Origin of the sequence: Allobosea sp. OAE752 (genome assembly GCF_050433265.1) — a bacterium.
Taxonomy (GTDB): domain Bacteria; phylum Pseudomonadota; class Alphaproteobacteria; order Rhizobiales; family Beijerinckiaceae; genus Allobosea; species Allobosea spartocytisi.
This window is the reverse complement of the sequence record NZ_JBNPXO010000002.1, coordinates 1-221,575: the sequence shown is the minus strand read 5'-3', so window position 1 is coordinate 221,575 and position 221,575 is coordinate 1. Positions and strand designations below refer to the sequence as shown.

Genomic DNA, 221,575 nt, shown 5'->3' with positions numbered 1-221,575 from the left:
AATTCGACATCTGAATCCGGATCGCCCATGCCGGTCCAGTTGAAGGCGAAGCGATACGGCGGCTCCCAGGCCGTGACCGTGCCGGTCATCAGCTTGCCCTCATCGTTCATCTTGCGGGCACTTTCCGGCGGCGGCTCGTCGGTGATCCGCGAATGCTTGAAGAACAGCGCGACCTCGCCGCCGACATGCGGCTCGACATCGCCGCCGCAGAACCATGTTGCCCGCTTGTCGCCTTCGGTGACATAGGCCCAGACCCGTTCGATCGGCCCCGGCAGCAATCGCTCGAAACGCACCGCGCCGCTTTCCAGAACAACACCATACGCGCTCATGGCTACTCTCCCTCGCCCGCATCGGGCTTTGCCAGTTCTTTCTCCAGCAGATCGAGATGCGCGCCCCAGAAGCCGCGCACCTTGCGCACCCAGGCCTCGAAGGCGTCGAGCCCGGCCGGATCGAGGCTGTAGATCCGCCTCTGCCCGGCCACCTCGACCCGCACGAGCCCGGCTTCCTTCAGCACCTTGAGGTGCTGCGAGACAGCCGGCGCGCTCATCTGGAATCGCGCCACGATCTCACCCGCGGCCAGCGGCCTCTCCCCCAGCATCTCCACGATCTGGCGGCGCGTCGGTTCGGCGAGGGCGGCAAAACGATCCATGGACTTATAATTCGCTATTCACTTAATTAAGTCAACAATTAAATTATGGCCTGCATGGCGCCATGCCGTCTGCCGGGGTTGCCAGTGCGCGGCGCCTGGGCCAGTGGAAGCGCGCCCGAGGAACCCTGCCCATCATGATCCCCCGCAACGCATCCCTGACCGGCATCGCTGTGATGCTGTTCGGAATCCTGCTGTTCTCCCTCAACGACGTGATGGGGAAATGGCTGGTTTCGACCTACACGCCCGGCCAGCTCATGCTGCTTCGCAGCGCCGCCGCGCTGCTCGTGCTCGCGCCCTTCATCCTCAGGCAAGGCATCCGCCGCACCTTGCGGCCCGAGCGCCCGCGCCTGCAGCTTCTGCGCATGGTGATCGGCGCGACCGAATCGACGCTCTTCTATGTCTGCGTCGCGCATCTGCCGCTGGCCGATACGATGACGCTCTGGATGGCCGCGCCGGTCTGGGCCGTCCTGCTCGCGGCCCTGCTGCTCGGCGAGCGTGTCGACCCCGCTCGCTGGGCCGCCGCCGGCCTCGGCTTCCTCGGCGTTGCGCTGGCGCTGGCGCCATCGGGCGCGAGCTTCTCGCCCCCGGCGCTGCTGGCGCTGACCGGCAGCGTGCTTTTCGCGGCGCTGCTGATCGCCGGACGCAAGCTGCGCGGCACGCCCGACGTCACGCTGGTCGCCTGGCAGACCTTCGGCTCGCTGCTCCTCGGCACGGCCCTGCTGCCGCTCGGCTGGGTGACGCCCACCCCGCGCGATTTCGCCCTGCTCGGCCTGCTCGGCATCGTCGCCCTGCTGGGACATCTGTGCGTCACGCGCGCGCTCAAGCTCGCCGAAGCGTCGGTGGTCGCGCCCTATCAATACACCTTCATCATCTGGGCCCTGCTCTTCGGCTGGCTGTTCTTTGGCGACTGGCCGACGCCGCTGATGCTGTGCGGCGCCGCCCTGATCGTCGCGGCCGGCCTCGCGCTGATGCTGCTGGAGCGGCGCGCGGCGGGCATCGCCGGCCGAGCCGCATCCGGCGATCGGAGCGCACATGCCGGCAGCGCCTGAGACATCCCGCCGGCTAGCCTTGCGACGCGCGGCCCCGCCTGTCGCCTGACCGCCCTGCGCTGAGTTCGTAGCGACGGGCTTGGCACCGACCCGCATGGCAGGCCAAGAATGCCCGATGCCCTGCCGCGCTCGCGAAGCGGACCGAATCCGGGGCCGGAGGAAACCATGGCGCTGATCACCTATCTCACGACGATCAAGTTCGGCTTCGGCGAGATCGCCGGCATCGAGGCCGATCTGGCCGGGCTCGGCATCGCCAGGCCGCTGATCGTCGCCGACAAGGGCATCGTCGCCGCCGGCCTCGTCGACGCGGTGAGCCGGCATGCCGGCGTTCTGAAGAACGCGCCCGTCTTCGGCGACACCCCCACAAACCCGACCGAGGAGGCGGTGGAAGCGGCGCTGGCGCTCTATCGCCAGCATGGCTGCGACGGCCTCGTCGCCATCGGCGGCGGCTCGCCCCTCGACCTCGCCAAGGGCGTCGCCCTGCTCGCCACCCATGACGGCCCGCTGGAAACCTATGCGGCCATCCTCGGCGGTATTCCCAAGGTCACGGCCGGGGTCGCGCCGGTCGTCGCGATCCCCACCACCTCCGGCACCGGCAGCGAGGTCGGCCGCGCCGCGCTGATCACGCTGAAGGATGGGCGCAAGCTCGGCTTCATCTCGCCGCATCTGATCCCGCGCCTCGCTATCTGCGATCCTGAATTGACCATGGGCCTGCCGGCCTGGCTCACCGCCGCCACCGGCATGGACGCCGTCACCCACTGCATCGAGACCTATCTCAGCCCGCGCGAGAACCCGCCGGCCGAGGCGATCGCGCTCGACGGCCTCAGGCGCGCCGTCACCCATATCGGCCGCGCCGTGAAGGACGGCTCCGACCGCGAGGCCCGCAAGGAGATGATGATGGCCGCCCTGCAAGGCGGCATGACCTTCCAGAAGGGGCTCGGCGCCGTTCACGCCCTCTCGCACCCGCTTGGCGGATTGAAGGAGGTCTCGCTGCATCACGGCACACTCAACGCCGTGCTGCTGCCGGCCGTGCTGCGCTTCAACGCCCCCTCCGCGGAAGCGAAATATGCCGAGATCCGGCGCGTGCTCGGCCTCGCCCCGGACACCGACTTGGCCGACTGGATCGCGAAGCTGGTCGCCAGCCTCGGCATGCCCGCCACCCTCGCGGCGATGGGCGCGTCGCGCAGCGTCATCCCGGCGATCGCCGAGGCCGCGACGCTGGACCATTCGAGCGCGACCAATCCGCGCCCGGCGACGGCGGCCGACTATGCCGCGATGCTCGAAGCCTCCTTCTGACGAAGAGCAGCCGCCTCAATAGAGGCGGCTGCGATAGGCCTCTTCGAGATTGCGATCGGCTTCCTCGGCCTCGACCATCCGGGTCTGCTCGGCGACGATGCGGCCGAGCGTCGGGAAGCTGTGGCGCGGCACCTGGCTGGACGGGTCCCACAGCTTCGCGCGGATCAGCGCCTTGCCGCAGTGGAAATAAGCCTCCTCGACCGTCACGATCAGCCCGGTCAGCGGCGGCCGCTGCTGCACCGTCGAGGGCGCGAGCAGCTCGGCATCGCGCGTCATCAGCGCCTTGCCGTTGACCCGCAGCGTCTCGTTGATGCCCGGCACCATGAAGACGATGCCGACGCCCGGTGAGGCCAGGACATTGCCGAAGCTGTCGACGCGATTGTTGCCGCGCCGGTCGGGAATGAGCAGCGTCCGCTCGTCGAGCACGCGCACGAAGCCGGGCCCATCGCCTCGCGGGCTCGCATCCACCCCGCCTTCGCCGTCGCTGCTTGCAAGCACCAGGAAGGGCGAGAGCGCGATGAAGTCGCGGCAGAAGCGGTCGAGCCGGTCCAGCACCTTGCTCGCCGCCACCGGATTCACAGGGCCGATATGGCTGCGCAGCGAGGCGGCATCCTCGATGCGCGCTGCAGGGTCGTCGAAGCAATCGTCCATGTTACCTCCCTCGTTGCCGCGATTGTCACCCAAGCTGGCCTGTCCGGCCAGCCCGCGCGCGTTGCCCGCGCCCTACGCCGAACGCAAGGCCAGCCGGCGGGCGGGCCGAAATGCCACGGCCGCGCAGCATCACGGTCTCGCGAAGCGCGATGCCTTGACCCCTGCCGGGCGGGGAGCCATCGTAAGCGCAACCAGCGTTCTGCCTTTACGAGGCCTGATTCCATGCGCCGCGCCCTGCTCCGTACCGCCCTTGTCTCGCTCGCCTGCCTGGCGGGCCTCAGTGCCGCCGAGGCTGCCGGAGGCCGCTATGTCGCGCCGCCGGACCGTGCCGAGGCGCGCATCATCCCGATGTACGGCAATCTGCCGGGCTGCGACGACCCGGCGGTGCTCTCCCATCTGTCGAGCTGGTTCGATTCGCGCGAGGCCAAGTTCTGGGGACCGCTGCGGGCGCTCTCCTATGACCGCATCGCGCAGCTCGGCTTCCGCCCCTGGGGCGCCGACTTCATTCCGCGGCGCTTCTGTTCGGCCCGCCTGCTGCTGAACAATGGCATCTATCACCGTGTCGATTACTCGGTCCGCGAAAATCTCGGCCTGTTCGGCATGACCTGGAACGTGAACTGGTGCGTCGCCGGCCTCGACAGAGAGCGCTCCTACGCACCCGACTGCAAGATGGCCCGGCCCTGAGCGTCCTGCGATGATCGGGCGCATCGCCCTGGCGGCCTTCGCCTGGCTCTGCCTTGCCGGCGCCGCGCAGGCGCAAGGCTTCGGCCAGCGCGGCGGCGCGCCGGGTGACTTCGATTTCTATGTGCTTGCGCTCTCCTGGTCGCCGGGCTTCTGCGAGCTCGACGGCGACCGCACGCGCAATCGCGAGCAATGCGCCGGGGGCAGCGGCCTGCGCTTCGTCGTTCACGGCCTCTGGCCGCAATATGAGCGCGGCTTTCCGAGCGATTGCGGCCCCTCCGGCCGGTCGCCCTCGCGCATGGCGATGGCGGAGGCGGAGGGCGTCTATCCGACCGAGGGCCTTGCCCGCTACGAGTGGCGCAAGCACGGCACCTGCTCCGGATCCAGCCCTGCCGATTATTTCCGCGATGCTCGCCGCGCCCGCGACAAGGTCGTCGTCCCGCCGGCCCTCGCCAAGGCCGACAGCGACCAGAGCTGGACGGTCCTCGACCTCGAACGCGCCTTCGTCGCCGCCAATCCGGGCCTGCGCACGGACATGATGTCCGTCTCCTGCAAGCGCGGCGTGCTGCAGGAGGTCCGCATCTGCCTCAGCAAGGATCTGCGCGACTTCCGCACCTGCCAGGAGGTCGACCGTTCGGGCTGCCGGGCGCGCGAGCTCACCGTCGTCGCGCCGCGCTGATACGGATTATCGCCTCCGCGTCTCCGAAAACCGCATCCCACTTTTCGGGCGGATGCTCTAGAAGCGGCGCATGAACTACCGCCACGGCTTCCATGCCGGAAATTTCGCCGATGTGCTGAAGCACGCCGTCCTCGCGCGCATCCTGCTGCATCTCGACGCCAAGCCGACGCCTTATCGCGTCATCGACACCCATGCCGGCGTCGGCCGCTACGATCTCGGCTCGGAAGAGGCGCTGCGGACGCATGAATGGAAGGATGGCGTGGCGCGGCTCGACCGCTCGCCGCTTGCCCCCGCCGCCGAGGCGCTGCTCGCGCCCTACCGGGCAGTCCTTGCCGCGGTCCGCGCCGAGCATGGGCCGGATGCCTATCCGGGCTCGCCCTGGTTCTGCCGCCACGCCATGCGCCCCTTCGACCGGCTGATCGCCGCCGAGCTCCATCCGCCGACCTATCGCAGGCTCGCCGAGGTGCTGGGGCGCGATTCGCGGAGCAAGGCTCTGGCCATCGACGGCTGGACGGCGCTGCGCGCCAACACCCCGCCGAAGGAACGGCGCGGCCTCGTGCTGATCGACCCGCCCTTCGAGGAGAAGGACGAATTCGCCACACTGACCACGCAGTTCATCGCCGCCCATCGCAAATGGCCGACGGGAATCTACATGCTCTGGTATCCGATCAAGGACCGGCGCGCCGTCGCGACGATGGTGGAGGAGGTGCTGGATGCCGATATCGGCCGCCTGCTGCGGCTGGAGATCGATGTCGATCGCCCCGAAGCCGCCGGCGGCCTCGGCGCCACCGGCCTGCTGATCGCCAATCCGCCCTGGAAGCTCGCCGAGGACATGCAGATCTTGCTGCCCGCGCTGACCGAGCGGCTCGCGCAGGGCCAGCGGCCGCGCTATCTATGCGAGCCGATCCGCTCCGACGGCTGACCGCCCTCTCCTTTTCCTCCAGGATTCCCGACCGATGCTCGTCCTGCGCTCCTCCCCCGCCTCGCCCTTCGGCCGCAAGGTCAAGATCGCGGCCCTCGAACTCGGCCTGATGGACCGTATCGAGATCGTCGTGGCCGACACCACCGATCCGGCGGAGCCGCTGCGCCGGCAGAATCCGCTCGGCAAGATTCCGACGCTCGTGCTGGAAGACGGCATGACGCTGTTCGATTCGCGCGTGATCGTCGACTATCTCGACCATCTCGCCGGCGGCGGAAAACTCATCCCGGCCGGCGAGGCCCGCTTCGCTCAGCTCCGCCTGCAGGCCCTCGCCGATGGCATCTGCGACGCGGCCTTGCTGCAAGTCTATGAGGGACGCTTCCGGCCGGAAGCGGGCCGCAACGCCGACTGGCTCGCCCATCAGGCCGGCAAGGTCTCGCGGGCGCTCGCCACGCTGGAAACCGACCCGCCCGCCTTCACCGACCGCCCGCGCATCGGCGAGATCGCGCTCGCCTGCGCGCTCGGCTATCTCGATCTACGCTTCGCGGGCACTTGGCGCGCCGACTATCCCAAGCTGGTCGCCTGGCTCGATGATTTCGCGGCCCGCGTTCCGGCTTTCGAAAGCACGCGCTTCAAGGGCTAGCGTCTGCTGCGTTTCATGGAAATGCGGATCATCCCGGCCGGAGCGAAGCAAAGAGCCGGGATCCATGCCTGAACCTTGATCGGACGCTCCGGCGGGGATCCCGGGTCAAGCCCGGGATGACCGCGTAGCTCTGTATCAATCGGCGTGCTCCAAGACGGCCCTGCTCTGCTCGCCAACGCTCCCCCGATCGAAAGAAGCCCGGCGCTCGCGAAAGCGCCGGGCTTTATTTCTTGTGGCCTTGTCGAAGCGCATGTCTCGCGCACAACAAAAAACCCGGTGGCCGAGGCCACCGGGTTGCTCAAATCCGATGTGATCGGATCAGAACTTGTAGCTCAGGCGGGCGCGGACGACCGAGAAATCGGTGCCGACCTTGGTGCCCGAGCCGGCGAGCACGCTCTTCTCACCGAGGTCGACGTAGAGGTACTCGACGCCGGCGATGATGTTGTTGGTGACAGCGTACTCAAGACCACCACCGATGACCCAGCCGTTGGTGTGGGTCTTGTCGGACGAGAAGCCGAGACCCGGGATCGAGGTCTTCACGTTGCCGTAAGCCCAACCACCGGTGATGTAGGGCAGGAACCGGTCGAAGGCGACGCCGACGCGGCCACGGACCGTGCCGAAATAGTCGGTCTTGACGTTGATGCCGCTGAAGCTGTTGCCGCTGCTCAGGTCAGCGTACTGCAGGTCGGCTTCGAGGCCGAGCACGAACTGGCCCATCTGGTAGTTGTAGCCGATCTGGCCGCCGCCGGTGAAACCATCGACGTCACCAACGTTGGTGAAGCCGTTGGCGTTCACGTTGCCCCAGCCGTAGCCGGCGTTGCCACCGACGTAGAAACCGGTCCAGGTGAAAACCGGCGGGATGTAGACCGGGGCAGCGACCGGGCCCTTGCGCGACGGCAGGTCGGCAGCCGAGGCGGCGCCGGCAGCGATGATGCCGAAAGCGGCAACGCTCGCGAGCAGATACTTCTTCATGACAAACTCCTTAGTCGTCGCGGTCGCCGGAAAGCCCGGCGGGTGATTTCGATGACGATGGTATAGAACCTGTCGTCGCTTTTGTCTGTTGCACCGGAAGCACATCTACCTTGCAGACCGCGGCAGAAATGCGGCACGAATGCGATAACTGAATGCAAATAGGTAAAGCCGAGTTAACCACGGCCGTGAAAGCCAGCATGGTAAATCGAATACTAATAGAACGCCGCTGGCATCTCGGCGGCCATGGAGAACCGGTCGAGAAACGCCCCTGCTTGCGCAAGGTTCCTCGACCGGTACGAATCTTTTTTCATGCGCGAAGAACCTCGGCGCACTCGTCTTGCCGCCCTTCGTCAAGCGTGCTTAAGCGTTGAAATCTCAGGGATCGAACGAGACCGTGCCGCCTCTTTCCATTTTCATCATCGCGCTGAACGAAGCCGATCGCATCGGCCACACCATCACGGCGGCCCGCTCCCTGAGCGACGACATCGTCGTGGTGGACTCCGGCTCGACCGATGGCACGCAGGCCGTGGCGGAGGCGCTCGGCGCTCGCGTCATCTTCAATCCATGGCCCGGATATGGCCGCCAGAAGCGCTTCGCCGAGGATCAGTGCCGCCATGATTGGCTGCTCAATCTCGATGCGGACGAGGTGCTGCCCCCCGATCTCGCTGCCGAGATCGCGGCCCTGTTCCAGGCAGGCATGCCGCCGGCCGACGCCTACAAGACGCGAATCGCGGAGATTTTCCCTGGCGAGAAGGCCCCGCATCGTTTCGCCTATGCCTTGGCGCCCGTGCGGCTCTACCGCAAGTCGAAGGGACGCTACTCGCTCTCCCCGGTCCATGATCGCGTCGATCTCGAGCCCGATGCGCGGGTCGGCAAGCTGAAGGGCACGATCCATCACTTCTCGGTGCGCTCGCTCGGCGAGCAGATGGAGAAGCTCAACGCCTATAGCGACGCTCAGGCGGACGACCTCGACGCGCGCGGAGAGACCATTTCGGTCTTCCGCCTCCTCGCCGAGTTCCCGGCGAATTTCATCAAGGCCTATATCGGCCGCCGGCACGCGCTGCGCGGGCTCTACGGCTTCATGACCGCGATGAACTTCGCCTTCTACCGCTATCTGCGCGCCGCCAAGCATTGGGAAAGACGCCTGCAGCGCGACGCCGGCATCACGCCGCCGGGCGCTTCCGCCGGCAAACGCGCGAACGATGACTGAGGTCGCGCTCGTCACCGGCGGGGCGCGGCGAATCGGGCGCGCCATCGTCGAGCGGCTGGCGAATGCCGGCTATGCCGTTGCGATCCATCACGGCAGCGGCCGCGGCGAAGCGCAGGAACTGGCGAATCGCCTGACGGCGGCGGGGCGCTCCTGCGGCGTCTTTCAGGCGGATCTCGCCGATGCCGAAGCGGTTCGCGCTCTGCTGCCGTCGGTCGAAGCCGCGCTCGGACCGGTCACGCTATTGGTCAACAACGCCTCGAGCTTCGTTATCGACGATGTGCGCTCGCTCGACGTCGCAATCTGGGATCGTCAGTTCGCGGTCAACCTGCGGGCGCCGTCCCTGCTGATCGGCGCCATGGCCGAGCGCCTGCCACCGGATGCGAACGGGGCGGTCGTCAACATCGTCGACCAGCGCGTCTGGAAGCTGACGCCGCAATATTATTCCTACACGCTGACCAAGGCCGCCCTGCTGACGGCGACCGTCACGCTGGCCCAGGCGCTGGCGCCGCGCATCCGGGTCAACGCCGTCGGCCCCGGCCCGACCTTTCCCAACCCGCATGACGGACAGCGGCTGATGGAGCAGGAAGCGGCGGCGACGCTGCTCGGCCACCGCGTCGCCGCGGAGGAGATCGCCGAGGCGGTGCTGTATCTGGCCCGCGCCCGCTCGGTAACTGGGCAGATGATCGCCGTCGATGCCGGCCAGCATCTGGGCTGGCGCACGCCCGATATCGTCGACTGATCAGACCGCGCCGTCCGGCCGATAGGGCGCACGCCCGCTCGACAGCGCCGAGTCGAGCAGTTCGAGCCGGTCCTGCCCCCAGAACACCTCGCCGTCGAGCACATAGCTCGGCGCGCCGAAGACACCGGCCGCCACGGCCTCCGAGAGCGTCGCCTCATAGCGCTGCCGCACGGTCTCGCTCGCGGCCTGCCCCAGCAGGGCTTCGCCATCGAAGCCCGCACGCACGGCGCAGGCCCGAATCGCCTCCGGTTCCCGCATATCCTCCTCGCGCGCCCAGACGCCGGCCATCACATCGGCGATGAAGCCGGCCGGATCGGCGCCGGCCGCGAGGATCGCGACAGCGACGCGGTCCGCCAGCGAGGGATCGAACGGGAAATGCTTCGGCTCGAGCACGAGCGGCAGCCCGCGCCGCTCGCGCCAGCGCTGCAGATCGACCAGGCGATAGCGCTGGCGGACGGGATGCCGCTTCGGCAGCGGCAATCCGCCGGTCTCGTCGAAGACAGAGCGCAGCGGCATCGGGCGATAGGCGATGCTCGCGCCATGCCTGCGCGCGATCTCGTGGAAGAGCTCGTTGCCCAGATAGGTCCAGGGCGAATGCAGCGAGAAGTAATATTGGATTGAGCGTGGCACGACGGGACACCCGGCAGGAGCAGCGGAAACGCCGCAGCTTCGCAGCCGTCCCTGCGGTTGCGCAACGCCTGGCCGCGCAACCCCGCTCCGCGCAGCGTCCCCGAACGGGGACGCCGATGTGCCGGCGCCCTCAGGCCGCCTTGTTCTTCACGGCGCCGATGATGGCGGTCAGGACCGCGCCGCCGACGCCGCCGCCGATCAGGTTGGTGAGGATGCCGCCGACGCTGAGGTTTCCGCCTTGCGCGGCCGCGCTGATGGCCGGCAGCACCAGGGGGATGAGCTGGCCGAGCACGCCGCCGCCGACCAGCCCGGAAATCGTGTTGCCCAGAGTCCCGAGATCGAAGCTGGGAGTGGCCTTGCCGGCCGCGTTGCCACCGATCGCACCGGCGATCAGGTTCATCAGGATTTGTTCCATATCGGCCCCCGCAGACGAATGCACCGCGCCAAGAACGTCTCTGAGCCGGGGAAGCGATGCATTCCAGCCAGCTTGCACCGACGATGATGCCTCGACCTGGGGTTGTCGGCAAGCGGCGCGGCGGTTTCCTCAACCGCTTCCTGTTCAGTCGAGGGTGATCGCCGAGATCAGCCGGCCGTAATCGGGCTCGCCGCGATGCGTCGTGCGCCGATAGCTGAAGAAGCGCCGCTCGTCGCCATAGGTGCACAATCCGAGATCGACGAATCGGCCGATGCCAGCCTCCTGCGCCTTGAGCCTGATGAAGGCAGGCAGGTCGAACATCGCATGGGCCGCGCGCTCGGATGGCGTGAAGAAGCGCGAATAGGTCCGGTTCTCGGCCTTGAAGCGCTCGATGAATTCCGGCCCGACCTCATAGGCCGCCGCGCTGATCGTCGGCCCGAGCACGGCAAGGATGCGCTCGCGCCGGGCGCCGAGCTTTTCCATCTCCTTCACGGTCGCGCCGACGACGCCGCCGAAGGCGCCCTTCCAGCCGGCATGGGCGGCGCCGATGACGCATGCCTCGCTGTCGGCGAAGAGAATCGGTCCGCAATCGGCCGTCGAAATGCCGAGCGCGACATTCTGCGAGATCGACACCATCGCATCCGCCCGGGGTTTTTCGCTTTGCCAAGGGCCGGTGACAACGGCGACATCGGGTGAATGCACCTGATGCACGCTGACGAGCTGGTCGGGCTCGACATGGAGATGCCGCGCCATCCGCGCCCGGTTGTCCCGCACCGCAGCCGGATCGTCCGAGGAGCCGAGCCCGCCGTTGAGCGAAGCGTAGATGCCCGTCGAGACGCCGCCTTCGCGTGTGAAGAAGGCGTGGCGGATACCGGCTTCGGCGGCGAGTTCGGCGGAGGTGATGAACATGGCGTCGTCCCGTCTGGCGCGAATCCCGGATACGCCGGCCTTCGCAGCTTTCAGCCCTGCTCTGGCAGCCGATGAAGGTCAAATCCGGGCAGCGGCGGCAGGGCTGGATGAGATAACGCCACAACCTTGAACAAATCGCCCATACCGGCCTCGCCCGGCGCAATCAGCCGGTCGAACGCATCCGATATCGCTTGGCGCTGCGCAGTGTCCGCCTTCTGAGACAGGGTCTGCGCGCGCTGCGCCAGCCCGAGCGCCAGCAAAAAATCGCGCTGCGACGCCGGCCCGTGCAGCGCCGCACCGGCCTTCAGGGCCGCTTGCCCCATTCGCTCGAAATCGACATGCACCGTCAAATCCGCCTCGCCCGGCTCGGCCAGCGGATCGACGAAGGCGTGCCGCTTCATCGCCTGCAGCGTGTCGCCGAGACCCGAATGCATCGAGCCGTAATCGATGAACAAGGCACCGCCGCCCGCATTCGCGAGATGGCGCGCGACCTCCGCAACGACGTCGAGCGCGGCAAAGGGCTGCTCGAAAACGCTGCCGGCCGGCGCGGCGATCTTCAGCGAATCCTCGCCGACCAGCGCCAGTCCGAAGGCAAGCCCTCCATGATCATCCAGCCCGACCAGCCGCTCATGCCAGCCTTCCGCCGTCATCACGAACTGGTCGAGCGGCAGCGCGTCGAGGAGTTCGTTGGCCAGCACGATCGCCGGCCCGTCGAGCGCCGTCGCGACGGCATCGTGCCAGACAGGCTCGGTTCCGCTCAATGTCGCGGCCTGTTTCGCCCGCAACACCGGGCTCGTCTCGACGAGATGGACCGAGAGCGCGGCGTGGAAGCCGGGCACGATCCGCGTCGCCCGCAGCACATCCGCCATCAGCGTACCACGCCCCGGACCGAGCTCGACCAGCCGGAAGCGCGCGGGCGCACCCATCGCCTGCCAGAGATGCGCGGACCAGAGGCCGATAAGCTCGCCGAACATCTGGCTGATCTCGGGAGCCGTGGTGAAATCCCCCTCCTGCCCGAAGGGATCGCGCGTCATGTAATAGCCATGGCGCGGATGGCCGAGCGCCAGCGCCATGAAGCGCGAGATGGGCAAGGGCCCCTCGTCGCGGATCAGGCGGATGAACTCCGCCTTGAGCGTGGTCACGCCGCCTCGCGCCGGCTCGTTGCGATCAGCCAGATCCCGGCGGCCAGCACCGGCAGGGACAGGAGCATGCCCATGGTGATGCCGCCCGAGAGCGCATCGACCGAGCGACCGAACAGGAAGCCGAGCTGCGGATCGGGCTCACGGAAGAACTCGCACGCGATGCGGGCCAGCGCATAGCCGATGCCGAAGACGCCGGCGACGAAGCCGGGCCTGCGGAACCAGCCCGTCCAGACCAGCAGGTTGACCAGCGCGAAGAGCAGGATGCCCTCGGAGAAAGCCTCGAAGAGCTGGCTTGGATAGCGCGGCAACGGGCCACCATTCGGGAACACCATCGCCAGCGGGAAATCCGGTGCCACCCGGCCCCAGAGCTCGCCATTGATGAAATTGGCGATGCGCCCGAGGAAAAGCCCGATCGGCACCACCGCGGCGGCCAGATCGAACACCGACAGCACGGGATAGCCCCGCCTTTTGGCGAAGAGCCACAGGCCGAGCGTCGCGCCGATCAGCCCGCCATGGAAGGACATGCCGCCCTGCCAGATCGCCAGGATGTCCTGCGGCCGTTCGATGTAGCGTGGCAGATCGTAGAACAGCACGAAACCGGTGCGGCCGCCGAGCACGACGCCGAAGGCGACGAAGAGCAGCATATCGTCGAGCTCGACCGGCTTCGGCCGCGGCCGCTTGCCCCAGAGCCGGTCCGTCGCCACGAGCAGCCGGGCATACCACCAGCCGCCGAGCAGCCCGACGACATAGGCGAGCCCGTACCATTTGATCGCGAGGGGCCCGATCTCGACCGCGACGGGGTCGATCATCGGGAAGGGAATGGCGAAGACGGGCATGGCGAGGTCCGGTGGCGGGCGCATGGTGATGGCCGCGCGCCCGCTCAATGGTCAAGGAAAAAGGCTGGCGCGTGGCGCGCCGCGCCTCAAAGCTTGACGATCAGCTTGCCGAAGTTCTTGCCTTCCAGCAGGCCGATCAAGGCTTCCGGCGCGTTCTCCAGCCCCTGAACGACGTCTTCCTTGTATTTGACGCTGCCGTCCGCGATCCAGCTCGCCATCTCCTTGCGGAAGGCCGGTCCCTGGGCTGCGACGAATTCGCGCTGGATGAAGCCGCGGATCGTCAGGCTCTTCGACAACACCTCGCGCATCAGCATGGGCAGCCGGTCCGGCCCCGGGAAGTCCCCGCTCGCATTGTACTGCGCAACAAGGCCGCAGACCGGAATGCGCGCGAAGGTGTTGAGCAGCGGAAAGACCGCATCCCAGACATGGCCACCGACATTCTCGAAATAGACGTCGATGCCGTTCGGGCACGCAGCCGCCAGCTTGCCGGCCATGTCGGGATCACGATGGTCGATCACCGCATCGAAGCCGAAGGTCTCGCGCACGAGAGCGCATTTCTCCGGTCCGCCGGCGATGCCGACCGCCCGTGCACCCTTGATCCGCGCGATCTGCCCGACGGCCGAACCGACCGGCCCGCTCGCCGCCGCGACGACGACCGTCTCGCCCGGCTTGGGCTGGCCGATGGTGAGCAGCCCGGCATAGGCGGTGAAACCCGGCATGCCGAGCACACCGAGTGCCGTCGTCACCGGCGCGTTCGCCGGGTCGAGCTTGCGCAATTGCGCGCCGCTGGCCGCGGCATGCGACTGCCAACCGGAATAAGACAGCACGATATCGCCTAGCTTGAAGGAAGGGTCGCGGCTTTCGATGACTTCGGCAACGGTGCCGCCTTCCATCACCTGCCCGATGTCGGTTGGAGCGGCATAGGATTTCGCCGCGCTCATCCGCCCGCGCATATAGGGGTCGAGCGAGAGATACAGGATCTTGAGCAGCACCTGCCCTTCGGAAATCGCCGGGATGGCGGCCTGCTCGAGTCGGAAGTTCTGCGGCGTCGGACGTCCCTCCGGTCGTGAGGCGAGGACGATCCGGGTGTTTTCGAATTGCGACATGGATTGCGATCCTCCCTGACGAACGACGAAGCGCCATAGCCTGCCAATATGGCGCCGCCCCGCCGGATCGACAGCTCAAAATCGGAGCGCTTGTCTCACCAGTTCGAATGTCGATGGTCGCGTACGCTGTTGCCAGGCGGCGATCACCTTGTCGGCGCTGTCCGAAACCTCGGCCATGCCGTCGACCTCGAAATCATAGGAGCTGTAGGAATGGACGCACGAGAAATCGCGCCGCGCATCGCCGAGCGGCCGGTCACCGCGCGCGATTTCGCGTCGCTCCAGTTCCTCGAGCGCGCAATGCACGCCGACGAAGAACACGTCCTGCCCGGCGAGCGTCCTGACCAGACGCTCGAACCAGGCCGCGTTCTCCACGATATGCTCGACGAGCAGGTCGTTGCCCGCCTCGACATAGGCGAGCAGCGAGCGCTCGAAGCCGATGAAGAACAGCTCGCGCATGGTGCGCCAGTCGAATTCCTTGCTGCGGATGCGCGCCGTCGGCAGCACGCCCGAATCGCGCAGATGGTCAATCGAGATATGCCAGAACGGCGTGTCGATCCGGCTCTGCAGAGCCCGCGCCAGCGAAGATTTGCCGCTGCTGGAGGCGCCGTTGAGCAGGATGATGCGGCCGCGGCGCGGCGGTTGCCAGGTCGTCATCGCCATCTTCCGCATGATCCTTCGGTCGGTTCCGTAGCGTTCCGCGTTGCAGCGCACACGGCTCCCTTTAAGCTTTGCAGCACACCGCCGAAAGCAAGACAGGAGCCCCGCCCGATGAGTCGAGACACCATCCGAGTCGAGCCGTTTTCGAGCTGGGGAGAACGTCTGAAGGTGCCGGTTTCGACAGTCGTCCGCCACAACGACACTCTCTATGTTTCAGGCATCCCGCCTTTTGACCCCGCCACCGGCGAGATCGTCCAGGCGCCGATCGAGCGTCAGACCGAGATCGTCCTCGACCAAATGAAGCTGTGTCTCGAAACCGCCGGCTCATCGCTCGGCAACGTGCTCAAATGCAACGTCTATTGCACCTCCGCCGCTCATTTCGCGACGGTGAACCAGGTTTACGCGCGCTACTTTCCCAAAGATCCTCCGGCCCGCGTCTTCCTCTGCGTGCCCGAGTGGTTCGGTCCCTTCGACATCGAGATCGATTGCATCGCGGCGGCGTGATCCAAGCGATATCGCGGGAAGACGCCGGCTCCTGACATGACGAAACGGCTCGTGCATCCTACATGAGCCCCATGAGTCGCGAACGTCAGGACGATCTACCGCAGGACGAGTTCGAGGACGAGGAGGACGCCCTCCCCGCCGAGCCGGCGCTCGACATTGCCGAGGCCGCCCCCGGCGCGCTCAAGGCCGGCATCGAGGTCATCCAGCAATTCGCCAAGCACCTGCCGAATAGGCCGGGCGTCTACCGGATGTTCGATCGCGCCGGCGAGGTGCTCTATGTCGGCAAGGCCAAGAGCCTGAAGAACCGCGTGACCTCCTACGCCCGCGGCATGGCGCATACCAACGCCGTGGCCCGGATGATCGCCGAGACGGCGAATATGGAGTTCGTCACCACCGGCACCGAGACTGAGGCGCTGCTGCTCGAGTCGAATCTGATCAAGCAACTCCGGCCGCGCTACAATGTGCTGCTGCGCGACGACAAGTCGTTCCCCTATATTCTGCTGACAGGCGATCACGAGGCGCCGGCGATCCTCAAGCATCGCGGCTCACGCCATCGCAAAGGCGATTATTTCGGCCCCTTCGCCTCGGTCTGGGCGGTGACGCGCACCATCGACGCGCTTCAGAAGGCCTTCCTGATCCGCACCTGCTCGGATTCCTTCTACGAGAACCGCACCCGCCCCTGCCTGCTCTTCCAGATCAAGCGCTGCTCCGGCCCCTGCACCGGCGAAATCTCGATCCCCGAATACCAGGCGCTGGCCGGCCAGGCCCGCGATTTCCTCTCCGGCCGCTCCTCAGCGGTGAAGCAATTGCTTTCGACCCGCATGCAAGCCGCCGCCGAGGAACTGGAATTCGAGAAAGCGGCGCGCTACCGCGACCGTCTCGCCGCGCTCTCGGCCGTGCAGGCCGGGCAGGACATCAATACGCAGGGCGTCGAGGAGGCCGATGTCTTCGCCATCGACGAGCAGGCCGGGCAGTTCTGCGTCGAGATCTTCTTCTTCCGCAACCACCAGAACTGGGGCAATCGCGCCCTCTTCCCGCGCGCCGACCGCTCGTTGACCCCGGCCGAGGTGCTCGCCTCGGTGGTCGCCCAGTTCTACGACGACAAGCCGCCGCCGCGCCTCGTCCTGCTCTCGCATCCGGTCGAGGAGATCGAATTGATCGCCCAGGCGCTTTCAGCCCGTGCCGGCCGCAAGGTCGAGGTCGCCCATCCCAAGCGCGGCGAGCGCGCCGACCTGATGGCCCATGCCGTCAAGAATGCCCGCGAGGCGCTCTCGCGCAAGCTCGCCGACAATGCCGGCCAGAGCGCGCTGCTCGCCGCGCTCGGTGCCGCCTTCGGCATGGAGAGTGCCCCGCGCCGGGTCGAGGTCTACGACAACTCGCACATCATGGGCACGAACGCGGTCGGCGGCATGATCGTGGCCGGCCCGGACGGCTTCGTGAAGAACCAGTACCGCACCTTCAACATCTCGACCGACACCATCGCCGGCGATGATTTCGGCATGATGCGCGAGGTGCTGACGCGGAGATTCGCAAAACTGGCGAAGGAAGAAGGCTTCTCTCCCGAGCCTTCCCCCGAAGCGCCCGCGCCGGCAGCTCCCGCGAAGGATGTTCCGGAGAACGGCGAGGCCTCCGCGAGCCTTCTTCAGGGTGCGCCTGAGGGTGCTCCCCAGGCTGAGGGCTCGGGTGGGAAAAAACGAAAGGCGGCCAAGCCGCGCAAGGATGAGGATGGCTTCCCGTCCCGCCCCGACCTCGTCATCGTCGATGGCGGCAAGGGCCAGTTCGAGGCGGCCCGCAAGATCATGGCCGAGCTCGGCGCCATCGACATCCCGCTTGTCGCCATCGCCAAGGGGGCCGACCGCAACGCCATGCGCGAGACCTTTCACATGGCCGGCAAGGAGCCGTTCAAGTTACAGCCCCGCGATCCCGCGCTCTATTTCATCCAGCGCCTGCGCGACGAAGCCCATCGCTTCGCCATCGGCACCCATCGCGCCAAGCGCAAGCGCGAGACGATGAAGAACCCGCTCGACGAGATCCCCGGCATCGGCCCCTCCCGCAAGCGGGCGCTGCTGCTGCATTTCGGTACGGTGAAGGCGATCCAGCGCGCCAAGCTCGACGACCTCATGCGCACCCCCGGCGTCAACGCCGCCACCGCCAAGGCCGTGCATGATTTCTTTCACGATGCCTGAGCTTTCTGACGCCCTCGCGGTTTTGCGTGTTGACGCTGCGACCGCGGCCTTGCTTTGGTGTTCGCCGTGACAATTCTTCCAGACGCCATCAGGCGGCGGGGCCCCTGGTCGCTGCCAAACCTCCTCACCTACGGCCGGATCCTGGCGATTCCGGCGCTGGTGGCGATCCTGTTCTGGCCGCGCGACGACTGGATGCGCTGGCTCGCGCTGGGAATCTACACGGTCGCCGCCATCACCGACTATCTCGACGGCTACATCGCCCGCGCCTGGAGCCAGCAATCGGCGATCGGTCGCATGCTCGACCCCATCGCCGACAAGCTCCTCGTCGCCGCCTTGCTGCTGATGCTCGTCTATACCGGCCAGATCGAGGGCTGGACGCTCTGGGCCGCCATCGTCATCCTCTGCCGCGAGATCCTGGTCTCCGGCCTGCGCGAGTTCCTGGCCGATCTCAAGGTCAGCGTCCCCGTCAGCAAGGTCGCGAAATGGAAGACGACGGCGCAACTCTTCGCGCTGGGCTTTCTCGTCGTGGGCCCGGCCGGCGACAAGGTCCTGCCCGGCAACACGCAGATCGGCATCGTGCTGCTCTGGGCAGCGGCGGGCCTGACGATCTACACCGGCTGGGATTATTTCAACGCCGGCATCCGCCATCTCGTCGAGCAGGACGAGCGCATGCCATGAACGCCACTGCGCCCCTGACCACCACCCGCACCGTCAAGCTCGTCTATTTCGCCTGGATGCGCGAACGCGTCGGAGTGCCCAGCGAGACGCTCGACATTCCAGCCGATCTCGCCACGATCGCCGATCTCGTGCGCTGGCTGAAAACGCGTGGCGAGAACTACGAGGCGGCCTTCGCCAATGAGGCGGTGGTGCGCGCCGCGCTCGATCAGGTCCACGCCAAGCCGCATGCCGCGCTCGGCAGTGCGCGCGAGATCGCCTTCTTTCCGCCGATGACCGGCGGCTGAGGCCGCCATGACGCCCATCATCCGCATTCAGCACGAGGATTTCGACCTCTCGGACGAGATCGCGGCGCTGAGTTACGGCCGCGCCGATATCGGCGCCGTCGTGTCCTTCATCGGGCTCTGCCGCGATGAAGCCGGCACGCTCGCCGCGCTCGAGCTGGAGCATTATCCCGGCATGGCCGAGGCCGAGATCGCCCGTGTCGCGGCGGAGGCGGCGGCGCGCTGGCCATTGCTCGGCCTCGTCGCGATCCACCGCTACGGCCTCGTCCGCCCGGGCGAACAGATTGTAATGGTGCTGGCGGCCTCCGCACACCGCCGCGCCGCCTTCGAGGCCGCCGATTTCATGATGGATTACCTCAAGACCCGCGCCCCGTTCTGGAAGCGCGAGCACCGCGCCGACGGCACGCTCGGCGGCTGGGTCGAAGCCAAGGCTGGTGACGACGATGCGGCAGAGCGCTGGAACCGGTAAAGCTCCGAACAGGACGAAGAACCCCGGCCGGCTCGCTCTTGCGGCCGGGCTGTGGCTGAGCGCCGTTACCGCGGCCGTCGCGGCGAACGATCCCAAGACCTTCCGCGACTGGATGGCCGGCTGCGACAACGTCAAGACCTGCACGGCGATGTCATTGCCGCCCGAGGCGGCCGAGACGGTCGCCTATCTGCGGCTCGAACGCCCTGCCGGCCCCGACGGCAGGGCCCGCCTCCTGCTCAGGCTTCGCAGCGACTGGAAGAAGCCGCCCGCCACGATCCAGCTCAAGCTCGACGGCGCCGCCTTCCCGGCCGGCGGCAAGCCGCTTTCCACAACGGCGGATGGCGATGTGGTCACGGTGACGTTCTCGGCCGAGGACACTGCCGCGCTGATCGAAGCTGCCCGCAAGGCGGCGAAGCTGACGGCAACCGCTCCCGGCGTGACCGGCAGCATCTCGCTCGCCGGCGCCGTCGCCGCGATGCTCTGGATCGACGAGCAGCAGGGGCGGCTCGGCACGACCACGGCGCTCATCCGCAAGGGCGCGAATGCCACCGTTCCGCCTGCTCCCGCTCTGCCGGTGGTCACGGCCATGCCGGCACCGCCCATGCTCGATATGAAGGCGGCGAAGCAGCAGGCCGCGCGGCTGCGCGCGGAATTGAAGAAACGCAGCCCCGATGCCTGCGAGGATGCTGCGGCCAGTGATGACGAAGCCTGGGCGCTGAGTGACAAGCGGACCCTGGTGGCGCTCGCCTGCTCGCGCGGAGCCTACAATCTGTCGTCGTCGTTCTTCGTCATGCCCGAGAACGAGCCCGCCAAGGCGACGCCGCTGCGCTTCGCGGATGGCGACGGCAACGACGGCAACGAACTGACCAATGCCAGCTTCGATCCGCGCACCGGCCATCTCGCCTTCTTCGCCAAGGGGCGCGGCATCGGCGATTGCGGCGTGAGCGGCGGCTATGCCTGGACCGGCAAGGATTTCGCGCGCACCGAACTCGCCATGATGGGCGAATGCCGGGGCATCGCGCCCGAAGACTGGATCACGCTGTATCGCAGCGCGAACCGCTGAGGATGCCATTCCCGGAGCCGGCTGAAACGCCGGCGCCGGGATGTTCTGAAGGAGAGGCCCGGGTCAGACCCGGGCACAAGGGCGCTGCTTCACGCCGCCTTCGACTGCGGGCGCACCGCCGCCGAGTAATCTTCCATGATCACCTTGCCCATATTGCCGGTGATGAAGTTGTACGGACCCACCTCGGCGACCAGCGTCACCTCGGCGGCCGAACCGGTGATGAAGCACTCGCTGAAGCCTTCGAGCTCCTCCGGCCGAATGCGCCGCTCCACCACCTCGAAGCCGCGCTGCCGGCACAGTTCGATCACCGACTGACGAGTCAGGCCGTTGAGGAAGCGGTCGGCCAGGGGGGTATGGATCACGCCGTCCTTGATGAAGAAGATGTTGGCGCCGGTGCATTCGGCGACATTGCCTTCCCAGTCCAGCATCATCGCGTCGGCATAGCCCGCGCGCTCCGCCTTGTGCTTGGAGAGCGAGCAGATCATGTAGAGTCCCGCCGCCTTGGCATGGACCGGCGCGCAGGCCGGGTCCGGCCGGCGATAGTCGGCGATATCGAGGCGGATGCCCTTCAGCTTCGCCGCCATGTCGAACATGCTCGGCCACTCCCAGACCGCGATCGCGGTGTGGATGGTGTTGTTGATGCCGGACACCGCCATCATCTCCGAGCCGCGCCAGGCGACCGGGCGGATATAGGCGTCCTTGAGCCCGTTTTCCTTCAGGCAGAGATACTTGGCCTCGTCGATCTCGGCGACCGAATAGGGGATGGTGAAATCCATGATCTCGGCGGACTTGTGGAAGCGCTTGGAGTGCTCCGTGCACTTGTAGATCACGCCGTCATAGGAGCGCTCGCCCTCGAAGATGCAGGAGCCGTAATGGAGCCCATGGGTCAGTACGTGAATCTTCGCGTCCTTCCAGGGCACGAGCTTGCCGTCGAACCAGATGACGCCATCGCGCTGGTCGAAAGGAATGACTGACATGGGACCTTCTCCTGGGTGCTTCCTCATCCGAACTCCGGCACAGCCGAATCCGGAACGCAAGCATGGGTCTAAAGCTGCGCTGCAACGACACGCTTTGAAATAATCGTTCGCTCAGCGCGCTTGACTGGTAATCTTCCGTCTGAGATATGTCAACAACGTTGACCTAAATTTCTGGAGAGCTTTTTTGGCCCAGAGCCAGACCCGCTCGGAACCGATCGTGCCAAAGGGGGCGGCCCCTTTGCCGGCGACGGCTGCGCCCGTCCCCTTCGACCTGATCGAATTGCTCTTCTTCGCCTATCGCGACTTCGTCGGCGATCCCGACCGTATCCTCGCCGATTACGGCTTCGGCCGCGCCCATCACCGCGTGCTGCATTTCGTGCAGCGCCGGCCGGGGCTGACCATCGCCGAATTGCTCGACATCCTCCAGATCACCAAGCAGAGCCTCAACCGCGTGCTGAAGGAGCTGGTCGAGAAGGGCTATATCGAGCAGCGCACCGGGCGCCAGGACAAGCGCCAGCGCCATCTCCACACCACGCCGGCCGGACAGGATCTGGCGCAGCGCCTCGTCCAGCTCCAGTCGAAGCGGATCATGGCGGCGCTCGACAATGTCGGCCCCGAAGCGGCCGAGACCATCGCGCGTTATCTCGCCGCGCTGATCGACCCGTCCGAACGTCCGAAGGTGCAGGGACTGCTCTCCGGCGCCTGAACCACGATGCCGCGCCGGCCCTGCGGCCACCGGGCAGCGGGGTTCCCATGATCGATTGACGACCCCGTCATCGCCCTGTGCTATGAGGGCCGGAGGGTCGCGCCAAGGGATGCGCGACGAATAGAGACGCTCGGATGATCGCAATGGAAGCCCCGGCGAAGCCGGCCCGCAAGATATTGCCCGATGAGGCCCCGCATGTGCTCGTCGTCGACGACGACCGGCGCCTGCGCGAATTGCTGGCGCGCTTTCTCGGCGACAACGGCTACCGCGTCACCACGGCCGCCAATGCCGCGGAAGCCGATACGCGCCTCGACAACCTCGTCTTCGACGCCATCGTGCTCGACGTGATGATGCCGGGCGAGAACGGCTTCGACTTCGCCCGCCGCTTCCGCGGCGGTTCCGCCGTGCCGATCCTGATGCTGACCGCCCGCGCGGATGGCAAGGACCGCGTCAACGGGCTGGAGATCGGCGTCGACGATTATCTGGCAAAGCCCTTCGAACCGCGTGAATTGCTGCTGCGCCTCGGCAATATCCTGAAGCGCACCGTGGTCGTCGAGGCCGCGCAATCCGGCACGCGGCCGGATTTCGTCCGCTTCGGCCCCTTCCTCTACGGGCTGGCACGCGGCGAATTGCGCAAGGGCGAGGAGACCATCCGCCTGACCGAGCGCGAGCGCGAAATCCTGACGGCGCTGGCCGAGCGCGCCGGCGAGGTCGTGCCGCGCGAAGAGCTGGCCGCGCAGGGTTCCGCCGCCAATGACCGCACCGTCGACGTGCAGATGAACCGTCTGCGCCGCAAGATCGAGCGCGACCCGGCCGATCCGCTCTACCTCCAGACCGTCCGCGGCGTCGGCTACAGGCTGTTGACGGACAGGACGTGACACCGGTTCAGCAGGACGGACAAGGACGAGGCGCGCTGCAGGTCGCGACGACCTGGCTCGCGCGCGCCCGCTCCGCCCTGCCCCGCCTCGCACACCGGGCCAACAGCGCCATCAAGCCGGTCCTGAGACAGATCGGCCGGCCGCTCCATATCGTGGCGCGCTACATGCCCAAGGGGCTTTACCCGCGCGCGCTGGTCATCGTCATCGCGCCTGTCGTGCTGCTCCAATCGGTCATCGCCTATGTCTTCATGGAGCGCCATTGGCAGCTGGTGACACAGCGGCTTTCCGCCGCCGTCTCGGCCGACATCGCCATGCTGATCGACGTCTATGAAAGCTATCCGCAGGATGCCGACATCACGACGCTCTCGCGCATCGCCGCCGAGCGGCTCGGCATGGATGTCGACATCATTCCCGATACCGACCTGCCCGCTCCCGGCCCCCGCCCCTTCTTCTCGCTGCTCGACAACGCGCTTTCGACCGAGCTCAGCCAGCAGGTCGCCCGCCCCTTCTGGCTCGACACGGTCGGCCGCTCCAGCCTGATCGAGATCCGCATCAAGCTCGGCAAGGACGTGATGCGCATCCTGACCCGGCGCAACGCGGCCTATGCCTCGAACAGCCACATCTTCCTGCTCTGGATGATCGGCACCTCGCTGATCCTCCTGACCATCGCCGTGCTGTTCCTGCGCAACCAGATCCGGCCGATCCTCAAGCTCGCCGACGCGGCGGAAGCTTTCGGCAAGGGGCGCGACGCCGAGTTCCGCCCGCGCGGTGCCCGCGAGGTCCGCCGAGCCGGCAATGCCTTCATCGAGATGAAGCGCCGTGTCGAGCGCGCCATCGGCGAGCGCACCACGATGCTCAACGGCGTCAGCCACGACCTTCGGACCATCCTCACCCGCTTCCGCCTCTCGCTCGCGCTCCTGGAACGATCATCCGAGATCGAAGCGCTCGAGAAGGATGTCGACGAGATGAGCCGCATGCTGGAGGACTATCTCGCCTTCGCGCGCGGCGACGCCGGCGAGGTTCCGGTCGAGACCGATATCCGCGCCTTGCTCGAGGAGCTGAAGGCCGATGCCGAGCGGCAGGGGCACCAGACCGCGCTCGAGGTGATGGGCGACCCGCTGGTCGTCGTGCGGCCCGATGCCTTCCGTCGCCTGCTGACCAACCTCGTCTCCAACGCCGCCCGCTATGGCGACCGCATCGCGATCCGCGCCACCCATGACGCGCGCTATCTGATCGTGACCGTCGACGATGACGGCCCCGGCATTCCGCCGGACCAGCGCGAGGAGGTCTTCCGCCCCTTCTTCCGCCTGGATGAGGCCCGCAATGTCGATGGCGGCGGCACCGGCCTCGGCCTCGCCATCGCTCGCGACATCGCCCGCGCCCATGGCGGCGACATCATGCTCGGCGATTCCCCGCTCGGCGGCCTGCGCGCGACGGTGCGGCTGCCGGTCTGACGCAGCGGAAAGCGACTCGACACTTGTCGGCCCGGAGCCGTAACTGGTCTCAAAGTTTGCTTGTTGGGGCTCGCCATGCAGACATTCCGGATCGTTGCAGCGCTTCTGGTGGCGTCGCTCCTCCTTTCGATCGCCGCAGCCCGCGCCGAGGAGGTCGTCGATCTCGGCGGAGGCCTGTTCGGCGGAGGCCGGGCCCTGCTGGACAAGCCGGCCGGAAAGGCCCGCGCCGGCCTCGTGCTCCTCACGGGCGGCGACGGCTATGTCGGCATCGGCTCGGATGGCAGCGTCGCACGTGACGGCAACTGGATCGTCAGGACACGTAGCGCCTATCTGCGCAGCGGCATCGCCAGCATCACGCTCGACGCCAATGCCGACCCGGCCAAGGCGGTCGAATATATGCGCGCCATCGCGCCGCGGGTGATCGTCGTCGCGATGAGCCGCGGCGCGCTCAAGGTCGCGGGAACCTTGCCGGCGCGGCCGGACGGCATCGTCTTCGCCTCGTCGATGCTCGACGAAGCGCGCGGCATGATCGGCGATCCCGGGCGCCTGCCGCCGACCCTGATCATTCATCACCGTCAGGACACGTGCCGCGTCACCTTGCCGGAATCGGCCGTCGCCTTTCAGCAATGGACCGGCGGCAAGGCGCGCCTGCTCTGGATCGACGGCGGATCCTCGACGGGCAATCCCTGCCAGGCGCGCGCCTATCACGGCTTCATCGGCCGCGAGGGTCAGGTCGTTTCGGCGATAGCGAGCTTCGCCGGCTCGTTGCGTTAGAGCCTCCGATGCCGGAACGGTCTGCACGCCTTACGCGGCACCGATCGGCGCAAGCTTCGGCAGGCGTTCGACCGCATGGTCGATGAAAGCACGCACCCGTGGCAGCGGGTGCCGGCCGCCGGGAGTCACCAATTGCACCGGCAGTGCCTCTGGCTCGAATTCCGGCAACAGGCGCACCAGCGTTCCGGCGGCGATGTCGTCGGCCGCCTGATAGGAGAGCGGGCGGGCCAGGCCCCGCCCTGCCCGTGCCGCGATCAGCACCGATTCGACCTCGTTGACGATCAGCCTGGGCGTGAGCGCCACACGGCTGCGCCGCCCGGCGCCGCCGAACTGCCAGGTCATGATCGGGGTCGCGGCGACACTGACGATCGTCTCATGGGCGGCGATGTCCGAGGGCCGCCGCAACGGCGGCGCCCCTGCCAGATAAGCCGGCGAAGCCACCAGGATACGCCTGACTTCGCCGACCTTGCGCACGCGAAAACGCGAATGCGGCAGGGGCCCGATCCGCACGGCGACCTGCAGATCCTCCTCGATCAGGTCGAGATTGCGGTCGGCCAGCACCAGTTCGACCTGCACCTGCGGATAAAGATCGAGAAATTCCGAGACCAGCGGCGTGACATGGCGTCGCCCGAAGGAGAGCGGCGCCGTGATGCGCAGCAGTCCGCTGACCGGCGCCTCGGAGACGCCGCCGAGCGAAGCCGCGTAATCGCCGAGCACGCGGCGCGCCGCAATAGCGAGTTCACGGCCGGCCTCACTCGGCATGAAGCGGCGGGTCGAGCGGGTGATCAACCGCTGTCCGACGCGATCCTCCAGCGCCGCCAGCGCACGGGTCACGGCCGGACGCGAGCGGCGCAGGCGTCGCGCCGCGCCGGCAAGGCTGCCGGCCTCGATGATCGCGACGAAGATGGCGAGCTCGTCCAGCCGGTCCATGTCACTGTTTCAGATTTTGGAATTCTGATTTCAATCAATAGCAGATTTCGCTCGAATGGTGAAATGACGATCTTATCCCCGGCGCATATGGCGGCTGCAGGGAGATCGGCGATGCACACGGAGATCACGCTTCACGGCACGGCCCTCTCGGGTCACACCCACCGCGTCGAGCTGCTGCTGCGGGCACTCGGCCTGCCTTATCGCTTCGAGGCGGCCCCGGCCGATGTCCGCCGAAGCGAGGCCTTTCTCCAGCTCAATCCGCTCGGCCAGATTCCGGTGCTTCAAGACGGCGATCTCGCTCTCGCCGACAGCAACGCGATCATGGTCTATCTCGCGCGGCGCTATGATCCACAGGGTCCTTGGTTACCGCTCGACCCGCTGCAAGCCGCCCAGGTCCAGCGCTGGCTGTCCATTGCCGCAGGCGAGGTCATGCACGGTCCGGCGACGGCCCGCATGATCGTTCAGTTCGGCCTGTGCGACGACAAGGCAAGGGCCCGGCGCGTTGCCGAGCGCCTGTTCCCCTTCATGGAGGCGCATCTCAGCAAGCGCAGCTTCCTGGCAGCGGACCATCCGACATTGGCCGACCTCGCCTGCTATTCCTATGTCGCTCATGCGCCGGAAGGCGGGCTGTCGCTCGCGTCCTATCCGTCCCTGCGGGCCTGGCTCGCCCGCATCGAGGCCTTGTCCTTCTTCAAGCCAATCCCGCCTTCGCCCTTGCCCGAGGAGACCAGCGATGATTGACGCGTCCCTCACGCCCTTCCATGGCGGCGAGCTGGAGGCGCAGGCACGCGCCGGCCAGTTCTCGCGCGGCGGCGGCATCCGTGGCTTCATGCCGGATCAGCACCGCCTGTTCTTCGCCGAGCTGCCCTGGTTCTTCGCCGGCATTCTGGACGCGCAGGGCTGGCCGCTTGCGACAGTGCTGACCGGGCATCCGGGCTTGATCGAGAGCCCGACGCCGAACACCCTCATCGTCAGGGCGCTGCCCTCGACGCAGGACCCTGCCGCCGAGGCCTTCCAAGCGGGAGCGGGAATCGGCCTTCTCGGCATCCAGTTCGAGACGCGGCGGCGCAATCGCGCCAACGGAACGATCGCAGCGGTCGGAGAAACCGGCTTCTCCGTCGCCGTAACTCAGAGTTTCGGAAATTGCGCCAAATACATCCAGACCCGCACGATCGAAGGGTGGACGGAGTCGGGGTCGGCCGAAGCGGTAGAGGTCACCCGTCTCGACGCACCGGCACGACAGCTGATCGCGGCAGCCGATACCTTTTTTGTGGCGAGCGCTGCCGGGACGGATGCAGGTGCGGCCGCCGGTATCGACATGTCCCACCGTGGCGGCAGACCCGGCTTCGTCCGCATCGACGACGATGCGCTGACGGTGCCGGACTTCGCCGGGAACAGCTATTTCAACACCTTGGGCAATCTCCTGCGTGAGCCGCGCGCCGCATTGCTCTTCGTCGATTTCCGCACGGGCACGGTGCTGCAGCTCCAGGGTGCAGTCGAGATTCTCTGGAACGATCCCGAAGCCGCCCGCCTCGATGGCGCGGAGCGGCTCTGGCGCTTTCATGTCAGGCGCGGCTGGCGTCGTGAAAATGCGCTACCGCTGCGCTGGTCAGCACCGGCTTACGCGCCGACCACCTTGCAGACCGGCCTCTGGGACCAACCCGCTTTGGCCAGCGCTGTCTAGAACAGCCGCCCACCATCCGGCACGGCATGGCCGGGGCCGATCAGCACGACCTCGCCATCGGCGTCGGGCATGCCCAGCGTCAGCACCTCCGACATGAATTTGCCGATCTGGCGCGGCGGGAAATTGACCACGGCGAGCACCTGCCGGCCGGGCAGATCCTCCGGCCGGTAATGCTTGGTGATCTGGGCGGAGGATTTCTTCCGCCCGATCGTGCCGCCGAAATCGATCACCAGCTTGATCGCCGGCTTGCGCGCTTCCGGATAAGGCTCCGCCTCGACGATCGTACCGACGCGGATATCGACCTTGAGGAAATCGTCGAAGCCGATCGTCGCGGCTGTTTCCTGGGACGCGCTCAAAATTCCTCCCACCCCTTGTCATGGGCATCGAGATCGGGCTTGCGGGCAGCGGCGGCCACGCCGGCGGAAACCTTTGCGACCCGTGGCACAGCCGGGCGCGGTGCCGGTGGGGCCGGAGCGACCGCCGCCTGCATCGTCCGGGCGATCGCCTGCAGCCTGGCAGCGTCGCCGCCGATCTGGAAGCGGGCGACGAGCGCCGAGAGCCGGTCGGCCTCCTGCGACAGCGAATGGGCCGCGGCGGTGGACTGCTCGGCCATGGCCGCGTTCTGCTGCGTCGCCTGGTCCATCTCGCCGACCGCGGCATTGACCTCCTGCAAGCCGGAGGCCTGCTCCTGCGCCGCGCCCGCGATCTGGGCGACGAGGCCGGTGGCACGCGCGATCTCGGAGGCCATGCGCTGCAGCGCCCCGCCGGTCTGCCCGACCAGCGCGACCCCCTTCTCGACCTCGAGGGTCGAAGCGTCGATCAGCCCCTTGATCTCCTTGGCCGCCGAAGCCGAGCGCTGCGCCAGGGCGCGCACCTCGGAGGCAACGACGGCGAAGCCCTTGCCGGCATCGCCGGCGCGCGCCGCCTCGACGCTCGCATTGAGCGCCAGCAGATTGGTCTGGAAGGCGATCTCGTCGATCACGCCGACGATCTGCGAGATCTCCTGCGCCGATTTCTCGATGCCCCCCATTGCCGTCACGGCATCGCGCACGATGCTGGTCGACTGCTCGGCCTCGGTCTTGACCTGTTCGGTGGCCTGGTTGGCCAGGCGCGCACTCTCGGCGGTCTGGCGCACGGTGGCAGTCAGTTGGTCGAGCGCCGTAGCCGTCTCCTCGACCGAGGAGGCCTGCTGCTCGGTGCGGCCGGCGAGATCGTCCGCCGCCTGGCTGATCTCGACCGAGCCCGCCTTCATGCTCTCGGTATTGGCCGCGATCTGGCGCATCGCATCCTGCAGCTTGACGATGGCGGCGTTGAAATCGTCCTTGAGCTTGACGTATTCGGCCGAGAACGCCTCGTCGATCCGGTAGGTCAGATCGCCGCCGGCCAGATGCTCGAGCCCCGCTCCCAGCGCCTGGACGACATCGGCCTGCACACGCGCCTGCTCCACGCGGTCGGCCTCGTTGCGCCGCCTCTCGGTGTCGGCCGCACTGCGGTGTCCGGCCGCTTCTTCCTCGGCGCGCAGCTTGTCCGCCTCCATCGCCTCCTTGGCCAGCGCCTGATCGCGAAAGACGACGAGCGCGCGCGCCATGGAGCCGATCTCGTCCGGCCGCTGCTGATGCGCGATCTCGGCCTGGAGATCGCCCGCCGCGAGCTCGTTCATCGAGGACGACAAAGCGGTCAGCATCCGCGAGGCGCGGCGGCTGAGGACGATGACGAGACCGAGCATGAGCAGGCCCAGCGGAACCAGGACTTTGGCGACGCCGCCGACCATGCCGAGGAAAGCCGCGTCGACATCCTGGACATGGGCGCCCGTGCCCACCACCCATTGCCACTTCGGAATGCCGATGACGTAAGAGATCTTCAGCGAAGGCTGGCTGTCGCCGATCTTGAGCCAGCCATAGTCGAGGAAGCCCTCGCCCTTCGCCTTCGCCAGCGCGACCATGTCCTGCACGAAGAACTTGCCGTCCGCATCCTTGAGCGGCTTCATGTCGGTCGACTGGATCTTCTTGTTGGCATGCAGCACGCTGATGCCGTCGTAATTCACAATGAAGTAGTAGTTGCCGTTGTCGAAGCGCGCATTGCCGATGGCCTCCATGGCCATCTTCCTGGCGTCGTCCTCCTTGAGCTCGCCGGCCTCGGCCCGCGCCAGATAGCTCTTCACCGTGGTCGCCGCGGCTTCGACCGCGTTCTTCATCTCGGCGCGCTTCAGGGCGAGCATTTCGGTGTGCGCGGCGTTCAGCGTGTAGCCGACGCCTCCGGCCGCGATAATGACGGCCAGGCCCGCGATCAGGGCGAAGGAACGACCGATCGATAGGGTCGCAATTTTCCGGAAGAACGACATCGCCTGTCCTGCACGCGAGGAGAAGTGTCGTCCTTTCCCATGAATTGCCTAAAGCGCGCTTAAAATCGTCGCGTTTCGGCCATGTTCGGGGGTTGCCGGCGCAGGCGGAAGCGACGCCCGCCCGCGGACCTTTCGGCAGGGGCTGCGCCGGTCAGATCGCCGGCGCGTAATCCTCGTTGTCCTCGCCGCGCTCGGAAGCCCGCTCGCGCCGCCGCGCCTTCAGCGGGCGGCCCGAGCAGATCGCCCGCGCCAGCCCCCGGAACGGCGCCGTCAGCCGGTGCACATCCTCGACCCGCGCCATGATGCGGCCGGCGGTCTTCAGCTCGCGGTCAAGCCGCGCCATGGTCTTCGACAGCTCCGGCTCGTCGTCGTCCAGCCAGGTGTCGGAGACACGCGCCATCAGCAGCACCGCGCCCTGCACGCGTAAGGCCCCGAGCGAATCTTCCGTCGGGATGCCGACGGAGGCCAGCATGTAGCGCCAGGAATTCACCGCACTGCGATTGAGCGCCGCCAGCGCCAGCGGATCGCGGCGGATGACCGGCACGATCCTGCGCAGAGCCGCCTTGTAGGGCGCCATCGCGTCGAGCCGGCGCATCACGAGATCGAAGAGCCGCTCCCGGATGGGCTCGGCGGCGAGATCGTCCGACATGCCCGCGAGCACGGCATCGTCGACGATGCGGGTCACGCCACCCAGCATGGCGAGCTTGGACGGGAAAAGCCCACGCAGCTGCGCCAGCGTCAGCCCCGCCTCGGTCGCGATATCAGGAAGCTCAATCTCGTCCCATGGCCGGCTTGCGGCCAGGTTCATCAGCGCATCGACAGCCCGCTTGCGCGGATCGGCCGGTTTGGTGGCTTCCTTGGCCGTCGCCTCGGCGGCTTCGGCCTTGGTGGAAACGGGTTTGCGGGCCATGGCTCTGCTCCTCTCGCTTCGCTCTCAAGAGAAGGTAAGCCGCCATCGTGGCAGGTGGAAGACCGCCCGGCGCATTTTCGCGCGCGGCGGACGCCGGATCGCGCGACGAGACTCCTCACGCAAGCGGCTGAAATCGCTCGCCTTTCAACAATAAACCGAACGGCGTCAGCCTGAAAGCTCGCCGGCGCGACGTTTGGCAGCAGCGACGGCCTTGAGCATCAACGGCTTGAGGCCGTCCTCCGCCATCAGCACTTCGAGCGCCGCCGCCGTCGTACCGCCGGGAGAGGTCACGTTCTGGCGCAGCGTCCCGGGCGGCAGCGGCGACTGGAACAGCAATTCCCCCGCCCCTTCGACGGTGGCGCGCGCCAGCCGCTCGGCGACATCGGCCGGAAGCCCCGCCTCGACGCCGGCCGCGGCAAGACATTCGACCATATGGAAGACATAGGCCGGCCCCGAGCCCGACACCGCCGTGACCGCGTCGATCAGCGCCTCGTCGTCGAGCCATTCGACCTTGCCGATGCTGGCGAGTAGCGCGTCGGCGGTCGCGCGCTGCGCCGCACTGACGCCCTTGCCCGGCGCGGCCGCCGTCGCACCGCGCTGCACCGAGGCCGGCAGGTTCGGCATGGCGCGGATGATCGCGCCCGCATTTGGCAGCCGCGCGGCGAGGTCGCTCAGCGTCTTGCCCGCCAGGATCGAGATCAGCAGCGTCTTGGGATGGATGAAGGCCTGCACGGCCGGAGCGGCCGTGTCGAGCATCTGCGGCTTGGTCGCCAGCACAAGCACCTCGACCGGCGGGATCTCCTTCGCCGAGGGGTTCAGCCGCATCCCCTTCTCGCCCGCGAGCTCGACGATCTCATCCGACGGTTTGGGGTCGATCAGGCTGATGCCGGCCGGCTTGATCCCGATGCGCAGCCAGCCTTCCAGCATGGCCCCACCCATCTTGCCCGCGCCGATCAGAACGAGCGATTGCGGCAAGGAAGCGGTCATGGCAGGCCCTCGGCGGCTGGGAACGAAACATCATGTCTGGGCTTGCCCCAGGCATTTCAGGACCAGAGCCTGCAAGAGATGGCCGGGTCAAGCCCGGCCATGACGCGTGGCGCGGTGCCCTCAGGCCTCGCCCATCGTTTCCAGCATCGCGCCTTCGAGCCCTTCCTTGGCGGTCTTGCCGGCCCAGACGACGAACTGGAAGGCCTGATAGTAGCGCTCGCAGGCGTCGATCGCGCTCTTGATCAAGGCCGCGGCTTGCTCGTCCGTCGGTTCCGCGCCGCCGGAGAGGAGCAGCGCATGGCGATACATCACGATGCTCTCGCTGCTCCAGAGGTCGAAATGGCCGAGCCAGAGCTGCTCATTGACCAGGCTGACGAGTTGCAGCACCTCGCCGCGGCGCCGTTCCGGCACCTTGAGGTCGAAGGCGCAGGCGATGTGCAGGGCCTCTACCTCGGCGAGCCAGGTGATGGCGACATGGTACTCGGCCCAGCCGCCGGTCACCGAGACCGACAGCTCGTCCTCGCTGTCGCGATCGAAGGTCCAGTTGTTGAGGGAAGCAAGTCGTTCGAACAGGTCGAGAGGGTTGGAGGGCCGATCCGCATCGGCATCCATATCGAGATCCATCATGCCCTAGGTCCACCATCCGGATGCAGGCGCATCCGGCGCGTTCGAGAAGAGGAACACGGCGACTGGAAAGCCGAAGGAACGCAACTCACCTCCGCAACGCTCCGGAGAGGAGCGTTCCCGTCCGCCTCGGCAGAGCGAATCTGCTTAGCGAATCAATTCTTTCCACCGACGATAGCGCAGGCGCTGTGACGCTCCCAACACAGCGCCGAAGCTCCGCGGATTCGGGCGCCGGGCTCAATCCCTCGCAGGCTCTGTCCACAGCACTTGGCTGTGGACACGCAAACCTTAGGTCAGGGTGCCCCGGTCAGGACTTGGCGAGCTTCGCCTCGAGCTCCGCCAGGCGCGCCGCCAGCTTGTCGTTCTCCTCGCGGGCGATCAGGGCCATCTCGCGCACCGCCTCGAACTCCTCGCGGCTCACGACGTCGAGCTCGCGCAGCAGCTTCTCGATCTGCGTCTTGACGACGGTTTCGACCTCGCGGCGCACGCCCTGCGCGGCGCCGGCCGCATCGGTCGCGAGGCGGGCGATGTCGTCGAGGAAGCGGTTGCTGGTGCTGGCCATGGCTGTCTCCCGGGCGGATGGGGCATCCGCTTTCCGGCCTATATGGGAGAAGCCCGCCCGCATCGCAATCGAAAGCCGCGGCCGGCGACGGGACGGTCGCCTCACCGCCCGATCTGGACCTTGCCCGGCGATGCGCCTAGAAAGAGCGCACAGGGTAGTTCGCAGCGATCCACAGCCCAAAGGGCGGGAGGCGTCATGTTTCATCGTTTGAGCGGCCTCGCTCTGGGGCCGGTTTTTGCGCTTGCCCTCGCAGGCTGCCAGGAAACCACCCAGACCGCGGCCCGCCCGCGCGTCGACGCGCCCGGCGTCCCCGTCTCGGTCCAGAGCATCTCCGGCGCGCCCGACGACGTGACGACGAACTTCGCCGGCCTGCTCGGCGAGGCGGCGGCCGAGCGGAAGATGGAAATCGTTCCGGGCGACAAGCCGGCGCGCTTCCGCGTGAAGGGCTATCTCACCGCCCAGCCGACCGAGGACGGCCAGACCGCGCTCGCCTTCGTCTGGGACGTCTATGATTCGACCAAGCAGCGCGCCCAGCGCGTCCAGGGCGAGAGCATCGGCAAGCGCGGCGGCGGTTCCGATCCCTGGGCCGGCATCGACCAGACCGTCGTCGCCAAGGCCGCCTCGGATTCGATGGACGCGATCGCGGGCTTCCTCGTCACGACGCCTGCCGCCGAGGCCGCGCTGGGGCCGGCCGAGAAGAGCGGCGGCAAGGCGAAGGCCGGCGGCAAGGATACCGCGACCCACACCGCCTCGGCAGGCAACGGCAAGCGGCTCTGACATCGCCTCCGGGGACTGAGCCAACCGGCCCTCCCCAACAGCCGCATCCGAGGGCTTCATTCCCCGCTCCGCGGGCCGGACATGCCGCCGGCCCTTCGTTGTCATATGTTTTGCACGCGGATATTGCAGCGCAGCGGTCGACTCCATGCGGCGGCGCTGTTAAGAGCGCTTCCAACTGAGCCCGCCCTGCTGGCTCGCGCCCCGCCTCTTCCAACGGTACGCCACGGCATGGCCTCTCATTTCAAAGTCGTCGCCGGCAATTCCAATCGGCCGCTCGCCGAAGCCATCTGCAACCATCTCAGCATTCCGCTCGCCAAGGCGTCCGTCCGGCGCTTCGCCGATATGGAGGTCTTCGTCGAGATTCAGGAGAATGTGCGTGGGCAGGATGTCTTCATCATCCAGTCCACCTCTTTCCCCACCAACGACCACCTGATGGAGCTGCTGATCGTCACCGACGCGCTGCGCCGCTCCTCGGCCAAGCGCATCACGGCAGTGATCCCCTATTTCGGCTATGCAAGGCAGGACCGGCGCGCCTCCGGCCGCACGCCGATCTCGGCCAAGCTCGTCGCCAACCTGATCGCCCATGCCGGCGTCGACCGCGTGCTGACGCTCGACCTCCATGCCGGCCAGATCCAGGGCTTCTTCGACATCCCCACCGACAACCTGTTCGGCGCGCCCCTGATGGCGCGCGACATCAAGGACCGGCTGGAATGGAAGAACGCCATGGTCGTCTCGCCGGACGTCGGCGGCGTGGTGCGTGCGCGTGCGCTGGCCAAGCGCATCGACGCGCCGCTCGCCATCGTCGACAAGCGCCGTGACCGGCCGGGCGAGTCGGAGGTGATGAACATCATCGGCTCCGTCGAGGGCCGTTCCTGCATCCTGATCGACGACATCGTCGATTCCGGCGGCACGCTGGTGAACGCCGCCGAGGCCCTGCTCGATCAGGGCGCCAAGGAAGTCTTCGCCTACATCACCCATGGCGTGCTCTCGGGCGGAGCGGTGGCGCGTATCGCCAGCTCCAAGCTCAAGGAGCTGGTCATCACCGACTCGATCATGCCGACCGAGGCGGTCAAGGTTGCCCGCAACATCCGCGTCATCTCCATCGCCGCGCTGATGGGCGAGGCGATCGAGCGCACGGCGAGCGAGACCAGCGTCTCCAGCCTGTTCGACTGAGCCCGCCTTGGGAGAGTCGCGCGCCCTGGTGCTGTTCTCCGGCGGTCAGGATTCGACCACCGCGCTGGCCTGGGCACTCGACCGCTTCGACGCGGTCGAGACGATCGGCTTCGATTACGGCCAGCGTCATCGCGTCGAGATGGAATGCCGTCAGGCGATCCGGGCGAAGCTGCCCGCCCTCGCCGCCACCTATGCCGAGCGGCTCGGGCCGGACCATGTCGTCGATCTCGCGGCGCTGGGCGCCATCTCCGAGACGGCGCTGACCCGCGAGACCAAGATCGTCTTCGCCGAGACGGGCCTGCCGACCACCTTCGTTCCCGGCCGGAACCTGATCTTCCTCACCTTCGCGGCGGCGCTCGCCTACCGGCGCAACCTGCGCCACATCGTGCTCGGCGTCTGTGAGACCGACTATTCCGGCTACCCCGACTGCCGCGACGACACCATCAAGGCGATGCAGGTCGCGCTCGGCCTGGGCCTTGACCGGCGGCTCGTCCTGCACACGCCGCTGATGTGGCGCGACAAGGCCCAGACCTTCGCTCTCGCCCGCGAGATCGGCGGCCAGGCCCTGCTCGACCTCGTTCTCGAAGAGACCCATAGCTGCTATCTTGGCGACCGGGCGACGCGGCATGGCTGGGGCTATGGCTGCGGGCATTGCCCGGCCTGCGACTTGCGTGCGAAAGGCTTTGCGGCCTATTTGGCCGCACCCGGCAACAGCGGACCATCTTATGACACGTGATCGTCAGCGGCTGACAGAGGGCGTCATCGCGCTCGTCCTGTTCGGCCTCACCATCCCGGCGGCGAACTGGATGATCGGCAATGTCGGCACGGTCTGCGTGCCGCAGGGCCCTTGCCTCGTCCCGGTCTGGCCCGGCATCAGCGCCCCGAGCGGCGTGCTGATGATCGGGCTCGCACTGGTGCTGCGCGACATCGTTCAGCGGCGCCTGGGCCCGGCCGCAGGCCTTGCCGCCATCGCGATCGGCACGCTGATTTCGGCGCTGCTGGCGCCATCGGCGATCGTGATCGCCTCCGTCGCGGCCTTCACCCTGTCGGAGCTCGCCGATTTCGCCGTCTATACGCCGCTGCAGCGCCGGCGCTTCGTCACCGCGGTCGTCGCTTCCGGTTTCGTCGGGCTGGTCGTCGACAGCGTCATCTTCCTGCATCTGGCTTTCGGCAGCCTCGACTTCCTCGCCGGCCAGGTGATCGGCAAGGCCTGGATGATCGTGATCGCCCTGCCCCTGATGCAGCTCCTGCGCCGTCGCGACGAACGCCTGGGCCTGGTCGCCGCCTGACCTCTCCGTCATTCAGGCCGCCCCGGTTTCGGGACCGCGGCCTGAACGGACTTGAGATCGCGATGGTTTTCGCCTATGAGCAGCCACGCGCCCGGCTGACACCCTTGGAGGCTCTGGGCGCGCAATCCGATGGCCGCCACGAGGCGGCCTTGTCATTTTACAAGTCAAGGACATCCAACATGACCGCCGTGAAGCAAATCGAGGCTTCGGCGCGCGCACAGGTCGGCAAGGGGGCCGCCCGTGCTGTTCGCCGCCAGGGCCAGACGCCTGCCGTGATCTATGGTGGGGGCGCCGCTCCCGAAGCCATCGCGCTCGACGCCAACAAGACCCGCCAGCTGATTTTCGGCGGCCACTTCCTGACCACGATCTTCGAGATCGAAGTCGCCGGTAAGAAGCAGCGCGTCATTCCGCGCGATTACCAGCTCGACCCGGTCAAGGATTTCCCGATCCATGTCGACTTCCTGCGCGTCGCCAAGGGCCAGACCGTCACGGTCCAGGTTCCGGTTCACGTCGTCGGTCAGGAGCAGAGCCCCGGCGTCAAGAGCGGCGGCCTGGTCCAGATCGTCGAGCACGCCCTCGAAGTCACCGTCGAGCCCGACAGCATTCCGGAGTCCATCGACGTGTCGGTGGCCGGCCTGAACGTCGGCGACTCCATCCACGCCGACGCGATCAAGCTTCCGGCGGGCGCCAAGCTCACCGTTGGCGCTGACGCCACGATCGTCACGATCTCTGCGCCGACCGTCGAGGCAGAGCCCGTCGCTGCCGAAGCCGCGGAAGCCGCTCCCGAAGCCAAGGCCTGATGAAACGGCGCCGCCCGGCGCCGTTCACCTGGAACGATCACGAGACGGCCGGGCTCCCCCGGCCGTTTTGCTATGACATCGGACCGAAAGTGCTTTGCGCTTTTCGGCCGAGCCCCATGCTGAATCGATAGGCCTGCCGGAGTCCCGCCATGCTGATCTTCGCCGGCCTCGGCAATCCCGGCGCGCGCTATGCCCGCAACCGGCACAATATCGGCTTCATGGCCGTGGACGAGATCGCCCGCCTGCATCGCGCCTCCCCCTGGCGCTCGCGCTTCCAGGCCGAGGCCTGCGAGGCGACGATCGGCACCGAGAAGGTGATCCTGCTCAAGCCGCAGACCTATATGAACGAATCCGGCCGCGCGATCGGCGAGGCCGCCCGCTTCTTCAAGATCGCGCCCGCCGATGTCGTCGTCTTCCATGATGAGCTCGACCTCGCCCCCGCGAAGCTGCGGATCAAACTGGGAGGCGGCAATGCCGGCCATAACGGCCTGCGCTCGACCACCGCGGCCATCGGCAACGATTATCGCCGCGTGCGGATGGGCATCGGCCATCCCGGCCTGAAGGAGCTGGTCCACGGCTATGTGCTGAACGATTTCGGCAAGGCCGAGCAGCCCTGGGTCGAGGATCTCTGCACCGCCTGCGCCGACTTCGCCCCTCTCCTCGCCGCCCATGACGATGCCGGCTTCCAGAACAAGGTGCATCTCTTCATGGATGCGCGCGGCCACGCCGCCGTGAAACGGCTGGGCGAGAAGAGCGAGGGCTGACGTCCGGATCCGAAGAACGCCGTCGTTAGTCCGGAAATGACTTCGTCATTCCGGGCAAACGAAGCGCAGACCCGGAATCCATCGTAGAGCGCCGAACCCTCCGATGGGTTCCGGATCAGCGCGGGTTCGCCGCTTGTCCGGAATGACGGGGCTCCTGCCGAAAAGATAATCTCTTTCAGTAAGGCAGCTTGGCGCCCGACTTGGCGATGGTGATCCGGCTCGTGCTGTAGCTGCCATCGGCCTGGCGGCTTGCCGTCATCGCGACCTGCGCGCCGGGCTTGAGCTCCGCCGCATCGGCCGGCGCGGCCATCAGGATGGCAGCGTCCGGCGTGATCGTCACCTTCTGCTCGCCACCGGGATAGCTCAGCACGAGATTGGCCCCATCGACCCGCGAGACCGTATCGGCCACGGTCGCATTGGTCATGGTCGCGTCCGGCAGCACGCCCCATGGCCGATGCCCCTCACCGGTCCCGCGCATCGCCTCGGGGAAGATCATCACCTGCACCGCCAGCAATGTCCCATCCGGCTGCGGCTTGGCACCGACGCCGATGAAGGCGCCCTTGGCGATGTCGGAGGCCTTGGCGGGCACCACGCCGCCGGCGGAGAAGCCCGGGGCCAGCGCAACCTTCGCCTCCCGGCCATCGGAGGTCTTGAGCGTCAGCACCGAACCGCTCATGGCCTCGACCTCGCCGCGCAGCCGCGTACCGGGCGTCTGGGCAAGTACTGCGGAGGTGGCCAGCAACGCGATGGTGGCAACGGATGGCAGGCGAAGCATGGGAGCGATCCTATCGAGATGTCTCGGCTGAGCGATCCAGCACGCGCCGTCGGCCGGCCGCCATGCACGTTCCCGTGAGGCCGCTGCCCCGCCATTCGGCCCTGCCCCTTGTGTTTACGGCGCTCTCCCCCCAATAAGGCGCCATCATTTCTGCAACATCGCGCGCGCCCGCCTTTTCGGCCGCAGCAGCGCATCGGATAGGCGATCATGGGCTTCAAATGCGGAATCGTCGGCCTGCCGAATGTCGGCAAGTCGACCCTCTTCAACGCGCTGACGCAGACGGCGGCAGCGCAGGCCGCGAACTACCCGTTCTGCACCATCGAGCCGAATGTCGGCGACGTCGCGGTGCCGGACGAGCGGCTCGAGAAGCTCGCGGGCATCGCCGGCTCCAAGGAGATCATCCCGACGCGGCTCACCTTCGTCGACATCGCCGGCCTCGTGCGCGGCGCCTCGCGCGGCGAGGGTCTCGGCAACCAGTTCCTTGCGAACATCCGCGAATGCGACGCCATCGCCCATGTCGTGCGCTGCTTCGAGGACGGCGACATCACCCATGTCGAGGGCAAGATCTCGCCGGTCGACGACATCGAGACGATCGAGACCGAGCTGATGCTGGCCGATCTCGAAAGCCTGGAGAAGCGCGTCCAGCCGCTCGAGAAAAAGGCGAAGTCCGGCGACAAGGAGGCCAAGGAACTGGCCGATCTGATGAATCGCTGCCTCGCGCTGCTGCGGGACGGCAAGCCGGCCCGCCTCGTCCAGGTCGCAGCCGACGAGCGTCGCACCTTCGAGCTTCTCGGCCTGCTCTCTTCCAAGCCCGTGCTCTATGTCTGCAATGTCGAGGAGGCGAGCGCCGACAAGGGCAATCATTTCTCCGAACTGGTGAAGGCGCGCGCGGCCGAAGAAGGCGCCGTCGCCGTCGTCGTCTCCGCCAAGATCGAGAGCGAGATCGCGGTGCTGCCGCCGGAGGAACAGACCGATTATCTCGAAGCGGTCGGCCTCGACGAGCCCGGCCTCAACCGTGTGATCCGCGCCGGCTACAAGCTGCTCAACCTCGTGACCTATTTCACCGTGGGCCCGAAGGAAGCCCGCGCCTGGACGATCGAGCAAGGCACCAAAGGGCCGCAGGCCGCCGGCGTGATCCATACCGATTTCGAGAAGGGCTATATCCGCGCCGAGACCATCGCCTATGACGACTACATCGCCAACAAGGGCGAGGCAGGCGCGCGCGAGGCCGGCAAGTTCCGGCTCGAAGGCAAGGAATACGTCGTCGCCGACGGCGACGTGCTGCATTTCCGCTTCGCGAACTGAGGCGCGAGCAGGGGGCCGGCCGATGCTGCAGTTCGAGGATTTCGTCGTCGGCGAAAGCGTCCATACGCGCGGCATCGCCGTCTCGCAGGACGACATCATCGCCTTCGCCTCGCGCTACGACGCGCAGGATTTCCACACCGACCCGGAAGCGGCCAAGGCGAGCTTCGTCGGCCGGCTGATCGGCTCGGGCTGGCATAGCTGCGCGCTGCTGATGCGGCTGATCGCGGAGGACTTCCTGCTCGGCTCGACCGCGATGGGCGCACCGGGCATCGACGAGGTGAAATGGCTCAGGCCCGTCTTCCCCGGCGATGTCTTGAGCGCCCGGCGCACCGTGCTCGAAACCAAGGCCTCGCGCTCCCGTCCCGAGATGGGTTTGGTGCGCTTCCGCTTCGAACTGCTCAACCAGCGCGACGAGCCCGTCCTCGAACAGACCAACTGGATCATGTTCGGCCGCAGGGGTTCCGATGTCGCAGCCCAGCCCAGCGGCGACTGGCTTGCCCATGCGCCGCATTACGAACGCCCTGCCTCGGAAAGCCCGCTGATCGCACCGGCCGAAGCCCCCGAACCGACGCGCTTCTTCGAGGAGCTGGAGATCGGCCGGCGCTACGAGCTCGGCAGCTTCGTCTTCACGCCCGACGAGATCGTCGCCTTCGCCCGCAGCTTCGATCCACAGCCCTTCCATATGGACGAGGGGGCGGCGCGCACCAGCCTCTTCGGCCAGCTCGCGGCCTCGGGCTGGCATACGGCTGCGGTCTGGATGGCGACCATGGTCTCGCATCGCAAGCGCCAGCTCGCCATGACGACCGGCCGCCCGGCGCGTCTCGGTCCCTCGCCCGGCTTCAGGAACCTGCGCTGGTCGAAGCCGGTCCTCGCCGGCGACCGCATCACCTATTTTTCCGAAGTCGCCGACAAGCGCGAAAGCGCCTCGCGCCCGCAATGGGGCCTGTTCTTCCACCGCAACACCGGCGTCAACCAGCGCGGCGAAGAGGTCTTCAGCTTCGACGGCTGCGTGTTCGTCGAGCGGAAGCCGGCGTAAGCGCATCGTCTCGGTCGCGGGTCCGAAGCGCGCGGGCAGATTCCCCCGCATCGCCCCAATCGGCAATTTTGCAGCAGCCGACTTCTCAGCCTCGACCTTCTCAGCGCCGCCGAGCGCCATTCACATTAAAGTCGCGCCAAACCTGTCATACAGCTTGACAGACAAGCAAGCTCAAACGAGAACTCACGCCCTGAAACTCCGGGCGCGATCGCGTGAAACAGCTACGCATTTCAGATCAGGTCGCCGACTACATCGTCCGGCTGATCCTTGAGGAAGGGCTCGGCCCCGGCGACGCCCTGCCGAGCGAGTCGGAGCTTGCACGCCAGTTCGAAGTGAGCCGGCCAGCCGTTCGCGAGGCGACGAATGCGCTGGCCGGACGCGGCCTCATCACCGTGTCGAGCGGGCGCAGCCCGACCGTGTCGGCCCTGGCGCAGGCGCCGTTCGCCAATTTGATGAATCATGGCCTCGCGATCGGCCAGGTCAGGATGCTGGACGTCATGAATGTGCGGCGCGGGCTCGAGGAGGTCGCGGCCGAGCTTGCCGCGCTGAACCGTAGCCCCGAGCAGGCTGCCGAGTTGGAAAGGCTGGCAGCGGCGCTCGGAGCAGCGCGCGGCGACGTCGAGACCTTCTGGCGCCTCGATATCCAGTTCCACAAGACCCTGGCCGAGGCGAGCGACAACCATCTGCTCGCTTCATTGCTCGCCGGGATCAGCGAGGTCGCCAGCCGGTCGACCCGCAGCGGCCTCAGCCTCGCCCGCAATGCCGAGGAATGGGGCGTGATCGTCGAAGTCCATCTTGAAACGGCTGCCGGCGTCATCGCCGGCGATCCCGGACGCGCCCGCGCCGGCATGGCCGCGCATTTCGCCTCCGCCATAGGCCGCTTCGAGCGCGCGCTCACCCAGAACCGAGGACCATCATGACTGCCAATCCCGCTATCGCCTCGCCGGAGGAAGCCCTGTTCGCCGAGATCAAGGCCAAGCTGTACACCGCCGTTCTCGGCGACGTGATGGACGCGATGGGGCTGACGAGCCAGTTCCTTCCGCCCGAAATCAGGGCTCTGGTGCCCGGAACCGTCATCGCCGGCAGGGCCATGACGGTTCAGGAGGCCGATTGCGCCGGCGACACCGCCGTGCGCGGTGGCGCCGAGCCCTTCGGCCTGATGTTCGAGGCTCTCGACGACCTCAAGCCCGGCGAGATCTATATCTGCACTGGCTCCTCGCCGACCTATGCGCTCTGGGGCGGCCTGATGAGCACGCGTGCCGCCAAGCTCGGCGCGGTCGGCGCCGTGCTGGACGGTTACCACCGCGATACCCGCGAGATCCTGGGTCTGGGCTTCCCGATCTTTTCGGCGGGCAGCTATGCGCAGGACCAGCGTGTGCGCGGCCGCGTCATCGACTATCGCTGCCCTCTGCGCTTCGGCAATGGCTGTCGCGTCGAGAACGGAGACCTCGTCGTGGCCGATATCGATGGCGTCGTCATCGTCCCGGCCAGGCACGAAAAGGACGTTCTGGCGGCTGCTTTCGACAAGGTGCGCGGCGAGAACGATGTCCGGGACATGATCCTGGCGGGCGAGACGACGACCGCGATCTTCGCCAAGACCGGAATCATGTGAGCGGGCGCCGCGAACGGACAGAATCAAAAGAGGAACGCCCACAGATATGACGACGACAGACGCTTCCACGCCGGCGGCGACCGAGGCCGGCCGGGCGAATCTCGGCAAGGCCGTGACCGCCGCGACGGTCGGCACGGTGATCGAATGGTACGATTACGCGCTCTACGGCGCTGCCTCGGGCGTGATCATCAACAAGCTGTTCTTTCCCAACCTCTCGCCGACGACCGGTGTGCTGGCCGCCTTCGCGACCTTCGCGGTCGGCTATTTCGCGCGCCCCGTCGGCGGCATCGTCATCTCGCATATTGGCGACACGTTCGGCCGCAAGCCGGCCCTGATCCTGACCATCACCCTGATGGGTCTGGCGACCGTGCTGATGGGCCTGCTGCCGACCTATGAAAGCATCGGCCTTGCAGCACCGATCCTGCTCGTGCTCATGCGCCTGATCCAGGGCTTCGGCGCGGGCGCGGAGCTCGCCGGCGCCATCGTCCTCGTCGCGGAATACGCGCCGCCCAGCAAGCGCGCCTTCTACACCGGGCTGCCCAATGCCGCGACGCTCGTCGGCATCATGCTGGCGACGCTCTCCTTCCTGCTGATCTCCTATCTGCCCGAGGATGTGCTGCTCGGCTGGGCCTGGCGCGTTCCCTTCCTGATCTCGGGCGCGCTGTTCCTGGTCGCGTTCTATATCCGCAAGCATCTCGACGAGACGCCGGAATATGTCGCGGCGATGGCCCGCGCCGAGGCGAAGCGCCACGAGCAGCGCGTGCCGCTCGGCGAGCTCTTCCGCAACAGCCCGCGCGAGGTCCTGTTCGGCTTCCTGAGCGTCACCGGCCACAACGCCAACGCCTATATCCTGAGCGCCTTCTCGCTCAGCTACATGATCAACACGGTCGGCATGTCCCGCACTGAGGGCCTGGTCGCCGTCACCATCGGCTCGCTATTCGGCATCGCTGGCGTGCCGATCATGGGGGCGCTGGCCGATCGCATCGGCAGCGCCAAGGTTTATGCCGGCGGGGCTCTGTTCGTGCTCCTCCTGGCCTATCCGCTGTTCTGGATGTTCGACACGCATAGCGTGGTCTGGTCCACGGTGGGCATCGGCCTGGGCTACGGCATCGGCTTCGGGGCGATGGCGGGCGCGCAGGGCGCGTTCCTGGCGAACCTGTTCCCGACGCGCTATCGCTTTTCCGGTCTCGCCATGTCGCGTGAGCTCAACGGCGTGCTCGTCGCGGGCCCCACGCCGCTGATCGCGGCATCGCTGGTCGCAGCTGCGGGCGGCAAGCCGACCCTGGTGGCCGCCTATCTGATGGCCTGCTGCGCCCTGACGATCATCGCGGTCCTGGTGATCAAGCATCGCTCGATCCACGATTGAGCCCCAACGCCCCGCACGGGCTCGGCTTGCACGAGCCCGTGCGGATGCTCCGGCTTTGCGAAAGCCGCCGCGCCTTCAGCCGACCTTGCCGTAGCCCGCGAATTTCGCCGAGACCCGCGCCATCTCCTCGGTGTCGAGGATGACCGGCTCGAGCCCCGCGGCGAGGATGTCGAGATACTGCCCGGCGAGGTTCTCGACCTCGGCGACGATCTGATGCGCGCCGGCGAGCGAGCCGCCGAGCGCGATGACGCCGTGATTGGCGAGCAGCACAGCCTTGCGACCCTCCAGCGCCTGCACCGCATTGGTGGCAAGCTCGGGCGTGCCGAAGGTCGCATAATCGGCGCAACGCACATCCGCCCCGCCGCAGAGCGCGATCATGTAGTGGAAGGCCGGAATGCCGCGCCGCGTGCAGGAGAGCGCCGTCGCGCGCGGCGAATGGGTGTGCACGATCGCCTGCGCATCCGGCCGCGCCTTGTAGATCTCGACATGGAACGGCCATTCCGAGGATGGCTTGCGCGCGCCCGAAAGCACCGCGCCGTCGAGCGAAAGATGGATCAGATCCTCCGGTTTGGTCTGCGCATAGGGCAGCCCGGATGGCGTGACCAGCAAACCGCCCTCGAAGCGCGCCGAGACATTGCCGGATTTCGAGGGGCAGAATCCAGCCCGGTCGATCGCCTGCGCGACCCCGACGATCTCTGCCCGCAACGCCTGCTCGTTCATGCCGCCGCTCCACACGCCAGATCCGGGAACAGCCCCGCCAGCCCCTCGCTGCTCGCGGCACAGACGCCACGCTCGGTGATCAGCCCCGTCACCAGCCGCGCCGGCGTGACGTCGAAGGCCGGGTTCGCCACCGCGCTGCCCGGCGCCACGACCCTGACCGCCCTCACCTCGCCATCCTCCGCCAGCCCGGCGAGATGCGTAACCTCGCGGCCGGCGCGCTCCTCGATCGGAATATCGCGCAGGCCGTCGCGAATGCTCCAGTCGATCGTCGGCGAGGGCAGCGCGACATAGAACGGCACGCCGTTGTCATGCGCCGCCAGCGCCTTGAGATAGGTGCCGATCTTGTTGGCGACATCGCCGGCGGCCGTGGTGCGATCCGTCCCGACGATGACGAGATCGACCTGCCCCCGCTGCATCAGATGGCCGCCGGCATTGTCGGTGATCACGGTATGCGGCACGCCATGGGCGCCGAGCTCATAGGCCGTCAGCGCCGCGCCCTGGTTGCGCGGGCGCGTCTCGTCGACCCAGACATGGACCGGGATGCCGGCATCATGGGCCAGATAGATCGGCGCCAGCGCCGTGCCCCAGTCCACCGTGGCGATCCAGCCGGCATTGCAATGGGTCAGGATATTGACGGGCTGGCCCGCCGGCTTGCGCGCCCCGATCTCGCGGACCAACGGCAGGCCGTGTCCGCCAATGGCGCGGCAGAGCGCGACATCCTCGTCGCAGATCGCAGCCGCCTCGCCATAAGCTGCTTCGACGCGGGCGGCCGGAGCGAGCGGCGTCAGCACGCACCGCATGCGCGCGAGCGCCCAGCGCAGATTGACCGCCGTCGGGCGCGTGGCGCCAAGGAGGGCCAACGCCGCGTCCAGAGCCGTGTCGGACGCGTCGGCCCGCATCGCCAGCGCCACGCCATAGGCGGCCGTTGCGCCGATCAGCGGCGCGCCGCGCACCACCATGTTGCGGATCGCGTCGGCGGCCTGCTCGGCCGAACCGAGCGCCACCGTCTCGAAGCGGAAAGGCAGCCGCGTCTGGTCGATGACGACGACGCGCCAGCCATCCTGTGCGAGCCAGATCGTCCGGTAAGGCTGGCCATTGATCTTCATTGTCTGCGCTCAATGCCCGCTGAAGGAGACCAGCGTCCGGACCGGCACGCCGAGCCGGCGGATCTTGTCGGCCCCGCCGAGCTCCGGCAGGTCGACGATGAAGCACGCCGCCACCACCTCGGCGCCGAGTCTCGTCAGGAGATTGACCGCGCCTTCCGCCGTGCCGCCGGTCGCGATCAGATCGTCGACGAGCAAGACGCGCTCGCCCGGCTGCACCGCGTCGCGATGCACCTCGATCTCATCGGTTCCGTATTCGAGCGCATAGGTCACGCGCAGCGTCTCGCCCGGCAGCTTGCCCTTCTTGCGCACCGGGATGAAGCCGGCCGAAAGCTGATGCGCCACCGCGCCGCCGAGGATGAAGCCCCGCGCCTCGATGCCGGCGATCTTGGCGATCTTTAAGCCCGCGAAGGGCTGCACCAGCTCGTCCACCGCGCGCCGGAAGGCACGCGCATCGCCGAGCAGCGTGGTGATGTCGCGAAAGATGATGCCGGGCCGCGGATAATCCGGGATGGCACGGATCGTGTCGGCGAGATTCATGGGCGGCATCCCGGGCGCGTGGTCGAGCGCCTTGGTCGGACGCCCGGCCCGCTTCGTCAAGGGTGCGGCCATCACGCGCTCTTGAGCACCCGTCCGGCGACGGCGTCGAGCTTGGCCAACAGGGCCGGATCGCGGAAGGCAGGCGCCGTGATGATCGCGTTGTCGAGAGCGTTGTGCGAGCCGGCCGGACAGGGCTCGCGCTCGGCCGGGAAATCCGCGGCCAGGCGAGCGACGAGGCGACGCGCCTTGTCGGCGTTCTCATGCAGCACCGCGACGACGGAGGCGACGTCGACCGCGCCATGCAGCTCGTGCCAGCAATCGTAATCCGTCACCATCGCGACGGTGGCGTAGGTGATCTCGGCCTCGCGCGCGAGCTTGGCCTCGGGCATCGCCGTCATGCCGATCAGGTCATAGCCGAGCCCACGATAGGTCATCGATTCGGCATAGGTCGAGAATTGCGGCCCTTCCATCGTCACCAGCGTGCCGCCCCGAACGAAGGGCAGTTCCTCCGCTTCAGCCGCTTCGGCGAGCCGGTTCTGCAGACCCGGCCCCACCGGATGGGCGACGGAGACATGGGCGACGCAGCCCTTGCCGAAGAAGGAACTCTCGCGCCGGCTGGTACGGTCGACGAACTGGTCGACCAGCACGAAGAGCCCCGGATAGAGCTCGGCCTTGTAGGAGCCGCAGGCCGAGAGCGAGACGAGATCGGTCACGCCCGCCCGCTTCAGCACGTCGATATTGGCGCGGTAGTTGATGTCGGAGGGAGAGAGCGCATGGCCCCGCCCGTGCCGCGGCAGGAAGACGATCTTCGTCGAGCCGATCCGGCCGATCCGCAGCGCATCGGAAGGTTCGCCCCAGGGGCTCTCGATCCGCTCCTCGCGGATGTCGGTCAGGCCCGGCAGATCGTAGATGCCCGATCCGCCGATGATTCCGAGTACGGCTTCGCTCATGAATACGTCCCTCAAGCATAGGCCGAAAGGTGGAAGCCACTTTTCGGGGGAATCCGATGCGGTAACAAATAGGTCGATCGCCGTTGCCGCGCCCGATAGGACGCGCGGCGTTCCGGTGCGGGCGCGGAAGGGATCACCTTTCGATGACGCTCGCAATACAGGACCAGCCAGATGGGTGGAAACGGAGGTCCCAAAAGAAAAAGGCCCCGCCGGGCGGGGCCTTTTCCAGAAGGATGTCCTGTTGCCTCAATGGGCCGGCGAGCCATCCGGCATGCGCGACCAGATCTTCTTCTTGCTGAAGTAGAGCAGGAAGGCGAGGATCACGAGGAAGGGCATGAACCACAGCGCGATGCGCTTGCGCTGCTCCATATGGGGCTCCGCCATCCAGACCATGAAGGCGGCGACGTCGCGCGCGTACTGGTCGACCGTCTCGGGCACTTGCGGCTTGCCGTCCGCGCCCTTCGGATATTCGACCTGGCCGTCCGAAAGCGGCTTCGGCATCGCGATCAGGTGACCGGGCATGTATTCGTTGTAGTTCTGCCCGGGCAGGAGAGCCTGGAAGCCGGCGGGCGGCTCCTTGTAGCCGACCATCAGGGCGTGGATGTAGTCCGGGCCCTGCTCCTGATACTGGGTGAAGATGTCGAAGATGAAGCGCGGGAAGCCGCGCTCATAGGTGCGCGCCTTGGCCAGAACCGAGAAGTCCGGCGGATAGGCGCCGCCCTGGGCCGCACGGGCCGCCTGCTCGTTCGGGAAGGGCGAGGGGAAGCGATCCGCCGGGCGGCCCGGCCGGTCGAACATCTCGCCCGTCTCGTTCGGGCCGTCCTTGATCTGGTAGGTCGCCGCGAGCGCCGCGACCTGGCCGGGCGTGAATTCGGGGCCGCCGGGCTCCGACAGGTTGCGGAAGGCGACGAGGCTGGCGCCGTGGCAGCTCGAGCAGACTTCCTTGTAGACCTTGAAGCCGCGCTGGAGCTGCGCCCGGTCGAACTTGCCGAGCGGGCCCGAGAAGCTCCAGCTGAGCTGCGGCGGCTCGACACGACCTTCCGCCGCGTGGGCGGCCGGAAGCGACAGTGCCGTGAAGGCAAGGCCGGCGGCGAGACCCGTCAGGGCCAGACGAAACGATGTTCTGCTCATGGTTCCGTCAGCCCTTGACGTTCGGTTCGGCAGCGGTGGCGGCCGCCATGCGGACGGCCGAGCCGTTCTTGGTGGAGGCCAGCACGGAGTCGGCGATCGAGGTCGGCAGCGCCTTCGGACGCTCGAACAGGCCGACGACGAACAGCGCGACGAAGAAGCCGAAATACAGCACGGTGAAGATCTGCGAGGCGATGACGTAGCCGCCCTCCGGCGGCATCGCGCCGAGATAGCCGAGCCCGATGCAGACGATGACCCAGGCCCAGAACAGCTGGCGCGCGATCGGCCGGTAGTTCATCGACTTGACCTTGGAGGTGTCGAGCCAGGGCAGGAAGGCGAGCACCACGATGGCCGAGCCCATGGCGAGGACGCCGCCGAGCTTGTCGGGGATGGCGCGCAGGATCGCGTAGAACGGCAGGAAGTACCATTCGGGCACGATATGCGCCGGCGTCGCGGCCGGGTTCGCCTGGATGTAGTTGTCGGCGTGGCCCATGAAATTCGGCTGATAGAACACGAACCAGCCGAACACGATCATGAACACGACCATGCCGAACACGTCCTTGATGGTCGCATAGGGCGTGAACGGAACGGTGTCCTTCTCGACGTTCTTCACCTCGACGCCGGTCGGGTTGTTCTGTCCGACGACGTGCAGCGCCCAGATGTGCAGCCCGACGACGCCGAAGATCATGAACGGCAGCAGGTAGTGCAGCGAGAAGAAGCGGTTCAGCGTCGGGTTGTCGACCGAGTAGCCGCCCCAGAGATAGGTCACGATCGTCTCGCCGACCACCGGCAGGGCCGAGAACAGGTTGGTGATGACGGTCGCGCCCCAGAAGGACATCTGGCCCCAGGGCAACACGTAGCCCATGAAGGCCGTGGCCATCATCAAAAGGAAGATGACGACGCCGAGGATCCAGAGCACCTCGCGCGGGGCCTTGTACGAGCCGTAATAGATGCCGCGGAAGATATGCACGTAGACCGCGACGAAGAACATCGAGGCGCCGTTGGAGTGCAGGTAGCGCAGCAGCCATCCGTAGTTCACGTCGCGCATGATGTGCTCGACGGAGTTGAAGGCCATCGTCGCATGCGGCGTGTAGTGCATCACCAGGATGACGCCGGTGATGATCTGCGCCACCAGCATGAACACCAGGATGCCGCCGAAGGTCCACAGGTAGTTCAGGTTGCGCGGAACCGGATAGGACACCGCCGAATCATGAGCCAGCCGGATGATCGGCAGGCGCGCGTCGAGCCAGCGCTCGATGCCGGTCTTCGGAACGTATGAACTGTGACCACTCATGAAGAATGCCTCAAGGCTGTCTCAATCTGTCGGGAAAGCGTCGAGCGCATCGCTCAGCCGATCTTGATCTTGGTGTCCGCCGTGAAGGCATAGGGCGGAACCGGCAGGTTGAGCGGTGCCGGGCCCTTGCGAATGCGGCCGGAGGAATCGTAGTGCGAGCCATGGCAGGGGCAGAACCAGCCGTCGAAATCGCCCTTCGACTCGCCCGGAGCGGTGCCGAGCGGAATGCAGCCGAGATGGGTGCAGTTGCCGAAGACGATGAGATACTGCTCGTGGCCGGCCTTGGTGCGCTGCTGGTCGGTCTGCGGATCGCGCAGCGTGCTGACGTCGACGGCAAGCGCCTCGTCGATCTCCTTCTTGGTGCGGTGGCGCACGAAGATGGGCTTGCCGCGCCAGAAGATCTTGATCGCCTGGCCAGCCGCGATCGGCGCCAGATCGACATCGACCGGCGCGCCGGCCGCGATGGTCTGGGCATCGGGCGCGAGCTGGCTGATCAGCGGAACGACGATGGAGCCGGCCGCGACCGCGCCGGCGGCGCCGGTCGCGAGCAGCAGGAAGTCGCGGCGGGTTGTTCCGGTCGATGTATCGGTCGCGTGCGCCACGATCCAATCCCTCATACGTCTTGCGAGCTGGAACAGCTCGAAATTGTCGCCTGTCGCCCTCATAGGGGCGCGTCGCAACCTCCGCAATGCGGCGGTGCGTCACCTTGGGCTCTTTGACATGCAGATTTGACGAAGTCTACTGTCGCGAGCGTCCCGTCAGCGCATGGCGCACAGGCGGCTGGCGAGGGCTCAGACCGCGAGCTTCTCCGGATCGGCCGCGGCCAGGAATCCGCCGGACTGGCGGGCCCAGAGCCGGGCATAGAGCCCACCACGCGCGATCAGCTCCTCATGGCTGCCGACATCGACGATCCGGCCCTTGTCGAGCACGATCAGCCGGTCGAGCGCCGCGATGGTCGAGAGCCGGTGCGCGATCGCGATCACCGTCTTGCCCTGCATCAGCGCCGCGAGCTGCTGCTGGATCGCGGCCTCGACCTCCGAATCGAGTGCCGAGGTCGCCTCGTCGAGGATCAGGATCGGTGCGTCCTTCAACAGCACGCGGGCAATCGCGATGCGCTGGCGCTGGCCGCCGGAGAGCTTCACCCCGCGCTCGCCGACGCGCGAATCGAAGCCCTTGCGGCCGTCCTGGTCGTGCAGGCCGAGGATGAAGTCATGCGCCGCGGCCTGCGTCGCCGCGGTCGCGATCTCGGCCTCGCCCGCGCCGATGCGGCCATAGGCGATGTTGTCGCCGATCGAGCGGTGCAGCAGCGAATTGTCCTGCGTCACCATGCCGATCTGGGCGCGCAGCGAGTCCTGCGTGACATGGGCGATGTCCTGCCCGTCGATCAGGATGCGCCCGCCCTCGAGCGGGTAGAGCCTGAGCAGCAGGTTCACCAGGGTCGACTTGCCCGCGCCGGAGGGGCCAACAAGCCCGACGCGCTCGCCGGGCTTGATCGACAGGTCGAGCCCGTCGAACAGCCCCTCCCCCTTGCCGTAGTTGAAGCGGATCTTGTCGAAGCGGATCGCCCCTTCGTCGATCACCAGCGGCACGGCGCCGGGTGCATCCGGCAGGTCGTGCGGCTTGGCGATCGTCTCCATGCTCTCCTGCACCGAGCCGATATTCTCGAAGATGCCGCGCACGAGATGGATCAGCCAGCTCGACATCTGCACGAGGCGCAGCACCAGGCCGATGGCCGCCGCGACCGCGCCGGGCGTCATCTCGCCATGGCTCCACAACCAGAGCGCCAGCCACGCCGTCGCCACGACGAGCAGGCTGTTCATCGCCTGCAGGATGACGCTGACGCCCGTGATCAGGCGTGAGAGATTGAGGAAGGATTCATTCCACCATCCCAGCGATTCGCGCACGGCCGAACGCTCGGCGTCGGCCCGTGCGAACAGCTTCACTGTCAGGATGTTGGTATAGGAATCGACGATGCGCCCCGTCGTGCTGGAGCGGCCGAGCGAATTCGCCTCCGAGCGCTTCTTGGCCCGTGGCACGAAATAGATCAGCAGCGCCACATAGGCCCCGAGCCAGGCGACGACCGGCAGCGCCAGCCACAGGCTGGTCTTGCCGAAGAAGCCGATGGCGACCGTGGCGAAGACCAGCGCGTACCACAGGTCGTCGATGACCTCGATGGTCGCGCCGCGGATCGACTGCCCCGCCTGGATGACGCGGGCCGAGAGCCGCCCGGCGAAATCGTTCTGGAAATAGGAGAGCGCGTGGCCGAGCGTGTAGACATGGTTGCGCCAGCGGATCTGGTTGGTGATCTGCGGCACCACAACCTGGTCGACGATGGCGTGGTTGGCGAAATAGATCAGCGGCCGCACCACGACGAGCAGGAAGGCCGCCCCCGCGAGCACCCAGCCATGGTCGCGGAAGATCGTCTCGGGCGACTGGGTCGAGAGCAGGTCGACGAACCAGCCGACCATCAGATACATCGCCGCCTCGATGCCGCTGAAGCCGAGGCCGGTGATCATGATCACCGCCATCCAGCCCTTCACGCCCTTGATGTGATGCCACATGAACGGCCAGACGCCGCGCGGCGGCGTCTCCCGCTCGTCGAAGGGAGCGAAGACGTCGATGCGGCTCTCGAGCCAGCGGAAAAGCGATGCGAACATGAACCGCCCTCCTCTGGGTCGATATCGCGGCGAAATTCAGAGCGAGATATGGGTTCGATTCAGACCGAAGACCACCCTGCTTGACGCATGTCGGCCCGCCAGCCCATGACAGCAGCCCGATGACAGCCATTGTTCTCCGCCTCGCGCTCTTCCAGCCGGACATTCCGCAGAACGCCGGCACGATGATCCGCATGGCGGCCTGTCTCGGCCTCGCCGTCGATATCGTCGAGCCGGCGGCATTCGATGTCTCGGACCGGCATTTCCGCCGCTCGGGCATGGACTATCTCGAGCGCGCCACCGTGGCGCGCCATGATTCCTTCCGGGCCTTCGAGGAATGGCGCCGGGCGGAAGGACGCCGGCTCGTGCTGGCCGAGACGGATGGCGATGTCGCCCTGCCGGATTTCGCCTTCCGGCCGAACGACATCGTCATGGTCGGGCGCGAATCCGCCGGCGTGACGCCTGAGGTGCGCGAGGCGGCGCAGGCGAGCCTGCATATCCCGATGCGCCCCGGTTTGCGCTCGATCAATGTCGCGCTGGCCGCCGCGATGGTAATGGGCGAGGCATTGCGACAGACAGGCGGCTTTCCCGGCCGCGCAGAAGCCAACCGGACCGATCATGAGCATGCGCCGCCCCGCTGAAACCTCCGCCCCCGCCGACCCGGCCGTCTTCGCCGCGCTGAAGCCACGCGCGGCGGCCTGGTTCGCGGATCTGCGCGACCAGATCTGCGCCGCCTTCGAGCAGATCGAGGACGAGGCCGCCGGCCCCTTCGCGCCCGAGGCCGATGCCACGCCCGGCCGCTTCGCCCGCAAGCCCTGGCAGCGCACCAATCACGACGGCGCGCCGGGCGGCGGCGGCGTCATGTCGATCATGAAGGGCCGCGTCTTCGAGAAGGTCGGCGTCCATGTCTCGACGGTGCATGGCAGCTTCCATCCCGACTTCGCCGCGCAGATTCCCGGCGCTGCGGACGATCCGCGCTTCCACGCCACGGGCATCTCGCTGATCGCCCACCCCTGGAACCCGAACGCCCCGACCGTCCACATGAACACGCGTTTCGTGGTGACGACCCGTCCCTGGTTCGGCGGCGGCGCCGATCTGACGCCGGTGCTCGATGCGCGCCGCACTCAGGACGATCCCGACAGCCACGACTTCCACGCGGCGATGCGCCGGCCCTGCGACCGCTTCCCGAAGGTCGCGGATTACCAGAACTTCAAGGAGTGGTGCGACGAGTACTTCTTCCTGAAGCACCGCAACGAACCGCGCGGCATCGGCGGCATCTTCTACGATTATGTCTGGACCGGGGATGTCGAAGCCGACTTCGCCTTCACCCGCGCCGTCGGCGAGGCGTTTCTCGACATCTATCCGAACGTCCTGTGCCGCAACATCGGCAAGCCCTGGACCGAGGCCCAGCGCCATGAGCAGCAGGTCCGGCGCGGCCGCTATGTCGAGTTCAACCTGCTCTATGACCGCGGCACGATCTTCGGCCTGAAGACCGGCGGCAACGTCGATTCCATCCTGTCCTCGATGCCGCCGACGGTGCGCTGGCCGTAAGGCGCGCAGCCTCGCCAAGCGGGCACGGGGCAACCGGCGCTTACCGGGCCGACCTTACGATCTCTCCGACAAACCCCATCTGCTCATCCATGCCGGCCGGGCAGCCGGCCTCGATCCAGCCCCGCCGGGCTGCTTCCAGCAGCCGTCCGACACGAGGCCCGGGCGGGACGCCAAGCGCGACGACGTCCTTGCCCGTCGGCAGGAAGGGCGGCGTCCTGGCGAGCTCAGCGATGAGCTGCTGCACGTCACGTCCGGCCTCTTTCCCGGCCGAAGCGCTCAGCAGGACCAGTGCGGCGGCGACCGCATCGCTCCCCGTGCTTTGAGCGGCATGGCGCAGCGAGACGACGGGAGGCAGGCCCGGCTGCCCGCCGAGGCTTTCCAGCGCGGCGGCGATTCGCTCGATCCGGTCGAACTCCTCGTTGGACAGCCTCAATCGCTCGCGCAGCCTTACGGCGTCCTCGCTCACCGCGACCGACAGCGCCGCCAGCCGGAACGCCGGATGGACACCTTCGCCGCCATCCCCGGCCACAGCCGCGAAACGGGAGAGATGCGGCACCCCGCCGATCACCGGCATCAGCAGCCCGGCCCCCGCCATCGCCTGCAAGGTGGCCGAGGCGCCCGGCGCGACCAGCAGCTTCATCAGCTCCGCCCGCACCCGCTCCCGCGACAGGCCCCCGAGGCCTTCGCGCCCGGCGATGCAGGCTGCGATCCCCTCGGAATCGGGGCCCCCTGCGCCATAGCGCGCATGAAAGCGGAAGAAGCGCAGGATGCGCAGGTAGTCTTCGCGAATGCGGGTCGCGGCATCGCCGATGAAGCGCACGCGGCGCGCGGCAAGGTCGGCGAGGCCTCCGCAATAGTCATGGACCCGGCCGTCCCGGTCGAGCCCGAGCGCGTTGATGGTGAAGTCGCGTCGCGTCGCATCGGTGGTGAAGTCGCGGCCGAAGACGACCTTGGCCCGGCGTCCGTCGGTCTCGACATCCTGCCGCAGCGTCGTCACCTCGAAGCTCGCGCCGCCACCGACGAGCGTCACCGTGCCGTGCGCGATGCCGGTCGGCACGGCCTTGAAGCCCGCCGCCCGGCCGCGCCGGATCGTTTCCTTCGGCAGGGCGGTCGTGGCGAGATCGATATCGTTGATCGGCTCGCCGAGCAGCAGATTGCGGATGGCGCCGCCGACGATGCGGGTCTCCTCCCCCTCGCCGTTGAGCGCGGCGAGCAGGCGCGCCAGAACCGGTCGCGCCAGGAAGGCCGCGATCCTGTCCTGTGCCGGAGCGTTCATCGGAACCGGCCGGGCACGAGCACGCCATTCTCCATATGCGGCGGCTCGTAGGCACCCTGGCTGCGCTTCGTCATGAAGCCTTCGACGGCGAGGATGCCGATCACCAGCGCGAGCCCGACGACCGCCAGCCAGAAGGCATGTCGGCTCCAGTGCTCGACATCGAAGGGGTTGCGCCGCCGGACGACGAGATAGCCCGCGAAGATGCAGAAGGGCAGGACGAAGAGCAGAACCTCTTCGATGATCGCGCGCAGCATTCTCTCGTCCTTCAGCCCGCCAGCCGCTCGTAAAGGTTACGAATGATGCCGGCGGTCGCGCCCCAGATATAGCGATCCCCGAAAGACATCGCATAGTAGGAGCGCATATGGCCCTGCCACTCGCGCCCCTCGCGCTTGTGGTTGGCGGGGTCGAGCAGGAAGGAGAGCGGGGTCTCGAAGGCCTCGTCGACCTCGTTGTGGTTGATCGTCAGCGAGAACGGTGGCTCAACCAGCGCGACCACCGGCACGATGCGGTAGCCGGTTCCGGTCAGATAGGCGTCGAGGAAGCCGAGCGTGCGGACATGCTCGCGGGCAAGCCCGATCTCCTCCTCCGTCTCGCGCAGCGCCGTCACGACGGGCGAGCCATCGACGGCATCGACCCGTCCGCCCGGAAAAGCGACCTGCGCCGAATGGTTGCGCAAGGCCGCCGACCTCTGGGTGAGCAGCACGGTCGGCCCCGCCGCGCGCGCCACCACGCCGATCAGCACGGCGGCGGGAACCGCCCGCTCCTCGTCGGGAATGGGCACGGGCTGCGGCTGGTTCTCATGGTCGCCGCGCGGCCGGGCGATCACATCGCCGAGCAGCGGCGGCTCGGGCCGCAGGCGCTCCCGCGCCAGCGCCGCGAAGGCATCGGCGCTGAGATTGAGGGCTTTCCCTGATGTCATGAGATATCGAGGCCCTCGATCTCGCTTGCGGGCAGCGCCGGATAGAAATGCCCCGCGGCCGCGATGCCGAACATTGCCTCGCCCGCGACCTCCCGCACCTCGCCGAGTGCCAGAAGGTCATAGGTCAAGGCCCGCGTCAGCCGGGCCCAGAGCCCGCGCCGGACATGCACATAAGGCTTCAGCCCGTCCTTGGCAGCCCGCTCGAAGCGCAGGCCATGCTCCGGCCCGACGCTGAGCAGGTCGTCGACCTGCGTCCTGAAGGCCAAGGTGCGCCCGTCGCCCTCACCGTCGACCTGCATCTCCACGGCCTGGAAAGGCGCATCGTCGACCCGGATGCGGATTTTTTCGACCGGGGTCACGAGAAAGTGCTCGTCGCCCTCGCGCTTGAGAACCGAGGAGAACAGCTTCACCAGCGCCGGCCGGCCGATCGGCGTACCCAGATAGAACCAGGTGCCGTCGGCGGCGATGCGCATGTCGAGATCGCCGCAAAAGGGCGGGTTCCAGCGCTCGACAGGCGGCAGGCCGCGCGGTTTGCCGGGCGTTCCGCCCCCGAGCGCCGCCATCAGCCTTTCCATCGCATTGCCCGGCGCCGTCATCGAAAGCCCCGCCGTTTTCGTCCGCGGCATATTGGTTGCATCGTGTTTCCGCCTTGAACTCCACATAATCGTGAAGCCGAGTTTATGTGTACCGCCGCAATCGGCGCTTGAGACTGCAAAACGGCCCGTCCACATTCAACGGTGGAACATGCCGTCGGGTTCGCGTCCCGCGATGTGCGTCCCGAAAGCAGCAAGGATGCAAGGGTGAAGGAGATCGACATGGCGGCGCAAGCCCGGGCAAACGAGAGCACTTCGCCGATCGACCTCGATACGGGCATCGTCGAGGCGGCCGAGGCCGCGCTCGGTGCCATCGGCTCGGCCCGCAAGGAGATCGGCCAGGTCATCTTCGGCCAGCAGAAGGTGGTCGATCTCTCGCTCATCACGCTGCTGGCCGGCGGCCACGGCCTGCTTGTCGGCGTGCCCGGCCTCGCCAAGACCAAGCTCGTCGAGGCGATGGGCACGGTGCTCGGCCTCTCGGCCCGGCGCGTGCAGTTCACGCCCGATCTGATGCCGTCCGACATCCTCGGCTCGGAGGTTCTCGACGAGTCGAGCGACGGCAAGCGCCATTTCCGCTTCATCAAGGGCCCGGTCTTCGCCCAGCTCCTGATGGCGGACGAAATCAACCGCGCGAGCCCTCGCACCCAGTCGGCCCTGCTGCAGGCGATGCAGGAGCACCACGTCACCGTCGCCGGCGAGCGCTACGACCTGCCCGCCCCCTTCCATGTCCTCGCCACCCAGAACCCGATCGAGCAGGAAGGCACCTATCCGCTGCCGGAAGCCCAGCTCGACCGCTTCCTGCTCGAGATCGATGTCGGCTATCCCGACCGCGAGGCCGAGCGGCGCATCCTGCTCGAGACCACCGGCGCCACCGAATACAAGCCCTCGCAGGCGATGACCGCGGAGACGCTGATGTCGATCCAGCGGCTCGTCCGCCGTCTGCCGGTCGGCGATGCCGTGGTCGATGCCATCCTCGACCTCGTCCGTTCCGCGCGTCCCGGCGAGGGCGACGCGGCCATCACCGACAAGCTCGCCTGGGGCCCCGGCCCGCGCGCCAGCCAGTCGCTGACGCTGGCCGCCCGCGCCCGCGCGCTCGTCGAGGGCCGGCTCGCCCCCTCGGTCGACGACGTCGTCGCGCTGGCCGCCCCCGTCCTCAAGCATCGTGTCGCGCTGACCTTCGCCGCGCGCGCCGATGGCGAGACCGTCGAGGGCGTGATCGGCCGCTTGGTGGAACGGCTGGGATAGGCTGATGCTGCGCACGCGTGTCCTGAGTCAGACCGAGCGACAGCCGGCGAGGCCCGTCCTCACCGCTTCGCTCGACCTTGCCGCGCGCCTGCCCCGCCTCATCCTCGAAGCTCGCCGCGTCTCGGCCAGCGTCCATGGCATTCACGGTCGCCGCCGCGCCGGGCCGGGCGAAACCTTCTGGCAATACCGGCCGCTGGTCGCCGGCGAATCCGCCTCGCGCATCGACTGGCGCCGCTCGGCGCGTGACGGCCACCTCTTCGTGCGCGAGCGGGAATGGGAAGCCTCCCACACCGTCTGGCTCTGGATCGACCGCTCGGCTTCGATGGGCTTCGCCTCCTCGCTCGCCCTCACCTCCAAGATCGACCGCGCCCTCGTCTCCGGCTTCGCCCTGGCCGAGACGCTGGTCGAAGGCGGCGAGCGCGTCGGCCATCTCGGGCTGACCCGGCCGCTCGCCTCGCGCAACATCATCGAATTGCTCGCCCAGGCCATCGTCGCCGACCGCAAGAACGCGGAGGACGATCTGCCGCCAGCCATGCCGCTGCCGAGGCTCGCCGATGCGATCATCATCACCGATGGGCTCTCGCCCTCCGCCTCGCTGGCGCAGCGCATCGGCACCCTGTCGTCGAGCGGCGCGCGCGGCCATGTCCTGCTGATCGCCGATCCGATCGAGGAAACCTTCCCCTTCACCGGCCAGGCCGAGCTTTTCGACCTCGAGGACGGCCTGACCCTGCGCGTCGGCGATGCCGGTTCCTGGGGCGAGGAATATCGCCAGCGGCTCGCCGCCCATCGCGAGGCGATCAGGGAGGCCTGCCGCAAGGCCGGCTGGACCTTGACGCTCCACCGCACCGACCGGCCGGCGAGCGAGGGCGTGCTGCGCGTCGCGAGCCTCATTGCCGCCGCGCGCGGCGCTTCCGGCTTCTAGGGAGGGACGCGAGATGTTCGGCGCCCTGCCCCTGACCTTCTCCGCACCGCTGGCGCTGGCGGCGCTCGCCTTGCTGCCGGCACTCTGGCTGCTGCTGCGGGTGACGCCGCCGCGCCCGCGCCGCATCGACTTCCCGCCGCTCAAGATCATGGCCGACCTCGTCTCGAAGCGGGAGACGCCGGCGCATACGCCCTGGTGGCTGCTCGCCTTGCGGATGGCTGTGGCCGCGCTCGCCATCCTCGCCGTTGCCGGCCCGGTCTGGAATCCGCCCCGCGATGCCGGGCCGGCGCGCGGTCCGGTGCTGCTCCTCGTCGATAACGGCTTCGCTGCCGCGCCCGACTGGGCGGAGCGCATCGCCGTCGCCGAATCCCGCATCGCCGCCGCGACCCGCGAAGGCCGCACCGTCGCCGTGGTGGGCCTGGCCGAGAACCCGGCGGAAATCTCGCTGCTCGATCCACGCACCGCTCTCGAGCGCCTGCGGGCCATGACGCTCGAACCGCATGCGCCGGACCGCGCCGCCCACCTGCCCCGCATCGAGAATGTCCTGCGCAATGCGCCGGAGGCCGAGATCGTCTGGGTGTCGGACGGGCTCGCGATCGGCGACCCCGGCCCCTTCCTGTCCCGGCTGAAGCAGGTTGCCGGCAACCGTCGCCTCGCCATCCATGCCGGCCCGGCGATCCAGCTCGCTCTGGCGGCTCCCGAGAACCAGGCCGGCGCGCTCACCGTGAAGGTGCTGCGCCCGAACACCGCCGCTCCCGCCACCGGCACGGTCCGCGCGCTCGACCTGAAAGGCTTGTCGCTCGGTGACGCCCCCTTCGTCTTCGAGGGCTCGGCGCTGGAAACCACCGCGCGCCTGACCCTGCCGATCGAGGTGCGTAACGCCGTCTCGCGCCTGGAGATCGCCGGCATCCGCAGCGCCGGAGCCGTCGCCCTGCTCGACGAGAGCTCGAAACGCCGCCGCGTCGGCATCGTCTCGGGCACCACGGCCGACACCGCCCAGCCGCTGCTCTCCCCGACCTATTACGTCTCGCGCGCGCTCCAGCCCTTCGCCGAGATCCGCGAGCCGCGCCAGGGCTCGAACGACCCGATCGGCGAATTGCTGGCGCAGAACCTCTCCGTGCTGGTGCTCGCCGATATCGGCGCGCTCGACCGCGAGACGACCGCGAAGATCGGCGATTTCGTGCAGCGCGGCGGGGTGCTGCTGCGCTTCGCCGGCCCGCGCCTGGCGGCCAGCTCCGACGAGTTGACCCCGGTCAAGCTGCGCCGCGGCGGGCGCACCCTCGGCGGCGGCCTCTCCTGGGACACGCCGCGCAAGCTCGCCGCCTTCACCCGCGAGAGCCCCTTCTTCGGCCTGACCATCGGCGACGAGCTCCGCGTCAATCGGCAGATCCTGGCCGAGCCCGAGCCGAACCTCTCCCGCAAGACCTGGGCGGCGCTAGAGGATGGCACGCCGGTCGTTACCGGCGAGCACCGCGGCGACGGGCTCATCGCGATGTTCCACGTCACCGCCGACACCACCTGGTCGAACCTGCCGCTCTCCGGCCTCTTCGTCGAGATGCTGCGCAAGGTCGTCAATCTCGCCGGCGCCGGAACGACCGCCGACACGCAGGGCGAGGAAGTCCGGGCCGAGACGCTGTCGCCGACCCGCGTGCTCGACGGTCTCGGCCAGTTCCGCAGCCCGCCGGCGACGAGCCAGCCCGTCGCCCGCAACTTCGCCGGGCGCGCGACGCTGCTGCATCCGCCCGGTCTCTACGGCCCAACGGAAGGCTCCTTTGCCGTGAATGCGCTTGCCCCGAACGACAGGATCGCCGCGCTCGACCTTGCCAGCCTCGGCGCTCCCATCCTGCCGATCGACGAGCCGATCGCGCGCGACATCCGCCCGCCCGTGCTCGTCCTCGCCTTGCTGCTGCTGGTCGCCGACACGCTCGCGACGCTCTGGCTCGGCGGACGTCTCGGCTTCGGTCGTGCCCGCCGCACCGCCGCGCCGGCCGCAATCCTGCTCACGCTCGCCCTGGCCGGCGCCTTCCTTCCCAATCGCGCTGAAGCTCAGCCCGCCCCGGCGCAAACGCCATCCGCCGCACAGCAAGCCGCCCTTCCGCCAATCCCGCGCGAGCTCCTCGCCAACGGCGCGATGACGCGGCTCGCCTATGTCGTCACCGGCGACAGGGCGGTGGACGACATCTCGAAAGCCGGGCTGACGGGTCTGAACACCGTGCTCGGCGCCCGCACCGCGCTCGAACCGGGCGACCCCGTGGGTGTCAATGTCGAGCGTGACGAGCTCGCCTTCTTCCCCGTGCTCTACTGGCCGATCGTCGCCGGCCGCCCGATCCCCTCGGCCGAGACGCTGCGCAAGCTCGAAGCCTATATGAAGGGCGGCGGCCTCGTGATCTTCGACACGCGCGACGCCATGAGCGCCCGGCCCGGCGGTGGCACCACGCCCGAGGGCGACCAGCTCAAGCGCATGCTGCAGACGCTCGATATTCCCGAGCTCGAGCCCCTGCCCGCCGACCACGTCCTGACCAAGACCTTCTACATCCTGAACGGTCTCGTCGGCCGCTACGACACCGGCACCACCTGGGTCGAGACCCTGCCGCCCGCCGATGACGAAGGCCGCCGCCCGGCGCGCGCCGGAGACAACGTCTCGCCCATCGTCATCACCTCGAACGATCTCGCCGCCGCCTGGGCAATCGACCGGCGCGGTGAGGGGCTGGTCCCGCTCTCGGGCTCCGATCCGCGCCAGCGCGAGCTCGCCCTGCGCGCCGGCATCAATCTCGTGATGTATGCGCTGACCGGCAACTACAAGGCCGACCAGGTCCATGTCCCGGCTCTGCTCGAGAGGCTGGGGCAATAGCCATGTGGAGCTTCTCCTTCGCGCCGCTCATCCCGCTGCCGCTTTTGATCGGCCTCGCCGTGCTGGCGGCCGTCGCCGCGGGCGCGGCCATTGTGCTGGCCGGCCGCAGCGCCATCCTGCGCGCGCTCGCGCTGGCGGTGCTGGCCATCGCGCTCGCCGACCCCTCCCTGGTCTTCGAGGACCGCGAGCCGGTGAAGGACGTCGTGTCGGTCGTGGTCGACCGCTCGGCCTCGAACCGCCTCGCCGACCGCACGGCCCAGACCGACGCCGCCCTGGCCGATGTCGAACGGCAATTGCGCGGCATCCCCAATGTCGAGACCCGCATCGTCGACGTCCGCGACGCGCAGGGCACGAGCGACGGCACCCGCCTGTTCGAGGCGCTGACCAACAGCCTCGCCGACGTGCCTTCCGAACGCGTCGCCGGCGCCATCGCGATCACCGACGGCCTCGCCCATGACGCGCCGCCCAATGCCGAGGTGCTCGGCCTGCGCGCGCCGCTGCATGTCCTGACCAGCGGCCGCAACGCCGAGATCGATCGCCGCATCGTGCTGGTCGATTCGCCGCGCTTCGGCATCGTCGGCAAGGACCAGATCATCCGCCTGCGCGTCGTCGACAAGGGCGGCCCCGGCCGCGCCGGGCTGACCATCCGTCGCGACGGCGAGATCGTCGCCCGCCGCGAGGTCGCGACCGGGCAGGTCGTGCAGGTGCCGGTGCGCATCGATCGCGGCGGGCCGAACGTCGTCGAGATCGAGGCCTCCCCGCTCGACAACGAACTGACGCTCGCCAACAACCGCGCGGTCATCACCATCGAGGGAGTGAGGGACAAACTGCGCGTGCTGCTGGTCTCGGGCGAGCCGCATCCGGGCGAGCGCACATGGCGCAACCTGCTCAAGGCCGACGCCAATGTCGACCTCGTCCATTTCACCATCCTGCGTCCGCCGGAGAAGCAGGACGGTACGCCGATCAACGAATTGTCGCTGATCGCCTTCCCGACGCGCGAGCTGTTCCAGGTCAAGATCAAGGAATTCGACCTGATCATCTTCGACCGCTACGCCAACCAGTCGATCCTGCCGCTGGTCTATTTCGACAACATCGTCCGCTATGTCCGCGAAGGCGGGGCGCTGCTCGTCGCCGCCGGCCCCGAATATGCCGGCGGGCAGACGCTGGCGCGCACGCCGCTCGGCCAGATCCTGCCGGCCGTCCCGGATGGCAGCGTCATCGACGAGGCCTATCGCGCCCGCGTCAGCGACCTCGGCAAGCGCCACCCCGTCACCCGCGACCTGCCGGGCTCGGAGGTCGATCCGCCGCGTTGGGGCGAGTGGCTGCGCATGGTCGGCGCGCAGGCGCGAGCCGGTGCCGCCCCGGTCATGACCGGCCCCGGCGACCGCCCGCTCCTGATGCTCTCACGCGAGCAGAAGGGCCGCGTCGCGCTCTTCCTCTCCGACCATGAATGGCTCTGGGCCCGCGGCTTCCGCAATGGCGGCCCCTATCTCGACCTGCTCAGGCGCCTCAGCCACTGGCTGATGAAGGAGCCGGAGCTGGAGGAGGAGGCGCTGCGCGCCACCGCCCGCAACGGCATCGTCGAGGTCGAGCGCCAGACGCTGGGTGACAATCCCTCCCCCGTCACCATCACCGGCCCCGACGGTGGGTCGCGGCAGGTCGCGCTCGAAGCCGGACAACCCGGTCTCTTCACCGCCCGGATCCCGACGGACCAGCAGGGTCTTTATCGCCTCACCGCCGACAACCTCACCGCCTTCGCCAGCGTCGGCCCGGAGAATCCGCGCGAGCTGATGGATGTGGTCAGCGATCCCAACGCGCTGCAGGCCCTGGCCCAGTCGACCGGCGGCTCATCGCGCCGTATCGGCCATGAGGGCGATTCCGGCGTCAACGTTCCGCGCATCGTCCCGGTACGCTCCGGCAGCCAGTTCGCCGGCGCCGACTGGATCGGCCTCAGGATCAGCGATTCCGGCATCGTCCGCGGCGTCCAGATCTCGCCGCTCTTCGTCGGTCTGATCGGGCTCGCGATCCTGTTCGGCGCGCTCGTCGCCGGCTGGCTCGGCGAGAGCGGAAGGCGCTTCAGGCGCGAGGCGTAGCCCGCAGCGGGCTCACCGCCCCGCGCCGCTGCACCAGCACGCCCTCGACGAGCTCCAGCGCCAGGAAGCGCGAGGGATCGGCAGGGCCGGGCAGGATGAGCTGCCCCGGCGGAATGACCTTGAAGCCGAAGCGGGCGTAATAGGGCGCATCGCCGATCAGCATGACGAGGTCGTGCCCGGCCGCGCGCGCCGCCTCGATCGAGCGGTTCATCAGCGCCGCGCCGATCCCCCTGCCCTCGAAGGCCGGATCGACCGTCAGCGGCCCGAGCATCAGCGCCGCGTGCCCGCCGGCAGCGACCGGCGTCACCTTGACCGAGCCCACGAGGAAGGTGCCGACATGCGCCGCGAAGGACAAAGCCGGATCGGGCGGCACGCCTTCGCGCAGGCGGAAGGCGGTGCGCGCGAAGCGGCCGGGGCCGAAAGCGCGCTCATGCAGCCGCTCGATGGCGGCCTGGTCCACGGGAAGCTCGTGGCGAATGGTCAAAGGCAGGGATGTCATGACGACCGGAGAAAACAGCAGCGGCGGGATAATGACGAAGGCCGGGCGCGCGGGCGCTCAGGCCGGGAGGCGCATTCAGCGCATCGGTCGTCGCAGGTCGCTCTGGCTGTGAAGGTCGTTCATCGAGGGCGCCTCTAGCAGAGCTTCGCATGGGCGTCCATCGCTTCCTGCGCAGCCATGGCCGGCTTGCCGCCTCGCAGCGATTGGTTTCAACTCCTCCTCGACCTGCAAGAGCAACGACAAGCGGGCGGGCCAGAGCATGCCGATGCGCAGGCGCCTCCCCGAAAACGGAGGAAACCTCATGATGAACAAGCTAATGCGGGCGGGCATCGCGGCCCTGGCGGTCGCCTGCGCGCTGCCTGCGGGAGCCCAGCAGCAAGGCGGGCCGAACAAGGCTCCGCCGCGCGACGAATTCTTCTGGCTCGGCGAGATCAACAAGGCGAGCACCGTCATCAACAGCCAGGCGGGCCTGCTCGACAAGGCGCTCGCCCCCAAGATCGCACAGGGCATCGCGCGGGTGATCGAGGCCGGCAACCAGCCCGGCGCCAGGCGCCCCTCGACCGTCATCACCTTCGAGCCGCTGATGATCAAGGAGGCCGGTGTCGAGGTCACGCTGATCCATGCCGGCCGCTCAAGCCAGGACATGCACGCGACCTATCGCGCGGCGATCATGCGCGACCGGCTGCTGGCATTGGCCGACCAGCTCGGCAAGACCATGCGGACGATGGTCGAGCTGGCCGCGGCGCATCAAGGCACCATCGTCCCCAACTACACCAACGGCGTCGCCGCCCAGCCCAACAGCTATGGCCACTACCTGCTCGGCCTCGTCGCCGGCTTCGACAGGGACGCCCAGCGCATCCGCGAGTTCTATGCCCGGCTCGACCATTCGCCGATGGGCACGACCGTGCTCAACGGCACGAGCTGGCCGCTCGACCGCCAGCGCATGGCCGATTATCTCGGCTTCGGCGCCCTCGTCGACAATGCCTATGATGCCTCGCAGATCGCGGCCGCCGATCTGCCCGTCGAAGCGGGCTCCATCGTCACCGGCATCGCGCTCCATGCCGGCGGCTACATTCAGGACGTGATGACGCAATATGCGCAGCCACGCCCCTGGATTCTCCTGCGCGAAGAAGGCGGCACCACCGGCGGCGGCACCACCTATGTGTCGAGCGCCATGCCGCAGAAGCGCAATCCCGGCCTGCTCAACGGCACGCGCGAGCAGGCCTCGACAGCGCTCACATTGGCGATGGGCCCGGTCTTCAAGGCCCACAACATCCCGCCCGGCATGCCCGACGCCAAGGACGCCAAGGCCAACAGCGCGATGATCGACAGCGCCACCAGGACCCTTCAGGATCTCGACCGCATCCTGAAGGCGCTGGCGATCGATCCCGAACGGGCTCTGGACGAGCTCAACAGCGACTGGACCGCCTCCCAGGAACTCGCCGACGTGCTGATGCGGAGGTACAAGCTGCCCTTCCGCGCCGGGCACCATTTCGCCTCCGAGGTCGTCGACTACGCCAAGCTCAACGCCATCAAGCCGACCGATTTCCCCTATGCGCAGGCCCAGGCGATCTACCGCAAGGCCGCCGCCGAAATGCAGCTTTCGCCGGCCGAGCTGCCGATGAGCGAGGCCGAGTTTCGCACGACGCTCGATCCCGTCGCCATCGTGAAGAACCGAGCCACTTCCGGCGGCCCGCAGCCGGCTGAAATGGAGCGCATGCTGCGCGAGGCCCGGCAGCGCCTCGACCAGCAGGATGGCTGGGTCAAGGAGAAGCGCGCGCGGATCGCCGATGCTCTCGCCAGGCTCGACGCGGATTTCACCGCGCTCGCCAAAAGCGCCAACTGACACGAGCGCGAACTGACGACCTTCGGGTGCCTTCCGGCCCGCCTTACCAATCGGCGGCCGGCGGCAGATCCTTGGCGATCTCCTCCAGCCGACGGCGCGTCCCGGCCGTCACGCCCTCCGGCAGATCGTCGAGCGGAAAGAAGCCGGCCTCGGCGATCTCGCGATCGGGTCGCTTGACGCTATCCACCCGGAAGGCCCGCACGACGTAGAGCGCGACATGGTCGCGCCGCGAGACGCGGCGGTTGAAATAGATGCCGTGCAGGCGGGGCGTGCCCGTCGGCGTGATGCAGGCCTCCTCCTGCAGCTCGCGCGCCAATGCGTCCAGAACCGTCTCCCCCACCTCGACCCCGCCGCCGGGAAGATGCCAGCCGGGAACATAGGTGTGGCGGATGAGGAAGACCTCGCCGGCTTCGCTGATCACGGCCACCCGCACCCCGAAGGTAACGCTGCGGACCAGCCGGAAATAAAGATGTAGCAGGCGCCCCAGCATCCGGCGCGCCCATGAAAGGCCGGGCTCTTCACGCATGGCCCTTTCGGGCGGTGATGGCTCCATCGGCTCGTTTTCCCATCCCAGATGAATTGTCTATGCAAAAACTGCATAACGGACGCGTTAGATTAACTCTGGCCCTGTCACAAACGCGCCCCAAATGAGGGTGCATAGAAACGCCTGTCCGCTGGAACCCGAACCATGTTGCTCTCTTTCATCATCTCCCGCTTCAAGGCCAAGCCGGCCTATGTCTGGAAGCCCGCCGTCACGATGACCGATTCCCGCATCGTGTCCGAGCTCACCGGCGCTGCCAACTAAGATCACCTGTCCGCCCCGCCGACCGCGCTGAATTGCGCGCTTGACGGGGGGCCTGCCGTGAGGGCAAGCGCTGGAGCGTGTTCAAGCTCGCGCACCTGTCCGACCCGCATCTCGGCCCGCTGGCCGGGTTTTCTTTGCATCAGCTTCTCGGCAAGCGCGCGACCGGCTACGTCAACTGGCGTCGCAAGCGCCGGCATGCGCATGACATGGACATCCTGGCGCGGATCGTCGCCGATATCCATGCGCAAGCTCCCGATCACGTCGCCTGCACCGGCGATGTCGCGCATATCGGCTTGCCGAACGAGTTCAAGACAGCCGTCTCCTTCCTCGACACGCTGGGCCCCCGCGAGGCGGTCAGCTTCGTGCCGGGCAATCACGATGCCTATGCGCCCTCCTCGCTGAAGGCGCTCGCCAGCCTGCTGGCGCCCTGGTCGGCGAGCGATGACGACGTCGCCGCCTATCCCTGGTATCGCCGCCGCGGGCCGGTGGCCCTGATCGGCGTCAGCAGCGCCGTGCCGACCCTGCCGCTGATGGCGACGGGCCGCATCGGCGGCGAGCAGATCGCCAGGACGGGCGCGCTGCTCGACCGCGCCCGCGACGAGAAGCTGATCCGCGTCATCCTCATCCACCACCCGCCCTATGTCGGCGGCGCCAAGCGCGGCCGCGAACTGGTCGATGCTGCCGCCTTCGAGGCCATGCTGAAGCAGAAGGGCGCAGACCTCGTCCTGCACGGCCACAACCACATGTTCTCGCTGGCCTGGCGCCCGGGCCCGGAGCACGACATGCCGATCGTCGGTGTGCCCTCCGCCTCGCTCGGCCCGCTCGGCCATGGCGAGCTCGGCACCTGGCATCTCCTCCATATCGACGGTGACGCCGGGAAGCCGCAGATCACGCTGGAGCAGCGCGGCTTCGAGCCTGACGGAACGGTCATGCTCCGCCAGACGATCGCGCTGCACGCAAAGCCCGTGTAACGCCGGCACAACGTTACTTTTGCTCCCTCCGCATTTACCCGTCTTTCACGCGCAGGTCGTAGGCTCTCTTCAGGGAAGGAGCGTGCGATGTTTGCCGGAACGCTCGGCCGCAGCCAGTTCTTCGTCAGGTCAAGCCTGCTCGGCCTGGCCGAGACCGCGGTCCTGCTGACCTGCGTCGCAGTCCAGCACGAGGCCTTCTTCGGTCCGCCCGGACAGGGGCGCTACCGGCTGGCCGCGACGGCTTTCCTGATCGGCGCCTTTTTCGGATACAAGCGCATCAGCTACGCCATCCGCCGCAACCGCGACGCCGGCGGTGGCGAATTGCTGGCCGGCATCTACCTGATCGTCACCTGCACGGCGCTCGCCCTGCAAATCCAGGCCTTGATCCTGCGGACGAACGAAAGCCCGCTGGACGGCACGGAACATGCCGGCCTGGTCTATCTCCTGCTGGGCGGCTTCTGGTTCTATCTCCTGTACGCGCCATCCGCCCCCGCCGAGGCGCGCAGCGGCACCGGTTCGTCACCCGGCCGCTTCATCTCGGCCGATGGCGACCCGGCGCGCGTCGATACGCAGCTCGCGCTGGCCATGGAACAGGCGATCGCCGGCGAGAGGCCGATCCCGATCGTGCCCGCCCCCGCCCGCCCACCGGGCTTCCTCGGCTCGGCCCGTCAGGCGCCGGTGCCGCACCGGCGAACCGAATTCGGCCGGCGCGGTCTGAAATAGGACATCGGCCCGAAAAGTGGACTGCGGTTTTCGGGAAAAGCCGATGCTGTAGCCGGCCCGCTCAGACGCAGCGCCCGCCATCGACGGCCAGCACGCTGCCGGTCACCATGTCGGCCTCGTCCGAGCACAGGAACAACGCGGCATTGGCGATGTCCTGCGGCGTCGAGAAGCGGCCCCACGGAATCGAGGCCGTGAACTGCGCGCGCCGCTCCGGCGTGTCCTCCCCCATGAAGGTGGCCAGCAGCGGCGTCTCGCCCGCGACCGGCGCGATGGCGTTGACGCGGATCTTGTCCGGCGCGAGCTCGACCGCCATCGATTGCGAGATCAGGTTCGCGGCGCCCTTCGAGCCATTGTACCAGGTCAGGCCCGGACGCGGCCGCACGCCCGCCGTCGAGCCGATATTGAGGATGACGCCGCCGCCATGCTCGCGGAAATGCGGCACGGTCGCCCGCGCCATCAGGTAGATCGACTTCACATTGACCGCGAAGATCCGGTCGAACTCCTCCTCGGTCACTTCGGTCATCGGCTTGTTGCGATGGGTCGTGCCGGCATTGTTGACGACGATGTCGAGCCGCCCGACCTTGGCGAGGATCTTCTCCACCGCCTTGTCGACGCTCTTGGCCTTGCCGACATCGCAGGTGACGGCGAAAGCCTTGCGGCCGATCGCCTTCGCGGCCTCCTTCGCCTTGTCGCCGTTGATATCGAGCACCGCGACGCGCGCGCCCTCGCGCACGAAGGTCTCGGCGATGCCGAAGCCGAAACCCTGTGCCGCGCCAGTCACCAGCGCCGTCTTGCCCTTCAGTCTCATGGTCGTTCCTCGTGATCTCGATTTGCCGCGATGTTTGAAACGATTGAGCGCGGTCGTAAATGCGCTTTTGGGCGGGGCCGGATACGGAAATCGAATGGCTACTCGTCATTCTCGGGCGAAGCGAAGCGCAGACCCGAGAACCTCATGACGAGAGAGCGCTGGTTTACGAGATGCTCGGGTCAAGCCCGAGCATGATGGCGAGGAGTTACGCCCCGATCTCCTCGCGCAGCATCTCGAGCTCCAGCCAGCGCTCCTCCGCGTCGCCGATCTCGCGCGCGACCTCTTCCAGCCGCGCCGTCGCCTTGGCGAAGAGCTTCGGGTCGCGGGTGTAGAGATCGCCCGCCACGGCGGCGTTGAGCTTGGCGGCTTCCGTCTGCAACGCCTCGATCTTCTTCGGCAGCGTTTCGAGCGCATGCTTCTCGTTGAAGGAGAGCTTGCGTTTGGCGCTTGAAGCGGGGGGGGCCCCCGAGGGAGCGGATTTCGGCGCGGCGGCGGGCGCCTTCTCGACAACCCTCGCCTTCGCGCCGACGCCGCGCCCACGCTGCGTCAGCATGTCGGAATAGCCGCCGGCATATTCGGTCCAGACCCCGTCGCCATCCGAGATCAGCACGGCCGAGACGACCCGGTCGAGGAAGTCGCGATCATGGCTGACCAGCAGCACCGTGCCCTGGTAGTCGGCGAGCAGCTCCTGCAACAGGTCGAGCGTCTCGAGGTCGAGATCGTTGGTCGGCTCGTCCAGCACCAGCAGGTTCGAGGGCTTCGCGAGCGCGCGCGCCAGCATCAGGCGCCCGCGCTCCCCGCCCGAGAGCGCGCCGACCGCCGTGCCGCGCTGCAAAGGCTGGAACAGGAAGTCCTTCATATAGGAGATGACATGGCGCGGCTGGCCGCCGACCATGACCTGGTCCGAGCCGCCGCCGGTCAGCGCATCGCCCAGCGGCGTCGCCGGATCGAGGCTTTCGCGGCGCTGGTCGAGCGTCATCATCTCCAGCGAGGTGCCGAGCTTCACCGTGCCGGAATCGGGCTGAAGCCCGCCGGTCAGCAAATTGATCAGCGTGGTCTTGCCGGCCCCGTTCGGTCCGACGATGCCGATCCGGTCGCCGCGCGCCACCCTAAGCGACAGGTTCTTGACGACGACGTTGTCGCCATAGGCCTTGGCGACATCCACCGCCTCGATCACGAGCTTGCCGGAGGTCTGCGCCTCGCTCGCCTCCAGCCGGACGTTGCCGGTGGCGGCGCGTGCGGTGCGGCGCTGGTCGCGCAGCGCGAACAGCTCGCCGAGCCGGCGCTGGTTGCGGGTGCGCCGGGCGCTGACGCCATAGCGCAGCCAGTCCTCCTCACGCGCGATCTTGCGGTCGAGCTTGTGGCGGTCGAGCTCCTCCTGAGCCAGCACCTCGTCGCGCCAGGCCTCGAAATCTCCGAAGCCCTTCTCCATCCGCCGCGTCACGCCGCGATCGAGCCAGACGGTGGCGCGTGACAGCGAGGTCAGGAAGCGCCGGTCGTGGCTGATCAGCACCATGGCCGAGCGCAACGACTTCAATTCCTGCTCCAGCCATTCGATGACGGGCAGGTCGAGATGGTTGGTCGGTTCGTCGAGAAGCAAGATGTCCGGCTCCGGCGCCAGCACCCGCGCCAGCGCTGCGCGCCGGGACTCGCCGCCGGACATGGTGGCGGGGTCCTCCTCCCCGGTCAGGCCGAGTTCCGTGACGAGATATTGCGCACGATAGGCGTCGTCACCCGGCCCGAGGCCAGCTTCGACATAGGCGAGCGAGGTCTTGTAGCCGGTGAAATCCGGCTCCTGCGGCAAATAGCGGATGGTCGCGCCGGGCTGGACGAAGCGCTCGGCATGGTCGGGCTCGACGAGTCCCGCCGCGATTTTGAGCAGGGTCGACTTGCCCGAGCCATTGCGCCCGACGAGGCTGACCCGCTCGCCGGCCGAGACGGATATCTCGGCCGCTTCGAGCAGCGGCTGTCCGCCGAAGGTGAGCGCGACGTCGCGCAGATGCAGCAAAGGGGCCATGGTTCGTCCTGTGAACTGGCCTGCGGGATAGAGCATCGGACCGAAAAGTGGAAACCACTTTTCGGATCGATCCGATACTGCATGAAGACAAGAGTGCAGGCGCTGCTGTCACGCCCACCGGGCATGGCATGCTGCTTGCCAGCCGAAATCGCGCCCTTATCGTGGCCCTCGCCTCGAGTCGAAAGCCAGCCCATGACGTCAGCCCGCCCGCGCCCCATCGGAATCGGCCATAATGGCGGGCCGCCGCTGCAAGAGCGCAAGCGGCGCGCGGAAACCGGCAAGGGCACGATCGGCCGCTATTTCGACTGGCGCTTCGCCCATCGCAAGGCCTGGAAGAAGCCGCGCGAGGTCGCGCTCAGCCGGCAGGAGAAGGCCGAGGCGCTCGGCCTGACCTATGAGGAATATTCGCTCGAGATCATGGAGCGCGGCTATTACCCGCAGCCGGAGCATGTCGAGACGATCAAGTCCAGGCGCGCCCAGCGGCGCAAGGACGGTGGCGTCGTCGGCCAGTCGCTCAAGGGCATGAAGCTGAGCTGAGAGGTCGGGTTCAGCCCCCGAGCCAGCGCCGCGCCAGCCGCGTCGCCGGCCGCTCGAACCAGCGATGGAGCAGCAGCGCCGCGACGACCGCGCCGATGAGCGCGAGCACGATGTAAAGCGCCGGCCAGGCCAGCCCCACCCGCAGCACGGCCTCGCGCGTGCCCCGGATCACGAAGGGGTGGACGAGGTAGAGCGCATAGGAGGCGTCGCCGACCGCCGCCAGCGCCTTGACCGGCAGCAGCGGTACGATGCCCTCCCGGCCGCAGGAAGCCGCCAGCACCAGCAGCAGGGCCGCCGATCCACGCCAGAGCACGCTGCTCCAGCCGCCATCGGTTCCCGGAACATGCGCGGCGGCTACGAGCACCGCGACGCCGGCCGCCGCGACCGCGATCCGCACCGCGCCATGCAGGCGCAAGCCTCGCCCGCGCAACACCGCGATACCCATGCCGGCGGCGAATTCGAGGACGATCGGCTGCCCCCAGAACGCGAAGGGCAACGGCGTCGGCCCGCCCAGGCTCTCCGCTGCGACCAGCAGCGCCAGCGCCAGCGCGACCGCCGGCAAGGTCCAGCGCGCCGGCAGCAGGAGCCCGACGGCGAACAGGGCGTAGAACAGCATCTCGTAATTCAGCGTCCAGCCCAGCGAATAGACCGGCTGCACCACCCCTTGCGTCGAGACCATGGGCCAGAACAGATAGGAGCCGAGGATTTGGCCGAAGCTCGGCGCGCCCGAATTGAGAAGCGCCGGAACGGCGAGGCCGACCAGCAGGAACAGCGTCGTCATCGCCCAGTAGAGCGGCACGATGCGGGCGAGGCGCCGCCTCAGGAAAGCGAGCGAAGCGCCCTGCCGCCCGAACAGGTCCTGCGAGGCATGGACCATGATGAAACCGGAGACGACGAAGAAGATATCGACTCCGGCCATCCAGGGCAGGATGTCGTTGCGGGCGAAGGCGAGCCCCGCGCGCTCCGCCACGATGGCGGCATCGGGCTGGACATGGTGCACGGCGACCATGAACGCCGCGAGCGCGCGCAGGACCTGGATGGAATGGATGGGCTGCACGCGATCTCGATGTTTTCGGAAGGACAGGTCTATGGAAGGCGCTCAGCCAAACCACAACCGCTTGGGATCGTCGAGGCCGAAACGCGGCAGATTAGCCGCGATCGCCGCAAGCCCCTGTTCGGCGGCATCCTGCGCCGTGATGACATGCAGGGCGAAGCGGGCCGCGAGAGCCTCCATCGGCGGCTTGCCCGCGAAGACGGCCTTGACGGTCGCGCGGTCCGCCAGCGGCAGGAGCTTCGGCGCGATGCCGCCCGCGATGAAGACCCCGCCCGTCGCCTTGAACGAGAGGGCGAGATCGCCCGCGACGCGCGCGAGCAGGCGCCAGAAGCAGACGACCGTCATCAGCGCCGCCGGATTTCCGTCCAACGCGAGCCGGCTGATATCGGCAGCGCTGGTATCGGCCTCCGCCATGCCCGAGGTTGCGACCACGGCGCGGTGGAGGCGGACGAGCCCGTCGCCGCTGAGCAGATGCTCGACCGTGAGGCGCGGCAGCCCGGCGGCCAGCACCGGCCACATCCGCTGTTCCGTCGGGTCTTCCGGGCCAATGCCGATATGCCCTGCCTCGGTCGGGATCAGGAAGCCGCGCTCGCCGCGCGTCAGCAACGCCGAGGCGCCGAACCCCGTACCCGGACCGAGCACGAGCTTCACCCCTTCCGGCTCCGGATCACCCTCGACCAGCGTCTCGACATCGCCCGGATTCAAGACCGCGAGGGAGGCCGCGAGGGCTTCGAAATCATTGACCAGGAGCCCTTGATTCAAGCTGAGAGCCTGGGCGATCCGCGGCCCGTCGAACTGCCAGCTCGCATTGGTCAACTGGGCGCTGCGGCCATCGAGCGGCCCGGCCACGGCGAGGATCGCCGAGCGCGGCCGTTCCGGCAGTTCGGCGATGACGCTCTCGAAGGCCGCTTCCGGCGTCGGGTAGCTGCCCGTGCCGATCCGCGCCAGGGCACGCTGCGGGCTGTCGGGATCCCCCGCCAGCGAGAGCCGGCAGTTCGTGCCGCCGATATCGGCGAGCAGGACGGGATAGGCGATCGATGGCGGGCGCATCAGAGCGGCTTTCGCCAGGGCGCGAACCAGCCGAGCCCTTCCAGCGTGCCATGCTCCGGCTTGTACTCGCAGCCGACGAAGCCGCCATAGCCGAGCGCGTCGAGCTCGGCGAAGAGCCGGGGATAGTCGGGGCCGGAGGCATCGGGCTCGTGCCGGCCATTGGCCCGCGCGATCTGGACATGGCCGACGAGCGGATAGAGCGCCTTGAGCTTGCCCGACACGTCACCATGGATCAGCGCGCAGTGATACATGTCGAACTGCAACTTCACGTTCGGCCGCCCGGCCTCGCGCACATAAGCGGCGGCCCGGTCGAAATCGTTGAGGAAATAGCCCGGCATGTCCTTGCCGTTGATCGGCTCGAGCAGAAGGTCGATGCCGTGCTCGCCGAGCCTGTCGGCGGCATAGGCGATCGAGGCACGATAGGTTTTCTGTGCGGTCGGGTCGTCGGGGTCGGCAAGCCCCGCCATCATGTGCAGGCGTGGGACGCCGGTCTCATGGACATAGGCCAGCGCCGTATCGACGGAAGCCTTGAACTCCGCCTCGCGCCCGGCCAGCGCCGCGATGCCCCGCTCTCCGGCCGCCCAGTCGCCCGGCGGCAGGTTGAACAGTGCCTGCTCCAGCTCGCCGCCGGCCAGCGCCAGCCCGACCTGCTCGGGCGCATGCTCATAGGGGAACAGGAATTCGACGGCCTCGAACCCTGCTTCCGACGCAGCCTTGAAACGATCGAGGAAGCCCCACTCCGTGAACATCATCGAGAGATTGGCGGCAAAGCGCGGCATGAACGGCCTCTGGCAGACTTAGAGCAGTTTCGAGCGAAGCGGATACCGGTTCGCCTGAAGACAATGCGACACGATAAGGATCGAGAACCTTTCCACGCTTCGGAGAAACGCGGGAACGCTCAAGGTCTGAACGACCGGCGCAAGCTAGCGCGCCGAGCCGGCCGCGTCATGACCCAACGCGACACTGCGGCGATGCGTTCCGACGGATAGCCTATGCGGTGATGGAATCAGCTCTGCAAGATGGCGTAGACGTCGCCCGAGCCGGCTGTCCGAGGCAGCCCGCGCAGATAATCCCCCATCGCCTCAGCCGTGACGGCCTCCCCCAGCGCGAGCTTCTGGGTTTCCCCGAGCGCGACGTTGAAGCGATAGCGCCCGAGCGTTTCGAGCAGCGCCAGGCAGCCCTCGGCGACATCGTGCTGGATCGTCTTGAACTCGAAGCAGATTACCTGCACCGGCTTGGTCAGCCCGGCCAGCACATGCGCCTCGAAGCCCTCGACATCGATCTTGAGCAGGTGCGGCAGGCCGTAGCGCGCGATCAGCTTGTCGAGCGTCGTGCAAGGCACCGTGATCTCGTGATCCCAGCCCTGCCCCGCCCTGCCCTCTGCATCGATCGCCGCGCCGATGAAGGCGGCCGAGGCGCTCGAGACCGCCGGATTGGCGCTGTCGATCCTGAGTGCGATCGAGCCCTCATGGTCGCCGCAGGCCGCCTCGATCAGCGTCACGCGCGGGTCGCGCCGATGGATCAGCCGGATGATCCGCGCCGGCCCCGGCTGCGGCTCCAGCGCCACCACGCGGGCGCCGAGGCGCCGGAAGGACGAGATGCGGTCGCCGACATGGGCGCCGATGTCGAAGACGAGGTCGCCGGGCGTCAGGAAGGCGCCGTGGAGCCGGTCCATCGCCGCCTGACGCTCCTTGTCGCCATAATGCATTCTCAGGCTGCGCGAGAGCGCCTTCACCGTACCTTTGGGATAGGCGACGGCGTTCATCCGCGCTCTCCCGCCCCGATGGCCGCCAGCACCGGCGGCGGCGCGAAATCCTCCGGAATGGCGCAGAGCCCATGTCGCGCCAGCCAGGCCCCGGCGGCCGGCAGCGCCGTCAGCATCGCGAAGGGGATCGCCAACACATAGCCGGCCGTCAGCGGCAGCGACCAGAGGAGGACCGTCGGCGACAGCCAGGCCAGCGTCGCGAAGAGATAGGCTCCGAACAGGAGATGCGGCCACAGGCCGGCGCAGGCCGTGCCGAAGGACAGCGCATGGGCATCGCGCGCCTGCCCGTTCCAGCCGATATGCGCCCGGCCGAAGGCAAGCCCGATCATGAACAGCGTCGTGCGCAGGCTGGAGACGGCGCTCTGCAGGAAGCCGAACACGGTCTCGATGACGGCCGATGCAAGGAAGCGGGTGCCGCCGCCATGGCGCGCGGCACCGCCTTTTTCCAGCAGCGTATCGGCAAAGCCGGCGAGCTTCGGCATGAAATGCATCGTCAGGAACAGCCCATAGAGCCCTGCCGCCAGAACGACCGGATAATCGGCGATGGCGCGATCCTCGAAGACCTTGAACGGCAGCAGCGCGATCATCAAGGTCCAGGCCGGCAGGCCGAGGAACATCAGGATCGCCCAGACGAGCTGGAAGCGGCTCATCGGCTTCAAGGCCGGCAGGTCGAGCAGCTTGAGATATTGCAGGTTCCCGAGGCACCAGCGCAGGTCACGCTTGGCGTAGTCGAGCATGGTCGGCGGGTTCTCCTCCCAGCTCCCACCCTCCACCGGCAAGACCCGCACCTCGTAGCCGGCCCGGCGCATCAGCACCGCCTCGACCTGATCATGGCTCATCACCGCCCCGCCAAGCGGCGGACCGCCCGGAAGCATCGGCAGATGGCAATGATCGCGGAAGGGCGCGATCCGCACCATGGCGTTGTGGCCCCAGAACGGACCGCAATCGCCCCCCCACCACGCAGCGCCCATGGTGTAGGGCCGCATGCCGTGGCGCATGCCGAACTGGAAGATCCGGGCGAAGGCGGAGCGGCTGGGCATTCCGACCACCAGTGATTGCAGGATTCCGAGCTTCGGATACGCTTGCATCATTCGGGCCAACCCGAGGACGGCGTCGCCCGACATGACGCTGTCGGCATCGAGCGGCAGCATCAGCTCGTAGCGATCGCCCCAGCGCTCGCAGAAATCCCGGATGTTGCCGGCCTTGAAAGCAGCGTTGCTCACCCGCCGGCGATAGGTCAATCGCGCCGGCTCGCCGATCTCCTGCACCCATGCGCCGGCAAGCGCCTCCTCGGCAGCCGCCACGGCAGGGTCGCTGGTATCCGACAGCACGAAATAGTCGAACCAGACGCCCTCGCCCGTGGCGTCGAGACTGTCCTTGACTGCCCTGAGCCGCCGGAAGGCCCGCGCGGGATCCTCGTTGCGCAGCGTCATCAGCACCGCCGTGCGCAGCATCAGCGGCGCCGGTTTTCCGCCATCGGCGGCGAAGGGCGCCACCGCCTTCAGGCCATCGCGCCGGCCGTGCAGCAGCCACAGGCCGATCGCCGCGTTCCAGAAGCCGAGCACCGTCCAGGGCGCGGCGAACAGGAAAGCCGTGAAGATCACGACATCCGCCGCGCTCCAGCCGCCGGTGCCAAGCACCTGGGCCAACCCGGCGAGCAGCGCCGCCAGCGTGCCGAGATTGAGCGCGAACACAGCGAACCGCCGTTTCCGAAGGCTCGCGACGGATTGAAGGCCCGCCGGCGTCAGGCCGACCGGCTCGACATCTTGCGCGACCCGCGGGAACGTGGTCGGAGCGAGGTGCTGGTTCGTGACGGTATCTGTCATGGATCGGCAGCAGGCGGGCTCGGACGGACGGGATCGGATCGGGATGGCGCGGGAGCTAAAGACCGCAACCACGGCTGACGCAAGGGCAAAAGCCTTGGCACTTTGGTATGCCTCGCGCCGTGAATGCAGCCTGAATGAGGTGCCCCTGCCGTTGGCGGGGCCCGAGGACTGCCTCGTCACGACGCTGTGGAGCGGCATCAGCCGGGGCACCGAGAAGCTGATCTTCGAGGGCCGCGTGCCGGTTTCCGAACATGACCGGATGCGCGCCCCGTTCCAGGAGGGCGCCTTCACCTTCCCGGTGAAATACGGCTACTGCGCCGTCGGCAGGGTCGATGCCGGCCCCCCCGACCTCATCGGCCGCACCGTCTTCTGCCTGCATCCGCATCAGGACCGCTTCGTGGCGCCGCGCGATCGTCTGATCCTCGTCCCCGACGACGTGCCCCCGCGCCGCGCCATCCTCGCCGCAAACATGGAAACCGCGCTCAATGCGCATTGGGATGCCGGTTCCGGCCCGGCTGACAGCATCGTGATCGTCGGCGGCGGCGTTCTCGGCCTGCTGGTCGGCTGGCTCGCCGCACGTCTTCCCGGCGCCGAGGTCACGCTCGTCGATGTCGAACCCTGCCGGCAGGCGACGGCCGAGCAGCTCGGCATCCGCTTCGCCCTGCCCGACGCTGCGCCGCGGGACGCCGATATCGTCTTCCATGCCAGCGCCAGCGCCGACGGGCTCGCCACCGCGATCGATTGCGCCGGGCTCGAAGCCCGCATCGTCGAGCTGAGTTGGTATGGCGCGGGAACCGTGCCGGCGCCGCTCGGCGGCGCCTTCCATGCGCGGCGCCTCCGGCTGATCGCCTCGCAGGTCGGGATGATCCCGGCCTCGCGCCGCTCGCGCTGGGACTGTGCGCGTCGCGCCCGGGTGGCGATGGCGCTCCTCGCCGACGACCGGCTGGATGCGTTGATCACGGAGGAAATCCCCTTCCGTGAAGCCCCCTCCCGGCTTCCCGCCGTACTGTCCTGCGGCTGGAACGGGCTGGCGGCGGCGCTCCGGTATTGACGGCGCGTCCGTCAGGCGACCAAGACAGCCCGCGCCGCCGGCAGCAGGAGTGCGCCATGTTTTCCGTCGAAGTCCGTGACCGCATCATGATCGGCCATTCCCTGCCCGATCCCTTCTTCGGCCCGGCGCAGAACATGCACGGTGCCACTTTCGTGGTCGATGTCGCCTTTTTCCGCGAGGCGCTGAACCGGCATAACGTCGTGGTCGATATCGGCGCGGCGCTCGACGTGCTCGCCGAAACCCTGAAACCGCTGAAGTACCAGAACCTCGACGCTCTGCCGCAATTCGCGGGCGTGCTCACCACGACCGAATTCCTCTGCAAGCACATCTTCGACACGATGGCGGCGGCCGCCAAATCCGGCGCGCTCGGCGCCGACGGGGCCGGGCTTGCCCGCATCCGCGTCACCCTCCACGAGACCGATCTCGCCCGCGCCAGCTACGAGGGCGCGCTCGCGTGAGCGGCATCGTCTTCGCCATTCCGGGCGACATCGACGCCCCGACCGGCGGCTACGGCTATGACCGGCGCCTGCTGCGGGAATGGCGGGCCGCCGGCGTCACCGCCCGCCACCTCGCCTTGCCCGCCACCTTTCCCTTCCCGACATCGGCAGATCTGGCGACGACCGAACGGCTTCTCGCCGAGACCGCCCCCGACGACGTGCTGCTGGTCGACGGGCTGGCCTTCGGCGCGTTCCCCGAGGCGCTCGCGGCGCGGTTCTCGCAGCGCCTCGTCGCCCTCGTTCACCACCCGCTCGCGCTGGAAACCGGCCTGGATCCGGAGACGATCGCGGCTTTGCGGCACAGCGAGAGGCTGGCGCTGCGCCATGCGCGTGCCGTCGTCGTGACCAGCCCGGCGACGCGCGACACGCTCGTCGCGGACTACGGCGTCGCGCAGGATGGCATCGCCGTCGCCGTACCCGGCACCGATCCTGCCCCTCGGGCGACGCCAGCCACCGGGAGCGCCCCATTGCGGCTGCTCGCCGTCGGCTCGATCATCCCCCGTAAGGGCTACGACGTCCTCGTCGAGGCCCTCGCCACCATCGCCGACCGGCACTGGACCCTGACCATCGCCGGTTCGCCGGACTACGCCCCCCGCACGGCGGAGGAGCTGTGCGCCCGAATCGCCCGTTCCGGGCTGGCGGACCGCATCTTGCTTGTCGGGGCCGTGGATTCGCAAAAGCTCGCGGAACTCTATGACAAGACCGATCTTTTCGTCATGCCGTCGCTCTATGAGGGCTACGGCATGGTGCTGACGGAAGCGCTCGCACGCGGCCTGCCCATCGTCTGCACCTTGAGCGGCGCCGGCGCGGATGCCTTGCCCGAGGCGGCGGCCCTCAAGATCCTCCCCGGTGACGCGACAGCACTTGCCAAGGCCCTCGCAACCCTGATTGATGCGCCGGCTGAACGCCTCCGGCGGGCCGATGCCGCCTGGGCGGCAGCATCGGCGCTGCCGCGCTGGCGGGATACGGCACGGATCGTCGCGGAGGCATGCCTCGGCGACGGCGGCCGAAAGGTGGGATGATGGCTGGGTTCTCTCCGGAATGGCTCGCCTTGCGCGAGCCGGCGGATCATGCGGCACGCAATCCGCAATTGCTCGCGGCGGTCGGCGCCTTTTTCGCGGCGAAGCCGTCGCTTTCCGTGCTCGACCTCGGGTGCGGCGCCGGCGCGAACCTGCGCGGCAGCTATGCCGTCCTCCCCGACCGGCAGCACTGGACGCTCGTCGATCACGACGCCGATCTGCTGGCCGTGGCGCGCGAGCGCCTGGTCGGCTGGGCTGACGAGGCGCGCGAGCAAGGCGAAGAGCTCGTCCTGGCCAAGGACGGCAAGACGATCACCGTCGACACCCGCCAGGTGGATCTCGACAAGGATCTCGACTGGGTCCTCGGCTGGCGGCCCGACCTCGTGACCGCCGCCGCCCTCTTCGACCTCACCTCCAAGCGCTGGATCGAGCGTTTCGTCGCCGCGCTGGCGAGCCAGAAGCTGCCGCTCTACACGGTGCTGACCTATGACGGGCGCGAGAACTGGAAGCCGGCCCATCGCAGCGATGCCCGCATGCTGGCCGCATTCAAGCACCATCAGCACCTGGACAAGGGCTTCGGCCCCGCAGCCGGCCCGGAAGCCTGCGACATCATGGCAGAGGCCTTCCGCAAATCGGGCTTCGCCGTCTCGACGGCGGACAGCGCCTGGCTGCTCGATGAAGGCCACCGCGACCTGCGCGACGCCCTCGCCCGCGGCATCACCGATGCGGTGCGCGAAACAGGACAGGTCGAGCCGGCTGCCATTGCCGCCTGGCTTGAGGCGCGCCAAGCTGCCGCGTCCGCCCGGATCGGGCATCAGGACCTCTGGGCGCGACCGGTCTGAACCGCTTGCCTGGAGCTTGCTGCGTTTTCGCTGAAGCGCGGGTCGTCCCGGGCAAAATCAGCGAGCTCTAATCCAGCCCCGGCCACATCCGGCGCAGCACCCCGTCGCGGCGGATGAAATGGTGGTAGAGCGCCGCCAGGATATGCAGCACGACGATGGCGCCCGCCGTCAGCGCGAGCTTTCCGTGGATCCCGAGCACCCGGCCGGCAGCCGCCTGATCGGGCGACGTCAACGCCGGCAGGTCGAACAGGTTGAACACGGTCAGCGCCGGAAACAGCGAGACGCCGATCCAGCCGAGCAGCGGCACGACGAGCAGGAGCCCGTAGAGCAGCCAGTGGACGAGATGCGAACTCGCCCTCTGCCACCACGCCAATGACGGCTCGTCGGGCGGGACGCCATGCAGGAATCGGTAGATCAGGCGACCGGCCGTCAACCACAACAGCAGGAAACCGATGAGCTTGTGGGCGCTGTAGAGCGCGTCCGTGGTCCCGTCCCAGATGTTCAGCGTGTTGCCGCGATAGGTCATGGCAAGGCCGAGAGGCAGCATCGCCAGCACCGCCACCACCGTCACCCAGTGAAACGTTCGGGCGACCCCGCCATAGACGGGGCGCGCCGTGCTGCTTCCTGCCGTTCGAGCGTCCATCGGAGCCTCGGGAACCTGTGCCCAGCCGGATATTCATCTCACATTCAATGTCGCGGACCTATAGCGCCGCATGCCCAGCCGCGAGGAACCCAAGGTCATGACACGGATTTGATCGCGGAACCGCCGCCACTGCGAGACGTTGGTGGAATGGCGGATCGTGATTACATATATCCTGAATTCGTTGGAACTCCCGACACATCCTGATCCCAGCGATCTGACTGACGGAATTTTCGATGCTTGAGTCGCGTACGCTCTTCGGCCGCCCTGGGGAAACCCTGCTGGTGAAGGTCGAAAGGGCCATTTCCGAGTTTCGCGCCGGCCGACCGGTTCTCCTGCGCGCAGGTGCACAGCTTGCCCTGGCGCTGTCGGCCGAGCTCGCCGATGCCGAGTTGGTGCGCAATCTCGACGCTCTCGCCGCGGGCAACGGCCATCTCGTGCTCAGCCCGGCGCGGCTGCGCCGTCTCGGCGCCAAGGGCCGGACGGAGGCCGGAATTTTCGCGTTGCCGACCATCGACCTCGAGCGCGTCGCCGATCTCGCCCTCAAGCTGGAGAGCCGGATGGACGCCCCCGTCGCGCCAGCTTCCGCGCTCGACACCGCAGCGCTCGAGCTGGCGCGGCTGTCGCTCGTCTTGCCGGCCGCGCTGGTCGTGCCCGTGACGGCAGAAGCCGTTGCCGGTGAATCCCTCGTCGAAGCCGATATCGAGGCGGTGAACGCTTACCGCGCCGCGCAGGCCGCCTCGCTCAGGATCGTCGGCCGCGCCCCGGTGCCGCTGGAAGGCGCGCCGGAGACCGAGTTCGTCGTCTTCCGTGGCGGCGAGGGCCTGCGCGATCAGGTCGCAATCATCGTCGGCAAGCCCGATCTCGACACTGCCGTGCCGGTGCGCCTGCATTCCGCCTGCCTGACCGGCGATCTCTTCGGCTCGCTGAAATGCGATTGCGGCGACCAGCTGCGCGAAACCGTGCAGTGGATGGCCGAGAACGGCGGCGGCATCCTGCTCTATCTGGACCAGGAAGGCCGCGGCAACGGCATCTCCAACAAGATGCGCGCCTACAAGCTGCAGAGCCAGGGTTGGGACACCTACGATGCCGACGAAGTCCTCGGCTTCGACCTCGACCAACGCCATTTCGATTTCGCGGCGACGATGCTGAAACAGCTCGGCGTCACCAGCGTCGTCGCGCTCACCAACAACCCGCAAAAGATCGGCGCGATCGAAGCCGCCGGCCTGGAAGTCGCGGCGAGCCAGCGCGTGCTCGGGCGGCCAAACGCCCACAACGTCCGCTATCTCGCCTCCAAGCGCGACCGTGCCGGCCATCTCATCGACATGGACGCGCTGATGGCGCGGGCCGCGCCCAAGGACTGAATCAGGGCCCGATCGAGCCGGCGGCCCTGTTCGCAGCGCTCAAGCCAGCGCCGCCATCGCCGCCACAGGCTGCACAGGCAGGCCATCCAGCACCTTGGCGAGCCCGACCGGGTCGACCTCTCCGCCGCGCATCGTCTCGTCGCGGTGGATGCCGCCGGCGATGAACAGGCTGTCGAAGCCCATCAATCGCGCGCCGGCGAGATCGGTACGGACCGCATCGCCGATCACCAGCACCTTGCTCGACTCGACAGGACGCCCGCCGCGCAGCTCGGCGGCAGCCGCGAGCGCGAGCTCATAGGCCGGGCGATAGGGCTTCCCGGCCCAGGCGACGCTGCCGCCGAGCTCCTCATAGATCATCGCGAGCGAGCCGGCGCAGGGCAGCAGATCCTCGCCGACATGGACCACCAGATCGGGATTGCCGCAGATGAAGGGCAGCCCCCGCTCCGCAAAACGGCTGAGCAGCGGCCGGTACTGCTCCGGCGTCTCGTTGCGGTAGTCGTTGAGCTCGGTCGCGACCACGAGGTCGGCTTGCGCCTCATCGACCAGCTCGACATCGAGACCGGCGAACAGCGCCCGGTCGCTTTGCCAGCCGATATGATAGACGCGGCTGTGGTGACTTTCGGCGATCAGCGAGCGCGTGACGTCGCCGGAGGTGACGAGCCTGTCCCAGGCTCCGCGCGGCACGCGCTTGGCGTCGAGCACGCTTGCGACGTGCTGCGACGGTCCCGGCGCGTTCGAGAGCAGCACCACGGCGCCGCCGCGCTCCCGGAAGGCGGTCAAGACGGCGCAGGCCGGCTCCAGCGCCCAGAGCCCGTCATGGACGACGCCCCAGACGTCGCTGATCAGCACGTCGTAGCGTTCGAGCAGCGCGTCCGCATGCTTCAGGATCGGCACGCTCGTCAGGAGGTCTTGCATCAGGAGTTCTTGGCCTCGCTCGCCATCCGCGCCTCGACATCGGCGCGCCGCGGCAGCGGCGCCACCGCGCCATAGCCCTGCGTCGAGAGGGCCGCCGCGACATTGGCATAGGCGCCGGCCGCAAAGGCATCGCCCGTGCGCAGATATTCCGCGAGGAAGGCGCCGTCATAGCAATCGCCCGCGCCGGTCGCATCGATCGCATCGACCTTGATCGGGCGGAAGCGCTCGCGCCGGACCGGCGTAGCGACGAGCGAGCCCTCATGGCCGAGCGTCAGCGCAACGACCCGCGCGCCCAGCTTGAGATAGAAATCGGCGATGGCGTCGGGCTGGTTGAGACCCGTGAGCTGCGTCGCGTCGTCGAAGCCCGGCAGGACGATGTCGGCCATCGCGCAAGCCGCGTGGATGATCGCGCGGGCCCGCGCCAGCGGCCAGAGCTTGAGGCGCAGATTGGTGTCGTAGGCGGTCAGCACGCCGGCCTCGCGCGCCGTCTCGAAGGCCGCGAACACGGCGTCGCAGGCGCTGGCCGAGATCGCCTGGCTGATGCCCGACGCCTGGATGATCCGCGCCGAGCGGATCAGCCCGTGCGGCAGGTCGCCCGGCCCGTAGAGGCTCGCGGCCGAACCAGCCCGCAGATAGGAGAAGACATGGCCCGAAGGCCCGTGATCGACGAAATAGAGCCCGGTCGGCGCGCTCGGATGCGTCGCGACATGGGCGTCGTTCACACCTTCGCGCTGCCACAGCGCGCGGACCGACTGCCCGGCCATGTCGTTGCCGAGCGCCCCGAGATAGCCGACGGACATCCCCTGGCGCACTGCCGCCACCGCACAGTTGGACGTGTCGCCACCCTGGCCGAACTGGAAGGCGCCGGATTCCGCCCGCGTCGCATTGAACTCGCCGAGCGGCTCGCCGAGGCACAGAAGGTCGATGGGACTGTCGGTCACGGGATTTAAAACCATTGAGATGGCGCGGCGCGCGGGCAAGCTCTCCTAGAACAAGGCCCCGCGCATGGAAACCGCTTTTCGCTCATTCCGCCGCGTCGCGCCCGGTCGGCTGGCTCATCAGCCGGTCCGCCAGCCGAATGATCTCCTGCCGCAGCGCCATGTTGCCGCCCTGGGCGGCCGTGCTTTTGCGCAAGGCGGCGAGCTCCCGCTTTGCCTCCATCCCGTCGCTGCGCGCCTGCTCCAGCGCGCCTTCGAGCGTCTGCAGCTCGGCATGCAAGGCCGCGATCCGCGCCTCGCGCTCCTGCTCCGTTCCTGTCACGGTCGCGATCTCCTGTTCATGCTCGCGGCGAGACGTCGCCAGGGCGTGCTGCGCTTCCACGAGCCAGCCCTCCAGGCTGTCGATCCGCTCCTGTGCCTGCTTGTGCTCGGCCCGCTCCTGTTCGAGAAGCCGCGATGCCTGCTGCGCCTCGTTCGCCGCGAGGCTGCCGCGCGCATCCGCTGCCGCCAGCCCCGCCTCGGCCTGCTCGGCACGCGCCGCAAGCGCATTCGCGCGCAGCCGCTCGCCCTCGCGCTCGGCCGTGATCGCCGCAAGCGCGGCCTCGCTGCGGGAGAGACGCTCCTCCGTCACCGCCAACCGGTCTCCGAGTTCGTCGCGCTCGCTCTGAAGCACCATGATCTGCGTGCGGTCCTCGACCTGCGCGAGCCGGAGCCGCTCATGCTCGTCGCGCTGCTTTGTCAGCTCCGCCTCGCGCTCCGCCAGCGCCGCTTCGATGCGCCCGACCGTCTCGCGTTCCCGGGCGAGCTCGCCGGACCGTTCGTCGAGATCTGCGCCGGTGCCGGTCAGCGCCTGCCGGGTCTCGGCGAGGCTCTGTTCGAGCGCGGCCAGATCCGCGATCCGCTTTTCCAGCGTCGCCGTCGTCGCAGCGTGGCCGCTGCGCTCGGTCTCGAGGGCCGTGCGGGTTTCGTCGAGCTGGCCGCGCGTCTGTGCCAGTTCGGCATCGAGCCTCGCGATCCTGTCGTCGCGCTCGGCCCGGTCGCGCTTGAGCTGACCGATCTCCATGTCGCGCCGGCCGACTTCCTGCATCGCGCCGGCCCTGGCGGCGAAACCCTTCTCGGCCTCCTGCTCGGCCGAGCGCATCCGCACGGCGAGTTCGGCGCGCAGATGGTCGCGGTCGGCCGCAATCTCGGCGAGGGAGAGCGGAAAGGCCGCTTCGGCGCGCTTGCGTGCCAGGCGGTCCGCCCTGCGCGACAGGGCGGGCACAGCCGCCAGCGCCAGCAGGGCTGCGCACAGGAAGCCGAGCGCGAACAGCATGGCGGCTTCGATCAAGGCTTGCGGCTCCGCATCCGGTCCAACTCAAGCCGAATCCTGCCACGCCCACCCCGCCATGGCCAGAAAAAGCCGATGGGCGGCGGCAGCATCCGCAGCGTCGGAAACCGCGCTGCTAGGCCGGCTGCAGCCTCAGAACGGGTTCCAGGTCGCTTGCGGCGAGAATTTGAGGTAGCCGAGATTAACGCCCAGCCGCCAGCCCACCCCGGTCCGGATCGGCACCACCGTGACGCCCCCTGCCGTGAGCGCGGTGAAGCCGAACCCGCCGATGAAATAAGCCGAGCCGTCGACGCCCGCGAAACGCTGATACATCGCCTCGACCGTCGGCAGGTTGTAGACCAGCATCATCGTGCGGGCGCCCTCGCCGCCGAAATCGAAGCCGATCGAGGGTCCCTGCCAGAAGGTGCGGCGGTCGCCGGCATTGCGGGTGTAGAGCGTGCCCTCGCCGTAGCGCAGCCCGCCGACGAAGGCTCCGGACGCCTCCTGTCCCAGGATATAGCCGTTCGGCTCGCCCCAGCGCCGCACCGCCTCCTCGATCGCCAGCGCAAGGCCGCGCGAGACGTTGCCGAAGAACTTGTGGCCGGAGCCGACGAGTTCGTTCTGCGAGAAGGAGCGCTGGTTGTCATAGTTCTGCGCCTGCGCGATCGCCGGGATCGGCAGCCCTGCGAGGCCGGTTCCGGCCACGGCGAGGCCGCCCTTGATGAGACTGCGGCGGGTCTGGATCATGAACAAGATCTCCGGACAGGGCGGCCGGCAGAACCGGACACCAGAGCGGTGTGTTGGTCCGTCCGATCGGCGCCCGGCGGTTGCTCTGCAACCTGCTTTGGAAGGCGCCACGCGGGCCGGAAGGCGGGCCGATCCTGGGCAATCCGCCGCTCGCTGCCGGACATCGAAAACGCGACATCCGACAAAAGCGAATCAGTTCGCTAACCAAACTGATACGTTGCAAATCTATCCAAGCCGTGAAGATTTGGACGGAGCCGACCGGCCCATGACCGAGGGAAGACGAGGATTTGCCCGCGATGAAGGCCGCAACATGGCAAAGCTGGGTTTTGCTCGCCATCGGCTGCGTCTCGCTGCCGTTTCTCGCCCGGGCCGCGCTGGCCAATACCCCGGCCACAGCCCCTGCCGTCATCGTTTTTGAGAACGGCCTGCCCGCGGGCCTGCCGCCGCTTCCCTCGCTCGGCGAGACGATGCAGCGCGACCAGCGCACCGGCCTGGCGCTCAACGGCTTCGATCCGGTGGCCTATCACCTCGAAGGCAGGCCCATCGCCGGGCAGCCGGAGCATGAGCTGATCCAGGGCGGGATCGTCTGGCGCTTCGCGTCGGCCGCCAATCTCGCCGCCTTCCGCGATGCGCCCGGCATCTACGCCCCGGCCTTCGCGGGCTTCGATCCGACCGGCGTCGCCGACGGGGTGGCGGTCGACAGCGATCCGAGCCGGTTCGCGGTCGTCGGCTCCCGCCTGTTCCTGTTCCGCTCGGATGAGAACCGCAGGCGCTTCCTGCAGGACCGCTCGCTGCTCGGCGCCGCCGAGGCTCGCTGGAGCACCGTGCTACGCACTGTCGCGCGCTGAGACCTCAGCCCTGGTCTTTTTTCAGGAAGCCGCTCGCCGCCATCCGGGTCGCGGCTTCAGCAGCTGGCGATGGCGCGCCGCGCCAGCCCCTCGCTCGACGCGGCCACGAAGGGCGGATTGCGGAACTGCTGCTCCGTCCGGCCATAGCGGGGAACGGCGCCATCGAGCGTCAGGATGATACCGCCCGCCGCCGACAGGATGGCATCGCCCGCCGCGGTGTCCCATTCCATGGTCTGCCCGCAGCGGACATGGAGATCGGCCTCGCCGCTGGCGATCAGACCGAACTTGACGGCCGACGACATCGGCACGCCCTTGCCGCGACACATGGTGGCGGTGATGCCGTCGCTGCGCCCGTCACCGTGGAAGCGGCTCACCAGAACGATCGGCCCCTCCTCCGGGAGAGCGCGGACCGCGACGCGGCTGGCCGCCCCCGTCAGCGAGCCATCCGCCGCGAAGCCTTGCATATAGGCGTGCTCCCCGCCGAACCAGAGGCGCCCCAGCGCCGGCGCGGCGATGGCGCCGGCGATCGGCCGGCCATCGACCACGATGGCGATCGCGACGCAGTAGCTGTCGCCGCCGGCAAGGAACTCGCGCGTGCCGTCCAGCGGATCGAGCAGGATGAAGACCGCGTCGGGCTTCACGCTGTCGACCGTCTCTTCGCTGATGACGGGAAAATCGGGGAGCAGACGCGCAAGCGCGTCCTTCGCCGCCCGGTCGGCCGCGAGATCGGCCGCGCAGACCGGCGAACCGTCCTTCTTGAGCTTGACGTCGCAAGCGGCGCGCATGGCGAGCAATACGGCGGCGCTGGCGCTGGCAGCTTCCGCGAGCTTGCGTCCCAGCCCGTCGCGATCGCGCAGGCGGGGATCCTCACGGCCGATCATGGCGGCCCATCCTTTGAAACTTTGTCCGGGATATGGGGATTAACCACATGAAAACCAAGATGGCACCATACCAGGGAGCAACGGCGCCACGCCGTCGGCGCATCGCACATCCCGGGATTCCACCTTCATGACCGCCATCTCGCTCGATCCGCTCGACCTGGCCGCGCTTCTCTGCAGCCGCGTCTGCCATGACGTGATCAGCCCGGTGGGCGCGATTGTCAATGCCCTGGAAGTTCTGGAGGAAGACGACCCCTCGATGCGCGACTTCGCGCTCGAGCTGATCAAGAAGAGCGCCCGCAACGCCTCGGCCCGGCTGCAATTCGCCCGCCTCGCCTTCGGCGCGGCCGGCTCTGCCGGCGCGATGATCGACCTCGGCGATGCCGGCAACGTCGCCAACGGCTTCCTCAACGACGAGAAGCTCTCGCTCGACTGGGAAGCGCCGCGCGCCCTCCTGCCGAAGAACCAGGTCAAGCTGCTGCTGAACCTCCTGCTCATCGCGACGCAGGCCGTGCCGCGCGGCGGCAAGCTGGTCTCGCGCGCGGTCGTCGAGGGCGAACAGGGCTCCTTCGAGATCACCGCGACCGGCTCGCATGCCCGCATCCCGGCCCATGTCGAGGAGTTGATCGCGGGTCGTTCCGAGAGCGGCGCGATCGACGCCCACGCCGTCCAGCCGCTCTATGCCGGCATGGTCGCCCGGGCCGCCGGCATGGCGATCACCTTCGCGATCGAGGGCGACATGGTCACGATCAAGGCCGCCAAGGCGGAAGCCTGAGCGAAACTCCGCAGTCGAGGTCGGGTTTCAACCGATCATAAACCCTTCTGCTGCTTTAGTTCCCGCAGTGCGTCGCGTTGAGTGATCTTCCTGCATGGACGAGCTGCTGCAAGAGTTCCTGACCGAGACCGGCGAGAATCTCGACACGGTCGATCGGGAGCTCGTCCGTTTCGAGCAGAATCCTAACGACCGCGACATCCTGCGGAACATCTTCCGCCTCGTCCACACCGTCAAAGGCACCTGCGGCTTCATCGGCCTGCCCCGGCTCGAGGCGCTGACCCATGCGGCCGAGTCGGTGATCGGCCAGTTCCGCGACGGCGCGACGGTCAAGCCGAGCGCCGTCACCGCGATCCTGGAGACGATCGACCGGATCAAGGACATCCTGTCCGAGCTGGCCGAAAAGGGGCAGGAGCCGGAGGGCAACGACGAGACGCTGATCGGCGAGCTCCAGGCGCTTGCGAGCCATGCCAAGGCCGAGCTGGTCCAGTCGCCGCCCGACGAGGTGTTCGTCGATCCCGTCGCGGCCTATCTCGCGCGCCACGGCAAGGCCCAGGAAGCCGCCGCCCTCGCCTCGCCCAGCGCCTCCGCTTCCGAGGACATCGTCTTCCGCAGCGTGCCCGACCCGCAACGCGGACCGGATGGCCGCATCGAGACCAAGCCACAGGCCCCTGCCGAGGAAGGCGCGGGCCAGCGCACCGGAGGCCCCCCGACATTGCGCGTCGCGGTCGACACCATCGAACATCTGATGACGATGGTGTCGGAGCTCGTGCTGACCCGCAACCAGCTGCTCGAAGTCTCGCGGCAGCGGGAAGATGCCGGGCTGAAAGCTCCCCTGCAGCGTCTTTCGCTGATCACCGCCGAATTGCAGGACGGCGTGATGAAGACCCGGATGCAGCCGATCGGCAGCGCCTGGGCGAAGCTGCCGCGCATCGTGCGCGATCTGAGCAGCGAGCTCGGCAAGCGCATCGAGCTGGTGACCGAGGGCGCCGACACCGAACTCGACCGGCAGATCCTCGACCTGATCAAGGATCCGCTGATCCACATGGTCCGCAACTGCGCCGACCATGCGCTGGAGTCCGCGGAGGAGCGCCGCGCCGCCGGCAAGCCCGAGCACGGCACGATCCGCGTCTCGGCCTGGCATGAAGGCGGCTCGGTCACGATCGCGGTCGGCGACGACGGGCGCGGCCTCGATGTCGGGCGCATCGGCCGCAAGGCGATCGCCGCCGGCCTCGCGACCGAAGCCGAGATCGAGAGGATGAGCGACGCCCAGATCGCCCGCTTCATCTTCCATCCCGGCTTCTCGACGGTCGATAATATCACAGCCGTGTCCGGGCGCGGCGTCGGCATGGACGTCGTCAAGGCGAATGTCGATTCGGTCGGCGGCCTCGTCGACATCGCCAGCCGTCCCGGCCAGGGAACGACGATCACCATCAAGATCCCGCTGACGCTCGCCATCATCTCGGCCCTGATCGTCGTCGCCGGCGAGGAGCGCTATGCGATCCCCCAGACGGCGGTGCGAGAGCTCGTGCGCGTCAAGGCCGGCGACGAGAACCGTCTCGAGGACATCAACGGCGCTCCCGTGCTGCGCCTGCGCGGGCGGCTCCTGCCGATCGTCGCGCTCGGCGAGCTGATGGGTGGCGCCAAGAAGGACGGCACCGACGGCTTCATCGTGGTCACCCAGATCGGCGAGCGCCAGTTCGGCATTCTCGTCGACGGCGTCTTCCACACCGAGGAAATCGTGGTGAAGCCGATGTCGAGCAAGCTTCGGCACATCCCGCTCTTCTCCGGCAACACCATCCTCGGTGACGGTGCCGTCGTGCTGATCGTCGATCCCAACGGCATCGCCCGGCTCGTCGGCGCGGCCGGTTCCGACGCGGCCGATGACGAGGCGGAAGCCGCGCCGGCGCCGATGGCGACCGGGGAGCGCACCACGATGCTGGTGTTTCGCACCGGCGCCGACCGGATCCAGGCCCTGCCGCTCTCGCTCGTCACGCGGCTGGAGGAGGTCGATGCCGACAGCTTCCAGCACGGCGCGGGGCGCACGCTCCTGCATTATCGCAACCGCCTGGTCCCGGTGACGCCGCTTGGCGAAACCAAGCTGCTGCGCGAAGGGCTCCAGCCCCTCGTGATCGTCTCGAATGGCGAGCAGACCGCCGCGCTCGCGGTGGAGACCATCATCGATATCGTCGACGAAGAATTCGAGCTGGAGTTGGCGACATCCGGCGAGCGGGGCGTGATCGGTTCGGCGATCCTGCGCGGCCGCGCCACCGACATCGTCGATCTCGCCCATTACCTGCCGCTCGGCGAGCCCGGCTGGACCGGCGCAGGCCGGGCAAGCGTGGCGCCGGAGCATGTCCTCTTGGTGGAGCCCTCGGAGTTCCTGCGGGAGATGCTGAGCCCCGTGCTGCGGGCCTCCGGCCGCATCCTCGCCACCGCGGCGGACGGCAACGCCGCCTCGCAGGCGGCGATGGCGCCGGAGGTCGGCATCGTCCTCGTCGATCTCGACCGCGACCTCGAGGCCGCTCTGGAGCTGATCGTCGCGCTGCGCGCCCGCCCCCGCGACAATCCGCTGCGGCTTCTCGGCCTGACCACCTGCGCGACGCCGGAACTGCACCGCCGGGTGACCGAGGCCGGCGCCGACGGAATCGTCGCCAAATTCGACCGCCGCGCCCTGCTGGGCGAGTTGAACGCCAGCGGCTCCACGATGAGGGACGCCGCATGACCGGAAGCCCGAGCCATGACCAGGGCCCGGCGCCGCATTTCGCGGATTCGCTGGACTATGTGACGGTCCGGATCGGCGGACAGCTGCTGGGGCTGCCGATCGAGCGCGTGCGCGACGTCTTCATCACCCATCGCATCACGCTCGTTCCCGGGGCACCGCCGGACATTGTCGGCCTGCTCAATCTGCGCGGCCGCATCGTCACCGCGATCTGCCTGCGCAGCCGGCTGGGCTGCCCGGTCCCCGAGACGCTCGACCAGAGACATGCCGAATTGACGGCGATCGGCCTCGACCATCGCGGCGAGGCCTATGCGCTGATCGTCGACGCCGTCGGCGAGGTCGTCCGGCTCGATCGTTCGACCCTCGAGCCATTGCCCGTCAATCTCGACAGGACATGGGCCGCGCTGGCGGGCGGCGTCCACCGCCTCCCCCACGAACTGCTCGTCATCCTCGATCTCGACGCCGTTCTTGACCTTGACCTGCAAGCCGCAGCCTGAGTGCCCGGCAGAGTTTCTGGAGACAGACCATGAAGTACTGCCTCGTTGTCGACGACTCGGCGGTGATCCGAAAAGTAGCCCGCCGCATCCTCGAAGGGTTGCAGTTCCGCATCGCCGAGGCGGAAGACGGCGCGCGCGCCATCGACGCCTGCAAGGGCGAGATGCCGGACGCCGTGCTGCTCGACTGGAACATGCCGATCATGGACGGCTATGAATTCCTGCGCACGTTGCGCCAGATGCCCGGCGGCAAGCGGCCCAAGGTCGTGTTCTGCACCACCGAGAACGACATCGCCCATATCGCGCGGGCCATGCATGCCGGTGCCGACGAATACATCATGAAGCCGTTCGACAAGGAGATCGTGGCGTCCAAGTTCCATCAGGTCGGGCTGCTCTGAGCCTCGAGGCTCGCAACGCTTCCTCGCCTTCGACGACGACGCCTTTCCGCAACCGGGTTGCGCCAGCATGATCGTTTCGCGTTCAGCCTCGCCCGGTTCCGGCCGGCACAAGACGGTCGTCATAGCCGATGACTCGGCGGTCGTGCGCGGACTGTTCGCGCGCTGGCTCGGCGAAACCGGCAACTTCCATGTCGTCGCCGTGGCCGGAGACGGCGAGACGGCGCTGGCCCATGCCGGCCGCTTCAAGCCGGACGTGCTGGTGCTCGATCTTGACATGCGTGGCGTCGATGGCCCCAGCGCCCTGCCGCACATCCTGCGGGAAAGCCCGCACACCAGCATCCTGCTCGCGGCGACGCTGAACGAGCGCAATACGCGCCTCGCCCTGGAATGCATGACGAAAGGCGCGATGGATCTCGTCTCGAAGCCCGACAGCCGCGCCGGCATGACGCTGTCGCTAGACTTCCGCAGCGAGTTCCTGCTGAAGCTCGGCAACATCGCCCAATCCGCGACCCAGCCGGGGACGTTGCCGCCCGAGGTCGATCTCGGCTGGCCGGCCGGCCATACCGATCTGCGGCCCCTCGTCTGGGCGATGCCGCGCTATCTGCTGATCGGCGCCTCGACCGGCGGCCCGCGCGCCGTCGCCCGGGTCCTTTTCGACATCGGCGACGCGCTGAGGGACATCACCACGCTCGTCGTCCAGCACATGCCTCCCCTGTTCACGGCCTCCTTCGCCGAGCAGGTCGCAAGCCATGTCGGCATCCCCACACGCGAGCCGTTCGATGGCGAGCGCCTGGCGCGCGGCACCGTCTACATCGCGCCGGGCGGGCGGCATCTCGGCATTGACCGGAGGCTCGGCCATATCGTGGCGGCGATCAGCGACGGCCCCCCGGTCAATTTCTGTCGCCCGGCCGTCGATGTCCTGTTCGCCGATGCGGCCCGCCATCTCGGTGCCGCGGCGCTGGGGCTGGTGCTCACCGGCATGGGCAGCGACGGCACGGACGGCGCCGCGGCCCTGCGCCAGGCCGGAGCCGCCGTCGTCGCGCAGGACGAACAGAGCAGCACGATCTGGGGTATGCCCGGCTCGGTGGTGCGTGCCCGCCACGCCAGCGCGGTCGCGCCGCTCGACGAGATCGGCGGTGCGATCCGGGCTCTCCTGCGGGGAGCGCCGCCGGCATGACGGAAACGGATTTCGCCTTCCTGCGCCTGCTGCTGCGGCAGCGTTCCGGCCTGGCTCTGGGCACGGACAAGCGTTATCTCGCCGAGAGCCGCCTGAGCATCCTGTGCCGGCGCCGCAGCATCGAGAGCATCGAGGTGCTGATGCAGCGAATGCGGCTCGGCCGCGACCCCCAGTTGGAGGCCGCCGTGGTCGAGGCGATGACCACCAACGAAACCCTGTTCTTCCGCGACCGCACGCCGTTCGACCTCTTCCGCGACGTCCTGCTGCCCGAAAAGCTCGCCGCCAACGCCGCTTCGCGTTCGCTGCGCATCTGGTGCGCCGCGGTTTCGAGCGGCCAGGAGGCCTATTCGCTCGCCATGCTGATCGACGACATGGCCGAGCGCCTTGCCGGCTGGAAGATTGAGATCCTCGGCACCGACATCTCCGGCGACGTGCTGGAGAAGGCACGCTCCGGCATCTACAGCCAGTTCGAGGTGCAGCGCGGCCTGCCGATCCAGATGCTGCTGAAGCATTTCAGCCAGCGCGGCGACAAATGGCAGATCGCCGACCGGCTGCGCGCGAAAATCGATTTCCGCCAGCACAACCTGCTGGAGCGCAACGACCATTTCGGCCGCTTCGACATCGTGTTCTGCCGCAACGTCCTGATCTATTTCGACGTGCCGACGAAGGAGAAGGCGTTGGACCTCCTCGCCCAGCGGCTCGCGCCGGCGGGAGGCCTCGTCCTGGGAGCGACGGAAACCGTCGTCGGCCTCGTGACGGCGTTGCAGCCTGACCCGCAGCACCGCGGGCTTTACCGGCCGGCGACCGGGCCACGGCCGGCGGCGACACCCGCATTTCCCCGCCCCCTCGATCGGCGCGCGCCCGGTCGCAACGCCACCGCACATTGAAGCTGGGCGAAGATTCTCGAGGCGAAGGTTTTCGAGGGGCGAGGCGCCGCCGGAAGCACTCCGAACGATCCGGGCCGTTTCCGATCTGGCCCGGCAGACTTGGTCCAGAAAGAGCCCGATAAACAAAAACCCCGCCTTGCGGCGGGGTCCCGTCGACCTGTCGTGTACATCCGACGATCAGGTCAAAACTCTTATCTCCCTGCCGCGTGACCGTCGCATGACGACGAAGCGACGGGAGTACGTCAGGCCGGGATGCGTTCCTCGACGTCGGAAGGCTCGCGCAGCACATAGCCGCGGCCCCAGACCGTCTCGATGTAGTTCTTGCCGTCCGAGGCGTTCGCCAGCTTCTTGCGCAGCTTGCAGATGAAGACGTCGATGATCTTGAGCTCGGGCTCGTCCATGCCGCCATAGAGATGGTTGAGGAACATCTCCTTGGTGAGCGTCGTGCCCTTGCGGAGCGAGAGCAGCTCCAGCATCTGGTATTCCTTGCCGGTCAGGTGCACGCGGGCGGCATCGACCTCGACCGTCTTGGTGTCGAGATTGACGACCAGATCGCCGGTGGTGATGACCGACTGGGCGTGGCCCTTCGAGCGACGCACGATCGCGTGGATGCGGGCGACCAGCTCGTCCTTGTGGAACGGCTTGGTGAGATAGTCGTCGGCGCCGAAGCCGAGGCCCTTTACCTTGTCCTCGATCCCGGCGAGGCCGGAGAGGATCAGGATCGGCGTCTTGACCTTGGCGACCCGCAAGCTGCGCAGAACCTCGTAACCCGACATGTCGGGGAGGTTCAGATCGAGCAGGATGATGTCGTAGTCGTAGAGTTTGCCGAGATCGACGCCCTCTTCGCCGAGATCCGTCGTATAGACGTTGAAGCTCTCGGATTTGAGCATGAGCTCGATGCTTTGAGCGGTCGCGCTATCGTCCTCGATCAGCAGAACCCGCATGTCCACGTCCCCAATTTCGCCCGCAGGGCAGGTTGATCGCTCTTTTCGCCCGGACCAGCCCGGAACCGGACGACGACGCACTTGCCCGATGAAACGCCACGCGACACGCTACGGTGAATTGGTTAACAAACCGTGATTCCCGAGCGCAAGGGCTTCCTTGGAGAAAGTGAACGATCCTTGTCCAGGTGAGTCGAATTTGACACGGATCGACGAGCACTCCTCCGCGAAAACGCCGTTTCGCGGAGACCGCCTCGGGAAACGGGGCAGCAAAAGCCCCGCGACACGCAGCGATCTCGAAACACAGTGTTAATCACAGAGGTAAACGAAAGGTTGACGAAGGCCTTATGAGCAACCCTTCACACGGTACTGGACGGCTCTCGGCCCTGGCCTCCGCCATCGACGGCCTGGACGGAATGACGGTCTATGGCCGTGTCATCGGCGTGCGCGGCTTGCTCGTCGAGGTCGCCGGTCCCATCGGCGCGATGAGCCTGGGCGGCCGGGTCGGCATCGAGATCGCGCCGGACACGCGCGTCCCCTGCGAAGTCGTCGGCTTTTCGGGCGAGAAGGCGCTGGTCATGCCCTTCGGCGGTCTCGACGGTGTGCGCCGCGGGTGCCCGGCTTATGTCGACCGCGCGCAGCCGGGCCTCTCGCCCACCTCGGCCTGGCTCGGGCGCGTCGTCGATGCGCTCGGCCGTCCGGTCGATGGCGGCCCGCCGCTGCCGCAGGGCGACACGCTCTACGCCTTTCGCGCCGATCCGCCGCCGGCCCATGCCCGGCGCCGTGTTGGCAAGCCGCTCGACCTCGGCGTGCGCGCGCTCAACGCCTTCCTGACCTGCTGCCTCGGCCAGCGCATGGGCATCTTCGCCGGTTCGGGCGTCGGCAAGTCGGTGCTGCTTTCGATGCTGGCCCGCTATGCCCGCGCCGATGTCAACATCATCGGCCTCGTCGGCGAGCGCGGCCGCGAGGTTCAGGAGTTCCTGCAGGAGGACCTCGGGCCGGAGGGCCTCGCCCGCTCGATCGTCGTCGTCGCGACCTCCGACGAGCCCGCTTTGATGCGCAAGCAGGCGGCGCTCACCACGCTGACGCTCGCCGAATATTTCCGCGACCGCGGCCTGCAGGTGATGTGCCTGATGGATTCCGTCACCCGCTTCGCCATGGCGATGCGCGAGATCGGGCTGGCCGCCGGCGAGCCGCCGACGACCAAGGGCTACACCCCGACCGTCTTCGCCGAATTGCCGCGCCTTCTGGAGCGTGCCGGGCCAGGCACCGAAGACGGGGCCATCACCGGCCTCTTCACCGTGCTGGTCGATGGCGGCGACCATGACGAGCCGGTCGCCGACGCGGTGCGCGGCATCCTCGACGGCCATATCGTGATGGAGCGCTCCATCGCCGAGCGCGGCCGCTATCCGGCGATCAACATCCTGAAATCGGTCTCGCGCACCATGCCGCGCTCCTGCGACCCGGCTTATTACCCCGTCGTGCAGAAGGCGCGCGCCACGCTCGCGACCTATGCCGACATGGAGGAATTGATTCGCCTTGGCGCCTATCGCCAGGGCGCCTCGGCCGAGGTCGACGAGGCGATCCGCCTCAACCCGGCGCTGGAGGCCTTCCTCAAGCAGGCCAAGGACGATGCGACCTCGCTTCCGGAAAGCTATGCCCGCCTCGCAGCGATCATGAGCGAAGGCGCATGAGCACGGCATCGCCAGGAGGACGCCCTATGACAGGCCGAGGCCCTGACGCCGGCAGGGGACGCTATGTTACAGTCGCCGCCTGCGGAAGGACATCTCGATGCTGCGCTCTTTCCTGATCCTGTTCGTGCTGCTCTCGGGCTCCGCGGCTGCGCGGGCCACGGAGCCCGTTTTGGAACTGATCGGGGCGGGACCTTCCGCGATCACCCTATCGCCCCGGACCGTGGCCACCCTTCCCAACGTCGACCGCGACGTCACCTTCGCCACTTCGAAGGGCCCATCGACCGCGCATTACAGGGGCGTGCTGCTGTGGGACGTCCTGCAGGCGAACAAGGTTTTCGACGGCCTCGATCTCAAGGCTCAGCTCGCCAAGACCATCCTCGTCAATGCCCGGGACGGCTACCGGATCGCCTTCTCGATCGGCGAGATCCATCCGGATTTCGGCAATCTGCCCCTGCTCCTGGTGACGGCGATCGACGGCAAGCCGCTCGACCAGGACTGGCGCCTCGTCGCTCCCGGCGACAAGCGCGGCGCGCGGGCCGTGCGCGATGTCGTGAAGATCGAGCTGCGCTGAAGCCCGCTGCGAACGCCGACCGGAGACCCAGAGCTTGATCGCCACCATCCTGACCGGGCTCGTAGCCCTGATCCACGTCTATATCGCCGTGCTGGAAATCTGGCTCTGGGATACCCCGCGCGGACGCCGGGCCTTCGGCCTCACGCCGGAATTCGCCAAGCAGTCGCGGGTGCTTGCGGCCAATCAGGGCCTCTACAACGCCTTCCTCGCCGCAGGGCTCGGCTGGGGCCTCTGGCTCGGGCCGGCGGGCCTTTCGATCAAGCTGTTCTTCCTGGCTTGCGTGCTCGTCGCAGGCCTCTTCGGCGCGGCCACTGCGAGCCGCAAGATCCTCTACATTCAGGCCCTGCCGGCGGCGCTCGCCTTGCTGGCCCTGCTCGCCGGTTATTGAGAGACGGCCGGCGCCCGCGCGAGCATCCGCGCCAGCGCGAGCATCGCGAAGAAGCCGAAGAACTGGATCACGGCGGAAAAGATCAGCGTCGCACTGGCGCCGAGACGCTCGATCAGCACCGCGAACAGCAGCGGCGCCACCGCGAAGGCGATGTTCTGCGGCACGGTGAGCTGGCCGAGCATCGCGGCAAAGCCACGCCGCCCGAAGAGCGCGAGCGGCAGCGTCGCACGCGCCACGGAAATGACGCCCAGCGCCGCGTTGAAAACCGCGACGAAGATTCCGGCCGCCACGATCCCCGTCGGCGCCAGGGGCAGGATAAGGCAGCAGAGCGGCCCGAGCAGCAGGCCGAAGAGCGCGACGCGCTCCACTGGCAGCCTCTCGCCCAGCGTGGCGTCGATCGCCCGTGCGACGATGGTGGCGGGTCCACCCAGCGTCGCGATCCAGACCGCCTCCGTCTGCGTCAGGCCGCCCTCCCGGAACAGGCTGATGAGATGCAGCGGCAGCCCCCAGGAAACCAGGCCGCTGGCGGAGAAGGCGAAAGCCGTCAGCCAGAACGCCATCCGCCGCTTTCCGGGCTCGACCCGCCCGGTCTCGAGGGAGGAAGCTGGCGCGGTCCCGGCGGCCGCCGGCGTGGGATGTCCGTGGAAGCGTGGAACCGCCGCATAGATCGGCAGCACGATGAAGAGCTGCATCGCTGCGAAGACGAGCAGCGTCGCGCGCCAGCCGAAGGCACCCATGAGGATCGCCGTCAGCGGCCAGAACAGGCTGGAGGACAGCCCCGTCACCAGCATCATCAGGCCGATGACCCGCCGTGTCCGCTCGCCCATGAGCTGCGCGACGGCGACGTTGCCGACATTGGCGAGCGACATCGCATGGCCGATCCCGATCACGAACCAGCTCGCCAGATAGCTGATCGGCCCTTGCGCCATGGACAGCACCGCGAAGCCCAATGCGCAGATGATCGCGCCCACGCACATCGAGCGGCGCGTCCCTTCCCGGTCGAGCACGCGGCCGATCGCGGGTGCGACCAGCGCGCCCGTCACCAGCAGGATGGTGATGCCGCCGAAGACGATCTCGGCACTGAGCCCGAGATCGCGGTCGAGCGCCTGCATCAGCACCGAGGGCGAATAGAAGGTCGTGCCCCAGCCGATGAGCCGCGTCGCGACCAGCCCGCATAGCAAAGGCCCGTGGCCGGAAAAACGAGATGAGGACGGCAAGGCGAGGAACCCGAAAGAACGGCCAGCTGACCGCCGGAAACTGACTAGATCATCCTGTCACGCCGCGGCAGCAGCGCGGATGCGACTTGAACATGCAGAAAAGGCAGTCCTTTCCGGTAAGAAAGGGTCAACCTCCTTGCGCCTATTGTGACGCCGTCTCGCGGAGTTTTCCGGTTGCAGGCCGAGGGGTCGGCCGCGACCATGCGCGATCAGGAGTTGAAAACGAGATGAAGTCGCGAGAGACGCTTCTGCGGCTGAAGCGCTTCCAGGTCGACGAAAAACGTCGCCGGGTGAGCCAGATCGAGATGATGATCGCCGACTTCAATCGGATGGCGAACGATCTCGATCGTGAAATCCACTCGGAGGAAGCACGCGCCGGGATCTCCGATCCCGCGCATTTCGCCTATCCGACCTACGCCAAGGCGGCGCTCGGCCGGCGCGACAATCTGCGCCAGTCGGCCGAGAACCTGCAGGGCCAGCTCGACGAGGCCAAGGCCGAATTGCAGGAGGCCTTCGAGGAGATGAAGAAGGTCGAGATCCTCGACGACCGCGAACGGGCGACCGAGCGCGCCGCCGAAGCCGCCCGCGACCAGGCGACGATGGACGCCATCGGGCTGCGCTCGCGGGCCTGAGCGCTCCCGGCCGAAAGCTATCAGGAGGCGGAAGCCCACAGGCTTCCGCCTTTTTTGTTTGCCGGCGATACGGCCGACCGGGACAGGGCGTCATTCTCGGGCTTGCCCCGAGAATCTCATGACCAGAGCGCTCTGATTTCCGAGATGCTCGGGTCAAGCCCGAGCATGACGGCGGTGGATCGCGCCCTCAGGCGACGACCGGGTGGTGCGGCACGCAATCCCGCCGCATCTGGCCCGCCAGCCGCGGGTCGTCGTTGACCTCGATGCCGCGCTTGAAGACCTTGAAGCCCGAGCGCTGGTAGAAGGCGAGCGCGCCCTGATGGTCGATGGTGCAGGTATGCACCCAGAAGCGCGAGATCGGCTTCGCCCAGGCCAGCGCCAGCGCCCGGTTCATCAGCCAGCGTCCGGCTCCCGTGCCGAGCACGGGCTCGTCGAGCCCGAAGAAGGCGAGCTCCGCCTCCCCCGCCTCGCGAAAATCGAGTTCCAGCAGCCCGACATCGCGCCCCTCATAACGTGCGGCATAGATCGCGACGGATGGATCGGTGAGGGTCGCTTCCAGCTCGGCACGCGGCTCGGTAAGGCGGCTGAACCACATCCAGCGCTCGCCGAGCAGCCGGTAGAGGGCGAGATAGCGCTCCGTATCGCGCCCGTCGATCGGCTCGAGGGAGAAAGCCCCGGTTCCCGGCGGGTCGGGCCGCTCGGCCGGTTTCGCGAACATTTCCAGCGACGTGACGACCGCGGCGATCTTGCCGGGCGGTAGGTCCGTGGTACCAGTGAGGCTGATGGTCAGGGTCTGCGTCAAGGCGGCATCCGATGGTGGTTTTGAGTCTGCCGCGATCATGACACGATCCCGGCCGAAAGATCATGGTGCGATGACGCATGGCAGGAGCATATCGCCGCCGGATCGGCGGTACGGGAACGGGCAGCGGCTGCGGCTGCTGTTCGCGCTCCTGGTGATGTGCCTCGCCGTGGTCCCCCATGTCACGCTCGCCGCTTCGCTGATGCGCATGCCCGTGACATCCTCGGGCCAGCATCGGGCGAACCCGCTCGGAACACCCGCCGCGAGCGCCTTGACCGCCACCGAAGTTGCACCCTGCCACCAGCCTTCGCCTTCCGCGAAGGGGCATCCCGCCGGCGCGCCGCCGATCTGCTGCATCATCGGCTGCGGCCTGATCGCGGAAGCCCCCGTGATCGCCCTGCCCTCGCGGACGATCCTCTGGTCGCGGCCCGGCCTCGCTTTGGCCGAGACGCGCGCCGGCATCTCGACCGAGCCGGCCAAGCCGCCGCCCCGAAGCGGGCTCGCGCGAAGCTGAATCCTTTTCCCGTTTTCAGGCGGCTTCAGACACCGTTGCCGGTGCGAGCCGTCATTCGTTCTCACAGGAATCCGAACAATGAATCGCTTCAAATCGTCCCTCGCGGCGCTCGCACTCGCAGCCGCCTTCGCCGGCCCCGGCTTTGTCGAGCAGGCCACGGCCCAGCACCAGGGCCATGGCGGCGGCACCATGAAGATGGACAGCGCGAGCACGGACAGCGCCGCGACCAAGGCCTTCAAGGAAGCCAACGCGAAAATGCACAAGGACATGGACATCTCCTATTCCGGCGATGCCGATGCCGATTTCGTGCGCGGCATGATCCCGCATCACCAGGGCGCCATCGCCATGGCGCGGGTCGTCCTCGCCCATGGCAAGGATCCCGAGATCCGCAAGCTCGCCGAGAACGTCATCCGCGACCAGGAGAAGGAGGTCGGCGAGATGCGTGAATGGCTCAGGAAAAACGGCAAGTAGCCGCTATCAATCCGGCAGGCGGCGGCAACGCCGCTTGCCCTCGGCCCTCCTCGCTGGCAAGAGGACGTGAAGGTTCGCGCCGCTGCGGTGACGACGCGGGCCTGCTTGCCAAGCCCTTTCGAAGTCCCTCCCGTCGCGGCCTTCATGAAACGCTATCTCGATTATCTCTGGCCGATCATCGGGCTCGTCGCGGTCGTCTGGTCCGTCGAGCTGCTTTGGGACAAGCTCAAGGCCGAGGCCGGCACGGACGCGGCCATCGAGGCTCTGCTCCAGAACGCCAATCTCTGGCAGAGCATCAAGATCATCGCCCACCGCATCGGCCACAAGATCGCGGTGATCCCGCCTAACGCCTTCTTCCACGCCGCGCTCGCCACCCTCGTCGCCTATGCGGCGCTCGCCTGGTACGACCGCATCGCCCTGATGCATCTGCGCAAGGAGAAGGGCATCTCCTGGCTCTACATCTCGCTCTGCTCCTTCGTGACCTATGCGCTCTCGCACAATATCGGCGCCTCGGTCTTCTCGGGCGGCATGGTGCGCTACCGTGCCTATACGGCGAAGGGGCTGACGGCGGCGGATGTCGCGATCCTGATCGCGCTCTGCTCCTTCACCTTCGCCTTCGGCACGCTGCTGCTGTTGGGAATCGTGCTGGTCTACGAGCCGGAGATCCTGCGGCCGCTGACGCGGCTGTCGAAATGGTTCGCCATCGGCGACGGCACGGCGCGCCTGATCGGCGTCGGCATGCTCGTCTTCGTCGCGCTCTACACCATCGGCTCCTGGCTCAAGTTCAGGCCGGTGAAGATCGGCAAGTTCGAGGTCATCTATCCGCGGCTGCGCATCGTCGCGAGACAATATCTCGCCGCTCCGCTCGAGCTCGCCGGCGCCGCCGGCATCATCTATTTCGCCCTGCCGGACCAGGGCAATCCGGGCTTCATGGTCGTGCTCGGCGCCTTCCTGCTCTCCTTCTCCGCCGGCCTGCTGAGTCAGGTTCCCGGCGGCGTCGGCGTGATGGAGGCGGTCTTCCTCGCGGTGATGCCCGGCGTGCCGGCACCTGCCGTCTTCGCCGCCCTGCTGATCTGGCGGCTGTTCTATCTCATCCTGCCGCTGGTGATCTCGCTGCCGATCGTGGTCGCCTTCGAGCGTGCGCAGCTCAAGCGCAGCACCCGCATCGCGCCGCCGCCCTGACGGGTCAGCGCGCCCGTTCCGGGCGCTTCAGCGCGATTGCCGCCGCACCGAACATCAGCAGCGCGCCGACGGCCTCGGAGACGCCGAAGGGCTCGCTCAGGACGATGACGCCGACGCCGACGGCAATCGCCGGGCTGATGAAGGCGTAGAGCCCGGCGCGGAAAGCGCCCCAATCCCTCAGCAGCCGCATATAGATGGTGAAGCCCATCAGCGAGCCGCCGATGATGAGGAAGACGACGGCGGGCAGCACGGGCGATCGCACCAGCGCAGCGAAATCGGCACGGCCGACCGGCTCGACCAGGGCGGACACAGCCGACAGTCCGATGCCGCCGATCAGCGTCTGCCAGCCGGCCAGCGTCAGCGTCGGCATCGTGCCCGCGATCGGCCGCGAGAGCACCGCGCCCGTGCAGTAGAACAGGGTGCCGAAGGCGACCGCGGCGAGCCCGACCGCCTCCAGCGGATCGCCATGCACCGCCGAAAGCCCGCCCGGCGCCCGCGTCGCGAAGAGGAAGCCGAGCCCCACCGTGCCGAGCCCGATCGCGGCGAGCTTGCGCGCGTCGATGCGCTCGCCCTCGATCGCGCGGCTCGCCAGCAGGGTGAAGATCGGGATCGTCGCGAAATTGACGATGGCCGCGAGTCCGGTCGGCGCATGGGCGGTGCCCCAGAACAGCAGGCTGTAATTCGCGGTGTTGAGCAGCAGCGCCGTGACGATCAATCGCGGCCAGGCTCCAGCAGGCACTTTCGGCAGGTCGCGCCCGGCCCAGAGCAGCATCAGCACGCCGGCGAGCGAAAAGCGGACGGCGGCCAGGAACACCGGCGGCACATGCGAGGCACCGACCTTCACCGGCAGCCAGGTCAGCCCCCAGACGAGGCACATCACGGCGAAGAGGGCGGCATTCCGGTTCATGATTGTCGCTTAGCGGCGCAGCCGGATGCTGACCATTGCGCGGCAGGCATTAGGGGGCCGTGGAAACGAGAGGTGCTGCGGCGCCGACCGCGCTTGCGAGGAGCGTCAGCGACGAAGCAATGACGGCTAGACGCTGCCGACCGTCTTCAACCGCGCGCGAGGGTGAATCTCGCTCTGCGACAGCACCGGCGTCTCGCGGCGGAAGCGCTCGATGATCTGCCTAGCGAAGGGCCGCGCCATGCCGGAAGTGACGAGCGCCGGCATTTCGCCGATGCGCGCCGCGTCCTCGAACTTGTCGCGGACATGGCGGACGAACTCCTGCAGCCGCGAGGGTTGCATGGCGAGATGGCGGTCCTCGCCCTGGCCGATGATCGATTCCGCGAAGACGCTCTCCCAGGCCGGCGAGAGCGTGATGATCGGCAGCACGCCGTTGCCGTCGGAGAACTGCGCGCAGATCTGGCGGGCGAGCCGGGCCCGGACATGCTCGGCGATATCGCGCGGGTTCTTGATCCCGCCCGCGACCTCCGCGATGCCCTCGATGATGGTGCCGAGATCGCGGATCGAGATGCGCTCGGCCAGCAGCAATTGCAGCACGCGCTGGATGCCGGTGGTCGAGATCTGGTTCGGAACGATCTCCTTGATGAGATCGGCATGGTCCTTCGGCAATTCACGCAGCAGCTTCTGCACCTCGGCATGCGAGAGCAGCTCCGGCATGTTCGACTTCAGCACCTCGGTGAGATGCGTCGAGATCACCGTCGCGGCGTCGACGACGGTGTAGCCGCGCAGTTGCGCCTCATCCTGCAGCGCCGAGTCGATCCAGGTCGCCGGCAGGCCGAAGGTCGGCTCGAGCACATTGTGGCCGGGCAGGTTCACCGTGCCGCCCATCGGGTCCATCGCCATATACTGGCCGGCATAGACGATGCCATGGCCGGCATCGATCTCCTTGATCTTGATGTAGTAGTGGTTCGCCTCGAGCTGGACGTTGTCGACGATCCTGACCGCCGGCATGACGAAGCCGAGCTCGGCCGCGAGCTGGCGCCGCAGCGCCCGGACCTGATCGGTCAGGCGGTCCTGCCCGCCCGGCGCGTTGACCAGCGGCAGCAGCGCATAGCCGATCTCGATCTTGAGCTCGTCCATCTTGAGGAGGTCGTTCAGCGTCTCCTCGCGCGGCGTGCCGTCGGGCATCACCGCCCCGCTGGCCTGCGCCGCCTCCGCCTGCGCCGTCTCATCGGCGCGCTGCTTGGCGGCGCGGCCGAAATGGCGGGCCAGAAAAGCGGCGCCGCCCGCCAGCAGCAGGAAGGGCAGCATCGGGATGCCGGGCAGGACCGCGATCAGCAGCATCACAGCCGCCGACATGCCGAGCGCCTTCGGATAGCCCGAGAGCTGCTTGCCGAGCGCCTTGTCGGCCGCGCCGCGCACGCCCGCCTTCGAGACGAGCAGGCCGGCGGCGGTCGAGACGATCAGCGCCGGGATCTGGCTGACGAGGCCGTCGCCCACCGTGAGCTGGGTGTAGTTGTGCGCCGCCTGGCCGAAGCTCAGCCCCTGCTGCGCCACGCCGATGATGATGCCGCCGAGCACGTTGATGAAGGTAATGAGCAGGCCGGCGATGGCATCGCCGCGCACGAATTTCGAGGCGCCGTCCATCGAGCCGAAGAAGGAGGATTCGTCTTCGAGCGCGCGGCGCCGCAGCTTCGCCGTCTCCTGGTCGATCAGCCCGGCGGAGAGGTCGGCATCGATCGCCATCTGCTTGCCCGGCATTGCATCGAGCGAGAACCGTGCGGCGACCTCAGCGATACGGCCCGAACCCTTGGTGATGACGACGAAATTGACGATGATCAGGATGGTGAAGACGATCACCCCGATCACGAAATTGCCGCTCATCACGAAGCCGGCGAAGGCCTCGATGACATGCCCCGCCGCAGAGGTGCCTTCATGGCCATGGGCGAGAATGAGGCGCGTCGAGGCGAGGTTCAGCGCCAGCCGGAACATGGTGACGATGAGCAGCACCGTCGGGAAGGCCGAGAACTCCAGCGGCTCCTCGATGAAGAGCGCCGTCATCAGCACCAGCACCGACAGGATGATCGACAGCGCCAGCAACAGGTCGAGCAGGACCGCCGGCATCGGGAAGATGAGCACCACCAGGATGCCCATGACGCCGATCGCCAGGAACAAGTCCGGACGGTTGAACAGCTTTCCCATCGCGTTGCGATCGGGAAGGTTGAAGCCGCCTCCCTGACCTGCCGTCACATCGGTCATCGACCGCCCCGCCCTCTCGCCGGTCGTCATCCGCGTACGGACGCCGCGCGCTCCGGAGCGGAGCGCGACCCGGCAATTCTTGCCGGGTTCATGGTGAACGAATTGTTAAGACGCGAAAGAATTTCGGGCCGGAACCTTCCGATGAACGGATGGTTATCGAAAGGCCGCGTTGTGGCCGCATTCGCCGTTCCAACTCGCCGGCGGGCGGCGAGACCCTGCCAAATCCCAACGATATCGGAGGAAATCTTGAACAGACGATCCTTTCTGACGAGCCTTTTCGGTGGTCTCGCGGTTGCCGGCATCGGCGGTGCCGCCCTGGCGAAGAACCTGGTCGAAACGGCCCCGTCGCCTGTCGAACCTGCCGCCGGCGCCATAGACCCCGCTCTCAAGGCCGGCCTCGACGAGACCGACGCGGCCTTCACCCAGTATTATCACGGGCGGCCGCGCCATCACCGCCGCCCTCCTCCGCCCGTGCATCACCGGCGGCATCCGCCGATGCATCGCCGCCCGCGCCGCGTGGTCCGCCACGGCCGCGTCTACTACGTCCGCTGACAGCCTGAGGGGCGGCGCCGATCGGTGCCGCCCCTTCCCTTCGAGGCACACCGCCAGAACGATTGGAGGACGCCGGCATGACAGCGCCGGACAGAAGCCGGGAAGGCGTGATCGAAACCGACGTGCCGGCGCGGCTGGACCGCCTGCCCTGGTCGCGGTTCCACACCCTCGTCGTGGTCGCGCTCGGCATCACCTGGATTCTCGACGGGCTCGAGGTCACTCTCGCCGGCGCGGTGTCGGGAGCGCTGAAGGAAAGCCCGGTCCTCAAATTCACCAATACCGAGATCGGCATGGCGGGCGCCGCCTATATCGCCGGCGCCGTGCTGGGCGCCGTCTTCTTCGGCTGGCTCACCGATCGGCTGGGCCGCAAGAAGCTCTTCACCATCACGGTCCTGGTCTATCTCACGGCCACGGCCGCCACCGCGTTCTCCTGGAACCTGTGGAGCTTCCTCGCCTTCCGCTTCCTCACGGGGATGGGCATCGGCGGTGAATACACGGCGATCAATTCGACGATTCAGGAACTGATCCCCGCCCGCGTCCGTGGCTGGACCGATCTCGTCATCAACGGCTCCTTCTGGGTCGGCGCCGCGCTGGGCGCACTCGGCGCCATCGTGCTGCTCGACCCCGCCCATATCGAGCCCGAGCATGGCTGGCGGCTCGCCTTCTTCATCGGTGCCGTGCTCGGCCTCGTCATCCTGATCCTCAGGCAATGGATTCCCGAAAGCCCGCGCTGGCTGATCAGCCACGGCCACCATGAGCGCGCCGCCGCGATCGTGGCCGATATCGAGCGCCGCTCCGGCTTCATCTCGCCCGGCGGAGAAGTCCTGCCGCCGACCCGGCTGCGCCCGCGCGCCGCGACGCCGCTGCGCGAGGTCTTCCGCGCACTCTTCGTCCTGCATCGCGACAGGGCGCTGGTCGGCCTCGCGCTGATGGTCTCGCAGGCCTTCTTCTACAACGCGATCTTCTTCACCTACGCGCTGATCCTGACCGATTTCTATCATGTGCCGTCGCAGGCGGTCGGCTGGTTCATCCTGCCCTTCGCGGCTGGCAATTTCCTCGGTCCCCTGCTGATCGGACGCTTCTTCGACACCCGGGGCCGGCGCTTCATGATCGCCGCGACCTATGCGCTCTCAGGCCTGCTCCTGACCGGCACCGGCTATCTGTTCTGGCGCGACTGGCTCACAGCCTCCCATCTCACCCTGTGCTGGAGCGTCGTCTTCTTCTTCGCCTCGGCAGCGGCGAGCTCGGCCTATCTCACGGTGTCCGAGACCTTCCCGGTCGAGATGCGGGCGCTCGCTATCGCCGTGTTCTACGCGATCGGCACCGGCGTGGGCGGCATCGCCGGCCCCTGGCTCTTCGGCATCCTGATTGACACGGGCTCGCGCGGCAGCGTCTTCGGCGGCTATCTGCTCGGTGCGGCGCTGATGCTCGCCGCGGCAGTCATCTCGGCGCGCTTCGCGGTGCGGGCCGAGCGCCAGCCGCTCGAAAGCGTCGCGCGGCCTCTTAACGCGGTGGATTGAGCTTTCCCATCGGCAATAACCATGCGGGCCGAAAAGACGTCAGAGGGAACAAATCATCATTTAAATGCATTACTCCCCACCTGCATTCCGCCCTTATGAATGCAGGGGGAGATGTGGTGAAGACAGTCTGGAGGCCGTCGTGGACAGACGCTCATTCCTGATGACATTGGTCGGGGGCTTCGCCGCCGCCGGCCTTGGCGGGATCGCCGCCGCCGAAGCCGCGCAACCGGCTCGGATATTGCCGCCGGAAGGCGCGCCGCTCAAGGACGCCGAAGCCGTCCCGGCGGAGACGAAGGAGGCGCTGGACAAGACCGACGCCGAATTCAGCCAGTACTACTACTACCGCCGGCCGCGCTATCGCTACTATCGGCGGCCCTATTATCGGCCGCGCTACTACTACCGGCCGCGCTATTATGCCCGCCCGCGCTACTATTATCGCCGGCGCTGGTAGGAACCGCTCTCCGGGTCAGGCCGCGCTGATGCGGGTCTGACCCGGCTCCGCCACAGGGATGCCGGAGGCGGTGTATTCGCCGAGCTTGTTGCGCAGCGTGCGGATCGAGATCCCGAGGATCTTGGCTGCATGCGTCCGGTTGCCCAGGCAATGGTCGAGCGTGTCGAGGATGAGCTCCCGCTCGACATCGGCGACGGTGTGGCCGACCAGGGAACGCGTCATCGCCTCCGCCGTCTGCGCGGCCCGGCCCGCGGCATCCCGCGAAACCGTGGCGGCAGGCCCGAGCGCCTCGCCTTCGGGCGTCAGGACAGCCGAGGCCGTGATCTCCGGCCCGCTCGCCAGCAGCACCGCGCGATGCATGGTGTTTTCCAGCTCGCGAACATTGCCCCGCCAGGCATTGGCCAGCAGCAGCTTGCGCGCGTCAGTCGCGATCGGCCGGGCCGGCAAGCCGTTCACCTCGGCGTATTTCTTTCCGAAATGCTCGGCGAGCGCCAGGATGTCGCCCGGCCGCTCGCGCAGCGCCGGCAGGCGCAGATGCACGACATTGAGCCGGTAGAACAGGTCCTCGCGGAAAGAGCCTTCGCGCACCGCATCCCCCAGATTGCGGTTCGAGGTCGCGATGATGCGGATATCGACCTTGACCGGCTGGGCGCCGCCGACGCGGTCGATCATCCGCTCCTGCAGGGCGCGCAGCAGCTTCGCCTGCAGACGGACATCCATCTCCGAGATCTCGTCGAGCAAGAGCGTGCCGCCATTGGCCTCCTCGAACTTGCCGACGCGGCGGGCGATGGCGCCGGTGAAAGCGCCCTTCTCGTGGCCGAACAATTCGGATTCGAGCAGATTGTCGGGAATCGCCGCGCAGTTCACCGCGACGAAGGGCCTGTCCTTGCGGGCCGATTTCTGGTGCAGATGGCGCGCGATCACCTCCTTGCCGGTGCCGCTCTCGCCGGTGACGAGCACGGGCGCCTCCGAGCGCGCGATCTGCGAGGCGAGCTGGACGACGCGCTCCATCGCCGGGTCGCGCCAGATCAGGCTGGTCTGATCGGCCGCCACGGCCTCCAGCACGGCCGCGATCAGCTCCGGATCCGGCGGCAGCGGCACGTATTCGCGCGCGCCGGCCTGGATCGCGGCGACCGCCGCGCGGGCATCGGTCGAGGTGCCGCAGGCGATGATGGGCGTACGGATGCGCTCCGCTTCCAGCGCCGCCACATAGGCCGCGATCGGCTGCACCACGTCGATCATCAGCAGGTCGGCGCCCTTGGCGCGCAGCACCGCGAGCGTCTGGTCGAGCCCTTCGGTATGGGTCACAGCCGCACCGTGCGACATCGCGATCTTGGCCGCGGCGATGATCTGTCCCTTGAGACCGCCGGCAATGATGAGGCGCATGGCTCAGGTCCTTTTGCTTGCTGTTCGTGAAGGCGGCCGCACGTTCACCGGTCCGCCTTGATGATTTCGGTCATGGTCACGCCGAGCCGCTCCTCCACGACGACGACCTCGCCGCGCGCCACCAGGCGCTCGTTGACGAAGATGTCGATCGCCTCGCCGACCCGCCGGTCGAGCTCCAGCACGGTGCCGGGCACGATCTGGAGGAGATCGCCGACCGCCACCTTCGAGGAGCCGAGCACGGCCGAAACCGTGACCGGCACGTCGAAGACCTGTTCCAGATCCTCCGCCGTCTTGACCGGCACCGGACCCGAACGCGCAACCGAGGTATCGTTCTGATCGAACGACAGATCAGCCTGGTTGAGGGGCGGCAGATTGAGATCGTTCTGCTGGCTCATGGCTCAAACCTTCACTGCCCGGGACGGCTGCCACCGGGGAAAACACTGGCGACCGCCTGCTCGATCAGCGCCGAGAGCTGTTCGCCATCCATCACGAAGCCGCCTTCGGCCCATTCGATCCGCCCGTCGCCGGGGCGGATATCGGCTTCGCCCAGCACGATCAGGCGCCCGGCGAAGCCGTGCTCCCGCGTCATCCGCTTGACGAGCTCCTCCGCCGCCTCGACCGACGCCTCCGGGACGCGCAGGACGAGATGCGGCGCCTGCCGCGCATGGACGATGCATTCGCGCACGGCCTGCTCCAGCGCCGCCATCGGCTTCTCGGCCAGGGCCGCTCCGGCGAGCGCCTTCGCCGCAGCGAGAGCGACCTGCGCCGCCTGCTCCTCGATGGTGGCCATGCGCGCCGCCTCCAGCGCGAAGAGCCGCTCGGCCGAGCGCGCGAGCTGCCCCGCAAATCCGCTGAGCTGCCCCTCGGCCTCGTTGCGGCCCTGCTCCAGGCCGGCGTGGAACCCCTCGGCCCGGGCCGCGCCGAGATCGGCCTCGCTGGCGGCCTTGCGGCTGCCCTCGCGGAAGTCGGTCCCGAACATGAATTTCGTCGCGGTCGCCTTTGCCATCTCAGTACACCAACTCGTCTTCGGCATTGCCCTTCGACAGCACGATCTCGCCCTTGTCGGCGAGGTCCTTGGTCAACGTCACCAGCTTGGTCTGGGCCTCGTCGACCTCCTTGAGGCGCAAGGGACCCAGCCCTTCCATGTCGTCCTGCATGTTCTTGGCGGCGCGCTGGGACATGGCGCCGAAGAAGAAGTCGCGCATCGGCTGGCTGGCGCCCTTGAGCGCGCGCGCCAGGACGTCCTTGTCGACCTGCCGCATCAGCGTCTGCAACCCGGCGGGGTCGAGCTTGGCCAGATCCTCGAAGGTGAACATCAGGGCGCGGATGCGCTCGGCCGCTTCCTGGTTGGAGGCGTCGAGCGCGGACAGGAAGCGGATTTCCGTCTGCCGGTCGAAGCCGTTGAAGATCTCGGCCATCATCTCGTGCGGGTCGCGCCGGCGCGTCTGGGTCAAGGTCGAGACGAATTCGGTGCGCAGCGTGTTCTCGATATGGTCGAGCGCTTCCTTCTGCACGGATTCGAGCCGCAGCATCCGGCCGACCACCTCGATCGAGAGATCGCCGGGCAGGTTGCGCAGCACGTTGGCGGCATGCTCCGGCCGGATCTTGGACAGGATCACCGCGATGGTCTGCGGGTATTCGTTCTTGAGGAAGTTCGCGAGCACCACGGCATCGATATTGCCGAGCTTCTGCCACATGTTGCGGCCGGCCGGCCCGCGGATCTCCTCCATGATCAGGGCGACCTGATCGCTCGGCAGGATCTTCTCGAGCAGCGAGATGGTGCGGTCGAAGGAGCCGGTGACGGCGCCGGCGCTGGAGAGCTTGCCGACGAAGTCCAGCATCAGCCGCTCGACCTCGTCGGCATCGACGGTGCCGAGCTCGGCCATGGCGCGGGTGATGATGCGGATCTCGTCGTCGTCGAATTCCTGCCAGATCGTCTTGCCGTGCTCCTCGCCGAGAACGAGCAGGATCACGGCGGCGCGCTGCGGCCCGGTCATCTGGGCGATCGTCATCATGCCAAAGCCGCCGCCCTCGATGGCGTCGGGAAGGCCGGTGCTGCGTGTCGCGAGGGAGCGTGTGTCTGCCATGGTTCAGCGGCCCGTCATGCCGGTGCTCTCTCATGGATCCAGCTCCGCAGCACCGCGACCGAATCGGCCGGGTTCTGGGAGACGAGCGCGCCGATCTTCTCGACCGACTGCGCCTTGAGCTGGCCCTTGACCTGGGCGATGGCGAGCATGCGCTCCGAGGGCATCTCGACCTCGGACGAAACGAGCTCGCCATTCGGGCCGACCGTGGCCACGGCACGGCCGGGCACCGCCGGATCACCGGTGGGCTCGCCATCCGGCCCGACCAGCGTCCCGTTGCGCATGAAGCTCGGGATCGGCCGCACGCCAACGCTGTTGTCGGACGCAAGCACCTGCTTCAGCAGGGGACGCACGACGGTCATCAGAACGATCAGCGTGAGCAGCGAGATGACGCCGAGTTCGGCGAAGCGGACGAGGTCCTCGCGGCTGAACGACAGGAGCTGCTGCATCAGCGTCGGCTCGGTCAGGTCGCCCGGAACCTGCGGCGCCTCGGCGAAGCGCAGATTGACGACCTCGACCTTGTCGCCGCGATTCTGGTCGAAGCCGACGGCGGTGCGCACCAGCTCGCTGATCCGGTCGAGCTCCTCGTTGCCGCGCGGCTGATAGGCCATCTCGCCGTTCTGGCCGCGGTTGTAGTTGCCGTCGACGAGCACGGCCACGGAGAGCTTCTTGATGCGCCCGCCTTCCTGCAGCTCCGTGCGGGTCGTCTTCGAGATCTCGTAATTCACCACCTCCTCGTTCTTCGAGGAGGAATCGCGCTGGTTCTGCTGCGCGCCGTTCGTCTGCTGCGCGCCGGGGAGTTCGTTGCCGACGGTGACGGTGCCGTTGCCGCCCTCGGCCGTCGCCGAGGCCTCGGTGCGGTTCTGGCTGGAGCGGACGACGCGGCTTTCCGGGTCGAAGCTCTCGGAACGGCTCTCGACCCGGTTCGCATCGAGCGTGGCCGAGACCTGCACCCGCGCCCGGCCGGAGCCGACCACGCCAGCGACGATATCCTCGACCTGCGACTTGATGCGCTTCTCGATCGCGGTCTGGCGCTCGTCGAGGCCGAGCCCCAGAATGCTCTGCTCGTCCCGGGCGCCGTCGGCCAGCAGCCGTCCGCGCTCATCGACGATCGAGACGCGCTCCGGCTTCAGCCCGTCCACGGCGGAGGCGACGAGATGGCGGACCGCCCGGACCTGGGCGGCATCGAGATCGCCGGCGAGCTTGAGCGCAATCGAGGCGCGCGGCGGCTCGCGGTCACGCTCGAACAGGCGCCGCTCGGGAATGACGAGATGCACGCGCGCCGCCTGCACCCGGCCAATCGAGCGGATGGTGCGCGACAGCTCGCCCTCCAGCGCGCGCAGATGGTTGATGTTCTGCACGAAACTGGTGGAGGAGAAGGCGTCGCCCTTGTCGAAGATCTCGTAGCCGACGCCGCCGCCGGCCGGGATGCCCTTGCCGGCGAGGTCGAGCCGCAGGCGCGGCACGTCGTCCTTGGGCACCAGCACCGTCTGCCCGTCGCCGCGCAATTCGTATTTGATCCCGCGCGCGTCGAGATCCTTGAGGATCGCGCTCGTGTCCTGGCTGGAGAGATCGGAGAACAGCACGCTCATCGCCGGCTGCGACATCTTGAGCATGACGAAGCCGAAGAAGCCGACGAGCACGAGCGTGACGGCCAGCATCGCCGCCAGACGCGCCGCACCGAATTTCGCAAACTGCTCGATAAGCCCGCTCACGCCGCCATCCGTTCCACAAAGCCGCGGGGGCTGCGCGAGTTGCGCCGCCCACTAGGCAAGTTTTTCCCAGCGCATGGTTAGCGGGCGGTTAATTTTTGCCCCCATCCCATTAATCATTTGACGAGCCGGGGCCGGCGCAGACGAAAAAGGCGCCGGTCCGGAGACCGACGCCCTGAAAAACGGGGGAGGATGCCGCCGGCTTACTGGCGGTAGTGCTGGATGCGGGTCGTGCGCAGACCGGCGAGCCCATGCTGGTCGATCGACATCTGCCAGCTCAGGAACTCATCGACCGTCAGAGTGTAACGCTGGCAGGCTTCCTCGAGGCTGAGCAGGCCGCCGCGAACCGCCGCGACCACCTCCGCCTTGCGCCGGATGACCCAGCGCCTTGTATTCATCGGCGGGAGATCCGCGATCGTCAGCGGACTTCCGTCCGGTCCGATCACGTATTTAACCCGCGGTCGCAATGGCTCGGTCATGGTACACTCACACAACTCAACAGAGCTACTGAAGGCGAGCCTAACCTTCCGGTTTTAAGATTTACCTAAAACGATCGCGCGGGATGTCCGCGTCTGATTCGCGCCACCTCACTCGGACCGGGTGACGCTCTTCACCTTGTCGAGCGGCACGCTGATGGAGCCGATCTTGAGGCTTGGAATCGAGGTGGTGAAATCGACGCCGTCGACCACGCCGCTGATCTGCGTCTTCACCGTCAGGCTTTGCCCCGCAACGCTCGTGCCCTGGATGCTGACGGTATAGGCGCCGTCCGGCGCCTTCGTGCCGATCGAGGTCGTCCCGTCCCAGCCCAGGCTCTGGTCGCCGGCCGCGAGGCTGCGGGTCATCGTCTGCACGACGCTGCCGTTCGAATCCTTGATCGTGATCGTGGCCTGGCCGGCAGCCGAGGAATTGACCTTCCAGGACGCGTTGCCGTCCTTCAGGAGAGCGGTCGCTCCGTCCGCCGTGATGTTGGAGCCGACGAAGCTGACCGCATTCGTCGCCGTGCCGGCCGCGCTGAGGCTCAGCAGCGAGCCCAGCGTATCGTTGGTCTTGAGCTGCTGCTCGACGCCGGCGAACTGCACGAGCTGTGCGGTGAACTGGTTGGTGTCCATCGGGTCGAGCGGCGACTGGTTCTTGAGCTGCGTCGTCAGCAGCAGCAGGAACTGGTCGAAATTGCCCGCGATCGAACTGCTGCTCGAGGAGCTGCTCGACGTATTCGAAGAGCCCGAAGACCCATCCACACCTGAAACGGCCATGTTGTCTGTCCTCGCTCAGATGCTGAGATCGACGCCGCCGAGCCGCACGAGGCGGCGCTGCGGCACGGGTGTCGTGGGAAGAACGGCATCGTCGCCGGCCTCGGCAAGGGAAGGCGGACGCGAACGCTGCGGCGCCTCCTCCTGCTGGCGATGCTGCCGGAAGGCGGATTGGTCGGACGGATCGCGCAAGCTGATATCGATGCCGCTATCGGAGGGCTTGAGCCCTGCCTGCTCGAAGGCCCGCTCCAGCGTGCGCGCATCGCGCTGCAGCAGATGCAGGGTCTCGACGCGGTCGACGACGAGCCGGGCGCTGACCTCGCCCTTGTCGGAAATGGAGAGATTGACGTCGACGCGCCCGAGTTCGTCGGGATCGAGCCGGATATCGAATTGCCGGGCGCCCGAAAGCGCGCGCAGGCCGATCTCGATCGGCACGACATGCAGGGGCGTCGCCGCGAGCGCGGCCTGACCTGATCCGGACGGCAGGGCGGGGTTCGGCGTGGCAGCAGCCTGGTCGAGCGGCGACAGGGAGTGGGCCGTCCCGGTCCCCCCCACCGCCTGCTGGACCAGCGCGGTAAGGTCGATCGGCGCCAGCGCCTGCTGCACGGCTTCGGCCGGCTTGGCTTCGCCGGCCACGACAGCAGGCCCCTGGGCAGGAAGCCCCTGCGCGGCATCCGCCTTCGCGCCGGCAACGGCGGCATCGGCATCGACGGACTTGTGGGCTTGCCCAGCATGCTGCGAGCTCTCGCCCGGCGTCGCTCCGGTCAGCGCGGCGCCGAAAGCCGGCTTGCCCGCGGCCCCATCGGGGCTGCCGGCCTGGGCCGCAAGGGCGCGTTCGGCCTGAAGCTGTGCCTTCGCGACAGGGCCCGCCCCGACCGGCACGGCTCCGCCTTTCGCAGCCGCGGCCTCGTCCGGCTTCTCACCGCCGGCCGCAGGCAAGGACAGCGACAGGACTGCCGCGACCAGCTGCGGGACAGGCTTTTGATCCACCGGCGCAACCGCCGCTTCGCCGGAGACCTTGTCGCTGGCGTCCTTGTCCGCAGACGCCGCCTCCGCGCCTTCGGCTTTCTTGTCCTTGTTCTCGCCGGCCTTCTTGCCGCCCTTCTCTCCGGCTTCCGCCGTTCCGGTGGCCTTGCCCTCGATCTCGCCCTCCGGCGAGGCGCCCTGCCCCTGCGCGGCGGCGAGGAGCTCTGCCAGCGTGCCGATGAAGGAATCCGGCTGGACGGGCGAAGAGCGCGTCGGCGTCGCCGCGTCGGCAGGTTCCGTGGCCTTGCCGGGCTTGCCGGCCGTCGCCTCCGCCGCGGCCTTCGCGTCCTGCGGCTGAGTTGCAGCCCGCGTGCCGTCGACAGCCGCACCCTTCTTCGGCTCCGGCGAGCCCGACGAAGCGTCGGCTGTCTCCGGCAGGGAGAAACCCTCGCCGCTTCCGGCAGCGCCGGCCTCGGCAGGACGGCGGCGCGGCGCCGGCGTCTCCTTGGCGGGCGAGGTGTTGAACACGGTTTCGACAGGCATGAACGGTTCCGCAACGCGGGCAAAGGGCACCCGCTTGCGGTCAGCAAGTTGCGCGCCAGGGGCGGCCGCCTATATTTCAATGGCTTAGCCCGTCACGCCCTGCGTTTCCGGCGGCAGAATCCGCCTTCGCCCTTCATCGAGCCGGCAGGATTTGCCGATCGCGCTGGCCGCAGGCGGCCAAAGCCGATATAGAACCGCGACCGCGCGAAACGCGCTCCTGAACCTCGATCCCGAATGACCACGGCCCTCAACTCCCTCGATATCGCCAAGCCGCCCTCGGCCACGCGCGTGGTCGCGGCGATGTCGGGCGGCGTGGATTCCTCGGTCGTGGCCGCGTTGCTGAAGCGTGAGGGCTATGACGTGGTCGGCGTCACGCTGCAGCTTTACGATCACGGCGCGGCTGTCCATCGGGCAGGCGCCTGCTGCGCCGGCCAGGATATCCATGATGCCCGCCGCGTCGCCGAGACCATCGGCATCCCGCACTATGTGCTGGATTACGAGAGCCGCTTCCGCGACGCGGTGATCGAGCGCTTCGCCGAGAGCTATCTCGCCGGCGAGACGCCGATCCCCTGCGTCGAGTGCAACCGGACCGTGAAGTTCCGCGACCTGCTCGATCTGGCGAAGGAACTCGGCGCCGATGCGCTGGCGACCGGCCATTACGTCGTCAGCCGCGATCTCGGCGATGGCCATCGCGGCCTGTTCCGCGCCGCCGACATGAATCGCGACCAGAGCTATTTCCTCTATGCCACGACGCAGGAGCAGCTCGACCTGCTGCGCTTCCCGCTGGGTGGCATCGACAAGGCGCAGACCCGCGCGCTCGCCGCCGAGCTCGGCCTCGCCATCGCCGACAAGCCCGACAGCCAGGACATCTGCTTCGTCCCGAACGGCCGCTACGCCGACGTGATCGAGCGGCTGAAGCCCGGCGCCGCCCGCCCCGGCGAGATCGTCCATCTCGACGGGCGCGTGCTCGGCCAGCATGACGGCGTGCTCCACTACACCGTCGGCCAGCGCAAGGGCTTGCGGCTCAGCGCCGCCGAGCCGCTTTACGTTCTGCGGCTCGATGCCGATGACGCCCGCGTCATCGTCGGTCCGCGCGAGGCGCTGAGCGTGCGCGAGGTCCGCCTGCGTGATCTCAACTGGCTCGGCGGCATGGCGCTCGACGCTCTTCCGGCGGAAGGGCTCGACGTTGCCGTGCGCGTCCGCTCGACGCGTGCGCCGCGCGAGGCGCGGCTCTTCCGCGACGACGAGGGGCTGCGCATCGAGCTCGCCACCGATGAGGAAGGCGTCTCGCCCGGCCAGGCCTGCGTCATCTATACCGATGCCGGCCCCGGAGCGCAGGTGCTCGGCGGCGGCACGATCCTGCGCCGGCCGCTCGCCATGCCCGCCTCGCCCTCCCCGGCGGCGCTCGCCTTGTCCTGACGCAGCGGTCGCGTCGCTCACCTTGCCTGTTCGGAATCGTCGATGCCGGTGACAGACCACCTCGAAACCCAGAAGCGCGCCTATGCCACCTGGGCCAAATTCTACGACAAGATCTATCAGCGCATGCTCTCCCGGCCGCAGCGCGAGGCCGTGACGGCGGCTTGCGCCTGCGGGCCCGAGATTCTGGAGATCGGCGTCGGCACCGGGCTGACCCTGCCCTATTTCACGCCGGAATCCCGCGTCGTCGGGGCTGACCTCTCGCTCGACATGCTGAAGGTCGCGAACCGCAAGGTCGCTTCCGGCGGCCTTGGTCATGTTCGCGGCCTGACCGTGATGGATGCCTGCCGGCTCGGCTTCGAGGCGGAACGCTTCGACGCGGTGACGGCGCAATTCGTGATCACGCTCGTCCCTGATCCCGAGCAGGCGCTGGCCGAGATGGACCGTGTGCTGAAGCCGGGTGGCGAGATCGTCATCTCGAGCCGCCTCGTCGACGATGGCGGCGCGCTCGCGCCCTTCTGGGCGGCCGTGGCGCCGCTGGCGCGGGCGATCGGCTGGAGCAGCGACTTCAAGGTCAGCCGCCTGACGGACTGGGCGGCCCGGACCGGGCGCTACGACACGGTCCATATCGGCCGCGGCTATTTCAAGGTCGTGCGGCTGCGCAAGCGCGCCTCGCTCCCGGCCTGATCCGGCTCTCGCGGGATAATCCCGGACGAGGCTTGACGAGGGCCGCCCCCGCCCCCTATACCGCGCCCCTGTGACGGGTCGCCGACGGCGACGGCCGGAACATGTGGCGGGGTAGCTCAGCTGGTTAGAGCAGCGGAATCATAATCCGCGTGTCGGGGGTTCAAGTCCCTCTCCCGCTACCATCAATTCCCCCCGTATCCCCCCCATGCGGCGGGTCGGGAAATGGTCGCCACCGACCAGCCTCGTCAGGTGGCCCTCGATCGAAACCTCTGGTGCTGTCCCGGCCTCGGCCGGGTGAACCGTCACTGTCGCGATGAGATCGCGCAGGGCGGTTTTTGATTCGGCCCCGAACGCGTCGCCGGCCTTGACCGTTTCGGCGAGGATCTCGATCGCCGCGAGGTAGTGGTTCACCGCTGCCGGGTGCAGCGTGACCAGCTTCGGCGGTTCGTCAAGCGCCGCGAGCTCGTCCTGCAGTCGCTTCTTCTCAGCGCGGAGGCGCGGCAGCTCGCGAGCCGATTCCTCCTGCTCGATAATTCCGTCGATATATCCGCGATAGGCACGGTCATAGGAGCGCTCGGCGGCGGCAAGCCGCTTCTCCGCCTGGGCGCGCTGATTGACGACGTCGGCCGCCAGGCGCAGGCGTTCATCGTTGTAGGTTTTCACATAGAGCCCGATGGCCTCGCGCTGGCCGAGCTGCTCTTTCAGCCCGCCGACGACAGCTGCCTCGATATCCTCAAGGTAATAGGCGCGGCCATTGGAGCAGGTGCGGGCCTCGACATAATGCGTGCAGCGGATGCGGGTGCGATCCGCCCGCCGGTCCTTTACCTGCATTCCCGCACCGCAGGCGCCGCAGCGGAGCAAGCCGGAGAGCAGATGCTTCGGCGTCATGCGATCACGCTGCGGTTGCTCCTTCCGCTCCCCGCGGCGCTCCTGCGCGGCGTCGTATGTCTCGCGATCGACGATCGCCAGTTCCGGCGCATCCTGCTCCTGCCAATCGGCCTCGGCGTTCACGCGGGAGATACGCTTGCCGGTGGCCGGATCCTTCACCATCCGCACGCGGTTCCAGACCCGCTTTCCGGCGTAGATCGGATTGAGCAGAAGCCCATGGCCACGCTTGCGGTTGCCGGTGATGGTAATCGCAGCCCAGAAGGTTCCGCGAGGCGGCGGCACTCCTTCGGTATTGAGACGGCCGGCAATGGTGCGCGCCGAGTCGCCGGCGAGATACTCGGCAAAGATCCGGCGAATGATGACGGCCTCGGCCTCGACGATCTCAAGCTTGCCCGGCTGCCCGGCGACCGGCCGATAGCCATAGGCCCGCCCGCCGGCGCTGCGCCCGTCCCTGACCACGCCAGAGAGGCCGCGCCGCACCTTCTGCGCCAGCCCCTTGAGGAAGAGCGCTGACATCGTGCCCTTGAGGCCGATATGCATCTCGGTGATCTCGCCATCGGCGACGGTGACGAGCTTCACGCCGGCGAACTGCGCGGTCTCATAGAGCCGAGCGATATCCGCGAGGTTGCGCGAGAGGCGATCGAGATCCTCGGTCAGAATGACGTCGAACTGGCCGGCAAGAGCGAGACCGATGAGCCGCTGATAATCAGGTCGGCCATGGATTGAGGCGCCTGAGGCGGCACGATCGGCGAAGACGCCGGTGACGGTGAAGCCGAGGCGATCAGCATGCGGACGGCAGAGCGCAACCTGGTCTTCGACCGATCGATCACTCTGAAGGTCGGTTGAGAACCGAGCGTAGATCGCCGCACGCATGCGTCTGAGCCTTCAATAACGCGCCCTGCGCGGCCGCAACTGCATGATCACGGCGCGCCGCCTCCCGCGCAAGCGCCTCGATCAACCGCACGAGCGCGGGATCGAGTGGCCTGTTGAAAGCTGAGGCGGCGCGCGACATCAGCCCACGATCCGCCGAGGCATGGGAATGACATTCTCAGCGACGCGCGCCGCGACAACCATTGAGCCGAACGGCCCAAACCGTTCTGCGACGTGCCAGATGCTCAGGCGCTGACGAACATCAGCTCCGAACGAAGCCACCAGTCTGCGGCACGCTTCGAGCGAGTGGACGCCCTCAGGCAGCGGGATCTCACCGGAGTGAGCAAGCCGATACACCGTCTCAGCATAATCGGCCTCTGCGGCGGGGATGTAGAGTGCCGTCTTCATGCCGGCACCGCCTGACCCGCAGCGCGGCGGGCGACGGCTTTCAGGATGGCCTTGCTGCCATAAATCCTTTGCCCGGGGCGGAAGTACTGCTCCCAGGGCCCGCCGTCAGGCTGCGGATAGCCGGGCTCGAACCAAGCCGCCACGAACCAGCCCGGACGCCCCTCCACGGCGGCGTATATGGCGCCGCGCGCATCAAGTCGTGCGAGGATGCGTTGCCACCGCGGAGGGTGCTTCGAGCGATCGCTGATGCGCTCCAAAGCGATGTCGCCGAACCAATCCTGCGAGACGCGGATCAGAGGCTTGCTACCCGATCGGGCTTCGACCTCGGTCCCGAAGATGGCGACGTCGCCTGCCTCGTCCAGCTCGCACCAAGCGACAGCAGGGTTGGCTGGCGCTCGGAACCGATAATTGCCTGGCCCGACGAATGACTGCGCGGCCTGACCGCCGCCATTTTGATGGACATCCATCACCGATCCCTCCGCTTTAGGAGGGACTCTGACGACTGATTTTTCAGTCGCCAACCATATTGACTGATTTATCCGTCATGCCACCACGGGCATTTCCCTGAAGACAGCGCCCACCACTCCATCGATTGTCAGCCATCCGTCACCCAGCGTGTAGGAGTTGGAATCCTCTTCTCCCATCGGAATGGGATCGATAGAATAGTCTTCATGCAGGGGATCGAGCGATTTAAAGGATAGCCGAAAGCCATCATCGATGATTTCAACGAAACGCGCTGTACGCTCTATAAGATTGTTATTAGGAGACAAGTGGTATTCTACAATAACTAACTGACCCTGCTTCAACTCAATCTTTCCTCCATGATTTTCGAAGCAGTGAAGAATGTCTCCCGGCATTATTCCAGCCTCTGTAAGGGACCGATCTGAGAGCCGATACAATCTTCCAATGTAGCCTGGCAGACGCGGGTCGTCCGCGATCGGGTATTCTGAAGGACGCTGGGGATCACTAACCGCGAGATTTGGCGAGCCAAAGGGGCGATTCGCGCGGAAAACGCCCGCCTCTAGCGTTTCGTAGATTCTCTCTGTCCGGACATCGCGAACCTCGCGAGGCAGGCGGGGCTCCTCATTAAGCGCGCCGGCCAAATAGGAAAACGAGCATCCTAAAGGCCCGGCCAGCTTGTAGAGAGTGTTCATTCTTGGGCTGACAGAGTTACCAGCAAGAATGTCTTGGATAGCCGATTTACCAAGCCCAGCCTCGATGGAGGCCGCCGCTGCGCTTTTGTTTGTAGCAGCCAGGCGCTCGCGGATCCGAGCTTTGAGAACTTCATGCGGGTCGGTCATGCCGGCAATATCCGTCATTTCGAGCTAACTGGCCATGACGATATTTCAGTCAACACCACTTGCGAATGACGGAAATTTCGGTAACGTTAATCGCATGATGATCGAGCATGATCTCCGCTTGTACCTGCTCCAGGTCGCAAACCAATATGCGGGCGCGACCGATGCTGCCCTTTCAACCGTTGCGAGGCGGTGTCGCAACGATAGCTCATTCTTCAAGCGGATCGCTGATCCGTCGCAGAGCTTCACCGTCAAAACATTTGACGAAGTCATCGCTTGGTTCCGCGACAACTGGCCAGCGGATAGGGAAATGCCCGTGCTCAGTCTCGCGGGCACTGGCCGAGGACGCCCCCGAGCTGCGCGCGAGGAGGCCGGCACACATGGTTGATCCGCTGTTCGCTCAGGCACGAACCTGCCTTTTCCCCAACGAACACCTCGACGCGCTGCTGTCCGATCACGACACCCGCGCCAACGTCGACCACAGCCTGGCGGTGATCTACGCCCTCGGGCTGGAGCCGCGGCCGGACGTCATCCGCGAGCAGGCGGCGATCAATGAGGTCGCGCCGGACCAGGCCGAGCTGCTCGTCGCGCTGATCGGCCGCCGGCTTGAGGCTGTGGCCTGACCATGCCGGCGCCGCTCAGGCATCCTCGCGACGTCAAGCTGCTCGATTGGGCGAGCAGGGAAGACTTCGGTCGCGTCAGAGCCGAATGGCTTCAGCTCCACCGCTGGGACACATCGCTCTCGCCGGCGACGATGACCGTGCTTGCTGAAATCGCCGCAAGGATGGCGTCCGACAAGAACTTCGCTTGGCCGTCGATCCAGCGATTAGCTGCCGAGCTTGGCTGGTCAGTTGCGACGGTCAAGCGGTCCATTGCCCAGGCGATCGAGCGGGGGTGGCTTATCTGCGAAAAGCGGGGCTTCGGCGGATCCAACCACTATGCGATGGGCGCTTCGCCGGCCGTCACCTCACAGGTTCTCGAAGAACACGACGAGCGCGTGGCTCTCATGGTCGAGGGTCGCGACATCGCATTGAGCTCAAAAATGAGCCCAATGGCGAAACCGTCCATTGAGCTCAAAACTGAGCCGTCATTGAGCTCAGAATTGAGCTCTCATTCGGCTCAAAAACGAGCCCTCAATGAGCTCAAAAATGAGCCCCTAACCTTATCAAAGAACCTTAACACTGAACCTGACCACAGAACCTCATCGCAGGGGCCTTCCGATGAGACGGTTCAGGATAAGTCTCTAGGGGCATCAAACGACGTTCGAGCTCAGATTTTGGCCCGGGCTGCGAAACGCGGCGTCGATCGGCCGCTGCTGGACCGAGATGGCATCATCAACGGTGAGACCCAGGCTCGCGAACTGCTCATCGAGGTATTCGGCGATGGTGACCATCAGCTCGGCCTAAAGCGGGTGGCAACAGCCGGCCAGCGCGTCCGTTGGCTGATCGATGAGATTGATACCGAGGGCGCGGAAGCGATGGTCGACGGTGTGATTAGCACGCTCGAATTCGTCCTGCGCACCGAGCGCGACCAATCCCAGAAAGCCAAGGTGGCATCATGACCCACAAAATGGCCGACCAGGGGCCGTCCCTCTTCGATTGGGCTGCAGCTCAGCCGATCTCGGTCGTCGAGCCGCCGCGATTGCCGGTCGAGGAGCGCGCCCCGGTCGTCGACTTCCTCGATCGCAGAGAGACGCTGCCGCGGTTCATCCTCTGCCAGCCGAGCCCAGTTGCACATATCGATCGAGCTATCGCGCGGAAGAAGGGCGCACTCGCGCCGGCGCCGATCATCGTCTTCCCGCAAAAGCATCCGGCCTCGCCGGGGAGCTACTCGCCTGAGCCGAGCAGGAGGCAGGGATGAGCGCTCCCTTCATCCCGGGTTGGTGCCTCGTGCGCCAGACAGACGGCAGCACTGCCATCCTGTGGGTGCAGAAGCACCAGCTTCCCAGCTGCCACGCCTGGGTCATAGCCGGCCGCTCGCCTGAGGACTGCGCCAGCGTCGAGACCTGCGCCTTCCTCGCTGCTCAGGTCGAGTTCGAGGAGGAGATGCTGATCAGGCGCATGCCCGGAGTGGAGCCGGTCAGCGCCGACCGGCGGCAGATCTCGCCAGCTTCTCCTTGCGCCTCTGGAAAAGCCAGTTGGCGAGGAGTGCACCGATGATGCCGAACACCGCCCAGCCCCAAAGGCCAATGCCGCCGCCTCGCGCGGTGAGGCCAATGCCGCCGAAGAACAGACCGAAGACGCCGCCGACACCGAACCCGATCCCGAGCCACCTAAGTCGCGGATACCTCCGTAAGAGGCGGGCCAGCGCGTTGCCAACTCGTTCCAATCTGCAGCTCCCCAGCGCATCGCCCGACCGCAGCGGGCGCGATTGGTCCTCTGATCTCACGAATCCTGGGGTCCTTCCATCCCCCCTGCCGGGCGGGGGTTACGCGCGACCCCGGCCCATCTGACGGCAATATTCCCGAAAACCCGGTAACAGTAGGAGGTAACAGTGAGCAATCTCGCGGAAGATTGGCCCATCAAGCACATGCTGATGTCTGAGTTCGCCCGATATCGAGGCGTGTCTCGGAAGACCGTGAGCGAATGGAAACAGCGCGGCCTGCTGGTGTTTGGCGAGGGCGCTGGCTTTACGGAGATGGTCGACATCGCCGCAACGGATCGTCGTCTCGCGGATCGTCCAGCCATCAACCGCGGCGGCGAGGCCAATCAGGTAACAGAGCGTGCTGTTACCCCGCGCAAGGTAACAGGTCGGCGGGGGTAACGGTGCCCGACCAGTCCGCCCGCATCGCAGCGCTCGAGCGCGAGGTCGCAGCCATGAAGGCTGTGGTCGCGCGGCTTGACGGTAGCAATGTTCTCCTCCGGAACATTGGTGAGGGCCGGGCCGATCCCAATGTGCCGAGCATCAGGCTCAAGATCGCGGCAGACCTGATGAAGATCAGCGAGGGCGCGGCCTTGAAGCGTGCCCAGCGAGGCTGGCGCCGGGGCGATCCTGCCTTCGCCCGCTTCCGAGGCGTGTGGCATTTCTCGCCCGCCTACATCCAGCGCGAAGCCGTCAGCCGCTCGGCAGAGTGACCGCTGCCGGCTGTCCGGTTTTGTCCGGTTTTGTCCAGTCCACAAGTCGGCTGGCAGCTGCGATTCTGCACTCACGAACAACGCAACCCTTTCCGAAAGCTGCCGGCTCGCGGGCGAGAGCGACGGCGGCCAGCGCTGCGGTCCGTCTTGAAGCGGGTCCGGACCGCAGCGCGCCCACTGCAGCAGAGAGCAACGGATGAAAGCGACGAAGATGATTGCCAAGATGCTGAGGCAGGACCCGGAGGCCGAAGAGGCTCGGCTGCGGAAACGGCATGAGCAACTCACCGGGCGCCTCGCCGATGCGGTTCTGGCCGCCGACCGCGCCGCGGAATCGCGCCGCGTGATCCTGATTGAGGCCGACGAAATCGACGAGGCGGCTCTGACGAAGGCGGATATTGCTTGCCGCGACACGGCCGGCAGGAAGGCCGATCTGGAGGTGGCTGTCCGCGATGTGGCGCAGAAGCTCCTCGATCTTGAGGGCGCGCGTGTTTCCGCTGCCGACCTGGCCGAGCGCACGCGGGTCGCCGGTGAGCTCGAAGCGAAGGCCAACCTGATCGAAAAGGCAGCCGTCGCTCTCGACAAGGCCGCAGAGGATTTCTTCTTTGCCCGAAAGGCGCTGCTCGAAGTCTACGCGAACGTGCCCTCGGTCGATTTCCTGAGCGCGGAATCCGCAGGAGAACGGGCCGTGCGCTGCGCCGCGTATCTCGCCGGCGCCGTGAAGCAAAGCGAGGTCGACCAGGCGCTCAATATCCCGCAGAGCGCGATCGGCGCATCCATCCGTGAGATGGATCACCTCCGGACGCTAGCCGCGGCGGTGCGCGATGGCTCGGCGCCGGCGGCCATGCCGGAGAATGCGGCGGCGTATGTGCCGATCGTCGCCCCGGACGTGTCTGTGGTGCTGGCGCGCCCCATCCGGTTCCATGGTCCCCTTGGCACGCTGCAGCACGTCGCGGCCGGCGGTGTGATGCTCCCGGCGCCTGTCGCCGCGGCCGCGCGGCAGCTCGGCATCGGCTTCGACTTCGAGAGCGCGGAAGGAAATGCCATTCGCCGCGTTGCCGGCCGCTACGCCATGGGAACGGCCTTCAAGCCGAGCCCGAAGAACGATGGGACCTGGGTCATCGACAAGGGGGAGGTCGACGAAAGCACCGGGAAGCCCAGCCGCGCCGAGATGTGGACGCCTGTGCCGGTCGATCCCTCCGCCTGGCAAGCGCACCAGCAGCGGCAGTCGAGGGCCGTGGCATGATTGTCCGGACCTACAATCCGATCGAGCGCGGCGCGCCGGCGCTATGGGTACATGGCCACATCGGCAGCAACGTCCGCGTCCAAACCTTCGCGCGCGACCTGCGGCAGTATCCCGAGGGCGACCGTCCAATCGACCTCTTCATCGAAAGCGATGGCGGTCTTTGCGATGTCGGCATGGAGGTCTATGGCCTGCTCTGCAGCGTCCGGCGTCCTAAGCGTGTCACGGTGCTCGCCGCTCGATCAATGGCGGCGGTCGTCGCTATGGCCGGGGACGTGATCCGCATCGTCAGCAGCGGCCATTTCCACCTGCACAGGCCATACGCGGTAGGGCCGAGCATCGCGGCTTGGGCAAGCGAAAATGATCTGACGGCGGATGCCTTGCGCGACATCGCGACCGGCATCGACTCGATCGAGCATGCGCACGCGGAAATCATCCTTCAGCGCATCGGCCAGCAGAACCGCAATTTGCTCTCAGCACTCGTCGGAATTGGATCGACCATTCCAGCCGAGCGCGCCGTTGAGCTCGGACTCGCCGACGAGATCGTCAGCCTACCGGGAGCCGCTGTATGAGGCGCCTCCGAGAAATCGCCGCCCAGGGCAACGGCAGGCTCGTCCGCTTCGATCGCGACTGCTGGTCGTCGCCCGGCGCGCCGCGGGCGAGGCCGAACGTCCGGGACATTCCGCGCGATGTCTCTGCCGCTCGCGCGGCTGCGATCATGAGTGTTCGGGCCTGCCTCCCGGCCGAGCCGATCACCGATGCCGAGATCGAGGATGCCCTTCGGTCAGGAGAGTGGACCGCGATCAGCATCGGCGCCGACGGCCTGCCGCTTATCATCGAGCCCCGAGTTTCCAATCCCCCAACCACCGTCCGGGCCCGACTGCAGGATCGGATGCGCGCGGCCGGCATCAGCACTTTGCCATCTCCAGGAGAACGACCATGACGGAAATCGTCACCTTCAAGCTGCGCGAGCCCATCCCGGCGCACGGCGAAGACTTGTCCGAATTGAAGTTTCGAGCGCCGACTTCGCAGGACATCATCGACATCGGAAGCCCAATCCGGCTGGACATGGCGAGCGAGCCTCCCGGAGTCGAGCACAATGAGAAACGCATGGCGCAGATGATGGCGCGCCTCGCGGCCGTCCCGCCGTCGTCGATCACCAAGCTCCACCACAGCGATTTTCTGGAGCTGGAGTGGCTCCTCACCCCTTTTTTCATTCCGAAACCGGGGACGATTTGATGCGGATGGCCCTTGCCCTGAACCGGATTCACGGCGGCGGCATGCTCCCCTGGCTCTTCGGCCTGTCGCCCTTCGCGCTGCTCGAGCTTCACCGCGTCACCAAGGAATGGCTGGACGAGATCCAGCCCGCATCGGACGAGGGCTGAGCGATGCCGAATCCTCAGGAATATGCTGAGCTGCGCGTCAACGGATGGAAGTTTCGCGACTGGACGAGCCTCCAGGTCGAGAAGGACTTCAGCAACCCGGTGACCGCCGCGACCTTCACAGCGGCATCGCCGATCGAAGCCGGTACGTGGGCCGGGCAGAAGCTGAAGGTGGGCGATCAGTTCGAAGCCTACCTAGCCGGCGTTAAGGTCTCACAGGGCCCCATCGCCCTGCGCCAGGTCGCCTATGACGCCAAGCAGCACGCGCTGATGCTCAAGGCACTCTCGCTGGTCTCGGACCTCAACTACAACACGGTCGAGCCGAGCGCGGGTTACCAGAACAAGACGCTGGCGCAGATCGGCTCCGATCTTACCAAGTCGTCGGGCATCAAATTCTCGATCGAAGGCAACCCGGCCGGCGCCGATAAGCCGTTCGCTCGGTTTCATCCCGAGCCTGGGGAGCCGGTCATGAATGCACTGGCTCGGATCTGCCGGATGCGCAACCTCTTCCTGATCGACGATGAGAACGGGAATCTGAAGGCGAAGCGGCTCGAAGAGACGAAGAGCGAGACCGTCCATCATCTGGAAGAGGGCCGGAATATTCTCAGCGCGACCTGCGTGATGAGCGATGAAAACCCTTGGAAGAAGATCCAGGCGACGGGGTCTCAACCGGGGAACGATCAACGATGGGGCGATCAGGCTCGCACGTCGTCATCGTCAGTCGAGAATGCGGCGCCGTCGCGCGGCGGCCGCATCTTGATCATCAGGGCGGAAGAGCCTGGCGATGACCGCGACATGCAGATGAGGGCAGAGCATGAGGCCGCTCTTGTACGAGCGACGATGCTTCAGGCCCAGATCACCGTGCAGGGCTGGCACGATCCGTCGGGCAAGCTCTGGATCAAGAGCGTCGGAGAGCAGGTCACGGTCAAATCGCCCATGCTCTTTCCTGACAAGATGAGCCTGTTCGTCCAGGGCGTGACGCACACCCAATCTGCAGCGGGAACGCTGACGGTGCTCAACCTCGTCATGCCTGGCCGGCAGCTCGCCAACGGTCGCATCGAGGCAACTGCCGGCGCTCCAGAAAAGGCATCCTTCAAGTCCGCCAAGGCCGATGCGCCTGACGTGACGACCACCTGAGCGAGGGCAGGGCATGGCCGCGCAAGACGAATCCCTCCGCCTCGTCGCCGAAGTTGTCGACAAGTTCTCGACGCCGCTCAAGAACCTGCGGGCGATGCTTCAAGGTATCAACAGCCCGCCGGGCGTCGAGAAGATGCGCCAGGGTTTCGAAGGCACTCAGAAGGCCGCCGGCGCCCTCGGCCGCGAGGTCAACAACACTCTGACGCCCGCCCTCAATGCTGTCGGTATCGCCGGGCTGAGCATTTCCGGTGCGCTGCTCGGTGTCGGCGCAGCGTTGCGCTCGTTCGCAAGCTCGACCTCGAGCCTGTCGTTGCTCGGGCGAGAGACGGGCATGACCGTCAACGCCATGCGGACCCTTGAAGAGGTCGGCAAGCGGTTCGACATCGCCCCGGACAACATGCGGCAGTCGTTCCGCACGTTCACCGAGAACGCTCAGGAGCTGCGCAAGGGTGTCGGCGAGATCACCGGTTTTTTGCAGTCGCAGAGCCCTGCCGTGGCGCGTTGGGCCGCTGATCTGCAGCGAGACCTGCGCAACGGGCTGAACCCCGACGAAGCCTACCGGCGCGCGCTCGAATTCATGCGGAGGATCAAGGATCCGATCGACCGCGGGCGCTTCGCGGAGAAGCTGTTCGGCGGGAAGCAATTCGGCATCCTTGGGAGCGAAGACCTCGCCCCGATCATCAAGGATGTCGAGGCCAAGCTTGGGCAAGTGCCAAAGTCCGCTGAGGAAGGGGCGATGCGCTTCAAGCGCGCCATGGATGATATCCAGTCGTCACTGATCGGACTGCGCGACACAATCGGCACCGAACTGATGACGACACTAGCCGATCTGACGAAACAATTCTCACAGTTCATCGACAATCCCGCCGTAAAGGAGGGCTTCCGGGACGCCGTCAAAGAGATTGCGAAGACCCTGAAAGGAATCGAGTGGGGCGAAATCGGCCGTGCCATAGTGGCTGTTATGGGAGCCATCGGGACCGCAGTGGTCGAGGCCGCGCGTGGGATCAATCATTTAAGCGACGCGCTGAAGGCATTCCGTGATGGTCGCTATCTTGACGTTCTGCGAGCACTCGACGGTAAGCCAATTGATCCGTTTGCCGAGCTTCCGAAATTGGAGCGCAAGCGCGACGTGCTCCAGCAGACGCTCGACCATCTCGACAAGGTGCCGCGGGACCGTAGCGGCGCTCGAGGAATGACCGATCGTGAATACGAGACCAAGCGCGATGACTTGGTGAAGGAGCTTCAAGGGCTCACAAAGGAGATCGAGCAACTTCGCAAGCAGCAGCAAGATGCGACGATCCAAAAGCAGAGCCTTGAGGGCTCCAATCCGCTTGGCGGCGGCTCGCTCATCCAGAACGCGGCATTCGGCGCCATGGTGGCATCTGGTTACTCCGCGCGAGGCCTTGCCTCTCCCTGGGGCGGCGGAGGACGCTTCCCGGCGCTGCGCTCGCCTTCGCCGGGTATGCGGGCGACGCGGGACGCGCTGACGGGCGAAGGGATCGAAGACGCGCCGCTGAATGCCGACGGGTCAATCCCAGGCCTCACGAGAGAGCAGACGCTGCGCTACGCCAGCATCCTCGGCCATCGGGAAAGCGGTAACCGCTACAATATCCGCAACGGTTACGGATTCAGCGGACGGTGGCAGATGGGCGCCGCTGCTTTGGCTGATACTGGATATGTGCGGCCAGGCACTCGGAATAGCGGATTGACGAGCGATGACACTTGGACCGGAAAAGATGGCATCAATTCGCTGAGGCAGTTCCTGGCCAATGAGGGCGGGGTTCAGGATCGACAATTTCTCGCATATACTGCTCGGAACCGGCGGGCCCTTGAGCGGCTCGGCGTGATTAAGCCTGGCATGTCAGAGGCAGAGATTGCTGGCTGGCTAGCGGCAGCTCACCTCAAGGGGCCGGGAGGCGCAGCGGCTCTCGCCCGCGGGCGCGATAATGCTGACGCTAACGGGACGACGGCATCGTCCTACTTCCGGATGATGGCACGCATCGGTGCCGGAAAAAGGGGTTCAGACGGTATGAGCGCCGGCGGAGAAGCGTTCAACGCGAGGATGCAGGCCCTCAGGCGGGCCGATCTCGACGGGCTCGATCTCCCGCGCGTTGGAAACGGAACTGATCTGTTGCGGCAGGCGCTGCGCTCGCCGCTTCTATCAGGACCATCAGTCGATCTGCGCGGCGGTGCGAGCCTCGATATTAACCTTCGCGGCTTCCCGCCCGGGACATCGACTAACAGCTCTTCCGAGGGCATTCTAAAAGAGATGAACGTGCGGCGGCAAAACGCGATCCCGCGCGCCGGCGTGGACATCTAGCGCTTGCAGTTCACTTCGCAGCGGATCGAATAGACCACTTGCGGGTCATCGCCTCTGGTGCCGATCGCGATTACGGTGTCGCCTCGGCGCCAGCGGTAAAGGCAGGCGCCAACCCCTGTCCCCGAGCAATACTCGGCCTCAGGCCAGCGGCATCGGTCGTCATTCTCGCTGCAGATATCGGCGCGATCTTTGTTCTCCACCGGCTGCCACCCGATAGCCTGCAGCGATGGCCGAGCATTGCCGTATGTGGTTCCCTTCGGAAACGAAGGCAGCCGCTCAGCCGCGATCGTTCCGGCAGCTATCAGCGACAGGGCAGCACCGATAAGCACGCGCATCATGTGATAATATCCCTCCGATCATTTTTCTCGCGCCTGGTGTGCGGCGATCAGAGCGAGGATTTCCTCATTGGGCGCGACTTTAAATCTGATCGGCGCCTGAGGATCGCGCTCTGCTTCTGGCACCTCATAGACCTGAATCTGTTTAGATGCCGGCAGTGCCATCACAGCTTGGACTATCAATTCTTCGGCGAACGTCAGAATGCTTACGAGCATTGCCCGCATGTCCGAAAGCACGTCAGAGTAGCCGCCTTCCCGACGACGCCACACGGGCCCAACTAATGGTCCACCTATGACGGCCATGCGCCTGACATTGAGAATCTGAAGCGTTCCTGAAAAGCCGCCAGGATGCTCCACAGCATTGCGCATTTTGATCGGTTCTGAAACCCAAGTCGCTTCGTTGGTTAGCATCTCGGTCAGGCTGTGGTTGGGGCCGAGCGCTTTGATAGCCCAGTCGACAACCTTAGCGTTGCCTTTGCGCTTCAGGTCGACGAGGTCGCTCGCATCCTTGAATCGCTTGCCGAAAAGCGGATCGAAGACGAGAAGAGCGTCCCTGATAAGGTTCTTGGTTTGATACAAGAAATCATGACAAATCGGCTCAAGCTCCGGTATGAACGGAGCAATAGCAGGGTTAGCCGCCGAGGCATCACCTGCCTCCTTTCTGAGTCGCTCAATTCTTTCGATAATCCGCTCGCAATAGACCATCTTTTCGCACAGATTGAAGATATAGAGCTGTGCGATGTCCCCGCGCTTTTCTTCAGATATGTCGATCCACTTGAGAAGGTCAGCTGTCTGCATCCCCAGACGGGCGACAATCGGATTGCCGGCTCCCGCATCGATGCGTTTGACCATCTGAAACGGGAAGGGCGGCATTCGCTGAATCGCTGTTCGGCGGCGGGGCGTAAACTTGACACCATCGACACAGAACGCAAGCGCAAGCAGCGCCCCGAAGGACGGCGCGCTATTGGACGGCTCATGCCATCCAGTGCTGACCGGACTTGCCCAAGATTTCCCGTATCTGTCGCCAAGCGATGCCAGCCGCCATGTCTTCCTCGATGAACTCTGCCGATTCCATGCCCTTGGCGGCAAGCGCCAAGTGAGCTCGCTGTGTCCGCGCGGCGTGCTCTTGGTACAATTTCTGAAGCTCTGCGGCTTCGGCCGGCGTGATCGTCGAGCGCGTCATATCTGCCTCCCGTGCCGGGCATTTGTCGGTTCAACCGTCGTTCGAAGAGTTGAGCTCGTCGGGCCTCAGCCCTTCGTCCGCGGGCGCCGGCATCGCCTTCCGCAGCGCCTCGTTGATGCGGTCCTGCCAGCCAGATCCGCCGTCTTGGAAATGGGCCAGTACGTCGCTGTCGATCCTGAGCGTGACCATCTCCTTGGCTCCGGGCAGCACAGTTCGGTTCTCGGCAGGAGCGGCCGGCGCGGCCTTTGGCGCCGCGAATAACGCCTCTGCCTTGTCACGGGCACTCGTCGGGCGGCGGGTGGTTCTATCGTTGCTCATAGATGCTTGCTTCTCGCCATTCACGGGCTGTCGATCGCTGCGCTAAACCGGAGCATCACCAACAAGCACGCGCATCATCTGACCGCCGTCCTGCCGAATTCGAAGATGGTCACGGGTGCTTCCCCAGGGACAGGGCGCACGAGCTGCCAACGGGGCACCCAGAAGCCATGGTAGTCGAGGTTAGTGAAGATAACCCCGTCGTTGATCGAGACCGTTATGGGATCGTGCTCTCCCCGTGAAGCGGCGAAGCAGGGGCCCCGCTCTGTCAGCATGATCGCACCGCGCGGCACCTGCTCCAAATCACCATACTGCAGATCGGCTTCTGAAAATCGGACCTCAACTCCGGGCAGCGCGATCAATGATTTGCCGTGCTCCATTCTGAGCGTTCTGCCGATTACGCCCGGCTCATTTGGATCGTGAATGATCATACAGCCAGGCGCATGACCTGGCTGAGCCGGTTCGGTCACTAGCCCATAAATCACGATGGACCCTCTAGCGCGCGCGAAGATATCGCCAGGCTCTGGCATCGAGCTCGTGACTGAATACGGAGGTGTTACGATCGCCATCGGAAAAATCTCGAACCCTATCGGACTGAATGGATTAGCGGCGACTATCGGACGCTGTAACGATCCCTGATGTGCTCGTTGAAGTACGCGCCCTTCGAGATCGCCCTGCATAGGCCATCGAATATGTGCTGCGGGACGCTCACATAGTCGTAGGGGCCGCCTGACTGAGCGAACCATAGCTTTAGGACGCGGGAGCCAGGATCATACTCGGCGCGGCTGATGGCGCTGGAATTGAACACTGGCACGATGAACCCTCACGTTATGTGGCCCCGAAGGCTCAGCCTTAATCACGCGGATTGCAGGGTTCTCGCCACTTCCGCCTTCAGCTCTAGTACCTTGCTGAAAGCCTCAATCCATTTTGGCATATCCACTGGTGATCTAACTGAATCCGTCAACCTCTTTAGATCAGCAAGCGCAAGTTGATAGTCTTTGACCGCCTGATCAAGACGGCTCCTCTCCTTCGGGCGGAGCGTCGAGGAATCAAGCACTTGGGTCGCTAGAGTACTAACTAGCTTCGACCGGACCGACGAGAGATCCTTGTTTTCATTTACGGCTGCAATGAAGTCGCGGGCGGACTCGATCACATCCTTGGTGTTGCTCTCGAAGCGAACAACCTTTTCAAGGGCGGTTTTCGTAGCTTCAACCGCCTTCGTAGCCTGATAGGAAAAGTAGCTTCCGGATATCGAAGCGATCAGCGCCACGACGACGCCGGCCGCCAACGCATTGTTGGTCCAAGACGATGCCATGATGCGACTACCGATTTGTGGATGCAGATGACCGGAGATTACCCCGAGCTTGGGCCTTGCGTGCAGCCTCGCACATCTTGAGAGTCTTGTCGACGTCGAGCATCTCGATAACGAGTTTCTGCGCGGCGTGCACCTTGGCTGTGCATTGAGGATCAGCGTCAGGGGACGAGTTAATCACCGTCATTTCTGACATCGCAACAGCGAGCTGAGCTCGATCGGTTGGGAGTGCCATAAAGGCGGCGACCAAGGCTGCGCTCACAAGCGCTACGATTGTGGCGCTGACATAGCGATTGAAGCCAGGCGAATGAATGTCAGCCTGCTGACTGGCCGTAAATTCGGCCGGAGGCGTACTCAGCAGGAGGTCCAGCAAATGCGCCGGGTCCAGCTCTCTCCCTTCCTCCAAGGCTTCGACGGCAGCTGAAGCAAGCTTAGTCACGTTTCCTAGAAACGATGCATGCGCATCAGTGTAATCGCCTTGATTAAAGACAGTCGAGACATGCATATCCCTAAAAACGAAGGTGTTATAGGCTAACGACAGCACTTCAATCCAGTATTGCCGCTCTACAAGGGCAAACGGATGCTGATGCCTTAGTGTTCTACGAAAATCCGATGAGATCGAACCCTCATCTACTCTAGCAATCCAATCAACGTGCCGCGCCTGAAGCGGATTCTCTCCATATTTTCTATAATAAAATGCTTCAGTAACGTCTTCGCCTCGAAACCTTCCGATATTGATCTCGCCATCGCTCAACGTCGATGGCACGACCACAAGGTCCCCAGACCGCGCCTCGGTTAGCAAGTTGACGATGGCCTGTCGTATTCTGCCCCTGGTCTTGGTGCGGCGCGCGCCAGAAAATTCCGCCAAACTCAGCTGTGAATGGTGATCAGCCCCTTTTTCATAAAGCTCGTTTCGCAAAGCCTGCGAGAAGGCCAATCGAGCGATCACATCATTTGCCTGCTGGATTGGCTGTGCGGGCATCGGGAAACCAGGCAGGTCGAGAAATGCGACCCGCTCGTTCATAAAGGTCGGCAGAAACTGATAGCCGTTGCCGGGAAACAGCCGCCAGACCCGGCGCTCTTGAGCTATCGTCGGGGCCTGCAGATCGATGAGAAGCGGCATGCGAAATCTACCAAGGACAGGGATGCCAATCTCAGATTGCACACCTGTAAGGAGTCAATCGGGCGTAACGAGATTCTTGCGCCGATGAAGCATTATCCTCGTCAAAATCAGTATCGAGAAGCCCGTACGCACCACGCCACGCCAGAAGCTCGTCTCTGATAGCCCAACCTTCCAACGCCGTTGCCTGAAGCTTTAAGGTCAAGGCGAGCGAGAGGCGGCAGGCCTCGCGGACTACCAGCCCTGTGCAGCGGTTCAAGTCCCCTATCCAGCGCGCCGGACGGCTGTAGCGCGGAAACTGAACACGATCTGTTCTTCTCGGGGGGTGGATATGAGTCCCTCTCCCGCTACCACCTTCCCCCTCAAGCTTTGCGCGCTGGGAAGTGGTCGCCGCCGACGAGCTTCGTCAGGTGGCCTTTCGATAGACATCTCTGGATCCCTCCCGGCCTCGGCCGAATGATCCGTCGCTGTCGCGATCAGGTCGCGCGGGCGGTTTCGACTCTTCTCCGTGAAGCGCGCATGAGCGCCGGCCGAGCCATCCTTCTTCCCTGAGCGCTTCACCGCGCCCCGGCGATCCGACCGTTTCAGCGCTTCCTAAGCACTGCCGCAAGATTTCGTATTTTTCCGGGCTCGGGCCGCCCTCTAGACCAATGCCGTAGCGCGCCTCCTCGCGCGGAAGCTTTCGAGATCGGCAAGGGCGGATGATGTCAGTTGAGAAGGTCGATACGCTCGTCATCGGCGCCGGCCAGGCGGGGCTCGCCATGAGCGAGCATCTGGGCCGATGCGGCGTGCCCCATCTCGTCCTGGAGCGCCAGCGTATCGCCGAGCGCTGGCGTTCGGAGCGTTGGGATTCCCTCGTCGCCAACGGACCGGCCTGGCATGATCGCTTCCCCAGCATGACCTTCGCCGATATCGAAGGCGGCGTCGGCCCGGACGACTTCCCCGGCAAGGAAACGGTCGCCGATTATTTCGTCGCCTATGCGAAGAAGATCGCGGCGCCGATCCGCTGCGGCGTCGAGGTTCTGAAGGTCGAACGCAATGCCGGCCGCCCCGGCTTCCGTATCGAGACGTCGGACGGCGTGATCGAGGCCGAGCGCGTCGTCGCCGCGACCGGCCCCTTCCAGACGCCGGTGATCCCGGCGGTCGTGCCGGCCGGGACCGACATCCTGCAGATGCATTCCACCGGCTATCGCAATCCCGCCCAGTTGCCGGAAGGTGCCGTTCTGGTCGTGGGCTCCGGCTCCTCCGGCGCGCAGATCGCCGAAGAGCTGATGCAGGCGGGGCGGTGCGTCTATCTCTCGGTCGGCCCGCATGACCGGCCGCCGCGGGCCTATCGCGGCCGGGATTTCTGCTGGTGGCTGGGCGTGCTCGGCAAATGGGACGCCGCGGCGCGCGAACCCGGCAAGGAACACGTCACCATCGCCGTCAGCGGCGCCCAGGGCGGCCACACCATCGACTTCCGCCGCCTCGCCGCGCAGGGCATGATCCTGGTCGGACGCACGGAATCCTGTGCGGACGGCGTCATCCGCTTCGCTCCCGATCTCGTCGAGAACCTGCGGGCGGGCGACGAGAACCACGACGCTCTGCTCGACGAGGCAGACGCCTATGTCGCCCGCAACGGCCTCGATCTTCCCGAGGAGCCGCAGGCTCGTATCCGGGTTCCGGATGCCCCCTGCATCGCACGGCCGATCCTGTCGCTCGATCTCGCGGACGCCGGCATCGGCACGATCATCTGGGCGACGGGCTTCCTCGCCGATTATGGCTGGATGCGGGTCGACGCGTTCGACGAGAGCGGCAAGCCCAGGCACCAGCGCGGCGTCTCCTCCGAGCCCGGCATCTACTTCCTCGGCCTGCCCTGGCAGTCGCGGCGCGGCTCCAGCTTCATCTGGGGGGTCTGGCACGATGCGAAATACGTCGCCGACCAGATCGTGATCCAGCGGCAATACATGGCCTATCATGAGGCCGCCCAGCGCGCGTTCGAACCGGCCTGACCGCTACGACCAACGAAACACAGAGTTCCGACGGAGGCCGACATGGCGCATACCCGCATCCGCAAGTTCAACACCAGGGACACCTATCCCGAGCAGAAGCTCGACAACGACCTCGCCCAGGCGGTCGTCACCCAGGGCGGCAAGATCGTCTGGCTGCGCGGCCAGTGCCCGCAGAACCTCGACGATGCCAAGAACATCGACAGCCACGACCCGGTCGAACAGACCCATAAGGTCATGCAGAACATCAGGCAGCTGATCGAGGAGGCCGGCGGCTCGATGGAGCATCTGGTCAAGGTCGTGGTCTACATCACCGATGTCCGCCATCGCGAGGCGGTCTACCGCACCATGGGCGAGTACATCAAAGGCGTGCATCCGGTCTCGACGGGGCTCGTGGTGCAGGCGCTCGCCCGGCCGGAATGGCTCGTCGAGATCGACGGCACCGCCGTGATTCCGGAGTGATCGCATGACCTTCTCGCTGGTCGCCCGCTGCGCCCGCACCGGCATGTTCGGGGTCGCGATCTCCTCCTCCTCGCCGGCGGTCGCGGCACGCTGCGCCTATGCGCGCGCCGGTGTCGGGGCCGTGGCCTCGCAGAACGTCACCGACCCAACGCTGGGCCCGCTGGCGCTCGACCTGATGGAAGGCGGCATGAGCGCCACGGACGCCGTCGCCGAAGTCCGCAGGCGCGGGAAATTCATCGAGTACCGGCAGGTGCTGGCGGTCGACCGCGACGGCGAGACGGCGATCCACTCCGGCCCGAACTCGCTGGGCATCTGGACGCAGGCGCAGGCCCGTGACGTCGCTTCCGGCGGCAACCTTCTCGCCAATGACGGCGTGCCGCAGGCGATCGTCGACGGTTTCCTCGCCTCCACCGGCCATCTCGGCGACAGGCTGATCGCCGCGATGCGGGCGGGCCTTGCCGCCGGTGGCGAGGCAGGACCGGTCCATTCGGCGGGGATGAAGATCGTCGACAAGGTCAGCTGGCCGGTCGCCGATCTGCGCTGCGACTGGACGGAAGATTGCCCGATCGAGGCGGTGGCGACAGCCTGGGAGGTCTACAAGCCGCAGCTCGACGCCTATATCCAGCGCGCACTCGATCCGCGGCAGGCGCCCTCCTACGGCGTTCCCGGAGACGAATGAGCGCCCAGCCATCGCCTGCTGGCTTCAGTTAGGTCAAGGCTCGATACGCGGCCGGTCAGTCATGACCGGCGCGATCATGCCGGGGATGTAGGCGCGCGAGATGCACGCTTCGCAATGCGCCTGGAAGGCCTCGATCAGCTTCGACTTGGCGAGCGCCGCCAGCGTCGCGACGCCGATGGTCATCGGGCGGTGCTGGCCGGCAAGCCGGACCGAGACCAGCCTGCGCCCGTCGAGCGACTGATCCGAGCGCGGCCGGACGTTGAACAGCGAATAGCCCACGCCATTGGCGACCAGAGCCCGCACCAGATCGGGATGGGCCGAACGCGCCACGATCGTCGGCACCACGTCGGCCGTCATGAACAAGGCGAGGAAATATTCGCGGCTCAGCGGGAGGTCGAGCAGCACGAGCGGCTGGTCCGCGAGCTCCGCGAGGGTGACAGCGCTCTGGCGCGCCAGCGGATGCGTATCCGCCACGATGATATGGGGCGGCAGGCTGACCAACGGCGCAAACGCGATGTCGTCGGGCAATTGCAGATCATAGGTCAGCGCCACGTCGACCTCGGAGCGACGCAGCCCCCTCAGCAGATCCTCCTGATTGCCCTCGACATAGCGGATCGTGGTCTCGGGGAAGGCGGCGACGAAACTGTTGCTCAGCTCCGGCACCAGCATCGGCGCCAGCGTCACCATGCAGCCCAGAGAGAGCGTGCCCCGCACGGTCCCGGTCGTTTCCGAGGCGACGGTGTAGAGGCTCTCGGCCTGGGCCACGACCCGCTTCGCCTCGCTCAACAGCGCGCGGCCGACCGGTGTCAGCGACAGGCCCTGGGCGTGATGGCGGATGAAGAGCTGCGCGTTCAGCTCCCGCTCCAGATGCGAGATCGCGGTCGAGATCGAGGGCTGCGAGATATGGATCATCTCGGAGGCGACGGTGATGCTGCCCGTCTCGCCGGCCGCGATGAAATATTCGAGTTGGCGCAGGGAGAACCGCATCGCGACAGCATAAAGCACGGGAGAAGCTGGCCCGCAAAGCGGAGCACCTCAGGCCGCGATCCGCCCGAGCAGCCGGTCCATCATCCGGTCGCAGGCGGCGAGCTGATCGAGCGCGATGAACTCGTCGGCCTTGTGCCCCTGCTCCATCGAACCCGGCCCACAGACCAGCACGGGAATACCGAGACGCTGCGAGAACAGCCCCCCTTCCGTACCGAAAGCGACCTTGCGCAGCACGCTCTCGTCCAGGATCCCGCGCAAGAAGGCGACCGCCTCGGAGGATGCCGGCGTCGCCAGCCCGGGATAGTCGTTCAGCCGCTCGAAGCCGATATCGGCCTGCGGAAAGCGCGCCCGCTGCGCAGCGACGAGGGTGGCCGCCTCGTCCATCAGCCGGGTCAGGATCGCCTCGGGATCGTCCTCGGCGACGTTGCGGATCTCGAAATCGACCGTGCAGCGCTCCGGCACGATGTTGAGCGCGGTCCCGCCCTCGATGCGCCCGGCATGCAGCGTCGTGTAGGGGATGTCGTAATCTCGGTCGCGCGGGCCGTCCCGCTCGATCTCGCCTTGCAACCCGCGCAGCGCGCCGACGAAGTCGCAGGCGAGATGGATCGCGTTCAGGGCGTTGGGCGCCAGGGCGGAGTGCCCGGTGACGCCGCAGCAAGTCGCCCGTGCCGCGAGCTTGCCCTTATGCCCGGTCGCGATCGCCATCGAAGTGGGCTCGCCGATGATCGCGAGCCGTGGCCGCAGCGGCCGTGCCGCCAGCCGGTCGATCAGCGAGCGCACGCCGACGCAGCCGATCTCCTCGTCATGGCTGAAGGCGAGATGGAGCGGGGTCTCGAGCTTCCGCGTCGCAGCGCGCGCGGCGAGCGCCAGCGCCGAGGCGACGAAGCCCTTCATGTCGGCCGCGCCGCGCCCATAGGCGCACCCGTCCGCAACCCGCAGCCGGAACGGGTCGTGGCTCCAGCCCTGGCCGTCGACCGGCACGACGTCGGTGTGGCCCGACAGCATGACGCCCGGCCGATCCTTCGGGCCGATGGTGGCGAAGAGATTGGCCTTGCGCCCGTCCTCGGCCTCGAGGATCTCGCTCTCGATGCCGTGCCCGGCGAGGAAGCCGCGCACGAAATCGATCAGCGGCCGGTTCGGATCGCGACTGACCGTGGCGAAACCCACCAGCCTGTCGAGGATCGCCAGCGTGTCCATGACCACCCCGTCCGGTTCAAAGATAGAGATGCCGGACGGCGTCGCTGCCGAGCAGCTCGGCGGCGCTGCCCGCCGCCACGACCCGCCCCTTGGTGAGCAGGATGCCGCGATGGGCGATGGAGAGCGCCATCTCGGCGTTCTGCTCGATCAGCAGCACGGTCGTGCCGCCGCGGTTCACCGCCGCGACCGTGTCGAAATATTCGTCGATCAGCTTCGGCGACAAGCCCAGCGAGGGCTCGTCCATGATCACGAATTTCGGCTTGCCGACGAGCGCGCGCGCCAGCGCCACCATTGCCTGCTCGCCGCCCGAGAGCGTGCCGGCGCGCTGCCGGATGCGCTCCCGCACCCGCGGGAACAACTCCAGCATCTCCTCCAGCCGCTCCTCGAAGCCGGCCTGGTGCCCCTGCGCCTCATAGCCGAGGCGGATGTTGTCACGGACGGAAATGTCGCCGAACAGGCGCCGCCCCTCCGGCACGAAGCCGACGCCGAGCGCGCTGAGCGCTTCCGTGCGCGAGCCCTTGAGATCCTGTCCCATGATCGCAATGCGCCCGCGCGCCAGCGGCAGCAGCGCCGAGATGGCCCGGAAGATCGTGGTCTTGCCCGCCCCGTTGGGCCCGAGGATGCAGACCAGCTCGCCCGGCTCGACATTGAGCGAGACGTCCCGCAGCATCGCCACGACGCCGTAATTGGTGTCGACGTTCTCAAGCCTGAGCATGCTGCGCTCCCTTCCGGCCGAGATAGGCTTCCTGCACGCGCGGGATCAGGCGGACCTCCTCATAGGTGCCCTCGGCGAGCTTCTGCCCGTAATCGAGGACGAGCACCCGCTGCGGCAGCGACGCGATCAGGCGCATGTCGTGCTCGATGATCATGAGGGCGAGCTCCGGCCGCTCGGCGCAGACCGAGCGGATATCGTCCATCAGCGCGTCGGTGTCGGAATCGTCCATGCCCGAGGATGGCTCGTCGAGCAGCAGCACCTTGGGCTCGCTGGCCAACGCGCGCGCGATCTCGAGACGCCTGCGGTCGGCCTGCGGCAGTTCCCCAGCCGGCCGGTGGCGCTGGGCGTGGAGCTCGCGGGAGACCGCCTTGAGCAGGCGCTCGGCCAGTTCCGCCGCCGCGTCGAGCTCGGCCTCGGCCTTTCGGCGGTTGAAGATGGCCTCGAAGATCCCGGTCTTCATATGGGTGTGGCGGCCGATGATGACGTTGTCGAGCACCGAGAGGTCGGCGAAGAGCCGGCTCGACTGGAAGGTCCGCGCGATGCCCTTGGCGACGATGCGATGGGCCGGCTGCCCGTTGAGCAGCTCGCCCTCCAGCCTGACCTCGCCTGAGGACGGAACGTACAGCCCGGTGATGATGTTGAGCAGGGTCGACTTGCCGGCCCCGTTCGGGCCGATGATGCCCAGCACCTCGCCCTTGCGCAGCGAGAAGTCGACCTCGGCCATGGCGACCAGGCCGCCGAAGCGCATGGTCAGATCCTTGCCCTCGAGCAGGGCCCGGCTTTCTGGAATGACTGGCGCGTTCATTGTCAGCCTCCGTAGCGGCGCAGGCGCTGCGGGAAGATTCCCTGCGGGCGGATCATCAGGAAGGCGATCACGGTGATGCCGAAGAACAGGATGCGGTAGTCCGAGAAGGCGCGCAGCTTCTCAGGCAGCAGCGTCAGCAGAAACGCGCCGACGATCACGCCCAGCGTGTTGTCCATCCCACCGGCGATGACCATCGTCATGATCGTCACGGAGACCAGGAAGGTGAAGTTGTCAGGCGAGATGAAGCCGACATAGAAGGCGTAGATCGTGCCCGCGAAACCGGCGAGGAACGCGTCCACAGCGAAGGCCAGCACCTTGTACCAGGTCGCGTTGATGCCCTGGCAGCGGGCCGCGAGTTCGTCGGCCCTGAGCGCGTTCCAGGCCAGGCCGATCCGCGAATGGTGCAGGCGCCCGGCGAACAGGATCGAGACGCCGACGAGCGCTGCCGAGAGGTAGTAGAAATTCGCTTGCGACGGCAGCGAATGCCCGAAGATGACCAGCGGCGAGGCAAAGGAGTGTCCGAAGAGCTCCGGCGCCGGAATGCCGACCAGCCCGTTGGGACCGCCGGTGAATTCCAGATTGTTGAGGAGCTGGTGGACGACGACGCCGAAGGCGATCGTGACCAGCGCCAGATAGCTGTCGCGCGTGCGCATCGAGGGAATGCCGAGGAGAAAGCCGAAGATGGTCGCGACCACCGCCGAGGCCGGCAAGGCGAGCCAGAAGCTGACGTCCCAGTTCAGGGCAAGCAGCGCCGAGGCATAGGCGCCGATGCCATAGGAAGCGCCGGTGGCGAAGTTCGGGATGTTGGCGCTGCCGAGCTGGAAGTTCAGCGCCAGCGCCAGCACCGCGTAGAGCTGCGCGATGATCAGGAGGTGCAGCGCATAGCTGCTGTTCTGCAGCACGAAGGGAAAGGCGAGCACGATCGCCGTGCCGAACAGCATCGCGAAACGCCGGTTGGCGCCGAAGGCCTGCTCGATATTGGCCTCGATCACCGGCAGGCGCTGCATCGCGACCAGCGCGCCGGCGAACAGGGCGAGCAGGCCGACCACCGCGCGCCAGTCGTCGACCAGCAGGAATTGGCGCAGGAAGGCGGCGCCGGCGATCTCCGTCAGAGCGACCAAAGCGAGGCCGCCGGCGGTGCCGAGCGTCGCGCGGGCGGGAATTGTCATGTCCGTCATCGGCTCAGACCTTTTCGACGACGGTGCGGCCGAAGAGGCCGGCCGGCCGGAACACCAGCACGCCGATCACCAGCAGAAAGACGAAGACGAGGCGATAGGCCGCGCCGTTCGGCACCACCGCCTGCACCAGCGTGTCGAGCCCGGCGATCACCAGGCTGCCGATGATGGCGCCGGGCATCGAGCCCAGCCCGCCGACGACCGCGGCCGAGAAGCCGATGAGGCCGACATCCACGCTGAAGTCGAACCGCACGATGCCGGCATAGCCTGCGAAGAACAGGCCGCCGATGGCGCCGACCGCCGAAGCGATGAAGAAGGTGATCCGGAAGATCCGGCCCGGCGCGATCGAGAGCAGGCGAGCGGCGTCGCGGTCCTGCGAGACGGCCTTGATGTGCAGGCCGAGCCGCGTGCTGCCGAGCAGGTAGAAAAGCCCGGAAACGCAAAGCCCGGAGACCGCGATCGCGACGAGGTTGAAGGCCGGGACCGTCACCCCGAGCATGTCGACGCTGCCCTGGACGAGGCGCGGCACCGCATGCGGGTTGGAGCCGTTGGGGAAAAGATGGCGGATCAGCTCGCGCAGCACGATGCCGAGCGCAACCGTAGCGACCAGCGCCATCATCGCAGGCGCATTGCGGAAACGCTGGATGACGAGCAAATCGAGCAGGACGCCGAGCAGCCCGGTGAGCGCGATTGCGAGGGCGACCGCCAGCAGCATGACGCCGGGCGAGGCCGCGGCCCCGATCGCGGTCGCGAAGGTCTGCACCAGCGCCAGCGCCAGGAAGGGCGCCATCAGCGCCACGTCGCCATGGGAGAAATGGATGATGTTCAGCACCCCGAAGAGCAGGCTGAAGCCCACCGCGATCAGGGCATAGATCGAGCCGAGCGTGATCCAGTTCAGGATCTGTTGCAGGAGCTGCTCGGTCATTCCGGTCCCTCTCTTTGTCTTGACGGCCATGTCGTGGCCGCTTCCTGGGCTGTGCACCAGCCCGCAAGCGGACAGGAGTCGTAATTTCGGAATCTCTGCTTTGCTTGTCTTGAGGCAGGGTGCCGGACCTGCTCGCGCCCCGTCCGGCCAGCTACTTAGGCAAAGCTAGGCCGGGGCTTCCAAATATCCGATTTGCTTCCCCTTTCGGGAAGGACGGATTGTCCGCCGAGGCATCCTAGGCCCGCCTGCCCGGCTGACCGCGGGAGCTCCAAAATCCGTCCTGGAGGGGATCATGAATTTCAAGTTCGGCGCCGGAAACGGCTCTTTTTCGGCATTGCTGCGCGTATCGGTCGTCAGCACGGCGGTCGTGGTCGGGGCCATGGCCGCCTCGGCCCAGGAGACCGTCAAGATCGGCTTCATCGGCCCGCTCAGCGGCGGCAATGCGCAGCAGGGTCTCTCGGCCCGCAACGGTTTCCAACTCGCCATCGACCAGGCGAACAAGGCCGGCCTGCCCTTCAAGCTCGAGGCCGTGGTCCTCGACGACGCCGCGAACCCGCAGACCGGCGTCGCCGCGGCGCTGAAGCTCACCAACGATCCGCAGGTGCTGGCCGCCACAGGCCACTGGAACAGCGGCGTCGCGCTGGCCACGATCCCCGTCTTCCAGCGCGCCGGCGTGCCGTTCGTCGTCTGGGGCGCGATCTCGCCCAAGATCACCGAGCGCAACAACCCGATGGTGTCGCGCGTCGTGACGACGCTGGTCAACACCAACGAGCCCCTGGCCAAATGGGCGGTCGAGAGCGTCGGCAAGAAGATCGCCATCGTCTCCGACACCTCCGATTACGGCGTCGCCAACACCCAGAACTTCGAAAAGTTCTACAAGGCCGCCGGCGGCACCATCCTGGCCGCCGAGGCCGCCCCGGTCGGAACCACGGACTTTCGCGCGCTGCTGACCAAGATCAAGGCCGGCGCGCCGGATGCGATCTATTTCGGCGGCGTCGTCACCGAAGCCGGCCTGGTGCGCCAGCAGATGGTCGAACTCGGCATGACCGTGCCGATGATCGGCGTCGACGGCTTCCATGACGCCGACTTCATCAAGATCGCCGGCCCGGCTGCCGAAGGCACCGTCTCCGGCATCGTCAAGGAAAAGGGCAATCCGCAGCTCGAGAAGCTGACCAAGGATTACCAGGCTGCGAACTTCGCCGAACCGGCGACGACCTACACCAAGAATGCCTTCGACGCCGCCAACATCATCGTCGCGGCGATCAAGAAGGCCGGCACCAAGGACAAGGCCGCCATCGCCAAGGCGATCCGCGAGACCCAGTACGACGGCGCCATGGGCCATACCAGCTTCGACGAGAACGGCCAGACCAAGCTGCCGGTCGAACTCGAGCTTCGCACGGTCAAGAACGGCGCCTGGACGACACGCTGACGCCGATGTCCGGCCGCGCTTTGGCGGCCGCTTTCTCCAGGCAATGGGCTCGCGCAAAGCGCGGGCCCATTTTTCTTTGCGACGTTCCTGGCCTTCTCTCACGGAGGCGCCGGCGATTGGCGTAGCCTGCCATCCGGCGATGCCTTGCTTGCCGCGATCGAGCGCGCCGTCTCGGCCGCCAGCCGTCCCCACAGAAGCACGGCATTCGACATGGCCGCCGCAGCCCGCACGTCCATCGCACCAGCCTCCTCGGTCCCCCCCCGCCTCAGTGCTCGCAATGAGGAGGGCGCGCCACGGATCGAAGCGTTCAGGCGGCAGTCATCTGCCATGCCGGTTCATGGCGCCGACGAGCCGGCCCGGGCTCGGTGAGTTGAGGAGATCGTGATGGGGCGGGACGGCTTTCAGTGCGACACCTGCGGATCGGCGAGCATTTCGGTTCCCGGTCGGCTGGAGCAGAACAGCGACGTGACCTGCACCAAATGCGGACGCATCCTTTCTTCGTGGGATGAATACAAACGCAAGATCGGCTCGATGCTACGCGAGACCACGCCGGGCCGCCGCCCGACGATCTCCGACCCCATCGACTGGTGAGAAGGGCCAATCCCTCGATCGCGGACCATGACCGACCGAACGCCCCCTCCCGTCAACGCCTCGCCCGAGACGCTCACCACCAAGGTCGTCTCGGCCGCCTATCTCGCCCTGACCGGCATCGTCACGACGGCCTGGATCGCTTTCCTCGTCTGGATCGCCTGGCGCCTGTTAGCCGCGAGCCTCTGAGGCCCGGGCGCGCACTGATTTCAGCCAGCCTTCGCGACGACGGACGGCCGTCAATCGCAACCATTGAGGTTATTGCGCAACCGGAGACACCCCAGCGGCTGGTCAGGCCGCCGCGAAGGCCGCGCCGACGATCTGCCGCGCCTCTTCCTGGATGCGGGCGAGATGCGCCTCGTCGCGGAAGCTCTCGGCGTAGATCTTGTAGACCTCCTCGGTGCCGGAGGGGCGCGCGGCGAACCAGCCATCGGCGCTCGTCACCTTGAGGCCCCCGATCGGGGCGCCATTGCCGGGAGCGTCGCTCAGGATCGCCGTGATCGGCTCGCCCGCCAGCTCCTTCGTCGTGATCTGGCTCGGCGAGAGGTTCTTGAGCACCGCCTTCTGGGCCGATGTCGCGGGAGCGTCGACGCGCGCATAGCAGGGCTTGCCGAGCTCGGCCGTCAGCTTGTCGTAGAGCACGCCCGGATCATTTCCCGTCTTCGCGGTGATCTCGGCGGCGAGCAGGCCGAGGATGAGCCCGTCCTTGTCGGTGGTCCAGACGGTGCCGTCCTTGCGCAGGAAGGAGGCGCCGGCGCTTTCCTCACCCGCGAAGCCGAAATCGCCCGAGATCAGCCCCTCCACGAACCATTTGAACCCGACCGGAACCTCGACCAGCCGGCGCCCGAGCTTGCCCGCGACGCGGTCGATGATCGCGCTCGACACCACCGTCTTGCCGATGGCCGCGTCGGCACGCCAGCCGGGGCGGTTGGCAAAGAGATAGGCGCTCGCCGCGGCGAGATAGTGGTTCGGGTTCATCAGCCCGCTGCTGCGGGTGACGATGCCGTGCCGGTCTGCATCCGTGTCGTTGGCGAAGGCGACGTCGAAGCGGTCGCGCATGCCGATCAGGCTCGCCATCGCATAGGGCGAGGAGCAGTCCATCCGGATCTTGCCGTCCCAATCGGCGGTCATGAAGCCGAAGGTCGAATCGACTGCCTTGCTGACGATGGTCCCCTTCAGGCCGTAGCGGTCGATGATCGGCTGGTAATAGTCGAGCCCGGCACCGCCGAGCGGGTCGATCCCGATCGAGACGCCCGCCCGCGCGATCGCCTCCATATCGACGACATCGGCGAGATCGGCGACGTAACCGCTGATGTAGTCGTACCGCCGGACATGCTCGCTCTTCAGCGCCTTGTCATAGGGAATGCGGGCGATGCCGGCGAGCTTGTCGGCAAGAAAGGCGTTCGCCTTCTTCTCGATCCATCCGGTGGCATCGGTATCGGCCGGCCCACCATGAGGGGGGTTGTACTTCAGCCCGCCATCGGCGGGAGGATTATGCGAGGGCGAGATGACGACGCCGTCCGCCTTCCCGGAGGAGCGGCCGCGGTTATAGGTCAGGATGGCATGGGAGATGACGGGCGTCGGCGTGAAGCCGAGCTTCTCGTCGATCATCGTGGTCACGCCATTGGCGGCGAAGACCTCCAGCACCGTCTCGAAGGCGTTGCGCGAAAGCGCATGGGTGTCGATGCCGACGAAAAGCGGCCCGTCGGTGCCCTGTTCGCGGCGATAGAGGCAGAGCGCCTGGGCGATGGCGAGAATATGCGCCTCGTTGAACGATCCGGAGAAGGCCGAACCGCGATGGCCCGACGTGCCGAACGCCACCTGCTGCGAACGCTGCGACGGATCAGGCTGGTCGAAATAGGCCCTTTGCAGTGCCGCGACATCGACGAGCATGGAGGGGTCGAGCCGCTTTCCGGCGTAGGGGCTCACGGTATCGGTCATTGAGTATCTCGGTTGCAGGCCAGCCAATGCGCCGCCCGTTATAGACGGCAGGTCCGCAAAGTCGCGAGCGAAAAAGGCCGGAGCACGGCAGCGCGCTTCTGCCAAGCGCCCGGGGGCGAAACCCGCGCCGGGCCGATCGGCCGCGTCAGCCTTCGATCACCGGAGCGCGTTCGGCTAGTTCGAGAAAGATGGCGGCGCAGCCGAGCCAGACGATGCCGAGATAGATGAGCACGAGACCAGACCCCGAGAAACTGATCTCGGTGTAGCTCCTCCGGATTTGCGCTTCGGTGCAGGCAATCGCTCGCATTTGAGCGATGTGTGGGAATTCCGACCGGTCCCCGCGGTCGGCAGGACAGGCTGCGCCCCGCGACGAGATACGGTTGGCCCTCGTACTGACGTCCAAGGCGATATATGTGTCGCAGGCGCGAAATAGGTTTCTTTGGAGTTGGCGATGAAGATCGTGATGGTCGGATCGGGTTATGTCGGCTTGGTATCCGGCGCCTGCTTCGCGGATTTCGGCCATGAGGTCGTCTGCGTCGACAAGCAGGAGAGCAAGATCGCAGCGCTGAAGCGCGGCGAGATTCCGATCTTCGAACCTGGCCTGACGGAACTGGTGCGCAGCAACGCCGCCGCTGGCCGGCTGTCCTTCACGACCGACCTCGCCGGCCCCGTGAGCGCAGCGGACGCGGTCTTCATCGCCGTCGGCACACCCTCGCGCCGCGGCGACGGTTTCGCGGATCTGTCCTATGTCTATGCCGCCTCCCGCGAGATCGCGCAGGCGCTGGGCCGCTACACGGTGATCGTCACCAAGTCGACGGTCCCGGTCGGCACCGGCGACGAGGTCGAGCGGATCGTGCGCGAATTGCGGCCGGACGCCGAGTTCGCCGTGGTCTCGAACCCGGAGTTCCTGCGCGAGGGCGCCGCGATCGAGGACTTCAAGCGCCCCGACCGCATCGTCATCGGGACCGAGGACGCCCGCGCCCGGCAGGTGATGGCGGATGTCTATCGTCCGCTCTATCTCAACAGCGCGCCCATTCTGAACACCAGCCGCCGCACCGCCGAGCTGACGAAATACGCCGCCAACGCCTTCCTGGCGACGAAGATCACCTTCATCAACGAGATGGCGGATCTGTGCGAGCAGGTCGGCGCCAACGTCCAGGACGTGGCGCGGGGCATGGGCCTCGACAACCGCATCGGCGGCAAGTTCCTGCATGCCGGGCCGGGCTATGGCGGGTCCTGCTTCCCCAAGGATACGCTGGCCCTGATCAAGACGGCTCAGGATTACGGCACCCCCGCGCGCATCGTCGAGACGGTCGCCGCGGTGAACGAGCAGCGCAAGCGCGCCATGGGCCGCAAGGTCGTGGCGGCCTGCGGCGGCTCGGTTCGGGGCAAGACCGTCGCGGTGCTCGGCCTCACCTTCAAGCCGAACACCGACGACATGCGCGATTCCCCCTCCCTCTCGATCATCACCGCGCTGCAGGACGCAGGCGCGACGATCCGCGCCTTCGATCCCGAAGGCATGGAGCAGGCAAAGGCGGTCCTGCCCGGCGCCGTCACCTATTGCGGCAATGCTTATGAATGCGTCGAAGATGCCGATGCGGCCGTGATCGTCACCGAATGGAACATCTTCAGGGCGCTGGATCTCGATCGGGTCAGGACGCTCATGAGGTCGCCGGTCCTGATCGATCTGCGCAACATCTATCGTGGCGAGCAGGTCCGCGAGAAGGGCTTCGTCTACGCCGATATCGGCCGCGGCATTTCCGACCCGGTCTCCTCCCACGCCATCGACGCAGCCTGATCGAAATCTGAACAGTCTGTAGGTCCTTGCCGGCATATGGCATGAAACATGCCCTGCCCTGAGGCCGACGCGGCTAAAACCTGATTTGGAGTCCGATACTCTGATGACCTCCCGCCTCATCACCCCCTTGATCATGGCCGGCGGCGCTGGCACGCGGCTGTGGCCGCTGTCGCGAGACTCCATGCCCAAGCAGTTCATCGCATTGCTCGATGATGGGCTTTCGACCTTCCAGGCGACCTTGCTCAGGGTGAAAGGCGACGGTTTCGCCAATCCCATCGTGGTGACCAACAACGAATTCCGCTTCGTCGTCGCCGAGCAGATGCGGGCCGTCGGCGTCGCCGGCGACATCGTGCTGGAGCCCGAACGCCGCGATTCCGCTCCTGCGATCGCCATCGGCGCGCTGCTGGTCTCGCAGAAGGACGAGAAGGGCCTTTGCCTTGCGCTCGCCGCCGATCACGTCATTCCCGATGTCGAGGCCTTCCGCCGCGACTGCGGGCGCGCCGCGAGCCTTGCCGCGGACGGCCCGATCATGACCTTCGGCATCGTCCCGACCGAGCCTGCCACCGGCTATGGCTATATCGAGCCCGGCAAGCCGCTGAAGAGCGAGGGCGCCAACACCGTCGCCCGCTTCGTTGAGAAACCCGACGCCGAGACTGCGCTGGGCTATGTCGAGCAGGGCTTCCTCTGGAACAGCGGCAACTTCATCTTCTCGGCCGAGCGGATGCTCGCAGAGCTCGAGGCTTTCGTGCCCGAGGTGCTGTCCGGCGCAACCCGGGCATTGGCGGCGGCCACCAAGGATCTCGACTTCCTGCGGCTGGACCCGAAAGGCTTCGCCGAAGCCACCAAGGTTTCGATCGACTATGCCGTGATGGAGAAGACACGCCATGCCGGCGTGCTGCGTGCGAGCTTCGGCTGGTCCGATGTCGGCAGCTGGGATTCGCTGCAGGCGATCCGTCCCCAGGACGATGCTGGCAATGTGCTGGAAGGCCCGGTCGTCGCCATCGGCACCCGCAACTCGCTGATCCGCAGCGACGAGATCTTGACGGCGGTCATCGGCCTCGATGATGCCGTGGTCGTCACGACGCGGGACGCCGTCCTGGTTACGACCAAGGCGCGCGCCGCCGAGGTCAAGGGGCTGGTGGAGCGGTTGAAGAAAGAGGGCCGCCGCGAGGCGACCGAGCATCTGCGCATGTACCGGCCCTGGGGCTGGTATCAGCGTATCGACCTCGGCGGCCGCTTCCAGGTGAAGCGCATCAACGTCAAGCCCGGCGGCCTGCTGAGCCTGCAGAAGCACTTCCACCGGGCCGAGCACTGGGTCGTCGTCTCGGGGACGGCCGAGGTGACGCTGGATGGCACCGTCTCCTACATCCACGAGAACGAATCGATCTACCTGCCGATCGGCTGCACGCACCGCCTGGCCAACCCCGGCAAGATTCCGCTCGAACTGATCGAGGTTCAGGTCGGCTCCTACACCGGCGAGGACGACATCGTCCGGATCGAGGACATCTACGCACGCGCCTGAGCAAGACGCGCCGGAGCGCCACCACCGCAACGTTGTCGCCCGCCTTCAAGCGCGTGCGACGCAAGCCTTTCCGTCGCCGCGATGCGCTAGCGACGGACGACTCAGTCGTGCCAGCTCAGCTCCGGAGCGGAATCGGCGAGCTGCAGGAAGATCGCCAGGCAACCCAACCAAATCGTCGCGATCGTGAGCATCGATGCCGTCTCCCTGGCAGCAGGCGCGACATCTGCCGCGCCACGATGTTCTGCACGATCAGGCCCTAAAGCCGGGTGAATCGATATTTCAATTTTAACGGACCTCTCCGAGGCCCTGTAGCAGCCATTGCGGCGCCGAGGCGTACGGCGAATGTCTTAAGGCCGGAACCGCTCTAGCCCTTGTTCCGTGGCATTTTCTTCGCCCGAACCGGTATCCTCCCCACTCGAAGATGCTCTACCCTGCAGCCGCGAACCGCGAGATCTTGGTATCCTGTCCATGACCAGCCTGAAATTCGGAACCTCCGGCCTGCGCGGCCTGGTGAGCGAGCTCATCGGCTTGCCGGCCTACAGCCATGTCCGCGCCTTCTGCGCCATGATCCGCGAGGACGATGCAGCGGGGCCGGCCGGCGAGGTCCTGATCGGGCGGGATCTGCGCTCGTCGAGCCCGCTCATCGCCGCCCAATGCGCGCAGGCCGTTTCCGACGCCGGCCTGGTTCCGGTCGATTGCGGCGCCCTGCCGACCCCGGCCCTGGCGCTCGCCGCCATCCAGCGCCGCGCCCCCGCCATCATGGTGACGGGCAGCCATATCCCGGACGATCGCAACGGGCTGAAGTTCTATCGCGCCGCCGGTGAGATCGACAAAACCGACGAGGGACGCATCCTGGACTGGCAGGCCCGCCTCGCCCTCTCCTCCGTGCCCGAAGCAACAGCGGCGACGGACACATATGAAGCGCTGGCGGCCTACAAAGCGCGCTATCTCGACGTCTTCGGGCCCTCGCCGCTGGGCGGCATGGTCGTCGGCGTCTATCAGCACTCTTCCGTCGGCCGCGACGTCATCTGCGACGTGCTCGCGGGGCTCGGCGCCACGCCCGTTCCGCTCGGGCGCAGCGAGCACTTCATCCCGGTCGATACCGAAGCGCTGCGGCCGGAGGACGAGGAGCTCGCGCGTCGATGGGCGGGCGAGCGGGCGCTCGATGCGATCGTCTCGACCGACGGCGATGCGGACCGGCCGCTCGTCGCCGATGAGAACGGCCGCTTCCTGCGCGGCGATCTCGTCGGAGCCCTGACCGCGCGCTTCCTCGGCGCCGATGCGATCGTCACGCCGGTCACCTCCAACTCGGCGCTCGACCGTCCCGGCTTGTTCGACAAGGTCGTCCGCACCCGTGTCGGCTCGCCCTATGTCATCGCCGGCATGGAGCAGGCCAGGGCCGAGGGTGCCACGACGATCATCGGCTTCGAGGCCAATGGCGGCGTGCTGCTCGGCTCGGATGTCGAGCGTGACGGCCGCCGCCTGCCCGCCCTGCCGACGCGCGACGCCATGCTGCCCATCCTGGCGACGCTCGCACTCGCCCGGCAATCCGGTCAGGCCCTGAGCGCCATCGCCGCCGAAGCCCGCTTCGCCATCGCCCTGTCGAACCGCCTGCAGGAGATTCCGCAGGACAGGACCGCGGCGCTCATCGCCCGGCTCGACGCGGAGGATCCCGCCTTCCGCGATGCGGCCTTCGCGAGCCGCGGCGGTGTCGCGGCGCGCGACCGGCGCGACGGCCTGCGCCTGACGCTGGGCGATGGCGCCACGGCTCATTTCCGCGCTTCCGGCAACGCGCCCGAGCTGCGCGTCTATGTCGAGGCGCCGACGCAGGAGGCCGCCGAGGCGCTCCTCGCCGAAAACCTCGCCTTCGCGGCGGCACAGACCCGCTGACAGCAAGGCGGCGGGCCCCGCCTCACTCGATCTTCACATTCGCCTTCTGCGCGACCTCGGCCCAGCGCGTCGTCTCCGCGGCGATATGGGCGGCGAATGCGTCCTGCGACGACCCGACCGGATCGACGCCGAGCTTCCTGAGCTGCTCGATCACCGCCGGCTCCTTCATGATCGCCTGCGTCTCCGCCGAGAGCTTCGCGACGATCTCCTTCGGCACGCCGGCGGGCGCGAAGAAACCGTGCCAGGAACTGGCGTCGTAACCCGGAATGAACTCGGCCAGCGCCGGCAGATCCTTGGCCACTTCGAGTCGCTTCGGCGTCGCCGTCGCCAGGGCCCGGATCTTGCCCTCCTGCACATGCGGCCAGGCGATGGTGATGTTGTCGAAGCTGACCTGGATCTGGCCGGAGAGCAGGTCCTGCGTCACCTGCCCGCTCGAGCGATAGGGCACATGGGCCATGTCGGTGCCAGTCGCCACCTTGAACATCTCCGCCGCCATATGGGTCGAGGTGCCGGCGCCCGAGGAGCCGAAGGAGTACTTGCCCGGATTCTTCTTCAGCAGGTCGATCAGCTCCGGCACACTCTTCGCCGGCAGGTCGATATTGACCATCAGGATGTTCGGCACGCTCGCGACTTGCGAGATCGGCGCGAAATCCTTGACGTGGTCGAAAGGCAGTCTGGAGTAGACCGCCGGATTGATCGCATGGGTCGAGACCGTGCCCATCGTCAGCGTGTAGCCGTCCGCCGGAGCCCGCGCCACGGCGGCGACACCGGTATTGCCGCCCGCCCCGGCCCTGTTCTCGACGATGAACCTGCCGCCGAGGCGTGCGCCGAGCCGGTCGGCGAGGATGCGCCCGAGCATGTCGGTGGTGCCGCCGGCCGCAAAGGGCACGACGATGGTGACGACCCTGCTGCCGGGATACTCGCCCTGCGCGAAAGCGGGCCCGGCCGCGGCAAGGCAAGCCGCGGCGATGATGGTTCTGCGGGTGATGCTCATCGGTTTCATTCCTCCCTGATGCGGAGAATCCGCCTTGCGCCTCGTGAGCGGGCGCTTGCGCCAAGGGATAACACAGGGCTGGAGATTTGAAATCTGAAATTTCAGATTGCCGAGACAACCGGATTGTGGTGTCTGGTGACCGACGCCGCCATGGGGAATCCGGCAGCGGCCTCCCCATTTCCGTCGCGCCGGAAGAGTGAATGTTGCAGCCCGCCGTCGAACCCGTTGCGCCCGACCTGCTGCGTTCCCTGCGCGAGCATGTCCATGAGCGCCTGCGCCGGGCCATCGTCGCCGGGCGTTTCCGCAATGGCGAGCGGCTGAATGAGCGCCATCTCGCCGAGATGCTCGGCGTCAGCACCACCCCCGTGAAGGACGCGATCCGCAAGCTCGAGAGCGAGGGGCTGGTGCGGACCGAGGCGCGGCGCGGCGTCTTCGTCGAGTTCTCTGCCCGGCAAGCGCTGGAGATGGCGCTCGGACGCGCCGCACTCGAAAGCGTCATGGCCCATATCGCCGCCAACCGCCTGACCGAAGCCGGCGGACGCGAGCTCTCCCGATTGATCGCGGAGATGGAGCAGGCGACGGAGCATGGCGAGCTGGAGGATCTCGTCGCGCTCAACGGCGCCTATCATCAGGCGATCCACCGCATCTCGGGCTGCACCTATCTGGAGCGCCGCCTCGACGGGCAGCGGATGTACGACCATGCCCAGCGCATCGCGCTTCATTCGGAGCTGGCGGAGCGCCGCCGGGGTTTCGCGGAGCATCGCGGCATCTGCGAGGCGCTGCTGGCGCGCGATCCCGCGCTCGCCGAACGCAGGATGCGCCAACACATCGTCCGTTCGGGGAAAGCCCATGTGCGGCTCGTCTTCGGCGCGGATGCGGAGGGACTGGACTATGACGAATGACAAGGTGCGTCGCGCACTGCGCGGCATTTCCGGCGTCCATGTCACCGCCTGGAAGGCGGATGGCGAGGCCGACTGGGCGCTGACGGGCGGGATCGTGCGCGGAATCGCCGAGGCCGGCATCCACAACATCGTCTCGGCCGGCAACACCGGCGAATTCTACCCGATGACGACGGCGGAGGTGGAACGCTCCCACGCCGTCGCGGCCGAAGCCGCCGCCGGCAGGGCGCTCGTCACGGCCGGCATCGGGCGGTCTTTGCGCGAAGCTGTCGCGACCGGCAGGCTCGCGGCCAGGGCCGGCTGCGACGCGGCGATGGTGCATCACCCGCTCGACCCCTTCGCCGCGCCGCAATCCCAGGCCGACTACATCCTCGCCATCGCCGAGGCGCTGACGATCCCGCTCGTCGCCTATATCCGCTCCGACGCCATCGGCGTGACCGACCTGATCCGCGTCGCGACCCATCCCAATGTCGCGGGCGTGAAATTCGCCTCCACCAACATGATGCTGCTCGCCGATTGCGTGCGCGAGACGCAAGGCACTTCCGCCAATTGGATCTGCGGTCTCGCCGAGGGCTGGGCCGCGCCCTTCCATGCGCTGGGCGCGCGCGGCTTCACCTCGGGGCTCGTCAATGTCGTCCCCGCGCGCTCGCTCGCCGTCTGGCGCGCGCTGGAAGCGGGCGACTACGACGCCGCGCGCCGCGAGGTCGACGCCATCGCCGGCTTCGAGAAGCTGCGCACCAAATACGGCAACGGCGCCAATGTCACCGTGGTGAAGGAAGCGCTGGGATTGCTCGGCATCGATGTCGGCCCGGTCCGCCTGCCCGGCCTGCCGGAACTCAACGCGGCCGAGCGGGCGGAACTGCGCGCCATCGTGTCGGGTTGGGGAGCTGCGAAAGCTGCGGCGGAGTAGCCGGCCTCACAGCTCCGCGTCGAAGGCGATCGTGTCGAAGGCCGCCCGCACCCGGCCCAGCGCCTGCGCCGTGACATAGGCCTGGGCCCATTCCGGCGACGAAGCGACGATGCCGCGGTCGGAGCCCTGCACGTTGATGTCCTGCGAGATGCCATAGCTCACCGTCGGCGTCGTCCGCATCGGCACGGGCAGCGGCAGCGTCTGGCGCGCAGCGGCGCCGGCCGCCTGATAGGCGTCGATCAGCACCGTCCCGCCCGGCCGCCAGTGATAGCGCCGGCAGAGCTGCTGTTCGGCGCCGATCGGACGCGGCGACCAATGGGTCGCGATGCGGCCGATCTCCAGCTTGACGCGCGCGAAGCTCACCGCCCCGGCCACTGGCGCCAAGCTCACCGCGAGCGGGCCGCTATCCCCCGGCGCCGGCGTCAGCGCGACGAAGCGCCGCCCGGCCCCGGCGGTGATCGTACCGGACTGGCTGCCGACCCTGACGCTGAGATCGCCGCCGCTCAGCCCCTCCACCGAAACCGCGAGCGTCATGCCCGCAAAGGACGAAATCCCCCACGCCGCCGGCTCGACCGGTTGCAGGATCGCGCCCGTATTCAAACTCACCGTGAAGCCGCTGAGCGACAGGTTCGCTCCGCTGGCACCCGCCTTCCAGCGGTCGAAGCCATAGGCGCCCGCCACCAGCGCCCCGCCGGCAAAGCCGCGCTGATTGATCTGGATGTCGCCATTGATCAGCAGGTTCTGCCCTGCCGCCCAGGGCGAGCCCGGCAGCGCGACCCCTCCGCCGGCCCGGTCGATGGCGAGCGCATCGTGCCAGGCCGCGCCATCGGGGCTGACCTTGACCCGGAAATCGTCGTCGCCCGCGAGACCGAACTCCGCCCTCCCCGACCAGTTGGACTGAAACAGCACGCTCGCCGTCGCCCCGGCATTCGCCTTGTTGAGCTTGAGCCGATGGTCGCCGCCGGCATGGTTGAACAGGCTCGCCTCCGACGACACCACCAGCCGGTTGCTGTCGTCGGCCGTGGCGTTGACGCCCCATTTCTCGGCGCCAAGGCCGCTGAGCGGGCTGGCCCTGCGCCATTCCGTGCCCGTCCAGAGAGTGTGCTCGGCCTCGTCGGCGATCCAGGCCTGCCAGCCGACCCGCGGCGTGAGGAAGATCCAGCCGCCATCCTCGAACAGCGCCACCTGACCCGCGCGCCCGGCAAAGATGCCGGTGCCGCCGGCCGGCACGATATAGGCCGACAATTCGCTCGGGCTGCCTGGCGGCGCGGACTGGCTGCGGCTGTCGACGACCAGATGGATCAGGGCGTCGAGGCGCACCAGCGCGTCGTTGTGCGTGACATGTTTCTGCGCCTGGCCGGCGGCAAGCAGCGGCAGCGAGAGACGGGGCGTGACGGTCATGGGGCCTCGCGGGATCGGACGATGCGAGGCTGGATGATGCAGGTGCCCGAAGCGCCGGGGATAAGTTCCGGGGGTCGGCGGATGCCCGGCGCCGATCTTAACCGAAGCTCCGGGGCCGCAAGCCGGCATGGAACCAGGTGATCAGCGAATAGATGTCGTAGACCGGCAGCCCCGTCGCCTGCTGCACGGCCGCCGCATAAGGCGGCATGTTGGTGCATTCCAGCACGATCGCGCCGACATCGGGATGCCGCGCCACGAGATCGAGCGCAGCCTCGACCACATCCTGCCGGGCAAGCTCGACATCCATGTCGTCCTTCTCGGCCTTGATCAGCACGCGGAAGAATTCGCGGCCATTTTCGGTGCCGGCGACCGGTGTGTCGAGCGGCACGCCGGCAGCTTCGAGATGGGCCGGCGTCAGCGTCGCGGCCGAGACGGTGACGAGACCAACGCGCTTTCCGGGCGGCAGCGTCCCCTGCACCCACGGCACCTGCATCAGCGACGATGTCGCGACCGGAACATTCACCGCGGCCGCGAGCTCGCGCTGGAACAGGGATAGAAAGCCGCAATTGGTGGTGATCGCTTCCGCGCCGAGCCTGACCAGCTCTCGCGCTGCCGCCACGAAATCCGGCAAAAGCCCGGCGGCTCCCTTCAGGACCACCTTTTCCGGGCTCGCTCCCGTGACGACATGGTAGAGCACCGGAAAGGGCCAGGTCGTGCCGTTGCCCATGTCGCCGGGAATTCGCGGGAAACGCGCTTCCAGCATCAGGATGCCCAGCGGCACTCCGTAGATCGCCCTCCCGCCGCGAGCGATGCGGGAGGCGGGTCCGGAACGGGCTTCGTCTGTCATCGGCATTCCGTTGCGATCGTTGCGCCCGCGCCGGGCGATTGTTCCACAGGGCGGCGATAGCATGATGGTGACCGCGAAGTCGCGCTTGCGCCATTGCTTTGCCGTGTTCGCAAGATCATAAAGCACGTCGCTCGCCAAAAAATCGGTTGCGTAACCTGCTTCTGGCCCGTTGTTTGCGTAGCCGCGATTCGCGCCTCTGGATTCTGATTCCTTGACCGATCCCTTCGACCATCTGCGCCGCCTCGCGACCTTCCTCGGCTGGTGCGCGCTGGCCGCCATCCTCGTCTCGACGCTGTCGCCGATCGAGCTGCGTCCCCATCTCCCGGATGTGGGGGCGGACGTCGAACGCTTCATGGCCTATCTCGCGGCCGGCGGCGCGCTGGCCTTCGCCTATCCGCGCCAGCGCTGGTTCGTGCTGGGCGGCATCGTGCTTCTCGCGCTCGGGCTCGAATGGGCCCAGACCTGGGAGGCGACTCGCCATGGCCGGCCCCACGATGCCGTGGTCAAGATTCTGGGGACCCTGACCGGCGGCGGCCTTGCCGTCTCCCTCGATTATCTGGCACGGCGCCTGCGCAGCCTGGCCTGAAGAGGCTGTGCCGTAACGGAACACGCCGTCACTTTTTCGGCGTGATCTCGCGTCGTTTTCGCCGGCAACCACACGCACTGATTGAAATTCGCACCGATCCGGTGCAATGCCGCGCGGCATGGCGCTTGCGGTTGCGTCGCCGACTGCTCCCGCCTATCTCGGTCCTCGCGCCGAAAGCGGGAGACAAAGCGGCAAGGACTGGGCGAATATGAGCGTCGACCATCTCAGGCAGGCACCGTTGGCGCTGCCCCGAGGCCCTGCGAGAAGCTGGCGGCACTGGCTCGGCCTGCTGACGGCGGCGTGCGACGGCGTCCTCGTCGTGGCCCTGGTCTACGCCATGGACTGGTCGACCGATCTTGCGATGCAGGGCTCTTTCCAGGTGGACGAGCGGACTCCGGAACTCGCCGGCACGCTGGCGGCGCTGTTCGTCTTCGTCAACCTGATGCGCGGACGCTACCAGATCGGCAATTACCTCTCGACGAAAGGCCAGGTCGCGGCGGCCTTCTCGGCCTGGAACATCGCGTTTGTCGCGTTCCTGGTGCTGCTTGTCCTCGCCAAGATCGCCGATCACTATTCGCGGGCCGTCCTCCTGACGAGCTATCTCGCCGGCATTCCCGCCATCGTGCTGACCCGTTCGGCCATCGTCCGCCTGATCTCGGCGGGAAGCCGCACCGGCCGGATCACCTCCGAGCGCGTCTTCCTGATCGGCCGGGAGAAGGAAGTCATGTCCTTCGTCGACCGCTGCAAGCCATGGAATGCCGGCAGCGCCATCGTCGACGTGGCCTTCCTCAACCCGCAGCAGCCGCGCCGCGATCCGCGCGAAGCCCTTGCGGCCGATCTCGCGGCCGCCGCCGCCAGTTGCCGGGCGAAGCGGCCCGACGCGGTCTTCATCGCCGTGCCCTGGTCGGACCATGAGACGATCGAGGCCTGCGTCGACGCATTCATGAACATGCCGGTCGCGATCCATCTCGCGCCCGAGAAGATCATGAGCCGCTTCGAGCAGCCGCATTTCGTCAGCGCCGGCGCGCTTTCGAGCCTGCGCCTGACGCGTGCTCCGCTGTCGCCGGTCGAAATCGCCTGCAAGCGGGCTTTCGATCTCACCGCCGCGGCGCTGGCCGGGCTGTTGCTGCTGCCGCTGCTGTTGCTGATCGCGCTGGCGATCCGGATCGATTCACCCGGCCCGGTGCTGTTCCGCCAGCGCCGCCATGGCTTCAATCAGGCGGCGTTCCGCATCTTCAAGTTCCGCACCATGACGACGACCGACGACGGCGCCGTGATCGTGCAGGCGCGGCGCGACGATCCCCGCATTACCCGCATCGGCCGGGTGCTGCGCCGCTATAATCTCGACGAATTGCCGCAATTGCTGAACGTCATGGCCGGCCATATGTCACTGGTCGGCCCGCGCCCCCATGCCCTGGCGCATGACCGGGAGTTCGAGCGCAAGATCGCGCTCTACGCCCGCCGCCACAACGTCAAGCCCGGCATCACCGGCTGGGCGCAGGTCAACGGCTTGCGCGGCGAGACCGACACCGACGAGAAGATGGCGGCCCGCGTCGCCCATGACCTCTGGTATATCGACCACTGGTCGTTCACGCTCGACCTCGCCATCCTGTTCCGGACGGTGTTCAGCTCCAAGGCGTTCCGGAACGCGGTGTGACGGTCATCGCAGCATCGGCCGAGAAGCGGATTCCGCTTCTCGGGAAAATCAGATGTTGCGGAGAAAAGCCGGCTCAGCCGTCGCGGCGGAGCGCGTGATAGGCCTGCGACACCGGGCGCGGAGCGACGTCATGAACGAGCTGGCGGGCGATGATGCCGGAAAAGCGCATGGCTGCGGCGAAACCGCTCATGAGCTGGCCGATCCGGGAGGGCCGCCGGGCAGCGAGGCTTGCCGCCGCGGCGCCGGTCTGCGGCTGTGCGGCCGCGTGGCGCGCGAAGGTGCCGGGCAGGTTGACGAGGCCCGTATGCAGCCCATGGGCCGCGAATTCCGCGATCAGCGCCCGGTGGCGCTTCGGAGCCACGTCGACGATGACCACGTCCGGCGCGCAGGCGGCAATATGGTCGAGGATCGCGCGGCCGGCCGGGCCGGAGAAATCGGCGTCGCAGATGCCCGCAAGGCGCAGGCCGGGAAAGGCCAAGCGGATGCGGCTGCGCAGCGCATGGATCGTCGCGCTGTCACCACCGAACAGGAACACCGCCTCGCCCGCGCTCTCGCAGCGGCGCAGCGCGTCTTCCAAGCCGGTTTCGCGCCGGGCGGCATCGGCCCGCACGGCCTGTTCAATCTGCTGTTCGATCGAGTCCGACGTCACGCTGTCCCCATTTCGCTCGAGACGGGCATCCGGCAGCGATATGGCCTTGCATTGCTGCCTGGGCTTGCCCGCTGCCGTCAGAGACAGGAAGCGGCTACTTCCTTAAAAATTTAGATATCCGTTCAAATGTGTCGCAACCAAAGGTGACCGATTTTGGGTCAGCGTCCTCGGGCCTCAGGCGGCCGGAGGACGCCCCGGCATCAATGCAGCGTTCGCCAGACGGCTCGCCCCAGCCACCCGGCCCAGCCGAGCATGAGCCCGGCCGCGACCAGAACGCCGATAATCAGCAGCGAACGGCCGATCAGAAGGCTCGCCACCGTCTCGTGCTCGACGGGGCGGTTGTCGTTGGCAGGCGGCGGGATGTCCCGTACGGAGGGCATCCGGATCGGCACCGTCACGGGTGGCCGGACACGCATCGAACGCATAAAACGATCTCTTACCGTTAACGAACCGTAAACCTGCTCCTCGCATCTCTGATCCAATGCGAGACGCAGGCAAAGTGCAAGCCGAGAAATGACCTAAGGTGAATTTGTCCGCGACATTGCCTGATGTACCGCGGCTCCCACTGAATAAAACGGCCATCGGCCGCTCGGCAGCAGCGTTATTCCATCACCATCGCGTGATCGTCGGACGGGGCCGCCTGCTGGCGCGGCGTGCGCAGCAGCGCCAGGAACGGCAAAGCTGCCAGGCACAGGATCATCAGTAGCTTGAAGTCGTCGACATAGGCGATGATCGTCGCCTGCCGCGTCACCACCTCGTCCAGCGCCGCGCGGCCGGCCAGCGTCGTCGGGTCCCAGGCATGCCTGATCGCCGGCATGTCGAAGATGCGGTTGAACGGGGTCACATAGTTGGCGATCTCGGCGTGGTTCACCTGCACGTTGCGGGTCAAGAGGTAGCTGACCAGCGAGATGCCGACGCTGGAGCCGATATTGCGCGAGAGATTGTAGAGCCCGGTGCCGTCCCCGCGATACTCCGCCGGCAGCGTCGCGAAGGTGATCGTCGTCAACGGCACGAAGAGCAGGCCGAGCCCGGCGCCCTGGATGAAGCCCGTGACGATGATCGTCTGCTGCGAGACATCCGGCGTCCAGCCGGTCATGTCGTACATCGCCCAGGCGCTGACCAGGAGCCCGGCGCCGAGCAGGATGCGGATGTCGACCTTTCCGATCAATCGCCCGACCAGGAACATGCAGGCCATGGTGCCAAGGCCCCGCGGCCCCATGACGATGCCGGCCGTCACCACCGGATAGCCCAGCAGCGTCTGCAGGAAAGGCGTGAGCAGCGCGAGCGACGCCAGATAGCAGATGCCGACGAGGAAGATGAAGATCAGCCCGACATTGAAGTTCCGGTCGAGGAACATGCGCGGCTTGATGAAGGAGTTCTCCGCCGTGAAGGTGTGCACCGCCAGGACGTAGACCGCCGCGACGCAGACCGTCGCCTCCACGATGATCTCCAGCGAGTCGAACCAGTCGAGCTGCGCTCCGCGGTCGAGGAAGAGCTGCAGCGCCGCGATCGCGAGGCTGAGCGAGCCGAAGCCGATCCAGTCGAGCTTGGCAAGGGCGCTGGACTTGGTCTCGGTGACGAAGATCGAAACGCCCGCCAGCGCCAGGATGCCGAGCGGCAGATTGATGTAGAAGACCCAGCGCCAGGAAATGTTCTCGGTCAGCCAGCCGCCGAGCACGGGGCCGAGCACCGGCCCGACCATGACCGAGACGCCGAACAGCGCCATCGCCGAGCCGCGCTCCTCCGGCGTGTAAATGTCGAGCAGGATGCTCTGCGAGAGCGGCACCAGCGCGGCGCCGAAAAAGCCCTGCAACAAACGGAATCCGACGATCTGCGTCAGCGACTGGGCCGCGCCGCACAGGATCGAGGCCACGACGAAGCCGACGATCGCGACGGAGAGCACGCGCTTGCGGCCGAAACGCGCGGCCAGGAAGCCCGAGGGTGGCGTCATGATCGCCGCCGCGACGATATAGGAGGTCAGGACCCAGTTGATCTGGTCGGCGCTCGCCGAGACGCTGCCCTGAATATAGGGCAGCGCGACATTGGCGATGGTGGTGTCCAGCGCCTGCATGATGACCGCGAGGATCACGCAGGCGGTGATGGCGCCGCGATTGGCAACCGGGGTCGTCGCGGCGGCTGAGCTGGCCATGACAGGCCTCTTCTGTTTGCTGGTCTTGCTCTACTTGGCGCGCTCTACCCGGCCGCTCTACTTGGCGCTCTTGCCGAAGGCGCCCGAGATGAAGCTCGGCAGACCGCGCTCATGGCCTGTGTCGACGTCGAGCGTCACGCTCATGCCGGCACGCAGTTGGGGCTGGTCGGCGGGGGTGTCGATCTTCACACGCATGGCGATGCGCTGCACCACCTTGACCCAGTTGCCGCTGGTGTTCTGCGCCGGCAGCAGCGAGAAGCTCGCGGCCGAGGCCGGGCTGATGCTGTCGACCGTGCCTTTCCAGGCGGCGCCCGGATAGGTGTCGACATAGACTTCCGCCGATTGTCCGGGCTTCACCCAGGTGAGCTCGGTCTCCTTCGGATTGGCCTGGATCCAGACATGCTCGGTCGAGACGAGGCTGAACGCGCTGGTCGCCGCCTCCAGATACTGGCCCTTCTGCAGCGAAGGCACATTGGTGACGACGCCGTTCATCGGCGCGCGAACCGTGGTGTGCTCGAACTGGCGCTGCGCCTCGGCCCGGGCCGCGACGGCGTCCTTGTAGCGCGGGTGTTCCTCGACCGGTGCATCGGGCGTGCCATTGAGGTTGGCGGCGATGCCGGCAAGCTGGCTTTCGAGCTGCGCCAGCTTGAGCCTTGCGCCATCGAGATCATGCTTGGCCTGGTCGTAGGTCGCCTGGGAGGCGACGGATTTGGTGGCGAGGTCCTGCTGGCGCTTGAAGGCGGTCTCGTAGAAGGCGATATCGGTGCGAGCCTGCTCGATCTGGCTCTGCATGGTCTTGTAGCTGGCCTTCAGCGCTTCGAGATCGTTGCGGACCACGCCGATCTGCGCATCGGCCCGCTCCAGCGCGAAGCGGAACGGCTTGTCGTCGAGCCGGAACAGCACGTCGCCCGCCTTCACGGTCTGGTTGTCCCGGACGTCGATCTCGCTGACGATGCCGGCGACATCGGTCGAGATGCCGAGGATGTCCGCCTGCACATAGGCGTTGTCGGTCGACATCACCTGTCCGCCGACGACGTAGTAATAGCCACCGGCGACGAGCGCGATCGGCAGAAGCGCGAAGAGCAAGCGTCGCGTGCGGCTGCGTCGGGCCGGCGACGCGGGGGCTGTCGCAGCCTGGGCAGGAGCGGTCGGCGTGGTAGTTTCCGGCGCCTTCGCCGCCGGCTGTGGCTGAGCGGGCGCCTTGGGCTCGAGGCGCCTGATCTCGGTCACATTGCCTGGGGAGCCGGACTCGGCCTCTTCATCACGGACGGCTTGGGCGGCCGCCTCGGTCTTTCTGGCTGCGTCATCCATTTTGGACCTGCCTTTCGGCCACCCGCATCTGGCAGGCGGCCGTGAGATTGGTTCGCATCTGTCCCAGCGTCGCGAGAAGCTGCTCGCGCTCGGGCTGCGGAATGTCGCCGAACGCCTCTGCCCGCGTGATTTCGCCGAGCGCGCGCAGCTCCGTCAGCTTCGGCCCGGCCTTCTCAGTCAGATAGAGCTGCCAGACGCGCCTATCGGTCGCGTGCGGCCGGCGTTCCGCCAGCCCGCAGCCCTCGAGCTTGTCGACGATGCGCCCGACCGTGATGGGCTCGACATCCATGAGCTCGGCCAGCGCACCCTGCTGAATGCCGGCATTCTGATCGATATAGGCGAGCACCTGCCATTGCGAACGGGTCAACCCGGAATCGCGCGCATGCTGCTCGAAACGCTTGCGCAAAAGGCGCGCGACATCATGGAGCAGAAAACCCACAGTCGGCGGCGGTTTTATAGGCATGCTGGTCATAAGCATCTATATAATATTGGCGCTTAGTCTCGCCAAGCGACGTTCGAACGAGTCTGAGGGCGGAGGCTGTGGCGCGATGTCGCGGCTAAGAATCGAAGCCGCGCGCGGGCTCGCATCGCCTCATTGGCAACCAGAACCTTCCGCGCGAGCCGCCTGCACCTCGGCATCGGTCGGCAGGTCGGCGCCGCGTCGCGTGACCGTCACGGCGGCCGCCGCCGTAGCATAATCGAGCAATTCGGCAAGCGCGGGCAGATCGAGTGCCGCGATGGCGGCCGGGCTCAGCCGCCCTGTCCTCGCGAGCTGCGCCAGCAGCGCCGCATGGAAGCTGTCTCCGGCCGCGACGGTATCGACGACCCGCACCGGGCGCCCCCGCACCGAAACCTGCCCGGCGGCGTTGAAAGCGGTCGCTCCCCGCTCCCCTTCTGTGATGACGACCAGGCCGGCACCACGCTCGAGCCAGTAGGATGCAGCCTCGCCGATCGAGAGCTGCCCATGCCAGGCGATGCGGATATCCTCTTCGCTTGCCTTGATGATCGTCGCCACGCGGTAGAAGCGCTCGGCCGCCTCGGCCCAGCGGGCCATGTCGCCGACGACCATCGGCCGTAGATTGGGATCGACGCTGATGACCCGCCGGCCCGCCTCGCGCTCGGCCAGGGCCGCGAGCGTCGAAGCGACCGGCTCGACCGCCATCGTATAGGAGCCGAAGGTCAGCGCCGTGATCTCCGGCGGCAGCACGGCCGGCAGATCGGCCGGCATGAGCAGGCGATCGGCAGCGCCCTCGCCGTGGAAGGAATAGCCCGGCTGGCCATCCTGCGCGGTGACGATGGCGGAGATCGTCGTCGGCCCGTCGCTGACCGTCAGAAAGCGCCCGTCGACGCCTTCCTTCGTCAGCCGCGCCGCGAGAAATGCGCCGAAGCGGTCACGCGAAAGACCGCCCAGGAAAGCCGCCGGCATGCCGAGCCGCGCGAGGCCGACGGCAAGGTTGAAGGGCGAACCGCCCGCGACGGCCCGCGCCGGCATCTCGTTCCCGTCCGCCGGAGCGACGAAAAGATCGATCAGGGCTTCGCCGCAAACCAGGAACATGACGAATCGCTGCTTTCCCTGCAGGGGCGGCAAGGTTTCGGCCGCCGGGCAAACCGATCGAATGCCATGCCGCCAGCCGGCTGGCCATGGCATTCGAGCATTTTCGACGGGATGCCGAAACTACGGGAGATGGCGCGAGAACGGCGAGCGCCTTGCACCAATGCGAAGGGCGCGACGATGTCGAGCCGGGCAAGGCCGATGTCACATCGCCCCCGTCCGGCCTTTTCGCTATTGATAGGCGCCGACACCGGCAGCGGAATCCGGAAGTCTCTTGCCGGCGCTGGCGGAGGCCGCCCGGGCATTGTTGTTGGCCGGTTGCAGCAGCAGCGCGTTGTTCATTCCCCAGATCGCGGCCTGGGTTCGATTCTGGACCCGGATCTTGCGCAGGATCGCTTTGACATGGGCCTTCACCGTGGCTTCGGCGATGCCGATCTTGCGCGCGATGGATTTGTTGGAATCCCCATCGACCAGGCAGCTGACGATCCCCATTTCCCGTGGCGACAGCAGCGATGCGACCGTTTCATCCGGGGGAGAGCTGGGAGACGCCCTGTCATCCTCGCCCGCGGCGGGACCGGCCTTAGGGCGGCGGGGCTTTTTTGCGGCGGGAACCGCGGAAGGGAATGTCGGCGGGAAGACCGTTTCGCCCAGCATCACCAGTTCGATGGATTTGACGAAGGCATCGCAGGAATTGGTGTTGACGAGGTAACCGCTGGCGCCGGCTTTGAAGACCGCCGCGAGCTCAGCCGGTCCATAGCGATCGGCGACGACCGCGATATGCGCATCCGGATACCGATCCCTCACAAGCTCGATTTCTCCGATGATGAGATCGAAAGCGTCGTTGGTGTAGACGACAAGAAAAAGGCTGTTCTGGACACGAGACTTACCGCTCAGCTGGTCGATTCCGGAGATCGAGTCGATGATACGAAAGTTGTTTTCTTGAAGAACGCGATGAACCCCCTCTCGCATCAGAGAATATTTCCCTATGAGAACGATCCCGAAGGCTTTGCTCTCCCTCATTTGAAACCTCCCGCCGAAAGGGCAAACACAACTCAAACTGACGCCCCCGGTAAATCTGCTTACCATTCTTGTTTCTTGTTAAGATGATGAGACCGAAGTCTCATTTGGAATTTGTCTCGAAACCTCCTCTCGTCACATATCGCCGACCACACTGCATTCATTTACGCAGAAATATCACGCAGAAACCCCAATAAAGAAACCCTTTAATACCAGTTAATACGATCGAACTCAGAGTAAAAAATGATACAGCTCCGCGAGATACGGAGACATAAGACGCCAGATACGAGCATGAAAGATCGTCAGACATAGCGATTAGCGCAGGCATAAGGCGCGGCATCTCATCAGCGCGCCATAAGGCAGACTAGGCAACGGATCGACAGGCGATCCATCCATCGGCATCTACGTAAGGGATTGTTATCCAAAAAAGTCTCGCCGGCAAGTCAATTAACGATCCGTTAGCCATTCCAGAACGGCTTCCGGCCTGCCATCCTTAACGTCAGCTGGCGACAGCCAGCGACGTCGGCTCGATCTCAGCGAACGAGGTGGACTTAAAGCGCGACCGAATACGAAGAAAGTATCGCTGAGTCCTGTCGATTTACGGCGCACGAACTCCCTTGAACATGTAATGCAGGCGAATTCGTTTGCTCAGAATCTGAACCGTTCCCTTTGGGTTCAGGATCAGATCCATCGCCTTTCTGGCAATTCCCATCGAAAGCTTCCGCCCGTCGAATCGGTGCCCGAGGTCCCGCAGCCGTCCGGCGTGGTAATTCCAGAATTTCCTGTCCCGGAACTTGAACGCGCTGGAGGAGAGATAGGCGTAATACTGGTCGAGCAGCTCGTCGACCCGTGTTTCGAGCTCTTGCTTGGTCAGATACCAGCCGCCATATTCTTGGCAGTCGCTGATTTCCGCCGAGACATAGGCATTGTTTTCGAGCGAAACAGCCGTCGCAGTCTGGCGATGAATCCGTTCATGGCCCAGGATCTGGTGCACGAAGCCGAAATCTTCATAGCGCAAATGCTTGAGGCACGCGCTGATATCCGCCTCATGCGTCGGATTCGGAAAGAATTCGTCGGAATTTCGGATCAGATCGGATCGATACATGACCGATGACGGGTTTCCCAATACCCTCAGCGTACCGAGCAAATGGGCCCGACAGACCTCTCGCCCTGGGACGACCGTCTGCGCGTAGGGCAGGCCGACATTCCGAACGTACCAGATGCCCGCGCCGCCGCTGAGCTGGTATGCGCCGACGATACCGACGGATGGATGGGCTTCGGCGAGAGCGACCATCTTCTCGAGGCATTCCGGATAGATCCAGTCGTCGCCCGAAACGACCTTGCAATATTTGCTCTGCTTCGAGATGAGGCCGAAAGCCCTGTTGTGATTGGCGATGATCGGCAGCAGCGTCTCGTTGCTGACGACGCGGATGCGGCTGTCCCGCCGGCAATACTCCTCGGCGATTTCGAGAGTGCCGTCAGTGCTGGCGTTGTTGACGATGATGTATTCCCAATTCCGATAGGTTTGGGACAGCACGCTTTCGATGCATTCCCTGAGGAATTCCGCGCCATTGTAGACGGGTGTCACGACGCTGACCAACGGACCGGTTTGCGCGTTCATCTCAGGGCCCCCTCTTGAGAATATCTCGTTCCCTCGGCGCAAGTTTTCTCATTCGCCAGGAACAAGGCGTTGAACTGCAGATTGAGCTGCGACTTGAACTGTGCGGCGCGCACACCGATGCGCGCCTTGATTCCGTCCCTGTCGGCAATCAGCCGATCGGCTCTGGCGACCAGATCCTCCGCGTCGCAGCGGGCAATATCGACGCAGTAATCCGACAAGCCCAGGCTTTCCATCAGGGTGGTGACCTTGGGATGGGGTGCAAGCGCGATGGTCGGCACGGTCTGCAACGACGCGAACACGACACCGTGAAAGCGGCAGGTGACGTAAAAATCCACATGGGAGAGCGCCGTCAGCATGTCGGCGATGCTCTCGACCGTTTCCCGCGTAACACGATCCGGCGCCAGCGCGGGAAAGCTCTGCCGGATGGCGGCGTCGAGATCGGCGATCGCCTGGGAATCGAACCAGATATCGCTGCTGAAGAGCCTGATCCGATGCCCGCGCGCCAGCATCTGGCCGCAGAACGCAGCGAGGTTGTCGATCAGCCGTCGATAGCCCTGATCGTCATTGACCCAGTGCCGCTTTGAATCGCCATAGGCCATCGGCCCGACGCCGATCACGAGCTGAGTGCTCGGCATGACCGGCTCCTTCGCCGGCCGCTCCGGCAGCCGAAGGCCCCACACCGCGTCGGCAACGACCTTCATCTTGCCGCGAAAGCCGATCTTCCGCAGCAAGTCGCCCGACGCGCCGTCGCGCAGGGACACATAGTCGGCCATGGCAAGCGTGCGCCGGATGAACCAGCGACTCAGGGAGGAATCCAGCGGACCCGCGCCGTTGTTCACGAAGATGCATTTGACGTTGGCGCATTTGGCGAGAAGGACCCATTTGAACAGCGTGTAGGGAAACGCCCAGGGGCCGCCCCAGTCCAGAAGCTGTCCGCCCCCGGCGATGATGAGCATGTCGAGCTCCCAGACCAGAAGCAGCGAACGCAGCAGAAACATGATTTCGCGGAAGAACTGCGAGGGCCATACGACCAGCGCATGCCTCAGCGCATTGGCGATGTGGAACAGCGGCCCCGTTTTCTTGACGGTCGCCTTCAGCCTCCCCGCGAACCCGCCCGGACCCACGGGGTGCGATGCCGACGACCATTCCCGCTGGAACGGGAAAACCCGCTGACGCATCGCATAGCAGGGAATTCCGAGCCGGCGCGTGGTGTCTTCGGGGTCCATCGACAGGCCGACGACCGACACGCCGGGCGACCGGAGCGTGATGTTGTCGAGCACCGCCGTGATGGAGGCCTCGTCGCCCAGATTGCCCGTGCCGCAATGGGCCAGGAGCCCGACCCGGCTGGGCTTGGAGGAGCCGGTGGCCACCGAACTGACACAAAACTCCTGCAGCCCGGACCCGGACAGATCGACGGGCTCGCCGGCGCGAACATCGATGTCGATCTTGCCGCTCATGCAATACGCGCCCTCTGGCGGACGTCGAGCGCCGCGGAACGCGACAGGACGGCCTCCGCCGCCGCCTCGCCGCTCTTGAAGCTCTCGTCGGTCCACATGTAGCCCCAGTCGCCATAGCGGCCGCAGTAGGCGATCCCGATCTCGTCGAGATAGCCGTGAACCGTCTTGAGGGCGGCGGCGCGATCGAGATCGAAGATGATATTGGCGTAGGGCAGATACATTGCCGTCTTGAACACGACCTGGTCGCCGTCGTGCAGCAGCCCGCAGCGGCGCAAATCGTCGATGACCGGCTGGATCCAGTCCTCGGGCTTGCCCGTGAAGGGCTTGTACTTGTCGGAGAAATAGACTTCCGCCTGGATGCTTCCCATACCCTTCGGGGCATTGTCCTCGGAGAGCATGTGCGGGAAGCCGAGGCGCGTGAAGCAGATGTCCTCGTCGTAGAAATACGACATATGCGCGCTGGAGATATCCGCGCGGTCCACCCCGAGATTGACCAGCACGCAGGACGAGCAGGCGAGCTTGCGCGAGGCTTCCAGCACGTCGGCCGGCACGCCCTTGATCATGCGGATGAGATCCGGGAGCGGCACCGACGATATCAGCGCGTCGTAGCGGGTCCGGATGCCGTTAGAGAATTCGATCTCGTTGATCCAGGGATCGATCGATGTCAGCTCGTGATTGAGCTTGATGTTTCCCTTCGGCACGAAGTCCCGCAGATAGGACACGAAGCCGCCCTGCTTCGGGTAGCGGAAATGCGTGATGTAATGGATGTTCGGCGATGAGGCGGAAATCGCCCCGCGCAGCACTTCCTCCAGCGTCGGCCGGTAGATTCGCGGCCCCAACCAGTCGGTGCTCATGTTCTCGGCCGTCGTGAGATGGTATTTGCGCGTATACTGCTTCGGGAAGAGCTCGGCGAAGGTCGAGCCGAAGCTGGCGACCAGCCAGTCATTGTAGTTGTTGATCGGCCCCTCCGGTTTTTGCCGCTCCTCCACGAAATCGGCGATCACCTTCACGATCACCTCCTCCGGCAGGCCATGCAGGTGAAGCTGGACCGGATGCTGCGGCCAGTAGCCCCGCCAGTAGTTGTTCAGGTTGATCTGGATGGTTTCGTAAAGCTGATCGACGCTGTCGGCGAACAGCTCCTGGATGCGCTCGTCCTTGGTGAAGGAGATGTGCGGCCCGATATCGAAGGTGAAGCCCGGCTCGTGACGAAACGACATCGTATGGCCGCCATAATACGAATTCTTGTCGTACATGACGGGCGTGATGCCCTCCTCCCGGAGTCGGTGCGCCGCACCGAAGCCAGCCATTCCAGTTCCAAGTACGACGACGTTCGACATGGATGCGCGTTCCCTGAGCTGTGGCACCGTTGCGGAATCAGCCTTCGGCCATCGGGAGCAGAGGCGCCGGAGCCGCCGCCTTCGGCCGCGCTCCTGAAGCGTTCCGCTCCGCATGGTCCTGCAGCAGATATTCGTAGCGCTCGATCTGTCGCCGCGTGAGGGACTGGAGATCGTTCCCCGCCTGGAAGGCGTGGTACCATTCGACGATCCAAGCCAGGCTCTGGTCGAGCTGCAGAACCGGGTGCCAGTCGAGGCCCGCCCTCGCCTTCGAGGTGTCGAGGCGCAGCAATTGCGCCTCGACCGGATGCGCTGCGCCATCCAGCGTCCAGGATGCGCCTTCGCCCCACAGCGACACGAGCTTGTCGACGATCCACGACACCGGCCTGGCATCCGTCTCCGCCGGCCCGAAATTCCAGCCCGAGGCGAAGCGGGCTCCGTCCTCGGCGAGCCGCTCGCACAGCAGCAGATAGCCGTGCAGCGGCATCAGCACGAACTGCCAGGGCCTGATCGCGGCGGGGCTGCGGATGCGGCAGGGCCGGCGGCCCAGGAAGGCGCGGACCAGATCCGGAATGAGCTGGTTGGCGGTCCAGTCGCCGCCCCCGATGGCGTTGCCCGCACGCACGCTCGCCAGCGCGACGCCATGCTTGGACAGCGCAGCCGGCGGAAAATAGGAGTCGCGATAGGCGCCGGTCACCAGCTCCGCGCAACCCTTGGAGTTGGAATACGGGTCATGCCCGCCCATCGGGTCGCTCTCGCGATAGCCCCAGACCCACTCCTGGTTCTCGTAGCATTTGTCGCTGGTGACATTGACCACGACGCAGGGGCGCCCGAGCTGGCGCACCGCCTCGAACAGATGGACGGTCCCCATCACATTGGTCGCATAGGTCTCGACCGGCTCGTCATAGCCGTAGCGGACCACGGACTGGGCGGCCATGTGGATGACCACGTCGGGATTGCATGCAGCGAGCGCGGACTCCAGATGCGCGAAGTCCCGGACGTCGCCGCGGATCGAGCGGACGCACTCGCCGACCCTCGCCTGCTCGAAGAGGCTCGGCTCCGACGGCGGCTCGAGCGCATAGCCCGTCACATCGGCACCGAGCGCGTGCAGCCACAGCGACAGCCAGCTGCCCTTGAAGCCGGTATGGCCGGTGACGAAGACCTTGCGGTTCTGCCAGAAGGAACGGTTCAGCATGGCCGACCTAGCCCCATATCGATGAAATGACCCGGCCGTCCCGGACTGCATCCGGCCGCACGTGAAAGCCTGTTTCCACCGCGGCTGTGCATGTCACGAGACCGCCTCGACGAGGACGCGCTGCGGCGAAGCTTCCGCTTCGCGCATCGGCCACCGCAGTTGCTGCTCGCGCCAGAGCACGTCCGCCCGCCGCCCCGCCGGCAGCACAACGTCGCCGAACGAAACCACCTCGTCCTTCTTCTTGTCGCGTCGCAGGACACAGTTCTCGGACAGGCCGATCGGCAAGGCGTCGGCGGCGCGCGCATCGGCCGCGTTCTCGATCAGGCCGTAGGCGCAGAACCCGCCGATGCCGTCGAGCCGCTCGCCGGCCTTGAGATCGCGCTTCGCCATCGTGACGACCTCGCAGACCGGCCCCGCCAGCGGCGCCACGGTCGGATCGTGCTGGATGACCGCGCGCCCGATGGTCGAGGCGATCTGCAGATGCGGCAGGTGGAACGGCGTGTAGAAGACGTAGAACGGCCCGTCTCCGAGCTTGTAATAGGCGAGCTGCGCCTGCTTCAGCGGCGCCTCCTCATGGATGATGACGAAGGCTCCGGTGTGGGGCGCAGCGCCCAAGGCATAGTCCACCAGCCCCGTTTCGAGCATCGCCTGCGCCGGCAGGCGCTCCGCGATCTCCCGAACATCCTTGCAAGCCGGCCCGTACATGCCGCGACGGCCCGCATGGAAGCCCGTCGCATTGGCCAGTACCGTCGTTTCCATCGACAGCTTCGTGGCATCGGCGAAGGACGTGACCTTGCGCGGGTCCTGGTCGTTCTTCTCGGCGAATGCCCTCTGCGTGTCGGGATTGCGGTAGTAATCGACCATGCCCTTGATGTTGCCGGCGGCGACGGGCTTGAGCCCCAGCGTCCGCAGATAGCGCAGCAGCGTCATGGCGACGCCGGGCTCGTCGCCGTCGGTATTGGTCAGCACGACGCCGGCCTCGCGGGCCCGCTCGTTCAGGATGGGCCCGATCAGCGAGTCGAGCTCGGCATTGACCATCACCACATGCTTGCGATGTGCGATCGCATCGAGAACCACCGCGGCGCCCGCCTCGACCGTTCCGGTCACCTCCAGGACGATGTCGATGGCCCTGCAAGCGGTCAGAACGGCCGGGTCGTCCGTCAGAACGGGGACGCCGTCCTCGATGGCCCGGTCGGCCTCCCGCACCGTCGAGACGCGGGTCCAGCCGTGAATATTCGCCTCGCGAAAGGCCCGCTCGCCATTCTCGAGCGTCCGGTTGGCGATCGCGACCAGCCGCATTCCAGGCACCGGCGTGCCGAGCTGGAGAGCGATCGCGCGCCCGGTGGCACCCGCTCCGACCATTCCCACGCGGATCGGACGACCCGCCGCCTCGCGCTCCCGCAATACGGTATCGACAGCCATAGCTTGGTTCCCCTCCGATAGCGCCTGCGAAGACGATCACGCCATCAGGCGCGCATCTGCCTCGACATGGCCAGGCACGATCAGCGCCGGCGGCCAGTTACGGTCCTGTTCGGAAATTTCGGTCACGGCCAAAGGCCACACGATGCCGAAGGCCGGGTCGTCGAAGCGAACGCCCCTGGCGGCGCCGGGCGTGTAGAAGGCCGAGGTCATGTAGTGCATCTCGGTATCCGGCTCGAGCGTCTGGTAGCCATGCGCGCAGCCCTCGGGCAAATAGAGCATGCGGCCATTGTCGCCGCTGAGCTTCACGCCGCACCAGGCCCCGTAGCTCGGTGAATCCCGCCGCATGTCGAGGACGACGTCGAACATCGCTCCACGCGTGCAGCGCACCAGCTTCGCCTCCCCGTCGGGCGCTTCCTGGAAATGCATGCCGCGGATCGTGCCGCGCTTCGTGCTGATCCCCATATTGGCCTGAACGGGCTCGAACGCGATGCCCTGCTCGGCGAATTCCTGTAGGCACCAGGCCCGCATGAAGCGGCCCCGCGCATCGACATGTGGAGCGGGGTCGATGACCATGGCTCCCTCGACGCTGGTCTTGGAGAAGTGCATCCCCCACCTCTGAAATTCGTGACCCTATACCTGAACAATGCTCGTCGGAGCGCCCGAGTTCCGGCGCAAGATCGCGGCAAACCAGAATATTGCTTTGAATATCAGACAGATGCCGCAACGGCATCAGGCCGGCCTGCGGGCTCTATGCTTCACGGCATTGGGAGCGGGTGGATTTCGCGGGGCGCGCGTCAGGCGGAAGGCGCGGTTCTCAATGCGCGGAAGAGGTCGAGATACAGAGCCTTCTCGCCCGCGATCAGGAGCAGCGCCGCAACATAGGCCACGCCGAACGAGCCCACATCCAGCATGAGGCGCAGCACCGGCGACAGCGCCGGCGCCGTGAGCGCATGCACCGCATAGGCGAACCCGCCCGCGACCACGCTCGCGGCCAGAGGGTTCGCCAGCGCCCCGACGAACTCGCGGTATCGAATCCCGGTCCCGCGCAGCGCCCAGATCGTGATCGGGATGACCTTGAGCACCATGACGGTCGAATAGGCCAATGCGACGCCGTGCGGCCCGTAAGGAAGCCCGATCAGCACGCCCGCGATCATCAGCGGGGCAGAGAACAACCCGATATACACCCCACGCCGGACCAGCCCGAGCGCGTTGAGCAGCCAGCCCAGCGGATTCGAGATCGCGAACACCAGGATCGTCGGAGCGAGGATCCTGAAGATCTCGACGGCACCAATCCATTTCGGCCCCAGGACCACCAGGATCAGGTCGTCGGCGAAGAGCCCGCACACGACGGTCAACGGCAAGGTCAGCGTCACCACCAGCGAATAGCCTTTCAGGAAGTAGCGCCGGAAGCGATCGAGATCGCCCTTGGTCCGCGACAGCGCCGCGAAGGCGACCTCTCCGATCGTCACATTCAGATTCTCGGTCGGGAAATTGATCAGATAGAAGCTGCGGCTGTAGAGACCGGTCGCTTCCGTGCCCCAGACACGCCCGAGCAGAAGCTTGTCGATGTTGTTCGTGACGTAGGACAGGAAGCCGGTCGCTGTCGTTCCGACGCCGAAGCGCAGCATGGAGCGGATACCGGGAGCGATCCGTGGCCGGCCCGGAATCCAGCCGGTCGCCAGCCACAGGCCGATGGTGGTGGCCAGCGGCAGCGTGATCGTCATCGAGACGATCGACCAATAGCCATAGCCGGCCATGGCCATCCCGATCGACACCACAGTCGCGATCAGCAGCGAGCTGATCTCGATCTTCGCCGAGGTCCCGAATGCCATGCGACGCTGAAGCAGCACGCCCTGCTGGACGCCGGCGGCGGTGATGATGAAGGTGAAGGCGATCACGTCCATGATCTCGAGCAGGCGCGGCTCGTGGTAGAACGCGCTGACCAGCGGCGCGGCGGCGATGGCGATCAGCGTCAGCAAGGCGCCGAAGATCAGGTTCAGCCAGAACAGCGACGACGACTCGACCTCGCTCAGCTCCTCGCGCTGGATCGCGGCCTGGAACAGGCCGAAGCAACCGAACATGTTCAGCACGCCGGTGAACGCCGTCACCATGGTGACGAGGCCATAATCCTCGGGCGTCAGCAGCCGGCCCAGGATCATGAGCGAGGCGATGCGGACCGTGAAGCCGATCCCGCGCGAGCCCACATTGATGAGCCCGGCGCGAACAGTCCTGCCCTTCAGATCATGCATGACGTTTCTCGATTGCCGGTTCAGAGCATCAGCTTCCGGGCATAGAAAGCCTCGGCGTATCCACTCGGCGCGTTGCATTCCATTCCGCGCAACCGCATCAGGGCCATGAAGGTCGAGCGGTCGAACCAGTGCTTGTTGCCTTGGGACTTGAACGTATCGAGGATCAGATCGACCTTCTTTTCGCAGATTTCATCTGAAAGAGCGTTGAAGACGATCGGCTGTCCGAGATCCCCGTCATATTTTGGAATCTCGTATTCCAGGATCAGATGGCTGCGAAACGTGTTCCAGGTCAGCTCGGCGATCAGCCGGTGGTCCTGATGCGAATCGTGACGGTTGTGGGTGAAGATGATGTCCGGCGAGACCTCTCGCTTCAGCTCCTCGAAGACGTTCTTGATGTCGGCTCCGACGAACGGCATGTAGCCGTCCTGGAAATCCTTCAGGATGACCCGCTTCATGCGGGCGGGGTCGACGAATTGCCTTGCCCCGTTCTCCGCTTCCGAGGCGCGGGTTCCGTTGGCGCTGAAGACGACCCAATGGAACACCGCCTCGCGCTCCGCCGCGATCTGCAGCACCGTTCCGCCGCAGCCGATCTCGATGTCGTCGGAATGACATCCCAGACACAGGATCTGCAGCGGCGACGCAGCGCCGCCATCCGGCTTCAGGCGCAGCATGGTCACGCCACCTGCGTCATCGTGGGAGCGACCGGCGTGATCGCAGGAGCCACCGGCGCCATCGCGGGATACGAGATGGTGGCGCAGTCCTTCCACACCTTCCAAGGCGGGTTGGTATCGTTGAGCTCCTCGAGGCGCTGCTTGTCCTTGAAGGTGTCCATGCACTGCCAGAATCCGGTGCATTTATGCGCCAGCAAGGCCTGGCGCTGGATCAGCCGCGCGAACGGCTCCCGCACCAGCTCGTCGCCCGGGTTGATGTAGTCGAAGATCTCGTTGCGGAAGACGAAGAAGCCGCCATTGATCCAGATGTCGGAATTGCTCAATGCCGCCACCTCGGCGATCTTGCCCTCGGGCGTCGTCCTGACGATGTCGAAGCTCGCCGTCGGCTGCACCAGCAGCAGCGAGGCCACGGCATCGCTCCGCTGCAGCTCGCCGATCATCGTCGGAAGGTGCAGGTCGCTGAGACCGTCGCCGTAATTCGCCAGGAAGTACTCCTCGCCGCGCAGATAGGGCTGGACCGCCTTCAGGCGTTCGCCGATCGTCGCATGCAGACCGGTTTCCACGAAGGTGATCGTCCAGTCGTCGCTGTCCCGGTTGATGAAGTCGATCTTCTGGCCGCCGCGGGACCAGACGAAGTCGTTCGAGATCGACTCGTCGTACTTCAGGAAATAGTCCTTGATGGCGTAGCCCTTGTGGCCCAGGCAGAGGATGAAATCCTTATGCCCGAAATGGGCGTAGTACTTCATCAGATGCCAGAGGATGGGGCGCGACCCGATCTGCACCATCGGCTTCGGGACATCGTCGACATAGCCCCGCAGCCGCATGCCCATGCCACCGCAAAAGAGTACGACCTTCATGATACTCTCCTTCAGTAAATGCTCGCGGCCCAGCCCCGGCATTTGTTTAAGTCAGGAAGCGATCACGACTTTCAGTTCTTCAGAACGCTTGTATCCATAACGTTTCATCGTCGCTTCATCGGCCATGTTGAGCATCGTCCCGATAAACTTGGGCTCGGCCTGACCGGCGGACCGGAAAGCCTGCCGGACCAGTTCGGATTTGGTTGCGCCCCATTTCACGACGAGCAGGAAGCCATCCAGCGATTGAGCGGCGGCGCGCACCTGCGGTCCGGATGCGAGCGAGGGCATGTCGACGATCACCATGTCGTAGGACGCTTCCGCGGCGTTCAGGATGTCGTCCAGCAGGCCGCGAGGCATCAGGCGGGACGCCTCGCCGTATCCTTCGGCGAGCGACAGGACATGCAGCCCGGCCTGCACCTTGACGACGTCGCCGATGACCGCGGGCTCCGGATTGGCTCCCGGCCGGGGCGGAGCGCATGAGAGGCTCGCAACCCAGCGCGAGATCGCGGGGTTGTCCAGCACGGCGTCGATCAGCAGGACACGTTTTCCCGACGCGGCCGACGCCATGGCCAGCCCGATCGCGACCGTCGTCGCGCCCTCGCCCGGCAGGACCGAGGTCACGCCGATCGTCCGGGGCTCGCCGGTCGAAGCGTCCTGCACCGTCGCAGCCGCGCGTCGCAGCACCGGCCCTTCCACCGCGAGCAGACGCCGCGCCGCGGCATCCTCGCTCCCGTTGTCGACATTCGCGAAGCGGGGCACGACGCCCAGGCATTCCAGGCCGAGGACATATTCCATCTGGTGCGCGTCGTGGATCGTATCATCGAGCGCATCGAGCAGGAGGGCGACGGCGGCCGTGGTACCCAGGCCGAGCAATGCGGCGGCGACGAGGATCAATGCCGCCGGCGGCCCATCAGACTTGACCGGCGGCTCAGCCTCCGAAATCACCTGAGCGCTCGGTCCGAGGCTTTGATAGATCTCGCGCAGCGTCGGCGCCTTGGACGAGGCCGCGTCCGAGGCCCGTGCCCGCTCCTGCAGATAGATGCGGATCACGCTGTTGACGATGCGCGCGGCCTTCTCGGGGGTCGAGGCTTGGAAGCTCACCGTGACCAGATGGCTCGTGCCGACCTGGCGGATGCTGAGCTTGCTGTTCAGTGCCACCAAGGCCGCGCGGAACGCGGCGGCGTCGGTATCCGTGGCAGCCGGATCGCGCTTCTGCGCCTCGGGCGATGAGCGGAGGCTACGGAGGAATTCGGGATCCTTCGTCAGCTGCAGCGTCTCGACGACCTTCGCCAGCACGTTTCCGGAGCGCAGCAGCTCGATCTGGTTCTGGACCATCGGCAGGTCGGCCCGGCCCGGAAGGATCGCCTGGTCGGGGCCGGTCAGGACCTGCCTGATATAGATCAGCAATTGGCTGGATGCCGTGTAGGTCGTCGGGCGCACCCCGACATAGAGCGCGGCGAGCGCCAGGCAGGCCAGCGTGCCGATGCCCAGCAGCCGCTTGCGGCTCCGGAGGCTTCCCAGGCCGAAGGACGGTCGTGGCCGCACGTTGATCCGGCTCTCGAGCCTCTCCGTGCTATGGACGACCTGCGGATGGCTTATCGTGTCCAGCATGTCTTTCAATCGAAAAGGGGCCCGTTTCCGGCGCCCGGTTCGGGATGGCAGACACGAGGATGAGGAGAGGCCTCTGGCCGGCGCGGTCGCGTCGTCACGGGGCCGGATCGCCGGCCTTCCGTCCCCTCCCCACCCGGCGCGCTGCGCCTGCAGTGACCTACACAGAGAAAACGCCGGGTACCCCGCCCCGTTCCTGCGTCTAAGCACTCGATCGGGACGCAAAATCGCCGGATGGATGGCCGCGAAATGCGATGGGGCTGCGAGCCCGCCATTCACAGGCGGGCGAAGCGGAATCCACTGCCGTGGCGAGATGCTTAGGCGACGTGGTCGGTTCGTCCGGTCGCGCCGGTCCCATGCCGGCCTTCCGGCCGCCAGGCGCCCCCGTGGCCGGGACGGACGGGCGTCGCGACAGCCTCGTCCTTGTAGAGCCAGGCACAGATCGTGCCCATGACGAACCAGAAGTACCAGTTGAACGACAGGTAGAAGTGCATGTTGTCCGAATACGACTCGAGCAGATAGGTCGCCAGGATGCACAGGATGATCAGGAGTCCGGGCGGATCGCGCCGCAGCCCCTTGACGAGGCGATAAGCCACGCAGCCGAGCAGCCAGATGAGCGCAAGCAGGCCGAGCAGCCCCATCTCGAAACTGGCCTGCAGATAGAAGTTATGGCCGTCGATGCCTTGCGGGCCGATCAGCGAAAAGAAGCTCGGCGTCGCCGGCTTGAACGACTCCAGCCCATGGCCCAGCAGCGGTCGTTCCAGCACGACCGGAATGGCGGACTCCCACAACGCCTGCCGCCAGACATAGGAATTCAGCCGGTTGTCATCATTCAGCTGCGAGAAGTTGTCGACTTCCGTCGCCGCGGTGACGTCCGCCAGCCTTTCCCTGAGGCTCGGATTCCCGACGAACAGCACCGGCACCAGCAGCAGGGCCAGAAGAAAACGGCGATCGATCTTGACCGCGTACACCAGGCACATCAGCCCGCACGCTCCCCAGGCGCTGCGCGTCTTGGTCAGCAGCAGAAAGAAGATCAGGGCCGGGATGTAGAGCGTCACCAGCGTGCGAATGAGCGGCGGCACGCGCAGGATCCGGGAGGCCCGGACATAGAGCGCAAGGCCCACCTGCAGCACGAGATAGAACGCGTAGATGTTCGGATGCGAGAACGTGCTCTGCAAACGAAACTCGCTGAAATTGGACAATCCGCGCGCGATATCCACGAAGGCATAGAGCGAGGGCGGTATCGACGAGGCGATCACCACGAGAACGAACCGCGTGACGTCCAGCGACGAACGCAACAGGAAGAACGGCATCGCGAAGAACGCCCAATAGGTCAGCAGGACGGAGGCGAGCCGCACCGCTGCCTTGAAATCCGGCGCGTAGAGCGTCGAGCCGAAGGCGATCAGCAGGAACGGACCCCAGATCGCGAGGACGGGGAACGGCGCCCGCAGCGGCGTCTGCGCGAGAAGCACGACCGCGACCGCGATCGCGACCACGTTGAAGAGCGCTCCGACCCCCATCGAGGCGGCGCCGGAATCGCCTCCCAGCAGGTTGAAGATCGGGTCGGAAGAGGCCCGGACCAGCAGGACGCCGAACACGACGGCACGCAGCAGCCGCCAGATCGCCTCGTTATTGGCCTCGCGGACCGACATTGTCGGCCAGGAGCGCTCGATATCGTGCTGGAGCACGCCGCCATGGATGGCATCGACGGGGCTGGATACCGGCTTCATGCCTCCATCTCCCTGGCTCTGGCCCAAATCGGGTTGCGTTGCTCGCCTGCCCGGCCTGCCTCGCGGATCGGCCGCAACCAGAGCTCGACCTCCTGGCGCCACAACGCCGGAACCGCGGCGGCGGCCCGGGCCTGTCCGATCCGGTCCGTCGCGCGCGGCGCCATCAGCGCGGCGGCCACGCGCGGCAGCTCCCGCCACCGCCCATGCCTGACGGCGAGCGAGGTGAAGATGGACGCTGCCCGCCACCGCGCCCCCGCCCGCAGGAGTTGCTTGGCGAGGTAGCGTTCATGTCCCGCTTCGTCTGACGTGACGCCATGCCTTGCCGCCAGCGCCGCGTATCGCTCCGCGATGACCAGGCGGCCAGCGCGCATGGGATCGACATCCATCGACAGCGATTGCCGGCTCAGGCGATAGGCGACGAGGGGGCGATCGACCGCGGCCAGCGGCGAGTGCTGAGCCAGCCTGATCCACAGATCCCAGTCCTCGGAGCCGCGCAGCGCCGGATCGAACCCACCGACATCCCGGACGAGATCGTGTTCCGCGATCACCGTCGACCCTGTCGGGATTCCGTTGCTTTCCAGCAGGCCCGCCAGAACGTCCCCGCCCTTGACGTGACCATGCCCGATCACCGCAAGCTCCTCGTCCACCGCGACGATGCCGGTGCAGGCCCATCGCGCCGAACTGGCCCGCATGGCGGCAAGCTGCGTCGCCAGCTTGTCCGGCGCCCAGAGATCGTCATCGTCGCAGAAAGCGACCCAGCGCCCGGCCGCCTGGGCGATGCCGGCGTTGCGCGCGCCCGAGATGAAACGCGGCTGCGCGTGGTGCACGACCCTCACTCTGGCATCGCCGGCGGCGAGCCGATCCAGCCAGGCGCCCGTTTCGTCGGTCGAGCCATCGTCGACCGCGATGAGCTCGATCGAGACGCCCTGCTGGCGCAGAATGGAATGGACCGCCTGAGGCAGGATGCGCCGGCGGTTATGCGTCGGAACGATGACGGTGACGTCGATCATTCAGGCACTCCTCATCCAGCCGATGGCGGAGCAGGTCGGGATCATCGCTTCACCCAGCCTGAATGCCCGGACCGAAGCGTCACCGCTTCGCCCAGCCTCATCGCATGGCTGCCGGCGAACGCCGGGTCATAGGCGTCTGGGAGATCCTCCAACCGTTCGGCGCTGTCGAAGGGGATCGTCCTCTCGAACGCGCCTGCCTTGAACAACGCCGCCAGCTTCCGGCATTCCCGAACGATGTCGTGCTGCTCCAGCACCTGCTCGCGCCCGGCCTCCCCCATCGCCTGGACGAGCGAGTCCGGGGCGTCCAGGCACTCGCCGATGGCACGGGCGAGCCGATCGACGCTTCCCGCCGGAACGAGCCAGCCGCAGACCTGATCCGTGACCAGCTCCGGGATGCCCGCGACATAGGTCGTCACGACCGGGCGGCCGAGCGCCAGTGCCTCCATCAGGACGACCGGCAGCCCCTCGGCGAAGCTCGGCAGGACCAGGGCCCGCGCCTCGCGTATCGCGGCGCGCACCTGCGCGTTGCTCATCCAGCCCGCCATCTCGACATGCTGTTCGAGCCCCAACTCCCGGATGCTCCGCTCGAGCTGCGGCCGCAGCGGGCCGTCTCCAACCACGGTCAGCCTGAACGGCATGCCCTCACGCGCAAGGACGGCGAGCGCCTGGAGCAGAATCAGGTGCCCCTTCTGCTCGCTGAGCCGACCGACGGTCACGAGCTGGTTCTTCGGGACGGTCCGGGGAGGCCGCGTGGCCAGGAAATCGGCATCCAGCCCGCAACGTACCAGCTTGATCTTCGCCCACTCCTCCGTGGGGATCCAGCGGCAGAGCTGGCTTCCGGTGAACTCGCTGATGACGCAGACGAAGGCGGCATGCTTCACCTTGGCCGGGAAGCCGAGATATTCGGGCCTGTCGAATTCATCCGGGCCGTGCACGGTAAAGCTGTAGGGCACGCCGGTCAGGATATGGCAGAGCATGGCGACTTCAGCGCCATTCGTCCCGAAATGCGCGTGGATATGCCGGATGTCCTGCTCGCTGACCCAGCGTGCGAGGACAAGCGCTTCCGCGAGATAGGCGAGATGGAGCGGCGCCGGGCGGCTCGAGCACCGCATCATCCCGAAGGCGGCGACGGTCGCGCGCATCAGGGCTGCGGGCCTTCGCACGAGCGCGCTGGCGAGAGCCGTCACGAACTTGGCCATGCCGCCGTCCAGCATGTAGCGGGTGCGGGCTTTCTCGCCGATATCGGCCGGGTCCACCAGCTTGCGGTCCCCGCCCCGGAGCGAGACGCGGAGAACCGAGATTCCGTTCCGCTCGAGCTCGACGATCTCCCGCCGCATGAAGGTGTGGGAAACGGCGGGATATTCGGACACGAAGTAGCAGACACGCATCGCCTCTTCCCCTCTCGCTCAATAGGCGTCGATATGCGCGCGCTTCGATATGACCGTCATGATCATGATCTTCAGGTCGAAGAAGAACGACCAGTTGTCGACGTAGTAGAGATCGTGCTCGATCCGCTTCTGCATTTTCTCGAAGGTATCGGTTTCGCCGCGCAGGCCGTTGACCTGGGCCCAGCCGGTAATCCCCGGCTTGACGTTGTGGCGCCTGAACATCCGGCGGATCTGGTCGGCGAACATGTGATTGTGGGCAACCGCATGCGGCCGTGGCCCGACCAGGGACATCTCGCCCCTCAGCACATTCATCAACTGAGGTAGCTCGTCGATATTGGTCCGCCGCAGCACCCGCCCGACGCGCGTGACGCGCGGATCGTTCCGGACCGCCTGCCGAAATTCGTCATGCGCGTCGTCGAACGTCGTCATGCTGCGGAATTTCAGGACCTGGATCGGCTCGTTGTTGAAGCCGTGGCGCGTCTGCCGGAAGAGCACGGGACCGCGCGTTTCAAGCTTGATCAAGGCAGCGACGACGGCGAAGAGCGGCCACAACATCACCAGCAGCGTCGAGGCGACGACGATATCGAAGCTGCGCTTCAGGAACCGGTCGCGCAGCGAGCAGGGCCCGCAGAACAATTCGAGCACCCGCAGATGGCCATAGGTTCCGACGCGACTGCGCCGCATCAGCTCGGCCAGCTCGACCGGCAGCAGCTGGATCCGGACCGGAAGTTCCGACAGCTCCTCGACCGCGTTCGAGACGACCTCCATGTTGTCCGAGCCGAACAGGATCAGCACGGCGTCGATGGGCAAGGCCCGGCATTCACCCCGGATCGCCGAAAGTTGTACCTCTAACGAGGCCCCCCCATCGGCCAGATCGGTCACTGACGGGAAATCATACCAGCGCACGATATGTTCGTGCCGCGCCGCCAGCCGCGCGCGAACATGTCTGACGCCCCGCGCGCCGGGCATGACCAGCACGACCATGCTTTCCCGACGCCAATGTCCGCGCCAGCGAACCTGATCGATGACTTGCCGGAGACAGGATCTGATGGCGACCTGTCCCAGCAGCGTGGCCAGGAATTGCACCAGGAACGTGCCGCGGGAATAGCCGCCGAGACTGTTGGTCACGTAACCGATCGTCAGCAGGATGACGCATGAAAGGGCGATGGCGACACCGCCCCGGGTCCGGCTGCGCTCGTTCCATTCCGGGCCGAGCAGATCGTATTGATTGTCGGCGATGCACAAGGCGACATAGAGCGCCCCCACCGACACGGAGGCCAGGGCATAGTCGATCCGGAAGAAAATCACCCCGTACGCAGCCGCCGAATACGCGACAAACGCGCCATAGGCGCAGGTGACGATCACGATCATCTCGAGGGCGGCCACGACGACGGTCCAGAACAACTGTGTTCTATGCGTCAGCGCGGTCGCGGAGAGATGCTGGACCCGATGATAAACCGCGTTGGTTGACATTGCTTCGCCAAATGCTCCGGCCGCCCATCAAACGCTCGACATCCGCAGAGCCTTAATGCGGCCGACAGGGCGCAAGTTCTTCGCGCCGGCAAAATTAGATTTCCTTACGGCAGATACTCCGGCTCCGGAGAGCAAAAGCGCAACCTGTTGCGCTTTTGACATTCGCACCGAGCGTTCCGGCGTAGATTACATTGTCTCGTTAACGCGCAGATCGCTCAGTTAAGACATCAAGAGAACGATGAAACCGCGTTTTGCGCGAACAAACCCACCGCGTCGACCATTATCTTACCAAACGGCATGCAGCACGGCCTGCGGCGATCTCCGCCGCGCGGCCTAAGTCAATCTGCCGTGTTCGCTTGGGGTCTCCGGCCTGAGGGATTTGCGATGCCATCAGACACTGCGCGGCTTTCCGTATCCGAAGCCACTGAGCTTCCCCCATCTGAAGCGATGCCACCGGCTCAGGTCCAGATCCTGAACGGCCGCTTCGACAAGCTCTCGGCCGACCAGACCGTCGAGGAGCTCATGCGGACCATCCGGGCCGGAGAGCGCGGCATCCTCTCGACGGTGAACGTCGCGATCCTGATGATGATGCGGTCCAACCCGCGCCTGCAACGCTTCGTCGATTCGTCGCGATGGATCGTGGCCGATGGACAGCCGCTCGTCTGGGCCTCGCATCTCCGGCAGCAGCCCCTGCCCGAGCGTGTCGCCGGCATCGACCTGATCGACCAGCTCTGCGCCCGCGCCGTCCAGGAGGGGGTCGGCGTCTATTTTCTCGGCGCCGAGAGCAGCACGGTGCGCGAGGCCGTCAATGTGCTCCAGGACCGGCATCGCGGGCTCGATGTCCGCGGCTATGCCGATGGCTATTTCGGCCCCGAGCAGGCTGAAGCCCGCGCGCGGGCCGTGGCGGAAAGCGGCGCCGAACTCCTCTTCGTCGCGATGGGCGTGCCGCGGCAGGAATATTTCATCGAGGAGCAGTGGGATAATCTCGGCGCGCGGGTCGTCATCGGCGTCGGCGGCAGCTTCGATGTCATCGCGGGACGGCGCAAGCGGGCCCCCGCCTTCATCCAGCGCGCCGGGCTCGAATGGGCTTACCGTCTCATCCAGGAACCGCGCCGGCTGTTCAGGCGCTACCTGATCACGAACTCCCAGTTCCTCGGCCTGATTTCCTGGAGCGCCATCGCCCAGGTCTCCCATCCCCGGCGCGTCGTCCCGCGACCCTGAACGAGGATTGAGATGGCAACCCGCAAGCGAATTCTCGTCGTGATGGGCACGCGGCCCGAGGCCATCAAGCTCGCGCCGCTCATCCTGAAGGCGAATGCCGACCCCGAACGTTTCGAGGTGCTGGCGGTGCGCACCAGCCAGCACCGGGAAATGCTCGACCAGGTCGTGACCTATTTCGACCTGCCGATCCTCGCCGACCTCAACATCATGCGCAAAGACCAGAACCTCGCCCATGTCACGATGGCGGCGCTGGGAGGCCTGCAGCGGGTGATCGCCAAGGCCCGGCCCGATGTCGTCGTCGTGCAGGGCGACACCACGACGAGCTTCGTCGGGGCGCTGGCGGCATTCTACGAAAACATCCCCGTCGCCCATGTCGAAGCCGGGCTGAGGACCTATGACAAGCGCGCGCCCTTTCCGGAGGAGGTCTATCGCCGCCTGACGAGCGTCATCGCGGACTATCATTTCGCGCCGACCGAAACGTCGCGATACAACCTGCTCAAGGAGAATGTGCCGGCGGAGACGATCTGGGTCACCGGGAACACCGCGATCGACGCGCTGTTCCTCACGCTGGCGAAGGCAGCCCCCGAGCCGGTGCGCCGCGCGGCAGCACAGACACTCCTTCTCACCACCCATCGCCGGGAGAACCATGGCGAGCCGATGCAGCGCATCTGCGAGGCGATCCTGATCCTGTTGCAGGGTTTCCCGAACCTGCGGGTGGTCTGCCCCGTCCATCTCAGCCCGCGCGTCCGCCAGGTCGTCGGCCCGATGCTGGGCTCGCATCCGCGCGTGTCGCTGATCGAGCCGCTCGGCTACGAGCAATTCGTGCTGGCGATGAATGGCGCCCACATTATCCTTTCGGATTCCGGCGGCGTCCAGGAAGAGGCGCCTGCGCTCGGCAAGCCGGTTCTCGTCCTGCGCGATACGACCGAACGGCCGGAAGCCGTCGAAGCCGGCACCGCCCGCCTCGTCGGAACGGAAGTCGACTCGATCGTCTCGGCCTGCAAGGAGCTGCTCACGGACCCCGAAGCCTATCGCGCCATGGCCCAGGCCAGGAATCCGTTCGGCGACGGCCATGCTTCCGAACAGATCCTCGACGTCCTGGCCCGGTCGCTCGGCAGCACGGATCGCCGCGAGCGGACCGACCCCGCCAAGGCGCTCGAAACCTTCCCGCATGCAGCCCGTTCGTCGGTCGCAGCCGTCCTCAACGCCGGCCCATCCGCAACGCCGCAAGGCTTCGCCACCGCCGCCAAACCGCGCCGCGCGCGCCGTGAGACGGCGCTCGCGGCCGACACGGTCGCGCTGATGCCATCGGGACTTCAGGGACCGGGATCGTCGTGATCGCCATGGTCGACGCAGTCACCCATGCTCTGCTCGCTCTTGGTCTCCTGACGGCGATCCCGGTCGCCTTCCTCGTCGTCCAGATCGGCGCGGCGCTCCTGCCCGCGAGGCGGTCCGTGTCGGTCATCTCCATGCCCTGTCCGCGTTTCGTGGCGGTCATGCCCGCCCATGACGAAGAAGCCGTCATCGCGCGCAGCATTGCCTCGATCATGGCTCAATTGCCCGCCGCGGGGCACTTGCTCGTGGTGGCCGACAACTGCTCCGACGACACCGCGCGCATCGCTTCGAGCGCCGGGGCGGAGGTCGTCATCCGCCAGGACACGACACGGCTCGGAAAGGGCTACGCGCTGGATCACGGCATCCGCGCCCTCGCGGCCGATCCGCCGCAAGTCGTCATCGTCGTCGACGCCGATTGCGAGGTCGCGCCCGGGACGCTCGAGTTTCTAGCGAAGCGTTGCGTCGCGACGGGGCGCCCGGTCCAGGCGCGCTATACGATGCTGGCGCCTCCCTTGCCGAGCTCGGCCGACAAGGTTTCCCGGCTGGCCTGGACGATCAAGACCTTCGTGCGGCCGCTGGGCTCCGCGCGTCTCGGCTGGCCTTGCCAGTTGATGGGCTCCGGCATGGCGCTGCCCTTCGCCCTCGTCACCCGGCTCGATCTCGCAACCGGCCATCTCGCGGAAGATCAGAAATTCGGTGCCGAGCTTGCGCTCGCCGGGTCATCGCCGCTCTTCTGCCCGGACGCGCAGGTCGTCAGCCAGCTTCCCCAGGGGGAAACGGGCAAGCGCCAGCAGCGCACGCGGTGGGAGCATGGACATCTGGCGGTCATCGGGCAGTTCTTCCTGCCATTGATCCGGCGTGTGGTCTCGAAACCGAGCCTGCACCTCCTCGCATTCACGCTCGACCTGTGCATTCCGCCCCTGACGCTTCTGGCCCTGTCCCTGATGCTGATAGGCGGCCTGAACCTCTCCTGGTTCGCCGCGACGGGTGCGGCGAGCCCGCTCGTCGCCTCCTCGGTCGTGCTGGCCGGCTTCGCCGGAGCGATCGTCGTCGCGTGGCGGCGTTTCGGCCAGGAGATCATTTCCGGGCGCGAGCTGGCGGCGGGCCCGGCCTATTGCCTGCTCAAGATCCCCTCCTTCATCCGCTTCTTCATTCATCGCCAGGTCGATTGGATCCGGACGGAGCGGTGATGACGGATGCGGATCGATCGCTCTGGAACTCGGCCGGATGAGATCACGCCGCGCACCGCCTGTCCTTCATGCCCCGCCGGTCCGGGCGCTGGCCCGGCTCGCCATTTCCCTCGCGATCGCGATGGGGTGCTGCTCACCCGCCCTGGCGAATAATGCGTGCGGCGCCGGCAGCGGCAGGCAGCCCTGCACATTCACGCTCGGCCAGCGGCCCTTCGCGGCGAGCTCCTCCTGGAACAGGCCGATCGCGCCGGATGCGACCTTCGAAAAGCTCGCCTGGCCACCCGGCGCCCTCTTCGGCGTGGCCTGGGACAGCTACTCGCCCGCAATTCACGTCAGCTCGGCCTCGGACCCCGTCGTATCCGTCGAACACCCGGCAAGCTGGGGGCGTCCCGCCGGTGTCGCCAGCATTCGCATCCCGGTCGGGGTCGATGGCGCCCAGGGGACCGACGGCGAACTGCTGGTCATCGATGGCGGCACCGTCCATAATCTCTGGCAGTTCAAGCGGTTGAGCGCCGACAGGGCCACCGCGCGGTCCTACGCTGCGGCGGACATCGTCACCGGCGACGGTTGGGGTCGCACATCGCCCTTTCTCGGCGCGGGCATCGTGGCGGCCGGCTCGAGCCAGCTTGCCGGCCTGCTGGTTCAGGCCGAGACCGATCGGGGTGAAATAACGCACGCCTTGCAGATCGCGATCGATGCGGCCCTGGCGCGGCCGGGCCGCATCGGTGAGGCGATCAACGGTGACGGCAGAAATCCGGAGGGCCTCGTCCAGGAAGGCGAACGTCTGGCCATCCCGGCCACCATGCCGATGCCGCCGGGGCTATCGCCGCTCGGGCAGAAGGTCTTTCGCGCCTACCGGACCTACGGCGCCTTCGTGATCGACGTGGCCGGGGGCATCACGAACCTGCGCGCCCAGGCCAATGCCTATGACGAGGCAACGATCACGGCGCTCCAGCAGGACCTGACACGGATATCGCCGCTGCTTCAGCGTGTGAGGCGGCCGGCCGACTGAACAGCCGACAACACGGCCGTGAGGGTCTCCCGATCACCGCGCCTGTCTCGCCGGCAACGCAAGATCGCCCCCGCGATACCGGGATCAGCCACAATGCCCCTGTGAGGCTCATCCGTTCATCTCGACGAGGCTCGGCGCCTTCGCCTGCGTCGGATCGAAAAGCGCCGAAATCGGCTCAATCGTGGCAACTTTGCGGCAACCGAGCCTATTGACTCGAACCAGGTCGCGCCTGCACAGCGCATCGGGCATGGCGTTTGTCATGCGTCAGGTCTAGGCGGCGGTATATGGCACGCATACGCGACGCGTTAACCATATTATACATGATGTCAACATCCGCATCCACAGAGACCGGCGGGATATCCACAAAAATCGACGTCGCGACATTTTCTCTTTGGCATCATATTCCAAACACGATATCTGGCCACGTTCGTTAGTGGATGGGAATATGATTCGCCGCCTGTGATATGGCGATGACCCGTCATCCACCCGCCGATCTCGCAGCATGCCTGGCTAATCGCTGCGTTGTCTCCTCGGAACGGCGTTAAATACCTGCCTGGCCTATCCATACCCGCACGCCGTTCCTCCTGGATAAGCTAAGGAATATAGGCATATGACCTCACTCGAAACTCGCCCATTTTCTGCGTCTTCGAGTTGGAATACTCCAGTATCAAGCAATGCAACCTTCACTAAACTTGGATGGCCCGCCTCGACGGGATACAACTACAGTGTAGCATGGGATAGTTACTCTCCTTCGGTTTACGTTGCTTCCGCCTCTGACCCGCTGGTTCAAGTCACCTACCCCCCGGGATGGGGTTATCCTGGCGGCACCGTCAGTGTTCACATGCCGGCAGCGGCGAACGGCGCCGCGGGTACTGACGGCGAACTGATCGTCATCGATGGCGACATCGCGTACAACTTCTGGCAATTCAACCGGACCAGCAACACGACAGCATCGGCTGCGTCGTTCGGGTCCGAAAACATCGTCACCGGCGATGGCTGGGGCACCAAGTCGCCCTTCCTCAGCGCGGGCATCACGGCTGCCGGCGCCAGTCAGCTCGGCGGTCTGCTCGTCAAGGCGGAAACGGATGACGGCGTGATCGATCACGCGCTGCAGCTCGCCGTCGATTTCTCGCTCGCCAAGCCCGGCGCCGTCGGCCAGGCCATCTCCAGCGACGGCAGCAACGCGTCGGGTATCGTCCAGGAAGGGCAGCTCCTCGCGATTCCGCCGGGCACCCCGATGCCTGCCGGCCTCTCTCCGCTGGGCCAGCAGGTCTTCAAGGCCATGCAGACCTATGGCGCCTATGTCATCGATGTGGCCGGCGGCACGACCAATATTCGCGCGCAGGCCAACGCCTACGACGACGCGACGATGACCGCGTTGTGGCACGACATGGGAAACATCACCCCCCTGCTGCAGGGTGTGTCCAATAATTCGGGCTCCGGAAGCACGGGCGGTACGGGAGGCACGGTCACCGATCCGCCGCCGGTCATCACCAACCCGCCACCGGTCACGACCCAGCCGACCACCGACACCACCAAGCCGACCGTGCAGTGGGTTGCGGCCAACGGCCCCGGCGTCGTCAACGGCACCGGCACCGTCAAGGCCGGCGACACCGTGCGCCTGACGCTGAAGTTCAGCGAGGCGGTCGATGTCAGCGGCACCGCGATCCTGTCGCTGAACGACAAGGGCACCGCGAAATATGTGAGCGGTACCGGCACCGACACCTTGCAGTTCGACTACAAGGTCGCCGCCGGCGAGAACACCGCCGATCTCGCGATCAGCGGCTACGACCTCTCCGGCGTGAAGGACAAGGCCGGCAACGCTGTCGACCTCAATGGCGCTCCGACGCTGCCGGCGGGAACACTGGTCGTCGATACTTCGACCTCGACCGGCACCACGACGCCGAAGGATACCACGGCGCCGACGGTGCAATGGATCGCCGCGACCGGTGCCGGCATCACCAACGGCACGGGCACCGTCAAGGCCGGCGACACCGTCCGGCTGTCGGTCAACTTCAACGAGGGAGTGACCGTCAACGGCACGCCGACCCTGTCGCTGAACACCGGCGGCACCGCCAAATATGTCGGCGGCGCGGGCACCAGCACGCTGCAGTTCGACTATGTGGTGAAGGCCGGCGAGAAAGCCTCCGACCTCGCGGTCGCCGGCTACAATCTGAAGGGTGTGACGGACCTGGCGGGCAATGCCGCCAATGCTGCCGGCGCGCCGCTTCAACCGGCCGGAGTGCTGGCCGTCGGCGGCTCCGCGGCGAAAGTCCAATGGATCGCCGCGACCGGCACCGAGCTCAGCAACGGCACCGGCACCGTCAAGGCCGGCAACACCGTTCGGCTCTCGGTCAACTTCAATGACGTGATGACCGTCAGCGGGTCTCCGACCCTGTCGCTGAACAGCGGCGGCACTGCCAAATATGTCGGCGGCGCGGGAACCAGCACCTTGCAGTTCGACTACAAGGTGCAGGCCGGCGAGAAGGCCTCCGACCTCGAAGTCGCCCGCTATAATCTGGGCGGCGTCAAGGATCGGGCTGGCAATGCCGTCGATATTGCCGGTGCGCCACATCAGCCGGCCGGGGTTCTGGCCGTCGGCGCCACGACGGCGAGCGACCCCACGGCGCCCAAGGTGCAATGGATCGCCGCGAGCGGTTCCGGCATCAGCGAAGGCAGCGGCACCGTCAAGGCGGGCGACACCGTCTGGCTGTCCGTCAACTTCAAGGACGCGATGACCGTCAACGGCGCGCCGTCCCTGTCGTTGAGCAGCGGCGGCACCGCCAAATACGTCAGCGGTTCCGGCACCAACACCCTGCAGTTCAAGTATGTGGTGGGAGCCGGCGAAAGCGCGCCCGATCTCGAAGTCTCGGGATACGATCTGAAGGGCGTGACGGACCGCGCGGGCAAGAGCGTCAACATTGCCGGCGCGCCGCATCAGCCGGCTGGCGTGCTGACCATCGCCGCCGATGCGTCGGCGGATACGGCGTCGGTCAATCCGTTGGCCAAGACTGTCGCCTCCGCGGCGTCCGACCTCGCGGCCCCCGCGACGGTGGCGTCCGGCACCTCCGCGCAGACGGCGTCGCAGCAGTGGTTCGGCGGCCATGGCGGCAGCGTGACGGATGCCGCCTTCGGCAGCGGCAGGACGCTCGGCTACTCCGGTTCCCAGGATGGAGGCGCGAGCGCCGATCCGTCCCAGGGGTCGGCGATGTCAAAGCTCGCTTTGCTCAATCAGTACGCGGCGTCGAGTTTCGCCACGCCCGCGCCGACGTCCTTCGGGGCGATGACGCAGGCCTGGTTGAACTCCTCCACCCAGACGCTCGCGAAGCCACGCGGCTGACTTAAAGCGGAGGCGCCGGGTCCGGCGCCTCCGCACCGACGCGAATTCGAAAAAATGTCCCGTGCGCGCGAGGCCTTCCTCGCGCGCACGCCTCAAACAGCATGTATGCGGGGCCACCACTTGGAAAATCCCGATAACGATACCCATCCGCGATCTGACGACGGCCTGACTGCGCTCATCTTCATCCTGCGCAGCCAGGGCGTGAGCGTCCTTCCGGAACAGATCCAGCATCAATTTCCCGGTCGGCCGATCGGGGTCTCGGAAATGATCCGCTGCGCCAAGGGCCTGGGCCTCAAGGCCCGCTCGGTGACGACGAGCTGGGAGCGGCTGGCGCGCACGCCGCTGCCGGTGATCGCCGCGATGCGCGACGGCAGCTTCCTGGTCCTGGGCCGCTGCGGCGAGGACCAGATCCTCGTCCAGGCGCCGAACGCCCCGCGGCCGAGCGTGATGTCGCGGGCCGAGCTCGAAGCGATCTGGGACGGCCGGCTCGTCCTGATGACGAAGCGCGCGACGCTGACCGACCTCGCCCGCCGTTTCGACATCACCTGGTTCATGGGCGCGATCCACAAATATCGCTGGCTCCTCGGCGAAGTCCTGATCGCGTCCTTCTTCCTCCAGTTCTTCGGCCTGATCTCGCCCCTGTTCTTCCAGGTCGTCATCGACAAGGTGCTCGTGCATCGCAGCATGAGCACGCTGGACGTGCTGGTCATCGGGCTGGTCGCCATTGCCGTATTCGAAGTCGTCCTCGGCGCGCTCAGGACCTATCTGTTCTCGCACACCACCAACCGGATCGACGTCGAGCTCGGGGCGCGCCTGTTCCGCCATCTGCTGGCGCTGCCGATCGGCTATTTCCAGGCACGTCGCGTCGGCGATTCCGTCGCCCGCGTGCGTGAGCTCGAGAACATCCGCAACTTCCTCACGAGTTCGGGGCTGACGCTCGTCATCGACCTGTTCTTCACGATCGTCTTCGTGGCCGCGCTGTTCTTCTATTCGCCGCTGCTGACCTGGATCGTGCTGGCGTCGCTGCCGCTCTACATCGCGATATCCGTGGGCGTGACCCCGCTCTTCCGCCGCTATCTCGACGACAAGTTCGCCCGCGGCGCCGAGAACCAGGCCTTCCTGGTCGAGAGCGTGACGGCGGTCGAAACGCTCAAGGCCATGGCGATCGAACCCCAGATGCAGCAGCGCTGGGAGGAGCAGCTCGCCGCCTATATCGCCGCGAGCTTCCGGGTGCTGAGCCTGGGCAACGTCGCCAGCCAGGCCGTTCAGCTCATCAGCAAGCTGGTGACCGCTGCGATCCTCTATGTCGGCGCCAAGCTGGTCATCGCCGGCAACCTTTCGGTGGGCGAGCTCGTCGCGTTCAACCTGCTCGCCGGCCGCGTCAGCGGCCCCGTCCTGCGACTGGCCCAGATCTGGCAGGACTTCCATCAGGCGCGGCTGTCGATCGCCCGCCTCGGCGATATTCTGAACACCACGCCCGAGCCTGCCTATAATCCCTCCCGGACGGCCCTTCCCGCCATCCGCGGCGACATCAGCTTCGAGCATGTGACGTTCCGCTACCGGATCGACGGCCCGGAGATCCTCCACAAGGTCAGCCTGAGCATTCCGGCCGGGCAGATGATCGGGATCGTGGGACCCTCAGGCTCCGGCAAGAGCACGCTGGCCAAGCTCGCCCAGAGGCTCTACGTGCCGGAAAGCGGCCGGGTCCTGGTCGACGGTATCGACGTCGCCCAGATCGACCCGTCCTGGCTGCGTCGCCAGATCGGCGTCGTCCTGCAGGACAATATCCTGTTCAACCGCTCGGTCCGCGACAACATCGCTTTGGCCGACCCCGCCCTTCCGGCGGATAAGGTGATCGAAGTCGCGAAACTGGCGGGCGCGCACGACTTCATCCTCAAATTGCCGGAGGGCTACGACACGATCGTCGGTGAGCGCGGCGGTAGCCTGTCGGGCGGGCAGCGGCAGCGTATCGCCATCGCCCGGGCCCTGGCGACCGATCCCCGCGTCCTGATCTTCGATGAGGCGACGAGCGCGCTCGACTACGAGAGCGAACACATCATCCAGCAGAACATGACGCAGATCGCGCGCTCCCGGACCGTGCTCGTCATCGCGCACCGTCTCTCCACCCTGCGGATGGCCGATCGCATCGTCACCATCGAAGGCGGCCGCCTGATCGAGGACGGCACTCACGAGCAACTGATGCGCACCGGCGGCCGCTACGCCACCTTGCATCGGCTTCAGTCCGGATTGCCGGAGGCCGCAAACACGCAGGCCGCGGCGGGTCAGGCCGCGTCCCGATCCGGGGCGTGGGGGCCCTCCCCACTGACAACGCTCGCGGGGCATCAGCCGTCCAACCTGGCCACCGCCCGTACCCACAAGCATCTTTGAGACGTCGGATGACCGCATCCTCCACAACCCCGGGAGCCTCTACGCCGCGCTGATTTCCCTTGGGAAAGCAGCGGCGACGAGAAAAAAGCCATGCACGCGCTCACGAACGATCAATCGGGACTTTTCGCACTGGAGATGCTGCTGCGCCTGCGCGGCGCCATCGCCACGAAGGAAGACCTTCGCAACCATCTCGGTGACGGCGCCGTCGGCGTCACCGAGATCCTGAAGGGCGCACGGGCCTATGGCTTTGTCGCCCGCTCCTTCTCCGCGACATGGGACAAGCTGGCCGAGCTTCCGCTGCCTTGCATTGCGGCGCTTCGCAACGGCGGCTTCCTCCTGCTCGGAAAGGTCAATCACGAGAACGCGGTCGTGGTCGCGTCGAACATCACGCAGCCGACCTTGATGACGCGGGCCGAATTCGAAGACCAGTGGGGCGGGCGTCTGGTCCTGCTGAAGCAGGCGAAGACGGCTGCCGAGAACATGCCGCGCCTCGACAGGGCCGTGGCGATCAGGGCGCGTCAGGCTCTGACATCGACGGCGGAATGGGGCGCTCGCAACACCCGCGCCGCCGTGACGAGCCTCGCCACGCGCTCGCAGGCCCTTCAGCAGGCCGTCATCGCCCGATCGACCGATGAGAAGCACCTGCGCTCCCTGGAGCTCGCATTTCTGCCGGCCGCGCTCGAAATCGTCGAGACGCCGCCCTCCCCGCTCGGGCGCATCATCGGCCTGAGCATCGTCTCCATCTTCGCCGCCGCCTTGCTCTGGGCCTGCATCGGCACCGTCGACATCGTCGCCGTCGCGCCCGGAAAGATCATCCCCAGCGACCGGACCAAGATGGTCCAGCCCTTCGAGACCGGTGTCGTGCGCGAGATCAAGGTCCGCGACGGCCAGAGCGTCAAGGCAGGCGACGTGTTGGTCGATCTCGACTCGACGACCGCCGATGCCGAGGTCGGGCATCTGCAGAGCGATCTGATGGCCGCTCGCCTCGATATCGCGAGGCTGCGGGCGGCGATCGCCAACAAGGAAGACCCCCTTTCGGCGTTTACTCCACCCAAGGACGCGTCTGCTGACCTGGTCCAGATGTATCGCGGCCTCCTCCTCAGCCAGAGCAGCGAGCAGAAGGCCAAGCTCGCGAGCATCGATGGGCAGCTGGCGCAGAAGGCGGCGGAGCGCGACACGATTCAGGCCTCCGTCGACAAGCTGAAGAACACGCTCGTGCCGCTCCAGCAGCGCGTCGAGATTCGCGAGCAGCTTTTCCAGAAGGAGCTCGGCTCCAAGGTCACCTATCTCACCGAATTGCAGGATCTCGTCGGCCAGCGTCAGGACATCCTCGTTCAGGAGAAGCGCGGCAGCGAAACCAATGCCGCGGTCACCGCCTTGACCGAGACGCGCGCGAAGACCGTGGCGGAGTACGAGCGAACCCTGTTCGACGACCTGACCAAGGCCCAGCAGAAGGAGGCCGGCTTCAGGCGGGACATCGTCAAGGCCGAGCAGCGCAGGAACCTGCAGAGGCTGACGGCCCCGGTCGACGGCATCGTGCAGCAGCTCGCGATTCATACGATCGGCGGCGTCGTCACGCCGGCGCAGACGCTGATGTACATCGTTCCGGCAGACAGCCGGCTGGAAATCGAGGCGATGATCTCGAACCGCGACATCGGCTTCGTCAGCGCCGGCCAGGAAGCCGCCGTCAAGATCGACACCTTCAATTTCACCCGCTACGGCCTGCTGCGCGGCACCATCCTCAGCATCTCGCAGGACGCCATCCCGCGCGACAAGATTCCCGACACCGCCGGTGACAAAACCTCGGGAGCGGGAAACGACAGCAGCGAACCGCGCGGGCAGGAACTCCTCTACGCCGCGCGCATCTCGCTCGACCGCACGCAGCTCGCGATCGAGGACAAGCAGGTCAACCTGTCGCCCGGCATGGCCGTGACGGCGGAGGTCAAGACCGGCCGGCGGCGGATCATCAGCTATCTGCTCTCGCCGCTCTCCCGCTACCAGCACGACAGCATGCGGGAACGCTAAGGCATTTTCGAGCGAAACGGACACCGGTTCGCGTAAAGAAAATGCTATAAAACAAAGAGATGGATCATTTCCGCGATTCAGGGAAACGCGGAAATGATCCAGGAGCCGGCTCGGGGGGACCCGGACCGAAAGCTTCGCATCGGGCCGGATTTCGCATTCGGCCCGATGCCGTGGGCGTCCCTTTTTTTCGGCGTCTCCGAAAGCCGGTCTTCCCGGTGCGTTCAGGCAAGCCGCCGTGTCGCGCCAGCGGCCTGATGGACCGCCATGACCGCCCGGACCCGGCTGTCGAAACCGATCTCGCTGATGTTGTCGATCCCGAGCAGGGCGGCCAGCCGCGAACGGGCGCGGTTGATCCTGCTCTTGATCGTTCCGGTGGTGGTGCGGCAAAGCGTGGCCGTATCCTCGTAGGAGAGCCCCGCCGCGCCGACCAGCATCAGCGCCTCGCGCTGATCGAACGGAATTTCGCGCAGAGCCGCACAGAACTCCTTGTATTCCAGCAGGCCCTCCTGCTCCGGCGCCGCGCGCAGCGACTCGGAATAGCAGCCATCGGCGTCCTCGACCTCGTGGCGCCGCCGGCGCAGATCGGAGAGGTAGCAGTTTCGCAGGATCGTCGTCAGCCAGGCACCGAGATTGGTGCCGGGCCGGAAGGTGTGGATCTTGCTGATCGCGCGCATCAGCGTTTCCTGCACGAGATCGTCTGACCTGTCCGCGCTTCGGCTGAGGGACATGGCGTAGGCACGCAATTGCGGCTCGAAAGTCAGCATTTGCTGCTGAAGGGAGAGAGAGCCGGCTTCCAACTTCCCGGAATTATTGTCTCCGCAGGCCATCGTCGATCTCCCACTCACAACCACGAGACAAAACAATCAACCGCTCGCAGGCGAAACGAGCCTGCGTTCCCGGCAGCGCGGATCGCGCAGCCGAACCGTTACTGCTTCACTTTGGCCGGCATCATCATGTTGGTCTGCTCGAGCGGACCGGCGATGCCGAGCCCTCCTCCGGGGATGATGCTCCGCTGGACCCTGAGCACGTCTCCGGGCAGGAGCTCCATGCTCTCCGGCGCGTCGATCGTCTCAGACTTTCCGTCCTGGATGCGGACGACCGTCAGGCTGCGGGTCTCGACAGGGCCGTCGGAGTTTCCGATCAGCGTCGGGACGGTCACCTTGGCCTCCACGAGAAGACTCCGGTTGGTGTCGAACTTCACGCTGACCTCGTCGAGATCCATCCGGACCTTCTGCACCTCGGCGGTCAGGGACGCGTTGCGCTCGCTCTTCAGGTCGAAGATCCTCTGGTCGGCCTGCGTGATGTTCTGGCGCGACCGCAGGATCAGCGTCTGGAAGCCCTGCTCGTTCATTTCGAGCTGCGCCTGCATGCGTTCGAGGTTCGCCAGGCGGCTGATCGTCGTCAGGCCACGCTTGACCAGGTCCCGAACCTCCTTGAGCTCCTTCTCGACGCTCGCGACCTGGACCTTGTTGGCCTCGATCTGGCGCTTGATCGCCTCGATCTCGCGCTCATACAGGGCCCGGTTCTGCTCCAGGCTGTCGATCTGGGTCTTCAGGGAGTCGACATGGATGTTCAGGAGCGAACGCTCCTCGTCGATCAGTTGCCTCACCCCGCCATCGCTCTGCGACCGGGCGAGAAGCTCGGGCGGAAACTGGATGTCGCTCCTCATCACCAGCTCGGAGTTCAGGCGGGCCCGGCGCGCCGTCAGCTCGTAATACCGCCTGACGAGATTCCGCATATCGCCGGTGATGTTGATGCTGTCGCGGTCGAGCCGCATCAGGCCGGGGTCACTGAACCGCAGCCACCCGCCGGCCAGGCTGACGACTTGCAGAACGGTCATGCCCGGGCGGAACTGATACTCGCCGGGCTTCTGCACGTCGCCCAGCACATAGACCGGCCGGGTCTCGAGGACCTCGACCGAGGCGCCGGGCTTGTCGGAAATGCCGGAGCGCACAAAGCGCTCGGCAATCTGGCCCGCGATTTCCTTGGTCGAAAGGCCGTTGACGGGAATATCCCCGATCGGCGCGATGGAGATCGTTCCATTCGCGCGGACTTTGTATTCACCGCTCAGCTCAGGATACTGAAAGATCTTGATCTTGAGCTTGTCATCGGCCCGAACGACGTAGTCGGACGTCGCGCGCACAGTGTTGCCGTTGAGCGTGAACAGGACCAGTGAAACTGTCCCGACGACATTTACCCATGAACGGCTTCGCTTCATCGTAGCACCTCTCCGCTTCATGACGATCCGGCAACCGGCTCGATAGGCATCGCAGGCCCGAACAGGCCTCGTCCGGCGGCCATCAACCCTTCCGCCTCCCAGAGCTTGTCCCCGAAACGGCCGATCATCCGGTCATCGACCATGTTCAAAACCGCTCCGATGAAATCCGACGGCGCCGCGCCGGAGACCGTGAAGGCGCGCTCGATCCGCTCCATCTCGGCGCCGCCCCATTTCATCACCAGCAGGATTCCGTCGATGTTCTGCGCGGCCATGCGAAACTCGGGACCGCGTTCGAGGGCCGGCAGGCAGACGACGATCAGGTCGTAGGCTGCCAGCGATGTCTGATCGCAATGCATCCACCAGTTGGCGACGCCCTCGCCGGTGCCGGGAGGAGGCGTGATGAGAAGATCGGGTCCGTCGCCGCCATTGTTCCAGAGGCTGCCGCCGAGCGGCTGCGGCTGCGTCCCCGAGAATGCCGGCGCGGAGGACATCTCCCTCGCGGACGATCGCGACGTCTCGCTGCCGCCGGCCTCCACGAGCAGAACCTTCCTCTGGCTGCGCGCGGCCATCTGGGCGAGGTGCCGCGCCACGGTCGTCGCGCCATCTCCTGCGATCGAGGAGGCGACGCCGACGGTGCGTGCCTTGGCCGCCTCGATCGCGACCGTCGCCCGCAGAAGCGTTTGCGCCAGCAAGGCTTCAGGCAGGCGATCCTGGCCGGCACGCTGCCGAGCCTGGCTCGAAATCGCGGGCTTGCCGCTTTTGAACAAGGGGATCGCGCCGATGCACTCCAGGCCGAAACGCTGAATCTGCGCGGCACTGCGGATCGTCTTGTCCCGGAAGTCGAGAAACAGCGCCAGCGCCGCCCCGATCACCAATCCGGCCATGACCGTAGCCATGATGATCAGGATCTTCCGCGGTCCGTTGGGCTTGTCCGGAGCGAGCGCCGGCGTCATCACATAGACGCTGGGTCCCAAGCCCTGCAGCCGCTCGCGCAGCAATGGCGAGCGCTCGCCATCCTGCTCCGCGTTGAGACGCGCCTGGAGCATGACCTGGCTGATGCCATTGGCGATGAGCGCGGACTTCTCCGGATCGGAGGTCGTGACGTCGACGAGGATCGTGTGACTGGTTCCGACCCGCTTGACCGCGATGCTCCTGGCGAGGGACTCGATGGCGGCTTCCTGCTTCGCGCGGCTCTCGTCGGAGGTCGCTGGCGACGTGCCGGAAAGCCACCGGGCGAGCCCCTGAAACGCCGTCGCCGCGGGAACGAACTCGGAATCCTCGGTAAGGTCCAGCGACCCTACGACCTTGGCCAGGGTACCGCGCGAGCGGATGACCTCGCTCTCGTTCTCGACCTGCGTGAGATCGGCGCGCCCGAGGGAAATGACGAGGTCGGGGCCGGGCTGAACTTCCTTCACATAGACCAGGAGCTGCGTCGACGCCGTATAGCTCGCTGGCCTCAGCACCGTGTAGAGCAGGCCAAGCATCGCCGCGAGACCGACACATGCGGCAATGAGCTTCCAGCGGCGGCGTAGGCTGAGAAGGCCGAATGTTGTGGAGGGCTGGCGCTCGTCAATATAGACCGACATTGGACTTCCGATCTGTATCCACCGACCATTTGATGTCTTTGCAGGAACTCCGTTCCCTCAAAGACGGCGTTCGCAAGTCACACAACGCGAATACGCGGACTGTAAGTCACGATAAAACTTCGATATTTTTCACTGCAGCTTTGCGGGAACGAATTCGCACGATTGATTCGTCGCTGTACTGGGCAAAGCCAATTCCAGATGCTCGGCGTCCACAACACGCGCCGCTCTCATCCAGACAAAGGCTCTGTTCCAGACCTCCCAGCTCATCTCCTCCATGATGAGCCCGTAATCCTCCGGGCTGAGCCGCCGCAAAATCAGCTCAGCCACCCTGCGGGCCCGGTCCGCGCCCGGGTCGTTTCGCCTCCCTTCGGCGGGCCCGTTAAGCTCGCGCGCGGGAAGAAACGACGAGGAGAATCCTTCCTGCGCCGGACGCTGCACCGCCTCCATCCTGGTCTTGCGCGTATCCACGACCTGCGAATGCAGCTCGCTGCGGGACACACGCTCACCGTTCTCGAGTCGCTGCAGGATGGTGGTGCGAACCGCCGGCGGGGTCGTCTTGGCGAGATAGACACGAAGCGTCGATGGAACCATCAGCGCGACGAGCTTCGCATTCGCATCGGAATCGGCGCCGCGCGCCAGCTTCATCAGGTCCTGCGCGGTCCTGATCTTGAACTCGCACGCCTTTTCGACCCATTTGACGAAGACCCCGTGGGGCAGCCGCTCCTTGACGCGAAGGAGCTCGCGGCCGATTTCCACAGCATGTTCGGTCGCAGCCCGACGCAGGAGCTTGATCCTTTGCGCGGCATCCTGCAATTCTGTCGCGGAGAGCTGTGCATTCGGCAACACGGCTATACCCTCACTCAACCCACAGTACTATTCAGCTTACGCTTGGTGCACTGCACCGTGAAGCGAGCAAAGGGGTTCCCGTCGGCGCAAAGGGAGTAGCTCCTTGAGGCGACACGCGATGCGTTCACGACGCCGGCGCGGCGACAGAGATCAAATAAAAATCTGATTTATATCAGTTACTTACCATATTTAAGGAGAATTGGAGCTACCCCCGTTCCGCTCCACGGGAAGTGAAATGAGCCTCGCTTTTCGGAAGCTCCCGCCTGATGGCAGCTCGGCCTCCCTTCAGAAACATTACCTTACGTAAGTATCAAGACGGGATGCCGCGCGGCAGAAATCGCCGCAAGCGAGATCTTGGCTGCCGGAAGGTCACGCCCGCAGTGAACCGATCTCCTGGCAGGGCGAACCAGAAACCCGGGCAGCAACATGGCCAGTGACGCTGCGTCGAGCGGAGAAAGCCCGGACATCACACCGGTCTGCGAAGCCGCCGCGCCTGGGCCCCAGATCTACAGTGCCGGCGGCATATCGACGTCGATCATGATGGTCCCGAACCGAGCTTGACGGTGCGGCACGACCTTATAGGTTGGACGTGATCGAGGTTCTCCAGATTCAGCCTGGAGCTAAGAGGGAATTCGGTGAGGCGCGTTGCGCCAAAGCCGAGGCTGCCCCCGCAACTGTAAGCGGCGAGCTCTCCGTCCATCGTCCACTGGCGCGTGCCGCGCCGGGAAGGCCGGGCGGAACCGGCGTCGACCCGCGAGCCAGGAGACCTGCCCCGGTCATCGAAGACGTCTTTCGGACGGGGTGTTCCGGAGGTGTGTGTCGGTGATGGCCATGCGGCCGTCATCCGTCCGCATCCTGCGCAGCTCCCGCATCCGTCATCTCGGGGAGCGATGAAGTCCATGTTCATGAAGACCGCCGGCCGCGCTGTCGCGGGGAGCTTGACGGCTGCGCGCCGCTCGCCCTATCAGAAATGTAACAATGTTTCATATAAGGCTTCCTCTGTGCCGATTGCGCGCCCTCTCGTCCGCCTGCTTCAATGGCCCGTCCTGGCATTCCTCGGCAGCCTGGCCGCGGGCGCGGCCGTCGCAGCGCCGACCCAGTATCCGCTGACGCTGGAGAACTGCCGCGAGACGATCACCTTCAACGCCGCGCCCAAACGCGTCGTCTCGATCGGCCAGACGCAGACCGAGATCCTCTATGCGCTCGGCCTCGGCGACCGCGTCGTCGGCACCGCCGTCTGGTTCTCGCCCATCGCCAAGCCCTATGAGGCGATCAATGCCAAGGTGAAGCGCCTCGCCGACAACGACCCGAGCTTCGAGGCGGTTCTCGCGCAGGAGCCGGACCTCGTTACCGCGATGTTCGAATGGCATGTCGGCCCCAACGGCATCGTCGGCAAGCGCGATCAGTTCGCCAAGGTCAAGGTGCCCACCTATGTCTCGCCGACCGATTGCGTCGGCAAGGACAATTCCGGCGGCGGCGACGGTGTGCGCACCCAGATGTTCACGATGGAGCTGGTCTATCGCAACATCCGCGAATTCGGGCAGATCTTCGACGTGTCCGACCGCGCCGAGACGCTCGTCGCCGAGCTCAAGGCGCGCGAGGAGAAGGCGGTCCAGGCGGTGGCGGATGCAAAGGTCAAGGACGTGCCGGTCGTCGTCTGGTTCTCCAGCAAGGACATCAAGGGCGACGGCTTCATGGCCGGCAGGAACGGCGTGCCCGCCTACATCCTGTCGAAGCTCGGGGCGCGCAATATCATCACGACCAATGAGGAATGGCCGTTGGTCGGCTGGGAGAGCATCGCTGCCGCCAATCCCGCGGTCATCGTCACGGTGAAGATGGATCGCCGCCGCTTTCCGGCCGATGATATCGAGAAGAAGCTCGATTTCCTGAAAACCGACCCCGTCGCCAGCAAGCTCGACGCGGTGAAGAACAATCGCATCGTCATCATGGATGTCGGAGCGACCCGCGCCGGGCTCGATACGGTGGACGGCATCGAGACGCTCGCCAAGGCGATCGCCGGCTTCGGTCTGACTCCTTGAGCCACGCAGCCCACGGCCCGAACTGGCCGGCGCGGATCGCCGTCGCGCTGGTTTCGCTGCTGGCGCTCACCTTCGCGGTGGCGCTGGCGGTGACGATCGGCGAGATGCGCATCCCGTTGGAGACGGCGTTGAAGGCGCTCGGCAACGGGCTGTTCGATCTCGATTGGCCTGTCAGCGCGATCCAGCAGGGCGTGATCTTCGACTATCGCCTCAGCCGGGCGCTGATGGCGGGGTTGTGCGGCGGCGCGCTCGCTCTCTCAGGCGCAATCCTGCAGGCGCTGCTGCGCAATCCCCTGGCGGAGCCTTACGTTCTCGGCATCTCGGCGGGAGCCTCGACCGGCGCCGTCGCGGTGCTGATCCTCGGCGTCAGCGTCGGCGGCACGGCGCTGACGGTCTCGGCCGGCGCCTTCATCGGCTCCTGCGCCGCGCTCGCGGTGGTCGCGCTCCTGGCGACCGGAGCGGGCGGGGCGAGCGATCGCGTCATCCTCGCCGGTGTCGCCACCTCGCAGCTCTTCAACGCGGCGACCGCCACGATCGTGACGACGCTCGCCAGCGCCGAGCAGGCGCGGGGCGTGATGTTCTGGCTCCTTGGGAATTTCGGCGGCGTCCGCTGGCCGGACCTCTGGATTGCGGCGCCGGTCGCCTTCATCGGCTTCGGCATCTGCATGCTGCACGCCAAGGCGCTCGACGCCTTCGCTTTCGGCGTCGACGCGGCCGCCTCGCTCGGCGTCGCGGTCACGCGGGTGAAAATCGTGCTCTTCGCCACGACCGCGGTGATGACCGCCGTGATGGTCTCGATCGTCGGAACGGTGGGCTTCGTTGGGCTGATCATTCCCCATGCCGCCCGTTTCCTCGTCGGTTCCGGCCATGCCCGGCTTTTGCCCGCCTGCCTCGTCATCGGTGCGATCTTCATGATCCTCGCCGACATCCTGTCGCGCGTGCTGATCCCGCAGCAGATCCTGCCGATCGGCGTGGTCACCGCGCTGTTCGGCGCGCCGGTCTTCGCCTTGATCCTCTATCGCGCCAGGAAACCCAAATGATGGGGCCGACATGACGCTCGCGATGCGGGAGGTGCGCTGGGGCACGGCCGGCCGGATGATCATCGACGGGGTGACGCTGCAGGCGGCGCCCGGCCGGGTGCTCGGCCTGATCGGTCCGAACGGCTCGGGCAAATCGAGCCTTCTCAGGCTGCTTTGCCGGTTGCGCAATGTCGCGAGCGGCGTCGTCATGCTCGATGGGCGTGACATCGCCGGCGTGGCGCGGCGCGATCTCGCGCGCCGCCTCGCCTTCGTGGAGCAGCAGGCGACGACCGAGATCCAGCTCTCCGTCTGCGACGTCGTCCGCCTCGGCCGCACGCCGCATCGCGCCGCGCTGGCATCCTGGAGCACGGCGGACGAGGCAGCGGTGAACGAAGCGCTGGCGCGGGTCGGGCTCGCGGAGCGGCACGACCAGTCCTGGCATACGCTGTCGGGCGGCGAGCGCCAGCGGGCCCATATCGCCCGGGCGCTGGCGCAGGAACCGAGCGAGCTGATCCTCGACGAGCCGACCAACCATCTCGACATCCAGCACCAGCTCGCGATCCTCAACCTCATCCGCCGCCTCGGCATCACCTGCATCATGGCGCTGCACGATCTCAACCTCGCAGCGATGTTCTGCGACGAGATCGCACTGCTGCATGAAGGGCGGCTGGAAGCGGCGGGTTCGCCGGATGAGGTCCTGACGAGCGAAACGATCCAACGCATCTTCGGCGTCGCGGTCGCGATCCGTCCCGGGGCGTCCGGGCGGCGTCACATCGAATACCTGATCGAGGCCGAGGGAAGAGAGCGGTCTTAATCGTTCCCGGCGCCCTGCGAGAGCAGGCCGCAACGCCATGTCGTTCGCGGGATCGAACGCGATCGACACATCGACCATATTGCGGGGCGGCCGCCTGACGACGTCACGCAGCCTCAGGCAATCCCGAGGTTCACATCTGCGTGAAACACGCAACGGTGGCTGAGCACCCGCTATGCGGGCAGAAGCGTCCGAATTGCGCGGAGTAAAAGCCGTTTTCGCACGATACGGCGCTGCATTCGCTCTTCTGGCAGCGCTCACGAAACGTGATCGGCCGATGCTGGCCGTTGGCGCCGCCGGACTTCTGAGTTTCAATCATTCCACTTCAAAAATCCTCGGCATGCTCGCACGGCATCCTGAGGCTTCCGGCGAGGCGCGTTGGCTCTCTCGCCGTCCTGCTTGAACCGAACCGGGAGGGTTTACGGTGACGAAGCTGAATGTGAATGGCCGGACTCTGGACGTCGCAGTCGATGGCGACACGCCGCTGCTCTGGGTGATCCGCGAACAAATCGGTCTGACCGGCACGAAATATGGCTGCGGCGTTGCCCAGTGCGGCGCCTGCACGGTCCATATCGACGGCGTCGCCACGCGCTCCTGCGCGCTGCCGGTCAGCGCCGTGACCGAGGAGCAGAAGATCGTCACGATCGAAGGGCTCTCCCCTGACGGAACCCACCCGGTCCAGCAGGCCTGGATCAAGCACGACGTGCCGCAATGCGGCTTCTGCCAGAGCGGCATGATCATGACCGCGGCTGCGCTGCTGCAGGCCAATCCGAAGCCGAGCGAAGCCGACATCGCCAGCGAGATGACCAATATCTGCCGCTGCGGCACCTATGTCCGCGTCAAGGCCGCGATCCTCGACGTCGCCGCCGGCGGCCAGCTCGGCCGCGGTTGAGGGAGAGGAGAGCGATCATGACCGTCTTATCCGCCCCCCGTTCTTTCCGCCCATCCCGCCGCCACATCCTCGCCGGTTCGGCCGCGGTTGCCGGCGCCTTCACCTTCGGCTTTTCCATTCCTGCCGGCGCTCAGCAGGCGGGAACCCCCGAGATCAATGCCTGGGTCGTCGTCCATCCCGACGACAAGGTGGTGATCCGCATCGCCCGTTCGGAAATGGGCCAGGGCACGCTCACCGGCCTCGCGCAGCTCGTCGCCGAGGAGCTCAATTGCGATTGGTCGAAGGTGACGACCGAATATCCGACGCCCGGCCAGAACATCGCGCGCAACCGCGTCTGGGGCAATTTCTCGACCGGCGGCAGCCGCGGCATCCGCGAGTCGCACGACTATGTCCGCAAGGGCGGCGCCGCGGCACGGATGATGCTGATCCAGGCTGCCGCCAACGAGTGGAAGGTGCCGGCGGCCGAATGCAGCGCCGAGAAGAGCGTGATCACGCACAAGGCGTCCGGCCGCTCGCTCCGTTACGGGCAGGTGGCCGCCGCAGCCGCGAAGCTGGAAGCGCCGAAGGAGGTGCCGCTCAAGGACCCGAAGGATTGGACGATCGCGGGCAAGGCGCTGCCGCGGCTCGACACGGTCGACAAGACCAACGGCAAGAAGATCTACGGCATGGATTTCAAGTTGCCGGGGATGCTCAACGCCGCGATCAAGGATTGCCCGGTCTTCGGCGGAAAGGTGAAGAGCTTCGATGCGGCCAAGGTCAGGGGCATGCCGGGCGTGAAGCATGTCCTGCCCGTCGGGGACAGCGCGGTCACCGTCGTTGCCGAGACCTGGTGGCAGGCCAAGACCGCGCTCGACGCGCTGCCGATCGAATGGGACGAGGGTCCCAACGCCAAGGTCACGAGCGAAAGCATCGCGGCCTGGCTGAAGGAAGGGCTCGATGCGCCCGACGCCGTGGTCGGCAACCAGAATGGCGACGCCAAGGGGGCGTTGGCCGGAGCCGCCCGCGTGGTCGAAGCGACCTACAGCTATCCCTTCCAGAATCACGCCTGCATGGAGGTGATGAACGCGACCGCGCTCTACACCCCCGAGAAATGCGAGGTCTGGACGCCGACGCAGAACGGCGAGGCAGCGCTGGCCGCCACCGCCGAGGCCTCGGGCCTGCCGCTGGCGAAATGCGAAGCCTACAAGATCGACCTCGGCGGCGGCTTCGGCCGGCGCGGTGCGGTGCATGACTGGGTCAGGCAGGTCGTCGCCATCGCCAAGCAGATCCCCGGCACGCCGGTGAAGCTGATCTGGTCGCGCGAGGAGGACATGCTGCACGGGCGTTTTCACCCGATCACGCAATGCAAGCTCAGGGCCGGACTCGACAAGGACGGCAATGTGACCGCGCTCCACATGCGCATCTCCGGTCAATCGATCGTCGCCGGCCTCTTCCCGCAGAACATCCAGAACGGGCGCGACCCGGTCGTTTTCCAGGGGCTCAACGCCCCCGGCCCCGAAGCCTCGATCGGATATTCCTTTCCCAACCTCCTGATCGACCATGCGATGCGCAACCCACATGTGCCGCCGGGCTTCTGGCGCGGCGTCAACCTCAACCAGAACACGATCTATCTGGAGAGCTTCATCGACGAACTCGCGCATGAAACGGGCAAGGACCCGCTCGAATTCCGGCGCTCGTTGATGAAGAGCCACCCCAAGCATCTTGCCGTGCTCAACGCTGCTGCGGAACGCGCCGAATGGGGCAAGCCCTTGCCGGACGGTGTCTTCCGCGGCATCTGCCAGACCATGGGGTTCGGCTCCTATGTCGCGGCGGTGGCGGAGGTTTCCGTCGGCGCCGATGGCAAGCTCACCATTCACCGTATCGTCGCGGCAACCGATCCGGGCCACGCCGTCAATCCGGCGCAGATCGAGCGGCAGGTCGAGGGCTCCTTCGTCTACGGCCTTTCGGCGGCGCTCTATGGCGAGATCACCATCAAGGATGGCCGCGTCGAGCAGGAGAACTTCGACACCTACGAGGTGATGCGCCTCGAGGCGATGCCGAAGGTCGAGACGGTGATCGTGCCGTCGGGCGGCTTCTGGGGCGGCGTCGGCGAACCGACCATCGCCGTCGCGGCGCCCGCCGTCCTGAACGCGATCTTCGCGGCCACGGGCAAGCGCGTCCGCTCGCTTCCGTTGAAGAATGCCGACCTGCGCAAGGCGTAACCGCGCGGCGGGCTGGGCGGGGGCCATCGTCCTCGCCCTGCTCGCCGGGCAGGTGGCGGCGCTGGAGCCTTACCGCATCGTCGCCGACACCATACCGGAACCGATGGGCGGGAAGGTCGGCGACGCGGCGCGCGGGGCGGCGCTCGTCAGGGACCGCGAGCGCGGCAACTGCCTGATCTGCCATCATGGCGACGATCCGGCCGAACCCTTCCAGGGTTCGATCGGGCCGCCGCTCAAGGGAGTAGGCGCAAGGCTCGACGCCGGGCAGATCCGGCTTCGGCTGGTCGATATGTCCCGGCTCGATCCCGAAACGGTGATGCCGCCCTACTTCCGTACGGAAAACATGCGAGACGTGGCGCCGGCCTATCGCGGCCAGCCCGCGCTCTCGGCACAGGAGATCGAGGATGTCGTTTCCTATCTCGCCTCGCTCAGGGCGCAGTGAGGCCCTGAGCCGCCGGGAGGCGGTCGCCATCGCTGCGGCGGGCCTGGCACTGGCGACATGGCCCGAGATGTCCAGCGCGGCTGAAACCGAGACGCTGGACGATCTCGTCCGGCGCGTCACGGAAGGCACGGTTCCGGCCGAGGGCGGTGTCAGGCTGGAGATCCCGGCGCTGGTCGAGAATGGAAATTCGGTGGATGTGCGCATCGCCGTCGACAGCCCGATGACCGAGGCCGCGCATGTTCGCTGGATCCATCTGATTGCCGACAAGAACCCCTTTCCGGACATGGCGCGGATCCATCTCTCGCCGCGTGCGGGCCGGGCGGAGGTGGCGATCACCTTGCGTCTCGCGCAATCGCAGACCGTCGCCGCGGTGGTTGCCCATAGCGACGGGCGCTACGCGATCGCCAGGGCGCCTGTCGTGGTGACGCTGAGCGCCTGCATCGACGGAGGCTGAGCGATGTTCAATGCCCGCATCACCGTGCCGGCCCAGGCGAAGGCGGGCGAGCCCGTCGAGATCAAGGTGCTGGTCCGCCATCCCATGGACCGCGGCGGCCAGTCGGACGGCAAGGGCGGCACCGTGCCGCGCAAGATCCTCAACCGGATGACCGCGACCTATGCCGGCGCCGAGATCTTTCGCATCGACATGAACACCGGCGTCGCCGCCAACCCCTTCGTCGCGTTCTGCACGCGCGCAGTCGAGACCGGCGACATCGTCTTCGAGTGGCGGGAGGACGGCGGCGCGACCTATACGCGCACGGCGCGCCTGACCGTGGCCTGAGAAGCGCCTTGCGCCTCTCGCTCCTGCTGATCGGTCTGCTGACGGTCCTGGCGCCGGCGCAAGCCGACGAAATCGTATCCGGCAGCACGTTCCTGTCTCCTGAGCTGCGCCGCCAGCAGGACGATCCGACCCGCAACCCGGCCTGGTTCTGGGTCGATCAGGGCCGGGATCTCTTCGCCGCCAAGCCCTCCGGCGGCAGCCAGGCCTGCCTCGACTGCCACGCCGATCCCGCCACGAGTCTGCGGGGCGCGGCGACGCATTATCCGCAAGTGGACCCATCCAGCGGCAAGCTGCTCAATCTCGAAGGCAGGATCGAGCAGTGCCGTGTCGAACGCCAACAGCAGCCGGCCTTCGGCTATGAAACGGCCGAGATGCTTTCATTGACAGCCTATATCGCCTCGCTGTCTCGCGGCCTGCCGATGAGCGTGCGGACGGACGGGCCGGCGCAGCCCTTCTTCGAGGCAGGCAAGGCCTTCTACGAACGCCGGCAGGGGCAGCTCAATCTCTCCTGCAAGCAATGCCATGACGGGCTCGTCGGACAGAAGCTGCGCGGCGATACGATCAGCCATGGCGTCGGCACGGGCTATCCCGCCTATCGGCTGGAATGGAACACGGTCGGCTCGCTGCATCGACGGCTGCGAGCCTGCTCGCTCGGCGTCAGGGCGACGCAATTCGACTATGGCTCGTCCGAATATCTCGCTCTGGAGCTCTATCTCGCCGGGCGAGCCAAGGGGCTGCCCGTCGAGACACCGGCCATGCGGCGCTAGAGCATTTTCGAGCGAAGTGGACACCGGTTCGCGTGAAGAAAATGCGATGAGACAAAGAGATGGAGCATTTCCGCGATTCGGAGAAACGCGGCAATGCTCTAGACTCCCTACAGCTTCTTGCCGTCGGCGGCGAACTGCTTGAGATAGGCGGTGAGATCGGCGATTTCCGTGTCGTTCTTGATGCCGGCGAAAACCATCTTGGTGCCGGGCATCTTCGCGCGCGGATCCTTGATGTAGTCGGCGAAACTGGCATCGTCCCAGGTGATGCCCGCGTTCTTGTTGGCGGGCGAATAGGCATAGCCCTCGACCGCGCCCGATTGCCGGCCGAACAACCCGTTGAGCACGGGTCCGATCGTGTTCTTCGCCGTCTCGCCGACTTGATGGCAGGCACGACATTTGGCGAAGGATTTCTCGCCCGCGGCGACATCCTGCGCGCTGGCGGATGCAGCCCCCAACATCGTGGCGGCGATCATGGCGGCAGTTGCGGCTATCGTCTTCGTCATCGACTCCGGTCTCCAATGCGAACGTTCAAATCTCTCGAACGGACGCGCTCGCGCGGCATCCGCAAACGGCAAACGTCAGGTGAACATGTCGGCGCAGATCGCCTCGTACCAGGCGAGGTTCTCGGCCTGGGTCTGCCGCCGAACCTCGTCGCTCTCGCCGGGCTGCGAGATGAAGGTCTCGGTCGACGCGATGCGCCCGTCCTTCGGCTCGTAGCGGCCGCCGACCTTGATCGCGTCGTCTGGGCCGACGAGGCTCCAGCAGGTGTTGAAGTAGCGCGCGGGAAAGCCCGGGCCGCCCGCCAGCTCCGCGCAGGCCACCATGGCCACGACCTTCGCCTGGTTATTGGCCGAGAAGGCCGATTTCGGCATGTCGCCCGCATTGCAGGCATCGCCGAGTACGAAGATCGCCTGATCGGCGGTCGATTTCATCGTCGCGGGGTCGATCGCGCAATAACCGCCGGCCGGTGCGAGGCCGGCCTCGCGCGCGATCGCGCCCGCCATCTGGGCGGGGATGACATTGACGAAGGCGCAGTTCTCATAGGTCTCGAAGCCGGTGACGACGGTGCCGCTCGCGGGATCGACCGATTTGATGCCGTCATGAACCCGGGGGGCGAGCCATTCGATCATTGCGCCATAGCGCTTCTCCCAGTCCGGCATGAAGACGCCCTGCTTGGAGAAACTGTCCTTCGGATCGAGGATGACGACCCTGGCCTTGGTCCGGCCCGTCGATGTGAGGATATGGGCGAACATCGAGGCCCGTTCATAGGGGCCGGGCGGGCAGCGATAGGGGTTCGGCGGAGCGATCATGACGATGGTGCCGCCGTCCGGCACCGCGTCGAGCTTCTCTCGGATCAATCTCGTCTGGCGACCCGGCTTCCAGCCATGCGGCATGACCTCCTCGGCGGCCTGGGACCAGCCGGGAACAGAATCGTATTTCAGGTCGATGCCCGGGGAGAGGACGAGGCGGTCATAGGGCAGCCGGCTGCCGTCGCCCAGCACGACCTCTTTTCTGTCGCGGTCGATCCGCGCGGCGCGCTGGCGAACGAGCGTGATGCCATAGGCCGCGGTCAGGGCGTCGTAGCGATGGACGATCTGATCATAGCTCTTGAAGCCGCCGATATAGAGGTTCGAGTGGAAGCAGCTCTGATAGGTCTCGTTCTCCTCGACCAGCGTCACCGCGATCGCGCCATGGCCGTCGCGGGCGATGTATTTCGCCGCCGTCGCGCCGCCCGCGCCGCCGCCGATCACGACGACGCGCGCCTTGGCCTGGCCCAGAACAGCCGGCACTCCCAGCGCGCCGGAGGCGGCGATGGTCCCCGCACCGATGATCAGATCGCGCCGTGTCGGTTTCAAAGCCTGCCTCCGCGATCTCAGGGTTTCGGTGAAAGGGCGCCGAAATAGGCGGCGAGCGCGACCATCTCCGCGCGGCTGAGCCTTGCGGCGACGGCCTGCATCACCTGGCCCCCGCGCTCCTTGCGGCGATACGCATCGAGCACCGCGACGAACTGCGCCTCGGGCCAGCCGACGATCGAGGGGATGCCACCCGCGCTTGCCCCGGAGAGCTGGTGGCAGGAGGAGCATTCGAGCGCGAGATACCGTCCCAGCGCCTGGTCTTCCGCCGCCAACGCCGGATCGCAAATGAGCAGCGCAGCCGCGCTGCCCAGCACAGCGAAGCCCAGCCCGCGCCACGCGCGGCGCAAGCCGCTGCCAGCCGCACTCGACCGGCGCGCGCCCTCGCAGCTCGGGATGATCCACATCTGCATCGGCCATAGATTTCCAGAAGCCATCCGCTGGAACTAGCCTGCGATTGGAGGAATTCTGAGGGCGCCCGTTTCACGATCACGTCAGCCGGATGCGATGGCCCGGCCGATCCGAGGGGCGGAGCGCAGAGCGCCATCAGCCGACGCTATCGCTTGCTTCGCCGCTGTTCGGAATATCGCGTGGAATGTCCAGAAAATCGCGGCGCGCTACACCGACCTCCAACATCGTCGCAGGAATGAGGAACGTCGGCCGCGTCTGTGAAAATCGGAGGCGCTTGGCTGGGGCGGGAGGATTCGAACCTCCGAATGGCGGTACCAAAAACCGCTGCCTTACCACTTGGCGACGCCCCAACGTGTCGCGCCTTCTAGAACGCGCCGCCGCCCTGCGCAACCGCCTTGGCGGACTCTCCGGGATCATGCGAAAAAAGCTTCGGTGGGTTTTCCGACACAACATGCAAACAGGCTGTTGCGCTGCGGCGCGGCGCTGGCTATAAGCCGGCCACCAGTTGATCGGAGTGTGGCTCAGCCTGGTAGAGCACCTCGTTCGGGACGAGGGGGTCGCAGGTTCAAATCCTGCCACTCCGACCAAAATTTCCCGCGATAAATCAAAGCGTTGAGAATTAAGCCCTGCGGGGCCTGCGCGTTTCGTCGCAGGCTTGCCGGTGGGTTTCGGATCACCCCCGCCGTGCTGGGCCAGATTCCCCGGCCAGCGACGCAGGCCGGATACGGCGAATGGCCAAGCGCTCCCCATAATGGAGCGCTCCGGCGCAAAAGCCATCCCCTCCTTCACGGGCGTCGCCCGTCGCTTTCAGAGCCTTGTAGGAACAGCCGCCCTCACCCAGAGGTTGTCTTGATCGCGCACAGCCCTAAGATGCAACCCGTGCGATACATCTGATTTGGGAAACTGACATGAAGATTTCTGCCGTTCTCGGCCTTCTCGGCTCGCTCGCGATCGGAGGTGCCCTGACAACTGCAGCAGCACCGGCCCTTGCCGGCGAGGCTTTGCCCGCTGCCGTGGCCCGGCATCTCGACGAGCGACCGGTGGAGTTCACCGCGAGCGCAGCAAAAATGCGCCGGATGATGATCATTCAGCAGAATATGGAACGGCAGCGCGGCCACCAAAACAGGGGATATGGGGCAGGCTATGGCCGCGGCCCCGGATATGGCCCGCGCCCTGGTTACGGACCGCGCCCGGGCTATGGCCCGCGGCCCGGCTACGGCTATCGCCGGGACTACGGCCCGCGCTACTGATCGGCTGATCCGTGCCGGAGGGCGCTTTGCCGCCCTCCGGTTTCGTGATGGTTGAAAATGGGGCTAGTTGCCCCAGAATCCTTCTTGATAGTCGCGCGGCGAAAAGGCTTCGGAGCCTTCCTGGTCCTGCGCTTCGCTGGTCTCCGTCTGTTTGGCGGGCTCATCCTCGAGCGCACAGTCGGACTGGTGCCTTTCAGACATTCGGCTCTCCTTTCAGATAGGGGGAAGGGTTGCCTAAGGCAGCTCCGACGTAAGCCTCTTCGCTGCACTGCACAAGAGCACGCTACGTCACTCTCGCTCTTGTGAGCCCTCCGCGATCGCCGAATCGCGCTCGCTCACCGGGCGAAAAGCCCGGATCGCGCCAGTTCGGTCGCAGTGCGCGGACTGAAGGCGGCAGGGATGTCATAGACGAGCACCAGCCGCAGCAGCGCCTTCACATCGACATCGTGCGGCTGCGCTTCGAGCGGATCGGGGAAGAACAGTAGGACATCGAGCTCGCCCTGGGCGATCATCGCACCGATCTGCTGGTCCCCGCCGAGCGGCCCGCTCTTGACCAGCTTGATCGGCAGGTCCGGCAAGGTGCGCTGCAACACCGAGCCGGTCGTGGCGGTGGCGACCACCTTGTGCCGGGCGATCAGATCGAGATGAGCCTCCGCCCAGGCGGCGAGATCGGGCTTCTTGCGGTCATGAGCGATCATGCCGATGGTCAATGCCATGATGTCTTGGTCTCCCTTCGAAGGGCAGCGCCCCAGCAGGGAGCCGGCCCGCCGCCAGGATACGCGACCGCTCGCCACGCGCCACCTGTCATGGCTCCGTTAAATGGCATGACTATTGCGACGCCTTCCTCGATGGGAGACGAAGCATGATGCGCCACTGGCCCGACGACGCGAAAGCCGTGATCGTTCTGTTCACGGTTTCAGCCGCCGGAATTCTCGGCTGGCTGGCGAGCGGCCTCTGACGAGAACAGCCGGAAGCCCGTCCTTGTCCCGGGCCCGGCACCGCCGTTAAAGTCGCGGCCTGTTCGAATCGGAGCCGTCGAAGCCCATGAAGCGCATCTCCCTTCTCGTCGCGATCCTCGGGCTGGGCCTTGCCCTGTCCGGCTGCGACAAATGCGGCAATCTCGGCCCGTTCTTCACGACTGACACGAAGAGCTGCGGCGGCAGCGAGCCGGTCAAATAAGACCGGAAGCGAGCGGTTTCTCACGGATCGCCGCGAACTGCTCATGAAAAAGGCCGGGGCTTGCACCCCGGCCTTTTCGTTTTGCAGTCGCGGATTGCGTTCAGCCGCGCCGGCCGATCAGCGACCAGCCCGCTCCGACCATGCAGGTCGCGAGCGCGATCTTGAGGACCTCCCCGAGCAGGAAGGGCTGCGCGCCATAGGCGAAGGCCTTGGCCAGGCCGACGCCGCTCGCGCCGCCCGCCATCTGCGCGCCGAAAGCCAGCCAGAGGCAGCCGACGACGAAGAGGGCGAGATCGGCGAGCAGCAGGCCACCGACCAGGCGAGCAAGCGAGGCGCCGCGCGCCGCCGCCCAGCCGGCGATGGCGGCCGCGCCCACGAAGCCCAGCAGGAAGCCGCCTGTCGGGCCGAGAAGGTAGAGCGGCCCGGCCACGGCCGGCGGCGTATTGGTGAAGACCGGCAGGCCCGCGAGCCCGTACGCGATGTAGAGCGCGATCGTCGCGGCTCCGAGCCGCGCGCCATAGGCCGCGCCAAGCGCGAGCACCGCCAGCGTCTGCAAGGTCATCGGCACCGGCCAGAACGGCACCTTGATCTTCGCGGCGGCGACCATGAGCAGGCTGCCGGCGACGGCCAGCGCCACATTGCGCAGGACCGCGGAGCGGGGTTTCGCGGCCGGGAAGAGCTCGCCGGCGAGGGTCGAAGCCTGCAGGGGCAGCATGTCGGCCATGGCACATCGTCCTGTTTTGCGGCAGGCCGCGCCGTGCGGCCGCATTATTGTGTATGGAAGCCGCGCCGTGCGACCCCTTCCCTGTCTATAGAAAATGCGCCAAAGCGCCACAAGCGGGCGGGGCTGGCGGAAACGGGCAGTCCGGCTGGGCGGGATCGAAGGCCGACGGCCGCCTCGCGCGGATGCAAGATCGGGCAGGGACAGGATCGGACAGTGAGCGACGACGTCGAATTCGACAGAAGCCTGACGACACCGGCCGGAGAGGTCGCGGAGCTCTCCCCGCTCGTGCGCCGCGTCATCGCCGGCAATGGCGGGCCGATGACCTTCACCGGCACCTGCAGCTATATCGTCGGCCACGGCACGGTGGCGATCATCGACCCGGGGCCGGATGATCCCGGCCATGTCGCGCGCCTGCTCACGGCGGTCGCCGGCGAGACGGTGAGCCATATCGTCGTCACCCACACCCATCGCGACCATTCGCCCGCCGTTCCGGCCCTGAGGGCGGCGACGGGCGCGCGCGTCGTCGGCTGCGGCCCGCATCGCCCCTCGCGTGCGCCCGGCCCCGGCGAAGACCGTGTGCTCGACGCCGCGGCGGACAGCGATTTCATGCCCGACTGGCAGATGCGGGACGGCGATGCCGTCTCCGGACCGGGCTGGAGCCTGACGGCGGTCGAGACGCCCGGCCACACCGCCAATCATCTCGCTTATGCGCTGCCGGAGGAGGAGACGCTGTTCTCCGGCGACCATGTCATGGCCTGGTCCACCTCGATCGTCGCCCCGCCGGACGGCTCGATGTCGGCCTATATGGCCTCGATCGAGAAGCTGCGCGGCATGGACCATCGGCTCTATCGGCCGGGCCATGGCGGCCCCGTCACCGAGCCTCAGCGCTTTCTGCGCGGCCTCGTCCAGCATCGCCGCCAGCGCGAGGCCGCCATTCTCAACCGCATCGGTGCGGGCGACGAAACCATCGCGGCCATGGTGCCCGTGATCTATCAGGGCTTGGCCCCCGTGCTGCACGGGGCCGCCGCGCTGTCGGTCCTCGCCCAGATTGAGGATCTGGTCGCGCGCGGGCTCGTCGCCGCCAGCGACACGGTTCCGGCCCTGTCGAGCCGTTACCGTCTCGCCTGACACCGCTGCGACCGTCCTCGCGAGCACGAGGAAGCGATCCCGCCGGAGTCGCTTGCCCTATCGTTCCATCAGCAGCTCGACCTGGGCGGCAAAGGCGGCGATCTGCTTGGCATTGGCACCGAGATCATGGCTGCCGATGCGTGAGGCCGAGCGGACATCGATGCGGCTGCCGTCCACGCGCGGCTTTATGCGAATAGTGATGTCTTCCGAAAAGTGCAGGATGCGCCCGCGCGCCACGGCCTCGATGCGCCCTGCCCCGCTGCGGCCGCCGGGACGGGAGCTTTCCACGATCTGCCAGCCCAGCGCGGCTACGGCCTTGCGCGCCAGGCCGAAGGCCGCGTCCGCCGGTTCCTCGAGGACGATCGGCGCGATCTTCGGATAGGCCTGCCTTTGCAGGCGGCGCTTTTCGGGCGCGACATCGGGCGGGACGCGCCCCTCGCGTGCCGTCAACGCCGCCATCGAGCGGCTGAAGGCCGGCGGATCGTCGATATCGGTCGAGATATCGGCCAGCGCCGGCCGCGTCGCCAGCATGAAGCCGACATAGCCGGCGGGTGCCAGCAGGATCAGGCAGAGCAGGAGCGCACCGGCCGCCATGCCGACGCCGCGATGCCCCTTCTGCCAGATGCGGGCGAAGGCGACGAGCGCCAGGCCCAGCGCCACCAGGACGAGCAGATAGGCTCCGGCGACCGGCGCAAGCCCTTCGATGCTGGGCTCGCGCAGCCGCACGAGCAGAAGCGACAGCAGCAGCACCGCGCAGGAGAACCACGCCAGCCGCCGGCTCCAGATGGCGGCCCGCGAAACCGGTTCCTCGAAGACGAGACGGCGATGCATCGCCTTTAGGTGATCCCGGACAGCAAGGAAGGCAAGCGGCCCGTGCTCTAAGCGCAATCTTAATCAAGTTGACGATAACTGGGCACGAAGAGGCGTGCCCCCCGCCATCAGCCTCCTCGGCCTGCGTCACCGCCTTCCCCGCCGTACGTCGCCTCCAGAGCCTCGCTGTGAAATTCTTCCCCGCCTCGATCCAGAACTATCTCGTGGCCACGATGGCCTGCCTCTGCGTGCCCGGCATCGGTGCGCTGAGCTATATGGCGGAGAAGTCCGTCATGGAGGTTCGGACCAATATGCGCCTCGCCGATCTCGTGGAGGCCGACAGGGCCCTGCTGCTGACCGGCAATGCCATCCGCACCAATCGCGGACAGGCTCAGACGAGCATTCAGGCCACGGACGATCCCGCCCCCGTCATCCGCGAGATCGAGAAGACCAACAAGGCGAGGATCGCCGAGGCGATAGCGCGGCTGAAGGCGACGGACTTGCCGGACCGCGCCGCCCTGATCGAGGACGTCTCGGCGCAGGAGAAGCGCAACGAGGGGCGCAGCCAGGATCTCTACGCCGAAGCCGCAAAGCCCAAGGCACAGCGTAGCCTCGCCGCAACGATGTCCTGGTATAACGGCGTCGGCGCGATCGAGGGCGCGCTCGTCACGGCTTCGGCCGCGACCTCGAACGCGGCTCGCCTGGCCGATCCGGTCCTCGCCGATCTGCAGGGCTTCAAATCCGCCGGCTGGAGCGTGCGCTCCAACTACGGCACGCAGTGCTCGCTGCTGCGCCCGGTCTTCGGCTCCGGCAAGGCGCTCGACGGAAGCCAGCTTCGCAAGCTCGGCGAGCTGCGTGGCTCCTCCGACGCGAGCCTCGCCCAGCTCAGGCAGCTGAGCGCCCGTCCGGGCGTCGGCGAGGAGCTCGTCCGCAAGGTCGGCGTGGCCGCCACCCAGGTCGAGGCGGCCAATCGCGGCATGGACCAGCTGATCGGCAAGCTCGGCCAGGGCTCGGGCCCCGTCATTGCCGCCGAGGACTGGACGAAGCAGTGCAACGCGCCGTTCGACGCGATCGTCTCCGCCGTCACCCAGTCGCTCGACGACATGGCGGATGTGACGCAAGCCAAGCTCGCTGCGGCCTGGACGCGTCTCGGCATCGTCGGCTTCCTGCTCGCCGCCTTGCTGGCGATCTGCGTGATGAGCTGGCGCGGCGTCCAGCGCCGGATCGTTCGCCCGCTCGTCTCGCTGAAGTCCGCGCTCGACACCATGCAGCAGGGAGACTTCTCGCAGGCGATTCCAGCTCCGCCTTCCCCCGACGAGATCGGCGCGCTCAGCGGCGCGCTCGAAATCTATCGCGAGAACGCTCTGGCGCTCGAGAACAACCGCCGCGATCGCGAGCTGACCATGCTCGCCGATGCCGAGCAGGCGGCCCATGTCCAGAAGCTGCTCGGCGAGGTCGCCAGCATCGTCGCCGCCGCCCGCGACGGCGACTTCTCAGGCCAGGCTCGGACCGGCGGCATGGAAGGCCCACTCAAGGAACTCGTCGAGGGGTTGAACGAGATCAACAGCGTGGTCGACGGAGCGACGACGGAGTTCGCCGGGGTTCTGCAGGCGGTGGCGGGCGGCGACCTGACGCGGCAGGTCGAGGGCGGCTATCGCGGCCGCTTCGCCGATCT

Annotated in this window: 228 protein-coding genes, 3 tRNA genes and 1 riboswitch (1 of these 232 cut by a window edge); of the genes, 113 read left to right on the top strand and 118 right to left on the bottom strand. The window is 66.6% G+C overall.

Going from position 1 to position 221,575, the window contains the following annotated elements:
* Both GGC47_RS05955 and GGC47_RS05950 read right to left on the bottom strand, forming a co-directional pair.
* Window positions 1–329: the 5' portion of an SRPBCC family protein gene (locus tag GGC47_RS05955; RefSeq protein ID WP_038359165.1), read on the bottom strand. The gene continues 214 nt to the left of window position 1, outside the view; the window shows 329 of its 543 coding nt (coding positions 1–329); it begins with the start codon at window positions 327–329; its stop codon lies off the left edge, out of view.
* A 2-nt stretch (window positions 330–331) separates the two neighbouring features.
* On the bottom strand, window positions 332–649 hold the full coding sequence (locus GGC47_RS05950) for a metalloregulator ArsR/SmtB family transcription factor (RefSeq protein WP_038359166.1): 318 nt from the start codon (window positions 647–649) through the stop codon (window positions 332–334).
* A 134-nt stretch (window positions 650–783) separates the two neighbouring features.
* Between GGC47_RS05950 and GGC47_RS05945 the strand changes: the two genes are divergently transcribed.
* A complete protein-coding gene (locus GGC47_RS05945; protein ID WP_142021684.1) occupies window positions 784–1,698 on the top strand; it encodes a DMT family transporter in 915 nt (304 codons plus the stop codon).
* A gap of 165 nt (window positions 1,699–1,863) precedes the next feature.
* The gene (locus GGC47_RS05940) at window positions 1,864–2,994 is read left to right on the top strand and encodes an iron-containing alcohol dehydrogenase (RefSeq protein ID WP_370954400.1); all 1,131 of its coding nucleotides are present in this window, start codon (window positions 1,864–1,866) and stop codon (window positions 2,992–2,994) included.
* Between the two features lie 15 nt (window positions 2,995–3,009).
* On the opposite strand, the gene GGC47_RS05935 is transcribed toward GGC47_RS05940, so the two are convergent.
* Window positions 3,010–3,645, bottom strand: a complete 636-nt coding sequence (locus GGC47_RS05935) for a pyridoxamine 5'-phosphate oxidase family protein (RefSeq protein WP_051987526.1) — start codon at window positions 3,643–3,645, stop codon at window positions 3,010–3,012.
* Between the two features lie 222 nt (window positions 3,646–3,867).
* Between GGC47_RS05935 and GGC47_RS05930 the strand changes: the two genes are divergently transcribed.
* The 4 genes from GGC47_RS05930 (at window position 3,868) to GGC47_RS05915 (ending at window position 6,567) form a co-directional block, all read left to right on the top strand.
* Window positions 3,868–4,329, top strand: a complete 462-nt coding sequence (locus GGC47_RS05930; RefSeq protein ID WP_133562862.1) for a hypothetical protein — start codon at window positions 3,868–3,870, stop codon at window positions 4,327–4,329.
* Between the two features lie 10 nt (window positions 4,330–4,339).
* Window positions 4,340–5,005 (top strand): ribonuclease T2 family protein, encoded by a 666-nt coding sequence (locus GGC47_RS05925; protein ID WP_112762743.1) that lies wholly within the window; start codon window positions 4,340–4,342, stop codon window positions 5,003–5,005.
* A 70-nt stretch (window positions 5,006–5,075) separates the two neighbouring features.
* Window positions 5,076–5,927, top strand: coding sequence for a 23S rRNA (adenine(2030)-N(6))-methyltransferase RlmJ (locus tag GGC47_RS05920; RefSeq protein WP_113252605.1), 852 nt, complete (start codon window positions 5,076–5,078; stop codon window positions 5,925–5,927).
* A 34-nt stretch (window positions 5,928–5,961) separates the two neighbouring features.
* Window positions 5,962–6,567, top strand: a complete 606-nt coding sequence (locus GGC47_RS05915; RefSeq protein ID WP_142021681.1) for a glutathione S-transferase — start codon at window positions 5,962–5,964, stop codon at window positions 6,565–6,567.
* Between the two features lie 318 nt (window positions 6,568–6,885).
* Here GGC47_RS05915 and GGC47_RS05910 read toward each other — a convergent pair whose 3' ends face one another.
* Entirely contained in the window at window positions 6,886–7,539 is a 654-nt protein-coding gene (locus GGC47_RS05910) for an outer membrane protein (protein ID WP_038359178.1), read from the bottom strand.
* Between the two features lie 394 nt (window positions 7,540–7,933).
* Between GGC47_RS05910 and GGC47_RS05905 the strand changes: the two genes are divergently transcribed.
* Together GGC47_RS05905 and GGC47_RS05900 are read left to right on the top strand one after the other, a co-directional pair.
* Window positions 7,934–8,749, top strand: coding sequence for a glycosyltransferase family 2 protein (locus GGC47_RS05905; RefSeq protein ID WP_051987527.1), 816 nt, complete (start codon window positions 7,934–7,936; stop codon window positions 8,747–8,749).
* Window positions 8,742–9,488 carry an SDR family oxidoreductase gene (locus tag GGC47_RS05900; protein ID WP_142021680.1) on the top strand — a complete coding sequence of 249 codons (747 nt, stop codon included), beginning with the start codon at window positions 8,742–8,744 and terminating at the stop codon, window positions 9,486–9,488. The genes GGC47_RS05905 and GGC47_RS05900 overlap by 8 nt, the downstream gene beginning before the upstream one ends.
* Here the strand turns inward: GGC47_RS05900 and GGC47_RS05895 are convergent, their stop codons facing one another.
* The 7 genes from GGC47_RS05895 to GGC47_RS05865 all read right to left on the bottom strand — a co-directional run bounded on the left by GGC47_RS05895 (window position 9,489) and on the right by GGC47_RS05865 (window position 15,180).
* Window positions 9,489–10,118 (bottom strand): 2-hydroxychromene-2-carboxylate isomerase, encoded by a 630-nt coding sequence (locus GGC47_RS05895; protein ID WP_142021679.1) that lies wholly within the window; start codon window positions 10,116–10,118, stop codon window positions 9,489–9,491.
* A gap of 130 nt (window positions 10,119–10,248) precedes the next feature.
* Complete coding sequence (locus GGC47_RS05890) at window positions 10,249–10,518, bottom strand: hypothetical protein (RefSeq protein ID WP_318652234.1); 270 nt, start codon at window positions 10,516–10,518, stop codon at window positions 10,249–10,251.
* A 159-nt stretch (window positions 10,519–10,677) separates the two neighbouring features.
* Window positions 10,678–11,442, bottom strand: coding sequence for a peptidoglycan editing factor PgeF (pgeF, locus tag GGC47_RS05885; protein ID WP_142021678.1), 765 nt, complete (start codon window positions 11,440–11,442; stop codon window positions 10,678–10,680).
* A gap of 50 nt (window positions 11,443–11,492) precedes the next feature.
* Window positions 11,493–12,584 (bottom strand): class I SAM-dependent methyltransferase, encoded by a 1,092-nt coding sequence (locus tag GGC47_RS05880; RefSeq protein WP_429067300.1) that lies wholly within the window; start codon window positions 12,582–12,584, stop codon window positions 11,493–11,495.
* The gene (lgt, locus tag GGC47_RS05875; RefSeq protein ID WP_142021676.1) at window positions 12,581–13,420 is read right to left on the bottom strand and encodes a prolipoprotein diacylglyceryl transferase; all 840 of its coding nucleotides are present in this window, start codon (window positions 13,418–13,420) and stop codon (window positions 12,581–12,583) included. The genes GGC47_RS05880 and lgt overlap by 4 nt, the downstream gene beginning before the upstream one ends.
* A gap of 86 nt (window positions 13,421–13,506) precedes the next feature.
* Window positions 13,507–14,526, bottom strand: a complete 1,020-nt coding sequence (locus GGC47_RS05870; protein ID WP_142021675.1) for an NADP-dependent oxidoreductase — start codon at window positions 14,524–14,526, stop codon at window positions 13,507–13,509.
* Between the two features lie 75 nt (window positions 14,527–14,601).
* Window positions 14,602–15,180, bottom strand: coding sequence for a chloramphenicol phosphotransferase CPT family protein (locus tag GGC47_RS05865; RefSeq protein WP_142021674.1), 579 nt, complete (start codon window positions 15,178–15,180; stop codon window positions 14,602–14,604).
* Window positions 15,181–15,294: 114 nt separating this feature from the next.
* On the opposite strand from GGC47_RS05865, the gene GGC47_RS05860 reads away from it, so the two are divergent.
* The 6 genes from GGC47_RS05860 (at window position 15,295) to GGC47_RS05835 (ending at window position 20,364) form a co-directional block, all read left to right on the top strand.
* Window positions 15,295–15,687, top strand: a complete 393-nt coding sequence (locus tag GGC47_RS05860; protein ID WP_142021673.1) for a RidA family protein — start codon at window positions 15,295–15,297, stop codon at window positions 15,685–15,687.
* Window positions 15,688–15,758: 71 nt separating this feature from the next.
* A complete protein-coding gene (uvrC, locus tag GGC47_RS05855) occupies window positions 15,759–17,873 on the top strand; it encodes an excinuclease ABC subunit UvrC (protein WP_142021672.1) in 2,115 nt (704 codons plus the stop codon).
* Between the two features lie 66 nt (window positions 17,874–17,939).
* Window positions 17,940–18,551 carry a CDP-diacylglycerol--glycerol-3-phosphate 3-phosphatidyltransferase gene (gene pgsA / locus GGC47_RS05850; RefSeq protein ID WP_038360155.1) on the top strand — a complete coding sequence of 204 codons (612 nt, stop codon included), beginning with the start codon at window positions 17,940–17,942 and terminating at the stop codon, window positions 18,549–18,551.
* Window positions 18,548–18,835 carry a molybdopterin converting factor subunit 1 gene (gene moaD, locus GGC47_RS05845; RefSeq protein WP_142021671.1) on the top strand — a complete coding sequence of 96 codons (288 nt, stop codon included), beginning with the start codon at window positions 18,548–18,550 and terminating at the stop codon, window positions 18,833–18,835. The genes pgsA and moaD overlap by 4 nt, the downstream gene beginning before the upstream one ends.
* A 7-nt stretch (window positions 18,836–18,842) precedes the next feature.
* Window positions 18,843–19,301: a molybdenum cofactor biosynthesis protein MoaE gene (locus GGC47_RS05840; protein ID WP_113252615.1), complete on the top strand. Its 459-nt coding sequence runs from the start codon at window positions 18,843–18,845 to the stop codon at window positions 19,299–19,301.
* A complete protein-coding gene (locus GGC47_RS05835) occupies window positions 19,276–20,364 on the top strand; it encodes a DUF1176 domain-containing protein (RefSeq protein ID WP_142021670.1) in 1,089 nt (362 codons plus the stop codon). The genes GGC47_RS05840 and GGC47_RS05835 overlap by 26 nt, the downstream gene beginning before the upstream one ends.
* 89 nt (window positions 20,365–20,453) lie before the next feature.
* On the opposite strand, the gene GGC47_RS05830 is transcribed toward GGC47_RS05835, so the two are convergent.
* Window positions 20,454–21,341 carry a branched-chain amino acid aminotransferase gene (locus GGC47_RS05830; RefSeq protein WP_038359202.1) on the bottom strand — a complete coding sequence of 296 codons (888 nt, stop codon included), beginning with the start codon at window positions 21,339–21,341 and terminating at the stop codon, window positions 20,454–20,456.
* A gap of 184 nt (window positions 21,342–21,525) precedes the next feature.
* Here GGC47_RS05830 and GGC47_RS05825 point away from each other — a divergent pair, with 184 nt between their 5' ends.
* The 4 genes from GGC47_RS05825 (at window position 21,526) to GGC47_RS05810 (ending at window position 25,153) form a co-directional block, all read left to right on the top strand.
* Window positions 21,526–22,047, top strand: a complete 522-nt coding sequence (locus tag GGC47_RS05825; RefSeq protein WP_081925153.1) for a MarR family winged helix-turn-helix transcriptional regulator — start codon at window positions 21,526–21,528, stop codon at window positions 22,045–22,047.
* Between the two features lie 134 nt (window positions 22,048–22,181).
* Entirely contained in the window at window positions 22,182–22,925 is a 744-nt protein-coding gene (locus tag GGC47_RS05820) for a response regulator (protein WP_038359204.1), read from the top strand.
* 164 nt (window positions 22,926–23,089) lie between these two features.
* Window positions 23,090–24,379 (top strand): ATP-binding protein, encoded by a 1,290-nt coding sequence (locus tag GGC47_RS05815; protein WP_081925223.1) that lies wholly within the window; start codon window positions 23,090–23,092, stop codon window positions 24,377–24,379.
* A 75-nt stretch (window positions 24,380–24,454) separates the two neighbouring features.
* Window positions 24,455–25,153, top strand: coding sequence for an alpha/beta fold hydrolase (locus tag GGC47_RS05810; protein WP_142021669.1), 699 nt, complete (start codon window positions 24,455–24,457; stop codon window positions 25,151–25,153).
* 30 nt (window positions 25,154–25,183) lie between these two features.
* Here GGC47_RS05810 and GGC47_RS05805 read toward each other — a convergent pair whose 3' ends face one another.
* Window positions 25,184–26,083 carry a LysR family transcriptional regulator gene (locus GGC47_RS05805; protein ID WP_112762756.1) on the bottom strand — a complete coding sequence of 300 codons (900 nt, stop codon included), beginning with the start codon at window positions 26,081–26,083 and terminating at the stop codon, window positions 25,184–25,186.
* Between the two features lie 111 nt (window positions 26,084–26,194).
* On the opposite strand from GGC47_RS05805, the gene GGC47_RS05800 reads away from it, so the two are divergent.
* Both GGC47_RS05800 and GGC47_RS05795 read left to right on the top strand, forming a co-directional pair.
* Window positions 26,195–26,824, top strand: a complete 630-nt coding sequence (locus GGC47_RS05800) for a glutathione S-transferase family protein (RefSeq protein WP_038359207.1) — start codon at window positions 26,195–26,197, stop codon at window positions 26,822–26,824.
* Window positions 26,817–27,767 (top strand): pyridoxamine 5'-phosphate oxidase family protein, encoded by a 951-nt coding sequence (locus GGC47_RS05795; protein ID WP_142021668.1) that lies wholly within the window; start codon window positions 26,817–26,819, stop codon window positions 27,765–27,767. Before GGC47_RS05800 ends, GGC47_RS05795 begins: the two co-directional genes overlap by 8 nt.
* Here GGC47_RS05795 and GGC47_RS05790 read toward each other — a convergent pair.
* From GGC47_RS05790 to GGC47_RS05765, 6 genes are all read right to left on the bottom strand, one after another.
* A complete protein-coding gene (locus GGC47_RS05790; protein ID WP_081925155.1) occupies window positions 27,764–28,123 on the bottom strand; it encodes a tRNA-binding protein in 360 nt (119 codons plus the stop codon). The two genes, GGC47_RS05795 and GGC47_RS05790, sit on opposite strands and share 4 nt — an antisense overlap.
* Window positions 28,120–30,108, bottom strand: a complete 1,989-nt coding sequence (locus GGC47_RS05785) for a methyl-accepting chemotaxis protein (RefSeq protein ID WP_142021667.1) — start codon at window positions 30,106–30,108, stop codon at window positions 28,120–28,122. The genes GGC47_RS05790 and GGC47_RS05785 overlap by 4 nt, the downstream gene beginning before the upstream one ends.
* 151 nt (window positions 30,109–30,259) lie before the next feature.
* On the bottom strand, window positions 30,260–31,018 hold the full coding sequence (locus tag GGC47_RS05780; protein WP_370954402.1) for a TetR/AcrR family transcriptional regulator: 759 nt from the start codon (window positions 31,016–31,018) through the stop codon (window positions 30,260–30,262).
* Between the two features lie 165 nt (window positions 31,019–31,183).
* Complete coding sequence (proC, locus tag GGC47_RS05775; protein WP_112762760.1) at window positions 31,184–32,005, bottom strand: pyrroline-5-carboxylate reductase; 822 nt, start codon at window positions 32,003–32,005, stop codon at window positions 31,184–31,186.
* 120 nt (window positions 32,006–32,125) lie between these two features.
* Window positions 32,126–32,632, bottom strand: a complete 507-nt coding sequence (locus GGC47_RS05770) for a type III secretion system chaperone family protein (RefSeq protein ID WP_038359216.1) — start codon at window positions 32,630–32,632, stop codon at window positions 32,126–32,128.
* Window positions 32,633–32,936: 304 nt separating this feature from the next.
* Window positions 32,937–33,191: an accessory factor UbiK family protein gene (locus tag GGC47_RS05765; protein ID WP_038359218.1), complete on the bottom strand. Its 255-nt coding sequence runs from the start codon at window positions 33,189–33,191 to the stop codon at window positions 32,937–32,939.
* Window positions 33,192–33,386: 195 nt separating this feature from the next.
* On the opposite strand from GGC47_RS05765, the gene GGC47_RS05760 reads away from it, so the two are divergent.
* The 6 genes from GGC47_RS05760 (at window position 33,387) to pth (ending at window position 37,994) form a co-directional block, all read left to right on the top strand.
* Entirely contained in the window at window positions 33,387–33,968 is a 582-nt protein-coding gene (locus tag GGC47_RS05760) for a hypothetical protein (RefSeq protein WP_113252626.1), read from the top strand.
* 228 nt (window positions 33,969–34,196) lie between these two features.
* Entirely contained in the window at window positions 34,197–35,141 is a 945-nt protein-coding gene (locus GGC47_RS05755) for a ribose-phosphate pyrophosphokinase (protein ID WP_112762763.1), read from the top strand.
* Window positions 35,142–35,148: 7 nt separating this feature from the next.
* On the top strand, window positions 35,149–35,877 hold the full coding sequence (gene queC / locus GGC47_RS05750; protein ID WP_429067284.1) for a 7-cyano-7-deazaguanine synthase QueC: 729 nt from the start codon (window positions 35,149–35,151) through the stop codon (window positions 35,875–35,877).
* Window positions 35,867–36,430 carry a VUT family protein gene (locus tag GGC47_RS05745; RefSeq protein ID WP_038359226.1) on the top strand — a complete coding sequence of 188 codons (564 nt, stop codon included), beginning with the start codon at window positions 35,867–35,869 and terminating at the stop codon, window positions 36,428–36,430. Before queC ends, GGC47_RS05745 begins: the two co-directional genes overlap by 11 nt.
* A gap of 179 nt (window positions 36,431–36,609) precedes the next feature.
* Complete coding sequence (locus GGC47_RS05740; RefSeq protein ID WP_038360177.1) at window positions 36,610–37,230, top strand: 50S ribosomal protein L25/general stress protein Ctc; 621 nt, start codon at window positions 36,610–36,612, stop codon at window positions 37,228–37,230.
* A gap of 149 nt (window positions 37,231–37,379) precedes the next feature.
* Window positions 37,380–37,994 (top strand): aminoacyl-tRNA hydrolase, encoded by a 615-nt coding sequence (gene pth / locus GGC47_RS05735; RefSeq protein WP_038359229.1) that lies wholly within the window; start codon window positions 37,380–37,382, stop codon window positions 37,992–37,994.
* A gap of 175 nt (window positions 37,995–38,169) precedes the next feature.
* On the opposite strand, the gene GGC47_RS05730 is transcribed toward pth, so the two are convergent.
* Complete coding sequence (locus GGC47_RS05730) at window positions 38,170–38,769, bottom strand: DUF5666 domain-containing protein (RefSeq protein WP_038359231.1); 600 nt, start codon at window positions 38,767–38,769, stop codon at window positions 38,170–38,172.
* A 207-nt stretch (window positions 38,770–38,976) separates the two neighbouring features.
* Here GGC47_RS05730 and ychF point away from each other — a divergent pair, with 207 nt between their 5' ends.
* The 5 genes from ychF (at window position 38,977) to GGC47_RS05705 (ending at window position 44,088) form a co-directional block, all read left to right on the top strand.
* Window positions 38,977–40,074: a redox-regulated ATPase YchF gene (ychF, locus tag GGC47_RS05725; RefSeq protein ID WP_142021665.1), complete on the top strand. Its 1,098-nt coding sequence runs from the start codon at window positions 38,977–38,979 to the stop codon at window positions 40,072–40,074.
* Window positions 40,075–40,096: 22 nt separating this feature from the next.
* On the top strand, window positions 40,097–41,110 hold the full coding sequence (locus GGC47_RS05720; RefSeq protein ID WP_142021664.1) for a MaoC family dehydratase: 1,014 nt from the start codon (window positions 40,097–40,099) through the stop codon (window positions 41,108–41,110).
* A gap of 212 nt (window positions 41,111–41,322) precedes the next feature.
* On the top strand, window positions 41,323–42,030 hold the full coding sequence (locus GGC47_RS05715) for a FadR/GntR family transcriptional regulator (RefSeq protein WP_142021663.1): 708 nt from the start codon (window positions 41,323–41,325) through the stop codon (window positions 42,028–42,030).
* Window positions 42,027–42,722, top strand: a complete 696-nt coding sequence (locus GGC47_RS05710; protein WP_038359239.1) for an RraA family protein — start codon at window positions 42,027–42,029, stop codon at window positions 42,720–42,722. The genes GGC47_RS05715 and GGC47_RS05710 overlap by 4 nt, the downstream gene beginning before the upstream one ends.
* A gap of 46 nt (window positions 42,723–42,768) precedes the next feature.
* Complete coding sequence (locus GGC47_RS05705; RefSeq protein ID WP_112762769.1) at window positions 42,769–44,088, top strand: MFS transporter; 1,320 nt, start codon at window positions 42,769–42,771, stop codon at window positions 44,086–44,088.
* 75 nt (window positions 44,089–44,163) lie between these two features.
* Here the strand turns inward: GGC47_RS05705 and GGC47_RS05700 are convergent, their stop codons facing one another.
* From GGC47_RS05700 to GGC47_RS05665, 8 genes are all read right to left on the bottom strand, one after another.
* Window positions 44,164–44,808, bottom strand: a complete 645-nt coding sequence (locus GGC47_RS05700; protein ID WP_142021662.1) for a class II aldolase/adducin family protein — start codon at window positions 44,806–44,808, stop codon at window positions 44,164–44,166.
* Window positions 44,805–45,914: an S-methyl-5-thioribose-1-phosphate isomerase gene (gene mtnA, locus GGC47_RS05695; RefSeq protein WP_142021661.1), complete on the bottom strand. Its 1,110-nt coding sequence runs from the start codon at window positions 45,912–45,914 to the stop codon at window positions 44,805–44,807. Before mtnA ends, GGC47_RS05700 begins: the two co-directional genes overlap by 4 nt.
* A gap of 9 nt (window positions 45,915–45,923) precedes the next feature.
* Window positions 45,924–46,460: an adenine phosphoribosyltransferase gene (locus GGC47_RS05690; protein ID WP_038360183.1), complete on the bottom strand. Its 537-nt coding sequence runs from the start codon at window positions 46,458–46,460 to the stop codon at window positions 45,924–45,926.
* Window positions 46,461–46,522: 62 nt separating this feature from the next.
* A complete protein-coding gene (locus GGC47_RS05685; RefSeq protein ID WP_113252634.1) occupies window positions 46,523–47,401 on the bottom strand; it encodes an S-methyl-5'-thioadenosine phosphorylase in 879 nt (292 codons plus the stop codon).
* A 246-nt stretch (window positions 47,402–47,647) separates the two neighbouring features.
* Entirely contained in the window at window positions 47,648–48,532 is an 885-nt protein-coding gene (locus GGC47_RS05680; RefSeq protein WP_133562819.1) for a cytochrome c1, read from the bottom strand.
* Between the two features lie 7 nt (window positions 48,533–48,539).
* The gene (locus tag GGC47_RS05675; RefSeq protein WP_142021660.1) at window positions 48,540–49,823 is read right to left on the bottom strand and encodes a cytochrome b; all 1,284 of its coding nucleotides are present in this window, start codon (window positions 49,821–49,823) and stop codon (window positions 48,540–48,542) included.
* Window positions 49,824–49,876: 53 nt separating this feature from the next.
* The gene (petA, locus tag GGC47_RS05670) at window positions 49,877–50,425 is read right to left on the bottom strand and encodes a ubiquinol-cytochrome c reductase iron-sulfur subunit (protein ID WP_248311091.1); all 549 of its coding nucleotides are present in this window, start codon (window positions 50,423–50,425) and stop codon (window positions 49,877–49,879) included.
* A 189-nt stretch (window positions 50,426–50,614) separates the two neighbouring features.
* Window positions 50,615–52,480: an ABC transporter ATP-binding protein gene (locus GGC47_RS05665; RefSeq protein WP_142021659.1), complete on the bottom strand. Its 1,866-nt coding sequence runs from the start codon at window positions 52,478–52,480 to the stop codon at window positions 50,615–50,617.
* A gap of 119 nt (window positions 52,481–52,599) precedes the next feature.
* On the opposite strand from GGC47_RS05665, the gene GGC47_RS05660 reads away from it, so the two are divergent.
* Both GGC47_RS05660 and hemF read left to right on the top strand, forming a co-directional pair.
* Window positions 52,600–53,118, top strand: coding sequence for a tRNA (cytidine(34)-2'-O)-methyltransferase (locus GGC47_RS05660; protein ID WP_051987534.1), 519 nt, complete (start codon window positions 52,600–52,602; stop codon window positions 53,116–53,118).
* Window positions 53,102–54,028, top strand: a complete 927-nt coding sequence (gene hemF, locus GGC47_RS05655; protein ID WP_429067746.1) for an oxygen-dependent coproporphyrinogen oxidase — start codon at window positions 53,102–53,104, stop codon at window positions 54,026–54,028. Before GGC47_RS05660 ends, hemF begins: the two co-directional genes overlap by 17 nt.
* Before the next feature lie 40 nt (window positions 54,029–54,068).
* On the opposite strand, the gene GGC47_RS05650 is transcribed toward hemF, so the two are convergent.
* The 4 genes from GGC47_RS05650 to GGC47_RS05635 are packed head-to-tail and all read right to left on the bottom strand — an operon-like array spanning window position 54,069 to window position 56,798.
* Entirely contained in the window at window positions 54,069–55,304 is a 1,236-nt protein-coding gene (locus GGC47_RS05650; RefSeq protein WP_142021657.1) for a CCA tRNA nucleotidyltransferase, read from the bottom strand.
* On the bottom strand, window positions 55,301–55,558 hold the full coding sequence (locus tag GGC47_RS05645) for a DUF6111 family protein (RefSeq protein WP_038359260.1): 258 nt from the start codon (window positions 55,556–55,558) through the stop codon (window positions 55,301–55,303). Before GGC47_RS05645 ends, GGC47_RS05650 begins: the two co-directional genes overlap by 4 nt.
* Window positions 55,559–55,569: 11 nt before the next feature.
* The gene (locus GGC47_RS05640) at window positions 55,570–56,223 is read right to left on the bottom strand and encodes a CoA pyrophosphatase (protein WP_142021656.1); all 654 of its coding nucleotides are present in this window, start codon (window positions 56,221–56,223) and stop codon (window positions 55,570–55,572) included.
* Window positions 56,220–56,798: a DUF1285 domain-containing protein gene (locus GGC47_RS05635; RefSeq protein ID WP_248312505.1), complete on the bottom strand. Its 579-nt coding sequence runs from the start codon at window positions 56,796–56,798 to the stop codon at window positions 56,220–56,222. The genes GGC47_RS05640 and GGC47_RS05635 overlap by 4 nt, the downstream gene beginning before the upstream one ends.
* 240 nt (window positions 56,799–57,038) lie before the next feature.
* Between GGC47_RS05635 and GGC47_RS05630 the strand changes: the two genes are divergently transcribed.
* Genes GGC47_RS05630 through GGC47_RS05615 form a run of 4 tightly spaced genes read left to right on the top strand, consistent with a single transcriptional unit; the run spans window position 57,039 to window position 63,927 of the window.
* Window positions 57,039–58,061 (top strand): AAA family ATPase, encoded by a 1,023-nt coding sequence (locus tag GGC47_RS05630; RefSeq protein ID WP_112762871.1) that lies wholly within the window; start codon window positions 57,039–57,041, stop codon window positions 58,059–58,061.
* Between the two features lie 4 nt (window positions 58,062–58,065).
* Window positions 58,066–58,983 (top strand): DUF58 domain-containing protein, encoded by a 918-nt coding sequence (locus tag GGC47_RS05625; RefSeq protein WP_112762778.1) that lies wholly within the window; start codon window positions 58,066–58,068, stop codon window positions 58,981–58,983.
* A 13-nt stretch (window positions 58,984–58,996) separates the two neighbouring features.
* Window positions 58,997–61,834: a DUF4159 domain-containing protein gene (locus GGC47_RS05620; RefSeq protein ID WP_142021655.1), complete on the top strand. Its 2,838-nt coding sequence runs from the start codon at window positions 58,997–58,999 to the stop codon at window positions 61,832–61,834.
* Window positions 61,835–61,836: 2 nt separating this feature from the next.
* On the top strand, window positions 61,837–63,927 hold the full coding sequence (locus GGC47_RS05615; RefSeq protein ID WP_142021654.1) for a hypothetical protein: 2,091 nt from the start codon (window positions 61,837–61,839) through the stop codon (window positions 63,925–63,927).
* Here the strand turns inward: GGC47_RS05615 and GGC47_RS05610 are convergent.
* A complete protein-coding gene (locus tag GGC47_RS05610) occupies window positions 63,911–64,426 on the bottom strand; it encodes a GNAT family N-acetyltransferase (RefSeq protein ID WP_142021653.1) in 516 nt (171 codons plus the stop codon). The two genes, GGC47_RS05615 and GGC47_RS05610, sit on opposite strands and share 17 nt — an antisense overlap.
* Before the next feature lie 301 nt (window positions 64,427–64,727).
* On the opposite strand from GGC47_RS05610, the gene GGC47_RS05605 reads away from it, so the two are divergent.
* On the top strand, window positions 64,728–66,272 hold the full coding sequence (locus tag GGC47_RS05605; protein ID WP_429067268.1) for a lyase family protein: 1,545 nt from the start codon (window positions 64,728–64,730) through the stop codon (window positions 66,270–66,272).
* Window positions 66,273–66,315: 43 nt separating this feature from the next.
* Here GGC47_RS05605 and GGC47_RS05600 read toward each other — a convergent pair whose 3' ends face one another.
* The gene (locus GGC47_RS05600; protein WP_429067266.1) at window positions 66,316–66,798 is read right to left on the bottom strand and encodes an NUDIX domain-containing protein; all 483 of its coding nucleotides are present in this window, start codon (window positions 66,796–66,798) and stop codon (window positions 66,316–66,318) included.
* Window positions 66,799–67,154: 356 nt separating this feature from the next.
* Here GGC47_RS05600 and GGC47_RS05595 point away from each other — a divergent pair, with 356 nt between their 5' ends.
* Both GGC47_RS05595 and GGC47_RS05590 read left to right on the top strand, forming a co-directional pair.
* Window positions 67,155–68,048, top strand: coding sequence for a metallophosphoesterase family protein (locus GGC47_RS05595; RefSeq protein ID WP_142021652.1), 894 nt, complete (start codon window positions 67,155–67,157; stop codon window positions 68,046–68,048).
* A gap of 87 nt (window positions 68,049–68,135) precedes the next feature.
* The gene (locus tag GGC47_RS05590; RefSeq protein ID WP_142021651.1) at window positions 68,136–68,771 is read left to right on the top strand and encodes a hypothetical protein; all 636 of its coding nucleotides are present in this window, start codon (window positions 68,136–68,138) and stop codon (window positions 68,769–68,771) included.
* 61 nt (window positions 68,772–68,832) lie between these two features.
* Here GGC47_RS05590 and GGC47_RS05585 read toward each other — a convergent pair whose 3' ends face one another.
* Window positions 68,833–69,579 (bottom strand): SDR family oxidoreductase, encoded by a 747-nt coding sequence (locus GGC47_RS05585; RefSeq protein WP_038359276.1) that lies wholly within the window; start codon window positions 69,577–69,579, stop codon window positions 68,833–68,835.
* A gap of 205 nt (window positions 69,580–69,784) precedes the next feature.
* Window positions 69,785–71,596, bottom strand: coding sequence for an ABC-F family ATP-binding cassette domain-containing protein (locus tag GGC47_RS05580; protein ID WP_429067262.1), 1,812 nt, complete (start codon window positions 71,594–71,596; stop codon window positions 69,785–69,787).
* 192 nt (window positions 71,597–71,788) lie between these two features.
* Here GGC47_RS05580 and GGC47_RS05575 point away from each other — a divergent pair, with 192 nt between their 5' ends.
* Window positions 71,789–72,133: a hypothetical protein gene (locus tag GGC47_RS05575; protein ID WP_429067259.1), complete on the top strand. Its 345-nt coding sequence runs from the start codon at window positions 71,789–71,791 to the stop codon at window positions 72,131–72,133.
* 10 nt (window positions 72,134–72,143) lie between these two features.
* On the opposite strand, the gene GGC47_RS05570 is transcribed toward GGC47_RS05575, so the two are convergent.
* The 5 genes from GGC47_RS05570 to mdoH form a co-directional block, all read right to left on the bottom strand.
* Window positions 72,144–73,190 carry an acyltransferase family protein gene (locus GGC47_RS05570; protein ID WP_429067257.1) on the bottom strand — a complete coding sequence of 349 codons (1,047 nt, stop codon included), beginning with the start codon at window positions 73,188–73,190 and terminating at the stop codon, window positions 72,144–72,146.
* A 42-nt stretch (window positions 73,191–73,232) separates the two neighbouring features.
* The gene (locus tag GGC47_RS05565; RefSeq protein WP_038359281.1) at window positions 73,233–74,237 is read right to left on the bottom strand and encodes a glucokinase; all 1,005 of its coding nucleotides are present in this window, start codon (window positions 74,235–74,237) and stop codon (window positions 73,233–73,235) included.
* On the bottom strand, window positions 74,237–75,016 hold the full coding sequence (gene otnI, locus GGC47_RS05560) for a 2-oxo-tetronate isomerase (RefSeq protein ID WP_038359283.1): 780 nt from the start codon (window positions 75,014–75,016) through the stop codon (window positions 74,237–74,239). Before otnI ends, GGC47_RS05565 begins: the two co-directional genes overlap by 1 nt.
* A 227-nt stretch (window positions 75,017–75,243) precedes the next feature.
* Window positions 75,244–76,002 (bottom strand): FkbM family methyltransferase, encoded by a 759-nt coding sequence (locus tag GGC47_RS05555; protein WP_142021648.1) that lies wholly within the window; start codon window positions 76,000–76,002, stop codon window positions 75,244–75,246.
* On the bottom strand, window positions 75,999–77,828 hold the full coding sequence (gene mdoH, locus GGC47_RS05550; protein ID WP_142021647.1) for a glucans biosynthesis glucosyltransferase MdoH: 1,830 nt from the start codon (window positions 77,826–77,828) through the stop codon (window positions 75,999–76,001). The genes GGC47_RS05555 and mdoH overlap by 4 nt, the downstream gene beginning before the upstream one ends.
* A 94-nt stretch (window positions 77,829–77,922) precedes the next feature.
* Here mdoH and GGC47_RS05545 point away from each other — a divergent pair, with 94 nt between their 5' ends.
* From GGC47_RS05545 to GGC47_RS05530, 4 genes are read left to right on the top strand one after another with little or no spacing between them, the layout of a single operon-like run.
* Window positions 77,923–78,879: a zinc-dependent alcohol dehydrogenase gene (locus tag GGC47_RS05545; protein ID WP_429067252.1), complete on the top strand. Its 957-nt coding sequence runs from the start codon at window positions 77,923–77,925 to the stop codon at window positions 78,877–78,879.
* A 56-nt stretch (window positions 78,880–78,935) separates the two neighbouring features.
* Entirely contained in the window at window positions 78,936–79,337 is a 402-nt protein-coding gene (locus GGC47_RS05540; RefSeq protein WP_142021646.1) for a 6-pyruvoyl trahydropterin synthase family protein, read from the top strand.
* Entirely contained in the window at window positions 79,334–80,398 is a 1,065-nt protein-coding gene (locus tag GGC47_RS05535) for a glycosyltransferase family 4 protein (RefSeq protein ID WP_142021645.1), read from the top strand. Before GGC47_RS05540 ends, GGC47_RS05535 begins: the two co-directional genes overlap by 4 nt.
* Complete coding sequence (locus GGC47_RS05530) at window positions 80,398–81,237, top strand: small ribosomal subunit Rsm22 family protein (protein WP_142021903.1); 840 nt, start codon at window positions 80,398–80,400, stop codon at window positions 81,235–81,237. The genes GGC47_RS05535 and GGC47_RS05530 overlap by 1 nt, the downstream gene beginning before the upstream one ends.
* A gap of 67 nt (window positions 81,238–81,304) precedes the next feature.
* On the opposite strand, the gene GGC47_RS05525 is transcribed toward GGC47_RS05530, so the two are convergent.
* On the bottom strand, window positions 81,305–81,880 hold the full coding sequence (locus GGC47_RS05525) for a cytochrome b (RefSeq protein ID WP_142021644.1): 576 nt from the start codon (window positions 81,878–81,880) through the stop codon (window positions 81,305–81,307).
* 233 nt (window positions 81,881–82,113) lie between these two features.
* Here GGC47_RS05525 and ribA point away from each other — a divergent pair, with 233 nt between their 5' ends.
* The gene (gene ribA, locus GGC47_RS05520) at window positions 82,114–83,241 is read left to right on the top strand and encodes a GTP cyclohydrolase II RibA (protein WP_038359295.1); all 1,128 of its coding nucleotides are present in this window, start codon (window positions 82,114–82,116) and stop codon (window positions 83,239–83,241) included.
* A gap of 39 nt (window positions 83,242–83,280) precedes the next feature.
* On the opposite strand, the gene GGC47_RS05515 is transcribed toward ribA, so the two are convergent.
* The 4 genes from GGC47_RS05515 to GGC47_RS05500 all read right to left on the bottom strand — a co-directional run bounded on the left by GGC47_RS05515 (window position 83,281) and on the right by GGC47_RS05500 (window position 87,150).
* On the bottom strand, window positions 83,281–84,156 hold the full coding sequence (locus GGC47_RS05515) for a TIGR01459 family HAD-type hydrolase (protein WP_142021643.1): 876 nt from the start codon (window positions 84,154–84,156) through the stop codon (window positions 83,281–83,283).
* Window positions 84,156–85,097 (bottom strand): sugar kinase, encoded by a 942-nt coding sequence (locus GGC47_RS05510; RefSeq protein WP_429067245.1) that lies wholly within the window; start codon window positions 85,095–85,097, stop codon window positions 84,156–84,158. The genes GGC47_RS05515 and GGC47_RS05510 overlap by 1 nt, the downstream gene beginning before the upstream one ends.
* A gap of 82 nt (window positions 85,098–85,179) precedes the next feature.
* Window positions 85,180–86,424, bottom strand: a complete 1,245-nt coding sequence (locus GGC47_RS05505; protein WP_142021641.1) for a coiled-coil domain-containing protein — start codon at window positions 86,422–86,424, stop codon at window positions 85,180–85,182.
* Between the two features lie 132 nt (window positions 86,425–86,556).
* The gene (locus GGC47_RS05500) at window positions 86,557–87,150 is read right to left on the bottom strand and encodes a DUF1134 domain-containing protein (RefSeq protein WP_038359302.1); all 594 of its coding nucleotides are present in this window, start codon (window positions 87,148–87,150) and stop codon (window positions 86,557–86,559) included.
* Between the two features lie 296 nt (window positions 87,151–87,446).
* On the opposite strand from GGC47_RS05500, the gene GGC47_RS05495 reads away from it, so the two are divergent.
* Window positions 87,447–87,998 (top strand): YHS domain-containing (seleno)protein, encoded by a 552-nt coding sequence (locus GGC47_RS05495; protein ID WP_429067242.1) that lies wholly within the window; start codon window positions 87,447–87,449, stop codon window positions 87,996–87,998.
* A 56-nt stretch (window positions 87,999–88,054) separates the two neighbouring features.
* Here the strand turns inward: GGC47_RS05495 and GGC47_RS05490 are convergent, their stop codons facing one another.
* Window positions 88,055–88,879 (bottom strand): 3'(2'),5'-bisphosphate nucleotidase CysQ family protein, encoded by an 825-nt coding sequence (locus tag GGC47_RS05490; RefSeq protein ID WP_142021640.1) that lies wholly within the window; start codon window positions 88,877–88,879, stop codon window positions 88,055–88,057.
* Window positions 88,880–89,006: 127 nt separating this feature from the next.
* On the opposite strand from GGC47_RS05490, the gene chpT reads away from it, so the two are divergent.
* The 6 genes from chpT (at window position 89,007) to GGC47_RS05460 (ending at window position 95,326) form a co-directional block, all read left to right on the top strand.
* Window positions 89,007–89,651, top strand: a complete 645-nt coding sequence (gene chpT, locus GGC47_RS05485; RefSeq protein WP_038359304.1) for a histidine phosphotransferase ChpT — start codon at window positions 89,007–89,009, stop codon at window positions 89,649–89,651.
* 94 nt (window positions 89,652–89,745) lie between these two features.
* Window positions 89,746–92,373 carry a hybrid sensor histidine kinase/response regulator gene (locus tag GGC47_RS05480; protein ID WP_142021639.1) on the top strand — a complete coding sequence of 876 codons (2,628 nt, stop codon included), beginning with the start codon at window positions 89,746–89,748 and terminating at the stop codon, window positions 92,371–92,373.
* Window positions 92,370–92,867 carry a chemotaxis protein CheW gene (locus GGC47_RS05475; protein WP_038359307.1) on the top strand — a complete coding sequence of 166 codons (498 nt, stop codon included), beginning with the start codon at window positions 92,370–92,372 and terminating at the stop codon, window positions 92,865–92,867. Before GGC47_RS05480 ends, GGC47_RS05475 begins: the two co-directional genes overlap by 4 nt.
* Window positions 92,868–92,896: 29 nt before the next feature.
* The gene (locus GGC47_RS05470; protein ID WP_038359309.1) at window positions 92,897–93,262 is read left to right on the top strand and encodes a response regulator; all 366 of its coding nucleotides are present in this window, start codon (window positions 92,897–92,899) and stop codon (window positions 93,260–93,262) included.
* Window positions 93,263–93,329: 67 nt separating this feature from the next.
* Window positions 93,330–94,439, top strand: a complete 1,110-nt coding sequence (gene cheB, locus GGC47_RS05465) for a chemotaxis-specific protein-glutamate methyltransferase CheB (RefSeq protein ID WP_142021638.1) — start codon at window positions 93,330–93,332, stop codon at window positions 94,437–94,439.
* Window positions 94,436–95,326: a CheR family methyltransferase gene (locus GGC47_RS05460; protein WP_142021637.1), complete on the top strand. Its 891-nt coding sequence runs from the start codon at window positions 94,436–94,438 to the stop codon at window positions 95,324–95,326. The genes cheB and GGC47_RS05460 overlap by 4 nt, the downstream gene beginning before the upstream one ends.
* Before the next feature lie 242 nt (window positions 95,327–95,568).
* Here GGC47_RS05460 and ctrA read toward each other — a convergent pair whose 3' ends face one another.
* Window positions 95,569–96,270 (bottom strand): response regulator transcription factor CtrA, encoded by a 702-nt coding sequence (gene ctrA, locus GGC47_RS05455; protein WP_038359314.1) that lies wholly within the window; start codon window positions 96,268–96,270, stop codon window positions 95,569–95,571.
* A 344-nt stretch (window positions 96,271–96,614) separates the two neighbouring features.
* Here ctrA and fliI point away from each other — a divergent pair, with 344 nt between their 5' ends.
* From fliI to GGC47_RS05440, 3 genes are all read left to right on the top strand, one after another.
* The gene (gene fliI, locus GGC47_RS05450) at window positions 96,615–97,961 is read left to right on the top strand and encodes a flagellar protein export ATPase FliI (RefSeq protein WP_038359316.1); all 1,347 of its coding nucleotides are present in this window, start codon (window positions 96,615–96,617) and stop codon (window positions 97,959–97,961) included.
* Window positions 97,962–98,058: 97 nt separating this feature from the next.
* Window positions 98,059–98,532: a hypothetical protein gene (locus tag GGC47_RS05445; protein ID WP_142021636.1), complete on the top strand. Its 474-nt coding sequence runs from the start codon at window positions 98,059–98,061 to the stop codon at window positions 98,530–98,532.
* 34 nt (window positions 98,533–98,566) lie between these two features.
* Window positions 98,567–98,920 (top strand): DUF1304 domain-containing protein, encoded by a 354-nt coding sequence (locus GGC47_RS05440; RefSeq protein ID WP_185747930.1) that lies wholly within the window; start codon window positions 98,567–98,569, stop codon window positions 98,918–98,920.
* Here the strand turns inward: GGC47_RS05440 and GGC47_RS05435 are convergent.
* Entirely contained in the window at window positions 98,914–100,137 is a 1,224-nt protein-coding gene (locus GGC47_RS05435) for an MFS transporter (protein ID WP_429067232.1), read from the bottom strand. The two genes, GGC47_RS05440 and GGC47_RS05435, sit on opposite strands and share 7 nt — an antisense overlap.
* Window positions 100,138–100,364: 227 nt before the next feature.
* Between GGC47_RS05435 and fliJ the strand changes: the two genes are divergently transcribed.
* On the top strand, window positions 100,365–100,769 hold the full coding sequence (fliJ, locus tag GGC47_RS05430; protein ID WP_112762799.1) for a flagellar export protein FliJ: 405 nt from the start codon (window positions 100,365–100,367) through the stop codon (window positions 100,767–100,769).
* Window positions 100,770–100,956: 187 nt separating this feature from the next.
* Here fliJ and GGC47_RS05425 read toward each other — a convergent pair whose 3' ends face one another.
* On the bottom strand, window positions 100,957–101,571 hold the full coding sequence (locus GGC47_RS05425) for a GNAT family N-acetyltransferase (RefSeq protein WP_370954420.1): 615 nt from the start codon (window positions 101,569–101,571) through the stop codon (window positions 100,957–100,959).
* A gap of 70 nt (window positions 101,572–101,641) precedes the next feature.
* Between GGC47_RS05425 and GGC47_RS05420 the strand changes: the two genes are divergently transcribed.
* The 3 genes from GGC47_RS05420 to GGC47_RS05410 all read left to right on the top strand — a co-directional run bounded on the left by GGC47_RS05420 (window position 101,642) and on the right by GGC47_RS05410 (window position 103,735).
* Window positions 101,642–102,082 (top strand): hypothetical protein, encoded by a 441-nt coding sequence (locus GGC47_RS05420; protein WP_142021633.1) that lies wholly within the window; start codon window positions 101,642–101,644, stop codon window positions 102,080–102,082.
* 78 nt (window positions 102,083–102,160) lie between these two features.
* A complete protein-coding gene (copM, locus tag GGC47_RS05415; RefSeq protein WP_142021632.1) occupies window positions 102,161–102,553 on the top strand; it encodes a CopM family metallochaperone in 393 nt (130 codons plus the stop codon).
* Between the two features lie 144 nt (window positions 102,554–102,697).
* Complete coding sequence (locus GGC47_RS05410; protein ID WP_038359327.1) at window positions 102,698–103,735, top strand: lysylphosphatidylglycerol synthase transmembrane domain-containing protein; 1,038 nt, start codon at window positions 102,698–102,700, stop codon at window positions 103,733–103,735.
* Window positions 103,736–103,739: 4 nt separating this feature from the next.
* Here GGC47_RS05410 and GGC47_RS05405 read toward each other — a convergent pair whose 3' ends face one another.
* Both GGC47_RS05405 and flhA read right to left on the bottom strand, forming a co-directional pair.
* A complete protein-coding gene (locus GGC47_RS05405) occupies window positions 103,740–104,642 on the bottom strand; it encodes a DMT family transporter (RefSeq protein ID WP_142021631.1) in 903 nt (300 codons plus the stop codon).
* 126 nt (window positions 104,643–104,768) lie between these two features.
* On the bottom strand, window positions 104,769–106,841 hold the full coding sequence (flhA, locus tag GGC47_RS05400; protein ID WP_370954651.1) for a flagellar biosynthesis protein FlhA: 2,073 nt from the start codon (window positions 106,839–106,841) through the stop codon (window positions 104,769–104,771).
* Window positions 106,842–107,144: 303 nt separating this feature from the next.
* Here flhA and GGC47_RS05395 point away from each other — a divergent pair, with 303 nt between their 5' ends.
* The 3 genes from GGC47_RS05395 (at window position 107,145) to GGC47_RS05385 (ending at window position 109,421) form a co-directional block, all read left to right on the top strand.
* Entirely contained in the window at window positions 107,145–107,450 is a 306-nt protein-coding gene (locus GGC47_RS05395) for a hypothetical protein (RefSeq protein WP_142021630.1), read from the top strand.
* Window positions 107,451–107,527: 77 nt separating this feature from the next.
* Entirely contained in the window at window positions 107,528–108,970 is a 1,443-nt protein-coding gene (locus GGC47_RS05390; protein WP_142021629.1) for an MFS transporter, read from the top strand.
* Window positions 108,971–109,109: 139 nt separating this feature from the next.
* Complete coding sequence (locus tag GGC47_RS05385; protein ID WP_185747929.1) at window positions 109,110–109,421, top strand: hypothetical protein; 312 nt, start codon at window positions 109,110–109,112, stop codon at window positions 109,419–109,421.
* Window positions 109,422–109,436: 15 nt separating this feature from the next.
* Here GGC47_RS05385 and flbD read toward each other — a convergent pair whose 3' ends face one another.
* The 8 genes from flbD to GGC47_RS05345 form a co-directional block, all read right to left on the bottom strand.
* Window positions 109,437–110,807, bottom strand: coding sequence for a sigma-54-dependent transcriptional regulator FlbD (flbD, locus tag GGC47_RS05380; protein ID WP_038359340.1), 1,371 nt, complete (start codon window positions 110,805–110,807; stop codon window positions 109,437–109,439).
* A 44-nt stretch (window positions 110,808–110,851) separates the two neighbouring features.
* Window positions 110,852–111,202 (bottom strand): flagellar motor switch protein FliN, encoded by a 351-nt coding sequence (fliN, locus tag GGC47_RS05375; RefSeq protein ID WP_038359342.1) that lies wholly within the window; start codon window positions 111,200–111,202, stop codon window positions 110,852–110,854.
* A gap of 11 nt (window positions 111,203–111,213) precedes the next feature.
* Entirely contained in the window at window positions 111,214–111,813 is a 600-nt protein-coding gene (locus GGC47_RS05370; protein WP_162737784.1) for a FliH/SctL family protein, read from the bottom strand.
* 1 nt (window position 111,814) lies between these two features.
* Window positions 111,815–112,822, bottom strand: a complete 1,008-nt coding sequence (fliG, locus tag GGC47_RS05365; RefSeq protein ID WP_248312718.1) for a flagellar motor switch protein FliG — start codon at window positions 112,820–112,822, stop codon at window positions 111,815–111,817.
* Between the two features lie 86 nt (window positions 112,823–112,908).
* The gene (gene fliF / locus GGC47_RS05360) at window positions 112,909–114,606 is read right to left on the bottom strand and encodes a flagellar basal-body MS-ring/collar protein FliF (protein WP_142021627.1); all 1,698 of its coding nucleotides are present in this window, start codon (window positions 114,604–114,606) and stop codon (window positions 112,909–112,911) included.
* Between the two features lie 200 nt (window positions 114,607–114,806).
* The gene (gene sciP, locus GGC47_RS05355) at window positions 114,807–115,082 is read right to left on the bottom strand and encodes a CtrA inhibitor SciP (protein ID WP_038359348.1); all 276 of its coding nucleotides are present in this window, start codon (window positions 115,080–115,082) and stop codon (window positions 114,807–114,809) included.
* A gap of 108 nt (window positions 115,083–115,190) precedes the next feature.
* The gene (locus GGC47_RS05350; RefSeq protein ID WP_112762806.1) at window positions 115,191–115,856 is read right to left on the bottom strand and encodes a flagellar hook assembly protein FlgD; all 666 of its coding nucleotides are present in this window, start codon (window positions 115,854–115,856) and stop codon (window positions 115,191–115,193) included.
* A 15-nt stretch (window positions 115,857–115,871) separates the two neighbouring features.
* Window positions 115,872–117,362, bottom strand: coding sequence for a flagellar hook-length control protein FliK (locus tag GGC47_RS05345; protein ID WP_429067221.1), 1,491 nt, complete (start codon window positions 117,360–117,362; stop codon window positions 115,872–115,874).
* Between the two features lie 234 nt (window positions 117,363–117,596).
* Here GGC47_RS05345 and mnmA point away from each other — a divergent pair, with 234 nt between their 5' ends.
* The 3 genes from mnmA to GGC47_RS05330 all read left to right on the top strand — a co-directional run bounded on the left by mnmA (window position 117,597) and on the right by GGC47_RS05330 (window position 119,647).
* Window positions 117,597–118,781 carry a tRNA 2-thiouridine(34) synthase MnmA gene (mnmA, locus tag GGC47_RS05340; protein WP_142021625.1) on the top strand — a complete coding sequence of 395 codons (1,185 nt, stop codon included), beginning with the start codon at window positions 117,597–117,599 and terminating at the stop codon, window positions 118,779–118,781.
* Window positions 118,782–118,823: 42 nt separating this feature from the next.
* Window positions 118,824–119,465 carry a class I SAM-dependent methyltransferase gene (locus GGC47_RS05335; RefSeq protein ID WP_142021624.1) on the top strand — a complete coding sequence of 214 codons (642 nt, stop codon included), beginning with the start codon at window positions 118,824–118,826 and terminating at the stop codon, window positions 119,463–119,465.
* Between the two features lie 105 nt (window positions 119,466–119,570).
* Window positions 119,571–119,647: transfer RNA gene (locus tag GGC47_RS05330), tRNA-Met, on the top strand.
* Here GGC47_RS05330 and GGC47_RS05325 read toward each other — a convergent pair.
* The 5 genes from GGC47_RS05325 to GGC47_RS05305 all read right to left on the bottom strand — a co-directional run bounded on the left by GGC47_RS05325 (window position 119,604) and on the right by GGC47_RS05305 (window position 122,932).
* The gene (locus GGC47_RS05325; protein ID WP_429067742.1) at window positions 119,604–121,226 is read right to left on the bottom strand and encodes a recombinase family protein; all 1,623 of its coding nucleotides are present in this window, start codon (window positions 121,224–121,226) and stop codon (window positions 119,604–119,606) included. The genes GGC47_RS05330 and GGC47_RS05325 overlap by 44 nt on opposite strands.
* The gene (locus tag GGC47_RS05320) at window positions 121,180–121,365 is read right to left on the bottom strand and encodes a hypothetical protein (RefSeq protein ID WP_429067216.1); all 186 of its coding nucleotides are present in this window, start codon (window positions 121,363–121,365) and stop codon (window positions 121,180–121,182) included. The genes GGC47_RS05325 and GGC47_RS05320 overlap by 47 nt, the downstream gene beginning before the upstream one ends.
* On the bottom strand, window positions 121,365–121,631 hold the full coding sequence (locus tag GGC47_RS05315) for a hypothetical protein (RefSeq protein WP_429067214.1): 267 nt from the start codon (window positions 121,629–121,631) through the stop codon (window positions 121,365–121,367). The genes GGC47_RS05320 and GGC47_RS05315 overlap by 1 nt, the downstream gene beginning before the upstream one ends.
* Window positions 121,628–122,098 (bottom strand): hypothetical protein, encoded by a 471-nt coding sequence (locus tag GGC47_RS05310; RefSeq protein ID WP_429067211.1) that lies wholly within the window; start codon window positions 122,096–122,098, stop codon window positions 121,628–121,630. Before GGC47_RS05310 ends, GGC47_RS05315 begins: the two co-directional genes overlap by 4 nt.
* A gap of 75 nt (window positions 122,099–122,173) precedes the next feature.
* A complete protein-coding gene (locus GGC47_RS05305; protein ID WP_429067209.1) occupies window positions 122,174–122,932 on the bottom strand; it encodes a hypothetical protein in 759 nt (252 codons plus the stop codon).
* A gap of 34 nt (window positions 122,933–122,966) precedes the next feature.
* On the opposite strand from GGC47_RS05305, the gene GGC47_RS05300 reads away from it, so the two are divergent.
* From GGC47_RS05300 to GGC47_RS05240, 13 genes are all read left to right on the top strand, one after another.
* Entirely contained in the window at window positions 122,967–123,317 is a 351-nt protein-coding gene (locus GGC47_RS05300; protein WP_429067206.1) for a hypothetical protein, read from the top strand.
* Window positions 123,310–123,552, top strand: a complete 243-nt coding sequence (locus GGC47_RS05295; protein WP_429067204.1) for a hypothetical protein — start codon at window positions 123,310–123,312, stop codon at window positions 123,550–123,552. Before GGC47_RS05300 ends, GGC47_RS05295 begins: the two co-directional genes overlap by 8 nt.
* A gap of 2 nt (window positions 123,553–123,554) precedes the next feature.
* Entirely contained in the window at window positions 123,555–124,490 is a 936-nt protein-coding gene (locus tag GGC47_RS05290; protein WP_429067201.1) for a helix-turn-helix domain-containing protein, read from the top strand.
* Window positions 124,487–124,789, top strand: coding sequence for a hypothetical protein (locus GGC47_RS05285; protein WP_429067199.1), 303 nt, complete (start codon window positions 124,487–124,489; stop codon window positions 124,787–124,789). Before GGC47_RS05290 ends, GGC47_RS05285 begins: the two co-directional genes overlap by 4 nt.
* Window positions 124,786–125,088, top strand: coding sequence for a hypothetical protein (locus GGC47_RS05280; RefSeq protein ID WP_429067197.1), 303 nt, complete (start codon window positions 124,786–124,788; stop codon window positions 125,086–125,088). Before GGC47_RS05285 ends, GGC47_RS05280 begins: the two co-directional genes overlap by 4 nt.
* 334 nt (window positions 125,089–125,422) lie before the next feature.
* Window positions 125,423–125,692, top strand: coding sequence for a hypothetical protein (locus tag GGC47_RS05275; protein ID WP_429067195.1), 270 nt, complete (start codon window positions 125,423–125,425; stop codon window positions 125,690–125,692).
* A 2-nt stretch (window positions 125,693–125,694) separates the two neighbouring features.
* Window positions 125,695–126,003, top strand: coding sequence for a hypothetical protein (locus tag GGC47_RS05270; RefSeq protein WP_429067193.1), 309 nt, complete (start codon window positions 125,695–125,697; stop codon window positions 126,001–126,003).
* Between the two features lie 196 nt (window positions 126,004–126,199).
* Entirely contained in the window at window positions 126,200–127,246 is a 1,047-nt protein-coding gene (locus tag GGC47_RS05265; RefSeq protein ID WP_429067191.1) for a coiled-coil domain-containing protein, read from the top strand.
* Window positions 127,243–127,815: an ATP-dependent Clp protease proteolytic subunit gene (locus tag GGC47_RS05260; protein ID WP_429067188.1), complete on the top strand. Its 573-nt coding sequence runs from the start codon at window positions 127,243–127,245 to the stop codon at window positions 127,813–127,815. Before GGC47_RS05265 ends, GGC47_RS05260 begins: the two co-directional genes overlap by 4 nt.
* A gap of 367 nt (window positions 127,816–128,182) precedes the next feature.
* Window positions 128,183–128,482, top strand: coding sequence for a phage tail assembly protein (locus GGC47_RS05255; RefSeq protein ID WP_429067186.1), 300 nt, complete (start codon window positions 128,183–128,185; stop codon window positions 128,480–128,482).
* A gap of 5 nt (window positions 128,483–128,487) precedes the next feature.
* Complete coding sequence (locus GGC47_RS05250) at window positions 128,488–128,628, top strand: hypothetical protein (RefSeq protein ID WP_429067184.1); 141 nt, start codon at window positions 128,488–128,490, stop codon at window positions 128,626–128,628.
* 3 nt (window positions 128,629–128,631) lie between these two features.
* On the top strand, window positions 128,632–129,762 hold the full coding sequence (locus tag GGC47_RS05245) for a hypothetical protein (protein ID WP_429067182.1): 1,131 nt from the start codon (window positions 128,632–128,634) through the stop codon (window positions 129,760–129,762).
* A gap of 13 nt (window positions 129,763–129,775) precedes the next feature.
* The gene (locus tag GGC47_RS05240; protein WP_429067180.1) at window positions 129,776–132,082 is read left to right on the top strand and encodes a hypothetical protein; all 2,307 of its coding nucleotides are present in this window, start codon (window positions 129,776–129,778) and stop codon (window positions 132,080–132,082) included.
* Here GGC47_RS05240 and GGC47_RS05235 read toward each other — a convergent pair.
* The 8 genes from GGC47_RS05235 to GGC47_RS05200 all read right to left on the bottom strand — a co-directional run bounded on the left by GGC47_RS05235 (window position 132,079) and on the right by GGC47_RS05200 (window position 136,350).
* Window positions 132,079–132,420, bottom strand: coding sequence for a hypothetical protein (locus GGC47_RS05235; protein ID WP_429067177.1), 342 nt, complete (start codon window positions 132,418–132,420; stop codon window positions 132,079–132,081). The genes GGC47_RS05240 and GGC47_RS05235 overlap by 4 nt on opposite strands.
* An 18-nt stretch (window positions 132,421–132,438) precedes the next feature.
* A complete protein-coding gene (locus GGC47_RS05230; RefSeq protein WP_429067175.1) occupies window positions 132,439–133,290 on the bottom strand; it encodes a hypothetical protein in 852 nt (283 codons plus the stop codon).
* Window positions 133,291–133,390: 100 nt separating this feature from the next.
* The gene (locus tag GGC47_RS05225) at window positions 133,391–133,600 is read right to left on the bottom strand and encodes a hypothetical protein (RefSeq protein WP_429067173.1); all 210 of its coding nucleotides are present in this window, start codon (window positions 133,598–133,600) and stop codon (window positions 133,391–133,393) included.
* A gap of 30 nt (window positions 133,601–133,630) precedes the next feature.
* Window positions 133,631–133,918 carry a BrnA antitoxin family protein gene (locus GGC47_RS05220; RefSeq protein ID WP_429067171.1) on the bottom strand — a complete coding sequence of 96 codons (288 nt, stop codon included), beginning with the start codon at window positions 133,916–133,918 and terminating at the stop codon, window positions 133,631–133,633.
* Window positions 133,919–133,992: 74 nt separating this feature from the next.
* On the bottom strand, window positions 133,993–134,346 hold the full coding sequence (locus tag GGC47_RS05215) for a hypothetical protein (RefSeq protein ID WP_429067169.1): 354 nt from the start codon (window positions 134,344–134,346) through the stop codon (window positions 133,993–133,995).
* 182 nt (window positions 134,347–134,528) lie between these two features.
* Window positions 134,529–134,723 carry a KTSC domain-containing protein gene (locus GGC47_RS05210; protein ID WP_429067739.1) on the bottom strand — a complete coding sequence of 65 codons (195 nt, stop codon included), beginning with the start codon at window positions 134,721–134,723 and terminating at the stop codon, window positions 134,529–134,531.
* Between the two features lie 48 nt (window positions 134,724–134,771).
* Entirely contained in the window at window positions 134,772–135,230 is a 459-nt protein-coding gene (locus GGC47_RS05205) for a hypothetical protein (protein ID WP_429067166.1), read from the bottom strand.
* Between the two features lie 7 nt (window positions 135,231–135,237).
* The gene (locus GGC47_RS05200; RefSeq protein WP_429067163.1) at window positions 135,238–136,350 is read right to left on the bottom strand and encodes a hypothetical protein; all 1,113 of its coding nucleotides are present in this window, start codon (window positions 136,348–136,350) and stop codon (window positions 135,238–135,240) included.
* Between the two features lie 701 nt (window positions 136,351–137,051).
* Between GGC47_RS05200 and GGC47_RS05195 the strand changes: the two genes are divergently transcribed.
* From GGC47_RS05195 to GGC47_RS05185, 3 genes are read left to right on the top strand one after another with little or no spacing between them, the layout of a single operon-like run.
* The gene (locus GGC47_RS05195; RefSeq protein ID WP_142021901.1) at window positions 137,052–138,338 is read left to right on the top strand and encodes a flavin-containing monooxygenase; all 1,287 of its coding nucleotides are present in this window, start codon (window positions 137,052–137,054) and stop codon (window positions 138,336–138,338) included.
* A 42-nt stretch (window positions 138,339–138,380) separates the two neighbouring features.
* Window positions 138,381–138,797, top strand: a complete 417-nt coding sequence (locus GGC47_RS05190; RefSeq protein WP_133562759.1) for a RidA family protein — start codon at window positions 138,381–138,383, stop codon at window positions 138,795–138,797.
* A 4-nt stretch (window positions 138,798–138,801) separates the two neighbouring features.
* Complete coding sequence (locus GGC47_RS05185; protein ID WP_142021623.1) at window positions 138,802–139,476, top strand: DUF1028 domain-containing protein; 675 nt, start codon at window positions 138,802–138,804, stop codon at window positions 139,474–139,476.
* 33 nt (window positions 139,477–139,509) lie between these two features.
* Here GGC47_RS05185 and GGC47_RS05180 read toward each other — a convergent pair whose 3' ends face one another.
* The 6 genes from GGC47_RS05180 to GGC47_RS05155 are packed head-to-tail and all read right to left on the bottom strand — an operon-like array spanning window position 139,510 to window position 145,280.
* Complete coding sequence (locus tag GGC47_RS05180; RefSeq protein WP_038360209.1) at window positions 139,510–140,463, bottom strand: LysR family transcriptional regulator; 954 nt, start codon at window positions 140,461–140,463, stop codon at window positions 139,510–139,512.
* 48 nt (window positions 140,464–140,511) lie between these two features.
* A complete protein-coding gene (gene argE, locus GGC47_RS05175) occupies window positions 140,512–141,660 on the bottom strand; it encodes an acetylornithine deacetylase (RefSeq protein WP_429067159.1) in 1,149 nt (382 codons plus the stop codon).
* 16 nt (window positions 141,661–141,676) lie between these two features.
* The gene (locus GGC47_RS05170) at window positions 141,677–142,375 is read right to left on the bottom strand and encodes an ABC transporter ATP-binding protein (protein WP_038359365.1); all 699 of its coding nucleotides are present in this window, start codon (window positions 142,373–142,375) and stop codon (window positions 141,677–141,679) included.
* Window positions 142,362–143,180, bottom strand: coding sequence for an ABC transporter ATP-binding protein (locus GGC47_RS05165; RefSeq protein WP_142021621.1), 819 nt, complete (start codon window positions 143,178–143,180; stop codon window positions 142,362–142,364). The genes GGC47_RS05170 and GGC47_RS05165 overlap by 14 nt, the downstream gene beginning before the upstream one ends.
* A 2-nt stretch (window positions 143,181–143,182) precedes the next feature.
* On the bottom strand, window positions 143,183–144,349 hold the full coding sequence (locus GGC47_RS05160) for a branched-chain amino acid ABC transporter permease (RefSeq protein WP_429067155.1): 1,167 nt from the start codon (window positions 144,347–144,349) through the stop codon (window positions 143,183–143,185).
* Between the two features lie 13 nt (window positions 144,350–144,362).
* Complete coding sequence (locus GGC47_RS05155; RefSeq protein WP_142021619.1) at window positions 144,363–145,280, bottom strand: branched-chain amino acid ABC transporter permease; 918 nt, start codon at window positions 145,278–145,280, stop codon at window positions 144,363–144,365.
* A gap of 292 nt (window positions 145,281–145,572) precedes the next feature.
* On the opposite strand from GGC47_RS05155, the gene GGC47_RS05150 reads away from it, so the two are divergent.
* From GGC47_RS05150 to GGC47_RS05140, 3 genes are all read left to right on the top strand, one after another.
* The gene (locus GGC47_RS05150; RefSeq protein WP_142021618.1) at window positions 145,573–146,709 is read left to right on the top strand and encodes a branched-chain amino acid ABC transporter substrate-binding protein; all 1,137 of its coding nucleotides are present in this window, start codon (window positions 145,573–145,575) and stop codon (window positions 146,707–146,709) included.
* 384 nt (window positions 146,710–147,093) lie between these two features.
* Window positions 147,094–147,300, top strand: coding sequence for a hypothetical protein (locus GGC47_RS05145; protein WP_142021617.1), 207 nt, complete (start codon window positions 147,094–147,096; stop codon window positions 147,298–147,300).
* 27 nt (window positions 147,301–147,327) lie between these two features.
* A complete protein-coding gene (locus GGC47_RS05140) occupies window positions 147,328–147,486 on the top strand; it encodes a hypothetical protein (protein WP_185747928.1) in 159 nt (52 codons plus the stop codon).
* Between the two features lie 102 nt (window positions 147,487–147,588).
* On the opposite strand, the gene pgm is transcribed toward GGC47_RS05140, so the two are convergent.
* Both pgm and GGC47_RS05130 read right to left on the bottom strand, forming a co-directional pair.
* Window positions 147,589–149,238 carry a phosphoglucomutase (alpha-D-glucose-1,6-bisphosphate-dependent) gene (pgm, locus tag GGC47_RS05135; RefSeq protein WP_142021616.1) on the bottom strand — a complete coding sequence of 550 codons (1,650 nt, stop codon included), beginning with the start codon at window positions 149,236–149,238 and terminating at the stop codon, window positions 147,589–147,591.
* Between the two features lie 145 nt (window positions 149,239–149,383).
* Window positions 149,384–149,545 carry a hypothetical protein gene (locus GGC47_RS05130; RefSeq protein ID WP_185747927.1) on the bottom strand — a complete coding sequence of 54 codons (162 nt, stop codon included), beginning with the start codon at window positions 149,543–149,545 and terminating at the stop codon, window positions 149,384–149,386.
* A 144-nt stretch (window positions 149,546–149,689) separates the two neighbouring features.
* On the opposite strand from GGC47_RS05130, the gene GGC47_RS05125 reads away from it, so the two are divergent.
* The 3 genes from GGC47_RS05125 (at window position 149,690) to GGC47_RS05115 (ending at window position 154,448) form a co-directional block, all read left to right on the top strand.
* A complete protein-coding gene (locus GGC47_RS05125) occupies window positions 149,690–151,036 on the top strand; it encodes a UDP-glucose dehydrogenase family protein (RefSeq protein ID WP_142021615.1) in 1,347 nt (448 codons plus the stop codon).
* 103 nt (window positions 151,037–151,139) lie between these two features.
* On the top strand, window positions 151,140–152,558 hold the full coding sequence (locus GGC47_RS05120) for a mannose-1-phosphate guanylyltransferase/mannose-6-phosphate isomerase (RefSeq protein ID WP_142021614.1): 1,419 nt from the start codon (window positions 151,140–151,142) through the stop codon (window positions 152,556–152,558).
* A 462-nt stretch (window positions 152,559–153,020) separates the two neighbouring features.
* Window positions 153,021–154,448 carry a phosphomannomutase gene (locus GGC47_RS05115; protein WP_142021900.1) on the top strand — a complete coding sequence of 476 codons (1,428 nt, stop codon included), beginning with the start codon at window positions 153,021–153,023 and terminating at the stop codon, window positions 154,446–154,448.
* 22 nt (window positions 154,449–154,470) lie between these two features.
* Here GGC47_RS05115 and GGC47_RS05110 read toward each other — a convergent pair whose 3' ends face one another.
* Window positions 154,471–155,442: a Bug family tripartite tricarboxylate transporter substrate binding protein gene (locus GGC47_RS05110; RefSeq protein ID WP_038359381.1), complete on the bottom strand. Its 972-nt coding sequence runs from the start codon at window positions 155,440–155,442 to the stop codon at window positions 154,471–154,473.
* 200 nt (window positions 155,443–155,642) lie between these two features.
* Here GGC47_RS05110 and GGC47_RS05105 point away from each other — a divergent pair, with 200 nt between their 5' ends.
* Together GGC47_RS05105 and GGC47_RS05100 are read left to right on the top strand one after the other, a co-directional pair.
* Window positions 155,643–156,344 (top strand): GntR family transcriptional regulator, encoded by a 702-nt coding sequence (locus GGC47_RS05105; protein ID WP_038359383.1) that lies wholly within the window; start codon window positions 155,643–155,645, stop codon window positions 156,342–156,344.
* Entirely contained in the window at window positions 156,334–157,251 is a 918-nt protein-coding gene (locus GGC47_RS05100) for a dihydrodipicolinate synthase family protein (RefSeq protein WP_038359385.1), read from the top strand. The genes GGC47_RS05105 and GGC47_RS05100 overlap by 11 nt, the downstream gene beginning before the upstream one ends.
* A 6-nt stretch (window positions 157,252–157,257) precedes the next feature.
* Here GGC47_RS05100 and GGC47_RS05095 read toward each other — a convergent pair whose 3' ends face one another.
* Both GGC47_RS05095 and GGC47_RS05090 read right to left on the bottom strand, forming a co-directional pair.
* On the bottom strand, window positions 157,258–158,652 hold the full coding sequence (locus tag GGC47_RS05095; RefSeq protein ID WP_185747925.1) for a DUF2793 domain-containing protein: 1,395 nt from the start codon (window positions 158,650–158,652) through the stop codon (window positions 157,258–157,260).
* Window positions 158,653–158,749: 97 nt separating this feature from the next.
* Entirely contained in the window at window positions 158,750–159,499 is a 750-nt protein-coding gene (locus tag GGC47_RS05090) for an aspartate/glutamate racemase family protein (RefSeq protein WP_142021612.1), read from the bottom strand.
* A 211-nt stretch (window positions 159,500–159,710) separates the two neighbouring features.
* On the opposite strand from GGC47_RS05090, the gene GGC47_RS05085 reads away from it, so the two are divergent.
* Together GGC47_RS05085 and GGC47_RS05080 are read left to right on the top strand one after the other, a co-directional pair.
* On the top strand, window positions 159,711–160,085 hold the full coding sequence (locus tag GGC47_RS05085) for a VanZ family protein (RefSeq protein ID WP_113252669.1): 375 nt from the start codon (window positions 159,711–159,713) through the stop codon (window positions 160,083–160,085).
* A gap of 208 nt (window positions 160,086–160,293) precedes the next feature.
* The gene (locus GGC47_RS05080) at window positions 160,294–161,742 is read left to right on the top strand and encodes an undecaprenyl-phosphate glucose phosphotransferase (protein WP_051987547.1); all 1,449 of its coding nucleotides are present in this window, start codon (window positions 160,294–160,296) and stop codon (window positions 161,740–161,742) included.
* Between the two features lie 73 nt (window positions 161,743–161,815).
* Here the strand turns inward: GGC47_RS05080 and GGC47_RS05075 are convergent, their stop codons facing one another.
* From GGC47_RS05075 to GGC47_RS04975, 21 genes are all read right to left on the bottom strand, one after another.
* Window positions 161,816–162,391 (bottom strand): WecB/TagA/CpsF family glycosyltransferase, encoded by a 576-nt coding sequence (locus tag GGC47_RS05075; protein WP_185747924.1) that lies wholly within the window; start codon window positions 162,389–162,391, stop codon window positions 161,816–161,818.
* Window positions 162,392–162,591: 200 nt separating this feature from the next.
* Window positions 162,592–162,816 carry a hypothetical protein gene (locus GGC47_RS05070; RefSeq protein WP_038359392.1) on the bottom strand — a complete coding sequence of 75 codons (225 nt, stop codon included), beginning with the start codon at window positions 162,814–162,816 and terminating at the stop codon, window positions 162,592–162,594.
* Window positions 162,817–162,992: 176 nt separating this feature from the next.
* Window positions 162,993–164,540: a DHA2 family efflux MFS transporter permease subunit gene (locus GGC47_RS05065; RefSeq protein ID WP_142021610.1), complete on the bottom strand. Its 1,548-nt coding sequence runs from the start codon at window positions 164,538–164,540 to the stop codon at window positions 162,993–162,995.
* A gap of 57 nt (window positions 164,541–164,597) precedes the next feature.
* Window positions 164,598–165,851 carry an HlyD family secretion protein gene (locus GGC47_RS05060; protein WP_370954436.1) on the bottom strand — a complete coding sequence of 418 codons (1,254 nt, stop codon included), beginning with the start codon at window positions 165,849–165,851 and terminating at the stop codon, window positions 164,598–164,600.
* Window positions 165,844–166,308, bottom strand: a complete 465-nt coding sequence (locus GGC47_RS05055) for a MarR family winged helix-turn-helix transcriptional regulator (RefSeq protein WP_370954653.1) — start codon at window positions 166,306–166,308, stop codon at window positions 165,844–165,846. The genes GGC47_RS05060 and GGC47_RS05055 overlap by 8 nt, the downstream gene beginning before the upstream one ends.
* A gap of 135 nt (window positions 166,309–166,443) precedes the next feature.
* The gene (locus GGC47_RS05050) at window positions 166,444–167,406 is read right to left on the bottom strand and encodes a carbohydrate kinase family protein (RefSeq protein WP_370954437.1); all 963 of its coding nucleotides are present in this window, start codon (window positions 167,404–167,406) and stop codon (window positions 166,444–166,446) included.
* 228 nt (window positions 167,407–167,634) lie between these two features.
* Complete coding sequence (locus tag GGC47_RS05045; RefSeq protein WP_081925167.1) at window positions 167,635–168,423, bottom strand: LuxR C-terminal-related transcriptional regulator; 789 nt, start codon at window positions 168,421–168,423, stop codon at window positions 167,635–167,637.
* Window positions 168,424–169,018: 595 nt separating this feature from the next.
* Window positions 169,019–170,041, bottom strand: coding sequence for a glycosyltransferase family 2 protein (locus GGC47_RS05040; RefSeq protein WP_051987549.1), 1,023 nt, complete (start codon window positions 170,039–170,041; stop codon window positions 169,019–169,021).
* On the bottom strand, window positions 170,038–171,498 hold the full coding sequence (locus GGC47_RS05035; protein ID WP_370954438.1) for a polysaccharide pyruvyl transferase family protein: 1,461 nt from the start codon (window positions 171,496–171,498) through the stop codon (window positions 170,038–170,040). Before GGC47_RS05035 ends, GGC47_RS05040 begins: the two co-directional genes overlap by 4 nt.
* A complete protein-coding gene (locus GGC47_RS05030) occupies window positions 171,495–172,835 on the bottom strand; it encodes a protoporphyrinogen/coproporphyrinogen oxidase (RefSeq protein WP_429067141.1) in 1,341 nt (446 codons plus the stop codon). Before GGC47_RS05030 ends, GGC47_RS05035 begins: the two co-directional genes overlap by 4 nt.
* Window positions 172,836–172,872: 37 nt before the next feature.
* The gene (gene rfbG / locus GGC47_RS05025; RefSeq protein WP_142021603.1) at window positions 172,873–174,027 is read right to left on the bottom strand and encodes a CDP-glucose 4,6-dehydratase; all 1,155 of its coding nucleotides are present in this window, start codon (window positions 174,025–174,027) and stop codon (window positions 172,873–172,875) included.
* 93 nt (window positions 174,028–174,120) lie between these two features.
* Complete coding sequence (locus GGC47_RS05020) at window positions 174,121–175,449, bottom strand: NAD(P)H-dependent oxidoreductase (protein ID WP_142021602.1); 1,329 nt, start codon at window positions 175,447–175,449, stop codon at window positions 174,121–174,123.
* A gap of 36 nt (window positions 175,450–175,485) precedes the next feature.
* Window positions 175,486–176,055, bottom strand: a complete 570-nt coding sequence (rfbC, locus tag GGC47_RS05015) for a dTDP-4-dehydrorhamnose 3,5-epimerase (RefSeq protein WP_142021601.1) — start codon at window positions 176,053–176,055, stop codon at window positions 175,486–175,488.
* Between the two features lie 188 nt (window positions 176,056–176,243).
* Window positions 176,244–177,698 (bottom strand): lipopolysaccharide biosynthesis protein, encoded by a 1,455-nt coding sequence (locus GGC47_RS05010; protein ID WP_185747922.1) that lies wholly within the window; start codon window positions 177,696–177,698, stop codon window positions 176,244–176,246.
* A gap of 20 nt (window positions 177,699–177,718) precedes the next feature.
* A complete protein-coding gene (locus GGC47_RS05005) occupies window positions 177,719–178,369 on the bottom strand; it encodes a PIG-L deacetylase family protein (RefSeq protein ID WP_142021599.1) in 651 nt (216 codons plus the stop codon).
* 2 nt (window positions 178,370–178,371) lie between these two features.
* Window positions 178,372–179,226 carry a glycosyltransferase family protein gene (locus GGC47_RS05000; protein WP_051987551.1) on the bottom strand — a complete coding sequence of 285 codons (855 nt, stop codon included), beginning with the start codon at window positions 179,224–179,226 and terminating at the stop codon, window positions 178,372–178,374.
* Between the two features lie 51 nt (window positions 179,227–179,277).
* Entirely contained in the window at window positions 179,278–181,113 is a 1,836-nt protein-coding gene (locus tag GGC47_RS04995; RefSeq protein WP_142021598.1) for a tyrosine-protein kinase family protein, read from the bottom strand.
* Between the two features lie 38 nt (window positions 181,114–181,151).
* Window positions 181,152–182,564 (bottom strand): O-antigen ligase family protein, encoded by a 1,413-nt coding sequence (locus GGC47_RS04990; protein ID WP_142021597.1) that lies wholly within the window; start codon window positions 182,562–182,564, stop codon window positions 181,152–181,154.
* Window positions 182,561–183,574 carry a glycosyltransferase family 2 protein gene (locus GGC47_RS04985; protein ID WP_142021596.1) on the bottom strand — a complete coding sequence of 338 codons (1,014 nt, stop codon included), beginning with the start codon at window positions 183,572–183,574 and terminating at the stop codon, window positions 182,561–182,563. The genes GGC47_RS04990 and GGC47_RS04985 overlap by 4 nt, the downstream gene beginning before the upstream one ends.
* 41 nt (window positions 183,575–183,615) lie before the next feature.
* The gene (locus GGC47_RS04980) at window positions 183,616–184,962 is read right to left on the bottom strand and encodes a glycosyltransferase family 4 protein (RefSeq protein ID WP_429067135.1); all 1,347 of its coding nucleotides are present in this window, start codon (window positions 184,960–184,962) and stop codon (window positions 183,616–183,618) included.
* 18 nt (window positions 184,963–184,980) lie between these two features.
* Window positions 184,981–186,366: an exopolysaccharide biosynthesis polyprenyl glycosylphosphotransferase gene (locus GGC47_RS04975; protein ID WP_429067132.1), complete on the bottom strand. Its 1,386-nt coding sequence runs from the start codon at window positions 186,364–186,366 to the stop codon at window positions 184,981–184,983.
* Window positions 186,367–186,882: 516 nt separating this feature from the next.
* On the opposite strand from GGC47_RS04975, the gene GGC47_RS04970 reads away from it, so the two are divergent.
* From GGC47_RS04970 to GGC47_RS04955, 4 genes are all read left to right on the top strand, one after another.
* On the top strand, window positions 186,883–187,656 hold the full coding sequence (locus GGC47_RS04970; RefSeq protein ID WP_185747920.1) for a WecB/TagA/CpsF family glycosyltransferase: 774 nt from the start codon (window positions 186,883–186,885) through the stop codon (window positions 187,654–187,656).
* A gap of 12 nt (window positions 187,657–187,668) precedes the next feature.
* A complete protein-coding gene (gene wecB, locus GGC47_RS04965; RefSeq protein ID WP_142021592.1) occupies window positions 187,669–188,994 on the top strand; it encodes a non-hydrolyzing UDP-N-acetylglucosamine 2-epimerase in 1,326 nt (441 codons plus the stop codon).
* A 5-nt stretch (window positions 188,995–188,999) separates the two neighbouring features.
* On the top strand, window positions 189,000–190,181 hold the full coding sequence (locus GGC47_RS04960) for a glycosyltransferase family 2 protein (protein ID WP_133562697.1): 1,182 nt from the start codon (window positions 189,000–189,002) through the stop codon (window positions 190,179–190,181).
* Window positions 190,182–190,479: 298 nt separating this feature from the next.
* Window positions 190,480–191,193 carry a hypothetical protein gene (locus GGC47_RS04955; protein ID WP_191125473.1) on the top strand — a complete coding sequence of 238 codons (714 nt, stop codon included), beginning with the start codon at window positions 190,480–190,482 and terminating at the stop codon, window positions 191,191–191,193.
* Between the two features lie 108 nt (window positions 191,194–191,301).
* Here the strand turns inward: GGC47_RS04955 and GGC47_RS04950 are convergent, their stop codons facing one another.
* Window positions 191,302–191,442: a hypothetical protein gene (locus tag GGC47_RS04950; protein WP_185747919.1), complete on the bottom strand. Its 141-nt coding sequence runs from the start codon at window positions 191,440–191,442 to the stop codon at window positions 191,302–191,304.
* Between the two features lie 361 nt (window positions 191,443–191,803).
* Here GGC47_RS04950 and GGC47_RS04945 point away from each other — a divergent pair, with 361 nt between their 5' ends.
* From GGC47_RS04945 to GGC47_RS04935, 3 genes are all read left to right on the top strand, one after another.
* Entirely contained in the window at window positions 191,804–194,533 is a 2,730-nt protein-coding gene (locus GGC47_RS04945) for a hypothetical protein (RefSeq protein WP_429067127.1), read from the top strand.
* 105 nt (window positions 194,534–194,638) lie between these two features.
* Window positions 194,639–196,921 (top strand): type I secretion system permease/ATPase, encoded by a 2,283-nt coding sequence (locus tag GGC47_RS04940; RefSeq protein ID WP_081925178.1) that lies wholly within the window; start codon window positions 194,639–194,641, stop codon window positions 196,919–196,921.
* 90 nt (window positions 196,922–197,011) lie between these two features.
* The gene (locus GGC47_RS04935) at window positions 197,012–198,946 is read left to right on the top strand and encodes an HlyD family type I secretion periplasmic adaptor subunit (RefSeq protein WP_081925179.1); all 1,935 of its coding nucleotides are present in this window, start codon (window positions 197,012–197,014) and stop codon (window positions 198,944–198,946) included.
* Between the two features lie 221 nt (window positions 198,947–199,167).
* On the opposite strand, the gene GGC47_RS04930 is transcribed toward GGC47_RS04935, so the two are convergent.
* From GGC47_RS04930 to GGC47_RS04915, 4 genes are all read right to left on the bottom strand, one after another.
* Window positions 199,168–199,773 carry a sigma-70 family RNA polymerase sigma factor gene (locus GGC47_RS04930; RefSeq protein WP_051987556.1) on the bottom strand — a complete coding sequence of 202 codons (606 nt, stop codon included), beginning with the start codon at window positions 199,771–199,773 and terminating at the stop codon, window positions 199,168–199,170.
* A 98-nt stretch (window positions 199,774–199,871) separates the two neighbouring features.
* Window positions 199,872–201,164 (bottom strand): polysaccharide biosynthesis/export family protein, encoded by a 1,293-nt coding sequence (locus tag GGC47_RS04925; protein ID WP_038359423.1) that lies wholly within the window; start codon window positions 201,162–201,164, stop codon window positions 199,872–199,874.
* A gap of 17 nt (window positions 201,165–201,181) precedes the next feature.
* Window positions 201,182–202,750, bottom strand: coding sequence for a Wzz/FepE/Etk N-terminal domain-containing protein (locus GGC47_RS04920; protein ID WP_142021589.1), 1,569 nt, complete (start codon window positions 202,748–202,750; stop codon window positions 201,182–201,184).
* A gap of 129 nt (window positions 202,751–202,879) precedes the next feature.
* A complete protein-coding gene (locus GGC47_RS04915; RefSeq protein WP_185747918.1) occupies window positions 202,880–203,596 on the bottom strand; it encodes a DUF3102 domain-containing protein in 717 nt (238 codons plus the stop codon).
* A 579-nt stretch (window positions 203,597–204,175) separates the two neighbouring features.
* A riboswitch (cobalamin riboswitch) is annotated at window positions 204,176–204,385 on the top strand.
* Window positions 204,386–204,597: 212 nt separating this feature from the next.
* On the opposite strand from GGC47_RS04915, the gene GGC47_RS04910 reads away from it, so the two are divergent.
* The 9 genes from GGC47_RS04910 to soxA all read left to right on the top strand — a co-directional run bounded on the left by GGC47_RS04910 (window position 204,598) and on the right by soxA (window position 212,545).
* Entirely contained in the window at window positions 204,598–205,635 is a 1,038-nt protein-coding gene (locus GGC47_RS04910; RefSeq protein WP_370954447.1) for an ABC transporter substrate-binding protein, read from the top strand.
* Window positions 205,632–206,675 (top strand): FecCD family ABC transporter permease, encoded by a 1,044-nt coding sequence (locus GGC47_RS04905; protein WP_429067119.1) that lies wholly within the window; start codon window positions 205,632–205,634, stop codon window positions 206,673–206,675. Before GGC47_RS04910 ends, GGC47_RS04905 begins: the two co-directional genes overlap by 4 nt.
* Before the next feature lie 10 nt (window positions 206,676–206,685).
* Window positions 206,686–207,468 carry an ABC transporter ATP-binding protein gene (locus tag GGC47_RS04900; protein WP_112762843.1) on the top strand — a complete coding sequence of 261 codons (783 nt, stop codon included), beginning with the start codon at window positions 206,686–206,688 and terminating at the stop codon, window positions 207,466–207,468.
* A gap of 421 nt (window positions 207,469–207,889) precedes the next feature.
* On the top strand, window positions 207,890–208,357 hold the full coding sequence (locus GGC47_RS04895; protein WP_113252690.1) for a (2Fe-2S)-binding protein: 468 nt from the start codon (window positions 207,890–207,892) through the stop codon (window positions 208,355–208,357).
* Window positions 208,358–208,374: 17 nt separating this feature from the next.
* Window positions 208,375–210,558, top strand: a complete 2,184-nt coding sequence (locus GGC47_RS04890; RefSeq protein WP_142021587.1) for a xanthine dehydrogenase family protein molybdopterin-binding subunit — start codon at window positions 208,375–208,377, stop codon at window positions 210,556–210,558.
* Window positions 210,536–211,000 (top strand): sulfur oxidation c-type cytochrome SoxX, encoded by a 465-nt coding sequence (gene soxX / locus GGC47_RS04885; protein ID WP_142021586.1) that lies wholly within the window; start codon window positions 210,536–210,538, stop codon window positions 210,998–211,000. The genes GGC47_RS04890 and soxX overlap by 23 nt, the downstream gene beginning before the upstream one ends.
* Window positions 210,963–211,454: a thiosulfate oxidation carrier protein SoxY gene (locus tag GGC47_RS04880; protein ID WP_142021585.1), complete on the top strand. Its 492-nt coding sequence runs from the start codon at window positions 210,963–210,965 to the stop codon at window positions 211,452–211,454. Before soxX ends, GGC47_RS04880 begins: the two co-directional genes overlap by 38 nt.
* A gap of 3 nt (window positions 211,455–211,457) precedes the next feature.
* A complete protein-coding gene (locus GGC47_RS04875) occupies window positions 211,458–211,778 on the top strand; it encodes a thiosulfate oxidation carrier complex protein SoxZ (RefSeq protein WP_142021584.1) in 321 nt (106 codons plus the stop codon).
* Window positions 211,779–211,786: 8 nt separating this feature from the next.
* Entirely contained in the window at window positions 211,787–212,545 is a 759-nt protein-coding gene (gene soxA, locus GGC47_RS04870) for a sulfur oxidation c-type cytochrome SoxA (protein WP_142021583.1), read from the top strand.
* Window positions 212,546–212,652: 107 nt separating this feature from the next.
* Here soxA and GGC47_RS04865 read toward each other — a convergent pair whose 3' ends face one another.
* From GGC47_RS04865 to GGC47_RS04850, 4 genes are all read right to left on the bottom strand, one after another.
* Window positions 212,653–213,048 carry a c-type cytochrome gene (locus tag GGC47_RS04865; protein ID WP_142021582.1) on the bottom strand — a complete coding sequence of 132 codons (396 nt, stop codon included), beginning with the start codon at window positions 213,046–213,048 and terminating at the stop codon, window positions 212,653–212,655.
* Window positions 213,049–213,123: 75 nt separating this feature from the next.
* Window positions 213,124–214,401, bottom strand: a complete 1,278-nt coding sequence (locus GGC47_RS04860; RefSeq protein ID WP_142021581.1) for an NAD(P)/FAD-dependent oxidoreductase — start codon at window positions 214,399–214,401, stop codon at window positions 213,124–213,126.
* 17 nt (window positions 214,402–214,418) lie between these two features.
* On the bottom strand, window positions 214,419–214,811 hold the full coding sequence (locus tag GGC47_RS04855; RefSeq protein WP_133562663.1) for a c-type cytochrome: 393 nt from the start codon (window positions 214,809–214,811) through the stop codon (window positions 214,419–214,421).
* 273 nt (window positions 214,812–215,084) lie between these two features.
* Window positions 215,085–215,159: transfer RNA gene (locus tag GGC47_RS04850), tRNA-Gln, on the bottom strand.
* 160 nt (window positions 215,160–215,319) lie between these two features.
* On the opposite strand from GGC47_RS04850, the gene GGC47_RS04845 reads away from it, so the two are divergent.
* Together GGC47_RS04845 and GGC47_RS04840 are read left to right on the top strand one after the other, a co-directional pair.
* Window positions 215,320–215,396, top strand: a tRNA-Pro gene (locus tag GGC47_RS04845).
* Window positions 215,397–215,717: 321 nt separating this feature from the next.
* Window positions 215,718–216,059 (top strand): hypothetical protein, encoded by a 342-nt coding sequence (locus GGC47_RS04840; protein WP_038359449.1) that lies wholly within the window; start codon window positions 215,718–215,720, stop codon window positions 216,057–216,059.
* A gap of 63 nt (window positions 216,060–216,122) precedes the next feature.
* On the opposite strand, the gene GGC47_RS04835 is transcribed toward GGC47_RS04840, so the two are convergent.
* Both GGC47_RS04835 and GGC47_RS04830 read right to left on the bottom strand, forming a co-directional pair.
* Complete coding sequence (locus tag GGC47_RS04835) at window positions 216,123–216,260, bottom strand: hypothetical protein (protein WP_156115882.1); 138 nt, start codon at window positions 216,258–216,260, stop codon at window positions 216,123–216,125.
* 134 nt (window positions 216,261–216,394) lie between these two features.
* Window positions 216,395–216,775 carry a methylglyoxal synthase gene (locus tag GGC47_RS04830; protein ID WP_038359451.1) on the bottom strand — a complete coding sequence of 127 codons (381 nt, stop codon included), beginning with the start codon at window positions 216,773–216,775 and terminating at the stop codon, window positions 216,395–216,397.
* 328 nt (window positions 216,776–217,103) lie between these two features.
* Here GGC47_RS04830 and GGC47_RS04825 point away from each other — a divergent pair, with 328 nt between their 5' ends.
* Window positions 217,104–217,238 (top strand): hypothetical protein, encoded by a 135-nt coding sequence (locus GGC47_RS04825; RefSeq protein WP_260368393.1) that lies wholly within the window; start codon window positions 217,104–217,106, stop codon window positions 217,236–217,238.
* 100 nt (window positions 217,239–217,338) lie between these two features.
* On the opposite strand, the gene GGC47_RS04820 is transcribed toward GGC47_RS04825, so the two are convergent.
* Window positions 217,339–217,962 (bottom strand): biotin transporter BioY, encoded by a 624-nt coding sequence (locus GGC47_RS04820; RefSeq protein ID WP_210245642.1) that lies wholly within the window; start codon window positions 217,960–217,962, stop codon window positions 217,339–217,341.
* 213 nt (window positions 217,963–218,175) lie between these two features.
* On the opposite strand from GGC47_RS04820, the gene GGC47_RS04815 reads away from it, so the two are divergent.
* Complete coding sequence (locus GGC47_RS04815; protein ID WP_429067106.1) at window positions 218,176–219,090, top strand: MBL fold metallo-hydrolase; 915 nt, start codon at window positions 218,176–218,178, stop codon at window positions 219,088–219,090.
* Between the two features lie 57 nt (window positions 219,091–219,147).
* On the opposite strand, the gene GGC47_RS04810 is transcribed toward GGC47_RS04815, so the two are convergent.
* A complete protein-coding gene (locus GGC47_RS04810; protein ID WP_142021580.1) occupies window positions 219,148–219,921 on the bottom strand; it encodes a DUF1499 domain-containing protein in 774 nt (257 codons plus the stop codon).
* A 167-nt stretch (window positions 219,922–220,088) separates the two neighbouring features.
* Here GGC47_RS04810 and GGC47_RS04805 point away from each other — a divergent pair.
* Window positions 220,089–221,575, top strand: a 1,487-nt coding sequence (locus tag GGC47_RS04805; RefSeq protein WP_142021579.1) for a HAMP domain-containing protein, incomplete at its 3' end; no start/stop codon positions are given.

Coding starts and splice junctions, on each gene's coding strand:
- rfbG (WP_142021603.1), bottom strand. CDS start 174,027: ATGCTGAACCGTTCCTTCTGGCAGAACCGCAAGGTCTTCGTCACCGGC.
- GGC47_RS04865 (WP_142021582.1), bottom strand. CDS start 213,048: ATGACGAAGACGATAGCCGCAACTGCCGCCATGATCGCCGCCACGATG.
- GGC47_RS04830 (WP_038359451.1), bottom strand. CDS start 216,775: ATGGCATTGACCATCGGCATGATCGCTCATGACCGCAAGAAGCCCGAT.
- GGC47_RS05240 (WP_429067180.1), top strand. CDS start 129,776: ATGGCCGCGCAAGACGAATCCCTCCGCCTCGTCGCCGAAGTTGTCGAC.
- GGC47_RS05155 (WP_142021619.1), bottom strand. CDS start 145,280: ATGACCGAGCAGCTCCTGCAACAGATCCTGAACTGGATCACGCTCGGC.
- GGC47_RS05680 (WP_133562819.1), bottom strand. CDS start 48,532: ATGAGCAGAACATCGTTTCGTCTGGCCCTGACGGGTCTCGCCGCCGGC.
- GGC47_RS05490 (WP_142021640.1), bottom strand. CDS start 88,879: ATGATCGGCCGTGAGGATCCCCGCCTGCGCGATCGCGACGGGCTGGGA.
- GGC47_RS04925 (WP_038359423.1), bottom strand. CDS start 201,164: ATGAAGCGAAGCCGTTCATGGGTAAATGTCGTCGGGACAGTTTCACTG.
- GGC47_RS05335 (WP_142021624.1), top strand. CDS start 118,824: ATGCCGGTGACAGACCACCTCGAAACCCAGAAGCGCGCCTATGCCACC.
- wecB (WP_142021592.1), top strand. CDS start 187,669: ATGGCAACCCGCAAGCGAATTCTCGTCGTGATGGGCACGCGGCCCGAG.
- pgeF (WP_142021678.1), bottom strand. CDS start 11,442: ATGTTCATCACCTCCGCCGAACTCGCCGCCGAAGCCGGTATCCGCCAC.
- GGC47_RS05345 (WP_429067221.1), bottom strand. CDS start 117,362: ATGCCTGTCGAAACCGTGTTCAACACCTCGCCCGCCAAGGAGACGCCG.
- GGC47_RS04950 (WP_185747919.1), bottom strand. CDS start 191,442: ATGCCCGATGCGCTGTGCAGGCGCGACCTGGTTCGAGTCAATAGGCTC.
- GGC47_RS05325 (WP_429067742.1), bottom strand. CDS start 121,226: ATGCGTGCGGCGATCTACGCTCGGTTCTCAACCGACCTTCAGAGTGAT.
- GGC47_RS05120 (WP_142021614.1), top strand. CDS start 151,140: ATGACCTCCCGCCTCATCACCCCCTTGATCATGGCCGGCGGCGCTGGC.
- GGC47_RS05305 (WP_429067209.1), bottom strand. CDS start 122,932: ATGACCGACCCGCATGAAGTTCTCAAAGCTCGGATCCGCGAGCGCCTG.
- fliJ (WP_112762799.1), top strand. CDS start 100,365: ATGAAGTCGCGAGAGACGCTTCTGCGGCTGAAGCGCTTCCAGGTCGAC.
- GGC47_RS05820 (WP_038359204.1), top strand. CDS start 22,182: ATGATCGCAATGGAAGCCCCGGCGAAGCCGGCCCGCAAGATATTGCCC.
- GGC47_RS05170 (WP_038359365.1), bottom strand. CDS start 142,375: ATGCTCAGGCTTGAGAACGTCGACACCAATTACGGCGTCGTGGCGATG.
- GGC47_RS05525 (WP_142021644.1), bottom strand. CDS start 81,880: ATGGACGCTCGAACGGCAGGAAGCAGCACGGCGCGCCCCGTCTATGGC.
- GGC47_RS05770 (WP_038359216.1), bottom strand. CDS start 32,632: ATGATGGATCTCGATATGGATGCCGATGCGGATCGGCCCTCCAACCCT.
- soxX (WP_142021586.1), top strand. CDS start 210,536: ATGCCGACCTGCGCAAGGCGTAACCGCGCGGCGGGCTGGGCGGGGGCC.
- GGC47_RS04940 (WP_081925178.1), top strand. CDS start 194,639: ATGCGGGGCCACCACTTGGAAAATCCCGATAACGATACCCATCCGCGA.
- GGC47_RS05000 (WP_051987551.1), bottom strand. CDS start 179,226: ATGAAGGTCGTACTCTTTTGCGGTGGCATGGGCATGCGGCTGCGGGGC.
- GGC47_RS05235 (WP_429067177.1), bottom strand. CDS start 132,420: ATGATGCGCGTGCTTATCGGTGCTGCCCTGTCGCTGATAGCTGCCGGA.
- GGC47_RS05685 (WP_113252634.1), bottom strand. CDS start 47,401: ATGAGCGAAGCCGTACTCGGAATCATCGGCGGATCGGGCATCTACGAT.
- lgt (WP_142021676.1), bottom strand. CDS start 13,420: ATGCCCGTCTTCGCCATTCCCTTCCCGATGATCGACCCCGTCGCGGTC.
- GGC47_RS05765 (WP_038359218.1), bottom strand. CDS start 33,191: ATGGCCAGCACCAGCAACCGCTTCCTCGACGACATCGCCCGCCTCGCG.
- GGC47_RS04840 (WP_038359449.1), top strand. CDS start 215,718: ATGAAGATTTCTGCCGTTCTCGGCCTTCTCGGCTCGCTCGCGATCGGA.
- GGC47_RS05445 (WP_142021636.1), top strand. CDS start 98,059: ATGCTGCGCTCTTTCCTGATCCTGTTCGTGCTGCTCTCGGGCTCCGCG.
- GGC47_RS04880 (WP_142021585.1), top strand. CDS start 210,963: ATGTCGTTTCCTATCTCGCCTCGCTCAGGGCGCAGTGAGGCCCTGAGC.
- GGC47_RS05470 (WP_038359309.1), top strand. CDS start 92,897: ATGAAGTACTGCCTCGTTGTCGACGACTCGGCGGTGATCCGAAAAGTA.
- GGC47_RS05215 (WP_429067169.1), bottom strand. CDS start 134,346: ATGATCATTCACGATCCAAATGAGCCGGGCGTAATCGGCAGAACGCTC.
- mtnA (WP_142021661.1), bottom strand. CDS start 45,914: ATGAAGATCAATGGCCAGCCTTACCGGACGATCTGGCTCGCACAGGAT.
- GGC47_RS04875 (WP_142021584.1), top strand. CDS start 211,458: ATGTTCAATGCCCGCATCACCGTGCCGGCCCAGGCGAAGGCGGGCGAG.
- GGC47_RS05950 (WP_038359166.1), bottom strand. CDS start 649: ATGGATCGTTTTGCCGCCCTCGCCGAACCGACGCGCCGCCAGATCGTG.
- GGC47_RS05200 (WP_429067163.1), bottom strand. CDS start 136,350: ATGCCGCTTCTCATCGATCTGCAGGCCCCGACGATAGCTCAAGAGCGC.
- GGC47_RS05230 (WP_429067175.1), bottom strand. CDS start 133,290: ATGCCGCCCTTCCCGTTTCAGATGGTCAAACGCATCGATGCGGGAGCC.
- GGC47_RS05060 (WP_370954436.1), bottom strand. CDS start 165,851: ATGGATGACGCAGCCAGAAAGACCGAGGCGGCCGCCCAAGCCGTCCGT.
- GGC47_RS05935 (WP_051987526.1), bottom strand. CDS start 3,645: ATGGACGATTGCTTCGACGACCCTGCAGCGCGCATCGAGGATGCCGCC.
- GGC47_RS05050 (WP_370954437.1), bottom strand. CDS start 167,406: ATGTTCCTGGTTTGCGGCGAAGCCCTGATCGATCTTTTCGTCGCTCCG.
- GGC47_RS05285 (WP_429067199.1), top strand. CDS start 124,487: ATGACCCACAAAATGGCCGACCAGGGGCCGTCCCTCTTCGATTGGGCT.
- flbD (WP_038359340.1), bottom strand. CDS start 110,807: ATGCGCCTCATCATTGCCGGCGGTCTCAAGGGACAGATCATCGCCGCG.
- GGC47_RS05405 (WP_142021631.1), bottom strand. CDS start 104,642: ATGAACCGGAATGCCGCCCTCTTCGCCGTGATGTGCCTCGTCTGGGGG.
- GGC47_RS05130 (WP_185747927.1), bottom strand. CDS start 149,545: ATGCGAGCGATTGCCTGCACCGAAGCGCAAATCCGGAGGAGCTACACC.
- GGC47_RS04900 (WP_112762843.1), top strand. CDS start 206,686: ATGACGCTCGCGATGCGGGAGGTGCGCTGGGGCACGGCCGGCCGGATG.
- GGC47_RS05145 (WP_142021617.1), top strand. CDS start 147,094: ATGGGGCGGGACGGCTTTCAGTGCGACACCTGCGGATCGGCGAGCATT.
- GGC47_RS05835 (WP_142021670.1), top strand. CDS start 19,276: ATGCGGCAGAGCGCTGGAACCGGTAAAGCTCCGAACAGGACGAAGAAC.
- GGC47_RS05650 (WP_142021657.1), bottom strand. CDS start 55,304: ATGAACGCTCCGGCACAGGACAGGATCGCGGCCTTCCTGGCGCGACCG.
- GGC47_RS05040 (WP_051987549.1), bottom strand. CDS start 170,041: ATGAACGCGCAAACCGGTCCGTTGGTCAGCGTCGTGACACCCGTCTAC.
- uvrC (WP_142021672.1), top strand. CDS start 15,759: ATGAGTCGCGAACGTCAGGACGATCTACCGCAGGACGAGTTCGAGGAC.
- GGC47_RS05705 (WP_112762769.1), top strand. CDS start 42,769: ATGACGACGACAGACGCTTCCACGCCGGCGGCGACCGAGGCCGGCCGG.
- GGC47_RS05815 (WP_081925223.1), top strand. CDS start 23,090: ATGCCCAAGGGGCTTTACCCGCGCGCGCTGGTCATCGTCATCGCGCCT.
- GGC47_RS05870 (WP_142021675.1), bottom strand. CDS start 14,526: ATGTCGCAATTCGAAAACACCCGGATCGTCCTCGCCTCACGACCGGAG.
- GGC47_RS05710 (WP_038359239.1), top strand. CDS start 42,027: ATGACTGCCAATCCCGCTATCGCCTCGCCGGAGGAAGCCCTGTTCGCC.
- GGC47_RS04945 (WP_429067127.1), top strand. CDS start 191,804: ATGACCTCACTCGAAACTCGCCCATTTTCTGCGTCTTCGAGTTGGAAT.
- argE (WP_429067159.1), bottom strand. CDS start 141,660: ATGGACACGCTGGCGATCCTCGACAGGCTGGTGGGTTTCGCCACGGTC.
- GGC47_RS04820 (WP_210245642.1), bottom strand. CDS start 217,962: ATGGCCGACATGCTGCCCCTGCAGGCTTCGACCCTCGCCGGCGAGCTC.
- GGC47_RS05095 (WP_185747925.1), bottom strand. CDS start 158,652: ATGACCGTCACGCCCCGTCTCTCGCTGCCGCTGCTTGCCGCCGGCCAG.
- GGC47_RS05610 (WP_142021653.1), bottom strand. CDS start 64,426: ATGACATCCCTGCCTTTGACCATTCGCCACGAGCTTCCCGTGGACCAG.
- ctrA (WP_038359314.1), bottom strand. CDS start 96,270: ATGCGGGTTCTGCTGATCGAGGACGATAGCGCGACCGCTCAAAGCATC.
- GGC47_RS05830 (WP_038359202.1), bottom strand. CDS start 21,341: ATGTCAGTCATTCCTTTCGACCAGCGCGATGGCGTCATCTGGTTCGAC.
- rfbC (WP_142021601.1), bottom strand. CDS start 176,055: ATGCACTTCTCCAAGACCAGCGTCGAGGGAGCCATGGTCATCGACCCC.
- GGC47_RS05780 (WP_370954402.1), bottom strand. CDS start 31,018: ATGGCCCGCAAACCCGTTTCCACCAAGGCCGAAGCCGCCGAGGCGACG.
- GGC47_RS05070 (WP_038359392.1), bottom strand. CDS start 162,816: ATGCGTTCGATGCGTGTCCGGCCACCCGTGACGGTGCCGATCCGGATG.
- GGC47_RS05320 (WP_429067216.1), bottom strand. CDS start 121,365: ATGTCGCGCGCCGCCTCAGCTTTCAACAGGCCACTCGATCCCGCGCTC.
- GGC47_RS05250 (WP_429067184.1), top strand. CDS start 128,488: ATGGCCCTTGCCCTGAACCGGATTCACGGCGGCGGCATGCTCCCCTGG.
- GGC47_RS05590 (WP_142021651.1), top strand. CDS start 68,136: ATGTTTGCCGGAACGCTCGGCCGCAGCCAGTTCTTCGTCAGGTCAAGC.
- pth (WP_038359229.1), top strand. CDS start 37,380: ATGCTGATCTTCGCCGGCCTCGGCAATCCCGGCGCGCGCTATGCCCGC.
- GGC47_RS05390 (WP_142021629.1), top strand. CDS start 107,528: ATGACAGCGCCGGACAGAAGCCGGGAAGGCGTGATCGAAACCGACGTG.
- GGC47_RS05915 (WP_142021681.1), top strand. CDS start 5,962: ATGCTCGTCCTGCGCTCCTCCCCCGCCTCGCCCTTCGGCCGCAAGGTC.
- GGC47_RS05125 (WP_142021615.1), top strand. CDS start 149,690: ATGAAGATCGTGATGGTCGGATCGGGTTATGTCGGCTTGGTATCCGGC.
- GGC47_RS05645 (WP_038359260.1), bottom strand. CDS start 55,558: ATGCTGCGCGCGATCATCGAAGAGGTTCTGCTCTTCGTCCTGCCCTTC.
- GGC47_RS05630 (WP_112762871.1), top strand. CDS start 57,039: ATGGCGGCGCAAGCCCGGGCAAACGAGAGCACTTCGCCGATCGACCTC.
- GGC47_RS04835 (WP_156115882.1), bottom strand. CDS start 216,260: ATGTCTGAAAGGCACCAGTCCGACTGTGCGCTCGAGGATGAGCCCGCC.
- ychF (WP_142021665.1), top strand. CDS start 38,977: ATGGGCTTCAAATGCGGAATCGTCGGCCTGCCGAATGTCGGCAAGTCG.
- GGC47_RS05480 (WP_142021639.1), top strand. CDS start 89,746: ATGGACGAGCTGCTGCAAGAGTTCCTGACCGAGACCGGCGAGAATCTC.
- GGC47_RS05580 (WP_429067262.1), bottom strand. CDS start 71,596: ATGGCCCCTTTGCTGCATCTGCGCGACGTCGCGCTCACCTTCGGCGGA.
- GGC47_RS05205 (WP_429067166.1), bottom strand. CDS start 135,230: ATGGCATCGTCTTGGACCAACAATGCGTTGGCGGCCGGCGTCGTCGTG.
- GGC47_RS05585 (WP_038359276.1), bottom strand. CDS start 69,579: ATGAGACTGAAGGGCAAGACGGCGCTGGTGACTGGCGCGGCACAGGGT.
- GGC47_RS05020 (WP_142021602.1), bottom strand. CDS start 175,449: ATGGCTGTCGATACCGTATTGCGGGAGCGCGAGGCGGCGGGTCGTCCG.
- GGC47_RS05940 (WP_370954400.1), top strand. CDS start 1,864: ATGGCGCTGATCACCTATCTCACGACGATCAAGTTCGGCTTCGGCGAG.
- GGC47_RS05185 (WP_142021623.1), top strand. CDS start 138,802: ATGACCTTCTCGCTGGTCGCCCGCTGCGCCCGCACCGGCATGTTCGGG.
- sciP (WP_038359348.1), bottom strand. CDS start 115,082: ATGACCGAGCCATTGCGACCGCGGGTTAAATACGTGATCGGACCGGAC.
- GGC47_RS05080 (WP_051987547.1), top strand. CDS start 160,294: ATGAGCGTCGACCATCTCAGGCAGGCACCGTTGGCGCTGCCCCGAGGC.
- GGC47_RS05795 (WP_142021668.1), top strand. CDS start 26,817: ATGATTGACGCGTCCCTCACGCCCTTCCATGGCGGCGAGCTGGAGGCG.
- GGC47_RS05315 (WP_429067214.1), bottom strand. CDS start 121,631: ATGAAGACGGCACTCTACATCCCCGCCGCAGAGGCCGATTATGCTGAG.
- GGC47_RS05640 (WP_142021656.1), bottom strand. CDS start 56,223: ATGACATCAGGGAAAGCCCTCAATCTCAGCGCCGATGCCTTCGCGGCG.
- GGC47_RS05730 (WP_038359231.1), bottom strand. CDS start 38,769: ATGCTTCGCCTGCCATCCGTTGCCACCATCGCGTTGCTGGCCACCTCC.
- GGC47_RS05665 (WP_142021659.1), bottom strand. CDS start 52,480: ATGTTCGCATCGCTTTTCCGCTGGCTCGAGAGCCGCATCGACGTCTTC.
- GGC47_RS05225 (WP_429067173.1), bottom strand. CDS start 133,600: ATGACGCGCTCGACGATCACGCCGGCCGAAGCCGCAGAGCTTCAGAAA.
- GGC47_RS05800 (WP_038359207.1), top strand. CDS start 26,195: ATGCACACGGAGATCACGCTTCACGGCACGGCCCTCTCGGGTCACACC.
- GGC47_RS05615 (WP_142021654.1), top strand. CDS start 61,837: ATGTGGAGCTTCTCCTTCGCGCCGCTCATCCCGCTGCCGCTTTTGATC.
- GGC47_RS05035 (WP_370954438.1), bottom strand. CDS start 171,498: ATGAGCGGCAAGATCGACATCGATGTTCGCGCCGGCGAGCCCGTCGAT.
- GGC47_RS05700 (WP_142021662.1), bottom strand. CDS start 44,808: ATGAACGAGCAGGCGTTGCGGGCAGAGATCGTCGGGGTCGCGCAGGCG.
- GGC47_RS05280 (WP_429067197.1), top strand. CDS start 124,786: ATGAGCGCTCCCTTCATCCCGGGTTGGTGCCTCGTGCGCCAGACAGAC.
- flhA (WP_370954651.1), bottom strand. CDS start 106,841: ATGGGAAAGCTGTTCAACCGTCCGGACTTGTTCCTGGCGATCGGCGTC.
- GGC47_RS05265 (WP_429067191.1), top strand. CDS start 126,200: ATGAAAGCGACGAAGATGATTGCCAAGATGCTGAGGCAGGACCCGGAG.
- GGC47_RS04985 (WP_142021596.1), bottom strand. CDS start 183,574: ATGATCGACGTCACCGTCATCGTTCCGACGCATAACCGCCGGCGCATC.
- GGC47_RS05555 (WP_142021648.1), bottom strand. CDS start 76,002: ATGAACGCCGTCGCCTATCCCAAAGGTACGGTGAAGGCGCTCTCGCGC.
- GGC47_RS05755 (WP_112762763.1), top strand. CDS start 34,197: ATGGCCTCTCATTTCAAAGTCGTCGCCGGCAATTCCAATCGGCCGCTC.
- GGC47_RS05930 (WP_133562862.1), top strand. CDS start 3,868: ATGCGCCGCGCCCTGCTCCGTACCGCCCTTGTCTCGCTCGCCTGCCTG.
- GGC47_RS05045 (WP_081925167.1), bottom strand. CDS start 168,423: ATGAGGGAGAGCAAAGCCTTCGGGATCGTTCTCATAGGGAAATATTCT.
- GGC47_RS05910 (WP_038359178.1), bottom strand. CDS start 7,539: ATGAAGAAGTATCTGCTCGCGAGCGTTGCCGCTTTCGGCATCATCGCT.
- GGC47_RS05260 (WP_429067188.1), top strand. CDS start 127,243: ATGATTGTCCGGACCTACAATCCGATCGAGCGCGGCGCGCCGGCGCTA.
- GGC47_RS05575 (WP_429067259.1), top strand. CDS start 71,789: ATGACGTCAGCCCGCCCGCGCCCCATCGGAATCGGCCATAATGGCGGG.
- GGC47_RS04990 (WP_142021597.1), bottom strand. CDS start 182,564: ATGAAGCCGGTATCCAGCCCCGTCGATGCCATCCATGGCGGCGTGCTC.
- GGC47_RS05180 (WP_038360209.1), bottom strand. CDS start 140,463: ATGCGGTTCTCCCTGCGCCAACTCGAATATTTCATCGCGGCCGGCGAG.
- GGC47_RS05100 (WP_038359385.1), top strand. CDS start 156,334: ATGACGAATGACAAGGTGCGTCGCGCACTGCGCGGCATTTCCGGCGTC.
- GGC47_RS04930 (WP_051987556.1), bottom strand. CDS start 199,773: ATGGCCTGCGGAGACAATAATTCCGGGAAGTTGGAAGCCGGCTCTCTC.
- GGC47_RS04920 (WP_142021589.1), bottom strand. CDS start 202,750: ATGTCGGTCTATATTGACGAGCGCCAGCCCTCCACAACATTCGGCCTT.
- GGC47_RS05810 (WP_142021669.1), top strand. CDS start 24,455: ATGCAGACATTCCGGATCGTTGCAGCGCTTCTGGTGGCGTCGCTCCTC.
- GGC47_RS05110 (WP_038359381.1), bottom strand. CDS start 155,442: ATGAGCATCACCCGCAGAACCATCATCGCCGCGGCTTGCCTTGCCGCG.
- GGC47_RS04855 (WP_133562663.1), bottom strand. CDS start 214,811: ATGCAGATGTGGATCATCCCGAGCTGCGAGGGCGCGCGCCGGTCGAGT.
- GGC47_RS05625 (WP_112762778.1), top strand. CDS start 58,066: ATGCTGCGCACGCGTGTCCTGAGTCAGACCGAGCGACAGCCGGCGAGG.
- proC (WP_112762760.1), bottom strand. CDS start 32,005: ATGACCGCTTCCTTGCCGCAATCGCTCGTTCTGATCGGCGCGGGCAAG.
- GGC47_RS05675 (WP_142021660.1), bottom strand. CDS start 49,823: ATGAGTGGTCACAGTTCATACGTTCCGAAGACCGGCATCGAGCGCTGG.
- GGC47_RS05860 (WP_142021673.1), top strand. CDS start 15,295: ATGAGTCGAGACACCATCCGAGTCGAGCCGTTTTCGAGCTGGGGAGAA.
- GGC47_RS05620 (WP_142021655.1), top strand. CDS start 58,997: ATGTTCGGCGCCCTGCCCCTGACCTTCTCCGCACCGCTGGCGCTGGCG.
- GGC47_RS05295 (WP_429067204.1), top strand. CDS start 123,310: ATGGTTGATCCGCTGTTCGCTCAGGCACGAACCTGCCTTTTCCCCAAC.
- GGC47_RS05195 (WP_142021901.1), top strand. CDS start 137,052: ATGTCAGTTGAGAAGGTCGATACGCTCGTCATCGGCGCCGGCCAGGCG.
- GGC47_RS05720 (WP_142021664.1), top strand. CDS start 40,097: ATGCTGCAGTTCGAGGATTTCGTCGTCGGCGAAAGCGTCCATACGCGC.
- GGC47_RS05460 (WP_142021637.1), top strand. CDS start 94,436: ATGACGGAAACGGATTTCGCCTTCCTGCGCCTGCTGCTGCGGCAGCGT.
- GGC47_RS05600 (WP_429067266.1), bottom strand. CDS start 66,798: ATGCGTGAAGAGCCCGGCCTTTCATGGGCGCGCCGGATGCTGGGGCGC.
- GGC47_RS05565 (WP_038359281.1), bottom strand. CDS start 74,237: ATGCGCCCGCCATCGATCGCCTATCCCGTCCTGCTCGCCGATATCGGC.
- chpT (WP_038359304.1), top strand. CDS start 89,007: ATGACCGCCATCTCGCTCGATCCGCTCGACCTGGCCGCGCTTCTCTGC.
- GGC47_RS05245 (WP_429067182.1), top strand. CDS start 128,632: ATGCCGAATCCTCAGGAATATGCTGAGCTGCGCGTCAACGGATGGAAG.
- GGC47_RS05945 (WP_142021684.1), top strand. CDS start 784: ATGATCCCCCGCAACGCATCCCTGACCGGCATCGCTGTGATGCTGTTC.
- fliN (WP_038359342.1), bottom strand. CDS start 111,202: ATGAGCCAGCAGAACGATCTCAATCTGCCGCCCCTCAACCAGGCTGAT.
- otnI (WP_038359283.1), bottom strand. CDS start 75,016: ATGCCGCGCTTTGCCGCCAATCTCTCGATGATGTTCACGGAGTGGGGC.
- GGC47_RS05190 (WP_133562759.1), top strand. CDS start 138,381: ATGGCGCATACCCGCATCCGCAAGTTCAACACCAGGGACACCTATCCC.
- GGC47_RS04890 (WP_142021587.1), top strand. CDS start 208,375: ATGACCGTCTTATCCGCCCCCCGTTCTTTCCGCCCATCCCGCCGCCAC.
- GGC47_RS05840 (WP_113252615.1), top strand. CDS start 18,843: ATGACGCCCATCATCCGCATTCAGCACGAGGATTTCGACCTCTCGGAC.
- GGC47_RS04970 (WP_185747920.1), top strand. CDS start 186,883: ATGCCACCGGCTCAGGTCCAGATCCTGAACGGCCGCTTCGACAAGCTC.
- GGC47_RS05105 (WP_038359383.1), top strand. CDS start 155,643: ATGTTGCAGCCCGCCGTCGAACCCGTTGCGCCCGACCTGCTGCGTTCC.
- GGC47_RS05925 (WP_112762743.1), top strand. CDS start 4,340: ATGATCGGGCGCATCGCCCTGGCGGCCTTCGCCTGGCTCTGCCTTGCC.
- GGC47_RS05605 (WP_429067268.1), top strand. CDS start 64,728: ATGATGAACAAGCTAATGCGGGCGGGCATCGCGGCCCTGGCGGTCGCC.
- GGC47_RS05420 (WP_142021633.1), top strand. CDS start 101,642: ATGACGCATGGCAGGAGCATATCGCCGCCGGATCGGCGGTACGGGAAC.
- GGC47_RS05635 (WP_248312505.1), bottom strand. CDS start 56,798: ATGGAAAGGCTGATGGCGGCGCTCGGGGGCGGAACGCCCGGCAAACCG.
- GGC47_RS05310 (WP_429067211.1), bottom strand. CDS start 122,098: ATGGATGTCCATCAAAATGGCGGCGGTCAGGCCGCGCAGTCATTCGTC.
- GGC47_RS05660 (WP_051987534.1), top strand. CDS start 52,600: ATGACAGCCATTGTTCTCCGCCTCGCGCTCTTCCAGCCGGACATTCCG.
- GGC47_RS04825 (WP_260368393.1), top strand. CDS start 217,104: ATGAAGCGCATCTCCCTTCTCGTCGCGATCCTCGGGCTGGGCCTTGCC.
- ribA (WP_038359295.1), top strand. CDS start 82,114: ATGCTTGAGTCGCGTACGCTCTTCGGCCGCCCTGGGGAAACCCTGCTG.
- GGC47_RS05005 (WP_142021599.1), bottom strand. CDS start 178,369: ATGCTGCGCCTGAAGCCGGATGGCGGCGCTGCGTCGCCGCTGCAGATC.
- GGC47_RS05865 (WP_142021674.1), bottom strand. CDS start 15,180: ATGACGACCTGGCAACCGCCGCGCCGCGGCCGCATCATCCTGCTCAAC.
- hemF (WP_429067746.1), top strand. CDS start 53,102: ATGCGCCGCCCCGCTGAAACCTCCGCCCCCGCCGACCCGGCCGTCTTC.
- GGC47_RS04810 (WP_142021580.1), bottom strand. CDS start 219,921: ATGCATCGCCGTCTCGTCTTCGAGGAACCGGTTTCGCGGGCCGCCATC.
- GGC47_RS05690 (WP_038360183.1), bottom strand. CDS start 46,460: ATGCCGCCCATGAATCTCGCCGACACGATCCGTGCCATCCCGGATTAT.
- GGC47_RS05255 (WP_429067186.1), top strand. CDS start 128,183: ATGACGGAAATCGTCACCTTCAAGCTGCGCGAGCCCATCCCGGCGCAC.
- pgm (WP_142021616.1), bottom strand. CDS start 149,238: ATGACCGATACCGTGAGCCCCTACGCCGGAAAGCGGCTCGACCCCTCC.
- GGC47_RS05300 (WP_429067206.1), top strand. CDS start 122,967: ATGACGATATTTCAGTCAACACCACTTGCGAATGACGGAAATTTCGGT.
- cheB (WP_142021638.1), top strand. CDS start 93,330: ATGATCGTTTCGCGTTCAGCCTCGCCCGGTTCCGGCCGGCACAAGACG.
- GGC47_RS05220 (WP_429067171.1), bottom strand. CDS start 133,918: ATGAGCAACGATAGAACCACCCGCCGCCCGACGAGTGCCCGTGACAAG.
- GGC47_RS04980 (WP_429067135.1), bottom strand. CDS start 184,962: ATGCGTGTCTGCTACTTCGTGTCCGAATATCCCGCCGTTTCCCACACC.
- fliG (WP_248312718.1), bottom strand. CDS start 112,822: ATGATGACGATCGCCCAGATGACCGGGCCGCAGCGCGCCGCCGTGATC.
- GGC47_RS05090 (WP_142021612.1), bottom strand. CDS start 159,499: ATGACAGACGAAGCCCGTTCCGGACCCGCCTCCCGCATCGCTCGCGGC.
- GGC47_RS05150 (WP_142021618.1), top strand. CDS start 145,573: ATGAATTTCAAGTTCGGCGCCGGAAACGGCTCTTTTTCGGCATTGCTG.
- GGC47_RS05065 (WP_142021610.1), bottom strand. CDS start 164,540: ATGGCCAGCTCAGCCGCCGCGACGACCCCGGTTGCCAATCGCGGCGCC.
- GGC47_RS05350 (WP_112762806.1), bottom strand. CDS start 115,856: ATGGCCGTTTCAGGTGTGGATGGGTCTTCGGGCTCTTCGAATACGTCG.
- GGC47_RS05740 (WP_038360177.1), top strand. CDS start 36,610: ATGACCGCCGTGAAGCAAATCGAGGCTTCGGCGCGCGCACAGGTCGGC.
- GGC47_RS05030 (WP_429067141.1), bottom strand. CDS start 172,835: ATGTCGAACGTCGTCGTACTTGGAACTGGAATGGCTGGCTTCGGTGCG.
- GGC47_RS05370 (WP_162737784.1), bottom strand. CDS start 111,813: ATGGCAAAGGCGACCGCGACGAAATTCATGTTCGGGACCGACTTCCGC.
- fliI (WP_038359316.1), top strand. CDS start 96,615: ATGAGCAACCCTTCACACGGTACTGGACGGCTCTCGGCCCTGGCCTCC.
- mnmA (WP_142021625.1), top strand. CDS start 117,597: ATGACCACGGCCCTCAACTCCCTCGATATCGCCAAGCCGCCCTCGGCC.
- GGC47_RS05515 (WP_142021643.1), bottom strand. CDS start 84,156: ATGCAAGACCTCCTGACGAGCGTGCCGATCCTGAAGCATGCGGACGCG.
- GGC47_RS05540 (WP_142021646.1), top strand. CDS start 78,936: ATGTTTTCCGTCGAAGTCCGTGACCGCATCATGATCGGCCATTCCCTG.
- GGC47_RS05760 (WP_113252626.1), top strand. CDS start 33,387: ATGTTTCATCGTTTGAGCGGCCTCGCTCTGGGGCCGGTTTTTGCGCTT.
- GGC47_RS05140 (WP_185747928.1), top strand. CDS start 147,328: ATGACCGACCGAACGCCCCCTCCCGTCAACGCCTCGCCCGAGACGCTC.
- GGC47_RS05410 (WP_038359327.1), top strand. CDS start 102,698: ATGAAACGCTATCTCGATTATCTCTGGCCGATCATCGGGCTCGTCGCG.
- GGC47_RS05920 (WP_113252605.1), top strand. CDS start 5,076: ATGAACTACCGCCACGGCTTCCATGCCGGAAATTTCGCCGATGTGCTG.
- GGC47_RS05785 (WP_142021667.1), bottom strand. CDS start 30,108: ATGTCGTTCTTCCGGAAAATTGCGACCCTATCGATCGGTCGTTCCTTC.
- GGC47_RS05745 (WP_038359226.1), top strand. CDS start 35,867: ATGACACGTGATCGTCAGCGGCTGACAGAGGGCGTCATCGCGCTCGTC.
- moaD (WP_142021671.1), top strand. CDS start 18,548: ATGAACGCCACTGCGCCCCTGACCACCACCCGCACCGTCAAGCTCGTC.
- copM (WP_142021632.1), top strand. CDS start 102,161: ATGAATCGCTTCAAATCGTCCCTCGCGGCGCTCGCACTCGCAGCCGCC.
- GGC47_RS05890 (WP_318652234.1), bottom strand. CDS start 10,518: ATGAACCTGATCGCCGGTGCGATCGGTGGCAACGCGGCCGGCAAGGCC.
- GGC47_RS05475 (WP_038359307.1), top strand. CDS start 92,370: ATGACCGGAAGCCCGAGCCATGACCAGGGCCCGGCGCCGCATTTCGCG.
- GGC47_RS05495 (WP_429067242.1), top strand. CDS start 87,447: ATGAAGGCCGCAACATGGCAAAGCTGGGTTTTGCTCGCCATCGGCTGC.
- GGC47_RS05290 (WP_429067201.1), top strand. CDS start 123,555: ATGCCGGCGCCGCTCAGGCATCCTCGCGACGTCAAGCTGCTCGATTGG.
- GGC47_RS05530 (WP_142021903.1), top strand. CDS start 80,398: ATGGCTGGGTTCTCTCCGGAATGGCTCGCCTTGCGCGAGCCGGCGGAT.
- GGC47_RS05165 (WP_142021621.1), bottom strand. CDS start 143,180: ATGAACGCGCCAGTCATTCCAGAAAGCCGGGCCCTGCTCGAGGGCAAG.
- GGC47_RS05160 (WP_429067155.1), bottom strand. CDS start 144,349: ATGACAATTCCCGCCCGCGCGACGCTCGGCACCGCCGGCGGCCTCGCT.
- mdoH (WP_142021647.1), bottom strand. CDS start 77,828: ATGACAGATACCGTCACGAACCAGCACCTCGCTCCGACCACGTTCCCG.
- GGC47_RS05805 (WP_112762756.1), bottom strand. CDS start 26,083: ATGGACCGGCTGGACGAGCTCGCCATCTTCGTCGCGATCATCGAGGCC.
- GGC47_RS05010 (WP_185747922.1), bottom strand. CDS start 177,698: ATGCATGATCTGAAGGGCAGGACTGTTCGCGCCGGGCTCATCAATGTG.
- GGC47_RS04935 (WP_081925179.1), top strand. CDS start 197,012: ATGCACGCGCTCACGAACGATCAATCGGGACTTTTCGCACTGGAGATG.
- GGC47_RS04960 (WP_133562697.1), top strand. CDS start 189,000: ATGGTCGACGCAGTCACCCATGCTCTGCTCGCTCTTGGTCTCCTGACG.
- GGC47_RS05900 (WP_142021680.1), top strand. CDS start 8,742: ATGACTGAGGTCGCGCTCGTCACCGGCGGGGCGCGGCGAATCGGGCGC.
- GGC47_RS05500 (WP_038359302.1), bottom strand. CDS start 87,150: ATGATCCAGACCCGCCGCAGTCTCATCAAGGGCGGCCTCGCCGTGGCC.